Source organism: Haemophilus sp. UMB1048 (assembly GCF_030218125.1).
In the GTDB taxonomy this organism is placed as follows: Bacteria; Pseudomonadota; Gammaproteobacteria; order Enterobacterales; family Pasteurellaceae; genus Haemophilus_D.
Genome location: NZ_JASOPB010000003.1, coordinates 57672 through 229368 on the forward strand (window position 1 = coordinate 57672; position 171697 = coordinate 229368).

A 171697-nucleotide genomic window follows, 5' to 3' on the forward strand; every position below is an offset into this window, starting at 1 on the left:
CAAAAATTGAAAGATTGCAATAAAAAATAATGCCATCATTGCACGAAAGGTCGGTAAACTAAATCCTGCTAAATAGGCGTAACCTAAAGCAATCAACACGCCAAAGCAAAGCGGAAACCAGGGCGAAATAAAGCGTGTAGGCAGTGCACGTTGCAATAATCGAGCAAAGAAAAAGCCTATCCCCATTGCTAAACCGATATGGAGTCCTGAAATAGCAATCAAATGTGCCGTATTCGTTTGTTGATAAATCAGCCACGTTTTATTATCCAGCCAAGCCCGTTCGCCAAATGCCAATGCGATAAGCAAGCCTTGCAAAGAAAGTCCTTCCGTCTGTTTGAGGCTATTCTGTAGAAAATCTGTGCGGTAAGAAAAATCGTCTCCAATTTTGACCGCACTTTTCACATTCCCTACGGCAATAATCCTTTTGGAGAAATACCATTTATGTCGATCAAATCCTCCATGATTTAATCTCGCCGAAATAGGACGAAGCTTTACATCAGCCCGCCAAATTTCGCCGAGTTGTGGTTTTTCTGGTGCTCTCCAATTAATAAAAATTTGTTGTTCTGCCCCATCAAATAAAGACGTCGTCGCAACCAACGTTTGATAATCTTGCTGATGAAGAATTTCTGAGATGTGAAGATCTAACGTGATTTTATTCGGTAAGCTGGATATTTTTTCTGCTTGAGTCAACAACGATAAGGCTTGTGAATGCACGTAAGCTAAGATAAGTAAAAACCAAATGCCGTTAATGCAAAAATTTCTGACTTTAAAATAATTGAACCAATGGAAACAAAATGCGGTCATAACCAACAATAAAATGCTCAGCCCCGCTCGTTGCCAGGTAAACAGTAAAAAATCGGGCACGACAAGTAAAGAAAAGGCTGAAATGATGAGCATGATGCACAGTTGAAATAACGTGAGTTTCATTTGGAGTGTGATTTATAGCGAGAAAATAAGGCAACCTAGCCTTAACCTCATAAATAAACAAATAATTACGCCATTTTTTGCGATCTCGATCGCAAAATTTAAATTTCCGGGCTAAATTTATTTGCTAAATAGATGAAGTTCTGCTATTTATATCGCCCTTAAAATAACTAGGTTCTTATATCAGCTATTTTAGTGGTAAGAACTCATCACAAAAAACAAGACAGGACGTCATTAAATTCTGTACTATTATTAGGAGTTATCAATGTCTAAGGCATCTCTAAGTTTGCTGGATTTAGCCGGTGTTACACCTTATCAACCAAAGAAAGATGAGGAATACATGAATGAAGATCAAATTCTTCATTTCAGAAAAATTTTAACTGCATGGCACGAGCAAATTGTGGAAGAAGCATCAAGAACTGTTGCTCATATGCAAGATGAAGCTTCAAACTTCCCGGATCCAGCTGACCGTGCGACCCAAGAAGAAGAATTCAGTCTTGAATTACGTAACCGCGATCGCGAGCGTAAATTAATGAAAAAGATTGAATACACATTGAAAAAATTGGACACCGATGATTTCGGTTACTGCGATTCTTGTGGGGAAGAAATTGGCATTCGTCGCTTAGAAGCACGTCCTACTGCTGATCTTTGTATCGATTGCAAAACCCTTGCTGAAATTCGTGAAAAACAAGTCGCAGGTTAATTGATTCAAATAACCCAACGAAAAAGTGCGGTCAAAAACAACCGCACTTTTCGTGTTTTTATCAAATGCGCATTTAACATAGAGAATGGAGTAAATTATTCTTACTTATATAAAAAATTTATTTGGTAAAAAAACTAAAAAAGAAACTGAAACCAATATAAATTCGCCTGTCCCAAAAACAGCGCCAAAAACTGAAAAACCAAACGTTTCAAAAACAGAGCGTTCACAACCCAAGATCGCCCCGTCCTCTTCTCACCACAAAAAAACGAACACCCAAGCGCATCGTCACGACAAACATATCGTTAAAGCCTCTCATTTTGGTATTAACCCACGTATGTTTAGCCGTAATGCCATTACCGTGGTAGAAAAATTGCAACGTCAAGGTTATGACGCTTACATCGTTGGTGGTTGTTTGCGTGATTTATTGTTGGGTAAGCATCCAAAAGATTTTGATGTGGCAACGAATGCACGTCCCGACCAAATTCAAGCGGTATTCCAACGTCAATGCCGTTTAGTTGGTCGTCGTTTCCGTCTTGCGCATATTATGTTTGGACGCGATGTGATCGAAGTGGCCACATTCCGTGCTAGCCATTCGGATGCGCGCAGCGAAAATCAAGCGAAACAAAGCGATGAAGGAATGTTACTGCGTGATAACGTGTATGGCACCATTGAACAAGATGCGGAGCGCCGTGACTTTACCGTAAACGCCCTTTACTACGATCCGCAAGATAATACGTTGCGTGATTATTTCAACGGAATTGATGACCTGAAAAACGGAAAATTACGTCTGATTGGCGATCCCGTTACCCGTTATCAAGAAGATCCTGTGCGTATGCTACGCTCTGTGCGCTTTATGGCGAAATTGGATATGTTCTTGGAAAAACCAAGTGAACAGCCAATTCGTGAGCTTGCACCATTGCTGAAAAATATTCCACCGGCGCGTTTATTTGATGAAAGCTTAAAATTATTGCAGTCTGGCAATGGTGTAAAAACCTATAAATTACTTCGTCAATATGGCTTATTTGAACAACTGTTCCCAAGCTTAACGCCTTATTTTACCGAAAAAGAAGACAGCCTTGCAGAACGCATGATTTTAACTTCGTTAAATTCAACTGATGAACGTATTGCCGACAAATTACGTATCAATCCAGCCTTTTTATTTGCGGCATTCTTCTGGTATCCATTACGCGAAAAAGTGGATGTGCTGAAAAATGAAGGTGGTTTAAACAATCATGATGCTTACGCTCTTGCGGCAAATGAAGTGCTTGATCAATTATGCCGATCATTAGCCGCACCTCGTCGTCATACATCCGTCATTCGTGATATTTGGATGTTGCAATTACAATTGCTTAAACGCACGGGTTCTCACCCTGCTCGCACGATGGAACATCAAAAATTCCGTGCAGCCTTTGATTTATTGGCGATGCGTGCTGAAGTGGAAGGCGGTGAAGCCGTTGAGCTCGCAAAATGGTGGCATGAGTACCAACTCAGCAATCAAGAACAACGTCGCCAGTTGGTTCAAGAGCAACAAAAATTGCATCCAGCGCCAAAGAAAAAATATTATCGCAGACGTAAACCTAAGGCGGCTAACTAATGGTTCAAGTGTATATCGCCCTTGGCAGCAATTTAAATATGCCTACAGAACAATTAAATTCGGCATTACAGGCAATCTCTGCGCTACCTAATACCGAATTAAAATCTGTCAGTGGATTTTATCAAAGCAAACCATTAGGCCCGCAGGATCAACCGGATTATGTAAATGCAGTGGCGATGATCGAAACCACTCGCCCACCTTTAGCTTTACTCGATGAATTGCAACGTATCGAAAATGAACAAGGTCGCGTGCGTTTACGTCGTTGGGGTGAGCGTACACTGGATTTGGACATTCTGCTTTATGGTGATCAAATCATTCAAAATGAACGCTTAACCGTGCCTCATTATGATATGAAAAACCGCGAATTTGTGATTGTGCCGCTTAATGATATCGCACAAGATTTGGTTTTACCGGAAGGCGAAAAAGTCGCTGATTTGGTGAAAGCCTTTGAAAATCATCAAATGCATAAAATCAAAAATAGCGAGAAAATTAACCGCACTTAACTCAAAACAAAAGGGCTGATATTTACTATCAGCCCTTCTTTTTTACCTATCAAGCTAGGCGGCAACGGAAACAAAGATTTCTGTGCCGATAATCACACAAATAAAACCAACCAACATTGGGACAGACATACGTTTTACGATTTCAAATGGTGAGATTTTTCCCATACCGGATACCGCCACAACCACGCCGGAAACCGGTGATAAACCACGACCTAAGTTAGAGGCTTGTAACATTGGAATGGTTAAGAACGCTGGGTTGACGCCCATTTGTGTTGCTAATTTTGGAATTAATTCTGCAAAAGCATAGAACGCCGCGTTACCAGAACCTGTCGCCATCGTTGCTAAAATAGTAATCACCGCAAGCACTAACATCATAAAGAATGCTGAACCGCCGAAGGTTTGTGCAGAGTCGATTAAATTAGTGATAAAGCCGATTGTACTTAAACTTTGTGCAAATACACCTGCAGCCACTAAAAGCATTACCACGCCCGCAAAGGCATCTGCCATACCGCGATATGCCACCACAAGATTATCAAACGTTTGTTTTGCGTTAAAGCTACGTAAGAAATCTACCGTTGCAGTAATGATAAAACAAAGCACCATCACAGTAACGATGTGTAAATTTGGTAAGCCCCATTTACCGTCAAAAATCAACACGCCGATAATGGGTAATAATGGCAAAATCGCATAGTAGTTTGGTGCAGTGGTTTTAATTTCATCTGCATTCAAACGTTCTACTTGTACACCTTCTTTTTTATCTAAATAACGCTGCCAGAAGAAGTGCGCGACAGCAATCCCTAAAATCGCAAAAATTGAAACTGGCAAGGCGGTGCCAAAGGCAAACTCACCTAAAGGAATTTTTGAAATTTCAGCAGAAAGCACCACGTCGCCTGATGTTGGAGAAAGAATAATAGAAATTGGCGATGCACAAATTGCTGCAGCAGCCCCTCGTGAAATCCCCACGTTTACCATGACAGGGAATAATGTCGCCATTAATAACACGCCTAAACCTGTTGCAGATGACACGGCAAAAGACATTAAACATGCAAGGAAGTAAGCAAACACCATTAAAATATAAGGTGAACGGATATTTTTCAGTGGTTTTGAAACCAATTTCACCACCACATCGTTCGCGCCAAGATGAGTCATGTACACGGAGAAACCACATAACACCATGATCATCAAGCCTAAACCGCCGCCACGATTACCGAGTAGATATTTCACATATTCTAAAATATCGAAATAAGTAGAACCGGTGCTTTTCACGCCTTCCGGTAAAATCGAATGTCCCATCAGCACAGAAATGAATAACAAGACCAAGCCACCGAACATCAACACGCCGGTCGCTGAATAGCCTTTCACGATGTAATATGCCACCAAGACAATGGCAATCAAACCTATAATCAGATCCATAATTTACCTCATTATTAAAATAATAATATCAGCAAGATAGCGATTGAATTGACAGTTGTAAATCAGTTCAATACGAAAATTTGAGGTAGATCACAAAAAGAGTTTGAGGGAGAAAGTGCGGTTAGTTTTGGTTGAGTTTTGAGATTGAAAAAATTAGAAAAAATAACCCCATATCCATAATAACTATTATGGAACAATTAGATTAAGAACTGATATATATGTAATTTAACTACTTTAAAATACCAACAATTCTGGCAAATTTTTCTCCTAATTCAGTGAGAGATACTCTTAGAAGAGTATCACTGGGTTTATACTTTTCAAGAATTTCTGATAGGTTTTCTCCATAAGCCACACCCGTAGGATTGATATTCAGTTTAGGGTAAAGCCCTTCCACTTTAATTAATTTTAATCTTTCAAGATTGTCTATCAAACTCATATCTTTAATATCTATTAATTTTCTTTCTAAATCTCCAATAAGAGATATTTCAGCTAAAAGAACAGATTTTTCTTTATCAAGTAAGGCTTTAAAATCCACATATTGATTATTAATTGACTTTAAAGCAAATTCAGAATAAATACCTATAAATTCATTAAAAATATTAGCGCAATCAGGGCTTAAGTCCTTTAAAATATTAAGATAAACCCTATAATTTTTCTCCTTTAAGTTAGAATCAAAATTAGATATAAGTAACTCGTTAAACATATCTGATAATAATTTATCATCAACTTTTTGAATCTCCTCTAGAATATCATTTGCAACACTTACATTATTTAATGTCAGATGAATATCACTCTCTGCCAATCTTATACTTCTATTCCTAATATCTGACTTTTGTTCTTCTGACAAATCATTAAGTCCTTCAACAAATTCTGTACAGATTTTCTCCCCTATTGATGTTTTTACCAATCCAGGAAAAAATTCGTGTATTTTTAGTCTTCTTTCTGAAGATAAACGTTTTAATTTAGCTTCGTTTTTTCCAAAAGCTTGTAAATCTGGGTTGTCACTTTTTAAGGCTTTATCTATTTCATCCACGCTTTTTGTAAAAAGTGTATTCGTAGCAACAGATGTTGCAATACTAATAATTGCTGAAATACCACCTGCTACTAATTGATTTTCCATATTAATTCCTCATATTGTTATTCATTAATCAAATTCAAAATCCGCTTATCCGACACCTGATACTTCGTGCCTAATTGCTGCGCAAATAAGCTTACTCGCAATTCTTCAATCATATAGCGAATTTCCGCGACTTCATCGGAAATTGGTTTGGATTTTGGCAGTTTAGCCAGTAATTGTTGGTAAGCCTGTTGCACTTGTTCCACGCGTAGCATCGCCGCACGATCACGGTTCACATCTTGAGCCAGTTTATCGATACGTTTATCTACCGCTTGCAGATAACGCTGTAAATCCGGTAGGCGATCATAACCGCTCTTTTGCACAAAACCTGGATAAATTAGCCCGCTTAATTGTGCCTTAATATCAGAAAAGGCAAAAGCCATAGTGAAATCCATTTTGCCTTTTAAACGTTGGTTTAAGGCATGGTTAAGGGAGAGAATTTGCTCTACTTTCTGCGCAATATCCACAGTCACTTCGTTAAGGTTTTCCCGCACGAAATCACGTAATTTTTCAAAGCCTGCTTCATCCCAAACAAAACCGCCAAAATCGGCAATCAGCTTATCCACGGCACAAGCGATACAGTCATCAATCAAATCCAACACACGACCGAACGGAGTAAAATACAGCCCCAATTTAGCTTTATTCGGCAATTTTTCATGCAGATATTTAATCGGTGATGGCACATTGAGCAGCAACAAACGACGCAAACCTTGTTGCATTGCCACTGCTTGCTCAAACTCTGTTTCAAACAGTTTGATACCTACGGCATCTTTTTCATCTACAATGGCCGGAAACGCTTTGACGCTAAAGCCACGTTGTTTTTGTTCATAACATTGTGGTAAATCTGCAAAACTCCAAATATGCAGCCCGCTTTGCTCAATGCCATCATCTGCCACAGCAGAAATACTTTCCTGTACGCGATCTTTTAAGTTGAATTTCAGCTCATCCAAATTCATGGATTCAGCGATTTTCTTGCCGTTTTCATCCACCACACGGAACGTCATTTTCAGATGGCTTGGAATTTGTTCCCAATTCCAATGTTCTGCTTCTACGGTGACGCCCGTCATACGACGTAATTCATAAATTAGCGTATCTAATAACGGTTTCTCCAATGGCACGGCACGACTTAAAAAAGCTTGGGCATAATTAGGTGCAGGTACGAAGTTACGGCGATAAGATTTCGGCAGAGATTTAATCAACGCGATCACCAGCTCTTCACGCAAGCCTGGAATTTGCCAATCAAAACCGGTCATTTCCACTTGATTGAGTAATGGTAATGGAATATGAACCGTCACGCCGTCTGCATCAGTACCCGGTTCAAATTGATAAGTTAATTTGAGTTTTAAATTGCCTTGATGCCAGAAATTCGGGAAATCCAGCTTGCTCACCTGTTCCGCATCATCATTAATCAAGAATGAGCGTTCAAAATTAAGCAATTCAGGATCTTTTTGCTGCGCCTTTTTCCACCAGGTATCAAAATGTTTTTGGGAAACCACTTCCGTACCAATACGCTGATCGTAAAATTCAAAAAGCGTGCGGTCATCTACCAAAATATCGCGGCGGCGGCTTTTGTGCTCCAATTCCTCTACTTCTCGAACGAGTCGTTGATTTTCTTTAAAGAACTTATGTTTGGTATTCCAATCCCCTTCCACTAAGGCTGATTGAATGAAGATCTCACGGCTTACCGTCGGATCAATAGAACCGTAATTCACTGGTCGCGCAGCCACAATCGGCACACCGTAAAGCGTGACTTTTTCATCAGCAATCACTGCACCACGGGATTTCGACCAACGCGGTTCTGAATAGGATTTTTTAATTAAATGCTCGGCAAGTGGCTCGATCCATTCTGGCTCGATTTCCGCCACCATACGCCCCCAAAGTTTGTAGGTTTCTACTAACTCTGCCGCCATCACCCATTTCGGTTGTTTTTTGAAAAGTACAGAATTGGGGAAAATTGCAAAATGGGCATTACGTGCACCAAGATATTGTTGTTTTTCCGCTTCTTTTAAACCGATATGAGAAAGCAAACCGCTTAAAAGTGCGGTATGAATTTGCTGATATTCTGCTTTTTCGGAATTAATCGGCAAGCCCATTTCACGCGCGGTTAAACGAATTTGATGATAAATATCCTGCCATTCGCGAATACGTAAATAATTTAAGAAATCCTTTTGGCACTGACGACGGAATTGGTTTTTACTCAATTCTTTTTGTTGTTCTTGTAGATAACGCCAAAGATTGAGGAAAGCCAAGAAATCTGATTTTTTATCAGCAAAACGGCGATGTTTTTCATCGGAAGCCTGCTGTTTTTCTTGTGGGCGCTCGCGAGGATCTTGAATGGATAACGCGGCGACAATAATCATCACTTCATGCAACGCACCTTGTGAGACAGCGGTCAGCAACATCTTCGCTAAACGAGGATCCACAGGGAGTTGAGCTAATTGACGACCTGCAGCCGTTAATTGACGTTTCTCGCCTGCTTTGGTGCGAACCATTTCAAACGCACCTAATTCTTCCAACAGTTTTATACCATCTTGAATATGGCGTTTATCTGGGGCATCCACAAATGGGAAGGCTTCAATATCATCCAAACCCAATGCTGTCATTTGCAAAATAACGGAGGCTAAATTGGTGCGCAGAATTTCAGGATCGGTAAACTCCGGACGAGAATTAAAATCCTCTTCCGAATATAAACGAATACAAATCCCTTCGCTCACACGACCACAACGACCTTTACGCTGATTCGCAGAAGCCTGTGAAATGGGTTCAATCGGTAACCGTTGTACTTTGGTGCGATAGCTATAACGGGAAATGCGCGCAGTACCTGGGTCAATCACATATTTAATGCCCGGCACGGTCAATGAAGTTTCCGCGACGTTGGTCGCCAACACGATGCGATTTAATCCGCTTGGATGGAAAATTTTATTCTGTTCTTGCGCAGACAAGCGAGCAAAGAGCGGTAGAATTTCCGTGTGTTTTAGATTTTGTTTTTGTAAAGCTTCAGCGGTATCGCGAATTTCACGCTCACCGTTCATAAAGATCAAAATATCGCCTCGACCTTCCGCTTGCAGTTCATCCACCGCATTAAGAATGCCTTGTAGCTGATCTTGATCGTCTTCTTCCACTACGGGACGATAACGCACTTCAACAGGATAGGTTCTGCCCGAGACTTCAATAATCGGGGCATTGTTGAAATGTTTGGAAAAACGTTCCACATCAATGGTCGCAGAAGTGATGATAAGTTTCAAATCACGACGACGTGGTAAAAGCTGTTTCAGATAACCGAGAATAAAATCGTTGTTTAGGCTACGTTCGTGGGCTTCATCGATAATCAGACAAGAATATTGATTGAGAAAACGATCGTTTTGAATTTCTGCTAACAGGATCCCGTCAGTCATCAACTTGATTTGCGTATCATCACTGATTTGATCGTTAAAACGAACCTTATAACCAACTAAACCACCTAGCTCCGTTTCCAGTTCTTCCGCAATACGCGCCGCCACCGAACGAGCAGCAATACGGCGTGGTTGAGTATGACCAATCATACCCAGATTGCCGAAACCTAATTCCAAACACATTTTCGGCAATTGGGTGGTTTTACCTGAACCGGTTTCCCCTGCCACCACAATGACCTGATGCTCAGAAAGCAGTTTTTGAATTTCTGCTTTGCGTTGACTAACGGGCAAACTCTCTGGAAAAACAATCGGATTTTTGACCGCACTTTTACGACTTTCCACACGCAATTGAGCCTGTTCAATCTGCAACTGAATTTCAGCAGCAACGGCTTGTTGAGCCTCTTGGCTTTTAATTTTTCCAATACCATGAATGCGGGCGAATAAACGACGTTGATCTACCAGCATAACATCGTTGAGTTTCGAAAAGAGAGATTGTTGTATCGGATTCAATTCACGTTTGACTGATTTGTTCTTCATACTGATTTACTTTTAAAACCACCGTAAGCCAAGCAAAGCCAACCAATTAAAAATAACGTACCTCCAATCGGTGTCACCCAAACGAGGAACTTGCCTGCACCAAGCGCAAGTGCATAAAGGCTGCCACTAAAAAGAAGAATGCCGTACGCCCAAGTCCCTGCAGCAAGATTAACTATTTTGTTTGCAATCAATGATTCACGGCATAATTGCAAAATGCCAATCGCTAAAATCGCAATGGTGTGGAACATTTGATATTTCACACCCGTTTCAATCCACGCTAATTCTTTAGGTTCTAAAACCTTGCTTAATCCATGTGCCGCAAAAGCACCAATCGCCACACATAAAAAGCCGCTTAATCCCGCGATAAATAACCATTTGTTTTTCATTTAAAATTTTCCTATTAATACCGCTAAAATCCCTGCGGCGATTAGAGGTCCCACCGGAATACCGCCTAAGAAAGACACACCAATAATCGTACCAATTAATAACCCTGTGACTAAAACAGGTTGTTCACTCATTAATGGCACGCCTTTCCCCGCGAGCCATGCGACGAATATTCCCGTTGCAATCGACACGCCCATTTTCCAGTTTAAAAATGAACTGAGATCGGGCAGTTGGATTTCTCCCGACACTAACGGCGCTAGGACACCAATCGTTAAAATGATGATCCCGATTTTGACACCGTATTGTTCGAGTATAGGAATGTATTTGGATAATAAGGTTTGCTGCATGATTAACAGCACGGCGGCTGAGATGGTAATCGCGCTATTTTGGCTAATTAAACCTAAAACAATTAAGAAAACCAATAACAACGCGACCATATTGAATTGTAATGTCATAATACCTCTAAAGTGCGGTCAAAAAACTGACCATTTTTATGCGTGTAAAGTTTTTGTAAATTATACCAATTTCTTGCTTTTCTGTGTTTTTTATTTAGTGAAAAAAAGCTAGAATACAAGTCAACTTTCTTCTCATACTCCCTGTTTTTACTAAGGTTTTTTGCCCTATGTCGAATGTCGTCAGCCCTGAATTAATTAAAACTGTAGTCCTGCTTGCTACCAGTGTCACTATCGTGCCGCTTTTTAAGCGTATTGGCTTAGGTAGCGTGTTAGGCTATTTAGTGGCTGGCTGTTTAATTGGTCCTTCCGTTTTCGGCGTAGTGAAAGATGCCGAATCGATTCTGCATATGGCTGAACTTGGCGTGGTGATGTTCTTATTTATTATCGGTTTGGAGATGCATCCGGAACGTTTATGGGCCATGCGAAAAGCAATCTTCGGACGGGGCTTTCTACAAGTCGGGCTGTGTGGTGCTCTGCTTACCTTTGCGGGTATCTATATTTTAAATCTTCCTAAAGAAGTCGCATTTATTGCGGGTATGGGCTTTACCCTTTCTTCCACCGCTATTGTGATGCAGGTATTAGAAGAACGCGGAATTACGAATACACCAAAAGGCCAACGAGTTATTTCTACCTTAATTTTTGAAGATTTATCCATTGTGCCATTATTGGCTTCTATTGCCTTTTTAACGCCTGAAACCAAACATATTGAACATCAAACCAACTGGACATCTATTGCTATTGCACTCGGCGCCGTTGTCGGTTTAGTCGTTGCGGGTAAATGGTTAATGAACCCTATTTTCCGCTTGATTTCTAAAGCCCATATTCGTGAAATGATGACGGCTGCCGCTTTACTTGTTGTATTAGGTGCGGCATTGGCAATGGAAGCGAGTGGCCTTTCAATGGCGATGGGCGCATTCGTTGCGGGTGTAATGCTTTCAGAATCCGCATTCCGCCACCAATTAGAAGCCGATATTGAACCATTCCGTGGCTTATTGCTCGGTCTCTTCTTTATGGGCGTGGGAATGTCGCTTGACCTCAGTTTAGTCTTCAATGATGCGGTTTGGTTGTTAGGTATCGTATGCCTTTATATCGTCGGCAAAGCCTTAGCCGTTTATACCGTAGCGCGTATTACGAAACTAGACCGTACTGAATCTGTTGGCCGAATGACCATCATGGCACACGGTGGGGAATTTGCATTCGTACTCTTCTCTGCTGCGACCACTGCAGGCGTGATGACAAAAGATCAAAATGCGACTTTTACCGCTGCGGTGATTATCTCAATGTTATTCTCACCATTGATTGGCTTATTAATGCGTAAAATCAACCAACGCAAATCAGCAAATCAAGAGGAAAAAGTGGATACCAGCGATCTTGATCCTATTGTGGATTTAGAAGATAGTGTACTCGTGATTGGTTTCGGTCGTTTCAGCCAAATCGTGTGTCAATCGCTTCTTGTTCGTGGTATTAACGTCTCGGTGATTGACCGCAACATCGAAAACATCCGTGCGGCAGCGAAATTCGGTTTTAAAGTCTATTACGGTGACGGTATTCGTCTTGATGTTTTACGTGCAGCGGGTATCGAAAAAGCTAAATGTGTTGTCATTGGGATTAACGATACACAGCGAATTGAAAATATTGTTGAGAATCTGAAAGATGCTTATCCGAAACTCCCAATTTTGGCTCGAACTTATGACCGTAAAACGACAGTAAGTCTTATTAAGAAAGATGTGGACTTTATTGTACGTGAGACCTTTGAGTCTGCCCTCACTCTCAGTCATGCAACCTTAGTACAATTAGGTGTAAATAAAATTGAAGCAGATGAAATCATTGCGGAAGTTCGTTATTTAGATCAAGAACGCTTGAATGAAGAAGTTTTACATGGTTTCTCAACGGACATCATCCGAAAATATTGGATGCCTAAACCCTTCATCAAACCACATTCTGATGCTGAAGCATTAAATGAAGAAACGGCTGAAATCTTAGAAAAAGAAGATGATATCAATGATGAAGCCGCGGTCGAAACCCTTCTTCATGATGATTCAGAAAAAGAGAAACAAAAAGAAGTTGAATAATAAAAAAGCCCGATAAATCATTATCGGGCTTTTTTATTAGGCTTTCATTGTCACAATCCAACAGTTGTGGATTTGTTTATTACGCTCAAAATCAAGCGGTAAGGTTTTCGCTGAAATTTCGACCGCACTTAATCCCAATTCATCTAACGCCTCAAAATCCATTTTAAAACCACGTTTATTGTTCGAGAATACGATGGTGCCGTTAGAACGTAAAATACGTTTGAGATTACGCATCAATTTGATGTGATCACGTTGAACATCCCAGCTATCTTCCATACGTTTAGAATTCGAAAATGTTGGCGGATCCACGAAAATCAGATCAAACTGACGATCACATTTTTCTAACCATTGTAAGCAATCTGCTTGGATGAGTTTGTGCTGTTTGCCTTCGATATCATTTAAAATCAGGTTTTGCTCTACCCAGTTTAAATAGGTGTTTGACATATCCACGGTTGTTGTCGATTTTGCCCCACCTAATGCAGCATGCACTGTTGCGGAACCGGTATAAGCGAAAAGATTGAGGAAATCTTTGCCTTTTGCCATTTCACCAACCATTTTACGGGTTAAGCGATGATCCAAGAATAATCCTGTATCCAAGTAATCCGTTAGATTCACCCAAAGCCGTGCACCGTATTCATTCACATAGAAATATTCGCCTTTATTGGCCAATTTTTCATATTGATTCGTGCCTTTTTGTTTTTGACGCACTTTCAAAATCAGTTTATTGGTTTCAATACCGGTGACTTGTAAGGTTGCAGTCACTGCATCCAATAAACGTTGACGGGCTTTGTTTTCATCAATATTTTTCGGTGCAGCGTACTCTTGCACCACAATATGATCGCCATAACGATCCACCGCTACGTTATATTCCGGTAAATCCGCATCATATAAACGATACGCATCAAGGCCTTGCTGCTTCGCCCATTTTTCAATTTTCTTAATATTTTTCTGTAAGCGATTCGCAAAATCCACCGCTACCGTTGAAGTGCGGTCAAATTCAAGCGGATTTTCAACCGCACTTTCTTTGCGTTCTGAAATTTGATAATTCTTCTGAACACAATCTAACGGACCGTTTTTCGCTTTAAATTGACGATGAGAACGCATACGCAAGCAATCAAGCAAGGTAGATTCACTACTGAAAATTGACGCATTCCAACCACCAAATTCATTTTTAAGGCGTTGTCCGAATACCGAATATAACGCAATCAAAGCAGGAGTTGTACCCAAACGCTCACCATAAGGCGGGTTACAAATCACCGTTCCCACTTCATCTGGACTTGGATTTTTTAATGCGGCGACATCACCTTGTTTCCACTGAATTAAATGTGCCACACCTGCATTTTGTGCGTTCTTTTGCGCTTTTTTCAGTACGCGATGATCGAGATCGAAGCCATAAAAATGTGGTTTGGGATTTTGATTAAAATAAGTTTCAGCCTGCTGTACCGCTTCTGCTTTCACCTTATCCCAAGCATCTTGATTATGTCCTTTCCAGCAATCAAAGCCCCAATGTAAACGATGTAATTGCGGTGCAATTTGTGCTTCCATCTGTGCTGCTTCGATTAACAGAGTACCCGAACCGCACATTGGATCCACTAATGGTGTCCCTTTTTTCCAACCTGAACGCAGCACTATCGCAGCGGCTAAGGTTTCACGTAAAGGTGCTTGACCTGTATCTTCGCGATAACCTCGTAAATGTAATGCTTCACCACTTAAATCGAGTGAAACGACGAGCTCTTCTTTATTCAAATAAACATGAATTCGCACATCCGGATAGTCTTTATCCACATTTGGACGCGCTTTCCCTTGGCGTTCAAAATAATCCACAATGGCATCTTTCACACGCATCGCACCAAATTGGGTGTGGCGAATCTCTTGGTTTGTCCCGTTGAAATCAACAAAAAATGTGGCTTTCTCATCAAAATAACTTAACCAATCCTGCCCTGTCACAATTGAATACAAGTCCAAATCACTATATACCTTGCCATTTACAATCGGTAACAAAATACGTGAAGCTAAGCGTGACCATAATAAGCTGCGATAAAGTGTTTCATCATCAGCCTGAAAATGTACGCCGCCTTGTGCAATTTTACATTCCGTTGCACCAAGCTCTGTCAGTTCGACTTTTAAGAGTTCTTCAAAACCACGGGCAGTTGTGGCAAATAGTTGTTTCATGGGTTTTCTCGATAGGGAAAAATTGGGCGGATTATAGCACGAAAGTACGGTTAAATTTGGGGATATTTCAAGAATATTCCCCCTCTTTTGTAAAGAGGGGGCTAGGGGGAGATTTTGATTATTTACTTAAACATTGAGCATAGCTATCAGCAGTCGCTTGAAGGAAATTCGCATAGGAATTTGGGCCAAGCTGTACGTTATCGCCAATAGGATCTAAACGACCTACATTGACTTTTGTACTTTGAGCAAGAGAATCAATCACTTTTGGTGTGAATTGAGGCTCTGCAAAAAGACAATTTACACGATGTTCTTCAATTTCTTCTTTGATGTGAGCAATGGTTTTTGCACCTGGTGCCACTAATGGATTAATGGTGAAATAACCGGTTTGATTTAAACCATAAGCATCATTGAAATAGCTATAAGCATCATGGAACACAAAGAAGCCTTTATCTTTAAGTGGCGCTAATTGTGCTTTGATCTTATCGCTTTGCTCGGTCAACGTGCGGTTAAAATCGGCTAAGTTTTTCACGATGAGCTCTTTTTTATCCGGATATTGTTCTGTTAATTTATCCGCCACTTTCTGTGCCACAATTTGACTAATGGTTGGTGAATACCATAAATGCCAGTTTACACTTAAACCATTTTCATCTACATCATGATGGTGATCGTGATGCTCATGAGCATGTTCGTGTTTATGATCGTGTCCATGCTCATGTTTATGATCGTGTTCGTGTTTATGGTCGTGTCCATGCTTATGATCATGGCTATGTCCATGCTCGTGTTCATCGCCTTCATGGTAATGTTCATGATGAACTTTACTTAAAAGCGGTTTAATTTCTGGAATCTCAGAAATATTGATGACTTTTTTGCTATCAATTTGGCTAATTGGTTTTGCTAAAAAAGCGTCAATATCTTCACCAACCCAAAGCACTAAATCCGCCGATTTCACTTTTTGCACATCTGAAAGTTTTAAGCTGTAATCATGAGGAGAAGCACCCGCTGGCACTAAAATTTGCGTATCTGTTACACCATTAGCAATAGACGATGTAATAAAACCGAGGGGTTTCACGGATGCCAATACATCTGCATTTGCCATCATTGGAAGCGTTAAAAGTGCGGTAGAAATTGCACTCATTTTTAATACTTGTTTCATTTTTTTTCCTTACTTTTATTGGGAATTATTCTCAAAGCCAACATAGACTACGCCTTTTTGATAAAATTGCAACATTTCAAATTAAAAAAATGAAGTGATATTTCTTCATCTTATTGAATACTTTTATTCATAAAGAAAAAGCAACGTTTTCACATTGTTTCATTTCTTTATTTTAATAACTTGTCTATTACCCTAGAAACGGCAAAAAATCCAAAAGTTGCGGTGATCATGGTTGCTGCACCAAAGCCATTTGCACAATTCATAGTAGCGGATACTTCACAGCCCTCGCCCATTTTAGGGAAAATCAGAGGCTGACTGGAAAACACCGCATCAACTGCGAACTTACGTTGTGGATTTTGGGTAAAATTAAAATCCTTACGTAAAACTGACCGCACTTTCGCCAATAATGGATCTTGGATCGTTTTGCTTAAATCAGCAATTTGGATTTTGGATGGATCTGTCTGACCACCTGCACCACCAATAGTAATAATCTTGATTTTATTACGTTTGCAATAGGCAATCATCGCCGCTTTGGTTTTCACATTATCAATGGCATCAATGACATAATCATAGCCACGATTTAAGTATTCAGCTTGATTATCTGGTGAAATGAAATCATCGATAATATTCACCACACATTCTGGGTTAATCAGCTTAACGCGCTCTGCCATCATTTCCGTTTTAAGCTTGCCAATATTGCCGCTTAATGCAGGAAGCTGACGATTAATATTAGTGACACAAATGTCATCCATATCAATCATGGTGATCTGCCCTATACCACTTCGCGCAAGCGCTTCCACCACCCACGAACCTACGCCGCCAATACCAATGACGCACACATGAGCCTGACGCAAACGCGCCAAGCCTTCTGGTGTATAAAGGCGTCCAATGCCGCCAAAACGTTGTTCGTAGTTATCGACACGAGCCATTATTGTAGTACCCAAACACGTCCATAGTGTTTTGATAAACCTGCGATGTGACCTGCTTGATCGCCAATACCACGGTATAAGTCAAAGTGGTGGCCATTTACCGCGCCACCCACATCAAGCGCCACCATTAAGTGTAATTTGTGTGTGCCCATCCAGTTACCATTGTTATCAATATCTGGCACTTCAACCAATAATACGGTACCAGAAGGAATGACGTTGCGGTCAGAAGCCACAGAAGCCATAGGTACTAAAGGTACACCAGCAGAACCTTTCACTTTTCCTGTCGGGTCATTTTTAAAGAAAACATAAGATGGGTTACGCTCTAACAATTCTTGTACACGAGATGGGTTTGCTTTACCCCATTCACGAATCGCTTGAATAGACATTTTTTCTTTTGGAATTTCACCATCTTCTACTAACAAGCGACCAACTGCTTGATATTTATAACCATTTTGACCTGCATAAGCTAAATAATTTAAATTTCCATCGCCGTAATCCACATAACCACTACCTTGTACACCAAGTAAGAAGTTATCCATCATTGAATCACTATAAGCAAGCTCTAAGCCTTTTCCTGCCAATGCACCATTGTAAATTTCCGCACGGCTATAACGTTTATAACTTGGCATCGCATAAATTGGATATTGATATTTGCCTTGTGCAGTGCGGCGAGCATGAATAACCGGCGAATAATAACCTGTCATCAAGACGTTTTGGTAACCATCAAAACCTTTCATAATTTGAGGATTAATACCATATTGTGCTAATTCATTCACATTAGCCCCTGCAAGCACCCAGTTTGTAATTTTTCCATAATTCGCGGCAAAGCGATTGGTAATTGAGTTTGAATAGCCACGTACGTTAGAAAGCTGCGTTAAAAAATCACCTTGGTTGACGACCGCACTTTTGTTCTCCACGGATGCCACTGGACTTAAAATAGATTGTTGATAATTACGTCCGCTATACTTTGCTCCAAATTTTTGTGGATCGTCACCTGTCGCGGTACGCGGTACGCTTGAATTATTTTTTGAAGAGACTTTACTTGGTGCTGAACCACATGATGCAAGCACCGAAACTGCCGCCATTACAGAGAGCATTTTTACAGCGAGATGTTGACGAAATTTCATTCTTATTTTCCTAAATTAAACTAACTAATACAAAGTTGCATACGCTATCAAAAATTCCCTTTTAGGACTAGCACTATTTCATAAAATGATTAATTAATATTCACATTGTTTATTTTCTTAACAAACGGAAAGTCAAATTCAGTTTAAATCTTGCAATAATTTTTGAAACGAGTATATTACGCGCTGTCAGACGCGGGGTGGAGCAGCTTGGTAGCTCGTCGGGCTCATAACCCGAAGGCCGTCGGTTCAAATCCGGCCCCCGCAACCAAATTACAAAGCACCGAAATTTCGGTGCTTTTTTTGTTTTTAAATAAAGGTCAATTTAATCAAAATAAAAAGGCACAATGTCGTAAAACACTATGCCTTTATCTATCAATCTTGTTAGATTTGATATTTTGTTTTATCGCCAATATCAAAATGCAGTGGCATTCGCCATTTTTGAACTGCAAGAATCAATAATAATCCGCCGACAATCAACGATAAAATTCGAGCAATCCAACCCCCTTCAAATACCCAAGCAAACCAAAGTGCGGCGACAAATGCAGGTTGTAAATTTAATAGCGGCACTCTAAAACAGAAGTATTCTTTAAAACATAAACCGCCCAGTGTTACTAATGCACCACCTAACGCTAATTCATGCCAACCTAAAAGCGCACATAAGAGTGCAAGCCACGTGGCAAATTGAAATGTTAAGCGGAAATGTTTTAAATAAATATGAAGGGATGATGCACAGCAAGTTGCCGCAATTAATACGGCAATTTGAGCCTGTTGAGGATACCAAGTTAAAGCCAAGATGCTAAATGCCGCAATCACAAAGCCTGTGCGATAAATAATGACGGTGAGTTTATCCCAAACATCCATTGGAGATTCAATATGTGGATCGGCCATGCTATTTCCTTATTTTTAATGATAAAAAGTGCGGTCAAAAACACTCTCATTTTTGACCACACTTTACATTGAGATTATTTTAATCGATCTAAAATCTTTTGATGAATGCCACCAAAGCTACCGTTTGACATCACAAGAATGTGATCCGTTGGTTTCGCTTCAGCCACAATCATATCCACCAATTTATCAACGTTTCCTGTGTAGTATGCCGGTTGAACACATTGTCCCGCAATTTCAGCCACATCCCATGGAATATTATCTGGTTGTAGCATAAATACGGCATCGGCACGTCCTAGTGCTGGCGCAATTTCATCCTTATGCACGCCCATTTTCATGGTGTTTGAACGAGGCTCTAATACGGCAAGAATACGTACACCACCGCCTACTTTGTCACGCAACGCAGTAAGTGTCGCAAGAATGGCTTCCGGATGGTGAGCGAAGTCATCATAAACTGTAATACCGTTTACTTCGCCCTTCACTTCTAAACGGCGTTTTGCATTGATAAAGCTACCTAATGCATGACATGCATCTTCAATTTTCACACCTGCATGGTAAGCCGCCGCAACCGCCATTAAAGCATTGTGCATATTGTGCTGCCCAACAATATTCCATTTCACTTCTGCGACTTTTTGACCGTGATGGAATACGGCAAATTCAGAGCAATCATTGGTAATACGTTCCGCAAACCATTCTTTATCTTTACCGATAAATTGCTGTTCTGACCAACACCCCATATTGAGGGTTTCTTTTGCACTCTGTTCATCAGCAAAAGAAAGCACTCGACCTTTTGAAGGAATGGTACGGATCATATGATGGAATTGACGCTGGATCGCGTGAAGATCATCGAAGATGTCAGCATGATCGAAACTGATATTATTAATAATCAAAGTTTTTGGGTTGTAATGTACAAATTTAGAACGTTTATCAAAGAACGCCGTATCATATTCATCCGCTTCAATCACGAAGAACTCACTTTCTCCTAAACGAGCAGAAGTACCAAAGTTGCCCGCAATTCCCCCGATTAGGAAACCGGGTTTTAACCCATTTTGTTCTAAAATCCAAGTCAACATACCCGTTGTTGTGGTTTTACCATGTGTACCTGAAACAGCTAGCACCCAACGATTACGCAATAAATGGTCGTGTAACCATTGTGGGCCTGATGTGTAAGGCAAGGCATTGTCTAAAACATATTCCACGCAAGGATTACCACGCTTCATAGCATTTCCGACAATCACCATATCGGGTGCAGGCTGAAGTTGAGCTACATCATAATTAGGAATAATTTCAATGCCCTGCTCTTGTAAAAAGGTGCTCATCGGTGGGTAAACATTGGTATCAGAACCCGTTACTTTATAACCCATTTGTTTGGCAATCATCGCAACGCCGCCCATAAAGGTACCGCAGATGCCTAAAATATGAATATGTTTCATTGTTCTTCTCTAGTTGCTAAAGTTGCTAAAAATGCTGACTATGATAAATCAACTCAAAGATTGAGTAAATAAGGGCTGTTTACATAAACAGCCCTCTTTCTTATTTGATTCGGTCAAAGCCTGCTTGAAGATCGGCAATTAATTCATCCGTGTCTTCAAATCCAATGTGCACACGAATTAATGAACCTGTTAATTTACGCTCAATACCTGGGCGAATTTTTGCAATCTCTTCTGGTTGATTACATAAAATGAGTGATTCAAACCCGCCCCAAGAATAAGCCATTGTGAAAAGATCAAAATGATCCATAAAGGCGGAAAGCTCCTCATCGTTTAAACGTTTATGTAATTCAAAAGAGAATAAACCGCTTGCGCCGGTAAAATCACGTTTAAAGTTTTCATGGCCAGGACAGCTTGGCAACGCAGGATGATACACTGCTTTAACTTGTGGTTGCTCACTTAACCATTTGGCCACTTTTAAACTACTTTCATAATGTTGTTTTAATCTCACACCTAAGGTGCGAATGCCACGAGCCGTCGTATAGGCAGAATCAGCATCAACCATTTGCCCCATTAAATAGGAATGTTCGCGCAATTTATCCCAAGTACGCGCATTAGCCACAGCAGTACCAATCATAATATCAGAATGCCCCACTAAATATTTGGTCCCAGCTTGAATAGAAATATCAATACCGTGTTCTAGCGCTTTGAATAGTACGCCCCCTGCCCATGTATTATCGATCATAACGACGATTTCAGGGCTTACTTCTCGAACCGCTTTAACAATCGCAGGAATATCAGGTACTTCCATCGTTAAAGAGCTTGGCGACTCTAAAAATAAAACTTTCGTATTTGGCTGCACGAGTTTGGCAACATCTGCGCCTATCATGGGATCATAATAGGTCGTATCAATATGCATTTTTTTCAAAATTACATTACAAAAATCTTGTGTCGGTTCATAGGCTGCCCCTGTCATTAAGACATGATCGCCTGTTTCCACAAAGGATAAAATAGCATTTGTTACCGCTGCAGCCCCACAAGGATAAAGATAACAGCCTGCGCCCCCTTCCATTTCACACATTAAATCTTGAAGTGCAAAATGCGTTAACGTGCCACGGCGTCCGTAGAAAAGCTCTCCTTTGTAACGATTTTTTGTACAATGTTTTTTATCTGCAATAGTCTCAAATACTAAAGAAGATGCACGTTGAACCACGGGGTTAACTGAGCCTTGACTAAAACGTTTTTTACGCCCAGCATGAACCAGTTTGGTCGATAAGGTATGATGTTCTGACATATATTTCACCTGTAACTTAGACAATATTAATTAATTCAATAGATAAAAACAGCTGTTAAAGTGCGGTTAATTTTCTTAAAATAATCGGCGACTTTTTGCATCCGCAAAATTTTTATTAACTTTCATATAGGAATTATGACTATGGTATTAGTAACTCGTCAAGCTCCAGATTTTACTTGCGCTGCAGTTTTAGGCAACGGAGAAATCGTTAATAACTTCAATTTCAAGAAACACATCAATGGTAAAGCGGCAGTATTATTCTTCTATCCATTAGACTTTACTTTCGTTTGCCCATCTGAGTTAATCGCATTCGACCACCGTTACGAAGAGTTCAAAAAACGTGGTGTTGAAGTTGTTGGTGTATCTATCGACTCAGAATTCACTCACAACGCATGGCGTAATACCCCAACTGAAAACGGCGGTATCGGTGCAGTTAAATATGCATTAGCTGCAGACGTTAAACACGAAATCGCTAAAGCATACGGTATCGAACACCCTGAAGAAGGTGTTGCGTTACGTGGTTCATTCTTAATTGACAAAAACGGCGTTGTTCGTCACCAAGTGGTTAATGACTTACCATTAGGTCGTAACATCGATGAAATGTTACGTATGGTAGATGCATTACAATTCCACGAAGAACACGGTGAAGTTTGCCCTGCTCAATGGGAAAAAGGCAAAGAAGGTATGAAAGACAGCCCTGAAGGTGTTGCTAAATACTTGAAACAAAACGCTGACAAACTTTAATTTTTAAGAAAAAGCCACATTAAGTGGCTTTTTTTATTTTTGTAGATCCTTTAAAATGAACCTATCTTTAACCAAAGTGCGGTTATTTTTATGAAATATAATATTCCCATTTTCCTGACGATTCTCCGAGTGATTTTAATTCCATTCTTCGTCGTGGCATTTTATTTGCCAATTCCTTCAGCACCTTTTATTACAACGCTTATTTTCTTTATCGCGGGTCTCACCGACTGGTTTGATGGCTATCTTGCTCGAAAATTAAAACAAACAACTCGCTTCGGCGCTTTCCTTGATCCTGTAGCTGATAAAGTGATGGTTATTACTGCCCTTGTGTTAATCGTGGAATATCAACATTCTTTTTGGATTACTATCCCTGCTATTATTATGATTTCACGCGAAATCATAATCTCTGCTTTACGTGAATGGATGGCTGAATTGGGTGAACGTAATAAAGTAGCCGTTTCATGGATGGGAAAAGTGAAGACGACCTCTCAAATGCTTGCTTTAGGTGGGTTACTCTGGCGATATAATGTCTATATGGAAACATTGGCAATCATACTTCTCTACTTGGCAGCAATCTTAACAGTATGGTCGATGCTCCAATACTTGAAAGCAGCAAAAGGCAGCTTGTTAGATAACATTGAATTATAGAATTGGCTAAATTTTAAATGAAAGGTGCGGTTATTTTAATCGCGCCTTTTATTTTTGAATTATTTTTAACCAATTAAAAACTTTTTTTACGAATTTTATTTGACACAATACGATAAATCCGTAAAATACGCCCCGTTGTTTGACAACAAGCAAACGCGGGAATAGCTCAGTTGGTAGAGCACGACCTTGCCAAGGTCGGGGTCGCGAGTTCGAGCCTCGTTTCCCGCTCCAATTTGCCCGAGTGGTGGAATCGGTAGACACAAGGGATTTAAAATCCCTCGCCTTTCGAGGCGTGCCAGTTCAAGTCTGGCTTCGGGCACCATTTCAAAATTATACCAGTGGGTCGTTAGCTCAGTCGGTAGAGCAGCGGACTTTTAATCCGTTGGTCGAAGGTTCGAATCCTTCACGACCCACCACTTTAAATCAGCACCTTAACGGGTGTTTTTTTATGCCTAAAATTTAGGGTAACGACTTTCCTACTCTCTTTTCTAAAAAACACATAAAAAAATAACCGCACTTACGTACGGTTACTTATCTATAGTTATTTTAAACGATTAGCCGTGATAACGTCCTACGCCTAATTCATCTTCTTTACGAGTACGGTTCATCACTTCTTGTGGAGATTGTGCAATACGTAATCCCATTTGATCTTCAGTTCGTACTACATCGCCACGTAGAGAGTTAGTATAAACATCTGTAATTTTGATATCGACAAACTTACCGATCATATCTGGTGAGCCTTGGAAATTCACAATACGATTGTTTTCCGTACGTCCTGTTAATTCCATAATATCTTTCTTAGACGGCCCTTCCACCAACACGCGTTGCTCTGTACCAAGCATACGGCGACTATATTGTGCCGCTTGTTGGTTGATACGCTCTTGTAAAAGATAGAGACGTTGTTTTTTCTCTTCCTCGGTTACATCATCTGGCATGTCTGCTGCAGGTGTACCTGGACGCGCGGAATAGATAAAGCTAAAGCTCATATCAAAATTCACTTGCGCAATTAGATTCATTGTTTGTTCAAACTCTTCATTGGTTTCACCTGGGAAGCCAACAATGAAATCTGAGCTGATTTGGATATTTGGACGCACTGCACGTAATTTACGAATGATCGATTTATATTCTAACGCGGTATGACCACGTTTCATCATGGTTAAAATACGGTCTGAACCAGCTTGTACCGGCAAATGTACGAAGTCTACTAATTCAGGTGTGTCACGATACACATCAATAATATCATCAGTAAATTCGATTGGGTGGCTGGTAGTAAAACGTAAACGGTCGATACCGTCAATAGATGCTACTAAACGCAATAATTCCGCAAATGTACAGATACCGCCATCAAATGTCGGGCCACGATATGCGTTTACGTTTTGGCCTAATAAATTGATTTCACGAACACCTTGCTCGGCTAACTGCGCAATTTCAAATAATACATCATCAACAGGACGGCTCACTTCTTCACCACGGGTATAAGGCACCACGCAGTAAGTACAATATTTATTACAACCTTCCATAATAGACACAAACGCAGTTGGACCTTCTGCGCGAGGCTCTGGTAAGCGGTCAAATTTCTCAATTTCAGGGAAACTTACATCCACCACCGAACTTTTACCGCCACGGATTTGGTTAATCATTTCTGGCAAACGATGTAAAGTTTGCGGACCAAATACGATATCTACATAAGGCGCACGATGACGAATATGCTCGCCTTCTTGTGATGCTACACAACCGCCCACACCAATCACTAAGTTTGGATTTTGTTTTTTTAATTCTTTCCAACGACCTAACTGATGGAACACTTTTTCTTGTGCTTTTTCACGGATAGAACAGGTATTTAGAAGTAACACATCTGCTTCTTCTGGAATATCAGTTAATTCCAAACCATGTGTATTTAAGAGAAGATCGGCCATTTTTGATGAATCGTATTCATTCATCTGACAGCCCCATGTTTTAATATGTAATTTTTGCGTCATATTGCTTAAAAAATAAAGATTAGTAAAAAGATAAAATCGGTCGGCTATTGTACAGATTTGTGGGAATGCTGGCTAGTGTAAAATGGACTTTTACCCCTTTCGGTATAGAAAAAGTGCGGTTAAAATCACCTGAATTTTAACCGCACTTTGTTTAGTATCCTTCTTCCTCCATATTTGGCAGGAACGTTTTGTGTTTGATTCTCTTCACTCTCGTTTCAATTCGCCCATCTGGATATAGCTCAATTTCACGCCAACCTGGTTGTAAGGTATCTAAAGCAAAATAGTTGCTGTCCGGCTTAAATTGAATACAAGTCGCTGGTGTTGCCATGGTTTGATAACCTTGCCAATAGCCATCGACTTCTTGATGAATATGACCGTATAAAATCCCTTTTACATTGTTGAATTGAGACAGAACCTCTGAGAATTCATGCGCATTACGTAAGTTATGCTGATCAAGCCATGCTGAATTTGTTGGCAATAAATGGTGATGTAAGACGACTAAGCTATGACGCGCTGGATTTTCCGCTAATTTCATTTTTAACCAATCTAGCTGATAAGCACTTAATTCACCATGAGGCACACCAGAAACTTGGCTATCTAACAAAATCACTTGCCAATGTTTTCCAAGAAGTAAATGTTTTGACGCGTTAATCGGCGGTTGGCTTAAATGCTCGACCATTTTGGGTTGAAAATCATGGTTACCCGGAAGCCAAAATACTGACTTATTTAACGGTTTAACCATTTCAACAAATCGTAGATAACCTTCGTCACTACTATCTTGTACTAAATCACCCGTCGCAAGCACGACATCATAATCAAAAGACTCCGCCTGAATTTCTTTTAACACCTGAGAAAAGCTCCCGTGCGTGTTGATACCTAATAAGTCTTTGCTTGTATCCTTAAACAAATGAGGATCGGTGATTTGTAATAATTTGACGATCTCACTCGCGGATTCGCATTCAAATGTATTGCTCATGGGACTCCTATTGCCAGCGCTACCGCAATTGGGCGTAATTTAATTGAAGCCATTGTAAGCCCATTACTGCAATGCCATTATCAATTTTACCTTCGCACATCCATTGATAGGCTTGCTCACGTTTCACCACATGAACACGGATGTCTTCATTCTCTTCAGCTAAACCATGAAGTCCCTTAGCTTGTGAGCTATCTACTCGACCGACAAACAAATGAATACGTTCTACGACACCGCCCGGGCTATCCCACACGCTTAAACAATGTGTGAGATCTTGAACAGATACACCAGCTTCCTCTTCACTTTCACGCAAAGCCACTTCTTCAGGTTGTTCACCCTCTTCGACCATGCCGGCGATCAATTCTAATAACCAAGGAGAACGAGCAGAAGCAGGTTGATATGCACCAATACGTACTTGTTCCACTAAAACCACCGCATCTTCTTTCGGATCGTAAGCAATCACGGCAGAAGCAGCACCTTTGACCAACAACTCCCGTGTCACAACACCACTTTCGCCACCGGCAAAAAGCTTGTGTTTGAACTGTACTTTCTTAAGTGTAAAAAAACCTTTATAAACAGTTTCTTCATTAAGAACTTCAATATCATGCTGACTAAACTGTTGAATTTCTGACATCATTACTCTCCTAGTATCGAGGTCGCATAATACTCCCATAAAAAAATAAAAAAAACTGAACCCTCTATTTTTTTGTCGAAACTTTGAAGCCGGTCACAAAAAAAGAAAACCTATGATGATTTCTTATTCATCATAGGTTTACATTAAGAATCTATTTGAATTAACAAACGCGGCTGGTTATTTCTCCATCTGCCACCTTCGTTTTAATGGTGTCGCCTGTTTTGACTTGTTTCACACTCACAATAGCATGTCCTTTGGCATCTTCTGCGATGGAATATCCTCGAGCCAATACTTTTAATGGACTTAATCCATCTAACTTGCCACATAATGTCGCTAATTTATTTTGACGTTCCGTGACTTGACGATTCGCCCCTAAATTTAACCGCACTTGTAACTGAGCTAAATACTGCGATTGTTTTTGCAATCGATAAGGCAACGGATTTTGTTTTAAGCGCGCTGAAAGTGCGGTCAATTTTTGCTGCGTTTTATCCATTTGACGCTGCATCGCTAACAAGAGACGATGATGTAATTGCGCAGTTTTGGCTTTTTGCATCAATAATTGATTTTGCGGATGTTGGTTTTGCAGGCGTAAACGTAACTGTTGCAAACGTTGTTGTTGCTGACTAAAAATACGATCTAATGCCATCTCCAAACGCTGTTGCTTATAAGCTAACTGTTGAAGTAATTCCTGCTGATTGCGACTCACTAACTCCGCAGCAGCAGAGGGGGTTGGTGCACGTAAATCAGCCACAAAATCGGCGATGGTGACATCGGTTTCGTGACCTACCGCACTGATAATTGGTAAATTAGAACGGAAAATCGCACGTGCGACTTCTTCTTCATTAAAGCACCAAAGATCTTCTAAAGAACCACCACCACGGCCGATAATCAATACATCCACTTCTTGACGTGCATTAGCGAGCTCAATCATTTGGACGATTTCAGCCGTTGCTTCTTTGCCTTGCACTGCCGTTGGATAAATCACCACTTTTAAACTGGGATCTCGGCGAGCCAAAATATGCAGAATATCTTGCAACGCTGCGCCAGTTGAAGAGGTCACAATACCCACCGCTTTAGCAAAGTCTGGCAAGCTTTTCTTCAGGTTTTGTGCAAACACCCCTTCAGCCGCCAATTTCATTTTGAGCGCTTCAAATTGCTGTTGCAACAATCCCTCACCAGCAGGGTGCATGGATTCAATAACCAGCTGATAATCACCGCGAGGCTCATATAAACTGACATTCGCTCGCACTAAGACTTGCATGCCGTTTTGCGGACGAAATCCCACCCGCAAATTTTTCATGCGGAACATCGCACAGCGAACTTGGGCATTTTCATCTTTTAGCGTTAAATACCAATGCCCAGACACAGGTTGAGTGAAATTAGAAATCTCTCCTGTAAGCCAAATCTGTGAAAAATTCCCTTCCAACATTTGGCGGGCTGCGCTGTTCAGCTGGGAAACGGAGTAAATGTTTTCAGACATTATTCAATCAACACCCAACCGTCATCCAGCCAGTTACAAATCGAATCAAGCAATAATTCCATTGTACTTTCAGGATCTTCTGTATCATTCACTAAGTTGTTTAAAAATGCCCAATCTAGCGCTTCACCATCGGAAAGGCGTTTCAACACTTCCGCTTCAATGACATTCACTTCATCCAACCATTCGCCATTAGCATAAATGCGGAGCGGATTTTCGGTGTAAAGCAATTTGCAGTTATTGTCCTGCATTAATACACCTTGTTCCTCTTCTAAAATTGACCGCACTTCGTCAGGATCGGACATTTCATCGGATACTAACATTTCATAGCGACGTGAGCTCACTGTACTGGCTACTGCTTGTTTGAACAAGGTATCAAAGGCATCAGACTCTGCCAATTTCGCTAAGAATTGTTTTTTCATTGTCTGAATATTTTCATCCGCCAATTTGCCCGTACGCTGCTCTGCTTGCGTTAAACGTAACGGTAATTGGAATTCGCTTAAATTCAATTCAGGATCTTGATGACAAAACGCTTTATTCACGTTATCGAAAATATCCGCTAAATTCGGATAACGCAAACCAAAAGAAAAGGTCAAACAATCATCTTCAGCTACACCATAATGCGACATGCGAGCAGGAATATAAAGAATATCACCTGGATTCATCACTTCATCAATGACCAATTCGCCCATATCATCAAAAATACGAATCGGCTGATTCGGTTTAAATTCTGTAGAAGAATCACACCATTTACCTAACTGCCAACGGCGATGACCATAACCTTGCACCAAGAATACATCATATTCGTCATAATGCTTACCAACGGAACCGCCTTTAGGTGCATAAGACACCATAATATCATCGCGTTGCCATTGCGGGATAAAGCCAAACTTATTCCAAAGCTGACCGAGTTCAGTGCTCCATTGTTCTAAATTTTGGACGAGCACCGACCATTTCTCCGGTACATCCGCAAAATCTTCTTCGGATAACGGACTGAAAAACACTTTCCAATTATCATCTGAAAAGGTTTTCACTAAACGCGCGGTCACATCTTCGCCTTGTGCTAATTCGATGATATCGTCCGGCTCAAATTGACCAACAATTTCAGGCAAGCCATTACGAATAATTAATGGTTTTTTCTGCCAATAATCACGCAGGAAAATTTCAGGGGTAATGCCATCAGGCAGACAATATTGGTTGGAAAGTGCGGTCATTTTTTTACTCCTTTTCCTGTTTTTCTTGTTGAGCTTTTTCTTGTGCGGCTTTGGCTTGCTCTGCTGCACGTTTACGACGAATTTCTTTAGGATCGGCTAATAATGGGCGGTAAATTTCAATACGATCGCCGTCTTTTAATTGATCGTTTAGTTTTGCTGGACGGGAATAAATCCCCACTTTATTTTCACGCAAATCGATCTCGGTAAATTGTTGTAAAATGCCCGATTGTAAAATAGCCGTTTGAATCATTGTGCCTTCATCCACTTTGAAGGACTTCAAATAATAGCGATCCGGCAAGGCATAAGCGATTTCAATATTAATTTGGTTCATGTCTTATTCTGTCTTGATGAGTTTTCCGTTATTATAGCGGAAAAGTGCGGTCAATATTAACGATAAAATAGGAGCACATCATGAATTGGGTATTTTTTGCCATTGGTTCAGCCTTTTTCGCTGGACTTACCGCTATTTTAGGCAAATTAGGGGTTGAAGGCATTAACAGCAATCTCGCGACCTTTATCCGTACAATTGTGGTGTTACTCGTTACAGCAGGTATCATTAGCGCACGTAACGAATGGCAACTGCCACAACATATTGCTGCAAAACCGTTTACCTTTTTAATTCTTTCTGGTGTTGCTACGGGCCTATCTTGGCTTTGTTATTATCGCGCGTTACAAATGGCGCCCGCCTCTTGGGTTGCGCCCATTGATAAACTCAGTGTGGTGATAGCCATTATTTTAGGCGTGGTATTGTTAGGCGAACCCTTAAGTATGAAATTAGTCATAGGAAGTCTATTAATTCTCTCCGGTGTTTTAGTCTTAGCCTTATAGATTGAGAAATTAGCCCTTTTTCGCTACAATACGCCACTATTTTTATTCAAGTAGAAAACTATGTCTGAAATTAAACTCATCGTGGGGCTGGGAAACCCTGGCGATAAATATGCGGAAACCCGCCACAATGCAGGGGAATGGCTGATTGAGCGTTTAGCTCGTCGTTTTAATGTTTCACTTAATGCAGAAAATAAATTCTTTGGTTACGTGGGAAAAACACTGATTAACGGCAAAGAAGTGCGTTTTTTAGTGCCAACGACGTTTATGAATTTAAGTGGAAAAGCCGTAGGCGCACTTGCTAATTTTTATCGCATCAAACCAGAAGAAATTTTAGTGCTACACGATGAATTAGATTTACCGCCTGGCACCGTAAAATTAAAACAAGGTGGCGGACATGGCGGACATAATGGTTTAAAAGATATCGTGGCACAGCTTGGTAACAGCAACAATTTCTATCGTTTACGCATTGGCATTGGCCATCCTGGACACCGTGATTTAGTTTCAGGTTTTGTGCTTAACAAACCCGCGCCTGCAGAAAGAGAAGCGCTCGATAAAGCGTTAGATGAAGCCACCGATTGCATTGAATTGCTTTTCAAAGAAGGCATGGTGAAAGCCACCAATCGCTTAAACAGTTTTAAAATTTAACTCAGAAGTGCGGTGAAAAAACACCATAAATTTTAACCGCACTTACGCTTACAATAAGGAAAACATCATGGGATTTAAATGTGGTATCGTTGGTTTGCCAAACGTCGGTAAATCTACCCTTTTTAATGCATTAACCAAAGCCGGTATCGAAGCGGCAAACTATCCGTTTTGTACAATCGAACCAAATACTGGCGTGGTACCAATGCCGGATCCGCGTTTAGATGCGTTAGCGGAAATTGTTAAACCTGAACGCGTATTACCCACCACCATGGAGTTTGTGGATATCGCTGGTTTGGTTGCGGGTGCAAGTAAAGGTGAAGGCTTAGGTAATAAATTCCTAGCTAACATCCGTGAAACTGATGCAATTGGTCATGTTGTTCGTTGTTTTGAAAATGATGACATCGTGCACGTTGCGGGTAAGATCGATCCATTAAGCGATATCGAAACCATCAATACCGAATTAGCCCTTGCTGACTTAGATAGCTGCGAACGTGCTATTCAACGTTTACAAAAACGAGCTAAAGGTGGCGATAAAGACGCAAAATTTGAGCTGTCTGTGATGGAAAAAATCCTTCCTGTACTTTCTGAAGCAGGTATGATTCGTTCTGTTGAATTGGATAAAGATGAGTTATTAGCAATTAAAAGCTACAACTTCCTCACATTAAAACCAACCATGTACATTGCGAACGTGAATGAAGACGGTTTTGAAAATAACCCATATTTAGACAAAGTACGTGAGTTTGCAGAAAAAGAAGGCTCTGTTGTGGTGCCTGTATGTGCGGCGATTGAAGCAGAAATTGCTGAACTTGATGATGATGAAAAAATCGAATTCTTACAAGATCTTGGTATTGAAGAACCAGGCTTAAACCGTGTAATTCGTGCGGGTTATGCCTTATTAAATCTTCAAACCTACTTCACTGCGGGTGTGAAAGAAGTGCGCGCATGGACAGTTTCTGTGGGTGCAACCGCCCCTAAAGCAGCGGCTGTAATCCACACAGACTTTGAGAAAGGCTTCATCCGTGCTGAAGTGATTGCTTACGATGACTTCATCCAATTCAAAGGTGAAAACGGAGCAAAAGAAGCAGGTAAATGGCGCTTAGAAGGTAAAGACTACATCGTGCAAGATGGTGATGTTATGCACTTCCGCTTTAACGTATAAAAACGCTTTAGACCGCATGATTATGCGGTCTTTTTGTATTTATAAAAGGAAAAAACAATGTCAGATAAATTAAATCAACTCATCGAATTGTTAAAACTAGAAAAAATTGATGATCTTATCTTTCGTGGTGCGAGTGAAGACTTAGGTTTTCGCCAAGTGTTTGGCGGTCAGGTTGTGGCGCAATCTCTTTCTGCTGCGATGCAAGTTGCCCCGCCTGAGCGAGTACTCCATTCCTGCCATGCTTACTTTTTAGCACCTGGCGATAGTCAACACCCGATTATTTATGATGTAGAAACTTTACGTGAAGGACGCAATTTCTCTGCGTTACGCGTAAAGGCCATTCAACATAAAAATGTGATTTGTCATGTCACTACTTCATTTCAAGTACCCGAAGAAGGCTTCGACCATCAATCTGCTATGCCGCAAGTGCCAGGCCCTGAACAATGCATTGATGAACACGAAATCATGTTAAAAGTGGCGCAGACTTTGCCCGAAAGCTTGAGTGAAAAATTTGCCCAAGAGCGACCATTTCAGATTCATAGCCGATATTTGAATAATCCATTTGATGGTCGTGAACTCCCACCCGAACAATATGCTTGGTTTAAAACCAATGGAGAAGCACCATTAGATTTGCAGACGCAACAATGTCTCTTGGCCTATTTTTCTGATTTCCACTGTATTTTGACCGCACTTCACCCACATGGGAAAGGCTTTTTACAGAAAGGGATGAAAGTGGCCACAATCGACCACAGCATTTGGTTCCACCGTCCTTTCAATTTAAATAATTGGCACTTACATGCCATTGAAAGTAACAATGCTTTTGCAGGGCGTGGTTTAGCGAGAGGACAAATTTTTGCTGCAGATGGCACATTAATTGCCACCACACAGCAAGAAGGGTTAATTCGTTATCAAGAATAACTGCACTTTAAAACAAGGTGCAGATTAGCCTTCGTAACCGATATCTTCGAAAGTTGGGTTTTCTGCGCCTTGTTTGGCTAACTCATCACAAATTTCATTTTCTCGATGGCCTGAATGGCCTTTTACCCACTGCCAATCAATGTTATGGGTTTGAATCGCCTGATCTAAGGCAATCCATAAATCTTGGTTTTTTACCGCTTTTCCCGTACTCGCTTTCCAATTGTTTTTCTTCCAATTGTAAATCCATTGTGTGATGCCATTTTTCATATATTGGCTATCGCTATAAAGCGTCACATGGCAAGGCTCTTTTAAGCTATTTAAAGCCTCAATCACTGCTCGTAATTCCATGCGATTATTGGTAGTTTTGAAATACCCTTTTGAAATATGTTTTTCGTGCTGTTTATAGCGCAGGACAATCCCTATGCCACCGGCTCCCGGATTGCCTAGGCAAGATCCATCCGTAAAAATTTCAATCTGTTTTTGCATAACTAATTCGAGCTTGTGTAAAATAGGCAGTATTTTAAAGGAAACAGATAGGTAGAACAATGATAAATCCGGATCGCCAAATTGTACTGGATACTGAAACCACCGGTATGAACCAAATTGGTGCGCATTACGAAGGACATTGCATTATTGAAATTGGCGCGGTGGAAATGATCAACCGTAAATATACGGGCAATAATTTTCATATTTATATTAAACCGGATCGTTTGGTTGATCCCGATGCCATTAAAGTTCACGGTATTACGGATGAAATGCTGGCGGATAAACCGGATTTCAAAACGATTGCACAAGACTTTATTGAATACATTCGTGGTGCCGAACTGCTGATTCATAATGCCCCCTTCGACGTGGGCTTTATGGACTATGAATTCCGTAAACTTGGGTTAGATATCAAAACGACCGATATTTGCCTCGTCACCGATACATTGCAAATGGCTCGCCAAATGTATCCTGGAAAACGTAATAGCTTAGATGCATTGTGTGATCGTTTAGGCATTGATAACAGCAAACGAACACTCCACGGTGCGTTACTGGATGCGGAGATTTTAGCCGACGTTTATTTGTCCATGACGGGCGGTCAAACCAGTCTATTCGATGAAGATCATGCGGATAGTTCAATTATCCAAGCTGGTGCTAATATGCAAGATCTTCAAAGTGCGGTCAATTTTTCGCAAAATTTAAAAGTATTACAACCCACTGATGATGAAATCCAAGCCCATTTGGATTTCCTTAAATTGGTCAATAAAAAAAGCGACGGCAAATGTTTTTGGTCTATTCGTACGAGTGACGAAACCTCACATTAATCGGTTATCTATTAATCAGATAAACATAAAAAAGAAAAAAAAGATTGACGGTTTTAACGTTCATCATTATCATACCCAGCACTTAGCGGAGTGGTAGTTCAGCTGGTTAGAATACCTGCCTGTCACGCAGGGGGTCGCGGGTTCGAGTCCCGTCCATTCCGCCAATTTAAAACTTGTCTTAATATACTCACGGAGTGGTAGTTCAGCTGGTTAGAATACCTGCCTGTCACGCAGGGGGTCGCGGGTTCGAGTCCCGTCCATTCCGCCAATTTAAAACTTGTCTTAATATACTCACGGAGTGGTAGTTCAGCTGGTTAGAATACCTGCCTGTCACGCAGGGGGTCGCGGGTTCGAGTCCCGTCCATTCCGCCAATTAAGCCGAGATAATGAAGCACCAAAAGGTGCTTTTTTTATGCCCGAATTTTACCTGCCAGCCAACATTCGCTATAATTAACCAAATTTACACTTTACAGAGATATTTTTATGACAACTCCTGTCGTTGCCTTAGTGGGTCGCCCAAACGTAGGTAAATCCACCCTATTCAACCGTTTAACCCGTACTCGCGATGCGCTTGTCGCTGACTTCCCTGGTTTAACCCGAGATCGTAAATACGGTCATGCCAATATTTCTGGCTATGATTTCATTGTGATCGATACCGGCGGTATTGATGGCACTGAAGAAGGCGTTGAAGAAAAAATGGCGGAACAATCCTTATTAGCGATTGAAGAAGCCGATGTAGTGCTTTTCTTAGTGGATGCGCGTGCAGGTTTAACAGATGCAGACATTGGCATTGCCAACTACTTACGCCAACGCACTAATAAAACAACCGTCGTGGTGGCAAACAAAACTGATGGTATCGATGCTGATTCACACTGTGCGGAATTTTATCAATTAGGCTTAGGTGAAATTGAACAAATCGCCGCATCACAAGGCCGTGGCGTGACTCAATTAATGGAGCAAGTACTTGCACCTTTAGCGGAAAAATTACAAGAAAACGAAGCAGAAAATGACCGCACTTCTGATGAAGAAGAAAAAGATGAATGGGATCACGAATTTGACTTCGATTCAGAGGAAGATACTTCATTAATTGATGAAGCATTAGACGAAGAGCTTGAAGAAGAACAAGATAAAAATATCAAAATTGCGATTGTAGGCCGTCCAAACGTCGGTAAATCGACATTAACCAATCGTATTTTAGGTGAAGATCGCGTGGTCGTTTACGACATGCCAGGCACAACACGTGACAGTATCTACATTCCAATGGAACGCGATGGGCAACAATACACCTTGATTGATACAGCGGGTGTGCGTAAACGTGGTAAAGTGCATTTAGCCGTTGAGAAATTCTCTGTTATTAAAACGTTACAAGCGATTCAAGATGCAAACGTGGTATTACTCACAATTGATGCGCGTGAAAACATTTCAGATCAAGATCTCTCTCTACTTGGCTTTATCTTAAATGCAGGTCGCTCACTTGTGATCGTCGTGAATAAATGGGATGGCTTAGATCAAGATGTGAAAGATCGCGTCAAATCTGAATTAGATCGCCGTCTTGATTTCATCGACTTTGCCCGTGTGCATTTTATTTCTGCTTTACACGGCAGTGGCGTGGGGAATCTTTTTGATTCGATTAAAGAAGCTTATGCTTGTGCGACACAAAAAATGACGACGTCCCTTCTCACCCGAATCTTACAAATGGCAACGGATGAGCACCAACCACCAATGATTGGCGGTCGTCGTATTAAATTAAAATACGCTCACCCAGGTGGCTATAATCCACCAATTATCGTGGTGCATGGTAACCAAATGGATAAATTACCGGATTCATACAAACGTTATTTATCTAATTATTATCGTAAGAGTTTGAAAATTATTGGTTCGCCAATTCGCTTGCTATTCCAAGAAGGTTCAAACCCATTTGCGGGTAGAAAAAATAAACTCACACCAAACCAATTACGTAAACGTAAACGTTTAATGAAGTTTATCAAAAAAGCGAAACGCTAATCTTAACAAACAAAGAGCGGTCAAAAATCACTGTGAATTTTGACCGCTCTTTTTTATTATAAAAACCACATTAAAAAATGAGTAATATAAAGTTATCAATTTGTTTTTTGATGAAAGTTTTAATTTTAAGGTGATATTGTTAAAATATAATTTACATTATTTAAAAGAATGTTTAGACTAAATTTTAATCCATCCAAAGCACATTCAAATATGAAAAAACGTAATATCATTTTCTTACTTATCCCGCTAATTACTGCTTGCGGAGTAAATTCATTTTCAGCATCAGACCGTAACGATACTCAAACGCTTTCTGCACCCAAAGCATTTGATCCCAAACGCACAGAATACACCTGCGCCACTTGGACACCACCATCACCGCCTGATGCAGAATCACACCGTTGGTATCGCGCTGCCACTCTGATTCATGCTGAAGGTTGGCGCAAGAATACACGTCAAGCGCAAGATATGATTACCCTATATGAAGCGGCTGCGTCGAAGGGGCATTATCAGGCAATCAACAACCTTTATTTACTTTATACCAATGGACATGGTGCAAGTGGTACTTTGTATGCTCCCCAGCCCAGTCGCGCCCGCAAATGGCTGCATTACGGTTTAGACAAAAATTGGGCGATGGCAAACTACTGGTTGTTTGATGCGCTGTATGAAGGAAATGCGGGCTACCGCCACAACCCGAAACTTGGTCTTGCTTACCTGCAAAAAGCGGTGGATTTGGGTGTGCCGCTGGCTCAATACGAATTAGCGCGGATTTACGATAAACAATTTAAAGATTACAGCACACGTGAACTGCTGCTTGGTTGTGCAGCTAGACAGGGTTTTTCTGCTGCCATGAGAGAATTGTATATGGTAAAGATCATACGCTATGGCAATCTAAAAGAAGCACTGTTATTAATGCATAATGCGGTACGACAAGGAGGAGAGGGTGGAGGCAAAGCAGCCTTAGGAATGTCTATGATTTATACTAAAGATAAGGAGATTATGCATCAATTTAACGCCACTCCTGCCGATCCTGTTCGTGAAGCAGCTTATACTGAATTGAATAAAGCTCTTCTAGGCACGGGCACTAAAAGCGGCAACCCCTTCTACACCTTCCCGCGCCTAGACGAAGTCCTCCCTCTGCCACCTGCCAAAACCCATTGGAAAGGCATCTACTCTGCAATGAGTAAAGAAGACGCGGCGTTCTACCAAAATCCGCCTGACACCGCCGCCCTTGCCGCCGACATTCTCAAACGCGGTATCGTCAAAAAAGAAGAGGTCTATTGGCCACCGCGTAAAGACTAAAGAACAGGCCGTCTGAAATCTGGAAGGGTTATTGTCAGACGGCCTTAACACAAACAAATCGATATCATGAAAAAATTTATTTTTGTCTCCTTACTTGTTCCCCTGTTGGTTTCCTGCAGTTCGGTTTCGCCGTCCCAATCCCAACCGGCACCCGAAGCCTTTGATTCCAAGCGTACCCAATACACCTGCACGACTTGGACACCACCATCACCGCCTGATGCAGAGTCACACCGTTGGTATCGCGCTGCCACTCTGATTCATGCTGAAGGTTGGCGCAAGAATACACGTCAAGCGCAAGATATGATTACCCTATATGAAGCGGCTGCGTCGAAGGGACATTATCAGGCAATCAATAACCTTTATTTGCTTTATACTAATGGACATGGTGCGAGTGGGACATTGTATGCTCCCCTTCCCAGTCGTGCCCGAAAATGGCTGCACTACGGTCTGGACAAAAACTGGGCAATGGCAAACTACTGGTTGTTTGATGCGCTGTATGAAGGAAATGCAGGCTACCACCACAATCCGAAGCTTGGTCTTGCATACTTACAAAAAGCAGTAGATTTAGGAGTACCGCTGGCGCAATATGAGTTATCCTTAATTTATGATAAAAAATTTAAGGATATGAAAAATCGTGAATTGCTACTTGAATGCGCCGCTAGGCAGGGCTTTTCTGCAGCTATGAATGAATTGTCTAGGGTTAAGCGGATTCGTTATGGTAATTTAAAAGAATCCTTGCAATTAATGCATAATGCATTGCGACATGGTGGTGAAGGAGGAGGAGAAGCCGCCTTAAAGCTAACAATGGTTTATGCCAAAAATAAGTCACTTATGGATAAATTTATTGCTACCCCTGCTGATCCTGTCCGCGAAGCAGCTTATGCCGAGTTGGAAAAAGCCCTTATGGGAACAGGCACCAAAAGCGGCAATCCCTTCTACACCTTCCCGCGCCTAGACGAAGTCCTCCCTCTTCCACCAGCCAAAACCCATTGGAAAGGCATCTACTCCGCAATGAGTAAAGAAGACGCAGCGTTCTACCAAAATCCACCTGATACCGCTGCTCTTGCTGCCGATATCCTTAAACGCGGTATCGTTAAAAAAGAAGAGGTCTATTGGCCGCCGCGCAAGGATTAATCGTTAATAAGCATTAAAAAAGCGGTCAGATTTTAAAAGCAATTTGCTTGAAAATCTGACCGCACTTTATTGAAAAATAAAGGGGCTGACGTAGATTAGCCCTAAATACCACTCCATTTTCGCAATGTTTTAAGTTGTTTTTTTGGTGATCTAAAGTTAAACCGAAATTCACATTCCTTCAAGAGTAAAGGAAAGTTTTTTCGGTCGATGCCATTATATTTTCGGAGTATTGCCTGACTCCAGAAATTTTCTATTCCATTTATGTGGTTTTGTTTCACCGCAAATAGTTCGGAATGATTGATTGTTAGTGGTGAAATTTGCTCACATCAAGAGCATCATAGCTTCGATAAGTATCGGTATGAACCCAGCTGTTAGTCTTGATTTTCCTCGCAATAACAGGCATTAATGTCTCTGTTCTGGTATTTTCTACCACTACCGTAAATACTTTTCCTTGTTGCTTTAACAAACCGAATACAGCAACTTTTCCTGCTGCGCCTCGACCTCGTTTTCCTTTACGAGGACCGCCAAAATAGCTTTCATCAAGCTCAATTTGACCATCAAAAACCTCATCGGCTTCAAAGGCTAAATGATAGCTAATGACTTCACGAATTTTTCTGTAAAACAAAATCCCTGAATTGGCTTGGATACCGAGTAAATCAGCCGTTGCTCGGGCTGTAACTTCTAATACAAGAAATTCAAGGAGCTTATTTTGTATAGATTTATTTAATTTACAATGAGTTATCTTCATTCTTATAGACTAGCACACTTGCTAATCTACGTCAGCCCCATTTTTTGTGTTATGCCTAATCCGTATTGGCATTTTTCTTCCGTGACACGAATTTAGACTTTTTCCGTTGGCAACGCATTTTCCACAAACCACGTTTTTCCTTGGATTTTTGCTACGCCTAAACCTTGATAATCAAGATCCACAATTTCCGCGATTAAGTGCGGTGATTTTTTTGTGGTTTTTGGGGGAGTGTAGAATAATGCCATTATTTCAAATGTAATATGTTTTGTGTGAATAATTCTCGACTTTTCAAGGTCGCATTCCCCAAGTAAGGTTTTAGCGCGATACGTGTAAAACGTTTTGCTGCCTGCAATACTGACGGATCTTGAAAATTTTTCGTCTCAAAAGCGAGTAACTCTTTGCCATAAAAGGTTAAATTATCTTTAATTAAAGACGCGATAAATCCTTTTTCTTCTCGGTAACGATAAGTCATTTCACTCTCCACAGGAAGACCTGAACCCGCGCAATGCGTGAAACTCACAGCATATCCCAATGTTTGCAACAATTGAAACTCAAAGGTGCGTAGTGCCGGTTCAACCGAAGTGTCCGTTGCTAGACGAGTTAAGCATTGCAAATAACATTGAAATAAGAGCGAATGAGAGGTTTCTGGTTCAATGACGCGTGAAATCAATTCATTGACATAAAACCCACTAAATAATGCCGTCTGTTGTAAAGGTAAGGTAATCGCTGCGGGTTCTGCTTTAGTCAATGTTTTTAAACTGCCTTTTCCTATCCACCGTAACAGCAATGGTGTAAAAGGCTGCAATATGCTTTTCCACGCAGAACGTTTGGCTCGCGCGCCTTTTGCAAGCACGGTTAAACGCCCTGTTTCTTCCGTAAACAGATCGACTAACAAACTCGTTTCCTATATGCTTTACGATGCAAAACAAATCCGCGTTGGAAATTTTCAATCGTTACGTAGGTTGTCAATTATCCTATTAAAAAGTCGCGCTATTCTAGCAGAAATTTGACCGCACTTTTAGCATTATCTCTAATAAGTTATAACTAAAAATTTGTGATCTATTTCACAAAATTAAACAAAAGTATTTCTCTTTTTATTTTTTTCTCGTTATCTTTTGCATACAAATTTCATCGAAACGTTTCGATGAATGAAAGATAAACATGATGGAGCGCAAAAATGAAAAAAACAACAATTTTAAATGCTCAACTTTCTCATGCTATTGCGACCCTTGGGCATACAGATATGGTCACAATTTGTGATGCGGGATTACCTATTCCTGAATTTGTGGGGCGCATTGATTTAGCGTTAACCCAAGGCATTCCTCGTTTTCTTGATACGCTTTATGCCACCACAAGTGAAATGTTTGTGGAACGTGCCATTTTGGCGGAAGAAATTAAACAAAAAAATCCACAAATTTTGACCGCACTTTTGGAGCATTTAGCTGAACTGGAAAACATTCAAGGCAATAACATTCCTGTGGAATATATTTCCCACGACGATTTCAAAAAAATGAGCCACGAATCCAAAGCGATTGTGCGTTCAGGGGAATGTTCACCTTATGCGAACGTTATTTTAGTGTCTGGTGTGCCATTTTAGGACGATGTTATGGAACGAGAAACACTCTTAAAAATTAGTGGTATCGATAAATCTTTCCCTGGTGTTAAGGCATTAAGTAATGCTTGTTTATCTGTTTATGCTGGGCGTGCTATGGCATTAATGGGTGAAAATGGCGCGGGTAAGTCAACATTAATGAAAATGCTGACAGGGATTTATAGTAAAGATGCAGGAACAATTGAATATCTTGGTCAGCAAGTCATGTTCAAAGGTCCTAAAAACTCGCAAGAAGCGGGCATCAGCATTATTCACCAAGAATTAAATTTGGTGGGTAATTTAACCATTGCTGAAAATATCTTCTTAGGTCGTGAATTTACTACGCCTTTTGGATCTATCGATTGGAAAAAAATGCACGCAGAAGCGGATAAGCTATTAGCACGTCTAAATGTCCCCCATAGTAGCCATCAACTTTGTTCAGAATTGTCCATTGGTGAGCAACAAATGGTGGAAATTGCGAAAGCCTTAAGTTTTGAAAGCAAAGTCATCATTATGGATGAACCAACGGATGCCTTAACAGATACGGAAACAGAAGCACTATTTAATGTTATTCGTGAGTTAAAAGCGGAAAAACGAGGCATTGTTTATATTTCGCATCGTATTAAAGAGATTTTTGAAATCTGTGATGATGTGACGGTTTTACGTGATGGTCAATTTATCGGTGAAGTGGCTATTGCGGAGTTAACTGAAGACCGTTTGATTGAAATGATGGTTGGGCGTCGTCTTGATGAGCAATATCCCCATGTTGATGTTCCTGAAGGCGAAGTCCGTTTAGAAGTTAACCAACTCTCTGGTAGTGGTGTGCACAACGTGAGCTTTACATTGCGTGCGGGTGAAATTCTAGGGATTTCAGGCTTAATGGGCGCAGGGCGCACAGAATTAATGAAAGTGCTTTATGGTGCCTTACCTAAAGAAAGCGGTGAAGTGCGGTTAAATGGGAAAACGATTTCAAATGATTGTCCGCAAGACGGCTTGAATAATGGCATTGTTTATATTTCAGAAGATCGTAAAGGTGATGGTTTAATTTTAGGGATGTCGGTAAAAGAAAATATGTCACTGACTGCCTTAGATCATTTTTCAAAAGTTGGTCGTATCCGCCACGATTCGGAGCAACTTGCGGTAGATGATTTTATCTTAATGTTTAATATCAAAACCCCAAGTCGTGATCAGCAAATTGGTTTACTTTCAGGGGGAAACCAACAGAAAGTGGCGATTGCAAAAGGGTTGATGACCCGTCCTAATGTTTTAATTTTAGATGAACCAACACGTGGTGTTGATGTTGGGGCGAAAAAAGAAATTTACCAACTCATTAATAAATTTAAACAAGATGGCTTGAGTATCATCATTGTGTCATCAGAAATGCCTGAAGTGTTGGGAATGTCAGATCGCATATTAGTGATGCGAGAAGGACGAATTAGTGGTGAATTTTCTCGCGAAGACGCGACACAAGAAAAATTACTTGCCGCTGCAATTGGTAAAAGTGCGGTTTAAACTGACGGAGTTTTTATGAGTACGCAAAATACGTTCAAATTAGGCAAATTCTTACTCGAACAACGTTCTATTGTGGCGTTATTAGTTCTGATTGCCATTGTTTCATTTATCAACCCTGATTTTTTCTCGATTGATAATATTCTCAATATTCTTCGCCAAACGTCGGTGAACGCAATTATTGCGGTGGGAATGACATTCGTGATTTTAATTGCAGGGATCGATTTATCTGTCGGCTCTGTATTGGCATTAACCGGCGCGATTGCCGCATCACTGGTGGGCAGTGAATATCCGATTTTATTGGTGATTCCCGCTGTTTTAGTATTAGGTACATTGCTTGGTGGTATTAGTGGTGCCATTGTGGCAAAAGGGAAAGTTCAAGCTTTTATCGCAACCTTAGTGACGATGACATTATTACGTGGTGTGACCATGGTTTATACCGATGGTCGTCCAATTAGTACGGGCTTTTCTGATGCCGCCGATCAGTTTGCATTCTTAGGAACAGGCTATTTGTTGGGGATTCCTGTGCCAATTTGGTTAATGGCAATTGTTTTTGCGGTGGCGTGGTACATTTTAAAACACACTCGAATTGGACGTTATATTTACGCCTTAGGGGGCAATGAAGCCGCCACTCAACTTTCAGGGATTAATGTCAATAAAATCAAAATTTTTGTCTTTGCTGTCAGTGGTTTCTTGTCTGCATTAGCGGGTTTGATCGTGACTTCACGTTTATCATCAGCCCAACCCACGGCTGGCGTTTCTTATGAATTAGATGCCATTGCAGCAGTCGTTGTCGGCGGGACAAGTTTAATGGGCGGTAAAGGGCGCGTTATGGGAACACTTATCGGTGCTTTAATTATTGGTTTCCTAAATAACGCATTAAATTTATTAGATATTTCATCTTATTACCAAATGATTGCCAAAGCGTTAGTGATTTTAGTGGCAGTACTCGCAGACAATTACCTTGGTAGTAAAAAAGCATAACAATCACAGGAGATTCCTATGAAAAAATTAACAACAATCGCATCAGCGTTAGCATTATCTTTCACCTTAAGCAGTACTGCTCTCGCACAAGATACCATTGCATTAACGGTATCTACCCTTGATAATCCGTTCTTTGTTTCGTTAAAAGATGGCGCACAGAAAAAAGCGGATGAATTAGGCTATAAATTAGTGGTATTAGATAGCCAAAACGACCCTGCGAAAGAACTTTCAAATGTGGAAGATTTAACGGTTCGTGGTGCAAAAGTATTATTAATCAATCCGACAGATAGCGCAGCGGTAGGCAATGCGGTGGCGATTGCTAATCGAAACAAAATCCCTGTTATTACCTTAGACCGTGGTGCGGCAAAAGGCGATGTAGTCAGCCATATTGCGTCAGATAACGTGGCTGGCGGTAAAATGGCTGGTGATTTTATTGCGCAAAAATTAGGAAATGGCGCGAAAGTTATCCAACTAGAAGGTTTAGCCGGTACATCAGCTGCACGTGAACGTGGTGAAGGTTTTAAACAAGCGGTTGATGAACATAAATTTGCTGTACTTGCCAGCCAACCTGCAGATTTTGACCGAACTAAAGGTTTGAATGTGACAGAAAATCTGTTGGCAAGCAAAGGCGATGTTCAAGCTATCTTTGCACAAAATGATGAAATGGCGTTAGGGGCATTACGTGCGATTGGAGCAGCAAATAAAAAAGTCCTTGTCGTCGGTTTTGATGGTACCGATGATGGCGTAAAAGCGGTGAAAAGTGGCAAACTTGCAGCAACTGTGGCACAACAACCTGAATTAATCGGTAGCCTTGGGGTAGAAACTGCGGATAAAATCCTAAAAGGCGAAAAAGTTGAAGCGAAAATTCCAGTGGCATTAAAAGTCGTAACGGAATAATGATTTAACTCAAAGGGCGTATATTTACGCCCTATTTTACCAAGGCTATATTATGAAAAAACTCACAATTCTAGGCAGTATTAATGCAGATCATGTGATTTCTGTCCCGCACTTTGCTAAACCGGGGGAGACCCTAACTGGCTCTGATTATCATATTGCTTATGGTGGTAAGGGGGCAAATCAAGCGGTAGCGGCAGCGCGGTTGTGTGATAAATCGACAACATCCATTAGCTTTATTGGATGCATTGGGGAAGACGGTATTGGTCGCACAATGAAACAAGCCTTTGCGGATGATGGCATTAATGTTGCGCCTATTTTGGAAAAACAAGGGCAAACCACAGGGATTGCGATGATCCAAGTGGCAGCCAGTGGTGAAAATAGCATTGTGATTTCAGCGGGTGCCAATGCGTGTTTGGATGAAGCGCAAGTGGCGCAGTTTGCTGATGAAATCACTCAAGCGGATGCCTTGTTAATGCAACTTGAAACGCCGTCGCCAGCCATTCTTAAGGCGGCACAATTAGCAAAAGCCCATGGTACAAAAGTCGTGTTAAATCCTGCGCCAGCGCGTAGCTTACCGGATGAATTATTAAGCCAAATTGATATTATTACCCCGAATGAAACAGAAACGGAAATTTTAACGGGTATTACCGTAACTGATGAGCAAAGTGCGGTCAACGCGGCACAGATTTTTCACCAAAAAGGCATTGCGATGGTGCTGATTACCTTAGGCTCAAAAGGCGTGTATGTGAGCGAAAACGGAAAAGGCGAAATAGTGTCAGGTTTTCGTGTTAATGCAGAGGACACCACGGCGGCAGGGGATACTTTTAACGGCGCATTTTTAACCGCACTTTTAGACGGAAAAAACACGTTCGATGCCATTAAATTTGCCCATGCTGCTGCTGCAATTAGCGTGACGCGCAAAGGGGCGCAACCGTCCATCCCGTCAAGACAGGAAACCTTAGATTTTTTATTCACTCAGCAAAATTAGATTTTTCAAGCCATGGCGACAATGAAAGACATCGCGCGTATCACGCAAGTTTCCACATCAACCGTATCCCACGTGATTAATGGGACACGCTTTGTGAGTGATGAAATGCGTGAAAAAATTATGGCAGTCGTGCGTGAATTGAATTACCAACCTTCTGCTTTAGCGCGTAGTTTTAAGCTTAAAAAAACACAAACTATCGGTATGTTAGTCACTGCCAGCAATAACCCATTTTTTGCTGAAGTGGTGGCGGCGGTGGAAGGCTATTGTGCCAAAAATGATTACAATCTCATTTTGACGAATACCAATGGCGACAGTCAACGTTTGCAAAGCAGTTTGCAGATGTTAATCCAAAAACAGGTGGACGGTTTGTTGCTGATGAGTACAGAAACTTATTTGGCGGAACAGCTTTCTCTTGAGCTCAGTATTCCTGCGGTGGTAATGGATTGGTGGCCAACGGCATTAAGTGCGGACAAAATCTTAGAAGATTCTGAGCTGGGCGGTTATCTTGCCACCCAATATTTGCTTGAACAGGGACACCGAAAAATCGGTATTATCACAGGGAACTTACAGAAACCGCTCGCTTTAAATCGTCTAAATGGTTACAAAAAAGCCTTATCTGAAGCGCAAGTTCCCTTAAATCACAATTGGATTGTGGAAAGCCATTTTGATTTTGAGGGCGGTATCGTAGGTATGGAGAAACTGTTGCAACAAAAAGAACGCCCGACCGCTGTATTTGCTTGTAGTGATACTATTGCCGTGGGGGCATATCAAACTCTTTGGAAACATCAATTAAGTGTTCCAAAAGATATGTCCATTATTGGCTATGATAATATCGATCTTGCTCAATACCTTGCCCCGCCGTTAACTACCGTACACCAGCCTAAAATAGAATTGGGCAAATTAGCAGTGGAAACCTTATTGGAACGTATCAAAAACCCTGAAAAAACGAACCGCACTTTAATTCTTAAACCCCAAGTTATCTCGCGCAGTTCAGTTGCCAGACTCAGCGAATAATTGCTATATTGGCGTTTAAATTTCTTATTCAGCTTATTATGAAAACGCCAACATTTTATCGCCAACATAAAAAAACACCGACAAAAGCTCGTTCTATGCCCCTTTCTTTAGCGGAAACCAAAATTATTTTGTTCAACAAACCCTTTGATGTGTTAACTCAATTCACCGATGAAAATGGACGTGCCACTCTCAAAGATTTTATTCCTAATATCTATGCATCCGGTCGTCTTGATCGCGACAGCGAAGGATTATTGATTTTAACCAACAACGGTACATTACAACACCGTTTAGCGGATCCCAAATTTAAAACCTAGAAAACCTATTGGGTACAAGTAGAAGGCGTTCCCACCGAGCGAGACTTAGATTTTTTACGTCACGGCGTAGAACTGAAAGATGGCTTAACGCAACCTACTAAAGTGCGGTTAATTTCCGAACCAACTTTATGGGAACGAAATCCCCCTATTCGCGAACGTAAGCAAATCCCAACAAGTTGATTAGAAATCAAAATCAGTGAAGGCAAAAATCGCCAAGTGCGCCGGATGACCGCACATATTGGTTTTCCGACTTTACGTTTAGTTTAGTGCGTTATGCCACAGCAGGTTTAACCATAGATGACATTGAAAACGGCAAATACCGCGAATTAAGTGCGGTGAAAATTGAACGTGTTTTTAAATTGATGAAGATGTAATAATCAAATTAACCGCACTTTTCTTTTAACCCTAAGTAAAATCAAGTACAATATAACTCGTTTAGTTTATGTTTGGGGCCGACGTAGGTTAGCCCTAAATACCACACCATTTTCGCAATGTTTTAAGTTGTTCTTTGGGTGCTCCAAAGTTAAACCAAAATTCACATTCCTTCAAGAATAAAGGAAAGTTTTTTCGGTCGATGCCATTATATTTTCGGAGTATTGCCTGACTCCAGAAATTTTCTATTCCATTTATGTGGTTTTGTTTCACCGCAAATAGTTCGGAATGATTGATTGTTAGTGGTGAAATTTGCTCACATCAAGAGCATCATAGCTTCGATAAGTATCGGTATGAACCCAGCTGTTAGTCTTGATTTTCCTCGCAATAACAGGCATTAATGTCTCTGTTCTGGTATTTTCTACCACTACCGTAAATACTTTTCCTTGTTGCTTTAACAAACCGAATACAGCAACTTTTCCTGCTGCGCCTCGACCTCGTTTTCCTTTACGAGGACCGCCAAAATAGCTTTCATCAAGCTCAATTTGACCATCAAAAACCTCATCGGCTTCAAAGGCTAAATGATAGCTAATGACTTCACGAATTTTTCTGTAAAACAAAATCCCTGAATTGGCTTGGATACCGAGTAAATCAGCCGTTGCTCGGGCTGTAACTTCTAATACAAGAAATTCAAGGAGCTTATTTTGTATAGATTTATTTAATTTACAATGAGTTATCTTCATTTTTTATAGACTAGCACACTTGCTAATCTACGTCAGCCCCAAAATAAATTATTCGTCTATAACCACTTTACCAATATAGCCTAGATTACGATAACGTTGAGCGTAATCAATACCATAGCCGACAACAAATTCATCCGGAATAGAAAAACCAATCCATTCAACCGGTACTTCCACTTCTCGGCGAGAAGGTTTATCTAACAAGGTACAAATCGCCAAGCTTGCAGGATCGCGTAAATTTAAAATGCCACGTACTTTTTCGAGGGTATAACCCGTATCGATAATGTCCTCAACAATTAGCACGTGTTCATTACGAATATCGCCTTCAAGATCTTTCGAAATTTTCACATCGTGATTGCTTGTCATCCCTGCGCCATAACTTGATGTGGTCATAAACTCCACTTCTACCGGTAATTTTAATTCACGCACGAGATCGGCCATGAACATAAATGAACCACGTAAAAGCCCAACAACAATCAGTTTATCAATGGCTTGTTGTTGATAAAAATGCGTAATTTCTGCGCCAAGTTCAGTAATGCGGCTACGAACATCCGCTTCTGAAATTAAAATATCGACGTGGTGTTTTTTCATGGTCTTTCCTTTTTAATTTAATCGTTTGCGTATTCTATAATAAAAAAGGCTGAAGTTTAAACCTTCAGCCTTTTTAACCCTAACGAATTTACTTTCTACTCTACCTGTTGGAACAATCTGCAATCGCTGCTAAACAGATGTGCGTATAGTAGCAGAAAGAAATTACATGTCAATAAGAATTATTATCATTTTAAAAAAATATTAATTTCCTGAAATTTTCATCTTATCTAACAAGATTGAACCTGTTTGAATATTGGATCGATGTTCAATATCATCTGCTACTGCTACAATATTTTTTAACATATCCTGCAATTGACCAGCAATAGTAATTTCAGCAACTGGATATTGGATCTCGCCATTCTCCACCCAGAAGCCTGCTGCGCCACGGGAATAATCCCCCGTCACAATATTTACGCCTTGCCCCATGACATCTGTCACCAATAAACCGGTGCCCATTTGACGTAAAAGTGCGGTCAATCCACCCGTTAAATTTGGTTTCACGAGCCAGTTGTGAATACCGCCTGCATGACCGGTACTTTGCATGCCCATTTTTCTACCGCTGTAACTGGTGAGCAAATAGGTTTGCAATACGCCATCTTGAATAATTTCAAGATCCTGTGTACGCACCCCTTCGCTATCAAAAGGCGTGGAGGCTAAACGTTTTAACAAATGCGGACGCTCACTAATTTGGAACCAATCTGGCAACACTTGTTTTCCAAGATGATCGAGCAAGAAACTGGATTTACGATATAAGCTGCCGCCACTAATCGCGCCCGTTAAATGAGAGATTAATCCTGTTGCCACATCATTTAAGAAAATCACCGGCACTTCACGTGTCGTTAATTTTTGTGGATTTAAACGCGCAATCACTTTTTTCGCACAATTCTGCCCTACCCAATCCGCTGGAGAAAGCGCATCAAACTCACGTGAAACTGTATATTCGTAGTCATTTTCAAGTTGATCTAGCTCGCCACCAATCACCGAACAGGATAAAGAATAGCGGCTAGATAAGTAACTTTGTAGCATGCCATGTGTATTACCATAAACACGCACACCAGTATGCGAATTAAAGCTTGCGCCATTACTATTCACAATTTTAGCATCGTATTCCAACGCTGATTTTTCAGCTTCTAAAGCTAATTTTGTAGCCTGTTCGACATCAACACTTGCCCCATGATAAAGCGCTAAATCGGGCGCTTCGAAAGCCATTAGTTCTTTATCCGCTAGCCCTGTGCAATCATCTGGTGAAGTATATTTTGCAATAGCAAGTGCTGCTTCAACGGTATTTTTAATCGCTTCTTCACTTAAATCTGAGGTAGACGCATTGCCTTTTTGTTGGCCTAAATAAACAGAAATGCCTAATGCCCCATCATTAGTAAATTCAACATTTTCAATCTCTTGCAGACGGGTTGAAACCGATAAACCACTCACTTTTGTCACACCGACTTCAGCGGTGGCCCCCGCTTTCTGCGCAGTTTCAATCGCAAAACTGACTGCATCACGCAATGTTTGCTCTTGAGATTTTAAAAGTGCGGTTAAATTTTCTGCTGTTTTCATGATGATAATCCTATTAAAAATTTGCGCCATTTTATCTTATTTTGAAAGTTTATGCTAAAATGCAGCAAATTTTTCATAAGGTAATAGAATGGCAAAACGTAAGAAAAAAGAAGCCTTTGATTGGGAAGATGAAGACCAAGAAGAGATTATTTGGGTAAGTAAAAGTGAAATCAAACGCGACGCTGAGGATTTAAAACAGCTCGGCGAGAAATTGGTGAACTTAACCAAAGCAAATCTGACTAAGGTTCCACTAGACGATAGCTTGAAAGATGCCATTGAATTAGCGCAACGTCTGCAAAAAGAGGCGCGTCGTCGCCAATTGCAATATATCGGTAAGCTCTTACGCTCAATTGATGCTGAGCCTATTCGTGAAGCTTTAGAAAAAATTGAAAACAAACATAATCAACAACAAGCGATGCTGCATAAGTTGGAAATCTTACGTGATGAATTAGTTGCGAAAGGTGATGCAGCACTGACTGATTTGTTAAATGAACATCCTTCTGCAGATCGCCAACAATTACGTAATTTGATTCGTGCAGCACAGAAAGAGAAGGAACAAAATAAGCCATCAAAAGCTTATCGCGAGATTTATCAGATCTTAAAAACACTCATTTTAGAAGACTAAAATACGGCTATTTTTGACCGCACTTTGTGTCAAAAAAGTGCTATGATTAGTTACCCTTTTAAGAAGGAAAGAACGTTATTTATGAATATTCGTTGGAATATTATTTTAGGTGTCATCGCCCTGGCTTTATTAGGCTGGTATTATTCGCTTAATCAAGATCATAGCGATTTAAAAAGCCTTATTAAAAAGCCTGATAGCCCAGAATACGTTGGTAATAAAATGGAAACGACTCTATTCTCGCCTGAAGGTAAAAAACAATATCTTGCGATTTCCGACAAAGTGGAATATTACACACAAGACGGTCATACGGATTTTATTTCGCCGTTAGTCTATCTTTTTGATGTCTCTTTAGATAATAAAGACAAAGATACGAAAACCGATAAAATTCAATTAGAAAAACAAAATTGGAAGCTTAGCGCGAAAAAGGCAAAATTAACTAAAGATCAAATGCTCTATCTTGAAGGCGGCGTGGTTGCCGAGAGCCTTGATCCTTTATCTCGCCTGCAACGTGTTGAGACCGAAGCGGCAGTGATTAATTTAAAAACACAAGACATTACTTCCGATACACAAGTAAAAATTAACGGATTAAACTTTAACTCAAGTGGATTGAAGTTGGTCGGAAATTTACGTCAGCAAGTTGCAACTCTAAAGGAACAGGTAAAAACATATTATGAAATCAACAAACAATAAAATTCTGCTTTTAACAGCATTAATGATGACTTCTTTATCTGCTTTTGCGTTAAAAGATGATACTAATAAACCGATCAATATCGTCTCAGATAATCAATCTTTAGATATGGAAAACAGCGTAGTAACCTTTACGGATAACGTTGTGATTACACAAGGTTCCATTTTAATTAAAGCCAATAAAGTAGTTATTACTCGTCCGCCAGAAAATTCAGGTAAAAAAGAAACCGTCGAAGCCTTTGGTAGCCCTGTTACCTTCCACCAGCAACTTGATGATGGTAAGCCTGTTGATGGTAAAGCGAATAAAGTTCACTACGATTTAGGCACTGAATTCTTAACATTAACCGGTAATGCTGAATTAAAACAATTGGATAGCAAAATTAACGGTGAACGCATCACTTATGATGTGAAAAAACAACAGTTAAAAGCCAATGGTAATGGAAAATCACGTGTGCAAACCGTCTTAATTCCGACCCAATTACAACAAAAAGGTAAAAAATAACCGATGTCTGTATTACAAGCTGAATTTCTCGCAAAAAGTTACAAGAGCCGAAAAGTGGTTTCTGATGTGAGTTTAACCGTAAACTCCAATGAAATTGTTGGCTTACTTGGTCCTAATGGTGCGGGTAAAACTACTACTTTCTATATGGTGGTGGGTCTAGTACGTCACGATCAAGGTAAGATTACTATTGACGGCGATGATATTAGCGTATTACCTATGCATGAACGTGCTCGTCGAGGAATTGGCTATTTACCACAAGAAGCCTCTATTTTCCGCCGTTTAACGGTATATGAAAATCTTATGGCGGTATTAGAAATTCGTAAAGATCTCACTGCTGAGCAGCGCAGAGAGAGAGCGGATGAGTTAATTGATGAGTTCAATATTGGCCATATTCGTGATAGCCTAGGACAATCTCTTTCTGGTGGTGAACGTCGTCGTGTGGAAATTGCACGCGCCCTAGCAGCAAATCCAAAATTTATTTTATTAGATGAACCTTTTGCGGGTGTAGACCCAATTTCAGTCACGGATATTAAGAAAATCATCACGGATCTCCGTAATCGTGGCTTAGGTGTGTTGATTACCGACCATAACGTACGCGAAACCCTTGATGTCTGTGAACGAGCTTACATTGTTGGCGAAGGGAAAATTATCGCGACCGGCACACCGGAAGAAGTCATGAATGATGAGCACGTTAAACGTGTCTATTTAGGCGAACAATTTAAACTATAACCTATGAAATTTACGACTCTGCTCTCCCCTGATGATATTCGTCAGGGGGTTGCTTTTTCTAGCAAGAAACGATTATTTGAATCTATTGCCACTTTCGTTGTGGAAAAACTTCACTCTGAAAATGGTGAACAAGCTTGTTTTGAATGTTTATTTGAACGAGAAAAATTAGGTAATTCAGGATTAGGCAATGGTGTCGCCATGCCTAAAGCTAAGTTACCTGCTACTGTGTCAGATAAGATCCTGACGGTATTTATGCAATTAGAAACGCCTGTCGAATATGATGCCGCCGATAATAAACCGGTGGATATCGTTTTTGCTGTGCTCGTACCCGAAAATCACTGCCAAGAATATATTCCTGTTCTGGCAGAAATCAATGAAAAATTAACTGATAAAAACTTAATTAAACAACTTCGTTCAGCGCAAAGTGCGGATGAAATTTGGCAAATTTTTGAATGTGCCGATCATTCAGAGGAATCTGAAGACGACACAAATTTAGATAATATTGCACCTCAAGAGGTATAACCTACCAACCATAAGGAATCACGCAGATGGAAATTATTATTATCAGCGGTCGCTCCGGAGCTGGGAAATCTGTCGCATTACGAGCCTTGGAAGATATGGGCTATTATTGCGTGGATAACCTTCCTCTCAATTTACTTCCTCAACTCACGCAGATTCTTGCTAACACTCAATCGGCTGTTGCAATCAGCCTTGATATTCGAAATCTTCCTCATTCCAGTGCTGATTTAGACAAAATTTTGACTGATATTCAAGCCTCTTATTCCGTCAAAATCATCTTTCTAGACAGCGATCGTAGTACACTTATTCGCCGTTACAGCGATTCACGTCGTCTTCATCCACTTTCGGCACAAGATCTCCCGCTTGAATCAGCGATTGATTTAGAGTATCAACAACTTGAGCCTTTAATTCAACATGCTAATTTTATTATTGATACTGCGCCACTTTCCACTCATGCGTTATCTGAACGTTTAAGAGAAGTTTTACGCGGTAATACAGATAAAGAACTTAAGATCGTGGTTGAATCGTTTGGCTTTAAATATGGCATTCCACTTGATGCGGATTATGTCTTTGATGTGCGTTTTCTGCCTAACCCGCACTGGAACCCAGAACTGCGCCCACTGACGGGGCTTGATGAACCTGTTGCACAATTTTTACTTGCGCATGATGAAGTGAATAATTTTATCTACCAAACACGCAATTACATTGAAACGTGGTTACCGATGTTAGAGCAAAATAACCGAAGCTATCTCACCATTGCCATTGGTTGTACGGGTGGTAAACATCGTTCTGTTTATATCGCTCAACAAATTGGTGAATATTTCCAAGCTAAAGGTAAGGATGTGAAGATTCAGCACAAATCCTTAGAAAAGAATAAAAAGAATTAATCAAACCATAAAAAAACGCAGCGACTTGCTGCGTTTTTTGTTAAACCACATATAGCTCAAAAATCTCTGGTAAATGTTCAATTAACGTTTCTTTTCCAGCTACGATTTCATGCTGCCAAACTTGCAATAGCACATCTGGCGTAAATAATCGTGAAGCCTGCTCTGCCAACGGTAAATAGCTAATATGCCAAGGCTCTCGGCCGATTTTTTTACCTTCTGGCTGACTGATAAATGGCAAAGCAAAATCAAAGTGCGGTAGATTTTCAGTAAGAAATTCACTAAGCTCAAAAAAATACCCCCCCTTTTCATATTCCCAAGGTTCAAGTTGTAAAGATTGACCTTGAGGCAAAAGATCAGGATCAAAAATATCGATTTCTGTTCCCCAATGATGACGACTGCCACCTGGAAGCGCTGACCAGCGTAAAATAGCTTGTGCTTTTTGCCAATCATCTAACAGCGCTAAATCTAATGGATTTCCCGCATCATCATGAACCTTGCGTTCACCGTTAAATTTACCGTTCCAAATGAGTTGTTGACGTTCAAAATCACGAAAGCTACTCGCGGGTTGCAAATTAAAGCCATTTCTGACCGCACTTTGTTGCAATCCTTGAAACGCTTTCATTGCCTCTGCTTGCAAAAAATGATTAGGAGAATGAGGTGTAGGCAAATTGATCAAATGTTCACGAGATTTGCCGGTTAACATTTCTGGCGTTAATTTCATCTTACTTGTCCAATAAATTTACTAACATTTGATGATAAATTTGACCGCACTTGGCAAGATCATCAACGTTTACACATTCATTCACTTTATGAATCGTTGCATTAAGCGGCCCAAACTCTACGACTTCAGCACCCATCAATGCAATAAAACGTCCATCAGAGGTTCCACCACCAGTTTCTGCTTGTGGCGTAATACCGGTTGTTTGCTCAATTGCCGTCGTTAATGCATCTAATAATTTGCCCGGTTTAGTTAAAAATGGTTTACCTGATAAATTCCAATCAATACGGTATTTCAAACCATGCTTTTCGAGCATTTCTGCCACTTTCTGCTTAATAATTTCATCTGTAACTTCCGTACAATAACGTAAATTGAATTGCACATAAAGCTCACCTGGGATGACATTATTACTCCCTGTGCCTGCATGAATATTCGCAATTTGCAAACTGGTTGGCGGGAAAAATTCGTTACCATTATCCCATTGATAGGTGGTTAATTCCTGCAAGAAAGGGGCGGCTTTATGAATTGGGTTTTCCGCTAAATGAGGATAAGCTACATGACCTTGAATACCTTGAATGTAGAGATTACCTGTAATCGACCCACGACGGCCATTTTTAACCACATCACCCAATGTTTTCGAGCTAGACGGCTCGCCTACCATGCAATAAGTGATTTTCTCACCGCGCGCCATTAAGGTTTCGACAACACGCACGGTACCATCTTTCGCGGCAGCTTCTTCGTCAGAAGTAATCAACAAAGCAATCGTCCCCTTATGATTCGGATTGGCTTTCACATATTCCTCCGCCGCTACAATCATTGCTGCCAATGAGCCTTTCATATCTGCCGCACCACGACCATAAAGCATATCATCCACAATTTCGGCAGAAAACGGCGGATAAGTCCATTGCGTTTCATCTCCCGTCGGTACCACATCGGTATGCCCAGCAAAGGCGATGACTGGCTCACCACTACCATGCTTCGCCCATAAATTTAACGTATCGTTGAAAGGCATCCATTCAATTTGAAAGCCGAGTTTTTCTAAACGTTCCGCAATTAGTTGCTGACAGCCCTCATCATTCGGGCTAATAGAGGGGCGACGAATTAATGCTTGTGCAAGCTCAATAGTTTTTTGTTTCATAATATTCAGTGACTGCTAAAAGTGCGGTCTAATTTAACAAAATTTTCCTTCAATTTAAATCTGTTCAAATAAAAAACGGATAACCTCGTTATCCGTTTTTATTAGTTTATGAAGAATCCTAGAATTGAACTTGCAAACGTAACCAATATTGACGTCCAGGCTCGTTCACTCGAACAGTTTGAAGTCCCGCTGAAGGATCTGCGCCTTTACTTACAAATTCTGCATAGGATTTATTAAATAAGTTATCAATTCCGCCCTGCAAAGTGGCATATTTATTAATTTTCCACCCTGTATTAAAGGATAAGGTTCCAAAGCCTGCTGAAGCGCCAATGTCCTGCCCAATAATGTTGCCTTGTCCTGTTGCATAGCGTTTTTGTGCCGAAACCACTCGCCATAATATTCCCGCACTCAAGGTTTCATTATCCCAAGTTAATGAATTTTTCCATTCTAATGGCGGTGTTTGTGCAAGTGGACGGTCGTCCGTGCGATTTTTACCATAGGTATAAGCGAGACTACTACCGATTTCCCAGTGACGAGCAAATTTCCATTTACCTTCAATTTCGCCGCCTAATCGAGTTGCCTTGATATTACGAGCCGAGACATCTTTACCTACTCGTTCTAACATAATGAAATCGTGGACATCACTACCAAATAGCGACACAGAAAAATCAAAGGTGTCATTCTTCCACATCAATCCCGTATCAATTTGACGGTTTTGCTCTTTATCTAAAACTTGGCTTGCACGGCGTTCCCAATAATCTGGCGCTCGCTCTGCAATCCCTACACCTGCATAATATTTAATGCCATTGATTTCTTCTTCCCAACGGAAGAAACCTGAATGTAAACCATACGTATGGTGTTTATTTGGGTGATTCGCCATTAAAGTGTCGTATTCAGCTTTCACTTCATCATAACGATAACCAGAAATAAACTTACGACTATCACTTGCCGTTCATGCACCTTCAACAAATCCGCCCCATTGAGTAAAGTTTTGCTGTGGTTGATAAGGCTTGTGTCTATAGCCCTCACCATTCATTTCCATACGTGAAAGATGTTTATCACGCATATAATCAATGCCTGTTTGCAAATTAATATCCGACCAATCAAAGGTTGCTTTCAAATGCCCTGTATTGGTTTCACGTTTTGGATTCATTGCTTTTTTAACTTGATTTCCCATCATGCTTAAATAACGCATACTATAAGTATCCATCACATGATCAATCTTGCTTTGACCGTAACGTAATTCAAGTTCAGTGAACCACGGTGTAATATTACGTTGTACAAATCGCACATTCCACGCATCACGATCAAACTTACTCCCATCCATCATTCGATCTGCATAAGCCGCTTCGCCTCGACTACGTTCATAAGTCCCGGTCAATAAGGTGTTTTCTGTCGGTGTGAAACCAAGCTGTAACATTTGATTACGGCGCTCAAAAGAGGAATGAACTCGATTGCCATCGCCATCTTTGTAATTCCCCGCCTCATTGTGTGACATACTCGTACGTAAATAGCCATATTTACCACCCGCCATCGCATCGAAATAAGCATCTCTACGTTTGTTTCCGCCAAGCGTTACACTGCCGTTTAAATAGGTATTTTGAGTATCAAATTCAGGCTCTTTACGCACAAAACGAACTGCGCCAGCCACCAAGCCAGAACCTTCAGTTACAGTTTGGGGACCTTTGGTCACTACAACTTCATCATAAGCTGATGGGAAAATATAAGCTGTTGGCGGATCCATTCGGTTGCTACACCCACCATAAATGAATTGGTCGTCTGCTTGAATGTTCAAGCGAGAACCACCTAACCCGCGAAATAACGGATCGCCAGAACTCCCACCTTTACGAATCACGCTCATATTTGCCACAGATTGTAATAAATCTGCACCATCACCAGCAGGTAAAGGTTGAAGCGTTGTTTTAGGATTAAGTTTGACTGAATTGGTATTCGTCTGAGTAACACCTGTTACTACAATAGGATCCAGTAGTGTTACAGGCTGCGTATCCTCAGCAAAAGCATTAGATATAAAAAATGAAAGAGGAAGGAGAGCAAAATAAGATTTGTTATGCATAATCAATCCCTTGTTTTGGCACTTGAGTCATAAAAACTACAATTCAACCACATAAAATCTTTCAAACAAATACGCAACCGTTATGAAACATTTTTCACATCAATGATTGAGATTGCAACAATACTGTAATGAATCTTATTCTTATTAAGTGCGAAAGGCAAGGTTAAAAGATGACTATTTACTTACGCATTTCTGGTAAACATACTACTGCTAGCACCAATTGAACTATCCCCAAAATAGTACAAGGAAGGCCTAATAAAAAATAAGCTCCTATAATTGTATCAATAGTGCTATCCCAGTTTAAATCAACAAAATGCAAAGATAATCCGACGATAATAGGGATTAAAAAAGGCATAAAAAATGCCACCAATAAATACCGCCCATAATAGCGACTTGCTTTTTCCCGAGTAACAAAAAAGATAAGTGTTGTCATCACCCCAGGTATAAATGAAATAAGAAAAGAAAGAAAAAATGCCTCTCCAACAAATTCAGAAATAATGACTGCACATACTAATGCAATAAAAAAACTCCCAATAAAAAAACGTCGTATGGCTTTTTGCTGTTCATTTTGTTGTTCATTATTCATTTTTTTATATTTCCTTTCAAATAAAATTAATAACTCTAATAAGCAGTAAGAAAGTCTCCAACCTTTAATAAAAGGCAAGGTTAAAAAATTATTGTGCATTATGCATTTATGGCAAGCATATGGCTGCCAATACCAGTTGAACTACTCCCAATATACAAGCCAAAATACCGTGCGTTAGATAATACTCTACAAGCGTATCAATAGCATCATGCCAACTGTTTAAATAAATCAAATCGAATAATGTGGCCAAGAGCGGAATTAAAAAAGGCGGCATCAAAAGTGCCAGTAACAAATACCGCGAATAGTAGCTACTTGCTTTTTCCTGAGTGATGTAAAAAACAAACGTTGTAATCGCACTAGGTATAAATACGATAAAAAAAGTATAAAAAAATACCCATACCACGTCATCTGATGAGCTGCCATCCATTGAAGCAAGAAATAAATCAACGACGGCAGCGCATACTAATGCAATAAAAAAACTCCCAATAAAAAAACGTCGTATGGCTTTTTGCTGTTCACTTTGTTGTTCATTATTCATTTTTATATTTCCTTTTTTAATCAAAATTAGTAGTTCTAATAAGTAGATAAACAAGTAAAAATAAATTCTCTACTTTAGTACTACTTAAATACTGCAATATATTCTTTTTCGTTGAAGCCAATCAATGCCTTACCATCTTGCAGAATAATCGGGCGTTTGATTAACGTTGGATTTTCAGCTAATACGGAAAGTGCGGTAGATTTCGAGAGTGTATTTTTCACATTTTCATCAAGATTACGCCAAGTCGTACTACGTTTATTGACTAAATTTTCCCAACCAAATTGAGCTTCTGCTTGTTGTAAGAATTGAGTATCTAATCCATCCACACGATAATCATGTAATTTATGTTGAATATTATGTTCAGTTAGCCACTTCAATGCTTTTTTTACTGTATCACAGTTTTTAATGCCATAAACGATAATCATATTCTCACCTCTAAAAACAAAAAATCCTCAATTCATTTAGAACGAGGATTTTAACTGCTACATGAATTAATCACAAATAGATTAGCCCGATACAAATTTTCACATCCAAAAGAAAAAGTGCGGTGAAAATCAACCGCACTTTTCAAAAGGGAAATTAGAATTCGTAACCTACACCCACTTTAGCGCCATAGTTATTCACTTTAGTATCGTCAAAGCTACCTAAACGGTTATATTCTAAACCACCGTTTGCATACACTTTTTCTGCTAATTTATATTTAGCACCCGCAACTACACCATAACCCACTTTGGTTTCAGAAGAGCTTTTATAGCGTTGATCCGCACGCTCTTCAAATTTGAAACGGTTTGCCGCAAGACGAGCACCAACATAAGGTTCAATTTGAGAGTTGGTATCGAAGTCATAGAATACTGTCGCACCTAAACCTTGAACTTTAGTGCCTTGGAAGTTGCCGTGATGAGTATAATCACCTGCTACACGCATATTACCTAATTTGTAACCTACTGCAACACGAGGTTCAACTTTAGTTTTGCTTGAACCACCATTGCTTAATTTAGTTCTTGAAAGACCTAGATCACCTTCTGCATATAAACCTGCGTTTGCTGTTGAAGCAACCGCTAATGCACCGACAACGATAGCTAATAATGATTTTTTCATTGGATAACCCCTGTTATTTGATTGAAAACATTACGAATATATCACAGCACTCATTAATTTTCACTATGAAAAACCAATTTTCCCTGACATTTTCGACATAAATAGGCAATTTTATCGCGTTGAATGCGATTATGCCGACGAATCGTTAAATAATGGGTCTGACATTCGCATTGATAAGCAAACATTTTACCCTGTACACTTTCCACATCGAATTGATGGCAAGTATCAGCCGGAAGATTGAATAACTGCGTCATCACCGCTTGCCATTCCTTTCCATGCGGTTTCACTCGCCCAAATACTTGATACACAATAAGGTGGGCTAATTCGTGTGGAACCACCTGATGAATAAATTCATCTGAATTCTCGAGTAGTAAAGTGCGGTTAAATTTAATCTCATTTTTCTGCAAGTATGCAACGCCAGCCTTTACACCTCGCAAGTCATAACTGATTGTCGGAATAGGAAATTTCCGTTGAAAGTGATTTTCAGCCAGTTGTAATGTTTCTGCAAGTTTACGCTGTACCTGCATTTTTAAATGCCGAAACTGAGTTTGAGATGACATCATCATGTTAAGTAAACAAAAACCGCTAATTTAGCGGTTTTTATCATACACATTTTATTTACTTATTTAAGACCGGCTGCAGCTCGCAATTCTTCTGCACGATCCACTTTTTCCCATGGGAATTGTTCACGGCCGAAGTGTCCATACGCAGCAGTTTGACGATAAATTGGTTGAATTAAATTTAACATTTTAATTAAACCATAAGGACGTAAATCGAAGAATTCACGCACTAACTTAACCAATACTTCGTTGGATACTTTTCCTGTACCGAAGGTTTCCACCATGATAGAGGTTGGCTCAGCTACGCCAATTGCATAAGAAAGTTGAATTTCACAACGATCTGCAAGACCTGCTGCAACAATATTTTTAGCCACATAACGTGCTGCATAAGCAGCTGAACGGTCTACTTTTGATGGATCTTTACCAGAAAATGCACCTCCACCATGACGAGCTGCACCGCCGTAGGTATCGACAATGATTTTACGACCAGTTAAACCACAGTCGCCCATAGGTCCGCCAATCACAAAACGACCGGTTGGGTTAATGAAATATTTTGTTTGTTGAGATAACCATTCACTTGGCAGAATTGGCTTGATGATTTCTTCCATTACGCCTTCATAAATTTCTTTTTGTGAGACTTCTTCACTATGTTGTGTTGAAAGGACGACTGCATCCACACCCACGATTTTGTTATCTTCATATTTTAAAGTAACTTGGCTTTTCGCATCAGGTCGTAACCACGCTAATTTGCCACTTTTACGTACTTCCGCTTGTTTTTCCATTAAACGGTGCGCATAAGTAATCGCTGCAGGCATTAAAACTTCCGTTTCATTTGTCGCATAACCAAACATAATCCCTTGGTCACCCGCACCTTGATCTAATGGATTCTCACGATCTACACCTTGATTAATATCCGATGACTGTTTGCCAATCGCATTTAATACAGCACAAGAATTGCCATCAAACCCCATTTCAGAGTGTTTATAACCAATATCACAAATCACTTGGCGAGTAAGGTTTTCAATATCAACCCATGCTGATGTAGTAATTTCACCACCCACTAACGCCATCCCTGTTTTGACATAGGTTTCGCAAGCCACACGAGCTTTAGGATCTTGTTTTAAAATTTCATCAAGTACCGCATCGGAAATTTGATCGGCAATCTTATCTGGATGTCCTTCTGAAACTGATTCAGAAGTAAATAAATAGCTAGACATAAGTTCTCTTCTTTTAGATGTATTGACGTATAGACGTCTATAATACGCTTTTTTGACTAATAAGCAAGCATTTCTATCAAGTATTTTTGAAATGTGACAAGAAGAATCTAAGCTTTACGACAGAATTCACTCATTAATACATTAAATGGGTGACAAACACCCATTTATTTACCTGATTTTATTTAACTAAATCCAACATCTCTTGTGCATTTGCTAAAGCAAGATCCGTAATTTCACTACCACCGAGTAATCTTGCAAGGGCAGGAACGCGTTCTTCTTGAGAAAGTGCGGTCATTTTGGTTTCTGTTTTATCATCAACTGTAAATTTCTCAACATTAAATTGATGATGCCCATGACACGCCACTTGTGGTAAATGGGTCACACACAGTACTTGGCACTTATCGCCTAATTGACGCAACAATTTACCCACTACACTCGCTGTTTTACCACTAATACCGACATCAACTTCATCAAAGATCAGCGTTGGAATCGCCGATTGATCCGATGTTAATACTTGAATTGCTAATGAAATACGAGACAACTCACCACCTGATGCCACTTTTGCTAGCGGTTGTGCTTGTTGTCCTAAATTACTGCGTAAAGTAAAGACGATATTATCTGCCCCATTTGCCGCAACTTTCGTTAAATCTGAATTCACTTCAATGAAAAACTCGGCATTCTCCATTGCAAGCCCTTTAATGGAATTCGTCACTTGTTGGGCTAATTTCTCTGCAGCTTGGCAACGGCTTTCATGTAATTGTTTTGCCGTATTTTGCATTTTCTCAAAGGCGGCTTTTTCTTCTAGAATCAGGCGTTCTTCACTTTCTGAAAAATCTAAAAGTGCGGTCAATTCTGCTTTTAATTTTTGATGCCACTCCACCAACTCTTCAGGTTTGACATTATGCTTTCGTGCAAGTTGTAAAGCTTGTCCTAAACGTTGCTCAATCTCTTGTAGTAGAATCGGATCTTGCTCAATATGAGAAGCAAGATGTTGAACTTCACTTGTCGCCTCTTGCACTTGGATGAGTGCATCATTCAACATTGTTTGAACGGAAGCATATCGAGGATCTAACTCACTTAATTCATCAATATACTGTGTCGCACGATAAAGCATAGAATCAATGCTCACTGTTTCATTTTCACTGAGTAGCTGTAAGGCTGATTGAGATAATTGTGTCAATTGTTCGCTATTTGATAGACGACGTTGATCCTCTTCCAATTCTAAATATTCATTTGGACGAAGTGCAAACTCATCCAACTCTTCTACCTGATATTGTAAAAGTTGTTTCTTCGCTTCATTTTCGGCAACTTTTTGTTGGAAGGTTTTAACTTGCGTTTGAAGATTTTTCCACGCTCGATAATCTTCTCGCATTTGAGCGAGTAAATCATTGTGATGCGCAAATGTATCTACCAACTGAAGCTGATAATCATTTTTCAATAAGAGCTGTGAAGCATGCTGCCCATTAATATGAATAAGATATTGCCCAATTTCTTTTAATTGGGAAGCCGATACTGGCGTGCTATTGATAAAGGCTTTAGAACGCCCATCTGCATTAATGACACGGCGTAGAATACAATCGGAGGGGTTATCAGGATCTTGCAATTCTTGCTCTTGCAACCATTGATAAGCGGGGTTAGTTGGTTCAATAAAAAATGTCGCGCAAATTTCAGCTCTTTCCTGCCCTTCTCGAACCATAGAGGTTTCAATACGCTGTCCCAAGCATAATCCCAACGCATCAATAGCAATGGATTTTCCTGCACCGGTTTCCCCCGTGATCACAGACATTCCTTTCGCCAATTCAATCTCTAATTGACGAACAATTGCAAAATTATTGATGGTAAGTTGGGTTAGCATAAAAAATCTCCTTAACTGTATATCCATATATTATAACTGATATAATATACAGTAAAGAGATTTTTAACTTTTTGGATTAGAAATTTTTAAGCCAGCCTAATTTCGTGCTTAATACATTGTAATAATTGTAATTTTTCAGGTGTAATAGGCGCAGTTTATGCGGACATTTTTCAATATGCACCACATCATCTGGGCAAAAATCGAGTGCAATTTGACTATCACAGCCTAATTCCAACTGTGAAGTGTTATGTTCTGCAAAGCGAATTGAAATTTTACTGTCTCCATCAATTACTAATGGTCGAGAAGAAAGTGTGTGTGGGAACATCGGCACAAGGGCAATCGCATTTAAATTTGGCGTTAAAATCGGGCCGCCTGCGGAAAGCGAATAAGCCGTTGAACCGGTTGGGGTGGAAACAATCAAGCCATCTGAACGTTGAGAAAAGGCAAATTTATCGTTGATATAAACATGGAAATCAATCATGTGCGCAATTTTAGCGGGGTGAATCACCGCCTCATTTACTGCATTACCACTAGAAATAATTTCACCATTGCGTTCAATTTTAGCTTCCAATAAAAAACGCTCTTCGACAAAAAACTCGCCGCGTTCTAAACAAGCTTCAAGCTGTGCATAAGCATTTTTGGGGTCGATATCAGTCAAAAAGCCCAAGTTACCTCGGTTAATGCCAATCATTGGAATATGATATTTAGCCAAAATACGAGCACGCCCTAGCATATTGCCATCACCACCGATCACAATCACAAGCTGTGCTTGCTCACCGATTTGTTCAACTGTCGCTAAAACCTCTTCGGGTAAACCAAATTTTTCACCGACGTCTTTTTCCACTAAAACTCGATATCCTCGCTCTTTCAGCCATTGATACAAGTTTTTGTGCATTTGCAAATTAATATCGCGACGTGGTTTTCCCATCAAAGCGATGGTTTTAAATGATTTGACTAATTCATCCATAACTATGATTGCTCCCAAGTGCAAACTCATCGATTTCTGACCGCACTTGAATTTAAAATTTTAGCCATTATATTACATAGCAATTCAGTTTTGCTAAAATAGCACTAATTTTTGATAAATGGAGAAAAAGATGTCAGAACAAGCACAAAACTTAAATGAAAATGAAGAACTTGTTGAAGAAATTCAGCAGGAAACCACTTCAACGGAAGATCCGTTAGAAGAAGCGATCGCTCGTGTACAAGAGCTTGAAGAACAATTAAAAGCACAAGTAGAAGAAACATCTAAAAAAGAACAAGATTTATTGCTTCGTACTCGTGCAGAAATTGACAATATGCGTCGTCGTAGCGAACAAGATGTTGAAAAAGCGCATAAATTTGCATTAGAAAAATTTTCAAAAGACATTTTAAATACCATTGATAACTTAGAGCGTGCGCTTTCAACACCTGCCAATAAGGAAGATGAAAGCATCAAAGCGTTATTCGATGGTGTGGAGCTAACCTTAAAAGAGTTACTCTCAACGGTGGCTCGCTTTGGTGTTGAACCTGTTGGCGCAGTGGGTGAAACCTTTAACCCGGATCTCCACCAAGCCATCTCTATGCAACCAGCTGAAGGGTTTGAAAGCAACCAAATCACCACTGTTTTACAAAAAGGCTATACCTTAAATGGTCGTGTGATTCGCCCTGCTATGGTAATGGTTGCAGCTTAATTTCTTTTCTATGACTTAAAGAGCGGACGATTTTTCGTCCGTTTTTTATTGCTAAAAAACTTGATTTATATCAAATTTATTAAAAAATAATTTGAGAATAATTCTCAACAAAAACACTCTTTCTTTCCAGATTTAACAAGGTTTCGACTCAATTTTAACCATCAAAAAATACAAAATAACACTACATGTTGTGTGTTGATCTATTAAATAAAACTATATATAGTGATTTCGTTTTTTTTTCATAGCTACCTTACAGGAGTCATAAAATGAATGCTTTCTTCGTGATTAAGCGTGATGGTTCACGAATTGGGTTTGACCTACAACGTATTACTAATGCAATCAAAAAAGCAGCAAGTGCGGTCAATATTGTTGATGAAATGTATATCCATGATCTGAGCCAGCAGATTAATACTGAAATTTTTAGTCATTATCAGCATGAAATTGATATCAACCAGATTCAAAAAATTGTTGAAAATCACTTAATGACAAGTAAGTATCCACAAATTGCACGTGCTTATATTGAATATCGTCACGATCGCGACCTTGCGCGTGAGAAACGCAGCCAATTAACCAAAGAAATTGAAGGGCTGATTGAGCAAAGCAATGTGGAATTGCTTAATGAAAATGCCAATAAAGATGCGAAAGTTATCCCTACCCAACGTGATTTACTGGCGGGTATTGTGGCAAAACATTATGCCAAACGTCATATTCTGCCAAGAGATGTTGTTGAAGCCCATGAAAAAGGGGAAATCCACTATCACGACTTAGATTACGCGCCATTTTTCCCGATGTTTAACTGCATGCTCGTTGATCTAAAAGGCATGCTTTCACATGGTTTTAAAATGGGCAATGCCGAAATTGAACCACCGAAATCTATCAGCACGGCAACAGCGGTTACCGCACAAATTATCGCTCAAGTCGCCAGCCATATTTATGGTGGTACAACCATTAATCGCATTGATGAAGTGCTTGCGCCTTATGTTCAACTCAGCTTCGAAAAACATTTAAAAAATGCCGCACAATGGCAAATTCCTGATGCTGAAGGTTATGCAAAAGCACTAATTGAAAAAGAATGTTTTGATGCGTTTCAATCCCTTGAATATGAAGTCAATACGCTCCATACGTCAAATGGCCAAACGCCGTTTGTTACCTTTGGTTTTGGCTTAGGCACAAGTTGGCAAGAACGTTTAATTCAGCAATCAATCTTGAAAAACCGTATTCGTGGCTTGGGTAAAAATCATAAAACACCGGTCTTCCCTAAACTGGTCTTTACCATTAAAAAAGGCGTGAACCAAAACGAACGAGATCCGAACTATGACATTAAAAAACTGGCATTAGAATGCGCTTCAAAACGCATGTATCCCGATATTTTAAACTATGATCAAGTGGTTAAAGTCACAGGTTCATTCAAAGCCCCAATGGGTTGTCGTAGCTTCTTGGGTGCCTATGAAGAAAACGAGCATGAAGTGCATGATGGTCGCAATAATTTAGGTGTGGTGAGTTTGAATCTGCCCCGTATTGCTCTTGAAGCTCAAGGAAACGAAGAAAAATTCTACCGCACTTTAGATGAACGCTTAGCCCTCGCGAAGAAAGCCTTGCTTACCCGTATTGCTCGCTTAGAAAATACCAAAGCCCGTGTCGCGCCAATTCTCTATATGGAAGGCGCTTGTGGTGTTCGACTAAACGCCGACGATAATGTTGCGGATATTTTCAAAAATGGACGAGCATCAATTTCTTTAGGCTATATTGGTATTCACGAAACCATCAATGCACTGTACAAACAAGGGCATATTTTTGACGATGAACAACTGCGTGAAAAAGGCATCGCGATTGTGCGTCGTTTAAATGAAGCGGTAAAACAATGGCAGAAAGAAACGGGTTATGCATTTAGCCTTTATTCCACACCAAGTGAAAACTTATGTGATCGTTTCTGCCGTTTAGATACCAAACAATTTGGTGTCATTGACGGCGTTACCGATAAAGGCTACTACACTAACAGCTATCACTTAGATGTAGAGAAAAAAGTGAATCCATACGATAAATTAGACTTTGAAATGCCTTATCCTGAATTAGCGAGTGGCGGCTTTATCTGTTATGGCGAATATCCAAATATTCAACATAACCTGAAAGCACTCGAAGATGTATGGGATTATAGCTACGATCGCGTGCCTTATTACGGCACTAATACGCCAATTGATGAATGTTACGAATGTGGTTTCACAGGAGAATTTAATTGCACAAGTAAAGGCTTTGTCTGCCCTAAATGCGGTAATCATGACAGTGCAAAAGTCTCCGTGACCCGACGAGTTTGTGGCTATCTCGGTAGCCCTGACGCTCGTCCATTCAATGCGGGCAAGCAAGAAGAAGTAAAACGTCGAGTGAAACACCTATAATGTCGCGATATTTATTATGATAAAATAGCTCATCAAAAGTGAGCTATTTTTATTTCAACAAAGAAGGAAATACCATGCTAACACTTGCTCAAATTACCCAATCAATCATGCAAGATCCCGATAATCAATCTTTTACTGCAAAAGGTATCGAACCGCTTTTTGCTGCACCAACTAGCGCTCGTATTAATATCGTCGGACAGGCACCTGGAATTAAAGCCCAAGAAAGTCGTTTATATTGGAATGATAAAAGTGGTGATCGACTACGTGAATGGCTGGGGGTGGATCGTGATACCTTTTATCACTCGGGTATGTTTGCAGTCATCCCGATGGATTTTTATTACCCTGGGAAAGGCAAATCTGGTGATTTACCGCCACGCAAAGGCTTTGCAGAGAAATGGCATGCGCCGATTTTAGCTAACTTGCCCAATATAGAACTCACCATTCTTATCGGGCAATATGCACAAAAATATTATTTACCAGAAAACGAGCTTAATGTGACTGAAACGGTTCACCATTTCCGTGATTTTCTGCCTCAATTTCTCCCTCTCGTTCACCCTTCTCCACGCAACCAAATTTGGCTCAAGAAAAATCCATGGTTTGAACAAGAGATAGTTCCAACATTACAAAAGCAAGTGAAAGCGATTTTATCTCGTTAATTTATCTCACTAAATTGATATTTAATTATGAAGTGCGGTCAAAAAGCATCCAGTTTTGACAGCTCTTTCTTTTATTATAATCAATTTTTAGTATGCATTATTTCCTGACTGAGGCCTGTTATGCTAAAATCGCCGGCCTTAAAAATATAGGAAAAAATATGCAAGTAATATCTGTCACAAACTCTCAACGAAAAGCATGGAATAAACAAACTATTATATTCCTTTCTGATGTAGCTCTCTTTTTTATTCTACTCAATACACTTCCTTTTGCCCCTGCTGAGAATAAAGGATTATCTTTACTCGCATTTGTGGCCATTCTATGGCTCACCGAAGCAGTTAGTGTAACCATCACTGCATTATTCGTTCCAATTCTATCTGTTCTATTAGGATTAGCTGATAGTCGCGAAGCCCTCGTAGCCTTTGCAGATCCCACAATCTTCTTATTCTTTGGTGGTTTTGCGCTTGCAACGGCATTAAATGCGCAAAAAATCGATCAAATGATCGCTAATAAAATCATGCAGTTAGCGCGGGGTCGGTTATCTGTTGCTGTACTCTATTTATTTGTCGCAACAGCATTTTTGTCCATGTGGATGAGCAATACCGCTACTGCTGCAATGATGATCCCACTTTCAATGACTATTTTAAGTCAGTTAGACCGTAATAAAGATCACAATACTTATGTATTCGTATTATTAGGCATTGCTTATAGTGCTACCATCGGTGGTATGGGAACCCTTGTAGGTAGCCCACCGAATGCTATTGCAGCATCTCAACTTCATTTAGGTTTTGCAGACTGGTTAATGTATGGCACTCCAGTCATGCTGATTTTATTCCCTGTAATTATTGGTTGGTTATACCTTGTTTTTAAACCCAAACTTGGCCTTCGTTTTGATGCGGAATTTGCCAAAATTCACATGACGAAAAAACGGATTTTAACCTTAACTATTTTTGTGACCGTGGCGATTCTTTGGATTTTTGGTGGCTACATCAACCCTATTCTTTCTCAATTATTAGGTTTACCAAAACCAATTGGCAGCTTTGACAGTATGGTTGCGCTCTCAGCAGCAATTGTCATCTGTGTAACCGGTATCGCAAGCTGGAAAGAAGTGCAAGAAAATACAGAATGGGGCGTATTATTTCTCTTCGGTGGCGGCTTAACCTTAAGTTCTGTACTCACTCATTCAGGTGCAAGTAAAATCATGGCAGATGGTATAGTCTTCATTATTGAGGGGGGCCACTACTATGTGATGGCATTAATTGTTGCAGCCTTTATTGTCTGCTTGACTGAATTTACGTCAAACACAGCAAGTGCAGCTTTACTGGTTCCAATCTTTATTTCTATCGCACAAGCACTGAATATGCCACCGCTTGGTTTTGCGATGATTATCGGCCTCGGGGCATCTTGTGCCTTTATGATGCCGGTTGGTACACCACCGAATGCAATTGTGTACTCCACAGGTTTTGTTAAACAATCCGAAATGATCCGCGTGGGTAAATTTATTGATTTAACCTGTATGGTCATTATCGCAACCATTGCTTATCTGTTCTGGATGTAGCCTTTAAATCAAACAAGTGCGGTTGAAAATCACGTAATTTTTAACCGCACTTTTTTATTTTCTTTACGCAAACGTTTGCGGTAAATAAAAATTAACGTATAATTCGCACAATTTTTTTACTTAAGGAAACCTAATGAATAACAACCTGCTTTATACGGTGGAAGACAAACCACCTTTCGGATTGAGTTTACTCCTTGCGGCACAACATTTACTTGCCGCACTTGGGGGAATTATTGCTGTACCATTGGTCATTGGTAACGTCTTAAAATTACCTACCGAAGACACCATTACGCTAGTGAATGCTGCACTCTTGATTTCTGGCGTGGTGACAGTTATTCAATGTAAAGGCTTGGGGCCTGTGGGCATTCGTTTGCCAAGTGTGATGGGAACCAGTTTTACTTTCGTTGCCGCAGCACTTGCCATTGGTTTTAGTGAATATGGTATTGCCGGTATTTTAGGGGCTTCTCTTGTTGGTTCACTAGTGATGATTATCGGCAGTTTCTTTATGCCGTATATTCGTAAATTGTTCCCACCGATTGTGACTGGTACTGTCGTTATGATGATCGGTTTAAGCCTGATTCCTGTTGCCGTTGACTGGTTCGCGGGTGGGCAACGTGGTGATGCGAATTATGCAACACCTGAAAATTTAATGATGGCGAGCTTTGTGTTGGTGATCGTGGTTGCACTCGTACAATGGGGCAAAGGCATTTTCTCCGCCGCAGCGATCGTTATTGGCATGATGACAGGTTATATTGTTTGTTTGGCGATGGGTTGGGTGAGCTTTGAAGGTGTAAAACAAGCACAAACTTTCGCGATTCCGCAACCACTACACTTTGGCTTAGCTTTCCCAATTTCAGGTATAATCGGCATGTCCATTGCGTACTTAGTCACGATCGTTGAATCAAGCGGTAACTTCTTAGCACTGGGTAATGCGACTCAAACAGAAATCACCGGCAAACATTTACGCGGTGGCGTTTTAGCCGATGGTTTAGGTTCAGCCTTAGCTGCCATTATGTCTACCACGCCATTCTCTTCATTCTCACAAAACATTGGCGTCATTTCTCTAACTGGCGTGGCAAGCCGTCACGTGGTTGCGCTAACCGGTGTGCTTCTAGCGCTAGCGGGCTTATTTCCTGTATTCGGTGCATTAATTGTATCAATTCCATTACCAGTATTAGGCGGTGCAGGCTTAATGATGTTCGCGATGATTATCGCTGCAGGTATCCAAATGTTGGATAAAGTGGCTCGTAGCAAACGTAATGGTTTAATTATCGCGATTTCCATTGGCTGTGGCTTAGCCGTGACGACTCGTCCAGAATTGCTTGATAAATTACCGCACTTTTTCAAAGAAGTGCTCGGTTCAGGCATTACTGTAGGTTCATTACTTGCCTTAATTCTTAACCTCGTGCTTCCTGAAGATAAAGTGGAAGAAACAAAAGAATAAAAATAGATAGCGAATAAGGGCAGATTAACACTGCCCTTTTCTTTTCCTGTAAAACATTTCTAAAACTGACCGCACTTTGTTAAAATCAGGCATCATTTTCCATTTATCAAGGAATAAAAATGGCAGATTTACCTTTTTTAGTTGAACTGAACGAACAAAATCTTACTGAAACGTTGCAACGTTCGGTGGAAACCCCGCTTGTCATTAACTTTTATGCGCCAAGCCATAAAGAATCGGCAGATTTTGCAAAAGTTCTACAACGTGTTGCAGAACAACACCAAGGACAATTTATTCTAGGCTTAGTCAATTGTGAAACGGAGCAAATGATTGCTGCTCAATTTCGTATTCAAGCGTTACCAACAACCTATCTTTTCAAAGAGGCACAGGCATTAGATGCGTTCCCTGGTGCATTAGATGAAGCCAGCTTATTACAACGTTTAAGCGCCATTTTGCCGAAAGAAGAAGATTTAAAATTCCAAAAAGCCTTGGATTTTTTACAAGTGGAAGATTACGACTCTGCTCTTCCATTACTGAAAGAAGCCTGGGAACTTTCGGATAAGAAAAACAGCGATGTGGCATTACTTTATGCGGAAACCTATATTGCTATGAAGAAAACGGAACCTGCGGCAGATATTTTAGCGCAAATTCCGATTCAGGATCGCGACAGCCGTTGGCATGGTTTACAAGCACAGATTGATCTTTTAATTAAAGCAGCCGATACGCCAGAAATTCAGCAATTACAAGCGGATTATGCGAAAAATCCAACGCCTGAAATTGCGTTGAAATTGGCTGTTCAGCTACATCAAGCCAATCGAAACGAAGAAGCATTGGATTTATTATTTAGCATTCTTAAACAAGATCTTTCTGCAGAAAATGGTGAAGTGAAACAACAGTTTTTATCTATTTTATCAGCCATTGGCAATGCAGATCCTATCACCAATAAATATCGCCGATTGCTGTATTCATTGCTTTACTAATACGATCAACTATTTTTTTATGCATGAAGGCTTTATAATGAACGAATTCCAAAAGCCTCATGCTTTATTTTATAAACAAAGGATTCTTTATGTCAGACGTTAAACACAGCAAATTATTAATTTTAGGTTCAGGTCCTGCAGGTTATACCGCCGCTATTTATGCCGCACGTGCAAACTTAAAACCTGTTTTAGTGACCGGTCTTCAACAGGGCGGGCAACTTACCACTACTGATGAAATTGAAAACTGGCCGGGTGATTTTGAAATGACCACTGGTCCAGGTTTAATGCAACGTATGTTGCAACATGCCGAAAAATTTGAAACGGAAATCGTGTTTGATCATATCAATAAAGTCGATTTATCTTCTCGCCCATTCAAACTTTATGGCGATATGCAAACCTTCACATGTGATGCATTAATCATCGCAACAGGGGCATCAGCACGTTATATCGGATTAGAATCAGAAAGCGCTTATAAAGGCCGTGGTGTTTCAGCTTGCGCAACCTGTGATGGTTTCTTCTATCGCAATAAACCGGTTGCTGTTGTCGGTGGTGGAAATACTGCCGTTGAAGAAGCACTTTACTTGGCTAATATTGCGTCTGAAGTGCACTTAATCCACCGCCGTGATAGCTTCCGTGCAGAAAAAATCTTAATCGATCGCTTATACAAAAAAGTCGAAGAAGGCAAAATCGTGCTTCATACTGACCGCACTTTGAATGAAGTGTTAGGCGATAACATGGGCGTAACAGGTGTACGTTTAGAAAACGTAAAAACTGGCGAAAAAGAAGACGTGAAATTAGACGGTTTATTTATTGCTATCGGTCATGCGCCAAACACTGAAATCTTCCAAGGTCAGCTTGAACTTAACAACGGTTATATCGTCGTTAAATCTGGTCTTGAAGGCAATGCAACAGCAACATCAGTGCAAGGCGTATTTGCTGCGGGAGATGTAATGGATCACAACTATCGCCAAGCCATTACTTCAGCGGGTACAGGCTGTATGGCAGCATTAGATGCTGAACGTTATTTAGATGCACAAGAATAAATAAATTTCCTTATTTATTTTCCCCTCTTTAGCCAAGAAGGGTTAAGGGAGATTTTAAAGAATCAATTTTGTATCAATAAACTCGCCCTTCAAGCTCCCTCTCAATAGAGAGGGAGAACTTTTTAAATACTAACTCTACAAATCTATGGACAAACTTCGCCAAAAATATTTACAAAAATGGCTTCGTGCGCAGCAACAACCTGTTAAAAAATTAATGCGCACCAATATTGCCCTTGCCACACTTTCTTCCTTAATTCTTGTGGCTCAAACCTATTTTCTTGCGACATTGCTCGACAAGCTGATTATGCAAAATGTCGATCGCACTGAACTGGTTCCATATTTTATTACATTAATCATTACTTTTGCTTTGCGTGCGGTTATTTTATGGCTACGCGAAAAAATTGGCTTTAAAGCAGGTCGATTACTGCGCAATCACATGCGCCAAAAGATCTTAGATAAAATCCATCAAGTTGGGCCGGCCACCATCAATAATAAACCAGCCGGAAGCTGGGCAAGTATCATGCTTGAACAAGTGGAAAATCTGCATAACTTCTATGCGCGTTTCTTACCACAACAAAGTTTGTCTGCCATTGTACCAATGGTGATTTTAATTGCTGTATTCCCACTCAACTGGGCGGCAGGATTGATTTTGATGGTCACTGCACCACTTGTACCAATTTTTATGATTCTAGTAGGAATTGCAGCAGCAGATAGCAGCCAAAAAAATATGGCAACCCTTTCTCGCTTAAGTGCACAATTCTTGGATCGCTTACGCGGTTTAGAAACCTTGCGTCTTTTCAACCGCACTTCGGAACAAACACAACATATTGAAAACACAACGGAAGACTTCCGTGAAACGACCATGGCCGTACTTAAAATGGCGTTTCTCTCTTCTGCTGTGTTAGAGTTTTTCACCTCAATTTCCATTGCTTTAATGGCGGTGTATTTTGGTTTTAGCTATTTAGGCCAAGTCGAATTTGGTACTTATGGCACCACGCTGACCTTGTTTACCGGCTTTTTCTGCTTAATTCTGGCACCAGAATTTTATCAACCATTACGTGATCTAGGTACTTACTATCACGATCGTGCAGCCGGTATTGGTGCTGCTGATGCCATTGTCGATTTCTTAGAAGCGGATTATTTAATTGCCCATCAAGGCAATGAACAAATTCCAGCACAAAGTGCGGTCGAAATTCAGGCTGAAAATTTAGTGGCACTTTCTCCACAAGGTCAACCATTAACTAAGCCACTTTCATTCCATATTCCGAAAGAAAGCCATATTGCCCTTGTGGGCCAAAGTGGCGCAGGAAAAACCTCTTTAATCAATGTATTACTCGGTTTCTTGCCTTATGAAGGCAGCTTAAAAATTAACGGTGTGGAACTTAATCAAAGCCGTTTAAGCGACTGGCGCAAACAAATTGCGTGGGTGGGGCAAAACCCATTACTACTACAAGGTAGCATCAAAGAAAATCTACTTTTGGGTGATATTCAAGCCACCGACGCACAAATCGAGCAAGCTTTGATTTCTGCTCAAGCAAAAGAGTTTACCGATAAATTAGGCTTTGATAGCGAAATTAAAGATGGCGGCATAGGTGTATCTGTAGGCCAAGCTCAACGCTTAGCGATCGCTCGCGCTTTACTACGCAAAGGCAATTTATTATTACTCGATGAGCCAACAGCTAGCCTCGATGCTCAGTCTGAAAATCTGGTACTTGCAGCCCTTGCAGAAATGAGCCATAACCAAACGACCTTAATGATCACACACCGTATTGAAGATCTAAAACAATGCGACAATATTTTTGTGATGCAAGAAGGTGAAATTGTTCAACAAGGGCATTTCAACCAATTAAAAGATCAAGGCTTCTTTGCCGAATTATTGGCTCAACGAAAAGAGGATATTCAATAATGCGTGCTTTACTTCCCTTTTTACGTTTATTTAAATTCGCCAAGTTGCCTTTATTTTTAGGCTTAGTTTTAATGATTACGGGCCTTGCATCTAGCATAGGCTTGCTGACCACATCGGGTTGGTTTTTAGCGGCAACGGCCATTGCGGGTCTTGGCACGTTATTTAATTTCTTCTATCCTTCTGCCTCTGTGCGTGGGCTTGCCATTGGCCGTACCCTTTTCCGTTATTTTGAAAAGTTGGTAACACACGATGCGACTTTCCGCATTTTGGCTAAATTACGGGTACAAGTTTTTGAGAAAATTATTCCATTAAGTCCTGCTGTGTTAAATCGCTACCGTAACAGCGATTTATTAAACCGCTTAGTGTCTGATGTGGATACGCTGGATAGTCTCTATCTTCGCTTAATTGCGCCATTTATTACGGCTATTTTTGTGATTCTAGCTATGTGTATTGGCCTAAGTTTTGTCAATGCACCTTTAGCCTTAGGTCTAGGTGCGAGCCTGCTTTTATTAGTATTCGTCATTCCAACCGTTTTCTACCAACTGGGTAAAAAATTTGGCGATAAACTTGTGCATTCACGTGCGCTTTATCGCACCCAATTCTTAGAATTTATCCAAGCACAAGCGGAATTATTGCTCTTTAATGCCGAAGATAAATTGAAAGATAACATGGCTAAAACTGAAGCTAATTGGCAAGCAGACCAACAAAAAGAAGCCAATTTAAGCGGATTTTCAACCGCACTTTCACTCTTCTTAAATGGTTTGATTATTGCCGCAATGTTGTGGTTTAGCTCACAAGCGGAATTTGGCAACGATGAATATCGTATGGCATTTATTGCGCTCTTCACTTTTGCGGCCCTTGCATCGTTTGAAATCTTAATGCCATTAGGTTCTGCGTTCTTACATATCGGGCAAGTCATTGCGTCGGCTGAACGCGTGACAGATATTATCGAACAGCAACCATTAGTGACCTTTAATGGCAAAGCGGAGTTCGATCAAAACGCCACAACATTAATTGAAGCGAAAGATCTTTCTTTCACTTATCCTGAACGTCAAAATCGTGCTTTAGAGAATTTGAATTTAACCATTCAAAAAGGTAAAAAAGTCGCAATTTTAGGTAAAACAGGCAGCGGAAAATCCACGTTATTACAGCTTTTAGTACGCAATTACGATGCAAACCAAGGTCAGCTATTTCTTGCTGGCAAGCCGATTGCTGATTACGCCGAAGACACATTACGCAGCCAATTCTGCTTTTTAACGCAACGTGTTCATGTATTTAGCGATACACTTCGTCAAAATCTGCAATTCGCAAGTGCGGTCAAGATTTCAGATGAAAAAATGATTGAGGTGTTAAATCAGGTTGGTTTAGGCAAATTGTTGGAACAAGAACAAGGCTTAGATATTTGGTTAGGTGATGGCGGCCGTCCACTTTCTGGTGGAGAACAACGTCGTTTAGGCTTAGCGCGTATTTTGCTTAATGATACGCCAATTTTATTATTAGATGAGCCAACTGAAGGTTTAGACCGCGAAACTGAGCGCCAAATTCTGCGTTTAACTCTTGCCCATGCTGAAAATAAAACTTTAATTATGGTGACTCACCGCTTAACGGCGATCGAGCAATTTGATGAACTTTTTGTGATTGATGAAGCGAAGCTAATTGAAAAAGGCACTTATGCAGAATTATTGCAATTAGAAAAAGGGTTCTTCAAACAATTAGTGGAGCGTGTGTAAAACAAGGAAGGATAAGTTGGGTGGAAATCTTCCCAGCTTATTCTCGGCACACAGAAATTCCGACTTTGGCTGCTTTCTTCCGAACCTGACCGAGTAAACCGGACACCGTTGCGAGAGACCGAGAAGATTTCCATTGATATCGCAATGCGATTAGGTGGGCTATTATGCAAGAATTGGCCCTGTATTGCAAAGGTTAATTTATCAATTCAGTGAATTTGACGAGAAAATCAACCGCACTTTTAAGGTAAAACCATGAACTATCTCCAATACTACCCTACCGATGTTGTAAATGGCGAAGGCACCCGTTGTACCCTTTTCGTTAGCGGTTGTACGCATGGTTGCCGTGGTTGCTACAACCAAAAGAGCTGGTCTTTTGATAATGGTGTATTATTTGATGAGGCGATGGAACAACAGATCATCAATGATTTAAAAGATACGCGCATTAAACGTCAAGGGCTCACGCTTTCTGGTGGAGATCCGATGCATCCTCGTAATGTTGAAGCCTTACTTCCTTTTGTTCAACGTGTCAAAAAAGAATGTCCCGATAAGGACATTTGGGTGTGGACGGGTTATAAACTGGATGAACTTAATGATTATCAACGTCAAATGTTGCCTTATATTGACGTGCTCATTGATGGAAAATTTATACAAGAACAGGCTGACCCAAGCTTGGTTTGGCGCGGTTCAGCCAATCAAGTGATTTACCGTTTTAAGGTTTAACCGAATAAGATTAAGCTATTCTGCCAAGCCGTTTCTTTGATCACTTCAGCATTTTCACTTCTTAAATGACATAACGCCTCAAAGGTGTGAACAATCCGCTCTGGTCGATTAGGTTGCCCTTGAAAGCCAAACACTGGCATATCTGGTGTATCTGTTTCTAACACCAACGCCTCTAATGGCAACTTCGCAATCGCTTGGCGGGTTTTATTTGCACGTTCATAAGTAATGGTACCGCCTACGCCAATTTTATACCCTAAGTCCACAAATCGTTTAGCTTGATCATAACTTCCAGAAAAACCATGCACGACACCACATTTTGGTAAATTGGCTTGTTTTAAAAAACGGAATAATTGCTCATGGGATTTTCGGCTATGTAAATTGACCGACAGATTGTATTTCTTCGCTAGATAAAGTTGGCTTTCAAAAAAATGTTGTTGCTTTTGCCATAATTCATCGGTTAATAAATCGGGAATCGCACATTCTAAGCCTATTTCTGCTACGGCTGTACAATTTTGATTACGAACAGATAATGCCGCATCCAATATCTCTAAATCATGCTCTTGATGCTCTTTGATATAAAGAGGATGCAACCCAAGCCCACAATAAAGATGCTCAGAGAAAAGTGCGGTCATATTTTGAATCGTTTTAAAATCCGACTCTTTTACCGCCACAATCAAGATTTTCTGCACATCAGCTTGCTTAGCGTTATCCACCAGCTGAGCTAATGGCTCACCAGTATCATGATGAAGATAATCAAGATGGGTATGTGTATCGAAGAAAGGCATCGCGTTATTTCACTTAAGAAAAAGGTGTGCAGATTACGCATCCACACACCGAATTAATTATTCTACAGAAACGGATGTAATCACTACATCTTCTGTTGGAACGTCTTGGTGGAAGCCTTTATTACCGGTTTTTACTTTCTTGATTTTATCAACCACATCCATGCCTTCAACCACTTCACCGAATACGGCATAGCCCCATTCTTGCACAACTTCACGGCCAAACATCTCTTTTGAACGGTAGTTTAAGAAGTCATTATCTGCCACGTTAATGAAGAATTGTGCCGTTGCAGAATGTGGATCAGAGGTACGAGCCATGGCGATTGTGCCACGTTTATTGCTTAAACGATTATTAGCTTCATTTTGGATCGGTGCGTTTGTTGCTTTTTCACGCATTCCGCTTTCCATACCACCGCCTTGGATCATAAATCCATCAATAACACGGTGGAAAATTGTGTTATTATAGAAACCGTTTTTACAATAATTTAAAAAGTTTTCTGCGGTGATTGGCGCTTTATCAAAATCAAGTTTAATTTTAATATCGCCAAAATTTGTGTGTAATGTAACCATGTTGTTTTCCTCTTGAAAATTAAGGCATTCATTATTCCACAAATGGCGAGAAAGTGCCACCATGAGCAGAAAAAGTGCGGTCGGATTCCAATCAGAAGAGAAAAAATATGTTAAAGATCTTTAATACCCTCACTCGAGAAAAAGAAGTTTTCAAACCTATCCATGAAGGAAAAGTGGGTATGTATGTGTGCGGCGTGACCGTTTACGATTTATGCCATATTGGCCACGGCCGTACCTTTGTGTGTTTTGATGTGATTGCTCGCTATTTACGCTCTTTAGGCTACGATTTGACTTATGTGCGTAATATCACAGATGTGGACGATAAAATCATTAAACGTGCATTAGAAAACAAAGAAACCTGCGATCAACTTGTAGATCGTATGGTGCAAGAAATGTATAAAGATTTTGATGCATTAAACGTATTACGTCCAGATTTTGAACCTCGTGCGACACATCATATTCCTGAAATTATTGAGATTGTGGAAAAACTGATTGCACGTGGTCATGCTTATGTTGCAGACAATGGCGATGTGATGTTTGATGTGGAAAGCTTTAAGGAATACGGCAAATTATCACGCCAAGATCTCGACCAATTACAAGCGGGCGCACGCATTGAAATTAATGAAATCAAGAAAAATCCAATGGATTTCGTGCTTTGGAAAATGTCGAAAGAAAACGAACCAAGCTGGCCATCCCCATGGGGGGCTGGTCGTCCAGGTTGGCACATTGAATGTTCAGCGATGAACTGCAAACAACTTGGCGAACATTTTGATATTCACGGTGGTGGTTCTGATTTAATGTTCCCACACCACGAAAATGAAATTGCGCAATCTTGCTGTGCTCATGGCGGCCAATATGTGAATTATTGGATCCATTCTGGCATGATTATGGTAGATAAAGAAAAAATGTCGAAATCCCTCGGCAACTTCTTCACTATTCGTGATGTATTAAACCACTACAATGCAGAAGCGGTGCGTTATTTCTTACTAACGGCACACTATCGCAGCCAACTCAATTACAGCGAAGAAAACCTGAACTTAGCACAAGGTGCATTAGAACGTTTATACACTGCTTTACGTGGTACAGATCAAAGTGCAGTTGCTTTTGGCGGTGAAAATTTTGTGGAAGCCTTCCGTGAAGCCATGGACGATGATTTCAATACACCGAATGCCCTTTCTGTCCTATTTGAAATGGCGCGTGAAATCAATAAATTGAAAACTGAAGATGCAGAAAAAGCCAATGGTCTTGCTGCGCGTTTACGTGAGTTAGCGGGTATCTTAGGTTTACTTCAACAAGATCCAGAAAAATTCTTACAAGCTGGCTCTGACGATGATGAAGTCGCAAAAATTGAAGCGCTTATCAAACAACGAAACGAAGCCCGTGCCGCTAAAGATTGGACTGCAGCAGATGCGGCACGTAATGAACTTACGGCAATGGGTATCGTGTTAGAAGATGGAGCCAACGGCACGACGTGGCGTAAACAATAATCTCGCAATTTTTCACATCAATTTTCCATTTTTTCAAACTCAAGGTGTAGCTATTCCGCTCAACCTTCATTCAGGTAACTCAAAGTATGAGCCGCCGAGGTAACTGTTGGGATAATGCTCCAATGGAGCGTTGGTTCCGCAGCTTTAAATATGAATGGATGCAAAAGGGCGACTATCTAACCTTGGGGCAAGCGATGGACGATGTGAGAGATTATGTGATGTATTACAATTTTGTTCGCCCACATCGTTACAATCAAGGTTTGGCGCCTGTTTTAACAAAAAAAACCTATCGGGGACTGTTGAATTAGCTGATCACTACATTAATCAGTAAAAGATAAAAGGGCGAAGATTATTAGAATCTTAGCCCTTAATGTTATCTGCATTTTTACAAAAAATAATATTTTCAATTTTTTGAAAAAAAGTGTAAGAAAAAAGGCTTATCTCCGACTAATAGAATAACTAGGAAGCATTTCCTACCATAATGAACTAAATAGTTTCATAAAATAGGTAATCAATCAGAGGAAAAAATGAAAGATTGTAAGATGCAAGGTATCAGCAGCGGCGTAAGTTTATTGATTTTACGCTTTTTTCTTGCGTGGGAATTTTTAGAGGCAGGGTTAGAAAAATGGAATGGTCAAAATTGGTTTACTGAAATACAAGATCGTTTTCCTTTTCCATTTAATCTTATTCCAGCCGATATTAATTGGCACGTTGCAATGGGATCTGAATTAATTTTCCCATTCTTGCTGATATTTGGGGTGCTAACACGTTTTAGTGCATTAAGTTTAACGATTTTAATCTCTGTCGCGTGGTATAGCATTCACGCCGATTCAGGTTATAACGTTTGTGATAATGGTTATAAATTACCCTTAATTTATGTGGTAACTTTATTAATCTTAATTACGCAGGGAGCAGGGAAACTCTCTTTAGACACGCTTATTAAGAAGGTTTATCCAACTAAAAGCTGGTTGAAATTTCTCTAACTATATATTCAATATCAAATTCTAGGAGATTTAAATGAAAAAATTATCCACTTTAGCCGCATTAGCAGGAGCATTAACGATGACAGTAGCCACTGTTGCACACGCTGAGCCAAAATCAAGCAGTATGGATAAAGCTGCAACACCTTGTGTAGGCGATAAATGTGTGAAAACAAAAGCTGCAGAAGGTAAATGTGGTGCAAACGAAACGAAAGCCGCAGAAGGTAAATGTGGTGCGAGCAAACCAAAAGCTGCAGAAGGTAAATGTGGTGAAGGTAAATGCGGTTCTAAATAATCGTATTTAAATCTAGATGCCATACATAACACTGGTGTAAATTTACGCCAGTGTTGTATTAAAAGGAGTAAATAATTATGTTACAAGGTGCAGGATTAGGGTATCGTCGAGATTTAGCGGATGATTTTTTGAATTTATCGTCAAATAATGCGATTCAGTTTATGGAAGTTGCGCCAGAAAATTGGGTAAAAATGGGAGGAGCTGCTCGTTATAAATTTGATCAAGCCGCTGAAAGATATCCACTTGCGGTACACGGACTATCACTTTCATTAGGCGGGCAAGCACCACTTGATCGCGAGTTATTAAAAAATACTAAAGCATTAATGACTCAATATAATTCGACATTTTTTTCTGAACATTTGAGTTATTGTGAATGTGAAGGGCATTTATATGATTTATTACCTATGCCATTTACTGAAGAAGCTGTAAAACACGTAGCACAGAGAATCCGCTATGTGCAAGATTTTTTAGGATTACAAATTTCATTAGAAAACACCTCTTATTATTTACACTCTCCCACCAGCACAATGAATGAAGTAGAATTTTTAAATGCTATTGCACAAGAAGCGGATTGTGGTATTCATTTAGATGTGAATAATATTTATGTAAATGGCGTCAATCACGGTTTACTTGATCCTTATGTTTTTTTAGATCAAGTAGATGTGAAACGTGTCAATTACATTCATATTGCAGGACACGACGAAGAACATTCTGCAGCACAAGTTGTGGAGGATTTAGAAGGAGAATCATTTAATAAAATAAAAGGGGCATATCGCCATTTACCAGAGTTATTAATTGATACGCACGGTGAGGCAGTAAAAGGTACTGTGTGGGATTTATTAGAATATGCCTATCAACGACTACCTGCCATTCCGCCAACATTATTAGAGCGTGATTTCAATTTCCCTCCATTTGCAGAACTTTATGCTGAAGTTGAACATATTGCACAACTACAGCAAAAATATGCTCAAAAAGAGGTAATATCCTATGCAGCCTAAACCTTCGCTTATTGAAACACAAAAAGCACTTGCCACAGCAGTTCGATTGGCTCATGCTCAACCTCTAAATGGTTATGCTCCGAATCGCCTTGCTGTTTATGCTCGTTTAGTTCGAAATAACATCTTTGGTTTTATTGACCGTTGTTTTGTTGAAGCGCCTAAACACGTTTCTGCTGAGAGTTGGTCTCAGACAAAAGAAATGTTTGTATTAACAGGAAAATCACATTCTCCTTATTTTCAAGATATTGCTGGAGAATTTCTCTTATTTTGTCAAGAAAAAGAGAGTTTTGACGCCAATATACTGGCATTGATGGATTTTGAAAATACTCAATTACTTGCAGAAGTTTCTTTAGCAAAAGTACCTGAAAAATTTGAGTGGAATAAGTATAGCGTAATGCAGTTATCTGATGCAGCTTATTTAAAAAGCTATGAAGTCGATTTTTTATCAAGCGATTTTAAACAATTTGATGAAAACCCTATGCAAGCTGTTATATGGCGGGATAGCGATTTTAATATTCTGCAACAACGCTTATCTGAACTTGACTTTTGGCTATTAAGTTATATACAAGAACAACCTTCGTCTTTAGAAGAGGTATTATCTGCCTTAAATACAGTTGTTGAAGATAGCACTCCCTTAATTCCATTATTGGAAAACACCTGGGTGAATTGGATTAATGCTGAAGTGCTTTATCCCAAAGTATGAGTCGCCGAGGTAACTGTTGGGATAATGCCCCAATGGAGCGTTGGTTTCGCAGCTTTAAATATGAATGGATGCAAGAGGGCGACTATATAACCTTGGGGCAAGCGATGGACGATGATTTCAATACGCCGAACGCTCTTTCTGTCCTATTTGAAATGGCTCGTGAAATCAATAAATTGAAAACTGAAGATACAGAAAAAGCCAATGGTCTTGCTGCTCGTTTACGTGAATTAGCGGGTATCTTAGGTTTACTTCAACAAGATCCAGAAAAATTCTTACAAGCGGGCTCTGACGATGATGAAGTCGCAAAAATTGAAGCGCTCATCAAATAACGCAACGAAGCGCGTGCTGCTAAAGATTGGGCTGCTGCAGATGCGGCTCGTAATGAACTCACTGCAATGGGAATTGTGTTAGAAGACGGCCCTAACGGCACGACGTGGCGTAAACAATAATCTCACTTTGATACAAAAACTGCGGTCAAATTGACCGCAGTTTTTCTTTTAAGAAGAAAGCATTACATTTTCGGTTTTTCCATTGTTTTTGCTTTTTTCTTCATTTCTTTTGCTTTCATTTCTTTTGTTTTCATATCATCAGATTTCATTCCTTCTGATTTCATATTATCCATTTTCATGTCGTGAGATTTCATATCATGAGATTTCATCATCCCATCAGATGCCATTTTGTCATTTTGCATTGGCATAGCGTCTTTTGTCATCGGCATAGCGTCTTTTGTCATCGGCATAGCGTCTTTTGTCATCGGCATGGAATCTTTTGCCATCGACATTTCATTAGATTTCATATCGGTCGCATAAAGACTGGTTGCGAAGAAAAGTGCAGCAATAGCAGTAAAGGTTGTTTTTGCAGTAATATTTTTCATTTTGAATCTTCCTTAATTTGTGAATAATTAGCATTGGATGGAAAGGTTTCCCCTTTCATTATCATTAGACGAATGAGAAATCTATTTCTTACACTTTTTTCAAGGAAAAAATATGGAAACTGGAATTTCCAATAAAGACTTGGCTCAAATTAGAGAGCAAATGCTGAAATTTGCCACATTACAGGTGGGCGATTCTGTATTAGCTGAAGATTTGGTGCAAGAGAGTTTTTTAAGTGCATTTAACCATCTTGAGCAATTTAAACGACAAGCGGCATTTAAGACCTGGGTCTTTGCTATCTTAAAAAATAAAATCATTGATTTTCTTCGCCAGAAAGGCAAATTAGTGCTAGAAACCGAAATTGAAGATGAAGAACAAACTAATCATTTCTTTGATGAAGGTGGACACTGGAAAGCTGAACATTCTCCACTCGATCTCGAACTGAGCGAAAGTGCGGTCTATTCTGAAGAATTCTGGCTGATTTTTGAAACTTGCTTAACTTGCCTGCCAGCCAAACAAGCCAAGATTTTTATGATGAGAGAGTTTTTGGAATTATCTTCTGAAGAAATTTGCCAAGAAAATCAATTAAGCATAAGTAACTTGCACACGACACTCTATCGTGCCCGCTTACAACTTCAAAACTGCTTATCTCATAAACTTTAAGGAGTGACTTTATGAAATGTCGCCAAGCGACTCGCCTCATTTCAGATGCACAAGAACGCTCATTAATGACTAAAGAAAAAATTGGGCTCAATTTGCATCTTGCCATCTGTACACATTGCCGTAAATTTCAACGAAATTGTGGCACATTGAGAAAATTAATGAAGGATTTCAAAGGATAAAAAGCGGAAGACAACTTCCGCTTATTGCTATATTACTTCGCCATTAACGCTGTTGCTCGTGAAATGACTTCCTTGACTTCATCATCCGTCAATTTACCTTCTTTCACAAATTGCACCTTGCCGGTTTTATCAAGCAAAATAATCACGCTGTCTTTTTCACGTAATCCCCATGCATTTTTGACCGCACTTTTATCATCTAAAATCACTTGGCTGTGGGCATTTTCTTTTTTGCCTTTTTCTGCACTACTTTTCACAAACATGCCTGTGCCCACAACAGCATCATCTGCATTAATAATCGTCGTGGTTTGATATTTGGCTTGGTTAAAATGAGCTGCTTTGATGGCTTCGATCATCGCTTGATTTTTCTCTTTTGCCGCACTTCTGCCTGCAATATGCTGAATCACACGGACTTTGCCAGGTAATGCCGTTGAGCTCCACGATTTATACGCTACATCATTGCCATTTAAAGTGATTTCGCCTTTATCCGAAACCGTTACATTGGCTAAAAGTTGATTAGGTTGAATATTGTGAGCGAATGTATTGGCTGAGATTAAACTCCCCATCACAGCGCTCAAAAGCATGATTTTTTTCATAAATACCTCATAAATTCCGTGAAATGCCCATTTTTTGGCGAATAGTCACTTTTTTGTTATACTCCGTGCGCATTATACTTTGCTTAAATCAGATAAAGAAGGAAAAAGAAATGGATCAAATGCCAGCTTGCCCAAAATGTAAAGGTGAATATGTTTATCATGATTCTGTGAATTTTATTTGCCCTGATTGTGGCAATGAGTGGAATGGTAACGAAGCAGTTGAAGCCGATGAAGATCAACTGATTGTCAAAGACAGCAACGGTAATTTATTAGCCGATGGTGATGATGTGCTTTTAATTAAAGATTTAAAATTAAAAGGTTCATCTGAAGTGTTGAAGAAAGGCACTAAATTCAAAAACATCCGTTTAGTCAACGGTGATCACAACGTCGATTGTGGCAAAATCATGTTGAAATCAGAGTTCTTGAAAAAAGCTTAAGAATTCCCAATAAAAAGAGCGGTCGATTTTAACGTTGTTTTAAATCGACCGCTCTTTTTTATTTTCATTATACCTTCGCAGGTTTCACTATTTCACTTGGATAACAACCAAGCACTTTCAGATAATTACTGAATTGCTTAAGCTCTTCCAAGGCAATTTGGGTATCTGGATGATGAATATTTCCTTCAATTTCTAAATAGAACATTTCTTCCCAAGGTTTGCCATAAATAGGACGAGATTCAAGCTTGGTCATATTAATACCGTGCTTTTTAAACACAAGTAAGGCGTCCACTAAAGAACCCGCTTGTTGCGATGTAGTCATCAACAATAAGGTTTTCGTGTGGATTTGTGGTGAAACTTCACGAGCTTGTTTTGCCACTACGATGAAACGCGTAATGTTATTTTCTTGGTTAGCAATATTATGTTTTAACACATGTAAGCCATAAAGTTTACCACCATCTTCATTGCCTAATGCCGCAATATTCGGTTTATTCAAGCTTGCCACGAGCTGCATTGCATGAGAGCTACTTTCGCAGAATTCAATATGCACACGCTCAAGACTTTGAATAAATTGACTACACTGCTGGATCACTTGTGGATGGCTATAAAGCGTATCAATTTTGCTTAAATCATCTTGCTCATTCACTAAAACACAGTGCTTGATAAGATAAGCCAACTCGCCCACCAAAGATAAGGTAGTATGTTGAAGCAGATCATAAACTTCATTAATTGCACCTGACGTGGTGTTTTCTAAAGGCAGTACACCATAATCAGCTTCTCCACTTTCGACCTTTTCAAAAATTTGAGCAAAGGAATCACAACTGATTTCAGCAAACTGCTGGTTATAACGAGCCGCATAATTACGCGCAGCCAAATTAGAGTAAGAACCACGCTTGCCTAAGAAAGCAATATGTAACGTTTCTTCTCGTTGCTCATTGAGCTTTTTCTGCAAGTACACTTGCTGTGTGAGCACAGAATCTTCAATGATCTTTTGGAAGACTGACGTAATATATTGTGGTTCAAGCTGATAATTTTGACTTTCAGCAAATTGCACAAGCTCTTGTAAGAGCTGTTGTTCACGCTCTAAATCACGCAACGCTTTTTGCGTGACCTCTTTGCTTCTCACCACATCATATGCCAGGCGGTGACGCTCTGAAAGCAGCTTTAACAAGCTGCGATCAATTTGCGTAATTTGCTGACGAATTTCTGATAAATCTAATGCCATTTCATTCCTTATTTAAAGGTTACTTCATTGTGAGGGATGTATTTCTCCGCATTAATAGGTGAATTTTTCTCAAAAAATTCTTTTAAAACATCCGCATCAATAAAACCTGTATTAACAAAAGTTGGATTTTTGGTCATAACCGGATAACCATCTCCACCTGCAGCATTATAACTTGGTACAGAAATACGGTAAATTTTATTTAAATCCAATGGTTTGCCTTGAATTTTCACATTTTCAACTTTCTTATCCGCACGATTCACTGTCATGCTGATACCTGAATATTGTGCATAGGCACCAGAATCTACTTCTTTCAATGCCACCACATTTAAATAATCCAATAATTCTTTACCGGTTAATTCAAAATAGCTCACAATGTTACCAAATGGATGGATTTTTAAAATGTCTTTATAAGTCACATCACCTTCTTGGATAGAATCACGAATACCACCTGAGTTCATGATACCAATGTCTGCTTTCGCTTTTTGGCGTTGTGCTTCTGCAATTAAGTGACCAAGGTTAGTTTGTTCAAAACGAATAATGGTACGATCACCTTCTAACTTACCATTTAGTTTACCCACTTTTTGGCTTAATAAAGCATCACCTTTATCTTGGTAAGATTTTAAAAGTTTTTCCATTTCTGGATCTTGTGGAATTTCTTCGGCATAGTTCACATATTCTGTTTTGCCATCTTCTTTTTTCACTTTTTTCTTCAAGTTCACTGGAATTAATTGATAATTCACTAATTTTAATTCACCATTTTTGAACTCAAAGTCAGCTCGACCAACGTATTTACCCCATTCAAATGCTTGCATAATCCAAGTACCATTTTGGAAATCCGGTTTACATGGCTGAGTTGGTTGATAATCTTTAATCCATACACCTTTGTCATCCACACAAATCGGATCATGGCTGTGACCACCGATAATCATATCGAATGCGCCTTTATCTAAATTACGTGCAAGACTTACATCACCAGGCGCATTTGACCCATGTTTCGCATCATAGTAATAGCCCATATGTGTTAAAGCGATTTTTACATCGGGCTTAACTTTTTCATTTAGCGCTTTTAATGTGGCTTTTGCTACTGTTGTTGGATCTTCAAACTTCACATTGTGAAGATATTCTGGGTTACCTAATTTTGCAGTATCCTCTGTGGTTAAACCAACCACAGCAATTTTAAGATCTTGTTTATTTAAAATGGTATAAGGCTTAACTAAGGTTTTACCTGTTTTGGTGTTAATCACATTTGCAGATAAGAATGGGAAATTCGCCCATTTTTCTTGCATATCAAGAATTTGTAATGGATTATCAAACTCGTGATTACCTAATACGGTTGCTTCATAGCCTATTGCATTCATTGCTTTAATGTCAGGTTCTGCTGTTTGCATATCTGACTCAGGTACACCAGTATTAAAATCACCTGCATTTAATAAAACGAGTGAGCCACCTTTTTGCTCGACTTCAGCTTTTACGCGATTAACAATTGTTTTGTGTGCAGGAAAGCCATATTCACCTTTAGCATTCGGCCAAAAATGTCCGTGCGTATCATTGGTGTGTAATATGGTAAATTGATAGGTTTTATCTTGTTCATATGCCATTGCCGCAGAAGTTGCTAGCACAAGAGGAAGCACGGTAAATAATTTTTTCATAATAAAAAGCACCTCTATTTTTGACCGCTCTTTACCTTCGCAGAAAACAAAAATAACAGAGCAAGATGGGAAATAAAAAAGCTATACTCCCGAAAGAAGTATAGCTTTTCAACAAAACATTGTTAGATGAGTACCTGCGCAGGCGCAACATAACCTTGTGGAACTTGTTTCTTATCTTCAAAAGTAACAAATTCCCACGCGTCCTGATCGGCAAGTACAGCACGGAGTAGCTTGTTATTTAAACCGTGACCAGATTTATAAGCTTTGAAATCACCGATGATGTTATAGCCACACATATAAAGATCGCCAATCGCATCAAGCATTTTATGACGAACTAATTCATCTCTGAAGCGTAATCCGTCTTCATTTAAGATACGGTAATCATCTAATACGATGGCATTATCTAGGCTACCGCCTAATGCAAGACCTTGAGATTGAAGATACTCAATATCTTTCATGAAACCAAAGGTTCTTGCACGACTAATTTGATGTACGAATGCTTGTGCTGAGAAATCCATCACGTAATTACGTACATTTTTACTAATCGCAGGATGATCAAAGTCGATTGTGAAATCTAAACGGAAACCATTATAAGGTTTGAATTCTGCCCATTTGTCACCGTCTTCTACTCGTACATTTTTCTTAATACGAATAAATTTCTTCGGTGCATTTTGTTCTTCAATACCTGCGTCTAAAAGCAAGTAAATGAATGGGCTTGCACTACCGTCCATGATTGGAATTTCAGGTGCATCAACTTCAATAATAATATTATCGATACCTAAACCTGCTAATGCTGCGTTTAAGTGCTCTACGGTTGAAACACGCACACCTTGTTCATTCACAAGTGCAGTACAAAGCATCGTATCACGCACTGAATCCGCATTCGCAGGAAAAGTCACCGGCGGATTAAGATCGGTACGGCAGTAAATCACGCCAGTATTCGGCATAGCCGGGCGCAACGTTAATGTTACTTTTTTACCGCTATGTAAGCCTACACCTGTGACTTTAATGCTTTGTTTTAATGTTCTTTGTTTAATCATCTCTTTTACCTTATTGATTCACAACAAGATTACTTTTACTCTTATTTCTCATCACGACCAAATGATGCCGGATTGAAGAAATTAGGATTATTTCTTAACTGTTCTAAACGACTTGGATCAAGCGGTTTATTTAAGTTACCGTATTGCGAATTTTGTTCCTGTGCTGGTTCTGGTTGTGGATTATGTCTTAATGCATCTAAACCATGTAAACCAACTGGCGGTTGTGGTTGAATCGTTTCTTGCGCTACAGGTTGTTGAACTTGAGCTTGTTGCACTGTCGCTTGAGGACGAGCAATCACTACAGGCTCTGCTGAAACTACATCACCTAAACCTGTCGCAACGATCGTTACACGAATTTCATTGCTCATTTCAGGAACTAAACTGGTACCTACTACGATAGTTGCGTCTTCTGATGCAAAGCTACCTACTGTGTCACCTACCACGTTAAATTCGTCAAAGCCGAGATCCATACCTGAGGTAATATTAACAAGGATACCCTTAGCGTTAGAAAGATCGACTTTCTCTAATAAATCATTTTTAATTGCAAGACGTGCTGCTTCTTCTGCACGACCCGCACCTGGTTCACTTTGAGCTGAACCGAAACCAATCATTGCTTGGCCCATTTCCGACATAACTGTTCTTACGTCTGCAAAGTCCACGTTGATTAAACCTGGAGAGGTAATCATATCGGAGATACCCATAACAGAGTTACGTAATACGTCATTTGCAGCAGCAAAAGCATCAATTAACGTTGCATTTTTAGGGAGAACTTTTTGGATTTGTTGGTTAGGAATAATGATCATTGAATCCACATATTGTGAAAGATCTTTAATCCCTAATTCAGCAAATTGCATACGTTTTTTGCCTTCAAAGCTAAATGGCTTAGTAACAACAGCAACAGTTAAAATGCCTAATTCTTTCGCTACTTTAGCAACGATTGGTGCCGCACCAGTACCTGTACCACCGCCCATACCGGCTGCGATAAAGACCATGTCTGCACCCTCAAGCATTTTACGGATTTCTTCTTGGTCATCTTCAGCCGCTTTACGACCTACATTTGGGTTTGCGCCCGCACCAAGACCTTTCGTTGTTGCCCCACCAATTTGTACAGTTTGTTGAACTTGGCTTTTGCGTAATGCTTGTGCATCGGTATTCACCGCATAGAACACGATCTTACCGTGCTCATCGCTATCAATTGCACTTTCGCCCAAGAAATTACCATTGAATTCTTGTTGCACCATGTTAGCAACCATGTGGTTAACTGCGTTACCGCCGCCTCCACCAACACCGACAACCTTAATCAGTGCACCTGTTTGCTCTTCAAAATCACCATACTCTGGGTATAACATTTGCTGTTCTCCGTTACTGCTAATACTCTGCTAGCATATTAATAAAAGTTAAATCTTTCTCATTGTAAATGAAAAAGTCAAAATTATCAAAATTCTGATTTCACTTTGTTGAAAATATTTTTAAGGCCTTTCCAGAATTTTCTACCAACACCTTCATCACCATAGTTACTATCTACAGGATCATTATCACTATTTTGGTGATGATATTGTAGTAATCCGACTACAGTTGAATATTGCGGGCGATTTACATAATCCGTTAAGCCTGTAATATTCAATGGACTACCAATACGCACTTGGCAACCAAATACATTCGAAGCGCAATCTTTTAAGTCTTCAATTTGTGCACCACCACCGGTAATAACGACACCAGCAATTAATTCAAATTTAATATGTTTGCTTTCTAAATCTGCTTTAAGCTTATCTAATTCGTCCTTAACAACGCCTAATAGTTCAATATATCTTGCTGAAGTGATTAAAGATAAATCACTTTTTGTTAAAGCACGTGGCGCTCGCCCACCAATACTTGCTACTTCAATTTTTTTATCACCATGTAGGCGAGCTGGATACAATGCACTTGCATAGTTCACTTTAATGCGTTCGGCTTCTGCACGAGAAACGGTGCATGCATGAGCAATATCATTAGTGACAATATTGCCAGCATAAGGAATAACCTTGCTAAAGCGTAATGAACCATTGGTATAAACCATCACATTCATAGTACCCGCACCAAAATCGATTAAGCACACGCCTAAATCTTTTTCATCTTCAGTTAAAACAGAATGTGTTGCTGCAAAGCCGGAGAACACCACTTTATCAACTTGTAATCCACAACGCTCAACCGCTTTTTTCAAGTTATTTTGCCAGTCTTGGTGACAAGCGATTAGGTGTACATTTGCTTTCAAACGAACACCGTGTAGACCTAATGGATTTTTAATATTAACTTGTTTATCTACCGCGTATTCTTGAGGAATAATGTGTAATAAAGAAAGGCCTTCAGGTAATTTTACTGAGCTTGCTGTGTGTAAAGCATCATCAATCTCTTCTTGAGTCACTTCATTTTCAGAAATAGCAACGAAACCGCTCTCATTCAGGCTTTGAATATGTTCACCCGTAATTGCAAGAGTCACACTCATAATTTGGCAATCAGCCATTGATTCAGCCGCTTCAATAGCACGTTGGATAGAGTTAACAACGGCATCTAAATCAGTAATACTGCCACGATCAATCCCTTTCGATGGACAACTACCCACGCCAAGTACATTTACTACGCCATCAGGAAGCACTTCCCCAACGACAGCAACAACTTTTGATGTACCAACTTCAAGACCTACAATTACTTTCGGTTCCAACTCTTTTCCCATTTTCTTATTACACCTAATGAATTATTTTTATTTCTCTGTCAATCCAACCGCCGCTGATGCAGATGCATAGCGCAAATCTACATAATCAATTCGTTTACCTTCAGGCACTTCAATTTGTGGGTAAATCGTTACAAATCGATCTAATTTTGGTTTCCAATCTCCGCGCCCAAGTTTCAATACTATATCATTATCTAGCGTAACTTGCCACGCACCGCGGTCATCAATTCGCACACCTTTAACCACTAAATTTTTGGCTTTAAAATCGGCGAAAATTTGATTCCAAGCCTCTAAGACCTTCAAGCTTTGATAATCAGGACCACCTAAATAAGGTAAAGCTTTTTCTTTTAACTTATCCATCGGCAATTGGAAAACTGTTCCCTCTTTTGTGACGAACTCTGTTTTGTTCCAAATGGCGACTGGCTGATATTCTGATAACCAGATACTTAAACGATTTGGCCAAATTTTGCGAACTACCGCACCTTTTACCCAAGGGATCGTTTCAAGCTGCTCTTGAATTTGCTTAACGTCTTGTCCCCAGAAGCCCTTAAGTGAACCCATTTTGAGTAATACGTCTTGCACATCTGGATAAGTGGTAAATTCATTTTGGCCCACTAATGCGTAGGCTGTAATTTTTCTATCACCGTCTAAGCTTTCGAGCCAATTTTGCCAGTTTGAATAAACGAAATACCCTAGCCCCGCACAAAGTAACACCAAAGCAAGTTTAATCTGCAACATAAAACGGAACTTACCTTCTCCGTTAGATGAGCGACCAAATTGCGTTGGCGGTGTATTTTTGCGCTTAATTACATTCATTACGCACTCAACTCCAAAATTTTCACGACGAGTTGTTCAAATGAAATGCCGACTGTTGACGCAGATTTAGGGAATAAACTGTGACTTGTCATGCCAGGGTTTGTGTTTACTTCGACTAAACGGAAATTACCTTGTGCATCAGTCATCACATCAATGCGGCTCCAGCCACGACAACCCACAACATCATAAGCACGTTTAACTAATTTCGCTAATTCTTGCTCACGCTCAGCTGAAAGGCCGGCAGGGCAAAAATATTGAGTGTTATCTGAAATATATTTCGCATCGTAATCATAAAACTCACCTTCTGGCACAATGCGAACAGCAGGCAATACTTCGCCACCTAAAACAGGCACAGTTAATTCATCACCCGCTAACCACTCTTCAATCAAAATGGTGTTATCAAATTTGAGTGCATAATCGACCGCACTTTTTAATTCTTCGACTGCTTTTACTTTCGTTAAACCCACACTTGAACCTTCAAGAGATGGCTTAACCATCAAGGGTAAACCTAATTTTTCGACCACAGCTTGTGGGTTTAGTTCGTGAGCGTTTTCTTTCGTCACGATCTCCATATCGGCAACAGGTAAACCAAAGGCTTTCCATAACATTTTAGTACGCATTTTATCCATGGTTAATGCTGAAGCCATCACGCCACAACCAGTGTAAGGCAAACCGATTTGTTCTAATAAACCTTGCATGGTGCCATCTTCACCACCACGACCATGTAAAATGTTAAAGACACGATCAAAACCATCAGCCTTTAAATTCGCGACATTATATTCTTTAGGATCGATACCATGTGCATTATAACCTTGGCTCACTAATGCGTTTAACACGGCTGCGCCAGAATTAAGAGAAACTTCACGTTCAGCTGATGTGCCACCTAACAACACAGCAATTTTTTCTTGTTTTAAATTCATTGTTTTATCCTGTTTTCTTTTTATTCTTCATCAAAAGTTCGGTTATTTTTCAGTGTACTTATGCTTTCCAACGCTCAGCTAAACCACGAGAAATTTTGCTTACACTTCCCGCACCTTGGGCAAGAATTAAATCACCATCTTGAATAATTTGATCTAATACATCGCCAAGTTGTTCCGTATCAGAAACTAAAATTGGATCGACTTTTCCTAGATTACGAATAGAACGACAAAGTGCTTTACTATCTGCACCGACGATTGGTGCTTCACCTGCCGCATACACGTCTAACATAATCAATGCATCCACTTGGGATAATACTTGCACGAATTCATCAAATAAATCGCGAGTACGTGAATAACGGTGAGGTTGGAAGATCATGACTATACGTTTATCCCCCCAACCTTCGCGTGCCGCTTTAATTGTTACATCAACTTCTGTTGGGTGATGGCCATAATCATCTACTAAGCGTACCTTACCATTTGGACGAATAAACTCACCTAATTGGTCGAAACGTCTGCCCGCACCTTGGAAATCAGCAAGCGCTTCTAAAATCGCTTCATTGCCAATGCCTTCTTCTTTTGCCACAGCAAGTGCGGCTGTCGCATTTAACGCATTGTGTTTACCTGGTACATTCAATAATACATTGATACGTTCACCACTTGGGCAAACTACGGTGTAATGACCTTGGAAACCCGTTTGTTCATAATCTTCAATACGATAGTCAGCATGCTCGCTGAAACCATAGGTTAACACTTGGCGTCCAACTTGAGGAACAAGTTCCATTAATACCGCATCATCTGCGCACATCACCGCCAAACCGTAGAATGGTAAGTTATGTAAGAACTTCACATAAGTGGCTTTCATCTTCTCAAAATCACCACCGTACGTATCCATATGATCCGGTTCAATATTGGTTACCACAGAAACCATTGGTTGCAAGTGTAGGAAAGACGCATCACTTTCATCTGCTTCTGCAATTAAATAGCGACTTGCACCTAAATGCGCATTTTTACCGGCTGATTTAACTAAACCACCATTAACGAAAGTTGGATCCAATTTCGCTTGAGTATACACCATCGAAATCATGGCAGTAGTTGTGGTTTTACCATGGGTACCCGCAACTGCAATACCATGACGAAAACGCATAATTTCAGCTAACATTTGTGCTCGCTGAATCACGGGAATACGATTTTGTTTAGCGGCGATTAATTCTGGGTTATCTTCATGGATCGCGCTTGATACAACAACGACACTTGCCCCTTTCACATTTTCCGCTTGGTGGCCAATGAAAATTTTTGCGCCAGCTTGAGCAAGACGTTGAGTCACGACACCATCTGCAATATCAGAACCAGAGATATCATAACCTTCATTTAATAAAATTTCGGCAATCCCACTCATACCGGCACCGCCGATACCAATGAAATGAATTTGTTGAACCCGACGCATCTCAGGAATAATTTTTCTAATCTCGTCCGAAATATGTTTCATATTATTTCACCTTTATTTTTAACCGCACTTTTAGGTTAAGGGTTTTTATTTACTATCCCTCAACTTCTCTGTTCTTATTTCGCATTCTCTACAATGACATCAGCTACACGTTTAGCCGCTAATGGTGCTGACATTTCTTTTGCCTTAATCGCCATCGCTAACAAGGTTTCACGATCTGTTTTTTCTAAGAAATCAACTAACACATCCGCATTTAATTCATTTTGCTGAACGATTTTTGCTGCACCGACATCGGCAAGATATTTTGCATTTAAATATTGTTGTTGATCTTTGTGCTGGAATGGCACAAAAATTGCTGGAGTCCCCACTGCAGCTAATTCACATACTGTTAAGGCACCAGAACGACAAATCACCACATCAGCCCATGCGTAGGCTTCTGCCATATCATCAATAAATTCTGTAATTTTGACCGAATCTGCATGTTCACCATAAAGTGCAGTCACACTTTCAACAGAACCTTTACCTACTTGATGACGCACTTCTAGTTTATCTGCCAAACGAGCAACCACTTGTGGAATCGTTTGATTGAGTACGCGAGCCCCTTGGCTTCCACCCACGACAAGTACTCTCAATTTTCCGCTTCTTTCTAAAAAACGTGCTTGTGGTGATGGCATTTCAAATAAATCTTGGCGAACTGGGTTTCCTACAACTTCGGCATCTTTGAATGCTGTTGGAAAAGCTTGTAAAACTCGGGTTGCAATTTTAGCTAACCATTCATTGGTTAAGCCCGCTACGGCATTTTGTTCATGTAAAATAACCGGCACGCCACAAAGTTTTGCCGCAATACCACCTGGACCTGAAACATACCCGCCCATACCTAATACCGCATTAGGTTGATATTCTTGAATAATTTTACGAGCTTGTAGTACCGCTCTTAAAATAGCAAAAGGCGCACCGAGTAAAGCTTTTATGCCTTTACCACGTAACCCTGAAATTTGAATGAAACGGATCGGAATACCATGTTTTGGTACAAGCTGTGCTTCCATTCGATCTTTTGTGCCTAACCAGCAAATTTCCCAACCTTCTTTTTGTAAGGTTTGAGCAACCGCGATGGCAGGGAAAACATGTCCACCAGTACCACCCGCCATAACTAATAATTTTTTACTCATAAATATCCCTAATCATCTCTCAAACGTGCTTGACCACCACGTTGTAATCTATTTTCATGGTCAATACGCAATAAAATTCCCACAGTTGCTGACATAATAATGATACTTGAACCACCGTAACTCACTAATGGGAAAGTTAAACCTTTTGTTGGTAACATTCCTAAGGCCATGCCAAGATTGACGAAACCTTGGAAGAAAATCCAGAAACTAATACCTAAAGCAAAAAAGCCACGGAAACGCTGTTCTAATATGAGAGATTCACGTCCAATTTTCATCGCACGGAAAATCAATAACCCCAAGAGAATCACAACCACCAAAATACCAATAAAACCGAATTCTTCACCAATAATCGCCATGATAAAGTCAGTATGTGCTTCAGGAAGATAATCAAGTTTTTGAATGGAGTTACCCAGTCCTTCCCCACTAATTTCACCACGACCAAACGCCATCAATGAATTCGTTAACTGGAATCCTGTTCCGTAAGGATCTTTAAACGGCTCTAAGAAACCGGTAAACCGTTTTAAACGATAAGAGGCTGAAAGAACTAACCAAATAAAGAGAAGTATGCCTGTACCAATTAGCAAAATAAATTGCCAAAAATTTGCACCGACAATAAAAAGCATACCGAAAGTGATCACAAATAGTACCACGGTACTCCCTAAGTCAGGTTGAGCGAGTAAGAATACACCTAATACCCCCATCACAATGAAAGGCTTAACCGCACTGAATTTTTTACCACGCACTTCATCATAACGACGCGTAAAATAGCTTGCTAGGAAACAGGTTAGCGCTAGCTTGGCAAATTCCGCAGGCTGGAAATTTAAAATCCCTAAAGAAATCCAACGTTTAGCACCATTAACAGAAGTACCGATACCGAGAACCAGTATTAATAAAACAATGGCTAATAAGAAAATTTTAGCGTGCCACTTTTCCCATTGAGAAGAAGAAATTTGGAGAGTTAAATAACAAGTCGCTAAAGAAAGTAAGACATAAACGGCATCACGTTTAGCAAAATAGAATGTATCATTAAATACGCGTGCACTGTAAGGCATCGAAGCAGAAGTTACCGCCACCAAACCAATCAGTAATAGCACGACAAAAAGCCAAAACAATGCGCGATCGTAAAGTAATCCTTGCGGCGTCACTCTCGCCCATTGTTCATAATTTTGTTTAATTTTATTGATAAATTCCATTACTACCCTGATTCTTTAAGCTAATTTTGCTAAACGAGTAAACTCTTCGCCACGTTTTTCAAAAGAGGCAAACTGATCCAAACTTGCACAAGCAGGAGATAATAACACCATATCGCCTGATTTTAAATGTGGACGTAAAAATGAAATGGCTTGTTCCATGGTTTCAAACAAATGGCTTTGACTTGAAAGTGTCGCGAGTTGTTTGCCATCACGACCAAAGCAATATGTTGAAATATGAGGCTGATTGATTAAATCCTTTAATTCAGAAAAATCTGCACCTTTACCATCACCACCTAATAAAAGGTGTAACGTTCCCTCAACATATAAACCCGCTAATGCTGCAACGGTGCTACCTACATTAGTGGCTTTGGAATCATTAATCCAACGAACGCCATTAGCTTGATGTGCTAATTGGAAACGATGATCTAAGCCTTTAAATTGACGAAGTGCGGTACGAATTGCCTCTAAATTTATGCCTACTGCTTGCGCTAACGCTGTCGCCACTAAAATATTCATGTAATTATGACGGCCAACTAAGGTCGCTTCATCACAAGGTAAAATCACTTCCTCTTTCGCCATTAAGTACTGTTTACCATTTTCGGTTTTTAACCAGTAATCCGATTGATTTTCAGCAAAAGACACAACCTTCTTAGCTTGATTTTCACCTTCGCCAAACGTGAGTTTATCTTCTAAATTCACTACTGCTGTTTCCGCATTGTGGTAAATACGCAATTTGGCTTGGCGATAATCTTCTAAATCAACATAGCGATCCATGTGATCTTCAGTCACATTAAGCACTGTCGCTGCAGCCGCTTTCAAACTATAAGTGGTTTCAAGTTGGAAACTGGAAAGTTCTAAGACATAAAGATCACAATCTTCATTTAATAATGACAACGCAGGAATGCCAATGTTTCCCCCCATTCCCACTTTTATTCCGGCCGCTTTCGCCATTTCATAGACCAATGTTGTCACGGTGCTTTTACCGTTAGAACCAGTAATTCCTACAATTGGCTTCGTTGCTGCTCGGCAGAATAATTCAATATCGCCAATCACTTCTACGCCTGCCGAAAGTGCGGTCTGAATTTCTGGTATTTTTACCGCGAGTCCTGGGCTAATGACAATAGTATCGCTTTCAAGTAACCATTGTTGATTTAGACTACCTGTGTGTAAAGGAACATTTTTAGGTAATTGCTCTGCGCCAGCAGGATGTTCGCGTGTATCAATCACACGGATATTCGCTTGTTGAGATTGAAGATATTCAACGCAAGAAAGGCCTGTTTTTCCAAGGCCTATGATGGTGATAGTTTTATTTTGATATAGAGTTGTCATGTTGTTTTTCTTCTCTCGTATTCTGGGATCACGCAGGGTGCAACAAGTGCACCCTACAAAAATTATCTTAGTTTGAGCGTTACAAGCCCCATCAACACCAACATCAAGGATATAATCCAAAACCGAATAATCACTCTTGGTTCTGGCCAACCTTTTAATTCAAAGTGATGATGAATTGGTGCCATTCTGAAAATACGCTGCTTTCTTAATTTGTAGGAACCCACTTGTAAAATTACAGACAAGGCTTCAACAACAAATACACCGCCCATAATCACTAATAAGAATTCTTGACGAACAAGGATGGCAACAACACCGAGTGCGCCACCAAGTGCTAGAGAACCTACATCACCCATAAAGACTTGAGCCGGATAAGTGTTAAACCATAAGAATCCTAAGCCCGCGCCTACGATTGCGGTACAGAACACCACGACTTCAGAACTATATTTGATATAAGGAATATGTAAGTATTCTGCAAAATTAACGTTACCAGTCGCCCAAGCAATCAAAGCAAATGCACCCGCGACTAACGCTGTTGGCATGATCGCAAGACCATCTAAACCGTCGGTTAAGTTTACCGCATTGCCTGTGCCCACAATCACAAAGTAAGACAACACAATATAGAATAGGCCTAATTGCGGCATGATATCTTTGAAGAATGGAATCACTAAACGAGTTGCATCTGTATCATGACCTAACCAATACAACCAAATGATCGCCACTAATGCGACTACTGACATCCAGAAATATTTCCAACGCGCAATTAAACCATCGGTATTTTTACGTGTAATTTTACGGAAATCATCTACAAAGCCAATTGCACCATAACCAAACAATACAAACAAACAAATCCAAACATAAGGATTCGCTAAGTTGGCCCACAATAAAGTACTCACACCAATGGAGAATAAAATCATCACACCGCCCATAGTTGGTGTACCTTTTTTCGCAAAGTGACTTTCAGGACCGTCATTACGCACTTCTTGCCCAAATTTTAAAATTTGAAGGCGTTTGATCACTTTCGGACCAATCCATAAAGAAATGAAAAGTGCGGTCAATAATGCCAAAATCGCACGTACGGTAATATAGGAAATGGCATTGAATGCCGTTTCATAGCGAACTAAGTATTCAGCAAGCCAAACTAACATAAGCTATCCTTTAATGAATAAATCGTCTCTTCCATTTTCATTGAGCGCGAGCCTTTCGCTAATACGACGACTTTTTGGTTTTCTTGTAATTTCTGTTTAATAATATCTAACGCATAAGCTGTCAATTCAGCTTTATCTGTAAAATGTTTTCCCAAAACAGCTTCAGAAATGACCGCACTTTCCGTTCCGTAAGAAAGCACTAAATCTAATTTAGCTTGTTTAGCGTGCTCACCCACTTGTTGATGGCATTTTAGGCTATCCTCGCCTAATTCTTTCATATCGCCCACGAGTAGAATGCGGAAAGCATCATAACCTTTTAAAACATCGATCGCCGCTTGCAAGGAATCGACATTCGCATTGTAAGTATCATCTAATAAAAGGAGATTTTCATTCACTTGAATCGGGAATAAGCGTCCTTTTACTTGAGAGCGATGTTCAAGACCTGCTTTTACATCAGCAAGACTCGCGCCCACATTCATAGCAAGTGCGGTCGCTGCCAACGCATTTTTTACATTATGCTCACCTAAATAAGGCAAATTAATTTCAATACTACCTTTTGGCGAAACTAACGTAAACGTTGAGCCATTAGGTGAATGTTTTACATTTTCAGCTTTGTAATCGCCACCATTAAAATATTGAATAGCATGGGAACCAATTTCTTTTTGCCACAATTCAATATAATTATGTTCACTGTTAATAATCGCCACGCCATTTTGGGTTAAACCACGGTAGATTTCACCTTTCGCACGTGCTACACCTTCAATGGAGCCAAAACCTTCTAAATGTGCAGCTGCTACGTTATTCACTAATGCGGCCTCAGGCTGAGCAAGATGCGTGGTGTAATCAATTTCACCTTGATGATTAGCACCTAATTCAATAACAGCAAATTTATGTTGTTCGGTTAAGCGTAATAACGTTAATGGTACGCCAATATCGTTGTTAAAATTACCATTTGTGAATAACACGGCCTCAGGATTGCCTGCTGTTTGTTGCAGAATGGATGCGGTTATCTCTTTTACTGTAGTTTTACCTGATGACCCCGTCATTGCTACGGTACGAGGATTAATTTTTTCACGTAACCATTTTGCTAATTGACCAAGAGCTAAGCGCGTATCTTCAACAACCAATTGCGGCGTTGTAATTTGAGTGTTGGCTTGTTGCACAACTAAGGCTGTCGCACCTTGCTCAACGGCTTTATCTAAGTATTGATGTGCATCAAAATGCTCACCTTTTAAGGCAAAGAAAAGTGAGTTAGATACCGATTTACGCGTATCCGTATTGATATTTTCAACAACGGCCTGCTCATCTCCAATAAGATTAGCATTTAAAATTTGAGTAAGCTGTTGGGTAGTTAGTTTAATCATCTGTTTTTTTATTTTTTCGTTAAATAGGCTTCAGCCACTTCTTGATCAGAGAAATGAAGTGTTTTATCCCCAATGATCTGATAGTTTTCATGCCCTTTACCGGCAATCACAATCACATCATTTTCAACCGCATTCTCAATGGTAAATTTGATGGCTTCTTCGCGATCAGGAATCACACCAACATCTTCCATTCGACTAAAACCCGTAAGGATATCTGCTTCAATTTTATTTGGGTCTTCTGTGCGTGGATTATCTTGGGTTACGATCACTAAATCTGCAAACTGCTCAGCCGCTTTTGCCATCAGCGGACGCTTGCCTGCATCACGATCACCGCCACAACCAAAGATGCACCAAAGTTTGCCTTTACAATGTTCTCGCGCGGCATTTAATGCCTTTTCTAATGCATCTGGAGTATGAGCATAATCAACGATAACCGTTGGTTTACCTGCTTTCTTAATCAATTCCATTCTTCCATTTACCCCTTTTAGCTGTGAAACAGTACGGATAAGATCGTCGAAAGAATAACCTAAAGCCAATAAAACAGCCGTGGCTAACAGCAGATTACTCACGTTAAAAGCGCCAATTAATGGGCTATGTAATGTGCCATTACCCCAACTTGAAGCAACATCAATCACCGCACCTTCGTGAGTGAAACGAATCTGTGTTGCATAAAGCCATTGTTTAGAAGTTGGTTGAAAATCTGGGCGACAGCTGACGGCAATACCATTTGGTAATTCATTTAACCACGCAGCCCCAATTGGATCATCAGCATTGAGAATTTGTAATTCGGGGGCTAAATCAACGAAAAAGCGTTTTTTAGCTTCTGCATACTTTTCCATTGTCTCGTGATAATCCAAATGATCACGACTTAAATTGGTAAAAATAGCGGCTTTAAATTTAAGGGCTTCAACACGGTGTTGAACTAAACCATGTGAAGACACCTCGATAGAAGCAAAATCTGCCCCATTCTCTACAAAATCAGCAAGGTTTTCTTGAACTTCAACAGCTGAGCCTGTGGTATTTTTGGCTTCTTTAACTTGACCTAATAAACCATTGCCAATGGTGCCCATGACAGCGGCTTTATGGCCGAATAGCGTTGCCCATTGGGCTAATAATTGAGAAACTGTGGTTTTACCGTTTGTTCCAGTTACACCAACTAAAGTTAGTTTTTCGGAAGGATGTTCATAAAATTGACCTGCCAATGCAGAAAGATTGGCAGATAAATGATAATAATGAATCACTGGCACATTATTTTGCCATTGGATGCTTAAATGCTCATTTTCTAAATCTGTTTCTAAAACGATCGCACTTGCACCAGAACAAATGGCTTGAGGAACAAATTGACTCGCATCAAAACGATGCCCTTTTACTGCCACAAACAAATCACCTTGGGTAACCTTGCGGCTATCTAACACCATCGCCTTCACATTAATGTCTGAAAGCACCGGAAGATCAAAAAGTGCGGTCAATTTTTTCATTGTTTTGCCTTTTCTTAATTCATTTTTTCAAATTTTTGATCGCTTAAGCGAACGGTACGTCTTGCTGTTTTTTCTGTTGGTTCTGCATCTGGTGCAATACCATTAGCACGTAAGGTATAACCCATAATGCTAGAGAACACCGGTGCAGATACCGCACCACCATAGTACTGCCCTGCTTTCGGATCGTTAATCAAAATAACTAATGCATAACGTGGATCGCTAATTGGTGCAATACCCGCTGTAAATGCCACATATTTATTAACATAGTGACCATTTTCAATTTTACGCGCTGTACCTGTTTTCACACCAACACGATAACCTTCAACCATCGCACGTTTATTTTTGATCGCGACTTTTTCTAACATACCCACTACGTCTTTCGTGATTTTCTCAGAGAATACACGTTGACCAATGACTGGCGGATCGACTTTTGTGATAGAAAGCGGACGATAAATCCCGAAGCTACCTAAAGTCGCATAAGCGCGCGCAATTTGTAATGGTGTTGAAGTAATACCATAACCATAAGCTACAGTAGCACGTTCGATATCAGCCCAACGTTTACGGTTTGCATTTAATACACCACGTTGTTCACCAATTAAGCCTAACTCTGTATCTTTACCTAAGCCCGCATTTTGGTAAGTTTCCATTAATGCAGAAGGTGGCATACGTAACGCAAGACGGCTCACACCACGGTTACTAGAGTTAATCAAAATTTCATCTAAGGTTTGTTGTGGGCGAGGTGCCACGTCCACGATTTCTTTACCACTCACAGTAAATGAACCTGTATTAATCACTTCATCACGTCTCGCTGCGCCACGTTGAAGTGCGGTCAAAACAACGAAAGGTTTTACGGTTGAACCTGGTTCAAAGGTATCCGTAATCGCACGGTTACGTTTTAATTCATCTTTAACATTAGCCAAGTTGTTTGGGTTGTAAGAAGGCGCTGTTGCCATTGCTAACACTTCACCCGTACGCACATCTACCAATACTGCAGTACCAGATTCAGCTTTGTTCTCAGTTACCGCTTTTTTGATTTCGCGATACACCATGGATTGCAATTTTTCATCGATGCTTAAGGTCACATCTTGTGCATCGTATTTTTTCTCATCTGCAATATGCTCAACCACGTTACCACGTTTGTCTTTACGTACAACACGCGCACCGTCTTTACCCACTAGCATTGAGTTAAAGCTCGCCTCAACACCTTCAATCCCTTTACCATCAATATTGGTAAAGCCGATTAATTGAGCCGCTTCTTCTACACGTGGATAAAAACGACGTGGTTCAGTTTCTAATGAAATACCTTTAATTTTGAGGTCACGGATATAATTTGCTTTGCCCGCTTCTACTTGACGTGCTAAATACAAGAAACCTGATTTTGGATTTTTCTCAATTTTTTTCACCAACTCAGCAGGTGTCATATTTAATTCGTTAGCAAGGGCTTTGATACGTTCTTTATCCTCTAATGCATTTTCTTTTAACATTAAACGAGGTTCAGCCACGATCGCGCTCATCGGCACACTCACCGATAACAATTGACCGTTACGATCTAAAATTGAACCACGAACAGAGAGGACATCATCTTTACGTAATGAACGTTTGTCCGCTTCACCAGATAGGGTTTCAGAATTAACAGATTGCACATAAGCAGCACGAGCCACTAATGCGCCTAAGCCTAAGAAAATAAAACTTGTCGCGATGAGATAACGACCACGAAGGAAACATTTCTCAAACACCATTTTCGGTTTGTTTGGTTTTACTGACGCAGGTTGAGCCAATTTTCTAATTGTTTTCTTTGGCTTTCCTGGTTTCTTAGAGGAATTAAATCTAACCATTTTATTCAAAATCCCTATTCAAAAATAACTACTTCTTGTTCACTTTGAACACGTTGCATTTTTAATGTACCAATCGCAATGGATTCAACTCTTGTATTATCACTTTCGGTTGCTTCTTGTAATTGTAAATTGCGATATTCGTTTTCAAGGGCTTGGTGTTGTAATACCAACTGCCCGTTTTCAGAAATTAGGCCCCGTGTTTGATGCGTCATCCAAATTGTGCCCATTGCAGAAGCTAAAATTAATAAAAGTAAGACGACAATTAATTTATTAGAAGAAAAAATATCTTCAACGAGAATATGTTGTAAAGGATAACGTTCGCTATTTTCTAACATCTTATTTCACCCTTTCCGCAATACGTAAAACCGCACTTCTTGAACGTGGATTTGCCGAAATTTCTGCCTCACTCGGCTGAATCGCTTTACCAATGATTTTTAACTTTTGATTACGTTGAATTTGATCTTCACGTAGTGGTAAGCCTCTTGGAATATCCTCGCCTTTGCTTTGCTTACGCATGAAATGTTTTACCATTCTGTCTTCAAGTGAATGGAAACTGATAATCGATAAACGCCCTTCAGGGGCCAACATATCTAATGCAGAATTTAATACACTTTCTAACTCATCTAATTCCGCATTAATATAAATTCGAATGGCTTGGAAACTACGAGTCGCTGGATGCTTATGTTTATCTTTAAACGGAACAGATTGAGCAATTAATTCAGCGAGCTGAGAAGTACGACTCAAGCATTCTGTGCCATTTTTAACCGCACTTTTATTAAATTCTACGATGGCAGTGGCTATTCGTTTTGCAAAACGCTCTTCGCCGAAGGTTTTTAACACCCAAGTTAAATCATCAACGGATACTTGTTTTAGCCACTCTGCTGCTGATAAACCTTGTGTGGTATCCATGCGCATATCTAACGGACCATCTTTCATAAAACTGAAACCACGCTCAGCTTCATCAAGCTGTGGAGATGACACCCCTAAATCCAGCAAAATGCCGTCAATTTTACCAACTAAATCGAGTTTTTGACAGATGTCTGGAATGTGAGAAAAGCTATTATGTTCAATATGAAAACGAGGGTCTTGAATTTTTTCAGCTTCAGCAATGGCACGAGGATCGCGATCAATAGCAATTAAACGACCATTTTCAGAAAGCTGGGAGAGAATTAGACGAGAATGACCACCACGACCAAAGGTACCATCGATATAAATTCCGTTTTCTTTCAACGCCAAACCATTCACCGCTTCATGAAGCAAAACCGTGATATGTTCAGGTGCAGAAAAGGAATTTTGCATAGTCATAAGTAAACGTTAAATCAAAATCGATAAAGAGAAGATAGAGCGGCGCAAGCACCGCTTATCCTGCTAGTGCTGCTGTTCTATAATGACAGCATTTTTAGTTCTTCAGAAGCTCCGAATTCAGCACTTGAGCCAATTTCGATATCTTCATCAATTTGTGCATACCATTCGGTATCACTCCAAATTTCAAATTTATTCAACTGCCCTACCAACATTAAGCCTTTTTCTAATTTTGCGTGTTGACGTAATGGACCACTTAATAAAATACGACCTTGGGCATCCATTTCACATTCAGTGGCATAACCGAGCATAACACGTTGTAAACGGCGTTGATTTGGGTCAAAGTTGGAGAGTGAAAGTAGTTTTTGTTCGATTTTTTCCCACTCATCTAAAGGATAAAGCAATAAACAAGGCTGACGAATATCAACGGTACAAACCATTTGGCCTTGGTTCTTTTCCATGATTTCAGCGCGATAACGAGTAGGAATCGCTACACGACCCTTCGCATCTAAATTTACCGCTGCTGCACCACGAAACATTTTTCTACCTTTAAACGTTTATTTTTAGAAAAATTAGCAGAATTCTCCACAAAATTCCACTTTTCACCACTTTGTGTAAGTTTATCGGTTGTAGCCTTAACTTGCAAGCAATTAAAACGTAAAGATTGGTAAATTTTGGTAATAAAATAAATAAAAAAACCGTTTGAGGTTTTCCTCAAACGGTTTTTCAATTTTTAACTCAATTTGACTAGTTATTTACATAAGCTTCTTCGTCACGTGCACCTAATGGTTTAAGCTGTGTGAAGAATAATACTAAACAAAGAGCTGTTAAACCTAAGCCGATATAAACAGATAATTGATAGTCTAAACCGAAACCAATTTTGTTGTATGCTAGGTAAGTGAAACATACTGTACTGATAAATACCGCAGGGATTGTACATACCCAGTGGAATTTATTATAACGGTATAAGTATGCTGCTGCAGTCCATAACATTACCATTGCTGTGGTTTGGTTTGCCCAAGTGAAGTAACGCCATAAGATTGAGAAGTCGATTTTTGATACGATAAAACCAAGCGTAAATAATGGAACAGCAATCATTAAACGTTTAGCTAAGGTTTTTTGCTCTAAGTTGAAGAATTCTGCAATAACAAGACGTGCCGCACGGAATGCTGTATCGCCTGATGTAATAGGAAGAACAACCACACCTAATACTGCAAAAATACCGCCGACAAAACCTAAGAAGTGGATAGAAGAATCATAAACCACTTTAGAAGGAGAACCTGCTTTAATTGCAGCTAATAAGTCTGGTAAAGAATCATAGAAACTTAAACCAACCGCACACCATACTAATGCAATCACACCTTCACCGATCATCGCACCGTAGAAAATGAAACGTGCTTCTTTTTCGTTTTCAGTACAACGCGCCATTAACGGGCTTTGTGTTGCGTGGAAACCAGATAATGCACCACAAGAGATGGTTAAGAACAAGAGTGGCCATAATGGTAAATCTGCACGGGTTTCAAAGTTTTGGAAGAATTTCTCAAAAGACATACCGTCCACAGAACGATAGAAAGAAATTGGATCCGCTGAGCTAAGATCTGCACTGACTAAACCATATACCATACCCACAGACATAAATAGCAATAATGCGCCGAAGAACGGATAGATACGGCCAATGATTTTATCAACTGGAAGTAATGTCGCAAGAATATAGTAAATGAAGATGATAGCAGTCCAAACACTGATAACAGTCGCTTTATCCATACCCCAAACGGTAATACCACCTGCTTCAGCTACTTGATGGATTTCTTCCGCATTGCTAATAGAAATGCTACCTGCAGCTGCACCGAATACGTCCATAGTGATCGTACCCATTAATTGAGCAGGACTTGCTACGAATACCACACCTACTAATAATAAAAGCACAACAGCTAATACGTTAATGAATGCTTTAACTGGACGACCTAAATATTTACCTGCAAGGTTTGGCATAGATGCCCCACCATTACGCACACTTAACATTCCGCAGAAATAATCGTGTACCGCACCAGCAAAGATACAACCCACTACAATCCAAAGCATTGCAACTGGTCCGTATAACGCACCAAGAATTGGACCAAAGATTGGGCCTGTACCAGCAATGTTTAACAATTGAATTAACCAAATCTTGGTTTTAGACATTGGCATATAGTCAACGCCATCATTCATGGCATACGCTGGCGTTTGACGATTTGGATTGATCACAAAAATGCGCTCAATCACTCGACTATAAAAGAAATAACCTGCAAGCAATAACGCCACGCAGAAGAAAAACCACAACATAAAAAATACTCCTCAGGAATAAATGAATACCGAAATCTAGCCATATACTAGACTTCGTCGGCGGTATTCTAAGTTAAAATTCTCAAAATCAAAATTTTAATTTTTACAATGTTTCAAATTTGTGATCTATATCACGTTTATCATTACGCTTTTTTCACTTACAATAAGCTCATAAATTCAAATAATTAAAAAAGGATCATCAATGGCTATTACTCGCTGCCCTGAATGTCGTAAAAAAATCAGCGAATCCGCTCAATTTTGTCCAAATTGTGGTTTTTCTTTTAAAGAAGATCTTGAAATTTACAAACAAAAACTCGAAGAACGACGCCAGCATAATGCCGAAATTAATCGAAAAAGCACTAAACTTCACCTTATTTGGTTCGCTATTTTCACCATCGTTATTTTGCTCGCAAGTTGGCTGACAGGAGAATAAAAAGTGCGGTCAAAAAATAATGAAAATTTTGACCGCACTTTAATTAGAACCCAATCCGTCGTGTCATTGCAGAAAATGCTAGTTTCACCTCGAGGGGTATTTTTTATTGATTTAGTTCAATGGTTTTTACATATTAAGGAAGCATTAAAAATGAAATTACTTCAAATGATTTTTCTGGTATTGATTGTCAGTGCATGTAGTAGCCCTAAGCCTGATAACTTTGCCAACGCAAAATACGAGTTTGCACAATTTGTAAGAATGGCAGTACATTTAGATGACCAATTCATTCATGAAGCACACAATTACCGTGCTGAAAATAGACATCTAACTGGCGATAAAGCGCAAAAACAAAAAAGCATGCTTAAATGGCTTAAGGAAATTCATAGTAAGCAAATTCAAAAAATGAATAGCTTAGAGATTGAAGATCCCGAAGTTAGCAGATTGAGAACGCTCTTTATCCAAAACAGACTAGATACTGAAAAAGCTGTTGAGAATGATGGATATGCAAAAAAAACAAGCGCAAAAGCGATGGAAATAAATCAAAAAATAGAACGTAATAAAACGGAATACCGCCAATTATTTGATACTTTGAAGAAAAAATATCCAGCTTAAATAAATACAAGTGGTCAAAAAAGAATAAAATTTTACAAACCCCGATGCTAAATTGCCATTTGCTTACGCTAAAGATGGTATTTCTTGTACCTTCTCTATTGTACCAAATGCATTAGGTAAAGATTACGAAGTACAAAACACTATAGAATGAGCTAAAAAACCTCCACAAATTCCTTGTGGAGGTTTTATTTTGAGTTAACAGAACCCTATCCGTCTTGTTGTTGCAGAAAACTCGGGTTTCACTTCACATTCGCCTTGCAGTGCAATTAACCAATCTTGCACCTTTTGAAAAGGCGAAAATTGGTGACGACGAGCCACTGCAGCAAAATCGCCTGGAGTCAGCAAATTAAGCGATTCAATCTGACTTAAATCCTCTTCCGATAACAACGGCAACCCTAAAATTTCTGCTTGTTGTTTAGCAAAATCTAAGCGTTGTGGCAGCGTTAAATAATCAAACTTCAATTTTAAATCAAAACGCCGTAATGCTGCCGGATCAAGCACTTCAATCAGGTTTGTTGAAACCACCATCAATCCCTCAAAACGTTCAATTTGCGTTAGCATTTCATTTACTTGTGAACGCTCCCAGCTTTGATTTGCGCCTTCTCGAGAAAATAAGAACGTATCCACTTCATCTAGCACCAATAATGCATTATCGGCTTTCGCTTGTTCAAAAGCTTGTGCGATATTCCGTTCTGTCCCGCCCACATAAGGATTAAGCAGATCAGAGCCTTGTCTTAGCAACAGCGGCATGTCCAACTGTTCCGCAAGCCATGCTGCCCAAGCAGTTTTCCCTGTTCCTGGCGGACCATAGCAACAAATTCGCCCTTTTTTCGACTGTTTTAACCCTTCACTAATACGATGAATATTGTCATTACAAGCCACATAATCCAAGTTATAGTCGGTTTTGCCTAAAACAAGCGGCTCAATTTTCTTTTTGCCTTGTGCCTGTAAGGTTTCATTAAAGAGCGCAAGCAAAACCTCAGAAAAAGCTTTTTTGCCGTTATCAACCGCATTTGCTACATTGAACACGCGCGTTAAAATCGCCGGTGAAAGTGACCGCACTTTGGCAAAATGCTGCACGTATTCCGCCGTTAATTTACCGCCTGCCAGCTGCGAAATTAACGCCGATTTATTTTTCAGCGGTAAATCCGGCATTTCAAACACAAAATCAAAGCGACGCAAAAAAGCCGCATCTATGCTGTGTACCGAATTGGATAACCAAATCATCGGCACGTTATTATTCTCCAGCAACTGATTTGTCCATGCTTTATTTTTTTGTGCAACAGAACGCTCCATGAGCGAGCCGTTAAACACATCTTCAATTTCATCAAAAATTAAAAGTGCCTGCTTGCCGTTCAATAACGTTTGAGCAAGACGACTGTAATTCAAACGTTGCTCTGCCTTCACAACATCACCGTCAGAATCCATGTAAGTAATGTTATACGCCGAAATCTCCAATGCCTGAGCAAGCACCCCGGCAAATTCAGTTTTACCGGTGCCTGGCACGCCATAAATTAAAAGATTCACACCTTTCTGATGATGTTTTAGTGCCTGTTGCAAATAAGTCAACATCATATCTTTCATGCTAGCAATATGTGCAAAATCATCCAGTTGCAAACTTGGCACTTGAGGTATTTCTGTACAAGATTTCAACAGCGCATATTCATTTAGAGGCTGTGTTACAAATTCATCAAAATCTAAGGTTTCGCCCCACGCTAAATAATCTTGCACACCATCTAGGCGATAATTCCGATCAATTAGCCCATAAGCATCGAGTTTACTGCCTTTCTTTAAGGCGGACAGAATCTCATTTTTCGGCTGTTTCAGTAAATCCGCCATGAGCGCAGCCGTTCTTTGCAAATCCGATTTAGGCAAGCACTTAAACAAATCTTGCATAGGTCCTTCACTGCGTAAATGCATGGCAAAGCGGAGAAGTTCCTGTTCAACGGGATTCAGCTGCAAAAATTCTGCCAAACTTGCTAAATTTTCATAAGCTTGTTTCCATAAGTCCGATAAAAGTGCGGTGGATTTTTGGAGTGTTTTATAACGTTCTTTTAAAAGCCGACGAGCAACCGTGCGTAAATTTTTATCATTCTCTAATTCTTCAGGCAGCCCAAACGCACTGGCAATTTCATCACTTCGCCAACTACTCTCCCGAAACACTTCAGAAAAACCTTTATGCTCAAATAAAACTTTAAGCATCATATTTTCAGTATAAGAAGACACTGTCGGTGGATTTAACTTATATTCGGACATAAAAAATACTCCTTACTGGGTTGATAAGGAGTATTTTAGTGAGAGGTGCGACAAAAGGTGTCGTTAGAAATCAGCTAACTATTCTCTTAATTTCACTCAAATGAGAATTAAAAAACTCTAATAAAGGCTTCCAGTGTTCAAAGATATAATTAGCTAGCTCCCCAGTTGTAATTTTTACCAAAACTTCAGAATCCCAATTTATATAATCTTCATCGAAGTTTTTCCGTCCAATCCACCACTGATTCGCTTTAAGACCAGTATTATCTCTAAGAGCAGCAAAGCAATCATGTAAATATTTATATAATTTAGGATGAACGTTTTTATGGCAATAAAAACCATAATGACAACCTTGAAGCCATGTTTTTTCAAATTGAATTGCAATGCCAAATTTAACCCCCTCTCTCTTAATTGCAATACCAAATAGCGAATTAGAATGATGATTAATCTTACTACATTTAAATTTAAATGCCTTTAATGCAGGGTAATAACGTTCAAATTTTTCAGATAACTGTTCAACCAATATATCTCCTAATTCCTCATACAATATATTAGTTGTATCAATGATCTTTAAAGCTGAATCTAATGCTTGTTCATCATCCAATAAATAAGTAACCAGATCATTTGTATCCTGAGTATTTCGCATAATATCCTCACTTAAAAATTTCTTAAAATCATTACAAAATTGTTTTACAGCTGGTGCAATAATTACAGTATTATCAAGCCACTTTATGAGCATACTTGCAGATAACACCATTGCTTTCTTATTACTCATTAATTCAACCCAGTCCTTTTCAGAAATAGATATTTCTGGTGGATTATTACTAAATATAGGAAGATAAATAAGAAAATAAGAGTCAGCGGTATAATTCTTAAGATCTTCATTATAATCATCCATCTGATCTTCTTGATCAATCGCTCCTTGTAATTTGTTTTCAATAGAAATTACCCAGGATCTTTTGTTATTTAATAAACCCTCAATAAAAATATCATGACGGCGATTTCCAGTAGATATTTTTTTAGTTGTTTTTTTAGTTGTTTTTTTAGTTGTTTTTTTAGTTGTTTTTTCGAGATAGATATTTACTTTTTCATAAGCCAGAAACTGGCGCTTACCAATAAATTTTAAAAAACTATTTAGAAATAAATCACCTTGCCCATGTGTTTCTGTTGGATCTAATAAAAATGCAAGAATCTTAGACAATCCCATCTCATCCGTTCGTAAAAATTGAAACGGATTAAAACGATTAGAATCGTATAGTTCAGTTCTTTCTCGTTGTACTCTAAAATTTTCTATCACTTGATTGATAGAAATTAAAGAATCAACAATTTGATTGATATTATTTGCCATATAGGCTCCTTAGGTTAATTAAAACGTACAAATTATAACTGATAAATCATCATAAGCTATTTGTTTCGCAATTAATTTACGACACACCGTCAATCTTGATTTATCATTATCATATTGTTTCCAAATCTTTTCTCTCATTTCTTCTGAAAGACCATCTGTTAATCCGTCAGAACACAGTAATAAACTTTCCCCTTTTTGAATTTCAATTTCTTGATAAAAAATTTTATCTTGAAATTCGGAATAATCGGCGACTAAACAAGAAGAAACACCGCCATAAATAGTGGCAAAATCTTCCTCTTTTTTATCGGGAAAATCAGTTAATAATTCAGACAGAATAGAATGATCTTGCGTGATTTGTTGCCATTTACCTTGTGCATCAATCAAATAAGCACGGCTATCGCCTACGCTGAGAATTTTGGCTTTACGGGTTGTTTGATCAATTTCAGCCGCCACAAAAGTGGTTGCTGCGCCAAAATAATCCTCCGCTAATTCTGCTGATAAACTGGATTGTAAATCGTAGATCGTTTGACGGCTTAAACTTCCCATTTGGCTTAATAATTGCATTGCCAACTTGCTCGCTTTTTCAGGTCGATTGCTATTGGAAATACCATCTGCCACGCCCACAATAAAGTGCGGTCGGTTTTCAAGGCGTTTTTCGGCCGTTTTGAGTTTATATTGAAACACCGCCTCGCCATTAAAAAGGGCATCTTGGTTGTGTCGCTTGTTGCTGCCAATTTGTTGACAGAAGGTAATTTCGCAAAAATTTTCCATTATTCAACCGCTTGTTGAGAAGGATTTAGAAGGCGATCAATCGCTTTTAGGGCATCTAACGCCTTCATTTCGAGACTTAAAAAATGCATTTTCGGCACGCCTGCATCTTGTGGGTTAATGCGAATAAATCCACCCTTTTTGGCTTTCGCCGTACGTTCAGAAAAGCGACGCACAGTTGGAATGGCTTTCCCCGCTCCCAGTTCGATGACGACGAGATTTTGCACTTCTTTTAACCATAAATCGAGCTTATTTCGTTTTAAATTTTGATAATTACTGCTGTAAAAATAATCGTCAAACATAAGCACATTTTGTCTTGCTAAACGCTGACAATAAGGGCAACGAGGCGGCTCACTCAATAAGCGCAAGTTTTCATTATCCACCACAGGTTGAAATTCTTTTGCTGACCAACTTAAATCTCGGCAATTATGCACACACTGCAAACGCTCTAGTGTGCCATGCACTTCATAAATGCGCCCTTCTTCAAACCCCGCTTTCTGAAAATGCCCATCCACATTGCTTGTAAAAACAAAATAACCATACGGTTTGCTTTCTGCCCAACGTTTCAAAATTTGATAACCTTCATGCGGACTTGTTGCACGATATTGCGACAAACGATGCCCGTAAAACCAATAAGCTAACTCTTGATGGGTTTCATAAGCCAATGGCGTCGCAATATCTTCAAAATTGATATTGCGCCCTTTAAACATTGGATAGGCATTCCAAAACCCACCGACACTTCTAAAATCCGGCAAACCTGAATCCACACTCATTCCAGCCCCGGCAGTAATTAAAATGCCGTCTGCCTTGCGGATAAGTTCCACTGCATAATTTAAGTCATTTTTCATAATACTTTTCTCTGTCCATTTTTCATTGGTGAAATAATTCCAGCTTCTTCTAGTTGTTCTACAATTCGCCCTGCTCGATTAAAGCCCAAACTAAATTTGCGTTGAATCATCGAACAAGAGGCAAACTTTTGTTGTTGCACAAATTTTTTTACATCCTCAAAAAGCGGTTCACGTTTAAAAGTGACTTTCATTGCCATAATTTTTCTCCTGTGTTGTTTATATAGAAAGGGCTTAAGCGTCTTGTAAAAAGTAAAAAATCTCTCTTTTATGGAAAAATTATAGGAAGGGAAGCGACATTTCTTGTCGTTAGCGAATGTTACAAGCGGTTATTTTTAGGAGATCTTTTGCAAATAAGATTATCCGTATTGCAATATGTATATTTATCTGTTTATATATACATATAACTTATCAAGGAAAATAATATGAATAACCAAAATCCGATTGAAATTTACCAAGCTCAAGATGGCACAACGCAAGTGGAAGTAAGATTTGAAAATGACACCGTTTGGCTAAGTTTACAGCAGATGGCTGATTTATTTGGGCGAGATAAGTCCGTTATTTCACGTCATTTACGCAATATCTATACTGATGGCGAGTTAAATAGAGAAGCAACTGTTGCAAAAAATGCAACAGTTCAAATTGAAGGCAAAAGACAAATTAATCGAACAATTGAATACTATAATCTTGATGTAATTATATCTGTGGGTTATAGAGTTAATTCTATTTTAGGTACTAAATTTAGAATTTGGGCAACTGTACGTTTAAAAGAATATCTGACTCAAGGCTATACCATTAACCAAAAACGTTTACAGCAAAATGCACGCGAATTAGAGCAAGCACTTGCACTTATTCAAAAAACGGCAAATTCATCGGAATTAACGCTAGAAAGCGGTCGTGGATTAGTGGATATTGTCAGCCGTTATACGCATACGTTTTTATGGCTACAACAATATGATGAAGGTTTACTTAGCGAACCACAAACACAGCAAGGCGGTACATTACCGACTTATGCCGAAGCCTGTTCTGCACTAGCAGAGTTAAAATCACAGCTGATGGCAAAAGGTGAAGCAAGTGATCTGTTTGGACGTGAACGAGATAATGGCTTATCTGCGATTTTAGGCAATTTAGATCAAAGTGTATTTGGTGAGCCCGCTTATCCAAGCATTGAAGCAAAAGCGGCACATTTACTTTATTTTGTCGTCAAGAATCATCCTTTTTCAGATGGTAATAAACGTAGTGGTGCATTTTTATTTGTGGATTTCTTACATAGAAATGGGCGTTTGTTGGATCATAATGGGCATCCTGTTATCAATGATACTGGGCTTGCAGCACTCACTTTATTAGTGGCAGAATCTGATCCGAAACAAAAAGAAACGCTTATTAGGCTTATTATGCATATGCTTAAGCAGAAACAAGAGAAGTAATGATAAATAGCGACTGAAGTCGCTATTTGTTTAAAAGGGCGGTCATTTTTCTATATGTTTTTAACGTTATCCAATAACTCGGCTACCACTTTCGGAACGCCCTCACCTGCTTTTTCTTTTATTGCAATCACTTGCTTACGAACAAATCCTGTATTGGGATTTGGATCGATCAAGTAAATTGGCGCTTTTTTTGGGGCTTCATTAACTAAGCCGTTAGCAGGATACACTTGCAAAGACGTACCGATGACCAACACCACATCCGCTTGTTCAACAATATCCACGGCTCGCTCTAGCATTGGTACCATTTCGCCGAAAAAAACAATATATGGGCGCATTGAATGTCCGTTTGGATCTTTATCTTCCAATTTCTGATCACCAAAGCAATCTATAATATAGCTCTCATCAAAACTACTGCGTGCTTTATTTAATTCTCCATGTAAATGTAAAACATTCGAGCTTCCTGCACGTTCATGTAAATCATCCACATTTTGCGTGATGATTCTCACATCATAAGCTTTTTCTAATTCAACTAAGGCGATATGCGCAGCGTTTGGTTTAGCCGCTGCGGCATTTTTACGACGTTGGTTATAGAAATCGAGCACTTTTGCACGGTTTTTCTTTAAGGCTTCAGGCGTACAAACTTCTTCTACTTTATGCCCTGCCCATAAGCCATCTTCTGCTCTAAAAGTAGGAATGCCACTTTCAGCACTAATGCCTGCGCCAGTTAATACCACGCAAATTGGTTTATTTTTCGCCGTCATTTTTCACGCTCCTTTTTCTTCTAAAATTTCATCAATCTGTCTATCTCTAGCCATCATGCCAAATATATTCCCCGCTTTATAAAGGGGTTGATAAGTATAGCTTTCAATGTGCAAGAATGGCTTATCTGAAAGGCGTTGGAAATATTGTTTTAGCTGTGATTTTGAGCGTAATAACACGTCATATTCGGCTTGAATATGAGCACACATTGCTTCAATACGCATTTTAAATTCATCACTGAGATAAGGGCTGATAATTAAATAAACTGTTTTCTGTTCGGTGGCTGTTTCATCCAAATAAACACATGCCAAATTAAATACTTGCCATTTATAGCGATCTGCAAAAGCACCAATGATTCGACTTTGCTCCTCATTTTCAACTTGCACAAGTGCGGCTGATTTTTTTAAACAATCTTGCAAAATGTCACTTGGTGTAAAAGGCCCGCAATCTAAGTAAGATAGTACACAGTTCCAGTTAGCAAATTGTTCCGTACCAAAATGTAAGTGTTTGCCTTCGAATTTATCCACCCCATTTTTAGTGCGATCATCAATTAAATAATCTCCTTGGTTTAAGTTTTTATGGTGAGATAAAATTAACCGCTTGTATAATGCCGAGCCTTTTTCTTCGCCGAAATAATGCTGGATCCATTTCACTTTATCACTCCAAGCAGATGGATTATGCCAAGGCGCGGTAGAAAGTGCGTAAATATGATATTTCTTCATCAATTTATGGACAGCAGAAATCGCATTTGGCATGGGCTCCATTAAGCTAAAAATGCCCTCAACTTCATCATATCGACCTTCATACTCTTGCTTGGTTTTCTCATCTAATTTTGCAATACCAGACGGGAAATCAACCATCACATTATCCATATCAATATAAACAATTTTCTTCATTTTAATGCCCTCTCTGTTGATGGCTTAATGATAAAAGATGAAGCGACAATTTATGTCGTTAGGCATTTTCATCTAAATAAGTGCGGTCAATTTCTTGGTAATCTTCACCAAAATGGGCAATCCACCACTCTAGCATGGCGCTCTCAATCACGGTCGCTGAAATTTCATATTCAGAGCCATAATCTTTTACTGTTTGATCGGCTGATAGCGGGGTTTCTGTCAAAAAGCCTCCTGTTTGTTTATCAATACGGAAAGTTAAACGAATCTTTCTACCCGAACTAAAACCAAATTTTTGGCTTTCAACATAAGCTTTTAGATTAAATTTCGGGCGTTCAAATTGCATTGTGCTGACATTCACTTCAAGTAATCGATGCAAGGCTAAATGTAAGATATCACCATGCTCATATTCTGCCACCACATAACTGCTAGGGCCTTGCTGAACAAGAGCGAGTGGCTTAACTTTAGCCTTATGTTCTTTGCCGTGAATACTACGATAATGCACTTGCAAAAAGCGGTTTTGATAAAGTGCGGTACTAATTTGCTTAAAAATTTCAGGATCAATTTTTGCAGGCAATAATGGCTGGCTAGTTGGTGCAATAGCCACTTTATTGAGCCATTCTGAAGCGCCTTTTTTATGCGGTTCATAAGCAAGATTGTAATCCGCTTGTTTAAAGAACCCCTCCATCGATTGCATAATATTGGCCGGTAAAATGCCAGCTAAATATTGCTTTGCCAACATCAACACTAACGATTGTTGTTCGTTTAAAATTGGCATATCTAAGCCTTTTGCATCGGGTTTCCAACGATAGCTATACGGTTTATCATTGGTATTGCAATCAATTTCAAACTGCTCACATAACGTATTCAATGCACGCTGAATACTGCGTAAATCGCGCTCAATACCTAATGCAAGCAATTTCTCTCGCAGTTCTAATGAGCTGATGGAATAGTTTTTCGGAATTAAACGTAATAGTTCGAGATGGAATTTTAGGGAAGATGATTCGGACATAATTGCCTCATAAATAAAAATATTTTCTTTAATCATATAAAAAATCGGGCAATTTTTAAACTGCCCGATTTGTTTCTATTTTTGACCGCACTTTATGCCTTGGCGGTATCAATACGTTCGAATGACAACACTTTATTTTCTAACTGACGGAGTAATAAAGTGGCAATACCAGTAATGATGAGGTAAATACCGCCTGCAATACCGTAGATAGTGAGTGCATCATATTCGGTGCCGTAAAGTTGGCGTGCATATCCCATGATATCCATGATCGTAATGGTAGAGGCCAATGCTGTACCTTTAAATACCAAAATAATTTCATTGGTATAAGACGGGAGCGCACGTTTTAACGCATAAGGAATGAGAATTTTTAAAGTCTGCATACGACTTAGTCCTAATGCCGCACAGCTTTCCCATTGACCTTTAGAGATCGCTTTTACTGCTCCGTGGAATAATTGGGTTGAATAAGCCGCACTATTCAAAGCCAAAGCTAATGCAGCACAGAACCATGCATTGGAAAATAATCCCCATAATGGACTGTCCACCAACCATTGGAATTGACCAGGGCCTGCATAAATCAAGAAAAATTGCACTAAAAGCGGGGTCCCTGTAAATAAAACAAGGAACAAATTGACCGCACTTTTCACCAATTTATTGCCGATAGAAAGCAAGAAGGTTAGCCCTAATGCTAAGAAAAAGGCAATAAACAAAGACACAACTGTAAGCAACAGGCTAGTCGGAATACCTTGAGCAATTACTGCTAAATACTCTTGAAACATTATTCGACTCCCCGTTCAAATCGAGTGAAACGTAATTCTAATTTGCGAATACCCGCTTGGCTGATCAAAGTAATCACTAAATAAATTAATGCTGCAATGCCATACCAAGTAAAAGGCTCATGAGTATTCGTATTGATGTATCCGGCTTGACGCATTAAATCATCTACCCCGATTAATGACACCAGCGCGGTATCTTTTAATAACACGAGCCATTGATTGCTTAAGCCCGGTAAAGCATGTCGCCACACTTGTGGCATAATTAAATTGATGAAGGTATAAGGACGGCTTAAGCCTAACGCTGCACCTGATTCCCACTGCCCTTTTGGAATGGCTTGAATCGCACCACGTAAAGTTTGTGAAGCATAAGAGGCAAAAATCAAAGACAATGCAAATACACCACAACCAAAGGCGCTGAATTCGATATACTCCCCTGTCAGCATTTCTACTACTTGGGTTGAACCAAAATAAATCAGTAGAACCACCAAGATTTCCGGTAAACCACGCAATAAAGCAATCACAACAGAAGCTGGTTTTGCAATAAAGACATATTTATTTGCTTCTAAGGCGGTAAAAATAATACTGAGCAATAAGCCGACAATTAACGAGCAAATAGCAAGCCCTAAGGTCATTAGGGCTGCGTGTCCAATTAATGTAAGATAATCATAAAACATAGATTATTTAGTCATCCATTTATCATAGATTTTTTGGTATTCGCCGTTTGCTTTCACGGTTTCTAAACCTTTATTTAAGCTTTCTAGCAATTCTTTACTTGATTTATTCACCGCGATACCTAAACCATTACCGAAATATTTTTTGTTAGTCACTTTCTCGCCAACAAATTGAATTTCAGGCTCTTTAGAAATCATATCAGACAATACGGCGGTATCACCGAAGATGATATCAATACGACCATTTTTTAAGTCTAAGATCGCATCTTGAAGGCTAGCATAAGCTTTTGCATTATATTGTTTGCTTTCTGCAGCAGTATATTGTTGGAATGTTGTTCCGTTTTGAACACCAACTGTTTTTGCTGAAGCTAAATCCGCTTTGCCTTTTAACGCAACATAGCTTGCTGAACTATCATAGTAAGCATTAGAGAACGACACTTGTTTTGCACGCGCTTCAGTAATATCAATAGCAGAAATTGAAGCATCAAAACGTTTAGATTTTAAGCCTGGAATTAACGCATCAAATGCTTGGCTTTTAAAGTGACAAGTTGCTTGAATTTCCTTACAAATTGCATTCGCGACATCCACATCAAAACCGATAATTTCGCCTTTTTCATTCGTTGTTTCAAATGGTGGATAGCTCGGCTCCATCGCGAAAGTGATTTCTTGTGCATTCGCAGCAAAAGCTGAGCCCATTAACATTGCGCTTAAAAGTAATTTTTTCATGTTGTGTTTCCTTATTCTGAGTGTGAAAGATATTGTTTAAATTGTTCGGTTTTTGGATTATTAAAGCAATCTGCACTGCCCATTTCAATAATCTTACCTTGTTCCATATAAACGACCTTTGTCGCCACTTTTTGTGCCACATTCACTTCGTGGGTCACAATCACTTGAGTAATGCCTGTTTGTTGAAGTTCTTTAATGATATCAACAACTTGAGCTGTAATCTCAGGATCTAGTGCTGCCGTTGGTTCATCAAACAACAACACTTGTGGTTTCATCATTAATGCACGAGCAATGGCAACACGTTGTTGCTGCCCACCTGATAAGTGAAGAGGGAAACGATCGGCATGTTCTTCCAAACGTAAACGTTTTAAAAGTTCTAATGCATCTTTTTTCGCTTCTTCTTCGCTAATGCCCAACACTTTTTTCGGCGCTTCAATCAGATTTTCAATCACCGTTAAATGCGGCCAAAGATTGTATTGTTGGAATACCATGCCTACATCTTGACGAAGTTGACGAATGGCTTTCGGGTTATTATTCGTTTGAGATAAATCAAAATGATTATTCGCAATATGCAATTCACCAGAGGTTGGTACTTCTAATAAATTTAGTGTACGGATTAACGTACTTTTCCCTGCCCCACTTGGTCCGAGTAACACCACGGTATCGCCTTCTTGTGCATCAAGATTGATATCAAACAATGCCTGTGATGAACCATAAAAGAAATTCAAATTTTTAACACTAATCGCCATTTTAAGTTTACTGCTATCCTTGATTGACTTGTAAGAATGAATAAATATTACTTTTTAGTGATTATTTATGCAAGCGTTTTTTATAAAAAATCCCAAAAAACTTTTTGGGATCTTTAAATCATTGAATTTTTAACCGCACTTGTCGTGTATTAAGCCTCTTTCGCCATTTCAAATTCAACTAACATCATTAAAATATGGATCACTTTGATGTGGATTTCTTGAATACGATCTGCATAACCAAAGTGTGGCACACGAATTTCAACATCCGCTAGGCCAGCCATTTTACCGCCATCTTTACCTGTCATCGCAATCACTTTCATACCTTTTGCTTTCGCCGCTTCAATCGCATTTAAGATATTTTTAGAATTGCCTGATGTTGATAATCCGAATAAAACATCGCCTTCTTTACCCACGGCCTCAACAAAGCGAGAGAATACATATTCATAACCAAAGTCATTACTTACACAGCTTAAATGACTTACATCAGAAATCGCAATTGCGGGATAACCAGGACGATTTTCACGATAACGACCAGTTAGTTCTTCAGCAAAATGCATAGCATCACAGTGAGAACCACCATTACCGCAAGATAATACTTTTCCGCCATTTTTAAAGCTTTCTGCTAACAATTTAGCCGCTTTTTCAATGAGTTTGATATTGTTATCATCTGAAACAAACTTATTTAGTACGTCTTGTGCTTCCACAAGCTCAGCTTTAATTTGATCAAAATACATTTTATTCTCCTTAAAAATTAAAATTCGAAATCGCGTTGGCATTGTATAGCGTTCATTTCAAATAATCTAGCGCTCTTTCTTATCTCTCTATTTTTCAGCTTACTTCTCATTATTTTGCGATACGAATCACAGATTCAATTAAAAACGCTGTAAAAAATGACCGCACTTTTTAAACTCAATAAATTTAAAAAGGAAACATCATGAGAGCGATTTACTTATTACTTTGCTTCCTATTCAGCCAAATAACCTGGGCGAATGAGCGTGATTTAATGCTATTAGACACTTATGAAAACCAAGATGTTCAAGGTTGGGTAATGTCTGAAAAATTAGATGGGGTACGAGGTTATTGGGATGGCAAAACATTATTAAGTCGTCAAGGACTGCCCTTACCCGCACCGACCTATTTTACCGCTCAATTTCCGCCTTTTGCCATTGATGGTGAGATATTTAGTGAACGTAATCAATTTGAAGAGATTGCCTCTATCACGAAATCCTTTAAAGATGATAATTGGACAAAATTGATACTTTATGTTTTCGATGTGCCTAATGCATCAGGTAATCTCTTTGAACGTCTCAAAACCTTAGAAGATTATTTGAAAGAACACCCTACACCTTATATCAAGATTATTCCGCAAATTCCGATACGAGATAAAACACATTTATTCGAGTATTTGTATGAAGTGGAAGCGAAAAAAGGTGAAGGGGTTGTATTACGTAATCCTAATGCGCCTTACGAAAGAAAACGCAGTACACAAATTTTAAAGTTAAAAAGCACTTATGATGAAGAGTGCACAGTGATAGCACATCACAAAGGGAAAGGACAATTTGAGAATATACTCGGATCACTCACCTGTGAAAATCATCGTGGAAAATTCAAAATTGGTTCAGGATTTAATCTGAGTGAGCGCGAAAATCCACCGCCTATTGGTAACACGATTACCTACAAATATCGAGGGTTAACTAATTCTGGAAAACCTCGTTTTGCTACTTATTGGCGAGAGAAAAAATAAGAGCGGTCAAAAACATCGCTATTTTTGACCGCTCTTTATATTTGATAACTCAATTATAGGTGTTGATTAATAAACGCTGCTAATTGATTTTTTGGTAACGCACCGACTTGTGTTGCAACAAGTTGGCCATTTTTGAAAAGTAGTAAAGTAGGAATACTACGTATACCAAATTGACCAGCCACTAACTGGTTGTCATCTACGTTGATTTTAACGATTTTTGCTTTACCTGCGAATTCAGGTGCGATTTCATCTAAAATTGGTGCAATCATTTTGCAAGGGCCACACCAAGGTGCCCAGAAATCCACTAATACAGGGATATCTGATTGCACAACCGCAGTTTCAAAATCTGCATCATTAATATGTAATACTTCGCTCATTTTTGTTTCCTTATTTAATAAGATGCTGACAAATCAACACCTAGCGTTAATTGATGTTATGCATAATAGCACAAGGCATATTGAATTGCACAGATTAGTCCGATTGATAAAAACTAATTATTTAAGTTGTACAAAGGCCTGTAATAAATCGGCTTTGATGTCTTCCACATCTTCTAAACCAACAGAAAAACGCAATAATGTGTTTGTAATACCACGAGCGACGCGTTCTGCTTCAGGAATATCCATATGGGTTTGGGTTGCTGGATAGGTAATAAAGCTTTCTGTCCCGCCTAAACTTTCTGCAAAGGTAATCAACTTAATTGATTTTAAGAACGTATTCACCCAGTTTTCATCTTTCAAACGGAAAGACAGCATACCGCCTTTATTTGGATATAATACGCTATCAATTTGTGGCTGTTCACGTAAAAATTCTGCAATTGCCTTCGCATTATCTTGATGGCGTTTCATCCGTAATGAAAGGGTTTTCATACCACGCACGGTTAACCAAGAATCGAACGGCGAAAGTACTGCTCCTGCACCATTTTGAATATAGGCGATACGATCACAAAGTTCTTGTCCTTTCGCAATAATTAAGCCCACTAAACTATCATTATGACCTGCAATATATTTTGTACCACTGTGGATCACAATATCTGCGCCTAAATCTAATGGACGAGATAGCACAGGAGTTAAGAAAGTATTATCCACAATCATTAACAAGTTGTGTTTTTTCGCTAATTTCGCAATTTCTGCTACATCACACTCTTCCATTAATGGATTAGATGGCGTTTCAATAAAAATCGCTTTTGTATTCGCTGTAATAGCGGCTTCAATTTCAGCTAGAGAAGCGGTATTCACATAAACGGGTTTTACGCTGTTATTATTTTTATAGGCAAAATCTAATAAACGATAAGTCCCACCATATACATCACTTGATACAATCCATTCATCAGGGCCTTTAAATAAATTCATCAGCACTTGAATTGCCGCCATACCTGAAGCAAAAGCAAAACCACGATCACCATTCTCTAATTTTGCTACGGTATCTTCCAAAACACTACGCGTTGGGTTTTTCGTGCGGGTATAATCAAAGCCCGTACTTTCACCAATCCCGTGGTGCCCATAAGCTGTTGAAAGATAAATTGGCGTTGAAACCGCACCAGTGCGCTCATCACTTCGATTCCCCGCTTGGGCTAATAATGTATCTATAGAATATTGTTGTGTCATAATTTACCTCTAAAACATGCAAAAACTTGACCGCACTTTTCTTTATTTAATGGCGAGCAAAACGCTCCAATTTTGTCATAAAGCCACTCACGATAAAAGTAGAAATTGAAAACTCAGTGAAAATTATATTCTTGAGCTAAATTTTGCTGTAATTTCAACCGAAACGAAGATTTTTTCAACATTTGAATTTTTTTTTAAGATCTTCGATTGACAGAATTTCAAATTCCCGTAAAATGCACCGCACTAACAGCGTATGCGGGAATAGCTCAGTTGGTAGAGCACGACCTTGCCAAGGTCGGGGTCGCGAGTTCGAGCCTCGTTTCCCGCTCCAAACTAACGGCGTGTTAGCAAAGCGGTTATGCACTGGATTGCAAATCCATGTAGCTCGGTTCGACTCCGGGACACGCCTCCATAACCACGCAGTTAGTTAATCACTCGATGCCCGAGTGGTGGAATCGGTAGACACAAGGGATTTAAAATCCCTCGCCTTTCGAGGCGTGCCAGTTCAAGTCTGGCTTCGGGCACCATTTTAATTTCAAATCCAAATCCAATCTCATTTTTCACTTTAATTTTTAAAAACTTATTTTATTAGTTATTTCTTATACTGAAAGTATTTCTACGAAAATATAATTATTTTATTCTTATATTGCTCTTCTCATTCCAAGCCAAAAAGATCAAACTTAAGTTTGATCCGGTCTACATCTTTTTTATATTCAAGCATATTAAGTATGCGTTATCAGCGCTAAACAAGAGAATCTCTCTCATCAAATGAAATTTATTCTTGTTTTATTCTACATTGAGATATACAATCGTTTTCAACTTTAGTCGGGGTGCCACAAAGTGGCTGAGATGATACCCGTGAACCTGAAACAGTTAGCACTGACGTAGGAAACTAATATGCCAAAATACTTTTCATTCTTCATATCTATTTTCAATCCTTTTTTCTCAAAGCCTTTAGTTATTAATCAGTAAGGTTAATACTATGGTGCATATTCAGGATCTTAGTCTTGCTTTTGGTGGGCAAGTACTATTTGAACACCTTGATTTAACGCTTTTACCTAATGAATGGGTCAGTTTGCTTGGCTGTTCTGGTGTAGGTAAATCAACGCTTTTAAGACTAATTGCAGGGCTTGAAATACAAGGGAAGATTCAAGGTAATATCATCTTTCATCCTAATATTCGAGTGGCATGGCTACCACAAAAAGATACTCTTTATCCCTGGCTTTCAATTATTGATAACGTCCAATTAGAAAACGTACTATTCGGGAATAAATCTGCAAAAACAACTCTTCAAGCAAAAGTACTACTTGAACAAGTAGGCATGTCAGAACATCTTCATAAAAACTGTTATCAATTATCTGGAGGACAAAAACAACGCGTCGCCCTAGCTCGAGTTTTAATGCAAAATGCTGATTTAGTTTTACTTGACGAGCCCTTCTCTGCCCTTGATGCGATTAGTCGTTACCAATTACAAAACTTGGCCTATGAACTATTAAAAAATAAATCAGTGTTATTGGTTACACATGATCCTCAAGAAGCATTACGCTTAAGCCAGCGTATTTTTGTATTACGCTCACCGCAGTCTAATCAACCAGCATTATCTGATGTCATAAAACCTGAAGGTAAAGCACCACGAGAACTTAACCAAGAAAATTTATGGATGCTCCAACAGCAATTATTAAATGAGTTATTAGAGGGAAAAAGATGAAACTTAGCCTTCTTAAACCACTCTTTATTGGAATTATATTGCTGTGTCTCTGGCAACTTATTGGCGTATTAGGTGATTTTCCTCATTACATATTTCCTTCTCCGCAAGCTGTATGGCTGCAATTAGTTTCTCATTCAGAACTACTTTGGCAACATACACAAATCACCTTAATTGAAATTGGCTTAGGGCTGCTACTGGGTTTTATTTTCGGATTGTCATCAGCCCTGTTACTCTCTTTTTCGCCAAAAACATCTTCCTTGTTACTACCAGTCTTAGTGATATCTCAAGCGATTCCTGTTTTCGCCATCGCCCCAATACTCGTACTTTGGCTTGGTTATGGTATGCCATCAAAAATTGTTATGGCTATTCTCATTATCTATTTCCCTGTAACTGCAGCTTGTTACGATGGCTTACGCAACACGCCTAAAGCTTGGCTCGATCTAGCCAAAACATTCAAACCATCCCCTTGGCGTTTATTACTTAAAGTACGTTTACCAGCTGCTTTACCCGCATTTGCATCAGGCTTTCGCATTGCTGTTTCAATCGCACCAATTGGCGCTGTAATTGGAGAATGGGTAGGTTCATCAGAAGGGCTTGGCTATTTGATGATTCACGCCAACGCCTGTATGCAGGTAGATTTAATGTTTGCCTCATTGCTGATCTTAGTCGCGATTTCACTTTGCTTATATTTCAGCATCGATTGGCTACTACATCGTTTTATTTGGCACATTTAACACTTCATGACAAAAGGAGACAAAAATGAAGAAAATCATCCGTTATTTCAGCCTTGTAATTGGACTCACCACTAGTTTTTCCAGCTTGGCAAAAGAGAAAATCAGCTTAATGCTTGATTGGTATGTGAATCCTGACCACGCAGCAATCATCGTTGCTCAGCAAAAAGGCTTTTTTGAAAAAAATAACTTAGAGATCGAGATTATCGAACCAGCCGATCCATCATTACCGCCTAAATTGGTTGCCGCAGGAAAAGTGGACTTAGCTATTAATTATCAACCTCAACTTTATCAACAAGTTTCAGAAGGATTACCTTTAGTAAGAGTGGGATCTCTCATTTCTAGTCCATTAAATAGCGTTGTGGTGCTCAAAAATAGCAACATCAAAACACTTGCCGATCTGAAAGGCAAAAAAGTAGGCTATTCAGTTAGTGGCTTTGAAGATGTGTTGCTCGATACAATGCTTCGCTCTATTGGACTCAGCAATCAAGACGTAAAATTAGTAAACGTGAATTGGTCACTTTCCCCTTCTCTTTTAACCGGACAAGTTGATGCGGTTATCGGGGCTTTCCGCAATTTTGAACTCAATCAAATCCATTTAGAAAAACAAGAAGGTGTGGCATTTTTCCCTGAAGAGTATGGTGTGCCGGCTTATGATGAATTGATTGTAGTTGCTAACAAAAACAGTCTTGCTTCTAAAAAAATTTCCGATTTTTTGACCGCACTTGAACAAGCTACAACCTACCTACAAAACAACCCAAATGACGCATGGCAAGCATTTGTGAGCTATAAACCAAAAGAACTTAATACGGAATTAAATCAATTAGCATGGAAAGATACTCTGCCTTTATTAGCAACCAAACCTCACCAATTAGATACCAAACGTTATCAACAAATGGCGGAATTTATGCATCAGAAAGGCTTGATTCCAAAAGCACTTGAATTGAAAGACTATGCCATCGAATTACAGTAAGGGAAAATGATGATTGAACAACTCATTCAGCAAGCACAACCTTATTGGAAGCAATATGTTGAGCATAAATTTGTGCAACAACTCGCAAAAGGCACCTTGCCCAAAGCTTGTTTTCAGCACTACTTAAAGCAAGATTACATCTATCTTTTCCATTACAGCCGTGCTTTTGCCTTGGGCGTCTTCAAAGCAAAAAATTTCACTGAGATGGAAATGCCACGTAAAACGCTCGACATTCTTTGCCAAGAAATCCAATTACATTTGGATTACTGTCGTCAATGGGAAATTAGTGAGCAGGAAATATTCCAAACACCAGAAAGTGCGGCATGTATTTCCTATACACGTTACCTGCTTGATTGTGGAATGACGGACGGCTTACCAGAACTTTATGCAGCCGTTACGCCTTGTGCTTTAGGTTACGCACAAGTCGCCCGCTACATCACAGAAAATTATCCAAAACTACCAAACAATCCTTATCAAGCATGGATTGACGCATACTCTGCACCAGAATATCAACAAGCCGCACAAGAAACGGTTGATTTTCTGACCGCACTTTGTGAGCCACTTAATGATTCTCAGTTAACCAATATTCAACAGATTTTTACCACAGCCACTCGAATGGAAATTGGATTTTGGCAAATGGGATTGGATTTATCATAAAAATAAAGGCGTGAAATGAAATCTATTTATTTATCAAAAATTCGTGAGCAAAACCCGCTTATTCATAACATAACCAACATTGTTGCGGCAAATTTTAGTGCCAATGGTTTACTTGCATTAGGTGCGTCACCATTGATGTCAGCGAACATAGAGGAAATGGTTGAGGTGCCCAAAATCAGCCAAGCATTAGTCATCAATATCGGCACGCTTATCGGTAAAGAACGAGAGGCTATGTTATTGGCAGGTAAAACCGCTAATTCAATAGGCATTCCTGTCGTGCTTGATCCTGTAGGAGTAGGTGCCACTAGCTACCGACGCGAAACTATCCGTCAGTTACTGTCTGAAGTGAAATTTGCCTTAATTCGTGGTAATTCAGGTGAGCTAGCTACGATTGCTGGTGAAGACTGGCAAGCAAAAGGCGTGGATGCAGGACAAGGTAAAACGAATCTACAAGAAGTCACTCAACGTGTTGCACAACGCTATGGTTGCACAGTATTAATTAGTGGAGAGGTCGATATTATCAGCGATGGACAACAAACTGTCACAGTCAATAATGGTACACCGCTATTTCCAAAAGTCACTGCATCGGGGTGTTTATTAAGTGCAGTATGTGCAGCATTTTTAGCCGTTGATGAAGGAAAACATTTTTCAGCAACAATCGAAGCCTGTGCCGCTTACACCGTTGCAGGGGAGCTTGCTGCTAAAAACTTAACCACGCAAGTCGGTCAGTTCCAAATTCGCTTGCTTGATGAATTGGCAGCCTTAACACCTGATTTAATAGAACAAAACACGGAGGTGAAATATGTCTAACATTCCACAAACATTGACTATTGCTGGTTCGGACAGTGGCGGCGGCGCTGGCATTCAAGCAGATTTGAAAACCTTTCAAATGCAAGGTGTATTTGGAACCTCAGTGATTACTGCAGTCACTGCTCAAAACACACTTGGCGTATTTGATATTCACCCCATTCCACTGAAAACAATTCAGGCACAGCTAGAAGCGGTAAAAAATGACTTTCAAATTGCAAGTGCCAAAATTGGCATGCTTGGCACAGCAGATATTATTGAATGTGTTGCTGATTTCTTAAAAAATCGTCCATTCGGCACATTGGTTATCGATCCTGTCATGATTGCGAAAGGTGGGGCCCCTTTATTGCAACAACAAGCGGTTTCCGCACTAAGCAAATATTTATTGCCACTTGCCGATGTGATTACGCCAAATATTCCTGAGGCAGAAGCTTTAACTGGTTTTAAGATTTCTGATACAGCCAGCATTCAACAAGCCGCGTTAGACTTACAAAAACAAGGTGCGAAGAATGTGATTATTAAAGGCGGGCATTCACTCAATTCACAAAGTCAGCAATGCCAAGATTGGATCCTTTTACAAGATGGTGAACTTTTTATTTTGGAAAGTCCACGTTTCAATACCCCACATACTCACGGCACAGGTTGTACTTTCTCAGCTTGCTTAACGGCAGAATTAGCCAAAGGGGCACCTCTAAAAAGTGCGGTCAAAACAGCCAAAGATTTTATTACGGCAGCCATATCTCATCCATTGAATATTGGTCATGGACATGGACCGACTAATCATTGGGCTTACAGTCGCCTTTAAGGATTGAAAGATGAAAAATATTCAAGAAATTTTACCGCTCTATTTTGTAGCAGGCACACAAGATTGCCGATATTTAGGTGATAATCTAGCAGATAACTTGCTTTCTGTTCTTAGACAAGCTTTAGAAGGTGGCATTACCTGTTTTCAATTTCGCGATAAAGGCAAATTCTCATTAGAAAATTCACCAATGGAACAACGTTCTTTAGCCATTAGCTGTCGAGATTTATGTCGTCGATATAATGTGCCATTTATTGTCGATGATAACGTTGATTTAGCTTTAGAAATTGAAGCAGATGGCATTCATGTTGGACAAAGTGATACGCCCGTAAAAACGATTCGAGCAAGAACTAATAAACCACTCATTATTGGCTGGTCCGTCAACCGTTTAGACGAAGCCCAAATCGGAGAGGAATTATCTGAAATCGATTATTTCGGTATTGGTCCAATTTTTCCGACTCAGTCAAAAGAAAATCCTAAACCTACTCTAGGAATGGCGTTTATTCAAACCTTGAGAAAAGCAGGTATCACAAAACCACTTGTAGCCATTGGTGGCGTGAAATTGGAGCATGTGAAAACGTTGCGAAAATACGGTGCAGATGGTATCGCGGTAATAACCGCAATCAGTCAAGCCAAAGATATAAAGGCAAGCACCAAAGCATTAAAGGAAGCAAGCGGATGCAACCACTGAATAAGCCAAATAGTTTGAAACGTGTAGCAATGGCAACAATGATTGGCACCGCTATTGAATATTTCGATAACTATATTTATACCATGGCTGCAGTGCTCGTTTTCAATCATCAATTTTTCCACGCTGCTGACCCACTTTCGGGCCAAATTGCTGCACTTTCCACACTAGCACTGACTTTTATTGCTCGTCCTCTGGGGGCCGTATTATTCGGACATTTTGGCGATCGTTTAGGAAGAAAAAATACCTTTGTTATGAGCCTGTTAGTAATGGGAATCTCAACCGTAGTGATCGGCTTATTACCGATTTACGACAGTATCGGAATATGGGCAACCATCTTACTTTGCTTGTGCCGTATCGGGCAAGGCATTGGTTTAGGTGGCGAATGGGGCGGCGCTGCATTAGTGGCAATCGAAAATGCACCTGAAGGGAAACGTGGTTGGTATGGCACTTTTCCACAATTAGGCGCTCCTCTAGGATTACTACTTGCCAATGGTGTCTTTTTACTCATTACCGCGCTTTTTGGACAAGCCGCAATGACTGACTGGGCATGGCGAATTCCATTTCTTTCCTCTTTTGTATTAGTTGCCATTGGGTTGTATGTTCGATTAAAGCTTACGGAAGCACCAATATTTCTTGCAGCCCTGAACAAGCCTAAGCCTAAACCTAAAGCTTTACCGATGATGGAAGTAATCGTTACTCATTTCAAACCTTTCTTCTTAGGCATGTTAATCTGCATTGCTGGCTATGCGCTCTTTTATATTATGATCGCTTTCAGTCAAATTTATGCAAAATCTACCCCAACCGTATCGGAAGCCGGTTATACAATGGGCTTAGGCTTCTCACCACAAATTTTTACCGCTTTATTAATGTGCAGTGCGATTTCATTAGCCATTACAATTGCTATTTCAGGCAAATATATCGATATCGTTGGACGACGAATTTGGTTAATTTGGACAACCTTTGGCGTGGCTATTTTTGGCTTAGCCTTGCCATATTTTCTCGATAATGGAACAACTACCAGTTTATTTTGGTTCTTGATGATAGGAATGGGGTTAATTGGCATGGGATACGGCCCACTTGCAAGTTTCTTACCTGAATTGTTTCCAACACATGCTCGTTATTCTGGTGCATCGTTGACCTACAATATTTCAGGCTTATTCGGTGCCAGTGTAGCAGCAATTATTACATTGCCACTGAATGCAAATTATGGCTTAAAAGGTGTTGGAATTTATCTAACCTTAAATGCCGTATTAAGTTTGATTGGACTTTGGTTTATTACGGAAACAAAGGATAAACACTTAGCATAAAATAAGGGAAAAGAAACTCATCGTTTTGCTTTATAGTAAATCTCAAAATAAAACACATAAAAAACGACCGCACTTGCGGTCGTTCCTATTTAGCCATTTAAAGATTATTTTAATTTTTCACCTTTAAATTCACCTGTCAAACTTTCTAAGAAAGAAGTGATGTCCTCTACATCTTTTTGAGCAGGCTGTTGCACGTTACTTTGGTATTTCAACATTGCACTCACGGCATCTTTTAACTCTTTTGCTGATGCATCATGGAAATATGGTGCAGTAAGTGCGATATTACGTAAAGTTGGCACTTTGAAGCGATGCATATCAAACGGATCTTTAGTTTGTGCAAAGCGACCTTCATCTGCATCAGTTAATGGCGTACCACGATCTTTAAAGTAATCGCCGTAAAGTCCCATGTATTCATAAGATTGTCCGCCCATTGCCACGCCAGTATGACAAGTATCACATTTATGTTGTTTGAATAACTCATAACCGCGAACTTGTTGTTCGGTCAAGGCTGTTTTATCCCCTTTCAAATAACGGTCGAAATCACTATTTGGCGTAATTAATGTTTTTTCATATTCACCAATCGCATGAGTTAAGGTTTCTTTCGTCACTTGTGGATATTCTTTTAAGAATTCTTTTTTGAATTCTTCATCCATTTCAAAACGTGCCACGATGTCATCCCAAGAGTGCGAGCCCATTTCTACTGGGTTTGTTGGAGGACCTTTCGCTTGATCCGCTAAATCTGCCGCTCGACCATCCCAGAATTGAACAAAGTTGAATGCAGCATTGAACACAGTTGGTGCGTTAATTGGGCCTTTTTTACCATCAATACCCGTTGAAGTATCAAGTCTATCCACACCACCTTTGTCTAATTGGTGACAAGTATGGCATTGAATAGAACCATCACCTGATAAACGTCCATCAAAGTAAAGATCATGACCTAACGCGACTTTTGCTTCATCAGTCGCAATACTGTCTGGAATCGGTTGAACTAAACGATCGGCATCAACATTTGGTGTTTCTTTTGGTAAAGACATTTTACGTGCTTCACGAATCCAGTTAAGCAACGCCACTTTTTCTTGCTCATCTGGTTTACTTCCCAGTGAAGATGTCTGAATTTAGCAATTGGCATTTCGTTATTTTCAAGTACACGTTGTAATTTTGCTAAATCAGCTTGGGATAATTTGCTCGGATCTTTTAAGCCTTCAACTAAACGATCTAAGCGGAAGGCTCTAAGCCCATTCTGAATATCCGATTGCATTTGGTCACCCACAATCGGGAATTTTGAATAAAATGGAAGAGGTGTGTTTGGACTATGGCAATATTGGCAGCTGTTATCAAACAACGCCTTTGCCACTTTTTCTTGTTCCCCCGTATAGCGATTTTCCATTAAAAGTTGGGCTGCATTCTTGTTATCAAATTGATGTAGATACCCCACAACCCCCAAATAACCCAATACTGCAATGGCTGCTCCGCCAATAATCAGTTTTTTCATCTAATCCTCCAAATGATCAATAAAATATAAAAAGAAAGAAAAAGCTTAAAAAGCAAGGTGATTATGCCAAAAAATTGGCTTATATTTTATGTGGATTTAATTAACTTTGGCTATGGATGCGATTGATTGCATTAAAGACCGTTTTACTTTATAAATGAAAATTCCCCTAAAAATTCAGCAATAAAAAATGCGGTTATTTCTAACCGCACTTTACGTTTTATTATCTCTCGTTTATTTCTTTGGCGCTTGCATAAAGCGGAAGAAATCACTGTCTGGTTTCAAGATCATCATATTACCTGAACCTTCGAAGCTGCTTTCATAGGCTTTTAAGCTACGAATAAAGCTATAAAACTGTGGTTCTTGAGCAAAAGCTTGAGAATACAATTTTGCTGCTGCCGCATCACCATTACCACGTAATTCTTGTGCAGTTTTGTTTGCATTCGCTAAGATCAAGGTGACTTTACGATCTACATCCGCTTGAATGAACGCTGCTTTTTCTTTACCTTGTGAACGATGTTCACGCGCAACGGCATCACGTTCTGCACGCATACGTTGGTAAATCGAAGAAGAAACTTCATCTGGTAAATTGATTTGTTTTACGCGAACATCGACGACTTCAATCCCTAATTCAGAGGTACTATCCTGCCCTGAATTTAACGCTTTTTTCGCCCCCGCCATTAATTCACCACGGGTACCTGAAACGATATCTTTAATTGTACGAGTACCTATTTCTGAACGCAGACGGTCATTCACTTTACGGCTTAATAAGCTTGCAGCTTGGTTATAATCGCCACCACCCGTTGCAGTATAGAAACGACCGAAATCGCTGATTTTCCATTTCACATAGGAATCTACCAACAAGTCTTTTTTCTCGACTGTCACAAAACGAGTAGCAGAACCATCAAGGGTACGAATACGCGCATCAAGCACTTTAATGCTATCAATTAAAGGCAATTTGAAATGCAAACCTGGTTCATACACCACTACTTTGTTTTCTGCATCACGTTGTACTTTGTTAAAACGCAACATGATGCCACGAGTGCCCTCAGTTACAACCACGACGCTGGAATATAGCACCGCAGCAATCACCACAATAATCGGAAGTAAAAATTTACGCATTAGTTAAATCTCCCTTGGCGAATGCCTTCATTTGATTGAACTGGTTGAGCCGTTTGTGTTTCTACACGACGTTCCTGTGTTGAAACAGGTGCAGAACTGATCGCACTTTCAGGCGTTGTAGTAGTCGGTTGAGCCGCTTTTTTACCCATTAATTGTTCTAATGGTAATACGGTTAAATTGTTGCCATTATTTGCATCTAACATGACTTTCGGCGTATTTGCCATGACTTTTTCCATGGTTTGAATATAAAGACGCTCTTTTAATAAATCAGGCGCAGCTTTAAATTCAGGTAGAAGACGTTGTAAACGTTCCACTTCCCCTTGCGCATCAAGTACAACACGATCTTTGTAAGCAGTAGCTTCTTCTATAATACGCTGTGCGTCACCGCGAGCGATTGGCTCTTTCTCACGAGCATAAGCTTCAGCTTCACGAATGTAACGTTGTTCGTCTTCCTGTGCTTTAATCGCATCATCGAAGGCATCTTTTACTTCTTCTGGTGGACGCGCAGATTGGAAGTTCACGTCAATAACTTCAAGGCCCATGTCATAAGGTTTGATAATATCGTTCAACGCTTTCCAAGTATTTTCACGCACCACTGCTCGACCTGTTGTCAGAATATCATTCATGGTCATATGACCGATCACATAACGAAGCGCACTATCTGTCGCTTGTCCGAGACTATTATCTGCATTGCTCACGCTAAACAAGTATTTTTCTGGATTTTGCACGCGATATTGTACGGTCATTTCCACTTTAACCATGTTTTCATCTTTGGTTAACATTGCACCTTGCGTTTTAAGCTCGCGAACTTGTTCTACATTCACTGGAACCACTTTATCAATGAAAGTTGGTTTCCAGTTCAAACCGGGTTGAACGGTAGAATGAAACTCACCAAAACGTAACGTCACACCACGTTCCGCTTCTTGGATGGTGTAAAAACCGCTTGCACCCCAAATAATTCCCCCGATCACCGCAGCGATCGGTAAAATTTTACCTAAATTAAATGAAGGTATGTTCGGCGAAGTATTATTTGAACCGCCTTTTTTATTACCCCCACCTAATTTTTTCAACAGATTATTGAATACTTCTTCAATATCTGGTGGTGATTGCTCCTGATTTTTATTGTCTCGCGAGCCCCAGCCATTTTCATTTTGCTTATCTGATGAATTATCTGACTGTTTTGGACCGCTGCTCTGCCCCGGTTTACCCCAAGGATCTTGATCTGGACCGTTTTGCGACATTACGTTCTCCATTTGTCTAAAAATTTTGATGAGTTTATCGAAATAAATGGGGTTAGTCTATGAAAATACAAGTGGCGAATCAAGTTTTATAAAATAAAAAATCCTTGAATATTTTCAAGGATTTTCTTTTATTCATTTACTTGGTAAATCAAGGATTTTTTTATATTTTTTTCGAGTAATTTTTTCCCATCCCAGTGATAAAAGTGCAGTTGAATTTTTGACTGATTTATAAATGCCGCAAAGTAAAAAGGCAATTCATCTGTAAAAATCAACTTACCTTTTGGACAATAATCTGAAAAGATCTGCATCTGTTCTGGCAAATGCGTCACACTTGATAACTTCACTATTCCTACGCCTTGTGATTTCAATACAGCTTCACGCAAACACCAACAACGATAAAAGGCCTGGTCTGCATCAGGCTGTTTAGCAAACCAATCTTGTTCTGCTTGTGGTGCAAAATGAGCCATGAGCGCAGAAAAATTCCGTTTTTTGGGAAATTCAATATCAATACCGACCGCACTTTTTTCTGATTCATTAATATGCAGCAATACAGCAACCCAATCACCAGAGTGACTAATATTAAAATCAATATTCTCGACGGGAAATTGTGGTCTGTCACTTTGTGTACGATAAATTCGCCCTAAAAGGGCGGTTGATTTTTCCGCTGTTTTTAGCAACTGCCAAAGTAAAAAATGCGCCAATCGACGACATTGATGTCGTTGCGTTATCCGAGAATTCCCCTTCGGTTCCGTATGCAAATTCTCAGGGACGAGCACCCTAGGAATTTCATTAAAAGGAAAAGGTTGTTGAATATTGGCGTAGGCAATAAAAGTTGTCATAAAAATAATGAATAAACATATTAGTTTGATTACATTATAAAAGGAAATCCACCACACGCCAACATAAGCTAAAACTCATCAAAGCAAGGTGTTAGATTGAAACTGTGAGCGGTTTCACAGATTTTTCCCTTCAAATACGTTACATTTCAAAAAAGTAATCACAGGAGGTTCTATGTTTAAACAACTTCAACAAGTCGGTAAGGCATTCATGTTGCCGATTGCTATTTTGCCTGCTGCAGGTCTTTTACTCGGGATCGGTGGTGCACTTTCCAATAAAGCAACGGTGCAAGCCTATCCAATTTTAAATAATGAGGCACTGCAAGGTCTGTTTCAAATCATGTCAGCAGCCGGTAGCGTAGTGTTTGCCAATTTAGCCTTATTATTGTGTATTGGTTTAGGTATCGGCTTAGCCAAACGTGACAAAGGCGTTGCTGCTCTCGCTGCGGTTGTCGGTTATCTCATTATGACGGGTACCATTGCCGCATTAATTCCGATTTTCTCTCCTGATGTAAAAAGCATCGATACGGGTGTGATTGGTGCATTGGTGATGGGCTTGATTACCGTTAAATTACACAATCGCTATCACAACATCCAATTACCACAAGTATTAGGTTTCTTTGGCGGCTCTCGCTTTGTGCCAATTGTGACGGCTTTTTCAGCTATTTTCGTTGGATTAGTTTTCTTCCTCATTTGGCCAACTTTCCAACAATGGCTCGTCTCGACAGGTAAAAGTATCGCTTCCATGGGAACCTTTGGAACATTCTTATACGGTTTCTTAATGCGATTATCTGGCGCAGTTGGCTTACATCACATGATTTACCCATTGTTTTGGTATTCTGAATTAGGTGGTGTGGAAATGGTCAATGGTGAGATGATTGTTGGTGCGCAAAAAATCTTTTTTGCTCAATTAGCGGATCCAAATCACCACGGTTTATTTACTGAAGGAACCCGTTTCTTTGCTGGTCGTTTTGATACCATGATGTTTGGCTTACCAGCTGCCTGTTTAGCTATGTATCACTGTGTACCGAAAAAACGTCGTGCACAAATTGGCGGTTTATTCCTTGGTGCAGCCCTAACATCATTTATTACCGGCATTACCGAACCTATCGAATTTATGTTCTTGTTTGTTGCACCATGGCTCTATGTATTCCACGCATTCTTAGATGGGGTGTCTTTCTTTATTGCCGATTATTTAAATATCTCTATCGGGAATACTTTCTCTGGTGGTTTTATTGATTTCTTGCTCTTCGGTATCTTACAAGGTGATGAAAACACCCATTGGTTGCGTGTCATTTTCGTCGGTATTCCTTGGGCACTGCTCTATTATTTCTCTTTCGTTTTCTTGATTCGCATCTTTAATGTGATGACGCCAGGACGTGGTGAAGAAACCGAAGAAAATGTAGAACAAGAAACCAGCTCTCTTACTGAAAATGCACATAAAATTATTGCAGCATTAGGTAGTGCTGAAAATATTGAAAACGTGGATGCTTGTATTACTCGATTACGTGTTTCTGTTAAGGACGTGAAAGCCGTTGATAAAGCCACATTAAAAAAATTAGGCGCGATTGATGTGCTTGAAGTCGGCGGTGGCGTACAGGCTATTTTCGGTGCTAAAGCCGTACTCTATAAGAGTGAAGTGAATCAAATCTTAGGAAAAGAAGATTAACTCCTAAAAATAAAGGGCGTTTATCCCGCCCTTTTGAGTAATAAAACAAAAGTGCAGTCAAAATCAACTGCACTTTTTTATTATTTCAACAAATATGCACGTAATTGTGCAAAATTGTCATCCATTTCATCAGAAAGTAATGGCAATTTATTGTGTTTATCCAACGCTTCTGGCAATGGAAGATCGAGCGAAAGAATACGCTCTACAGACTCTTTAAATTTCGCAGGATGTGCCGTGCATAAGAAAATACCAGTTTCATCCGCTTTAAGTTGGTCTTTCAATACTTGATAGGCGATCGCACCGTGTGGTTCACATAAATAACCTTTTTCGTACATCGCTTTTAACGTTTCTTCTGTTTCGCCATCGCTTAACATACCTGAACCTAAATCACTTAAATTCCAGCCATTACGTTTGAATAGTTCTTCTACACGTGGCCAGTTGTTCGGACGACTGACATCCATCGCATTAGAAAGCGTGGCTACAGTCGCTTTAGGTGCCCAGTTACCTGATTCTAAATAACGCGGCACAGTATCATTCGCATTGGTTGATGCAATAAAGCGTTTAATTGGTAAACCTAATGTTTTCGCGATTAATCCCGCAGTTAAGTTACCGAAGTTACCACTTGGTACAGAAACCACGACGTTATCACGTTTTTCTTTTGGTAATTGAGCTACTGCTTCAAAGTAATAACAAACTTGCGCTAATAAACGGCTGATATTGATCGAGTTTGCTGAGTTTAAACCAATCGCTTGACGTAGTTCGGCATCATCAAACGCTTGTTTGACTAACGCTTGACACGCATCGAAATCGCCATTAATCGCAACAGTGCGAATATTCCCACCTAAAGTACAGAAGAGTTTTTCTTGTAATGGGCTGATTTTGCCTTTCGGATATAAAATCACAACATTGATGTTTTCTAGCCCATAAAACGCGTGGGCTACTGCCGCGCCGGTATCACCAGATGTTGCTGTTAAAATAGTGATTTTGCCATCACCACGCACTGCAGCGAGTGCCTGCGCCATAAAACGACCACCAAAGTCTTTAAATGCTAAAGTTGGACCATGAAATAATTCAAGCGCATAAATATTGTCTTCCACTTTTTCTAATGGTGCAGAAAAAGTAAATGCATTTTTCACCATCGCATCCAAAGTGGCTTTCGGCAATTCTTCACCGATTAAGGCGCCAAGAATTTTTTGGCTACGTTCAACCAATGGTAAGGCTAATAGCTCGTCAATATTGGTTAAAACGGGGATCGTTTCTGGAAAGAACAAACCTTGATCTTTTCCAAGCCCTTGACGTACTGCTTGCGCAAAATTCACTTGTTCTTCAGGGTGTTTGATATTGTACAAATTCATTGTATATCCGTTAATTATAGAGTTTTAATAAAATGTTATTCCCCTCTTATAAAAGAGGGGATAAAGGCGATTTATTGTTTAACCTAACTCGCGCGCACCGTCGTTATCGACCTTACAAACGTGCACAAAACCTTCATTATTTTGTAAATAATGATTTTCTAAATAAGTCGCCAGTTTTGTTGCGATTTGTAAATCAGGTGCGATGGAGAAAATCGTTGGGCCAGAGCCTGAAATCCCCGTTGCTAATGCGCCTAAATCACGAGTAGCTTGTTTCACTTCTGCGAAATTTGGTAATAAAGCTTCACGATAAGGTTCCGCAATCACATCTTTCATCATCATCGCGGCCAGGTTTTCTTGATGAGTGTGACATGCATGCACAAAGCCACCTAAATGACGACCATGAGAGATCACATCTTGACGTGTGTAGCTTTTCGGTAAAATTGCGCGCGCTTCAGCGGTTGAAACCTCAATGCCTGGATAAGCTAAGACCCAATACCAATTATCAAAAAATGGCAGTTTTTGGCAAATGTTACCGAGGGATTGTACCATAAATTGCACACCGCCTAAGTAACAAGGTGCCACATTATCATAATGGATCGAACCTGAAATACGACCTTCTAGCTCCCCCATCATTTCTAACAATTCCATTTTTGAGAATGGTTCATCGTGGAATTTATTTAATGCCACCAATGCAGCTACGATTGAGCACGCACTTGAGCCTAATCCCGAACCAATCGGCATATTTTTCTCAAGGATCAAACGCAATGGTTTGACTCTCACATTGCGTAATTTTAATTGCTCACTAAACAGTACATAGGCCTGATACACGATATTTTTTTGTGGCTCTTTTGGCAATTTACGCACAAAATAGCCCGCACTTTCGAGCTCAAAACCACTTGGAATAGACTCAATCTGTACGACATCACCTAATAATGAACCATCAATTGGTGAAATGGCTGCGCCTAATGTGTCAAACCCTACACTAATATTTGCACTCGATGCGGGAGCATAAATTCTTAACATATTATGTCCTTTTTAGTGATGTAATGTTCTTAAAATATCCGCAAAGATACCTGCTGCAGTCACGGCATTACCCGCACCGTAACCACGTAATAGCAACGGAATTGGTTGATAATAACGAGTGTAGAACGCAAGGGCGTTTTCACCATCTTTTACCTTATACAATGGATTATTTTGATCCACAGCGATAATTGATACTTTGCAGTGGCCATCTTTAATTTGGCCTACATAGCGCAATACTTTGCCTTCCGCTTTCGCGGTTTCAACGCGTGCTTTAAATTCCGCATCTAATTGTGGCAACATCGCCATAAATTCATCAGCTGATTTGCCTTCAGAGAAGCCTTTCGGTAACACGCCTTCCACTTCCACATCGGAAAGCTCAAGTTCTAGCCCCGCTTCACGCGCTAAAATCAGTAATTTACGTGCCACATCTTGCCCCGATAAATCATCACGAGGATCAGGTTCTGTAAAGCCTTTTTCTCGTGCAAGTGCGGTCACTTCTGAAAGAGAAAGTCCTTCTTCTAATTTACCGAAGATAAATGAAAGTGAGCCCGATAAAATGCCTTCAAAATACTCAAGTTCATCACCCGCTGCCAATAAGTTTTGTAAGTTTTCGATAACCGGTAAGCCTGCCCCTACGTTAGTTTCGTATAGGAATTTATGTTGGCTCGCTTGTGCATTGCGACGTAATTCGTGGTAATAGGCTAATTCACGGGTATTCGCTTTTTTGTTTGGTGTTACCACATGGAAGCCTTCTTTTAATGCACGTGCATAAAGTCCTGCAACCGATTCAGCCGTTGTACAATCGACAAAGACTGGGTTCACCACGTGATGCAATTTAATGAAAGATAACAACACATCGAAATCAGAAGGTTGGGTTGCATTTTCAAGATCGGCTTTCCAATTATCTAAATTCAATCCATTTTCGTTTAAAAGCATTTTGGTTGAATTCGCTAAGGCACAAACACGGATTTCAATATCCTTCTTTGCAAGGTACTCTTTTTGTTGTTTGATTTGTTCAATCAATTCACCGCCGACACCACCGACGCCGACTAAAAACATATCGACGACCTTTTTATTATTAAAAAGGGCTTGGTGAGTCGCTTTCACAGCTTCAATCGCTTTATTTTGCGCCACTACCGCTGAAATTGAACGCTCAGAAGAACCTTGTGCAATTGCTACTAGGCTGATATTCGCTTGAGCCAATGCAGAGAAGAAACGAGCCGCAATACCTTTAGCTTGTTTCATGCCATCGCCCACAACAGAGATAATAGAAAGATCTTTTGCAACTTCAATCGGTTCTAATTCATGGGCTTTTAATTCTGCAGCAAATTCTTGTTCTAAAATCGCTTTCGCTGCATCTGCTGATTTCACTGGTACGCAGAAACTGATGCTGTATTCAGAAGAAGACTGCGTGATTAAAATGACCGAAATCCCTGCTTTCGACATGGCAGAGAAGACACGAGCGGCCATTCCCACCATACCTTGCATACCTGGTCCTGAAACGTTAAACATCGCCACGTTATCAAGGTTAGTAATTCCTTTCACCTGTAACTCTTCAGATTTTACATGGCCATCAATTACAGAACCTGGCGCAGATGAATTACCCGTATTTTTAATTACACATGGAATTTGTTTTGGTAATAATGGACCAATTGTACGCGGATGGATCACTTTCGCACCAAAATAAGAAAGCTCCATTGCTTCACGATAAGAAAGGCTTGGTAATAAACGTGCATCTGGTACTAAACGTGGGTCACAAGTATAAACGCCATCCACATCAGTCCAAATTTCACAAACAGACGCATCTAAACAAGCGGCTAAACAAGCTGCTGAATAATCAGAACCGTTACGACCTAATAACACTAATTCGCCTTTGTCATTACAAGCGGTAAAACCTGCCATTAAGACAACTTTATCCTTTCCGATACTTTTCGCATCAACGCGTTTTATAGATTCTTCAATATCAACTGAAGATTCTAAGTAACCGCCCTGCGCTAATAATTGTTTAACTGGATCAACAATGTGAACATTGTATCCACGAGCTTCAAACCACGCTTTCATCATGGCAATCGATAATTTTTCACCACGGCAGTCAATGGTTGCTTTAACCTTATCTTCTACTTTGCCTGCTTGGCGGATTTCTTCTAATAAACCTTTAATTTGGGCAAATTCTGCATCAATGAGGGCTTTGGTACCCGCAAGATCAAATTTATTATTTTCAGCGTGCAAACCATTAATGATGTTATAGAAAATTTCAATGGCTTCGTTAAAGTGGGTATCGGTTGGTTGGTTTAATGCGGCTTTTTCAGAGAGGGCGACAAGATGATTAGTAATTTTAGCAGGAGCGGATAAAACACCGGCTGCTTGTTCTTCTAAATGAGCTTTTTCGATTAATTGAGCTGCTTGCGAGAAACGCTCAGGGTTGGCTAATGAAGTGCCACCAAATTTTAATACGCGCATGATAATATCCTCAGATGTTGTGATTTTTAAATATTAAAAAACCCGCACTAGACTGAATGCGGGTTTTCCTGATCCTGTTTGCTACGCACTAACCCGCCCCATTAATTGTCGTAATGGTCATAATAATGGTGGTAATAGTGAAAGTGCGGTTATTTTTCATTGTATTTTTACCTTGAAAAAAAGATGTGTTTAGAAATACCGAAAAAGCGCGAGCTTGTCAAACATAAAATCGAAAAAATGAAGATTTTTTTCTAAAAATCATTACTTTGGTATAGAATAAAACGAGTTTTACATTGGTCAGGAAGAAAATGATGACAATTCAACAAGCACTCGAAACCATTCATCAACAAATCCAAACATCCACTCAACTTGCACATCGTCCTGAAAGTGCGGTCACGTTATTAGCGGTTTCTAAAACGAAACCCAATGAAGCGATTTTAGAAGCCTACCAAGCCGGACAAAAAGCATTTGGGGAGAACTATGTTCAAGAAGGTGTCGATAAAATTCAGTATTTTGAAGCACAGAATATTCAACTTGAATGGCATTTTATTGGCCCATTGCAATCTAATAAAACCCGTCTTGTAGCTGAACATTTCGATTGGATGCAAACGCTAGAACGTGCAAAAATTGCCGATCGTTTAAATGAACAACGCCCTGCCAATAAAGTGCCTTTGAACGTTTTAATTCAAATTAATATCAGTGATGAAGCCAGTAAATCAGGTATTCAACCAAGCGAAATGCTTGATCTTGCAAAACACATCGAAAATCTACCGCACTTACGTTTACGTGGCTTGATGGCGATCCCTGCACCAACAGATAATGTTGCTGAACAAGAAGCGGCTTTTAGCCTGATGGAACAATTATTTGAACAACTTAAAGCCGCTTTGCCTCATCAGCAAATTGATACGCTTTCAATGGGGATGACCGATGACATGCAAAGTGCCATTAAATGCGGTTCAACCATGGTACGCATTGGTACGGCCATTTTTGGGGTGAGAGATTATTCGAAAAAATAATGAATAGAAAATAAAAAAGCGGTCAAAATTGACCGCTCTTTTTTATCTGGATTTAATTAAACTTCTTCGCTCTTTTCAGAGAAACGTTCAATCTTCGCTCCTAAGCAACGAAGTTTATCTTCAACGTGCTCATAACCACGATCGATGTGATAAATACGATCTACGATAGTTTCACCACTTGCGATACACCCTGCTAATACAAGACTGATTGATGCGCGTAAATCTGTCGCCATCACTTCTGCACCAGAAAGATGCTCAACACCATGGCAAACTGCGGTGTTACCTTCAATTTCAGCTTTACCACCCATACGAATTAATTCTGGAATGTGCATAAAGCGGTTTTCAAAGATGGTTTCAGTAATGATACTGGTGCCTTCTGCCACCATATTTAACAAGGTGAACTGCGCTTGCATATCTGTTGGGAAGCCTGGGTGTGGTGCAGTACGAATATTGACGGCTTTCGGACGATTACCATGCATATCCAATGTAATGCTATCTTCTGTAACTTCAACTTCTGCACCTGCTTCACGAAGTTTATCAATCACCGCATCCATGGTATCCGCTTTGGTATTTTTACATACTACTCGACCACCAGAAATGGCACCCGCAATTAAGAATGTACCGGTTTCAATACGATCTGGCACAATGTTGTGCTCGCAGCCTGTTAAGCAGTCAACACCTTCAACGACAATGTGATCAGTACCGGCACCTGTAATTTTAGCGCCCATTTTATTGAGGAAATCTGCTGTATCAACAATTTCTGGCTCGCGCGCTGCATTTTCAATCGTTGTAGTACCTTTCGCAAGTGTCGCAGCCATCATAATGGATAAGGTTGCGCCCACGCTCACTTTTTCCATCACAATACGCGTACCTACAAGACGATCTGCAACAACCGCTTTTACATAACCTTCATCCAGCTCAATCGTTGCACCGAGTTTTTCTAAGCCACTAATGTGAAGATCAACCGGACGTGCACCGATAGAACAACCGCCTGGTAAAGAAACTTGGCCTTGATTAAAACGAGCCACCAACGGTGCTAATGCCCAAATAGAGGCACGCATGGTTTTTACTAATTCATATGGTGCAACGAAGTGATCAATTTTAGAACAATCTAATAATACTGCACCTTCAGCATCACGCTCAGCTACAACGCCAAGTTTACGTAAGATTTTTAAGGTTGTATCAATATCTTTTAGTTCTGGTACGTTTGTTAATTTAACCGGCTCAGTTGCCAAAATTGCAGCAAAAAGAATAGGAAGTGCAGCATTTTTTGCACCTGAGATGGTTACAGTACCACTTAAGCGAGATTGCCCGCCATAAACACGAAATTTTTCCATAGAAAATCCTAGCTTGCTTGATGTAATAGACGATCCATTTTCCACTTTGCAGTGGTATAGGTTTTAATAGTTAAAGCGTGAATTTCGCCAGTTTGAAAGTAAGGCATTAATGGCGCGTAAATAGTTTGTTGCTGTTTTAATTTGGAAAGTGCTGAGATTTCGTCACTCACTACAATCACACCAAAGTGAGCATTTTCACCTTGAGCATAAACCTCATCTACATTCAGGCTTTCTTTTAAAATACGTTCAATTTCTTGCAGTTCCATCCGGATTTCCGTTTTAATTATGGTCGATAAAAGTGCTAATCCAATGAGATAAATTCACTAAATCAGCAAGGGTTAATAACTGTTCTGGAGGGTTTATCAACCGCACTTTTTTATTTGGTAACTGCTCACAATCGTGTAGAAAATCACACAATAATGCAAAACCAGCAGAATCAATTCGATTGATTTCAGTTAAATCAAATTCAATGAGACTTTGATTGTTTTGCTTTTCTGATAAAAAAGAAGCACGTTGTTGCCATAATGGTAACAACGTGTTGCGGGATAGCTCCCCCGATAATTGGAGAGCTATCTTATCATTATTTTGGATTAAATCCCACTTTAACGCAGTCATTCGCTTATTTGCTCAATGTCACTGGTGCTGCAGCAGATTTTTGAATTTGAGCAGTTAATGCTTCAATACCTTGTTGACGTAAGATACCGCTCCATTCATTTTGTTTGGTGACAACCATGCTCACGCCTTCAGCAACCATGTCATAAGCTTGCCATTCGCCAGTTTTACTGTTTTTACGCCATTTAAAATCTAATTTGATTGGCGCTTGTCCACCATTTTGCATGATGTTGACACGAATGCTTACAAGGTTTTTGTCGCCTACTTCTTTAGCCGGTTCAATTTGAATATTTTGATCGGTATAAGCGGTTAACACTTGCGCGTAAGCTTGTTCGATAAAATCGCTAAATGCTTTAAAGAATTTTTCACGTTGTTCTGGTGTGGTTGATTTAAAGTGTGAACCTAACACCAAAGAACCTGCATAGTTTACTTGCACGTAAGGTAATAAATCATTACGCACGATGGTACGTAAATAGTTTGGATCCTTTTTAATTTTTGCCTGATTGTTTTTGATATCGGCAAATAACTTATCTGATGCTTGTTGCATCAACACATAAGGGCTTGTTTCTGCACGTACAGTTTGAGTCACAAAAAGTGCAGTCACTGCAAATGCCATTACGCTAAACCATTTTTTTAACTGAGTAAATTTCATCATAAATCTCCTAAATAAAGATTATTATTTTACATCTGATTCTGCTTTGTCAGCATTACCGTCTGATTTTTTATCACCGTAAAGGAACTGGCCGATTAAATCTTCCAATACCATTGCGGATTTAGTGTCTTGAATTTGGCTACCGTTTTTTAACATTGCGGTTTCACCATCATCAAAGCCCATACTTAAGGCGATATATTGTTCGCCCAATAATCCCGATGTTTTGATCGATAACGAACTGTTTTCCGGAATTTCTTTATATTCTTCATTAATCGCAATACTGACTTTTGGCAAGTAAGATTTTTCGTCTAATGTAATATCAGACACGCGACCAATGACTACCCCACCAAGTTTAAGTGGTGCACGGACTTTTAGTCCACCAATATTGTCAAAAGTTGCAGTCACTGTGTAAGATTTTGTTTCACCAAAACCTTGTACATTTGCTACGCGTAAGCCTAGAAATACTAACGCAGCGATACCGAGTAGTAAAAATAAGCCTACCCAAAATTCATATTTAATTGTTTGTCGCATAAAAATACCCTATTAGCCTGCCCCAAACATAATGGCAGTTAAGATGAAATCGAGCCCAAGTACCACAAGTGATGCGTGGACAACCGTTCTGGTTGTGGCTTGACTGATACCTTCAGATGTTGGAATACAATCATAACCATTGAATAACGCAATCCACACCACCGCAATGGCGAAAAATACGCTTTTAATAAATCCGTTTAGAATGTCATAGCTCCAGCTCACTGCATTTTGCATCACTGACCAGAAGCTACCTGCATCGACACCTTTCCAATCCACACCAACAAGCGAGCCACCCCAAATACCAATCGCGGTAAAGAGAATCGCAAGAATTGGCATCGCAATCACGCCCGCCCAAAAACGCGGTGCAATCACACGACGTAGTGGATCGACTGCCATCATTTCAAGGCTGGAAAGTTGTTCTGTGGCTTTCATTAAGCCAATTTCAGCTGTTAACGCTGAACCTGCACGACCCGCAAATAAAAGTGCGGTCACTACTGGGCCTAATTCACGTAATAAAGACAGTGCCACAAGTTGTCCAAGGCTGGTTTCTGCAGAAAAATCTACCAAGACTACATAGCCTTGTAAGCCTAACACCATCCCAATAAATAAACCTGAAAGCAGGATAATTAATAAAGACTGTACACCTAATGCGTATAACTGCTTCACTAATAAAGGAAAATGTTGACGAATTTGTGGCTTACCGACTAACGCACCGAACAACATAAAGCCTGATCGGCCTAATGCACGGAAAAACTTGATTACGCTTCGTCCAAGTGAAGAAATCATATCAACGATCATTTAAATAATTCCTCCACATAATCTTTTGCTGGATAATGGAATCTCACCGGTCCATCCGCTTCGCCTTTTAAGAACTGCACTACTTGAGGATCTTGGCTAGCAAGCAGTTGTTCTGATGTTCCTTCAGCGATCACATGCTTATCCGCAATAATATAGGCATAATCTGCAATACTTAATATTTCATTCACATCATGAGAAACCACGATAGACGTTAAGTTCAGCGCTTCATTTAAGCGTTTAATTAAGCTCACGATTACGCCCATGCTGATTGGATCTTGCCCTGTAAACGGCTCATCAAACATAATTAAATCAGGATCAAGTGCAATTGCTCGAGCCAATGCTGCACGACGCGCCATCCCCCCTGAAAGCTCAGAAGGCATTAAATCTGCCGCGCCACGTAAGCCCACCGCTTCTAATTTCATCAACACAATTTGACGAATTAGACTTTCTGGCAAACGCGTATGCTCGCGAATCGGAAATGCCACGTTATCAAACGTTGAAATATCCGTAAATAATGCACCTGATTGGAATAACATTCCCATGCGTTTACGCACTTCATAAAGCTCTCGATTTGAAAGACGACAAATATCTTGTTCATCAAACAAAATCTCACCTTGCTCAGGATGCAACTGACCACCGATTAATTTTAGTAGCGTGGTTTTCCCGATCCCTGATGGCCCCATAATGGCCGTAATTTTGCCCTGTTGGACTTTTAAATTCAGGTTATCGTAAATCACACGCTCACCTCGTTTGAAGGTCAGGTTTTTGACTTCGATTAGATTTTTATTCATTAAAATCTCATTGGTTTTATAAGAAGAAATTTATTTTTCCCTCACGTTAAAAAAGTGCGGTCGTTTTGACTGCTATTTTTGTGAAAGGTTCAAGCGGCGTTTTAATAACGTCGTGAAGCCACGTAATAACACAAAAATCAATGACAACACATAAATAGGTAAATTACCTAATGCTGCATAAGGCGTTTTGCCTTCTGTTGGCACCATTTTATGGGTCAGCGTTGTTTCCTCAAATTGAGGTGCTTGGGCTTCAATATTACCCTTTGCATCAATAAACACTGAAATCCCTGTATTCGTTGCACGAATTAATGGTTTACCTAATTCGAGCGCGCGCATTCTAGCCATTTGTAAATGCTGCCAAGGGCCAATACTATCACCAAACCATGCATCATTAGAAATAGTCAGCAAATAATCTGTTTCTTTTTTCAGATTTTCACGAAGTTGCTCACCAAAAATAATTTCATAACAAATCGCTGGCGCAAAAGCATGTTGTTTTGCCATAAAAGATGGCTGTACCGCATCGCCACTTTGGAACGCTGACATTGGCAAATTAAATACGGAATTAAGTGGACGTAACAAACTTTCTAACGGCACATATTCACCAAATGGTACGAGATGATGTTTGCTGTAACGATTTTTTGTTGTTAATTCATAAGGGAAATCAAGATTCCCTGCCGTCACAATGGAATTTAATAATTTACCGCTTTGTTCATCACGATATACGGTACCAATCATCACTTCCGTGTTTTTCTCTTTTGCAACTTTATCTAAAGCTTCAAAAAATGGTGTAATAGTATTTTCCAAAGTTGGCAATGCCGACTCAGGTAAAATAATCAAATCAGACGTGCCTAAATGCGCCAAAATTTGTTTTTGATAGATGTCTACAGTGGTATAAAGATATTCAGGATCCCATTTTAAATTTTGCTCAATATTACCTTGTGCAAGGGTGACGGTTAATCCTTTATCTCCTTTTGGTTGAACAAAATTCACCTTACCTGCATAAGCACTTAATCCACCCACAACCAATAATAGCAATGCATTCACACCGACTAAATTCCATTGTTTTTTCGATAGTGAAAAAACAAGATTAAAAATGACCGCACTAGCCCAAACGGTAAAAAATGTTAGCCCCGTGACACCAAAGATCGGCGCGATGCCGAAAAATGGACTGTCGATTTGGGTATAACCAAATTGTAACCAAGGAAAACCGGTAAACACCCATCCACGCAAGAATTCAGTCAATGTCCAAATCGCGGCAAAAATGACCGCACTTTGTACCTGAAAACGCTGCACTAAATAAGTGAAAAGCATTGGATAAAGTGCAAGGTAGGCCGAAAGTAAGCCCACCAAGAGATAGCTCACGCCAAGGGAAGCGCCACCAAATTGATGAATGCTGACATTTAACCAACTTACACCAAAACAGAAAAAGCCCATCGACCACAAAAAAGTGGCCAAAAGTGCGGTTGATTTTTTGGCATTTTTCGCCACAAAAAGCAATCCGCCCAACGATACATAAGCTAATCCCCAATAATCAAACGGAGAAAAGGCAAATACGCCAATTACGCCAGAAATCAGGGCTATAAGATAAACGACTAATTTATTCATTTTATCCATACTACAAAAAAACATTCCCCCTCTTTAGCAAAGAGGGGGCTAAGAATACGGTCAAACTGAGTAACTTACTCAAGCTTGCTCTTCCACGCCTTCCATATCCGTCAAATGCTCATCTGGCACGGTTACACGTACCTGAATTAAACGGCGACTATCGGCAGAAGTCACTTTAAATTGAATATTTTCTAAGGTGATTTCTTCACCACGCTTAGGCAAATACCCAAAGGCTTGCATGATTAAACCACCAATGGTATCCACTTCTTCATCATCAAAATGCGTATTAAATTGTGCATTAAAATCATCAATATCCGTTAGTGCACGCACGGCATAAGTGTGGCGAGAAAGCTGACGAATATCTGCGACATCTTCCTCATCAAATTCGTCTTCAATATCACCGACAATTTGTTCGAGAATATCTTCGATAGTCACCAAACCTGATACCGCACCAAACTCATCCACCACAATCGCCATATGGAAACGCTCAGAGCGAAAATCTTTTAGCATACGATCGACACGTTTACTTTCCGGCACAATCACAACTGGACGTAACAACTTGGAAAGTTCGAACTCTTCCGCATCTTCACGTAAAAACTTAAGCAAATCTTTTGCGTGCAAAATACCTTCAATATTATCGCGGTCATCCGTATCTGCAATCACAGGAAAACGAGAGTGGGCCGATTCAATAATGGTATTCAAGCAGGCATCGAGATCTTGATTCGATTCAATAAATACAATTTGCGAGCGTGGAATCATGATATCGCGCACACGAAGCTCTGCAATTTCCATTACCCCTTCAATCATCTCACGAGTGTTTTGATCGATTAAATCGTTTTGTTCTGAATCGCGAATCACTTCGACGAGTTCTTCACGGTTTTTCAACTCACCTTGGAAAAAACGACCAATAAGTGATTGGAAGAAAGATTTTTTAGTTGTTTCAGTTTGATTACTCGAATGTTCTTCGTTCATAAAATTAAATGTGTTACTGTCGGATTGACTGTGTAAAAAGTAGCATATTTTGACAAAAATCGCAAAAAACTTAAGCTAAATGGCTGAAAATAAAGTGCGGTTAAAAACTTGGTAATTTTTAACCGCTCTTAAACAAATAACCACAAAACTTTAGAAAATAAGCTATATTCATCAATCCTTCGTAATAGCTATATCTGAAAGAATTAAAAGACAACCTTTATCTCTATGATACACGTCACTTATTATCCCTTGCATTTCAACCTTCTGATGTTTCTCTATTCTTTCTTTCGCCCACTCATAATAGTAAGATCCATGCTCTTTTCCTATATCACTAAAAATATAAATATTTTCCTCAACTTTCGTTAAAAGAAATGCTCTTTTTTGATATTCGATTGTTTCCATATAATCACCAGGCAAAACACCGTAATAACGAGTAATTAATAGGAACTCTGGAGAATTAAATTGAACTGGCACGCCCTCAACTGTAATTAAACCTGTGACATAATTCTCTTTATCAGAAGCACATATTTTTTTAACTGAATCAGAAATTACCCCTTTAGAACCATAGTTAATTTGGTTAAGGCCTGAGGTTGCTGTTCTCAACTTGGCTCTAGCATTATCTATTGACAACGCAATATCATGAGCCGAACATCCAGATAAAAGAATCGCTATAAATAAGATTAATTTTTTCATAATATTATTGAAACCTTGGTTAAGTTGAACTATATCATTTATATCTAATAAGATTATAAAATAGGTTAACTATTTAACTTAAACCTAAACTCTGTCCACTGGTAATACCGCTCACCTGCTTTTTGAATACCGCCATAATTTTGCCATTCTGGGTGGTTAGGGGTATCGGGAAGGCATTGAGTTTCAAGTGCGATGCCACTGAAATCTTGATAGGTGCTACCTTCACGAGTTGGAGTGCCGGCAAGATAGTTTCCTGTATATACCTGTAATGCTGCTTGGGATGTGAGCACTTCAAGGCTTAAATCTTCATTAGGGGAAGTCAATAATACACAAGGCTTTTGCCATGCTTTATTGACGATAAAAGAATGATCGTAACCTTTTGTCACCACTTGATCGCCTTGCTGAAAATCTTGTGCAATTGGTTTTGCAACACGAAAATCAAAGCTGGTATTCACCACATGCTTAAGTGGTGAATTTGGGATGCCTTCGCCATCAACCGGTAAATAGAAATCCGCATTGAGGCGTAATGTATGATTTCTCACATCACTACCCTGCTCAGCATTTTCCAAATTGAAATAAGCGTGGTTCGTTAAGTTAAGTGCGGTATCTTTATAGCTTTCTGCTTCATATTCAATTTTTACGCTATTTTCATCGGTTAATGTATAAATCACATTGACTTGTACATTACCTTCAAAACCTTGATCACCATCGGGAGACACAAGGGAAAAACGCACAAAATTCTGACCGCACTCTTCCACTTTCCAACGACGTTTATCAAAACCTTCTTTACCACCATGTAATTGATGATTGCCTTGATTCGCAACCAGCTGGATTGTTTGCTCACCTAATTCAAATTGGGCGTTAGCAATACGGTTCGCATAGCGTCCTACGCTTGCGCCAAAATAAGCAGTTTGATGAGGATAATCTTCCACTTTGCAGCCGAGTAACACTTCTCGCAACTCACCATTCACCGGGACTTTACAAGAAAGCCAAGTGGCTCCCCAATCCATAAATTGCACCATCATGCCATTTGAATTGGTGAGTTGAACAAGTTGATAAGGCTGTCCATCTGGTGCATTGAACGCCGTTTTTTCTAGCATAGACTCACTCCTTGTGAGGCTGTGCAAACGTAGAAATCTTCTTTTAAACCCGTTTGTTTCTCATAATTATCGGCAATAATTTTACGCACTTCTTCAACTTTATCATGAGGTGCAAGGGCAACAATGCAGCCACCAAAACCACCGCCTGTCATTCTCGCACCACCGGTTTTACCAATCACTAATTGAGCAAGTTCAACAAGATAATCGATTTGCGGTACGGTAATCTCAAAATCGTCACGCATGGACTCGTGAGATTGCCCCATTAACTCGCCTAATTTTGTTAAATCGTTATGTTTTAACGCTTCAACCGCATCAAGCACACGTTGATTTTCAGTCACCACATGGCGTGCACGTTTCGCCACTAAAGAATTAAGTGCGGTCAATTCTGCTTCTCTTTTTTGGAATTCTTCTACTGACACATCACGCAACGCTTTCACATCAAAGAATTCTGCCGCTTTTTCACATTGCCAACGGCGTGTATTGTATTCACCCGTCACCAAATCATGGGGTACATTTGAGTTCACAATAATAACAGCAACATCTTTCGGCACAGGTGTTGGCTGTGTTTTTAAGCTACGGCAATCAATCATTAAGAGATGATCTTTTTGTCCTAAAGCGGAAATTAATTGATCCATGTTCCCGCAATTTGCACCTACAAATTTGTTTTCAGCTTTTTGACCAATTAAAGCAATCTCTGTATGTGTTAAAGGTAAATCACTGAGTTGTTGGCAGAACTTACCCGTCGCTACTTCAAGAGCAGCAGAAGAACTCAAACCAGAAGAATGTGGCACATTTCCTGAAATGACCAAATCAGCACCCTGTTTAAATTGTGGACAACGTTCTTGAATAAATTTCACCACACCACGCACATAATTCGCCCATTTTTGCTCACTTTGAGGGAAATCTTCATCAAGAGAAAAGGTATCCTCAAGATCAAGATCTGCTGCATAAACATTCCAAATATGATCAGTACGTTTTGATCCCGCAATGGCTGTACCATAATTGATCGCACAAGGCATTACAAAGCCATCATTGTAGTCGGTATGTTCACCGATAATATTCACACGACCTGGTGCATACACGGTCAGTTCAGGTTGCTTATTATATTTTTGAGTAAAAATGTGTTGGGATTTTTGGACTGGAGTCATATTATTTTCCTTTATCTTTCACACTCCCTCTTAACTCAAGAGGGAAAGGATTTCTTAACGTTCTTTGTAATGTACTTCGCTTAACGCACGTAATCTTTCTGCTGCTTGTTCAGCGGTGAGGTCACGTTGGCTTTCACCTAGCATTTCATAGCCCACCATAAATTTGCGAACCGTAGCAGAACGCAACAACGGTGGATAAAAATGTGCATGAAGCTGCCAATGTTCGTTATCTTCACCATTAAATGGTGCTGCATGGAAGCCCATCGAATAAGGGAAAGACGTTTCAAATAAGTTATCGTATTTTGTTGCCAGTTTTTTCAATATCACGGCAAGATCTTTAGCTTGAGCCTCGGTTAATTCTGTTAAGCGTTTTACATGCACTTTTGGCAATAACAGGGTTTCAAACGGCCACACCGCCCAATAAGGCACCACCGCAACCCAATGCTCGGTTTCCACCACAATACGTTCTTTTTTCTCTAATTCTTTTTGAACGTAATCCACTAAAAGTACAGAGCCGTGTTTTTCATAATAATTTCGTTGAGCAACATCTTCACGCGCGACTTCATTCGGTAAAAAGCTGTTTGCCCAAATTTGTCCGTGCGGATGGGGATTGGAACATCCCATTGCCGCGCCTTTATTTTCGAAAATCTGTACCCACTGATATTTTTGACCCAGTTCACGCAATTGCTCTTGCCACACTTTAATTACTTCTTCAATTTCAAGTGCGGTCAATAATGGCAAGGTTTTGCTGTGATCTGGTGAAAAACAAATAACACGGCTTTCACCACGAGCTTGGCTCATTTGGAAAAGAGGATCGGCTGATTGCTCTGGCGCGGGTGTATCTTCTAATAAAGCCGAGAAATCATTTTTGAATACATAAGGTTTATGGTAATCCGGATTAGGTTCGCCAGTGATACGTTTATTACGCGGGCAAAGATAACAATTTGGATCGTGGCTTGGCTTTTGTTCCTCACTCACTTTTTCTTGTTGCCCCTGCCATGGACGTTTAGCACGATGTGGCGAGATTAAAACCCATTGATCAATTAACGGATTATAACGACGATGTGGATGATCTGTCGGTTCAAATACGGTTTCGCTCATATTTTTGCTCCAAAATGTAAACGATTACAAAAAATTTTCTCATAAGATAACAAATTAAAAAAAATAAACCGTGATCATTATCACAAAATCAGGAAATAAGCCGCTCATCCAATCACTTTTTTGTGACGAATGTAGCATTTTTGAAAGTAACCGCTTTCAATTTTATTCAAATTTACTATGATAATTGCTATGAAAAAATGAATGAGAGCCCTGTTATGCCTACAATTCGAGATGTTGCTGAATTAGCTTGCGTGTCGGTTGCCACTGTTTCCCGGGTGATTAATCGCTCCCCATCTGTGAGTGAAAAAACCCGTTATTCGGTACAACGTGCAATGGAAGTCTTAAATTATCAACCCAATGCAAACGCACAAGCTCTGGCAGTACAAAATACTGATACCATTGGCGTGGTGGTTACCGATGTAACGGATCCGTTCTTTGCTATCTTGGTTAAATCGGTCGATAAAGTCGCTGAAGAGCATCAGAAAACGATTTTGATCGGCATTGGATACCATCATGCAGAAAAAGAGCGTGAAGCCATTGATACCTTGCTACGCAAGCGTTGTAGCTGTTTGGTCGTTCATTCCAAAGCCCTTTCTGACGAAGAGTTACAGCATTATTTAGAAAATGTACCCGGTATGGTGGTGATTAACCGTGTGATTGCAGGTTATGAAAATCGTTGCGTCAGCCTTGATAACCGCCAAGGTACCTATCTTGCCACTGAAATACTGATTCGTTATGGCCATAAGCACATCGCCTATATTGGTTCCAACCACGGTATTTTAGATGAAACTGAGCGCAAGGAAGGCTACTTAGAGGCCTTAGAAGCACATAACTTCCCCATTGTAGAACAAGCCATTGTGCATAATTCGCCTGATTTTGAGGGCGGTGAGAAAGCCATGATTGATTTATTGAGCTACAACTCCAATTTAACTGCAGTGGTGGCCTATAACGATACAATGGCAGCGGGGGCAATTTCCGTTTTAAATGAAAACAATATCAAAGTCCCGAAACAATTTTCCATTGTGGGATTTGATGATATGCCAATTGCTCGATATTTAATCCCAAAACTCACTACAATTAGATATCCAATTGATTTAATGGCAAATTATGCAGCAAAACTAGCGTTAAGTTTAGTCGATTCGTCTATTGTCACACCTACTGTTGTTCAATTTAATCCAACATTGGTGAGACGTTTTTCCGTAGAAAATGCAATAAAACCGTGATGGAGATCACAAATTTAAACATTGCTATGTAATCGTTTTCATTTATGTGAGTTTGATCACAGATTAACAGTTTTGATTTCGTTATGATGAATTCAGTTGCAATAGATGTACGCAACATTCCTCTATTTGATATATAAAAAATCAACAATAAAATCTCTTTCTCTACATAGGAGCGTTTTTATGAAAAAAACAGCAGTATTAAGTGCAGTCGCTTTAGCAATCGGTTTAGGTTCAGCAACTTCAGGTTTCGCAGCCGATAACCGCATTGGTGTTACCATTTATAAATATGATGACAACTTCATGTCATTAATGCGTAAAGAAATCGATAAAGAAGCGAAAGCGCTTGGCGGCATTGAGTTATTAATGAATGACTCTCAAAATGCACAATCTATTCAAAATGACCAAGTGGATGGTTTGCTTTCTAAAGGTGTAAAAGCTTTAGCGATTAACTTAGTAGACCCAGCAGCAGCTTCAACTGTTATCAAGAAAGCTAAACAAGATGACATTCCTGTTGTTTTCTTCAATAAAGATCCAGGTGCAAAAGCAATTGGTAGCTACGATCACGCTTACTATGTTGGTACAGACCCGAAAGAATCTGGTTTAATCCAAGGTGACTTAATTGCGAAACAATGGAAAGCAATGCCAGCCTTCGACTTAAACAAAGACGGTAAAATCCAATATGTATTATTAAAAGGTGAGCCAGGCCACCCAGACGCAGAAGCACGTACTAAATATGTGATTGAGCAATTAAATGCTAAAGGTATCCAAACCGAGCAATTATTTATTGATACCGGTATGTGGGATGCAGCAATGGCTAAAGATAAAGTGGATGCATGGTTATCTAGCTCTAAAGCTAACGAAATTGAAATGATTATTTCAAACAATGACGGTATGGCATTAGGTGCATTAGAAGCAACCAAAGCACACGGTAAAAAATTACCAATCTTTGGTGTAGATGCATTACCAGAAGTACTTCAATTAATTAAGAAAGGCGAAATTGCTGGTACTGTGTTAAACGATGGCGTTAACCAAGGTAAAGCAGTTGTTCAACTTTCTGCAAACCTTGCTAACGGTAAAGCTGCAACAGAAGGTACACAATGGAAATTAGAAAACCGTGTGGTACGTATCCCTTATGTTGGTGTAGATAAAGATAACCTAAGTGAATTCTTAAAATAAGAAAATCTATTGCTTTTCTTTAATTTTAGGGGAAAGGAAACCCAAATTCCCTTTCCCCTTTTTTGATGAGGTTGGATATGACAACTCAAACCCAAGACAGTGATGTACTACTGACAATGACGGATGTCAGTAAGTCTTTCCCCGGTGTAAAAGCCCTTGATCACGCCAATCTAACAGTTCGTTCTCACTCTGTTCACGCCTTGATGGGCGAAAACGGGGCGGGTAAATCTACATTATTAAAATGCCTCTTCGGAATTTATGCAAAAGACGAAGGTGAAATTTTATTCTTAGGCAAACCTGTTGATTTTAAAACATCAAAAGAAGCCCTTGAAAATGGGATTTCAATGGTTCACCAAGAACTTAACTTGGTGCGTCAAACCAGTGTAATGGATAATTTATGGTTGGGTCGCTACCCACTTAAAGGTCCTTTTGTGGATCACGCCAAAATGTATCGTGATACCAAAGCGATTTTCGATGAATTGGATATTGATGTTGATCCAAAAGAAAAAGTGGCCAAACTTTCCGTTTCACAAATGCAGATGATCGAAATTGCGAAAGCGTTCTCTTATAACGCTAAAATCGTAATTATGGATGAGCCAACATCCTCACTTTCAGAAAAAGAAGTGGAGCATCTTTTCAAAATTATTCAAAAATTAAAAGATCGCGGTTGTGGCATTATCTATATTTCACACAAAATGGATGAAATCTTCAAAATTTGTGATGAAATCACCATTCTTCGTGATGGTAAATGGATCAATACCGTTGAAGTTAAAGGCACCACCATGGAAGAAATTGTTTCAATGATGGTTGGCCGTGAATTAACACAACGTTTCCCTGAAAAAACTAACGTACCAAAAGAAATCACGCTTGAAGTGGAACATTTAACTGCGGTGAATCAACCTTCTATTCAAGATGTTTCCTTTAATTTACGCAAAGGTGAAATTTTAGGTATTGCAGGTCTTGTTGGTGCAAAACGAACCGATATTGTTGAAGCTATTTTTGGTGTACGCGAATTAAAAGAAGGGACGATCAAACTCAACGGAAAAATCGTGAAAAATCATACCGCACTTGAGGCGATTAACCACGGTTTTGCTTTGGTGACTGAGGAACGTCGTTCAACCGGGATTTATTCAAACCTAAGTATTGAATTTAACTCTTTGATTTCAAATATGAAATCTTACCTCACCCCATGGAAATTGCTCAGCAACAAAAAAATGGCGAGCGATACACAATGGGTGATTGATGCGATGAACGTGAAAACACCTTCTCACAAAACAACAATCGGCTCGCTTTCTGGTGGTAACCAACAAAAAGTCATTATCGGCCGTTGGCTTTTAACCCAACCAGATATCTTAATGCTCGACGAACCAACTCGTGGTATTGATATTGGGGCAAAATTTGAAATTTATCAGCTCATTCAAGAACTCGCTAAAAAAGATAAAGGCATCATTATGATTTCATCAGAAATGCCGGAACTATTAGGCGTAACAGACCGAATTTTGGTCATGAGTAATGGTCGTGTTGCCGGCATCGTTGAAACGGCAAAAACGTCTCAAGAAGAAATTTTGCAACTTGCCGCAAAATATTTATAAATCATAAAGGAACAAATTATGAGTGCCTTACCAAAAAATAAATCATTCGATTTCTTAAAACAAAATGCGATTTATTTTGTGTTGTTGATTTTACTTGGCATCATCATCGCACAAGATCCAACATTCTTGAATGTTCGCAACTTTAGTAACATTTTAACTCAATCATCCGTCCGTCTCATTATCGCCCTTGGTGTTGCAGGCTTGCTTATCACTCAAGGTACCGACTTGTCAGCTGGTCGCCAAGTAGGTTTAGCAGCGGTTATTTCTGCTACCCTCTTACAATCAATGGAAAACATGAACCGCGTGTTCCCAGATTTAGGTGAAATTCCTATTCCAGTAGTTATCCTGACTGTTTGTGCGGTAGGTGCTGTAATCGGCTTAGTGAATGGTTTAGTTATCGCTTATCTCAATGTAACCCCGTTCATTGCAACTATGGGTACCATGATCATCGTTTACGGTTTCAACTCACTTTATTATGATGGCGTAGGTGGCTCACCAATTGCAGGTTTCAGTGAATCTTTCTCTAACTTCGCACAAGGCTTCTTCAGACTTGGTTCTTTCAAATTATCCTACATCACTATTTATGCGGCAATTTGTGCATTCTTAGTTTGGGTAATGTGGAATAAAACACGCTTCGGTAAAAATATCTTTGCTATCGGTGGTAACCCTGAAGCCGCAAAAGTATCTGGCGTAAACGTAGCGCGTAACCTTGTTGTGATTTACATGATTGCTGGTATGTTCTATGCATTCGGTGGTATGTTAGAAGCAGGTCGTATCGGTAGTGCTACCAACAACCTTGGTTTCATGTATGAATTAGATGCGATTGCTGCCTGCGTAGTAGGTGGTGTATCTTTCGCCGGTGGTGTGGGTACTGTTATCGGCGTAATCACTGGTGTTATCATCTTCACCGTTATTAACTACGGTTTAACTTACATCGGTGTAAACCCTTACTGGCAATATATCATTAAAGGTAGTATTATTATCCTCGCGGTTGCTATCGACTCCTTAAAATACGCGAAGAAAAAATAATTAAAAACAACGATAAAAATAACCGCACTTTAGTAATAAAGTGCGGTTTATATTTAATATAATCTAAGGATTTAAAATGTCAAACAACGTAAATAAAGATAATTTAACTGTCAATTTCAGTACTGACTGGTTTACTCACAATATCCCTTCTCTATCCTATATTTTTGAACAATTTACACCTCAACGAATCTTAGAAATTGGTTCATTTGAAGGGCGTTCAACTCATTTTTTTACTGAGGAAATGCTTAAATACCATAATGAAATAGAGATTCATTGTATTGATTCTTGGGAAGGTGGATTAGAGCACCAAGGAAAGTGGGATATGGGTTCTGTTGAGCAATCTTTCAATGAGAATATTCAAACATTAATGATTTATGCCAAACAATGCGGAAAATCCCTTAACATTATCAAACATAAAGGATATTCCCATACTAAAATGATTGAACTATTAGCAAAAGGCGAAGCTGGAAAATTTGATTTTATCTATGTAGATGGTTCTCATGAAGCCCCAGATGTACTATTTGATGCTATTTTGGCCCATAAATTAGTAAAAAATAATGGTATTATTGCTTTTGATGACTATTTATGGAGTCCAGAAGAAAATGGAAAACAAAACTACTACCACTTAGTAAAACCTGCTGTTGATGCTTATGTCAATATCTATCAGCAAAAACTCCATGTTTTACAAATGTTGCCAGTTTACCAACTTTATATACAAAAACTATCAGGTTAACTAATTAAAAAGATAATAAGCCTGTGTAATCAGGCTTATTCGTATTCATTTAACCATTTCAACAAAATTGCTTCGAGAATACTCTCGTTAGATTTCATTGGATCATCATCAAAATCGTCTAGTTCACAAATCCACTTATGCAAATCCGTGAAACGTACTGTTTTAGGATCTAAATCTGGATTACGATCATACAGCTCTTCTGCGATGAGTTGGGCATCAGTCCATTTCATTAGTGAGCTGCCTCATTTGCATGGTTAATATTATATTTAGGGATTTCCACCACTAAATCTTCATCACCCACGACACATTGGCAAGAAAGGCGGCTATCCATTTCTAAGCCCCATGCTTTATCTAGCATATCTTCTTCTTGATCGCTGGCTTCATTTAATGAATCAAACCCTTCACGAATAACTACATGGCATGTTGTACAAGCACAAGAACCATCGCAAGCGTGGTGAATTTCAACGCCCGCATTATGTGCCACTTCTAATAAGTTGTCGCCTGCTGCTGCATCAACCACCATACCCTCTGGGCAGAATTCTTCATTCGGTAAAAAAATCACTTTTGGCATATTACTTTCCTCAATATAAAAAACTCGTTAATTTATAACCGCACTTTATTGCTCAATGTCAGATACAGATTTACCTGTAAGCGCTTGATTAATGGATTTATTCATTCGTCTTGCCGCAAATTCTTGAGTCGCGACATCAAGGGCTTTGATTCCCTGAACGATAGCATGACGATCTGCGCCTTCTTTTACATCCATTAGTTGTTTCAATGCATTTTCAATTTGGTGGAATTCGGCTTCGGTTAATAAGTCAGCCCCATCTTGTTGTAATGCTACAATCACGCTTTCAATCACACGATCAGCCTCAACGCGCTGCTCAGCTAATTCACGGGCTTGCATATCATCTTGTGCATTATCAAAAGAAGCTTTAATCATTGCCGTTACTTCTTCATCCGTTAAACCATAAGAAGGCTTAATTTGAATCGATGCTTGGACTTTAGTGGATTTTTCCATGGCGGTCACACTTAATAAGCCATCTGCATCCACTTGATAAGTTACTCGAATATGTGCAGCACCCGCCACCATTGGCGGAATACCACGCAATGTAAAACGACCTAAAGAGCGGCAATCATCCACTAACTCACGCTCACCTTGTACCACATGTACCGTCATCGCTGTTTGACCATCTTTAAAGGTGGTAAATTCTTGCGCGCGAGCCACTGGAATCGTGGTGTTACGTGGAATGATTTTCTCCACTAAACCGCCCATGGTTTCAATACCTAAAGAAAGCGGCACCACATCGAGTAATAACATATCACTGTCATTCTTGTTACCCACTAAAATATCTGCTTGAATTGCCGCACCTAAGGCAACTACTTTATCTGGGTCGATAGAGGTTAATGGGGTTTTACCAAAGAATTCACCCACTTGCTCACGTACGTAAGGCACGCGAGTTGAACCACCAACCATAACCACTTCTTGTACGTCTTCAGCTTCAACATGCGCATCTTTCAATGCACGACGACAGGTTAATAAAGAGCGTTTTACCAATGAGTGGATTAATTCATTGAATTGCTCACGACTTAACTCACCTTCAAATCCGCGCCAAGAAATGACCGCACTTTGCTCACTCGTTAAAGCAATTTTAGTCTGAGTCGCTAAGCTTAAAAGCTCACGCTGCTCATTTACATTTTGTGGTTGAATACCTGCTTGCTCAACAATCCAATCGGCAATTAAATGGTCAAAATCATCACCACCTAAAGCGGTATCCCCACCTGTTGCTAACACTTCAAATACGCCTTTAGATAAACGTAAAATTGAGATATCAAAGGTACCGCCACCTAAGTCATACACAGCAATGACGCCTTCTTTTCCGCTATCTAAGCCATAAGCGACTGCTGCTGCAGTGGGTTCATTTAATAAACGTAATACATTCAACCCTGCAAGACGTGCTGCATCCTTCGTACTTTGGCGTTGAGCATCATCAAAATAAGCGGGTACGGTAATCACCACACCAGAAAGCTCACCTGCAAGGCGTTGTTCTGCAATATGATTTAAACGAGATAAAATATCCGCAGAGACTTCAATTGGGCTTTTTTTGCCTTGATGCGTGACCAATAATGGTAACCCATTTTCACTTGCCACAAACTCATAGGGCAAGTTTGTATAACGAGCTTGCACATCGGCAAGACTACGTCCAATCAAACGTTTTACGGAAATAATCGTATTTTTAGGATCAATTGCAGCTTTTGCAAATGCTTCAGTACCCACAAGTTTTTCATTTTCACCATAATAAACGACTGAAGGGACAAGGCTTCTGTCTTGTTCATCATTTAAAATGGTGGCTTGACCGTTACGTACAGCCGCAACTAAAGAGTTTGTTGTACCTAAATCAATCCCTACCGCAAGACGATGTTGATGGGGTGCTGCCGTTTGTCCTGGCTCTGCAATTTGGAGTAATGCCATATCTCTTTTTATCTCTAATAATTAATTCGTTAAGGGCTCGCTATGCCACTGAATAAGCTTGTGCAAATTTATCTTGTTCGGTGAAACTTGCATTGTAATGCGTTTCAATGTTGACTTCGCATCGTTCACGCTGATTAATATCAGTCGTCTTATCTTCTGAAAGCTCTGGTGTAAAAACAATCATGTGGTTACCATCGAGTTGTTTTACATCTTCTTGCCAATTTTGCCAAAACAGATTTTGGTAAAATGCTTCAATGTCACCATTTAATGCCCAAGCCAAGAAATCCGTATAGGTAAAATTTAAATCATGCCAAGTTAAATCTTTTGGCGAAAAATAATAAATCTTACCGAGATTAGAACCTAAAGAACCACCATTTAAGGCAAAATAACCACCAATGACATCATCTGCAACGAGCAAATATTTTGGTTTATCACCTGATTGATTAAAGGATTTGCTGAAATTCCAGTCCATTAATCCACGTGGTAATTTAAAACTACCTGACCCTAATATACGTAACCAACCATGATGGATTAAAATACCACCGGTTTCATAAATAACCGCCCCCATAGGAGAAGAAGTGGGCATTTGCATGGTGAAAAGCTCACGTTCTGCACTAGATTGATCTTTTTTAATCACATCACAATGATTACGAGCATGCTCAATCCATTGGAAAATGGTTCCCCAAGCAGATTTTGAGGCATCAGTCAGTTGTTCTAAAGTTTGCATAATCGAGTTTCATTAGTATGAGGGCAATTACCCATTTATCAATAGCGAAAAGGGCGTATTAAACGCCCTCAAGATTATAATTCAAATAGACGTTCTTCTACTTGGCTAATTTCATCCGCCAATTTTTTTAGAAAACGTAATTTATCACAGAGCTGTGCAGCAGTTGACCATTGTTGCTCATTTAGTTGTTCTTCAAGTGCGGTCAACATTTCTTTTGTTTCTTTTTTAACGCGTTTTGCAAAGGATTCTAATGCATTTTCATCCTGGCTTTGCTCAATATTTTCGAGCTCTTCTCGCCATTCTAATTGCTGCATTAGGAATGCCATATCTTGTGTGCTCTTTTGCTCTAAATCCTGTACTTTTCCCGTATTTAACGCAATAATCGCTTCTGCGCGTAGAATCGGGTCTTTCAAGGTTTTTAATGCATCATTAACTTCTGTCGACTTTTGCATTGCAATACGTTGTTCTTGCGCATCTGCCGTAACAAAATTATCAGGGTGCAAGCTCTTTTGAAGCACTAAATAGCGTTCAGACAAAAGGGCTTGATCAACATTAAAAGCAACTGGTAAATCAAAAATAGCAAAAGGATTTGTCATTTCTATTCCTTAAACGTGGAAACTTTCACCACAACCACAAGATTCTTTCACGTTCGGGTTGTTATATTTAAAGCCTTCATTCAAGCCTTCTTTAACGTAATCTAGCTCAATGCCATTTAAATAAACCAAGCTTTTTGGATCGACTATGACTTTTACGCCATGCTGCTCAAAAACAAGATCGTCATCATTGAGCACATCCACGAATTCAAGCACATAGCCTAAACCCGAACAACCTGATGTTTTCACACCTAAGCGTAAACCAATGCCTTTTCCACGATTTTCAAGAAAAGTGTGAACTCGTTCTGCTGCTTTTTCAGTTAATGTTATAGACATGATCTATTCCTACATAGTTTTAAATATCATTATTGCTAAAGGTGCCGCCAATAGGTTGATAATGAGTGTTGAGAAAAATGCTGATTTTGCGGAGCGGATAAAAATTGCAGGCTTAAAGAGCACAATTAAACTTGACAATACAAAACAAGCCGCCCCCCAAACAGAATATAGAAGCCAGATAAATTCGCCACCTAAACCGCCATCTTTTGCAAGTAAATAAGAAAGTAATGCATGAAGAGTAAAAGCCAATAAAGCTGAAGCCGTTACAGCAGCACTACGTAATCTCGTATATAAAATAAATGATGCGATCATTGGGCTCCAAAACCAAACTACTAGGTTACGAAAAAATAACTGAATCCGAAGTGAGATTTTAATCTCATAGGAATTTGTAAACTCAAAATAGAGCAAAAGTGCAAGTGGTGTAAGCAAACATAATACCACACTAGCAATGGCAATTTTTTTCTCTAATGTCATAGACATAAATTGTTCCTACATAGTCTAAAGTATCACAATTGATAAAGAAGCTGCGTTGATAATGAGTGTTGAGAAAAATGCTGATTTTGCTGAGCAAGTAAAAATTGTCGGCTTAAATAGCACTATTAAAATTGATAATCCAAAGCAAACTACACACCAAACAGAATATGCAAGCCAGATATATACGCCACCTGGAGCGCTATCTTTTACAAATAAATAAATAAGTAGCACATAGATAGCAAATGCAAGCAAAGCTGCCGCTGATACTGCTGCACTACGTAATCTCGTATATAAAATAAACGATGCAATCATTGCTCCCCAAGACAAAGCTAGGATACCCAAAAATATCTGAATCCGAACTGAAGTTTCTGCTTCATCCAAATAGGAAGCTACAAATACCAAATAAATGGAAAATGCAAGTGATGTAAGCAAACATAATGCCACACTAGCAATCGCAATTTTTTTCTCTAACGTCATGACAACTGCGCCTTTCTAAGAGCTTAATTTCTCGACGCTCATATATTAAGTATAAAGTGCGGTCATTTTCGACCGCACTTTTGATTACTTATCTTGTTTATTTTTGTAGTCTGCAATGGCGGCTTTAATTGCGTCTTCTGCTAAGATTGAGCAGTGTACTTTTACCGGTGGTAATTCAAGTTCTTCCGCAATTTGGCTGTTTTTGATTGTACCTGCTTCATCTAAAGATTTGCCTTTTACCCATTCGGTAATTAAAGAGCTAGAAGCAATCGCAGAACCACAACCATAAGTTTTGAATTTTGCATCTTCAATAATGCCGCTGTCATTTACTTTGATTTGTAACTGCATAACGTCACCACAAGCCGGCGCACCCACCATGCCGGTTCCCACAGAATTATCTTTTTTGTCCATTGAACCAACATTGCGTGGATTTTCGTAATGATCGATAACTTTTTCACTGTATGCCATATTCTTTTCCTTTCCTAAATAAGTTGCTATCAGGCGGTCAAGCCGCCTTGAAAATTAGTGGGCTGCCCACTCAATAGTGTTTAAATCAATGCCTTCTTTGAACATATCCCAAAGTGGGGATAATTCACGAAGTTTCGCTACTGCACCATGCATTAAATTAATGGTGTAATCAATTTCTTCTTCAGTGGTCCAACGACCAAGAGTGAAACGAATTGAGCTATGTGCCAATTCATCATTACGACCTAATGCACGTAATACATAAGATGGCTCTAAACTTGCAGACGTACACGCGGAACCAGAAGATACTGCAATATCACGTAATGCCATCATTAATGACTCACCTTCAACATAGTTAAAGCTGATATTCAAATTATTCGCTACGCGGTGTTCCATTGAACCATTTACATAGGTTTCTTCAATGTCTTTAAGACCATTATATAAACGATCACGTAATACTCGGATACGTGGCATTTCAGTATCCATTTCTTCTTTTGCAATGCGATATGCTTCACCCATACCAACGATTTGGTGTACCGGCAATGTACCTGAACGCATACCACGTTCATGACCACCACCATGGATAATCGCTTCTAAACGAACACGCGGTTTACGGCATACATATAATGCACCAATCCCTTTTGGTCCGTACAATTTGTGGCTAGACATTGACATTAAATCAACCTGTAATTCCGCGAGATTGATTTTGACTTTACCTACACTTTGTGTTGCATCTACATGGAAAATGGTTTTATTTGCACGGCAAAGCTCACCAATTGCTTTAATATCTTGAATCACGCCAATCTCATTATTCACATGCATAATTGACACAACAATTGTGTCTGGACGCAATGCCGCTTTAAATTTCTCAAGATCGATTAAACCATCTTCTTCAGGATCTAAATAAGTGACTTCAAAGCCTTCACGCTCTAACTGACGACAAGTGTCCAATACGGCTTTGTGTTCAGTTTTGCAAGTAATAATGTGCTTACCTTTAGTTTGATAAAAGTGCGCTGCACCTTTAATTGCAAGGTTATCTGCTTCTGTTGCGCCAGAAGTAAATACGATCTCACGTGAGTCTGCGCCAATCAAATCCGCAATTTGATTACGTGCAATATCAACGGCTTCTTCAGCTTGCCAGCCAAATTTATGTGAACGAGATGCTGGATTACCGAATACACCATCAATGGTTAAATATTCCATCATTTTTTTAGCCACACGTTCATCAACTGGACATGTTGCTGCATAATCTAAATAAATTGGTAATTTCATTTTCACTCCTAAATTACTACCAAAAATGCCATCATTTTGACCGCACTTTGATCTACTTTCCTATTATTGGTTAACAACAACCAAATCATCAAAATCTTTGTGAGCTTTATGTTTTCCTGATTTTTTCTCCACAAGCTCTGCTAAAGTGATCTGATCTAAAAAATCAGTAATGCGATCACTTAAATCTTGCCATAAAGAATGAGTTAAACATTCAACCCCACCTTGACAATTTCCCTTTCCAAGGCATCTTGTGACATTAATGTTCTCATTTACGGCAGAGATCACCATACCGATAGAAATTTGATCTGCTGGTAACGCTAAACGATAGCCACCACCCGGACCACGAACGCTTTTTACTAATCCACCACGACGCAATTTTGCAAATAATTGCTCAAGATAAGAAAGTGAAATATTTTGACGTTCTGAGATATCCGCTAAACAAACTGGATCTGTCCCTGCGTGTAATGCGATATCTAAAATTGCGGTAACCGCGTATCGTCCTTTAGATGTAAGTTTCATAAAGCATCCCTATTAATCGTCGTTTGGATAGTTTACATATCTGACTATGATAGTCAATTTTAGTCTTTTTGCAGATTAAGGCGTTTTTCGACCGCACTTAACATTCCACGCAAAATATTTAATTCATTTTTTTCGAGAGAAGAACGGTTATAAAGCCGTCTTAACTTTTGTATAACACCTTGATTTTGAATAAAACCAAGTGATTGATATACCTGTTCCGTATGCGCAAAAAAATACTCCATTTCTTGTGCTGTCGGATAGATATTTTCTATTGTAGAAAGTGTACTTTCCGCTCTTTCTTTAGCTAAAAATGCCATCCGCATTTCATAACTCACTAACTGTACGGCCATCGCTAGATTTAGCGAGGAATATTCAGGGTTAGCGGGAATATTTAAATGATAATGACATTTAAGTAATTCTTCATTTGTGAGCCCAACACGCTCACGACCGAACACAATCGCTACTTGGCCTTGATGAGCACAGGCTTTCTCGGCACATTCTCTAGGTTCAATCAACGTACTCTGTAAATGACGCAATCTCGCACTGGTACCAATTACCAAAGAGCAATCTTCTATTGCTTGCTCAAAAGTATCGACAATTTGGGCATTTCGAACGAGGTCATCTGCGCCAGCGGCTAATGCAATAGATTGTTCATCCACCGATTTTGGTGATACTAAATAGAGATTGGATAATCCCATCGTTTTCATCGCACGTGCAGCAGAACCGATGTTCCCACTGTGTGATGTTTCAACCAAAATAATACGAATATTTTGTAACATTTTTATGCCCGACTTAAAGTTGTGGATATTCTACCATAATAACCGCCAAATATAGTCAAGAATTTTGAAAATATTTTAATTTTTTGTAAATTTTTTAACAAACAGGAGAAATAAGATGTTGACTGGTGGGCTGTGAGAGGCTCGAACTCTCGACCGACGGATTAAGAGTCCGCTGCTCTACCAACTGAGCTAACAACCCAACCGGTTAAAAATGATTTGATAAATGGATGGTGGGTCGTGAAGGATTCGAACCTTCGACCAACGGATTAAAAGTCCGCTGCTCTACCGACTGAGCTAACGACCCA

At 39.6% G+C, this 171697-nt stretch carries 166 protein-coding genes, 12 tRNA genes, 1 other RNA gene, 8 pseudogenes, 1 riboswitch and 1 other annotated feature (1 of these 189 running past the window's edge); of the genes and pseudogenes, 76 read left to right on the plus strand and 111 right to left on the minus strand.

All coding sequences use genetic code 11. The features are described 5' to 3' along the window. On the minus strand, window positions 1-927 hold the 5' portion of the coding sequence (locus tag QP437_RS03415; RefSeq protein WP_285266963.1) for a DNA internalization-related competence protein ComEC/Rec2. 1476 nt of this gene lie to the left of the window's left edge; only the first 927 of its 2403 coding nucleotides appear in the window; its start codon is at window positions 925-927; the stop codon falls past the left edge of the window. Window positions 928-1189: 262 nt separating this feature from the next. On the opposite strand from QP437_RS03415, the gene dksA reads away from it, so the two are divergent. The 3 genes from dksA to folK all read left to right on the plus strand — a co-directional run bounded on the left by dksA (window position 1190) and on the right by folK (window position 3724). Further along, the gene (gene dksA, locus QP437_RS03420) at window positions 1190-1627 is read left to right on the plus strand and encodes an RNA polymerase-binding protein DksA (protein ID WP_014065107.1); all 438 of its coding nucleotides are present in this window, start codon (window positions 1190-1192) and stop codon (window positions 1625-1627) included. A gap of 235 nt (window positions 1628-1862) precedes the next feature. Next, window positions 1863-3221, plus strand: a complete 1359-nt coding sequence (pcnB, locus tag QP437_RS03425; RefSeq protein WP_285267065.1) for a polynucleotide adenylyltransferase PcnB — start codon at window positions 1863-1865, stop codon at window positions 3219-3221. After that, a complete protein-coding gene (folK, locus tag QP437_RS03430; RefSeq protein WP_285266964.1) occupies window positions 3221-3724 on the plus strand; it encodes a 2-amino-4-hydroxy-6-hydroxymethyldihydropteridine diphosphokinase in 504 nt (167 codons plus the stop codon). The genes pcnB and folK overlap by 1 nt, the downstream gene beginning before the upstream one ends. A 54-nt stretch (window positions 3725-3778) precedes the next feature. Here folK and dcuC read toward each other — a convergent pair whose 3' ends face one another. The 5 genes from dcuC to QP437_RS03455 form a co-directional block, all read right to left on the minus strand. Further along, window positions 3779-5137: an anaerobic C4-dicarboxylate transporter DcuC gene (gene dcuC / locus QP437_RS03435; protein WP_285266965.1), complete on the minus strand. Its 1359-nt coding sequence runs from the start codon at window positions 5135-5137 to the stop codon at window positions 3779-3781. Window positions 5138-5366: 229 nt separating this feature from the next. Beyond that, on the minus strand, window positions 5367-6257 hold the full coding sequence (locus tag QP437_RS03440; protein ID WP_285266966.1) for an Abi-alpha family protein: 891 nt from the start codon (window positions 6255-6257) through the stop codon (window positions 5367-5369). Window positions 6258-6274: 17 nt separating this feature from the next. Then, on the minus strand, window positions 6275-10183 hold the full coding sequence (hrpA, locus tag QP437_RS03445; protein ID WP_285266967.1) for an ATP-dependent RNA helicase HrpA: 3909 nt from the start codon (window positions 10181-10183) through the stop codon (window positions 6275-6277). Continuing rightward, on the minus strand, window positions 10180-10569 hold the full coding sequence (locus tag QP437_RS03450) for a DUF423 domain-containing protein (RefSeq protein WP_065244346.1): 390 nt from the start codon (window positions 10567-10569) through the stop codon (window positions 10180-10182). Before QP437_RS03450 ends, hrpA begins: the two co-directional genes overlap by 4 nt. Beyond that, window positions 10570-11022 (minus strand): DUF441 domain-containing protein, encoded by a 453-nt coding sequence (locus QP437_RS03455; protein ID WP_285266968.1) that lies wholly within the window; start codon window positions 11020-11022, stop codon window positions 10570-10572. A gap of 167 nt (window positions 11023-11189) precedes the next feature. On the opposite strand from QP437_RS03455, the gene QP437_RS03460 reads away from it, so the two are divergent. Then, a complete protein-coding gene (locus tag QP437_RS03460) occupies window positions 11190-13094 on the plus strand; it encodes a monovalent cation:proton antiporter-2 (CPA2) family protein (protein ID WP_285266969.1) in 1905 nt (634 codons plus the stop codon). Between the two features lie 36 nt (window positions 13095-13130). Here the strand turns inward: QP437_RS03460 and rlmKL are convergent, their stop codons facing one another. The 4 genes from rlmKL to mltA form a co-directional block, all read right to left on the minus strand. Further along, window positions 13131-15266 (minus strand): bifunctional 23S rRNA (guanine(2069)-N(7))-methyltransferase RlmK/23S rRNA (guanine(2445)-N(2))-methyltransferase RlmL, encoded by a 2136-nt coding sequence (gene rlmKL / locus QP437_RS03465; protein WP_285266970.1) that lies wholly within the window; start codon window positions 15264-15266, stop codon window positions 13131-13133. A 118-nt stretch (window positions 15267-15384) separates the two neighbouring features. Then, on the minus strand, window positions 15385-16419 hold the full coding sequence (gene znuA / locus QP437_RS03470) for a zinc ABC transporter substrate-binding protein ZnuA (RefSeq protein ID WP_285266971.1): 1035 nt from the start codon (window positions 16417-16419) through the stop codon (window positions 15385-15387). Between the two features lie 167 nt (window positions 16420-16586). Beyond that, entirely contained in the window at window positions 16587-17348 is a 762-nt protein-coding gene (gene tcdA, locus QP437_RS03475; RefSeq protein WP_285266972.1) for a tRNA cyclic N6-threonylcarbamoyladenosine(37) synthase TcdA, read from the minus strand. After that, window positions 17348-18475: a murein transglycosylase A gene (gene mltA / locus QP437_RS03480; protein ID WP_285266973.1), complete on the minus strand. Its 1128-nt coding sequence runs from the start codon at window positions 18473-18475 to the stop codon at window positions 17348-17350. Before mltA ends, tcdA begins: the two co-directional genes overlap by 1 nt. 191 nt (window positions 18476-18666) lie before the next feature. On the opposite strand from mltA, the gene QP437_RS03485 reads away from it, so the two are divergent. Continuing rightward, window positions 18667-18743 (plus strand) — tRNA-Met (locus QP437_RS03485). Window positions 18744-18856: 113 nt separating this feature from the next. Here QP437_RS03485 and QP437_RS03490 read toward each other — a convergent pair. From QP437_RS03490 to metC, 3 genes are all read right to left on the minus strand, one after another. Then, window positions 18857-19363 (minus strand): DUF2301 domain-containing membrane protein, encoded by a 507-nt coding sequence (locus QP437_RS03490; RefSeq protein ID WP_285266974.1) that lies wholly within the window; start codon window positions 19361-19363, stop codon window positions 18857-18859. Between the two features lie 74 nt (window positions 19364-19437). Beyond that, window positions 19438-20793 carry a UDP-N-acetylmuramate:L-alanyl-gamma-D-glutamyl-meso-diaminopimelate ligase gene (gene mpl, locus QP437_RS03495; protein ID WP_285266975.1) on the minus strand — a complete coding sequence of 452 codons (1356 nt, stop codon included), beginning with the start codon at window positions 20791-20793 and terminating at the stop codon, window positions 19438-19440. 100 nt (window positions 20794-20893) lie between these two features. Further along, a complete protein-coding gene (metC, locus tag QP437_RS03500) occupies window positions 20894-22084 on the minus strand; it encodes a cystathionine beta-lyase (RefSeq protein WP_285266976.1) in 1191 nt (396 codons plus the stop codon). Window positions 22085-22225: 141 nt separating this feature from the next. Between metC and QP437_RS03505 the strand changes: the two genes are divergently transcribed. The 5 genes from QP437_RS03505 (at window position 22226) to QP437_RS03525 (ending at window position 23892) form a co-directional block, all read left to right on the plus strand. Continuing rightward, a complete protein-coding gene (locus QP437_RS03505) occupies window positions 22226-22828 on the plus strand; it encodes a peroxiredoxin C (protein WP_014065088.1) in 603 nt (200 codons plus the stop codon). A gap of 90 nt (window positions 22829-22918) precedes the next feature. Continuing rightward, complete coding sequence (gene pgsA, locus QP437_RS03510) at window positions 22919-23476, plus strand: CDP-diacylglycerol--glycerol-3-phosphate 3-phosphatidyltransferase (protein ID WP_285266977.1); 558 nt, start codon at window positions 22919-22921, stop codon at window positions 23474-23476. 155 nt (window positions 23477-23631) lie between these two features. After that, window positions 23632-23707, plus strand: a tRNA-Gly gene (locus tag QP437_RS03515). 4 nt (window positions 23708-23711) lie between these two features. Beyond that, a tRNA-Leu gene (locus QP437_RS03520) sits at window positions 23712-23798 on the plus strand. Window positions 23799-23816: 18 nt separating this feature from the next. After that, window positions 23817-23892: transfer RNA gene (locus QP437_RS03525), tRNA-Lys, on the plus strand. A gap of 138 nt (window positions 23893-24030) precedes the next feature. Here the strand turns inward: QP437_RS03525 and miaB are convergent. The 6 genes from miaB to QP437_RS03555 form a co-directional block, all read right to left on the minus strand. After that, on the minus strand, window positions 24031-25455 hold the full coding sequence (gene miaB, locus QP437_RS03530) for a tRNA (N6-isopentenyl adenosine(37)-C2)-methylthiotransferase MiaB (RefSeq protein ID WP_177989689.1): 1425 nt from the start codon (window positions 25453-25455) through the stop codon (window positions 24031-24033). A gap of 151 nt (window positions 25456-25606) precedes the next feature. Then, window positions 25607-26431, minus strand: a complete 825-nt coding sequence (gene cpdA, locus QP437_RS03535; protein WP_285266978.1) for a 3',5'-cyclic-AMP phosphodiesterase — start codon at window positions 26429-26431, stop codon at window positions 25607-25609. Between the two features lie 19 nt (window positions 26432-26450). Beyond that, window positions 26451-27062 (minus strand): ADP-ribose diphosphatase, encoded by a 612-nt coding sequence (gene nudF, locus QP437_RS03540; RefSeq protein WP_285267066.1) that lies wholly within the window; start codon window positions 27060-27062, stop codon window positions 26451-26453. A gap of 160 nt (window positions 27063-27222) precedes the next feature. Continuing rightward, on the minus strand, window positions 27223-28542 hold the full coding sequence (gene xseA, locus QP437_RS03545) for an exodeoxyribonuclease VII large subunit (RefSeq protein ID WP_285266979.1): 1320 nt from the start codon (window positions 28540-28542) through the stop codon (window positions 27223-27225). Continuing rightward, window positions 28542-29753: a cupin domain-containing protein gene (locus QP437_RS03550; protein WP_285266980.1), complete on the minus strand. Its 1212-nt coding sequence runs from the start codon at window positions 29751-29753 to the stop codon at window positions 28542-28544. Before QP437_RS03550 ends, xseA begins: the two co-directional genes overlap by 1 nt. Before the next feature lie 4 nt (window positions 29754-29757). After that, the gene (locus QP437_RS03555; protein ID WP_049364381.1) at window positions 29758-30084 is read right to left on the minus strand and encodes an RnfH family protein; all 327 of its coding nucleotides are present in this window, start codon (window positions 30082-30084) and stop codon (window positions 29758-29760) included. Window positions 30085-30164: 80 nt separating this feature from the next. On the opposite strand from QP437_RS03555, the gene QP437_RS03560 reads away from it, so the two are divergent. The 4 genes from QP437_RS03560 (at window position 30165) to tesB (ending at window position 33303) form a co-directional block, all read left to right on the plus strand. After that, a complete protein-coding gene (locus QP437_RS03560; protein ID WP_065244332.1) occupies window positions 30165-30581 on the plus strand; it encodes an EamA family transporter in 417 nt (138 codons plus the stop codon). A 60-nt stretch (window positions 30582-30641) separates the two neighbouring features. Next, window positions 30642-31226 carry an aminoacyl-tRNA hydrolase gene (gene pth, locus QP437_RS03565; RefSeq protein WP_014065080.1) on the plus strand — a complete coding sequence of 195 codons (585 nt, stop codon included), beginning with the start codon at window positions 30642-30644 and terminating at the stop codon, window positions 31224-31226. Between the two features lie 67 nt (window positions 31227-31293). Next, complete coding sequence (ychF, locus tag QP437_RS03570) at window positions 31294-32385, plus strand: redox-regulated ATPase YchF (RefSeq protein WP_049355809.1); 1092 nt, start codon at window positions 31294-31296, stop codon at window positions 32383-32385. Window positions 32386-32442: 57 nt separating this feature from the next. Continuing rightward, complete coding sequence (gene tesB / locus QP437_RS03575; RefSeq protein ID WP_285266981.1) at window positions 32443-33303, plus strand: acyl-CoA thioesterase II; 861 nt, start codon at window positions 32443-32445, stop codon at window positions 33301-33303. 24 nt (window positions 33304-33327) lie between these two features. On the opposite strand, the gene rnhA is transcribed toward tesB, so the two are convergent. Continuing rightward, complete coding sequence (gene rnhA / locus QP437_RS03580; protein WP_005699219.1) at window positions 33328-33789, minus strand: ribonuclease HI; 462 nt, start codon at window positions 33787-33789, stop codon at window positions 33328-33330. 59 nt (window positions 33790-33848) lie between these two features. Here rnhA and dnaQ point away from each other — a divergent pair, with 59 nt between their 5' ends. From dnaQ to QP437_RS03615, 7 genes are all read left to right on the plus strand, one after another. Continuing rightward, window positions 33849-34610 (plus strand): DNA polymerase III subunit epsilon, encoded by a 762-nt coding sequence (gene dnaQ / locus QP437_RS03585; protein ID WP_285266982.1) that lies wholly within the window; start codon window positions 33849-33851, stop codon window positions 34608-34610. A gap of 87 nt (window positions 34611-34697) precedes the next feature. Further along, a tRNA-Asp gene (locus QP437_RS03590) sits at window positions 34698-34774 on the plus strand. Between the two features lie 27 nt (window positions 34775-34801). Beyond that, window positions 34802-34878, plus strand: a tRNA-Asp gene (locus QP437_RS03595). A gap of 27 nt (window positions 34879-34905) precedes the next feature. Then, a tRNA-Asp gene (locus QP437_RS03600) sits at window positions 34906-34982 on the plus strand. 111 nt (window positions 34983-35093) lie between these two features. Next, window positions 35094-36614: a ribosome biogenesis GTPase Der gene (der, locus tag QP437_RS03605; protein ID WP_285266983.1), complete on the plus strand. Its 1521-nt coding sequence runs from the start codon at window positions 35094-35096 to the stop codon at window positions 36612-36614. Between the two features lie 210 nt (window positions 36615-36824). Further along, window positions 36825-37913, plus strand: a complete 1089-nt coding sequence (locus tag QP437_RS03610) for a tetratricopeptide repeat protein (protein WP_285266984.1) — start codon at window positions 36825-36827, stop codon at window positions 37911-37913. A gap of 66 nt (window positions 37914-37979) precedes the next feature. Next, on the plus strand, window positions 37980-39047 hold the full coding sequence (locus QP437_RS03615) for a tetratricopeptide repeat protein (protein ID WP_285266985.1): 1068 nt from the start codon (window positions 37980-37982) through the stop codon (window positions 39045-39047). 101 nt (window positions 39048-39148) lie between these two features. On the opposite strand, the pseudogene QP437_RS03620 reads toward QP437_RS03615, so the two are convergent. From QP437_RS03620 to recO, 3 pseudogenes are all read right to left on the minus strand, one after another. Further along, window positions 39149-39795, minus strand: a pseudogene (locus QP437_RS03620) (IS1595 family transposase). A gap of 95 nt (window positions 39796-39890) precedes the next feature. After that, window positions 39891-40040, minus strand: a pseudogene (locus QP437_RS03625) (TRAM domain-containing protein); the annotation flags it as partial. After that, window positions 40040-40746 (minus strand): annotated as a pseudogene (gene recO, locus QP437_RS03630) (DNA repair protein RecO). The pseudogenes QP437_RS03625 and recO, both read right to left, overlap by 1 nt. Window positions 40747-40972: 226 nt before the next feature. On the opposite strand from recO, the gene rbsD reads away from it, so the two are divergent. From rbsD to QP437_RS03665, 7 genes and pseudogenes are all read left to right on the plus strand, one after another. Then, on the plus strand, window positions 40973-41392 hold the full coding sequence (rbsD, locus tag QP437_RS03635) for a D-ribose pyranase (RefSeq protein ID WP_285266986.1): 420 nt from the start codon (window positions 40973-40975) through the stop codon (window positions 41390-41392). A gap of 9 nt (window positions 41393-41401) precedes the next feature. Next, a complete protein-coding gene (gene rbsA / locus QP437_RS03640) occupies window positions 41402-42898 on the plus strand; it encodes a ribose ABC transporter ATP-binding protein RbsA (RefSeq protein ID WP_285266987.1) in 1497 nt (498 codons plus the stop codon). Between the two features lie 15 nt (window positions 42899-42913). Next, on the plus strand, window positions 42914-43879 hold the full coding sequence (gene rbsC, locus QP437_RS03645; RefSeq protein ID WP_273403741.1) for a ribose ABC transporter permease: 966 nt from the start codon (window positions 42914-42916) through the stop codon (window positions 43877-43879). 18 nt (window positions 43880-43897) lie between these two features. Then, window positions 43898-44776, plus strand: coding sequence for a ribose ABC transporter substrate-binding protein RbsB (gene rbsB, locus QP437_RS03650; RefSeq protein WP_285266988.1), 879 nt, complete (start codon window positions 43898-43900; stop codon window positions 44774-44776). Between the two features lie 52 nt (window positions 44777-44828). Next, window positions 44829-45764, plus strand: a complete 936-nt coding sequence (rbsK, locus tag QP437_RS03655; RefSeq protein WP_285266989.1) for a ribokinase — start codon at window positions 44829-44831, stop codon at window positions 45762-45764. A gap of 12 nt (window positions 45765-45776) precedes the next feature. Next, window positions 45777-46778 (plus strand): substrate-binding domain-containing protein, encoded by a 1002-nt coding sequence (locus QP437_RS03660; RefSeq protein WP_285266990.1) that lies wholly within the window; start codon window positions 45777-45779, stop codon window positions 46776-46778. Between the two features lie 95 nt (window positions 46779-46873). Then, window positions 46874-47466 (plus strand): annotated as a pseudogene (locus QP437_RS03665) (pseudouridine synthase). A 94-nt stretch (window positions 47467-47560) separates the two neighbouring features. Here QP437_RS03665 and QP437_RS03670 read toward each other — a convergent pair. The 3 genes and pseudogenes from QP437_RS03670 to pmbA all read right to left on the minus strand — a co-directional run bounded on the left by QP437_RS03670 (window position 47561) and on the right by pmbA (window position 50352). After that, window positions 47561-48207 (minus strand): annotated as a pseudogene (locus tag QP437_RS03670) (IS1595 family transposase). Between the two features lie 48 nt (window positions 48208-48255). Continuing rightward, a complete protein-coding gene (hpt, locus tag QP437_RS03675) occupies window positions 48256-48795 on the minus strand; it encodes a hypoxanthine phosphoribosyltransferase (RefSeq protein WP_049381715.1) in 540 nt (179 codons plus the stop codon). Between the two features lie 201 nt (window positions 48796-48996). Beyond that, window positions 48997-50352: a metalloprotease PmbA gene (gene pmbA / locus QP437_RS03680; protein ID WP_285266991.1), complete on the minus strand. Its 1356-nt coding sequence runs from the start codon at window positions 50350-50352 to the stop codon at window positions 48997-48999. 88 nt (window positions 50353-50440) lie between these two features. Here pmbA and yjgA point away from each other — a divergent pair, with 88 nt between their 5' ends. The 6 genes from yjgA (at window position 50441) to rapZ (ending at window position 54301) form a co-directional block, all read left to right on the plus strand. Beyond that, window positions 50441-50977: a ribosome biogenesis factor YjgA gene (yjgA, locus tag QP437_RS03685; protein WP_014065072.1), complete on the plus strand. Its 537-nt coding sequence runs from the start codon at window positions 50441-50443 to the stop codon at window positions 50975-50977. 81 nt (window positions 50978-51058) lie between these two features. After that, the gene (gene lptC, locus QP437_RS03690) at window positions 51059-51667 is read left to right on the plus strand and encodes an LPS export ABC transporter periplasmic protein LptC (RefSeq protein WP_285266992.1); all 609 of its coding nucleotides are present in this window, start codon (window positions 51059-51061) and stop codon (window positions 51665-51667) included. Further along, entirely contained in the window at window positions 51648-52166 is a 519-nt protein-coding gene (gene lptA / locus QP437_RS03695) for a lipopolysaccharide transport periplasmic protein LptA (protein ID WP_049367753.1), read from the plus strand. The genes lptC and lptA overlap by 20 nt, the downstream gene beginning before the upstream one ends. A gap of 3 nt (window positions 52167-52169) precedes the next feature. Then, window positions 52170-52895 (plus strand): LPS export ABC transporter ATP-binding protein, encoded by a 726-nt coding sequence (gene lptB / locus QP437_RS03700; protein WP_005696470.1) that lies wholly within the window; start codon window positions 52170-52172, stop codon window positions 52893-52895. Between the two features lie 3 nt (window positions 52896-52898). Beyond that, entirely contained in the window at window positions 52899-53417 is a 519-nt protein-coding gene (gene ptsN, locus QP437_RS03705; RefSeq protein ID WP_285266993.1) for a PTS IIA-like nitrogen regulatory protein PtsN, read from the plus strand. A 26-nt stretch (window positions 53418-53443) separates the two neighbouring features. After that, window positions 53444-54301 carry an RNase adapter RapZ gene (gene rapZ / locus QP437_RS03710; RefSeq protein ID WP_285266994.1) on the plus strand — a complete coding sequence of 286 codons (858 nt, stop codon included), beginning with the start codon at window positions 53444-53446 and terminating at the stop codon, window positions 54299-54301. Window positions 54302-54341: 40 nt separating this feature from the next. On the opposite strand, the gene QP437_RS03715 is transcribed toward rapZ, so the two are convergent. The 12 genes from QP437_RS03715 to QP437_RS03770 all read right to left on the minus strand — a co-directional run bounded on the left by QP437_RS03715 (window position 54342) and on the right by QP437_RS03770 (window position 65052). Then, window positions 54342-55022, minus strand: coding sequence for a M15 family metallopeptidase (locus QP437_RS03715; protein WP_285266995.1), 681 nt, complete (start codon window positions 55020-55022; stop codon window positions 54342-54344). A gap of 1 nt (window position 55023) precedes the next feature. Beyond that, entirely contained in the window at window positions 55024-56157 is a 1134-nt protein-coding gene (gene dapE, locus QP437_RS03720) for a succinyl-diaminopimelate desuccinylase (RefSeq protein WP_285266996.1), read from the minus strand. Between the two features lie 118 nt (window positions 56158-56275). After that, window positions 56276-57085: a TonB-dependent receptor gene (locus tag QP437_RS03725; protein WP_285267067.1), complete on the minus strand. Its 810-nt coding sequence runs from the start codon at window positions 57083-57085 to the stop codon at window positions 56276-56278. 24 nt (window positions 57086-57109) lie between these two features. After that, a complete protein-coding gene (locus QP437_RS03730) occupies window positions 57110-58231 on the minus strand; it encodes a TonB-dependent receptor plug domain-containing protein (RefSeq protein WP_285266997.1) in 1122 nt (373 codons plus the stop codon). 178 nt (window positions 58232-58409) lie between these two features. Further along, window positions 58410-58817, minus strand: a complete 408-nt coding sequence (locus tag QP437_RS03735) for a hypothetical protein (protein WP_285266998.1) — start codon at window positions 58815-58817, stop codon at window positions 58410-58412. A gap of 106 nt (window positions 58818-58923) precedes the next feature. Then, complete coding sequence (locus tag QP437_RS03740; protein ID WP_197546484.1) at window positions 58924-59355, minus strand: hypothetical protein; 432 nt, start codon at window positions 59353-59355, stop codon at window positions 58924-58926. An 80-nt stretch (window positions 59356-59435) separates the two neighbouring features. Next, window positions 59436-59780 carry an ArsC family reductase gene (locus tag QP437_RS03745; RefSeq protein WP_005699881.1) on the minus strand — a complete coding sequence of 115 codons (345 nt, stop codon included), beginning with the start codon at window positions 59778-59780 and terminating at the stop codon, window positions 59436-59438. A gap of 154 nt (window positions 59781-59934) precedes the next feature. Beyond that, window positions 59935-60453, minus strand: a complete 519-nt coding sequence (locus tag QP437_RS03750; protein WP_005699876.1) for an opacity family porin — start codon at window positions 60451-60453, stop codon at window positions 59935-59937. A gap of 53 nt (window positions 60454-60506) precedes the next feature. Beyond that, window positions 60507-61019 (minus strand): SprT family zinc-dependent metalloprotease, encoded by a 513-nt coding sequence (locus QP437_RS03755; protein WP_285266999.1) that lies wholly within the window; start codon window positions 61017-61019, stop codon window positions 60507-60509. A gap of 56 nt (window positions 61020-61075) precedes the next feature. Continuing rightward, window positions 61076-62230 (minus strand): methionine adenosyltransferase, encoded by a 1155-nt coding sequence (gene metK / locus QP437_RS03760; RefSeq protein ID WP_005696483.1) that lies wholly within the window; start codon window positions 62228-62230, stop codon window positions 61076-61078. A gap of 178 nt (window positions 62231-62408) precedes the next feature. Further along, on the minus strand, window positions 62409-64085 hold the full coding sequence (gene recN, locus QP437_RS03765) for a DNA repair protein RecN (protein ID WP_285267000.1): 1677 nt from the start codon (window positions 64083-64085) through the stop codon (window positions 62409-62411). A gap of 76 nt (window positions 64086-64161) precedes the next feature. After that, window positions 64162-65052, minus strand: a complete 891-nt coding sequence (locus QP437_RS03770; RefSeq protein WP_197559258.1) for an NAD(+) kinase — start codon at window positions 65050-65052, stop codon at window positions 64162-64164. A gap of 130 nt (window positions 65053-65182) precedes the next feature. Between QP437_RS03770 and grpE the strand changes: the two genes are divergently transcribed. From grpE to cydC, 9 genes are all read left to right on the plus strand, one after another. After that, the gene (gene grpE, locus QP437_RS03775; RefSeq protein WP_285267001.1) at window positions 65183-65758 is read left to right on the plus strand and encodes a nucleotide exchange factor GrpE; all 576 of its coding nucleotides are present in this window, start codon (window positions 65183-65185) and stop codon (window positions 65756-65758) included. A 266-nt stretch (window positions 65759-66024) separates the two neighbouring features. After that, window positions 66025-68151 (plus strand): anaerobic ribonucleoside-triphosphate reductase, encoded by a 2127-nt coding sequence (gene nrdD / locus QP437_RS03780; RefSeq protein ID WP_285267002.1) that lies wholly within the window; start codon window positions 66025-66027, stop codon window positions 68149-68151. 74 nt (window positions 68152-68225) lie between these two features. Beyond that, a complete protein-coding gene (locus QP437_RS03785) occupies window positions 68226-68807 on the plus strand; it encodes a uracil-DNA glycosylase family protein (RefSeq protein WP_285267003.1) in 582 nt (193 codons plus the stop codon). A 158-nt stretch (window positions 68808-68965) separates the two neighbouring features. Continuing rightward, complete coding sequence (locus tag QP437_RS03790; protein ID WP_285267004.1) at window positions 68966-70363, plus strand: DASS family sodium-coupled anion symporter; 1398 nt, start codon at window positions 68966-68968, stop codon at window positions 70361-70363. A 133-nt stretch (window positions 70364-70496) separates the two neighbouring features. Then, window positions 70497-71807 carry a nucleobase:cation symporter-2 family protein gene (locus tag QP437_RS03795; protein ID WP_054418118.1) on the plus strand — a complete coding sequence of 437 codons (1311 nt, stop codon included), beginning with the start codon at window positions 70497-70499 and terminating at the stop codon, window positions 71805-71807. Window positions 71808-71926: 119 nt separating this feature from the next. Further along, complete coding sequence (locus tag QP437_RS03800) at window positions 71927-72784, plus strand: co-chaperone YbbN (protein ID WP_285267005.1); 858 nt, start codon at window positions 71927-71929, stop codon at window positions 72782-72784. Between the two features lie 89 nt (window positions 72785-72873). Then, the gene (gene trxB / locus QP437_RS03805; RefSeq protein WP_285267006.1) at window positions 72874-73827 is read left to right on the plus strand and encodes a thioredoxin-disulfide reductase; all 954 of its coding nucleotides are present in this window, start codon (window positions 72874-72876) and stop codon (window positions 73825-73827) included. A 145-nt stretch (window positions 73828-73972) separates the two neighbouring features. Then, the gene (gene cydD, locus QP437_RS03810) at window positions 73973-75733 is read left to right on the plus strand and encodes a cysteine/glutathione ABC transporter permease/ATP-binding protein CydD (protein WP_285267007.1); all 1761 of its coding nucleotides are present in this window, start codon (window positions 73973-73975) and stop codon (window positions 75731-75733) included. Next, window positions 75733-77463 (plus strand): cysteine/glutathione ABC transporter ATP-binding protein/permease CydC, encoded by a 1731-nt coding sequence (gene cydC, locus QP437_RS03815; RefSeq protein ID WP_285267008.1) that lies wholly within the window; start codon window positions 75733-75735, stop codon window positions 77461-77463. Before cydD ends, cydC begins: the two co-directional genes overlap by 1 nt. A 26-nt stretch (window positions 77464-77489) precedes the next feature. On the opposite strand, the gene ffs is transcribed toward cydC, so the two are convergent. Then, window positions 77490-77588, minus strand: an RNA gene (ffs, locus tag QP437_RS03820) — signal recognition particle sRNA small type. 127 nt (window positions 77589-77715) lie between these two features. Between ffs and nrdG the strand changes: the two genes are divergently transcribed. Continuing rightward, a complete protein-coding gene (nrdG, locus tag QP437_RS03825) occupies window positions 77716-78183 on the plus strand; it encodes an anaerobic ribonucleoside-triphosphate reductase-activating protein (RefSeq protein ID WP_285267009.1) in 468 nt (155 codons plus the stop codon). Here the strand turns inward: nrdG and QP437_RS03830 are convergent. Both QP437_RS03830 and QP437_RS03835 read right to left on the minus strand, forming a co-directional pair. Next, on the minus strand, window positions 78180-78968 hold the full coding sequence (locus tag QP437_RS03830) for a TatD family hydrolase (protein ID WP_285267010.1): 789 nt from the start codon (window positions 78966-78968) through the stop codon (window positions 78180-78182). The genes nrdG and QP437_RS03830 overlap by 4 nt on opposite strands. Window positions 78969-79025: 57 nt before the next feature. Further along, complete coding sequence (locus tag QP437_RS03835) at window positions 79026-79535, minus strand: peptidylprolyl isomerase (RefSeq protein WP_005699853.1); 510 nt, start codon at window positions 79533-79535, stop codon at window positions 79026-79028. A 107-nt stretch (window positions 79536-79642) separates the two neighbouring features. On the opposite strand from QP437_RS03835, the gene cysS reads away from it, so the two are divergent. The 7 genes and pseudogenes from cysS to QP437_RS03870 all read left to right on the plus strand — a co-directional run. Then, window positions 79643-81022: a cysteine--tRNA ligase gene (gene cysS, locus QP437_RS03840; RefSeq protein WP_265470221.1), complete on the plus strand. Its 1380-nt coding sequence runs from the start codon at window positions 79643-79645 to the stop codon at window positions 81020-81022. A 71-nt stretch (window positions 81023-81093) separates the two neighbouring features. Then, window positions 81094-81330, plus strand: a pseudogene (locus QP437_RS03845) (integrase core domain-containing protein); the annotation flags it as partial. 234 nt (window positions 81331-81564) lie between these two features. After that, a complete protein-coding gene (locus QP437_RS03850) occupies window positions 81565-82005 on the plus strand; it encodes a DoxX family protein (RefSeq protein WP_005699852.1) in 441 nt (146 codons plus the stop codon). Between the two features lie 34 nt (window positions 82006-82039). Further along, window positions 82040-82297, plus strand: coding sequence for a hypothetical protein (locus tag QP437_RS03855; RefSeq protein ID WP_070583295.1), 258 nt, complete (start codon window positions 82040-82042; stop codon window positions 82295-82297). A gap of 77 nt (window positions 82298-82374) precedes the next feature. Continuing rightward, window positions 82375-83295 carry a DUF692 domain-containing protein gene (locus QP437_RS03860; RefSeq protein ID WP_285267011.1) on the plus strand — a complete coding sequence of 307 codons (921 nt, stop codon included), beginning with the start codon at window positions 82375-82377 and terminating at the stop codon, window positions 83293-83295. Next, the gene (locus QP437_RS03865) at window positions 83285-83998 is read left to right on the plus strand and encodes a DUF2063 domain-containing protein (RefSeq protein ID WP_285267012.1); all 714 of its coding nucleotides are present in this window, start codon (window positions 83285-83287) and stop codon (window positions 83996-83998) included. Before QP437_RS03860 ends, QP437_RS03865 begins: the two co-directional genes overlap by 11 nt. Beyond that, a pseudogene (locus QP437_RS03870) lies at window positions 83983-84447 on the plus strand (DALR domain-containing protein); the annotation flags it as partial. The gene QP437_RS03865 and the pseudogene QP437_RS03870, both read left to right, overlap by 16 nt. A 62-nt stretch (window positions 84448-84509) precedes the next feature. On the opposite strand, the gene QP437_RS03875 reads toward QP437_RS03870, so the two are convergent. Then, window positions 84510-84872 carry a hypothetical protein gene (locus QP437_RS03875; RefSeq protein WP_285267013.1) on the minus strand — a complete coding sequence of 121 codons (363 nt, stop codon included), beginning with the start codon at window positions 84870-84872 and terminating at the stop codon, window positions 84510-84512. 112 nt (window positions 84873-84984) lie between these two features. On the opposite strand from QP437_RS03875, the gene QP437_RS03880 reads away from it, so the two are divergent. Then, complete coding sequence (locus QP437_RS03880; RefSeq protein ID WP_049366227.1) at window positions 84985-85533, plus strand: sigma-70 family RNA polymerase sigma factor; 549 nt, start codon at window positions 84985-84987, stop codon at window positions 85531-85533. Window positions 85534-85544: 11 nt separating this feature from the next. Beyond that, a complete protein-coding gene (locus QP437_RS03885) occupies window positions 85545-85712 on the plus strand; it encodes a zf-HC2 domain-containing protein (protein WP_049366225.1) in 168 nt (55 codons plus the stop codon). A 32-nt stretch (window positions 85713-85744) separates the two neighbouring features. On the opposite strand, the gene QP437_RS03890 is transcribed toward QP437_RS03885, so the two are convergent. Then, window positions 85745-86305, minus strand: coding sequence for a YtfJ family protein (locus QP437_RS03890; protein WP_049366223.1), 561 nt, complete (start codon window positions 86303-86305; stop codon window positions 85745-85747). 110 nt (window positions 86306-86415) lie between these two features. On the opposite strand from QP437_RS03890, the gene QP437_RS03895 reads away from it, so the two are divergent. Beyond that, on the plus strand, window positions 86416-86742 hold the full coding sequence (locus QP437_RS03895; RefSeq protein ID WP_049370107.1) for a zinc ribbon domain-containing protein YjdM: 327 nt from the start codon (window positions 86416-86418) through the stop codon (window positions 86740-86742). 67 nt (window positions 86743-86809) lie between these two features. Here QP437_RS03895 and QP437_RS03900 read toward each other — a convergent pair whose 3' ends face one another. The 19 genes from QP437_RS03900 to QP437_RS03990 all read right to left on the minus strand — a co-directional run bounded on the left by QP437_RS03900 (window position 86810) and on the right by QP437_RS03990 (window position 109680). Continuing rightward, the gene (locus QP437_RS03900) at window positions 86810-87967 is read right to left on the minus strand and encodes a chorismate mutase (protein WP_285267014.1); all 1158 of its coding nucleotides are present in this window, start codon (window positions 87965-87967) and stop codon (window positions 86810-86812) included. An 8-nt stretch (window positions 87968-87975) separates the two neighbouring features. After that, a complete protein-coding gene (ushA, locus tag QP437_RS03905; RefSeq protein ID WP_285267015.1) occupies window positions 87976-89616 on the minus strand; it encodes a bifunctional UDP-sugar hydrolase/5'-nucleotidase UshA in 1641 nt (546 codons plus the stop codon). A 122-nt stretch (window positions 89617-89738) separates the two neighbouring features. After that, window positions 89739-90656 carry a UDP-3-O-acyl-N-acetylglucosamine deacetylase gene (gene lpxC, locus QP437_RS03910; RefSeq protein ID WP_197541809.1) on the minus strand — a complete coding sequence of 306 codons (918 nt, stop codon included), beginning with the start codon at window positions 90654-90656 and terminating at the stop codon, window positions 89739-89741. 41 nt (window positions 90657-90697) lie between these two features. Further along, window positions 90698-92005, minus strand: a complete 1308-nt coding sequence (ftsZ, locus tag QP437_RS03915) for a cell division protein FtsZ (RefSeq protein ID WP_014065037.1) — start codon at window positions 92003-92005, stop codon at window positions 90698-90700. An 86-nt stretch (window positions 92006-92091) separates the two neighbouring features. Continuing rightward, window positions 92092-93366 carry a cell division protein FtsA gene (gene ftsA, locus QP437_RS03920; RefSeq protein WP_065244312.1) on the minus strand — a complete coding sequence of 425 codons (1275 nt, stop codon included), beginning with the start codon at window positions 93364-93366 and terminating at the stop codon, window positions 92092-92094. Between the two features lie 27 nt (window positions 93367-93393). Beyond that, window positions 93394-94179, minus strand: coding sequence for a cell division protein FtsQ/DivIB (locus tag QP437_RS03925; RefSeq protein WP_014065035.1), 786 nt, complete (start codon window positions 94177-94179; stop codon window positions 93394-93396). Then, window positions 94179-95099, minus strand: coding sequence for a D-alanine--D-alanine ligase (locus QP437_RS03930; protein ID WP_032822683.1), 921 nt, complete (start codon window positions 95097-95099; stop codon window positions 94179-94181). The genes QP437_RS03925 and QP437_RS03930 overlap by 1 nt, the downstream gene beginning before the upstream one ends. A 58-nt stretch (window positions 95100-95157) precedes the next feature. Continuing rightward, window positions 95158-96585 carry a UDP-N-acetylmuramate--L-alanine ligase gene (murC, locus tag QP437_RS03935; protein ID WP_111314998.1) on the minus strand — a complete coding sequence of 476 codons (1428 nt, stop codon included), beginning with the start codon at window positions 96583-96585 and terminating at the stop codon, window positions 95158-95160. Between the two features lie 74 nt (window positions 96586-96659). Next, the gene (gene murG / locus QP437_RS03940; RefSeq protein ID WP_285267016.1) at window positions 96660-97712 is read right to left on the minus strand and encodes an undecaprenyldiphospho-muramoylpentapeptide beta-N-acetylglucosaminyltransferase; all 1053 of its coding nucleotides are present in this window, start codon (window positions 97710-97712) and stop codon (window positions 96660-96662) included. A gap of 8 nt (window positions 97713-97720) precedes the next feature. Then, a complete protein-coding gene (ftsW, locus tag QP437_RS03945) occupies window positions 97721-98905 on the minus strand; it encodes a putative lipid II flippase FtsW (protein WP_285267017.1) in 1185 nt (394 codons plus the stop codon). A 15-nt stretch (window positions 98906-98920) separates the two neighbouring features. Beyond that, window positions 98921-100234: a UDP-N-acetylmuramoyl-L-alanine--D-glutamate ligase gene (murD, locus tag QP437_RS03950; protein WP_285267018.1), complete on the minus strand. Its 1314-nt coding sequence runs from the start codon at window positions 100232-100234 to the stop codon at window positions 98921-98923. Between the two features lie 62 nt (window positions 100235-100296). Then, window positions 100297-101379, minus strand: coding sequence for a phospho-N-acetylmuramoyl-pentapeptide-transferase (gene mraY, locus QP437_RS03955; protein WP_014065029.1), 1083 nt, complete (start codon window positions 101377-101379; stop codon window positions 100297-100299). Next, the gene (gene murF, locus QP437_RS03960) at window positions 101373-102743 is read right to left on the minus strand and encodes a UDP-N-acetylmuramoyl-tripeptide--D-alanyl-D-alanine ligase (protein ID WP_285267019.1); all 1371 of its coding nucleotides are present in this window, start codon (window positions 102741-102743) and stop codon (window positions 101373-101375) included. The genes mraY and murF overlap by 7 nt, the downstream gene beginning before the upstream one ends. 8 nt (window positions 102744-102751) lie before the next feature. After that, the gene (murE, locus tag QP437_RS03965) at window positions 102752-104221 is read right to left on the minus strand and encodes a UDP-N-acetylmuramoyl-L-alanyl-D-glutamate--2,6-diaminopimelate ligase (RefSeq protein ID WP_285267020.1); all 1470 of its coding nucleotides are present in this window, start codon (window positions 104219-104221) and stop codon (window positions 102752-102754) included. A gap of 14 nt (window positions 104222-104235) precedes the next feature. Next, a complete protein-coding gene (locus QP437_RS03970; RefSeq protein ID WP_014065026.1) occupies window positions 104236-106056 on the minus strand; it encodes a penicillin-binding transpeptidase domain-containing protein in 1821 nt (606 codons plus the stop codon). A 14-nt stretch (window positions 106057-106070) separates the two neighbouring features. Next, entirely contained in the window at window positions 106071-106391 is a 321-nt protein-coding gene (gene ftsL, locus QP437_RS03975) for a cell division protein FtsL (RefSeq protein WP_005696538.1), read from the minus strand. Between the two features lies 1 nt (window position 106392). Beyond that, complete coding sequence (rsmH, locus tag QP437_RS03980) at window positions 106393-107361, minus strand: 16S rRNA (cytosine(1402)-N(4))-methyltransferase RsmH (RefSeq protein WP_054418165.1); 969 nt, start codon at window positions 107359-107361, stop codon at window positions 106393-106395. Window positions 107362-107438: 77 nt separating this feature from the next. Further along, entirely contained in the window at window positions 107439-107897 is a 459-nt protein-coding gene (gene mraZ, locus QP437_RS03985) for a division/cell wall cluster transcriptional repressor MraZ (RefSeq protein ID WP_005696540.1), read from the minus strand. Between the two features lie 208 nt (window positions 107898-108105). Continuing rightward, window positions 108106-109680, minus strand: coding sequence for a carbon starvation protein A (locus tag QP437_RS03990; protein WP_285267021.1), 1575 nt, complete (start codon window positions 109678-109680; stop codon window positions 108106-108108). A 202-nt stretch (window positions 109681-109882) separates the two neighbouring features. Between QP437_RS03990 and QP437_RS03995 the strand changes: the two genes are divergently transcribed. Together QP437_RS03995 and QP437_RS04000 are read left to right on the plus strand one after the other, a co-directional pair. Beyond that, a complete protein-coding gene (locus QP437_RS03995; protein WP_285267022.1) occupies window positions 109883-110113 on the plus strand; it encodes a zinc ribbon domain-containing protein in 231 nt (76 codons plus the stop codon). 60 nt (window positions 110114-110173) lie between these two features. After that, window positions 110174-110725, plus strand: coding sequence for a hypothetical protein (locus QP437_RS04000; protein WP_285267023.1), 552 nt, complete (start codon window positions 110174-110176; stop codon window positions 110723-110725). A 195-nt stretch (window positions 110726-110920) separates the two neighbouring features. Here the strand turns inward: QP437_RS04000 and QP437_RS04005 are convergent, their stop codons facing one another. From QP437_RS04005 to QP437_RS04025, 5 genes are all read right to left on the minus strand, one after another. Beyond that, window positions 110921-112981, minus strand: coding sequence for an ATP-binding protein (locus QP437_RS04005; protein WP_285267024.1), 2061 nt, complete (start codon window positions 112979-112981; stop codon window positions 110921-110923). A 70-nt stretch (window positions 112982-113051) separates the two neighbouring features. After that, window positions 113052-114326 (minus strand): PD-(D/E)XK nuclease family protein, encoded by a 1275-nt coding sequence (locus QP437_RS04010; RefSeq protein WP_285267025.1) that lies wholly within the window; start codon window positions 114324-114326, stop codon window positions 113052-113054. 18 nt (window positions 114327-114344) lie between these two features. Next, complete coding sequence (locus QP437_RS04015) at window positions 114345-115097, minus strand: PP2C family serine/threonine-protein phosphatase (RefSeq protein ID WP_285267026.1); 753 nt, start codon at window positions 115095-115097, stop codon at window positions 114345-114347. After that, on the minus strand, window positions 115097-115942 hold the full coding sequence (locus QP437_RS04020) for a Sir2 family NAD-dependent protein deacetylase (RefSeq protein ID WP_285267027.1): 846 nt from the start codon (window positions 115940-115942) through the stop codon (window positions 115097-115099). The genes QP437_RS04015 and QP437_RS04020 overlap by 1 nt, the downstream gene beginning before the upstream one ends. Then, complete coding sequence (locus tag QP437_RS04025) at window positions 115939-116139, minus strand: DNA translocase FtsK (protein WP_285267028.1); 201 nt, start codon at window positions 116137-116139, stop codon at window positions 115939-115941. Before QP437_RS04025 ends, QP437_RS04020 begins: the two co-directional genes overlap by 4 nt. 225 nt (window positions 116140-116364) lie before the next feature. On the opposite strand from QP437_RS04025, the gene rhuM reads away from it, so the two are divergent. Continuing rightward, window positions 116365-117366 (plus strand): RhuM family protein, encoded by a 1002-nt coding sequence (gene rhuM / locus QP437_RS04030; RefSeq protein ID WP_285267029.1) that lies wholly within the window; start codon window positions 116365-116367, stop codon window positions 117364-117366. 50 nt (window positions 117367-117416) lie between these two features. Here the strand turns inward: rhuM and QP437_RS04035 are convergent, their stop codons facing one another. The 8 genes from QP437_RS04035 to lpcA all read right to left on the minus strand — a co-directional run bounded on the left by QP437_RS04035 (window position 117417) and on the right by lpcA (window position 123683). Then, window positions 117417-118127, minus strand: a complete 711-nt coding sequence (locus QP437_RS04035; RefSeq protein WP_285267030.1) for an NAD-dependent deacylase — start codon at window positions 118125-118127, stop codon at window positions 117417-117419. A 3-nt stretch (window positions 118128-118130) separates the two neighbouring features. Beyond that, window positions 118131-119021 carry a hypothetical protein gene (locus tag QP437_RS04040; protein WP_285267031.1) on the minus strand — a complete coding sequence of 297 codons (891 nt, stop codon included), beginning with the start codon at window positions 119019-119021 and terminating at the stop codon, window positions 118131-118133. Window positions 119022-119079: 58 nt separating this feature from the next. After that, entirely contained in the window at window positions 119080-120033 is a 954-nt protein-coding gene (locus QP437_RS04045) for a YafY family protein (protein ID WP_285267068.1), read from the minus strand. A gap of 89 nt (window positions 120034-120122) precedes the next feature. Further along, window positions 120123-120806 (minus strand): arginine ABC transporter permease ArtM, encoded by a 684-nt coding sequence (gene artM / locus QP437_RS04050; protein WP_193451485.1) that lies wholly within the window; start codon window positions 120804-120806, stop codon window positions 120123-120125. Then, window positions 120806-121477 carry an arginine ABC transporter permease ArtQ gene (gene artQ / locus QP437_RS04055; RefSeq protein ID WP_065244297.1) on the minus strand — a complete coding sequence of 224 codons (672 nt, stop codon included), beginning with the start codon at window positions 121475-121477 and terminating at the stop codon, window positions 120806-120808. Before artQ ends, artM begins: the two co-directional genes overlap by 1 nt. Window positions 121478-121480: 3 nt before the next feature. Then, window positions 121481-122200, minus strand: a complete 720-nt coding sequence (locus tag QP437_RS04060; protein WP_285267032.1) for a lysine/arginine/ornithine ABC transporter substrate-binding protein — start codon at window positions 122198-122200, stop codon at window positions 121481-121483. A gap of 11 nt (window positions 122201-122211) precedes the next feature. Continuing rightward, window positions 122212-122949 (minus strand): arginine ABC transporter ATP-binding protein ArtP, encoded by a 738-nt coding sequence (gene artP / locus QP437_RS04065; RefSeq protein WP_285267033.1) that lies wholly within the window; start codon window positions 122947-122949, stop codon window positions 122212-122214. 149 nt (window positions 122950-123098) lie between these two features. Continuing rightward, on the minus strand, window positions 123099-123683 hold the full coding sequence (gene lpcA / locus QP437_RS04070; protein ID WP_014065007.1) for a D-sedoheptulose 7-phosphate isomerase: 585 nt from the start codon (window positions 123681-123683) through the stop codon (window positions 123099-123101). A gap of 200 nt (window positions 123684-123883) precedes the next feature. Here lpcA and QP437_RS04075 point away from each other — a divergent pair, with 200 nt between their 5' ends. Continuing rightward, window positions 123884-124693 (plus strand): DNA ligase, encoded by an 810-nt coding sequence (locus QP437_RS04075; protein ID WP_285267034.1) that lies wholly within the window; start codon window positions 123884-123886, stop codon window positions 124691-124693. Window positions 124694-124746: 53 nt separating this feature from the next. On the opposite strand, the gene trxA is transcribed toward QP437_RS04075, so the two are convergent. Both trxA and QP437_RS04085 read right to left on the minus strand, forming a co-directional pair. Then, window positions 124747-125070: a thioredoxin gene (trxA, locus tag QP437_RS04080; protein WP_049356568.1), complete on the minus strand. Its 324-nt coding sequence runs from the start codon at window positions 125068-125070 to the stop codon at window positions 124747-124749. A gap of 117 nt (window positions 125071-125187) precedes the next feature. After that, window positions 125188-126297 carry a methionine biosynthesis PLP-dependent protein gene (locus QP437_RS04085; RefSeq protein WP_285267035.1) on the minus strand — a complete coding sequence of 370 codons (1110 nt, stop codon included), beginning with the start codon at window positions 126295-126297 and terminating at the stop codon, window positions 125188-125190. 255 nt (window positions 126298-126552) lie between these two features. On the opposite strand from QP437_RS04085, the gene QP437_RS04090 reads away from it, so the two are divergent. From QP437_RS04090 to QP437_RS04140, 11 genes are all read left to right on the plus strand, one after another. After that, window positions 126553-126628, plus strand: a tRNA-Gly gene (locus tag QP437_RS04090). A 7-nt stretch (window positions 126629-126635) separates the two neighbouring features. Further along, window positions 126636-126709, plus strand: a tRNA-Cys gene (locus tag QP437_RS04095). Between the two features lie 28 nt (window positions 126710-126737). Then, window positions 126738-126824, plus strand: a tRNA-Leu gene (locus QP437_RS04100). A gap of 289 nt (window positions 126825-127113) precedes the next feature. After that, window positions 127114-127205: riboswitch (TPP riboswitch) on the plus strand. Between the two features lie 74 nt (window positions 127206-127279). Then, a complete protein-coding gene (locus QP437_RS04105; RefSeq protein ID WP_285267036.1) occupies window positions 127280-128005 on the plus strand; it encodes an ABC transporter ATP-binding protein in 726 nt (241 codons plus the stop codon). Then, on the plus strand, window positions 128002-128739 hold the full coding sequence (locus QP437_RS04110; protein ID WP_285267037.1) for an ABC transporter permease: 738 nt from the start codon (window positions 128002-128004) through the stop codon (window positions 128737-128739). Before QP437_RS04105 ends, QP437_RS04110 begins: the two co-directional genes overlap by 4 nt. A gap of 25 nt (window positions 128740-128764) precedes the next feature. After that, window positions 128765-129709 (plus strand): ABC transporter substrate-binding protein, encoded by a 945-nt coding sequence (locus QP437_RS04115; RefSeq protein ID WP_285267038.1) that lies wholly within the window; start codon window positions 128765-128767, stop codon window positions 129707-129709. Between the two features lie 9 nt (window positions 129710-129718). Further along, the gene (gene tenA, locus QP437_RS04120; protein WP_285267039.1) at window positions 129719-130366 is read left to right on the plus strand and encodes a thiaminase II; all 648 of its coding nucleotides are present in this window, start codon (window positions 129719-129721) and stop codon (window positions 130364-130366) included. Window positions 130367-130381: 15 nt separating this feature from the next. Next, window positions 130382-131176 carry a hydroxyethylthiazole kinase gene (thiM, locus tag QP437_RS04125; protein WP_285267040.1) on the plus strand — a complete coding sequence of 265 codons (795 nt, stop codon included), beginning with the start codon at window positions 130382-130384 and terminating at the stop codon, window positions 131174-131176. Beyond that, the gene (thiD, locus tag QP437_RS04130) at window positions 131169-131978 is read left to right on the plus strand and encodes a bifunctional hydroxymethylpyrimidine kinase/phosphomethylpyrimidine kinase (RefSeq protein WP_197541783.1); all 810 of its coding nucleotides are present in this window, start codon (window positions 131169-131171) and stop codon (window positions 131976-131978) included. The genes thiM and thiD overlap by 8 nt, the downstream gene beginning before the upstream one ends. A 10-nt stretch (window positions 131979-131988) precedes the next feature. After that, on the plus strand, window positions 131989-132666 hold the full coding sequence (gene thiE / locus QP437_RS04135; RefSeq protein WP_285267041.1) for a thiamine phosphate synthase: 678 nt from the start codon (window positions 131989-131991) through the stop codon (window positions 132664-132666). Next, complete coding sequence (locus QP437_RS04140; protein WP_285267069.1) at window positions 132663-133973, plus strand: MFS transporter; 1311 nt, start codon at window positions 132663-132665, stop codon at window positions 133971-133973. Before thiE ends, QP437_RS04140 begins: the two co-directional genes overlap by 4 nt. Before the next feature lie 104 nt (window positions 133974-134077). Here QP437_RS04140 and QP437_RS04145 read toward each other — a convergent pair. From QP437_RS04145 to QP437_RS04160, 4 genes and pseudogenes are all read right to left on the minus strand, one after another. Next, window positions 134078-135465: pseudogene (locus tag QP437_RS04145) on the minus strand (cytochrome-c peroxidase). A gap of 231 nt (window positions 135466-135696) precedes the next feature. Further along, window positions 135697-136584, minus strand: a complete 888-nt coding sequence (hflC, locus tag QP437_RS04150; RefSeq protein ID WP_049367835.1) for a protease modulator HflC — start codon at window positions 136582-136584, stop codon at window positions 135697-135699. Further along, window positions 136584-137825 carry an FtsH protease activity modulator HflK gene (gene hflK, locus QP437_RS04155; RefSeq protein WP_285267042.1) on the minus strand — a complete coding sequence of 414 codons (1242 nt, stop codon included), beginning with the start codon at window positions 137823-137825 and terminating at the stop codon, window positions 136584-136586. Before hflK ends, hflC begins: the two co-directional genes overlap by 1 nt. 128 nt (window positions 137826-137953) lie before the next feature. Then, complete coding sequence (locus QP437_RS04160; RefSeq protein ID WP_285267070.1) at window positions 137954-138664, minus strand: 4'-phosphopantetheinyl transferase superfamily protein; 711 nt, start codon at window positions 138662-138664, stop codon at window positions 137954-137956. Window positions 138665-138836: 172 nt separating this feature from the next. Here QP437_RS04160 and QP437_RS04165 point away from each other — a divergent pair, with 172 nt between their 5' ends. After that, window positions 138837-140330: a PTS transporter subunit EIIC gene (locus tag QP437_RS04165; RefSeq protein WP_285267043.1), complete on the plus strand. Its 1494-nt coding sequence runs from the start codon at window positions 138837-138839 to the stop codon at window positions 140328-140330. 80 nt (window positions 140331-140410) lie between these two features. Here the strand turns inward: QP437_RS04165 and thrC are convergent, their stop codons facing one another. The 3 genes from thrC to thrA form a co-directional block, all read right to left on the minus strand. Then, window positions 140411-141685, minus strand: a complete 1275-nt coding sequence (gene thrC / locus QP437_RS04170) for a threonine synthase (protein WP_285267044.1) — start codon at window positions 141683-141685, stop codon at window positions 140411-140413. A gap of 78 nt (window positions 141686-141763) precedes the next feature. Further along, a complete protein-coding gene (gene thrB / locus QP437_RS04175; RefSeq protein WP_285267045.1) occupies window positions 141764-142708 on the minus strand; it encodes a homoserine kinase in 945 nt (314 codons plus the stop codon). A 12-nt stretch (window positions 142709-142720) separates the two neighbouring features. Next, on the minus strand, window positions 142721-145168 hold the full coding sequence (thrA, locus tag QP437_RS04180) for a bifunctional aspartate kinase/homoserine dehydrogenase I (protein WP_054418226.1): 2448 nt from the start codon (window positions 145166-145168) through the stop codon (window positions 142721-142723). Between the two features lie 32 nt (window positions 145169-145200). Continuing rightward, window positions 145201-145315, minus strand: a sequence feature (Thr leader region). Between the two features lie 164 nt (window positions 145316-145479). Between thrA and QP437_RS04185 the strand changes: the two genes are divergently transcribed. Next, complete coding sequence (locus QP437_RS04185) at window positions 145480-146184, plus strand: YggS family pyridoxal phosphate-dependent enzyme (protein ID WP_285267071.1); 705 nt, start codon at window positions 145480-145482, stop codon at window positions 146182-146184. 56 nt (window positions 146185-146240) lie between these two features. Here QP437_RS04185 and murA read toward each other — a convergent pair whose 3' ends face one another. The 13 genes from murA to galT form a co-directional block, all read right to left on the minus strand. Continuing rightward, window positions 146241-147521, minus strand: a complete 1281-nt coding sequence (gene murA / locus QP437_RS04190; RefSeq protein ID WP_285267046.1) for a UDP-N-acetylglucosamine 1-carboxyvinyltransferase — start codon at window positions 147519-147521, stop codon at window positions 146241-146243. An 8-nt stretch (window positions 147522-147529) separates the two neighbouring features. Further along, window positions 147530-147787 carry a BolA family protein gene (locus tag QP437_RS04195; protein ID WP_005697151.1) on the minus strand — a complete coding sequence of 86 codons (258 nt, stop codon included), beginning with the start codon at window positions 147785-147787 and terminating at the stop codon, window positions 147530-147532. 13 nt (window positions 147788-147800) lie between these two features. Further along, window positions 147801-148136 (minus strand): lipid asymmetry maintenance protein MlaB, encoded by a 336-nt coding sequence (locus QP437_RS04200; RefSeq protein ID WP_014064941.1) that lies wholly within the window; start codon window positions 148134-148136, stop codon window positions 147801-147803. Window positions 148137-148140: 4 nt separating this feature from the next. After that, on the minus strand, window positions 148141-148788 hold the full coding sequence (mlaC, locus tag QP437_RS04205) for a phospholipid-binding protein MlaC (protein WP_285267047.1): 648 nt from the start codon (window positions 148786-148788) through the stop codon (window positions 148141-148143). Between the two features lie 21 nt (window positions 148789-148809). Then, on the minus strand, window positions 148810-149316 hold the full coding sequence (mlaD, locus tag QP437_RS04210; RefSeq protein WP_197541775.1) for an outer membrane lipid asymmetry maintenance protein MlaD: 507 nt from the start codon (window positions 149314-149316) through the stop codon (window positions 148810-148812). Between the two features lie 12 nt (window positions 149317-149328). Continuing rightward, entirely contained in the window at window positions 149329-150114 is a 786-nt protein-coding gene (gene mlaE, locus QP437_RS04215) for a lipid asymmetry maintenance ABC transporter permease subunit MlaE (protein ID WP_054418238.1), read from the minus strand. Then, a complete protein-coding gene (mlaF, locus tag QP437_RS04220; RefSeq protein ID WP_285267048.1) occupies window positions 150111-150905 on the minus strand; it encodes a phospholipid ABC transporter ATP-binding protein MlaF in 795 nt (264 codons plus the stop codon). The genes mlaE and mlaF overlap by 4 nt, the downstream gene beginning before the upstream one ends. A gap of 72 nt (window positions 150906-150977) precedes the next feature. Further along, window positions 150978-152510 carry an apolipoprotein N-acyltransferase gene (lnt, locus tag QP437_RS04225; protein ID WP_285267049.1) on the minus strand — a complete coding sequence of 511 codons (1533 nt, stop codon included), beginning with the start codon at window positions 152508-152510 and terminating at the stop codon, window positions 150978-150980. A 78-nt stretch (window positions 152511-152588) separates the two neighbouring features. Beyond that, entirely contained in the window at window positions 152589-153482 is an 894-nt protein-coding gene (corC, locus tag QP437_RS04230; RefSeq protein WP_285267050.1) for a CNNM family magnesium/cobalt transport protein CorC, read from the minus strand. A 171-nt stretch (window positions 153483-153653) separates the two neighbouring features. Further along, window positions 153654-154175, minus strand: coding sequence for a hypothetical protein (locus QP437_RS04235; protein ID WP_177989933.1), 522 nt, complete (start codon window positions 154173-154175; stop codon window positions 153654-153656). Between the two features lie 65 nt (window positions 154176-154240). Further along, entirely contained in the window at window positions 154241-155275 is a 1035-nt protein-coding gene (gene galM / locus QP437_RS04240) for a galactose-1-epimerase (protein ID WP_285267051.1), read from the minus strand. Next, the gene (galK, locus tag QP437_RS04245) at window positions 155269-156423 is read right to left on the minus strand and encodes a galactokinase (protein WP_285267052.1); all 1155 of its coding nucleotides are present in this window, start codon (window positions 156421-156423) and stop codon (window positions 155269-155271) included. The genes galM and galK overlap by 7 nt, the downstream gene beginning before the upstream one ends. Before the next feature lie 54 nt (window positions 156424-156477). Continuing rightward, the gene (gene galT / locus QP437_RS04250; protein WP_285267053.1) at window positions 156478-157524 is read right to left on the minus strand and encodes a galactose-1-phosphate uridylyltransferase; all 1047 of its coding nucleotides are present in this window, start codon (window positions 157522-157524) and stop codon (window positions 156478-156480) included. 215 nt (window positions 157525-157739) lie between these two features. Here galT and QP437_RS04255 point away from each other — a divergent pair, with 215 nt between their 5' ends. From QP437_RS04255 to QP437_RS04275, 5 genes are all read left to right on the plus strand, one after another. Then, window positions 157740-158747 (plus strand): substrate-binding domain-containing protein, encoded by a 1008-nt coding sequence (locus QP437_RS04255; RefSeq protein WP_065244398.1) that lies wholly within the window; start codon window positions 157740-157742, stop codon window positions 158745-158747. A 180-nt stretch (window positions 158748-158927) separates the two neighbouring features. Further along, the gene (gene mglB, locus QP437_RS04260; RefSeq protein ID WP_014064930.1) at window positions 158928-159923 is read left to right on the plus strand and encodes a galactose/glucose ABC transporter substrate-binding protein MglB; all 996 of its coding nucleotides are present in this window, start codon (window positions 158928-158930) and stop codon (window positions 159921-159923) included. Window positions 159924-160000: 77 nt separating this feature from the next. Next, entirely contained in the window at window positions 160001-161515 is a 1515-nt protein-coding gene (mglA, locus tag QP437_RS04265) for a galactose/methyl galactoside ABC transporter ATP-binding protein MglA (protein WP_165816451.1), read from the plus strand. An 18-nt stretch (window positions 161516-161533) separates the two neighbouring features. Next, the gene (gene mglC, locus QP437_RS04270; protein ID WP_049373959.1) at window positions 161534-162544 is read left to right on the plus strand and encodes a galactose/methyl galactoside ABC transporter permease MglC; all 1011 of its coding nucleotides are present in this window, start codon (window positions 161534-161536) and stop codon (window positions 162542-162544) included. A 76-nt stretch (window positions 162545-162620) separates the two neighbouring features. Continuing rightward, window positions 162621-163277 carry a class I SAM-dependent methyltransferase gene (locus tag QP437_RS04275; protein WP_285267054.1) on the plus strand — a complete coding sequence of 219 codons (657 nt, stop codon included), beginning with the start codon at window positions 162621-162623 and terminating at the stop codon, window positions 163275-163277. A 35-nt stretch (window positions 163278-163312) separates the two neighbouring features. Here QP437_RS04275 and iscX read toward each other — a convergent pair whose 3' ends face one another. The 14 genes from iscX to QP437_RS04345 all read right to left on the minus strand — a co-directional run bounded on the left by iscX (window position 163313) and on the right by QP437_RS04345 (window position 171696). Further along, window positions 163313-163507, minus strand: a complete 195-nt coding sequence (iscX, locus tag QP437_RS04280; protein WP_285267055.1) for a Fe-S cluster assembly protein IscX — start codon at window positions 163505-163507, stop codon at window positions 163313-163315. Continuing rightward, entirely contained in the window at window positions 163507-163848 is a 342-nt protein-coding gene (gene fdx, locus QP437_RS04285; protein WP_005696659.1) for an ISC system 2Fe-2S type ferredoxin, read from the minus strand. Before fdx ends, iscX begins: the two co-directional genes overlap by 1 nt. 45 nt (window positions 163849-163893) lie before the next feature. Beyond that, window positions 163894-165750, minus strand: coding sequence for a Fe-S protein assembly chaperone HscA (gene hscA, locus QP437_RS04290; RefSeq protein ID WP_285267056.1), 1857 nt, complete (start codon window positions 165748-165750; stop codon window positions 163894-163896). Between the two features lie 40 nt (window positions 165751-165790). Next, window positions 165791-166477, minus strand: a complete 687-nt coding sequence (locus tag QP437_RS04295) for a DUF2625 domain-containing protein (RefSeq protein ID WP_285267057.1) — start codon at window positions 166475-166477, stop codon at window positions 165791-165793. Between the two features lie 74 nt (window positions 166478-166551). After that, window positions 166552-167073: a Fe-S protein assembly co-chaperone HscB gene (hscB, locus tag QP437_RS04300; protein ID WP_285267058.1), complete on the minus strand. Its 522-nt coding sequence runs from the start codon at window positions 167071-167073 to the stop codon at window positions 166552-166554. Between the two features lie 9 nt (window positions 167074-167082). Beyond that, complete coding sequence (gene iscA / locus QP437_RS04305; protein ID WP_285267059.1) at window positions 167083-167406, minus strand: iron-sulfur cluster assembly protein IscA; 324 nt, start codon at window positions 167404-167406, stop codon at window positions 167083-167085. Between the two features lie 9 nt (window positions 167407-167415). Beyond that, window positions 167416-167886, minus strand: coding sequence for a hypothetical protein (locus QP437_RS04310; RefSeq protein ID WP_285267060.1), 471 nt, complete (start codon window positions 167884-167886; stop codon window positions 167416-167418). 18 nt (window positions 167887-167904) lie between these two features. After that, entirely contained in the window at window positions 167905-168357 is a 453-nt protein-coding gene (locus QP437_RS04315) for a hypothetical protein (protein ID WP_285267061.1), read from the minus strand. A gap of 84 nt (window positions 168358-168441) precedes the next feature. Further along, the gene (iscU, locus tag QP437_RS04320; RefSeq protein ID WP_285267062.1) at window positions 168442-168825 is read right to left on the minus strand and encodes a Fe-S cluster assembly scaffold IscU; all 384 of its coding nucleotides are present in this window, start codon (window positions 168823-168825) and stop codon (window positions 168442-168444) included. Between the two features lie 54 nt (window positions 168826-168879). After that, window positions 168880-170094 (minus strand): IscS subfamily cysteine desulfurase, encoded by a 1215-nt coding sequence (locus QP437_RS04325; protein ID WP_285267063.1) that lies wholly within the window; start codon window positions 170092-170094, stop codon window positions 168880-168882. Between the two features lie 63 nt (window positions 170095-170157). Continuing rightward, window positions 170158-170613, minus strand: a complete 456-nt coding sequence (iscR, locus tag QP437_RS04330) for a Fe-S cluster assembly transcriptional regulator IscR (protein ID WP_054418259.1) — start codon at window positions 170611-170613, stop codon at window positions 170158-170160. 59 nt (window positions 170614-170672) lie between these two features. Continuing rightward, the gene (gene trmJ / locus QP437_RS04335; protein WP_285267064.1) at window positions 170673-171392 is read right to left on the minus strand and encodes a tRNA (cytosine(32)/uridine(32)-2'-O)-methyltransferase TrmJ; all 720 of its coding nucleotides are present in this window, start codon (window positions 171390-171392) and stop codon (window positions 170673-170675) included. Between the two features lie 123 nt (window positions 171393-171515). After that, window positions 171516-171591, minus strand: a tRNA-Lys gene (locus QP437_RS04340). Window positions 171592-171620: 29 nt separating this feature from the next. Beyond that, a tRNA-Lys gene (locus QP437_RS04345) sits at window positions 171621-171696 on the minus strand. Window position 171697: the final 1 nt, after the last annotated feature.

Coding starts and splice junctions, on each gene's coding strand:
- hscA (WP_285267056.1), bottom strand. CDS start 165,750: ATGGCATTACTCCAAATTGCAGAGCCAGGACAAACGGCAGCACCCCAT.
- QP437_RS03865 (WP_285267012.1), top strand. CDS start 83,285: ATGCAGCCTAAACCTTCGCTTATTGAAACACAAAAAGCACTTGCCACA.
- QP437_RS03610 (WP_285266984.1), top strand. CDS start 36,825: ATGAAAAAACGTAATATCATTTTCTTACTTATCCCGCTAATTACTGCT.
- QP437_RS04105 (WP_285267036.1), top strand. CDS start 127,280: ATGGTGCATATTCAGGATCTTAGTCTTGCTTTTGGTGGGCAAGTACTA.
- rbsB (WP_285266988.1), top strand. CDS start 43,898: ATGAAAAAATTAACAACAATCGCATCAGCGTTAGCATTATCTTTCACC.
- QP437_RS04295 (WP_285267057.1), bottom strand. CDS start 166,477: ATGCAAACTTTAGAACAACTGACTGATGCCTCAAAATCTGCTTGGGGA.
- dksA (WP_014065107.1), top strand. CDS start 1,190: ATGTCTAAGGCATCTCTAAGTTTGCTGGATTTAGCCGGTGTTACACCT.
- mlaF (WP_285267048.1), bottom strand. CDS start 150,905: ATGAATAAAAATCTAATCGAAGTCAAAAACCTGACCTTCAAACGAGGT.
- lptC (WP_285266992.1), top strand. CDS start 51,059: ATGAATATTCGTTGGAATATTATTTTAGGTGTCATCGCCCTGGCTTTA.
- QP437_RS03860 (WP_285267011.1), top strand. CDS start 82,375: ATGTTACAAGGTGCAGGATTAGGGTATCGTCGAGATTTAGCGGATGAT.
- QP437_RS03505 (WP_014065088.1), top strand. CDS start 22,226: ATGGTATTAGTAACTCGTCAAGCTCCAGATTTTACTTGCGCTGCAGTT.
- QP437_RS03790 (WP_285267004.1), top strand. CDS start 68,966: ATGCAAGTAATATCTGTCACAAACTCTCAACGAAAAGCATGGAATAAA.
- QP437_RS03735 (WP_285266998.1), bottom strand. CDS start 58,817: ATGAATAATGAACAACAAAATGAACAGCAAAAAGCCATACGACGTTTT.
- QP437_RS04110 (WP_285267037.1), top strand. CDS start 128,002: ATGAAACTTAGCCTTCTTAAACCACTCTTTATTGGAATTATATTGCTG.
- QP437_RS03450 (WP_065244346.1), bottom strand. CDS start 10,569: ATGAAAAACAAATGGTTATTTATCGCGGGATTAAGCGGCTTTTTATGT.
- nrdG (WP_285267009.1), top strand. CDS start 77,716: ATGAACTATCTCCAATACTACCCTACCGATGTTGTAAATGGCGAAGGC.
- QP437_RS04255 (WP_065244398.1), top strand. CDS start 157,740: ATGCCTACAATTCGAGATGTTGCTGAATTAGCTTGCGTGTCGGTTGCC.
- QP437_RS03785 (WP_285267003.1), top strand. CDS start 68,226: ATGCTAACACTTGCTCAAATTACCCAATCAATCATGCAAGATCCCGAT.
- pmbA (WP_285266991.1), bottom strand. CDS start 50,352: ATGAAAACAGCAGAAAATTTAACCGCACTTTTAAAATCTCAAGAGCAA.
- thrB (WP_285267045.1), bottom strand. CDS start 142,708: ATGTTAAGAATTTATGCTCCCGCATCGAGTGCAAATATTAGTGTAGGG.
- pgsA (WP_285266977.1), top strand. CDS start 22,919: ATGAAATATAATATTCCCATTTTCCTGACGATTCTCCGAGTGATTTTA.
- mglA (WP_165816451.1), top strand. CDS start 160,001: ATGACAACTCAAACCCAAGACAGTGATGTACTACTGACAATGACGGAT.
- lpxC (WP_197541809.1), bottom strand. CDS start 90,656: ATGATTAAACAAAGAACATTAAAACAAAGCATTAAAGTCACAGGTGTA.
- mglC (WP_049373959.1), top strand. CDS start 161,534: ATGAGTGCCTTACCAAAAAATAAATCATTCGATTTCTTAAAACAAAAT.
- QP437_RS03555 (WP_049364381.1), bottom strand. CDS start 30,084: ATGAACCAAATTAATATTGAAATCGCTTATGCCTTGCCGGATCGCTAT.
- cpdA (WP_285266978.1), bottom strand. CDS start 26,431: ATGAGCAATACATTTGAATGCGAATCCGCGAGTGAGATCGTCAAATTA.
- QP437_RS03750 (WP_005699876.1), bottom strand. CDS start 60,453: ATGAAAAAATCATTATTAGCTATCGTTGTCGGTGCATTAGCGGTTGCT.
- QP437_RS03715 (WP_285266995.1), bottom strand. CDS start 55,022: ATGAAATTAACGCCAGAAATGTTAACCGGCAAATCTCGTGAACATTTG.
- iscX (WP_285267055.1), bottom strand. CDS start 163,507: ATGAAATGGACTGATGCCCAACTCATCGCAGAAGAGCTGTATGATCGT.
- QP437_RS03755 (WP_285266999.1), bottom strand. CDS start 61,019: ATGATGATGTCATCTCAAACTCAGTTTCGGCATTTAAAAATGCAGGTA.
- galK (WP_285267052.1), bottom strand. CDS start 156,423: ATGACTCCAGTCCAAAAATCCCAACACATTTTTACTCAAAAATATAAT.
- QP437_RS03970 (WP_014065026.1), bottom strand. CDS start 106,056: ATGGTTAGATTTAATTCCTCTAAGAAACCAGGAAAGCCAAAGAAAACA.
- QP437_RS04315 (WP_285267061.1), bottom strand. CDS start 168,357: ATGACGTTAGAGAAAAAAATTGCGATTGCTAGTGTGGCATTATGTTTG.
- QP437_RS03490 (WP_285266974.1), bottom strand. CDS start 19,363: ATGGCCGATCCACATATTGAATCTCCAATGGATGTTTGGGATAAACTC.
- thiE (WP_285267041.1), top strand. CDS start 131,989: ATGAAAAATATTCAAGAAATTTTACCGCTCTATTTTGTAGCAGGCACA.
- thrC (WP_285267044.1), bottom strand. CDS start 141,685: ATGAATTTGTACAATATCAAACACCCTGAAGAACAAGTGAATTTTGCG.
- tcdA (WP_285266972.1), bottom strand. CDS start 17,348: ATGGCTCGTGTCGATAACTACGAACAACGTTTTGGCGGCATTGGACGC.
- hscB (WP_285267058.1), bottom strand. CDS start 167,073: ATGACAAATCCTTTTGCTATTTTTGATTTACCAGTTGCTTTTAATGTT.
- QP437_RS04185 (WP_285267071.1), top strand. CDS start 145,480: ATGACAATTCAACAAGCACTCGAAACCATTCATCAACAAATCCAAACA.
- QP437_RS04165 (WP_285267043.1), top strand. CDS start 138,837: ATGTTTAAACAACTTCAACAAGTCGGTAAGGCATTCATGTTGCCGATT.
- dnaQ (WP_285266982.1), top strand. CDS start 33,849: ATGATAAATCCGGATCGCCAAATTGTACTGGATACTGAAACCACCGGT.
- murA (WP_285267046.1), bottom strand. CDS start 147,521: ATGGAAAAATTTCGTGTTTATGGCGGGCAATCTCGCTTAAGTGGTACT.
- QP437_RS04275 (WP_285267054.1), top strand. CDS start 162,621: ATGTCAAACAACGTAAATAAAGATAATTTAACTGTCAATTTCAGTACT.
- mraY (WP_014065029.1), bottom strand. CDS start 101,379: ATGTTAGTTTGGCTTGCTGAATACTTAGTTCGCTATGAAACGGCATTC.
- QP437_RS04310 (WP_285267060.1), bottom strand. CDS start 167,886: ATGTCTATGACATTAGAGAAAAAAATTGCCATTGCTAGTGTGGTATTA.
- murC (WP_111314998.1), bottom strand. CDS start 96,585: ATGAAACATATTTCGGACGAGATTAGAAAAATTATTCCTGAGATGCGT.
- rlmKL (WP_285266970.1), bottom strand. CDS start 15,266: ATGAAACAACTATTTGCCACAACTGCCCGTGGTTTTGAAGAACTCTTA.
- mlaC (WP_285267047.1), bottom strand. CDS start 148,788: ATGATGAAATTTACTCAGTTAAAAAAATGGTTTAGCGTAATGGCATTT.
- xseA (WP_285266979.1), bottom strand. CDS start 28,542: ATGTCTGAAAACATTTACTCCGTTTCCCAGCTGAACAGCGCAGCCCGC.
- mraZ (WP_005696540.1), bottom strand. CDS start 107,897: ATGTTTCGTGGTGCAGCAGCGGTAAATTTAGATGCGAAGGGTCGTGTA.
- QP437_RS04075 (WP_285267034.1), top strand. CDS start 123,884: ATGAGAGCGATTTACTTATTACTTTGCTTCCTATTCAGCCAAATAACC.
- murD (WP_285267018.1), bottom strand. CDS start 100,234: ATGACAACTCTATATCAAAATAAAACTATCACCATCATAGGCCTTGGA.
- QP437_RS04025 (WP_285267028.1), bottom strand. CDS start 116,139: ATGGCAATGAAAGTCACTTTTAAACGTGAACCGCTTTTTGAGGATGTA.
- QP437_RS04015 (WP_285267026.1), bottom strand. CDS start 115,097: ATGGAAAATTTTTGCGAAATTACCTTCTGTCAACAAATTGGCAGCAAC.
- yjgA (WP_014065072.1), top strand. CDS start 50,441: ATGGCAAAACGTAAGAAAAAAGAAGCCTTTGATTGGGAAGATGAAGAC.
- QP437_RS04085 (WP_285267035.1), bottom strand. CDS start 126,297: ATGACACAACAATATTCTATAGATACATTATTAGCCCAAGCGGGGAAT.
- QP437_RS03850 (WP_005699852.1), top strand. CDS start 81,565: ATGCAAGGTATCAGCAGCGGCGTAAGTTTATTGATTTTACGCTTTTTT.
- mltA (WP_285266973.1), bottom strand. CDS start 18,475: ATGAAATTTCGTCAACATCTCGCTGTAAAAATGCTCTCTGTAATGGCG.
- ptsN (WP_285266993.1), top strand. CDS start 52,899: ATGAAATTTACGACTCTGCTCTCCCCTGATGATATTCGTCAGGGGGTT.
- rapZ (WP_285266994.1), top strand. CDS start 53,444: ATGGAAATTATTATTATCAGCGGTCGCTCCGGAGCTGGGAAATCTGTC.
- trxB (WP_285267006.1), top strand. CDS start 72,874: ATGTCAGACGTTAAACACAGCAAATTATTAATTTTAGGTTCAGGTCCT.
- artQ (WP_065244297.1), bottom strand. CDS start 121,477: ATGTTTTATGATTATCTTACATTAATTGGACACGCAGCCCTAATGACC.
- hflC (WP_049367835.1), bottom strand. CDS start 136,584: ATGCGTAAATTTTTACTTCCGATTATTGTGGTGATTGCTGCGGTGCTA.
- nudF (WP_285267066.1), bottom strand. CDS start 27,062: ATGTCAGAAATTCAACAGTTTAGTCAGCATGATATTGAAGTTCTTAAT.
- galM (WP_285267051.1), bottom strand. CDS start 155,275: ATGCTAGAAAAAACGGCGTTCAATGCACCAGATGGACAGCCTTATCAA.
- QP437_RS04060 (WP_285267032.1), bottom strand. CDS start 122,200: ATGAAAAAATTACTTTTAAGCGCAATGTTAATGGGCTCAGCTTTTGCT.
- ftsW (WP_285267017.1), bottom strand. CDS start 98,905: ATGGAATTTATCAATAAAATTAAACAAAATTATGAACAATGGGCGAGA.
- hflK (WP_285267042.1), bottom strand. CDS start 137,825: ATGTCGCAAAACGGTCCAGATCAAGATCCTTGGGGTAAACCGGGGCAG.
- QP437_RS04040 (WP_285267031.1), bottom strand. CDS start 119,021: ATGAAGAAAATTGTTTATATTGATATGGATAATGTGATGGTTGATTTC.
- hpt (WP_049381715.1), bottom strand. CDS start 48,795: ATGAAAAAACACCACGTCGATATTTTAATTTCAGAAGCGGATGTTCGT.
- lnt (WP_285267049.1), bottom strand. CDS start 152,510: ATGAATAAATTAGTCGTTTATCTTATAGCCCTGATTTCTGGCGTAATT.
- tesB (WP_285266981.1), top strand. CDS start 32,443: ATGTCAGATAAATTAAATCAACTCATCGAATTGTTAAAACTAGAAAAA.
- QP437_RS03560 (WP_065244332.1), top strand. CDS start 30,165: ATGAATTGGGTATTTTTTGCCATTGGTTCAGCCTTTTTCGCTGGACTT.
- QP437_RS03800 (WP_285267005.1), top strand. CDS start 71,927: ATGGCAGATTTACCTTTTTTAGTTGAACTGAACGAACAAAATCTTACT.
- mglB (WP_014064930.1), top strand. CDS start 158,928: ATGAAAAAAACAGCAGTATTAAGTGCAGTCGCTTTAGCAATCGGTTTA.
- QP437_RS04005 (WP_285267024.1), bottom strand. CDS start 112,981: ATGTCCGAATATAAGTTAAATCCACCGACAGTGTCTTCTTATACTGAA.
- QP437_RS03895 (WP_049370107.1), top strand. CDS start 86,416: ATGGATCAAATGCCAGCTTGCCCAAAATGTAAAGGTGAATATGTTTAT.
- rsmH (WP_054418165.1), bottom strand. CDS start 107,361: ATGACTATGCAAAATTCCTTTTCTGCACCTGAACATATCACGGTTTTG.
- QP437_RS03875 (WP_285267013.1), bottom strand. CDS start 84,872: ATGAAAAATATTACTGCAAAAACAACCTTTACTGCTATTGCTGCACTT.
- QP437_RS04200 (WP_014064941.1), bottom strand. CDS start 148,136: ATGACTGCGTTAAAGTGGGATTTAATCCAAAATAATGATAAGATAGCT.
- QP437_RS04035 (WP_285267030.1), bottom strand. CDS start 118,127: ATGACGGCGAAAAATAAACCAATTTGCGTGGTATTAACTGGCGCAGGC.
- iscA (WP_285267059.1), bottom strand. CDS start 167,406: ATGTCTATAACATTAACTGAAAAAGCAGCAGAACGAGTTCACACTTTT.
- iscU (WP_285267062.1), bottom strand. CDS start 168,825: ATGGCATACAGTGAAAAAGTTATCGATCATTACGAAAATCCACGCAAT.
- iscR (WP_054418259.1), bottom strand. CDS start 170,613: ATGAAACTTACATCTAAAGGACGATACGCGGTTACCGCAATTTTAGAT.
- rnhA (WP_005699219.1), bottom strand. CDS start 33,789: ATGCAAAAACAGATTGAAATTTTTACGGATGGATCTTGCCTAGGCAAT.
- QP437_RS03930 (WP_032822683.1), bottom strand. CDS start 95,099: ATGAATTTAAAACAAGAAAAAATTGCTGTGTTGTTAGGTGGCACATCA.
- pth (WP_014065080.1), top strand. CDS start 30,642: ATGTCTGAAATTAAACTCATCGTGGGGCTGGGAAACCCTGGCGATAAA.
- recN (WP_285267000.1), bottom strand. CDS start 64,085: ATGCTAACCCAACTTACCATCAATAATTTTGCAATTGTTCGTCAATTA.
- ushA (WP_285267015.1), bottom strand. CDS start 89,616: ATGAAAAAATTATTTACCGTGCTTCCTCTTGTGCTAGCAACTTCTGCG.
- QP437_RS03795 (WP_054418118.1), top strand. CDS start 70,497: ATGAATAACAACCTGCTTTATACGGTGGAAGACAAACCACCTTTCGGA.
- mpl (WP_285266975.1), bottom strand. CDS start 20,793: ATGAAACATATTCATATTTTAGGCATCTGCGGTACCTTTATGGGCGGC.
- cydC (WP_285267008.1), top strand. CDS start 75,733: ATGCGTGCTTTACTTCCCTTTTTACGTTTATTTAAATTCGCCAAGTTG.
- metC (WP_285266976.1), bottom strand. CDS start 22,084: ATGTCAGAACATCATACCTTATCGACCAAACTGGTTCATGCTGGGCGT.
- QP437_RS04325 (WP_285267063.1), bottom strand. CDS start 170,094: ATGAAATTACCAATTTATTTAGATTATGCAGCAACATGTCCAGTTGAT.
- QP437_RS03995 (WP_285267022.1), top strand. CDS start 109,883: ATGGCTATTACTCGCTGCCCTGAATGTCGTAAAAAAATCAGCGAATCC.
- lptA (WP_049367753.1), top strand. CDS start 51,648: ATGAAATCAACAAACAATAAAATTCTGCTTTTAACAGCATTAATGATG.
- dcuC (WP_285266965.1), bottom strand. CDS start 5,137: ATGGATCTGATTATAGGTTTGATTGCCATTGTCTTGGTGGCATATTAC.
- hrpA (WP_285266967.1), bottom strand. CDS start 10,183: ATGAAGAACAAATCAGTCAAACGTGAATTGAATCCGATACAACAATCT.
- QP437_RS03835 (WP_005699853.1), bottom strand. CDS start 79,535: ATGGTTACATTACACACAAATTTTGGCGATATTAAAATTAAACTTGAT.
- QP437_RS03770 (WP_197559258.1), bottom strand. CDS start 65,052: ATGGATGAATTAGTCAAATCATTTAAAACCATCGCTTTGATGGGAAAA.
- corC (WP_285267050.1), bottom strand. CDS start 153,482: ATGAACGAAGAACATTCGAGTAATCAAACTGAAACAACTAAAAAATCT.
- QP437_RS03550 (WP_285266980.1), bottom strand. CDS start 29,753: ATGACCGCACTTTCCAACCAATATTGTCTGCCTGATGGCATTACCCCT.
- mlaD (WP_197541775.1), bottom strand. CDS start 149,316: ATGCGACAAACAATTAAATATGAATTTTGGGTAGGCTTATTTTTACTA.
- QP437_RS03455 (WP_285266968.1), bottom strand. CDS start 11,022: ATGACATTACAATTCAATATGGTCGCGTTGTTATTGGTTTTCTTAATT.
- rbsA (WP_285266987.1), top strand. CDS start 41,402: ATGGAACGAGAAACACTCTTAAAAATTAGTGGTATCGATAAATCTTTC.
- QP437_RS03890 (WP_049366223.1), bottom strand. CDS start 86,305: ATGAAAAAAATCATGCTTTTGAGCGCTGTGATGGGGAGTTTAATCTCA.
- ftsL (WP_005696538.1), bottom strand. CDS start 106,391: ATGTTAGAAAATAGCGAACGTTATCCTTTACAACATATTCTCGTTGAA.
- metK (WP_005696483.1), bottom strand. CDS start 62,230: ATGTCTAGCTATTTATTTACTTCTGAATCAGTTTCAGAAGGACATCCA.
- lptB (WP_005696470.1), top strand. CDS start 52,170: ATGTCTGTATTACAAGCTGAATTTCTCGCAAAAAGTTACAAGAGCCGA.
- QP437_RS03745 (WP_005699881.1), bottom strand. CDS start 59,780: ATGATTATCGTTTATGGCATTAAAAACTGTGATACAGTAAAAAAAGCA.
- artP (WP_285267033.1), bottom strand. CDS start 122,949: ATGGCGATTAGTGTTAAAAATTTGAATTTCTTTTATGGTTCATCACAG.
- dapE (WP_285266996.1), bottom strand. CDS start 56,157: ATGAAACAAAAAACTATTGAGCTTGCACAAGCATTAATTCGTCGCCCC.
- QP437_RS04160 (WP_285267070.1), bottom strand. CDS start 138,664: ATGACAACTTTTATTGCCTACGCCAATATTCAACAACCTTTTCCTTTT.
- znuA (WP_285266971.1), bottom strand. CDS start 16,419: ATGAAACAAGTATTAAAAATGAGTGCAATTTCTACCGCACTTTTAACG.
- ftsA (WP_065244312.1), bottom strand. CDS start 93,366: ATGGGAAAAGAGTTGGAACCGAAAGTAATTGTAGGTCTTGAAGTTGGT.
- cysS (WP_265470221.1), top strand. CDS start 79,643: ATGTTAAAGATCTTTAATACCCTCACTCGAGAAAAAGAAGTTTTCAAA.
- galT (WP_285267053.1), bottom strand. CDS start 157,524: ATGAGCGAAACCGTATTTGAACCGACAGATCATCCACATCGTCGTTAT.
- QP437_RS04195 (WP_005697151.1), bottom strand. CDS start 147,787: ATGGAACTGCAAGAAATTGAACGTATTTTAAAAGAAAGCCTGAATGTA.
- tenA (WP_285267039.1), top strand. CDS start 129,719: ATGATTGAACAACTCATTCAGCAAGCACAACCTTATTGGAAGCAATAT.
- QP437_RS03925 (WP_014065035.1), bottom strand. CDS start 94,179: ATGAATGTAATTAAGCGCAAAAATACACCGCCAACGCAATTTGGTCGC.
- QP437_RS03740 (WP_197546484.1), bottom strand. CDS start 59,355: ATGAATAATGAACAACAAAGTGAACAGCAAAAAGCCATACGACGTTTT.
- mlaE (WP_054418238.1), bottom strand. CDS start 150,114: ATGATCGTTGATATGATTTCTTCACTTGGACGAAGCGTAATCAAGTTT.
- QP437_RS03730 (WP_285266997.1), bottom strand. CDS start 58,231: ATGCATAACAAATCTTATTTTGCTCTCCTTCCTCTTTCATTTTTTATA.
- ftsZ (WP_014065037.1), bottom strand. CDS start 92,005: ATGTTATACCCAGAGTATGGTGATTTTGAAGAGCAAACAGGTGCACTG.
- QP437_RS03885 (WP_049366225.1), top strand. CDS start 85,545: ATGAAATGTCGCCAAGCGACTCGCCTCATTTCAGATGCACAAGAACGC.
- QP437_RS04020 (WP_285267027.1), bottom strand. CDS start 115,942: ATGAAAAATGACTTAAATTATGCAGTGGAACTTATCCGCAAGGCAGAC.
- QP437_RS03855 (WP_070583295.1), top strand. CDS start 82,040: ATGAAAAAATTATCCACTTTAGCCGCATTAGCAGGAGCATTAACGATG.
- rbsC (WP_273403741.1), top strand. CDS start 42,914: ATGAGTACGCAAAATACGTTCAAATTAGGCAAATTCTTACTCGAACAA.
- QP437_RS03900 (WP_285267014.1), bottom strand. CDS start 87,967: ATGGCATTAGATTTATCAGAAATTCGTCAGCAAATTACGCAAATTGAT.
- QP437_RS04010 (WP_285267025.1), bottom strand. CDS start 114,326: ATGGCAAATAATATCAATCAAATTGTTGATTCTTTAATTTCTATCAAT.
- artM (WP_193451485.1), bottom strand. CDS start 120,806: ATGTTTCAAGAGTATTTAGCAGTAATTGCTCAAGGTATTCCGACTAGC.
- QP437_RS03880 (WP_049366227.1), top strand. CDS start 84,985: ATGGAAACTGGAATTTCCAATAAAGACTTGGCTCAAATTAGAGAGCAA.
- trxA (WP_049356568.1), bottom strand. CDS start 125,070: ATGAGCGAAGTATTACATATTAATGATGCAGATTTTGAAACTGCGGTT.
- nrdD (WP_285267002.1), top strand. CDS start 66,025: ATGAATGCTTTCTTCGTGATTAAGCGTGATGGTTCACGAATTGGGTTT.
- thrA (WP_054418226.1), bottom strand. CDS start 145,168: ATGCGCGTATTAAAATTTGGTGGCACTTCATTAGCCAACCCTGAGCGT.
- QP437_RS04235 (WP_177989933.1), bottom strand. CDS start 154,175: ATGAAAAAATTAATCTTATTTATAGCGATTCTTTTATCTGGATGTTCG.
- QP437_RS04115 (WP_285267038.1), top strand. CDS start 128,765: ATGAAGAAAATCATCCGTTATTTCAGCCTTGTAATTGGACTCACCACT.
- lpcA (WP_014065007.1), bottom strand. CDS start 123,683: ATGTATTTTGATCAAATTAAAGCTGAGCTTGTGGAAGCACAAGACGTA.
- miaB (WP_177989689.1), bottom strand. CDS start 25,455: ATGACGCAAAAATTACATATTAAAACATGGGGCTGTCAGATGAATGAA.
- grpE (WP_285267001.1), top strand. CDS start 65,183: ATGTCAGAACAAGCACAAAACTTAAATGAAAATGAAGAACTTGTTGAA.
- QP437_RS03830 (WP_285267010.1), bottom strand. CDS start 78,968: ATGCCTTTCTTCGATACACATACCCATCTTGATTATCTTCATCATGAT.
- fdx (WP_005696659.1), bottom strand. CDS start 163,848: ATGCCAAAAGTGATTTTTTTACCGAATGAAGAATTCTGCCCAGAGGGT.
- QP437_RS03990 (WP_285267021.1), bottom strand. CDS start 109,680: ATGTTGTGGTTTTTCTTCTGCGTGGCGTTATTGCTTGCAGGTTATTTC.
- folK (WP_285266964.1), top strand. CDS start 3,221: ATGGTTCAAGTGTATATCGCCCTTGGCAGCAATTTAAATATGCCTACA.
- thiD (WP_197541783.1), top strand. CDS start 131,169: ATGTCTAACATTCCACAAACATTGACTATTGCTGGTTCGGACAGTGGC.
- murF (WP_285267019.1), bottom strand. CDS start 102,743: ATGATTAAACTAACTACCCAACAGCTTACTCAAATTTTAAATGCTAAT.
- QP437_RS03440 (WP_285266966.1), bottom strand. CDS start 6,257: ATGGAAAATCAATTAGTAGCAGGTGGTATTTCAGCAATTATTAGTATT.
- QP437_RS03460 (WP_285266969.1), top strand. CDS start 11,190: ATGTCGAATGTCGTCAGCCCTGAATTAATTAAAACTGTAGTCCTGCTT.
- QP437_RS03660 (WP_285266990.1), top strand. CDS start 45,777: ATGGCGACAATGAAAGACATCGCGCGTATCACGCAAGTTTCCACATCA.
- trmJ (WP_285267064.1), bottom strand. CDS start 171,392: ATGTTACAAAATATTCGTATTATTTTGGTTGAAACATCACACAGTGGG.
- rhuM (WP_285267029.1), top strand. CDS start 116,365: ATGAATAACCAAAATCCGATTGAAATTTACCAAGCTCAAGATGGCACA.
- murE (WP_285267020.1), bottom strand. CDS start 104,221: ATGAAAAAATTGACCGCACTTTTTGATCTTCCGGTGCTTTCAGACATT.
- rbsD (WP_285266986.1), top strand. CDS start 40,973: ATGAAAAAAACAACAATTTTAAATGCTCAACTTTCTCATGCTATTGCG.
- ychF (WP_049355809.1), top strand. CDS start 31,294: ATGGGATTTAAATGTGGTATCGTTGGTTTGCCAAACGTCGGTAAATCT.
- murG (WP_285267016.1), bottom strand. CDS start 97,712: ATGAGTAAAAAATTATTAGTTATGGCGGGTGGTACTGGTGGACATGTT.
- thiM (WP_285267040.1), top strand. CDS start 130,382: ATGAAATCTATTTATTTATCAAAAATTCGTGAGCAAAACCCGCTTATT.
- QP437_RS03615 (WP_285266985.1), top strand. CDS start 37,980: ATGAAAAAATTTATTTTTGTCTCCTTACTTGTTCCCCTGTTGGTTTCC.
- der (WP_285266983.1), top strand. CDS start 35,094: ATGACAACTCCTGTCGTTGCCTTAGTGGGTCGCCCAAACGTAGGTAAA.
- rbsK (WP_285266989.1), top strand. CDS start 44,829: ATGAAAAAACTCACAATTCTAGGCAGTATTAATGCAGATCATGTGATT.
- cydD (WP_285267007.1), top strand. CDS start 73,973: ATGGACAAACTTCGCCAAAAATATTTACAAAAATGGCTTCGTGCGCAG.